The 230686-nt window shown below is 32.5% G+C and carries 218 protein-coding genes and 6 tRNA genes (2 of these 224 only partly in view); 108 read left to right on the forward strand and 116 right to left on the reverse strand.

What is annotated here, in order from left to right; genetic code table 11:
* From E5167_RS06175 to E5167_RS06190, 4 genes are all read left to right on the forward strand, one after another.
* On the forward strand, positions 1–1197 hold the 3' portion of the coding sequence (locus tag E5167_RS06175) for a methylmalonyl-CoA mutase subunit beta (protein ID WP_136842197.1). The gene continues 177 nt to the left of window position 1, outside the view; only the last 1197 of its 1374 coding nucleotides appear in the window; its start codon lies off the left edge, out of view; its stop codon occupies positions 1195–1197.
* A 16-nt stretch (positions 1198–1213) separates the two neighbouring features.
* Entirely contained in the window at positions 1214–1849 is a 636-nt protein-coding gene (locus tag E5167_RS06180; RefSeq protein WP_136842199.1) for a hypothetical protein, read from the forward strand.
* Positions 1846–3966, forward strand: a complete 2121-nt coding sequence (scpA, locus tag E5167_RS06185; protein WP_169301397.1) for a methylmalonyl-CoA mutase — start codon at positions 1846–1848, stop codon at positions 3964–3966. Before E5167_RS06180 ends, scpA begins: the two co-directional genes overlap by 4 nt.
* Before the next feature lie 100 nt (positions 3967–4066).
* Positions 4067–5356, forward strand: a complete 1290-nt coding sequence (locus E5167_RS06190) for a pepsin/retropepsin-like aspartic protease family protein (RefSeq protein WP_169301388.1) — start codon at positions 4067–4069, stop codon at positions 5354–5356.
* 448 nt (positions 5357–5804) lie between these two features.
* On the opposite strand, the gene E5167_RS06195 is transcribed toward E5167_RS06190, so the two are convergent.
* The 3 genes from E5167_RS06195 to E5167_RS06205 form a co-directional block, all read right to left on the reverse strand.
* Entirely contained in the window at positions 5805–6917 is a 1113-nt protein-coding gene (locus E5167_RS06195; protein ID WP_136842204.1) for a serine hydrolase domain-containing protein, read from the reverse strand.
* Positions 6914–8155, reverse strand: a complete 1242-nt coding sequence (locus tag E5167_RS06200) for a hypothetical protein (protein ID WP_136842206.1) — start codon at positions 8153–8155, stop codon at positions 6914–6916. The genes E5167_RS06195 and E5167_RS06200 overlap by 4 nt, the downstream gene beginning before the upstream one ends.
* An 87-nt stretch (positions 8156–8242) precedes the next feature.
* Entirely contained in the window at positions 8243–9382 is a 1140-nt protein-coding gene (locus E5167_RS06205; RefSeq protein WP_136842208.1) for a helix-turn-helix domain-containing protein, read from the reverse strand.
* A 290-nt stretch (positions 9383–9672) separates the two neighbouring features.
* Between E5167_RS06205 and E5167_RS06210 the strand changes: the two genes are divergently transcribed.
* From E5167_RS06210 to E5167_RS06240, 7 genes are all read left to right on the forward strand, one after another.
* The gene (locus E5167_RS06210) at positions 9673–10440 is read left to right on the forward strand and encodes a ParA family protein (RefSeq protein ID WP_136842210.1); all 768 of its coding nucleotides are present in this window, start codon (positions 9673–9675) and stop codon (positions 10438–10440) included.
* Positions 10440–11339 carry a ParB/RepB/Spo0J family partition protein gene (locus E5167_RS06215; protein WP_136842212.1) on the forward strand — a complete coding sequence of 300 codons (900 nt, stop codon included), beginning with the start codon at positions 10440–10442 and terminating at the stop codon, positions 11337–11339. The genes E5167_RS06210 and E5167_RS06215 overlap by 1 nt, the downstream gene beginning before the upstream one ends.
* Positions 11329–11928, forward strand: coding sequence for a DUF5683 domain-containing protein (locus E5167_RS06220; protein WP_136842214.1), 600 nt, complete (start codon positions 11329–11331; stop codon positions 11926–11928). The genes E5167_RS06215 and E5167_RS06220 overlap by 11 nt, the downstream gene beginning before the upstream one ends.
* A 4-nt stretch (positions 11929–11932) precedes the next feature.
* Positions 11933–12637 (forward strand): 4-hydroxy-tetrahydrodipicolinate reductase, encoded by a 705-nt coding sequence (gene dapB / locus E5167_RS06225; protein WP_136842216.1) that lies wholly within the window; start codon positions 11933–11935, stop codon positions 12635–12637.
* A gap of 65 nt (positions 12638–12702) precedes the next feature.
* Positions 12703–14301, forward strand: a complete 1599-nt coding sequence (lepB, locus tag E5167_RS06230) for a signal peptidase I (RefSeq protein WP_136842219.1) — start codon at positions 12703–12705, stop codon at positions 14299–14301.
* 11 nt (positions 14302–14312) lie between these two features.
* Entirely contained in the window at positions 14313–14927 is a 615-nt protein-coding gene (locus E5167_RS06235) for a WbqC family protein (RefSeq protein WP_136842221.1), read from the forward strand.
* A gap of 5 nt (positions 14928–14932) precedes the next feature.
* Positions 14933–15241, forward strand: coding sequence for a DUF6122 family protein (locus E5167_RS06240; protein ID WP_136842223.1), 309 nt, complete (start codon positions 14933–14935; stop codon positions 15239–15241).
* Positions 15242–15413: 172 nt separating this feature from the next.
* Here the strand turns inward: E5167_RS06240 and E5167_RS06245 are convergent, their stop codons facing one another.
* The 8 genes from E5167_RS06245 to E5167_RS06280 form a co-directional block, all read right to left on the reverse strand.
* Positions 15414–16436, reverse strand: coding sequence for an endonuclease/exonuclease/phosphatase family protein (locus E5167_RS06245; RefSeq protein WP_136842225.1), 1023 nt, complete (start codon positions 16434–16436; stop codon positions 15414–15416).
* A 66-nt stretch (positions 16437–16502) separates the two neighbouring features.
* Positions 16503–17381 (reverse strand): rhomboid family intramembrane serine protease, encoded by an 879-nt coding sequence (locus E5167_RS06250; protein ID WP_136842227.1) that lies wholly within the window; start codon positions 17379–17381, stop codon positions 16503–16505.
* Positions 17382–18137 (reverse strand): rhomboid family intramembrane serine protease, encoded by a 756-nt coding sequence (locus E5167_RS06255; RefSeq protein WP_136842766.1) that lies wholly within the window; start codon positions 18135–18137, stop codon positions 17382–17384.
* Between the two features lie 15 nt (positions 18138–18152).
* The gene (mutL, locus tag E5167_RS06260; protein WP_136842229.1) at positions 18153–20000 is read right to left on the reverse strand and encodes a DNA mismatch repair endonuclease MutL; all 1848 of its coding nucleotides are present in this window, start codon (positions 19998–20000) and stop codon (positions 18153–18155) included.
* Positions 20001–20006: 6 nt separating this feature from the next.
* Positions 20007–20288, reverse strand: a complete 282-nt coding sequence (locus E5167_RS06265) for a riboflavin synthase subunit beta (protein WP_136842231.1) — start codon at positions 20286–20288, stop codon at positions 20007–20009.
* Positions 20289–20301: 13 nt separating this feature from the next.
* Complete coding sequence (locus E5167_RS06270; RefSeq protein ID WP_136842233.1) at positions 20302–20526, reverse strand: hypothetical protein; 225 nt, start codon at positions 20524–20526, stop codon at positions 20302–20304.
* Positions 20527–20733: 207 nt separating this feature from the next.
* Entirely contained in the window at positions 20734–21219 is a 486-nt protein-coding gene (gene ribH, locus E5167_RS06275) for a 6,7-dimethyl-8-ribityllumazine synthase (protein WP_136842235.1), read from the reverse strand.
* Between the two features lie 3 nt (positions 21220–21222).
* Positions 21223–21993, reverse strand: coding sequence for a tetratricopeptide repeat protein (locus tag E5167_RS06280; RefSeq protein WP_136842237.1), 771 nt, complete (start codon positions 21991–21993; stop codon positions 21223–21225).
* A 137-nt stretch (positions 21994–22130) separates the two neighbouring features.
* Between E5167_RS06280 and recF the strand changes: the two genes are divergently transcribed.
* From recF to E5167_RS06300, 4 genes are all read left to right on the forward strand, one after another.
* Positions 22131–23213 carry a DNA replication/repair protein RecF gene (gene recF / locus E5167_RS06285; protein WP_136842239.1) on the forward strand — a complete coding sequence of 361 codons (1083 nt, stop codon included), beginning with the start codon at positions 22131–22133 and terminating at the stop codon, positions 23211–23213.
* 5 nt (positions 23214–23218) lie between these two features.
* Positions 23219–23647: a lipocalin family protein gene (locus E5167_RS06290; RefSeq protein WP_136842241.1), complete on the forward strand. Its 429-nt coding sequence runs from the start codon at positions 23219–23221 to the stop codon at positions 23645–23647.
* The gene (locus tag E5167_RS06295) at positions 23637–23939 is read left to right on the forward strand and encodes a DUF721 domain-containing protein (protein ID WP_136842243.1); all 303 of its coding nucleotides are present in this window, start codon (positions 23637–23639) and stop codon (positions 23937–23939) included. The genes E5167_RS06290 and E5167_RS06295 overlap by 11 nt, the downstream gene beginning before the upstream one ends.
* Positions 23940–24223: 284 nt before the next feature.
* A complete protein-coding gene (locus E5167_RS06300; RefSeq protein WP_136842245.1) occupies positions 24224–24544 on the forward strand; it encodes a hypothetical protein in 321 nt (106 codons plus the stop codon).
* 79 nt (positions 24545–24623) lie between these two features.
* On the opposite strand, the gene E5167_RS06305 is transcribed toward E5167_RS06300, so the two are convergent.
* Both E5167_RS06305 and E5167_RS06310 read right to left on the reverse strand, forming a co-directional pair.
* Positions 24624–25043, reverse strand: a complete 420-nt coding sequence (locus E5167_RS06305; RefSeq protein ID WP_136842247.1) for a nucleoside-diphosphate kinase — start codon at positions 25041–25043, stop codon at positions 24624–24626.
* Between the two features lie 53 nt (positions 25044–25096).
* Positions 25097–26131 (reverse strand): alkaline phosphatase D family protein, encoded by a 1035-nt coding sequence (locus E5167_RS06310; protein WP_136842248.1) that lies wholly within the window; start codon positions 26129–26131, stop codon positions 25097–25099.
* 82 nt (positions 26132–26213) lie between these two features.
* On the opposite strand from E5167_RS06310, the gene E5167_RS06315 reads away from it, so the two are divergent.
* The 3 genes from E5167_RS06315 to E5167_RS06325 are packed head-to-tail and all read left to right on the forward strand — an operon-like array spanning position 26214 to position 28948.
* Positions 26214–27230 carry a DHH family phosphoesterase gene (locus E5167_RS06315; RefSeq protein ID WP_136842249.1) on the forward strand — a complete coding sequence of 339 codons (1017 nt, stop codon included), beginning with the start codon at positions 26214–26216 and terminating at the stop codon, positions 27228–27230.
* Positions 27227–27772 carry a gliding motility-associated peptidyl-prolyl isomerase GldI gene (gene gldI, locus E5167_RS06320; protein ID WP_136842250.1) on the forward strand — a complete coding sequence of 182 codons (546 nt, stop codon included), beginning with the start codon at positions 27227–27229 and terminating at the stop codon, positions 27770–27772. Before E5167_RS06315 ends, gldI begins: the two co-directional genes overlap by 4 nt.
* A gap of 3 nt (positions 27773–27775) precedes the next feature.
* Positions 27776–28948, forward strand: a complete 1173-nt coding sequence (locus E5167_RS06325; protein ID WP_239021956.1) for a peptidylprolyl isomerase — start codon at positions 27776–27778, stop codon at positions 28946–28948.
* 52 nt (positions 28949–29000) lie between these two features.
* Here E5167_RS06325 and E5167_RS06330 read toward each other — a convergent pair whose 3' ends face one another.
* Positions 29001–30455 (reverse strand): aminoacyl-histidine dipeptidase, encoded by a 1455-nt coding sequence (locus E5167_RS06330; RefSeq protein ID WP_136842251.1) that lies wholly within the window; start codon positions 30453–30455, stop codon positions 29001–29003.
* A 76-nt stretch (positions 30456–30531) separates the two neighbouring features.
* On the opposite strand from E5167_RS06330, the gene E5167_RS06335 reads away from it, so the two are divergent.
* The 3 genes from E5167_RS06335 (at position 30532) to E5167_RS06345 (ending at position 35946) form a co-directional block, all read left to right on the forward strand.
* On the forward strand, positions 30532–31599 hold the full coding sequence (locus E5167_RS06335) for a DUF3810 domain-containing protein (RefSeq protein WP_136842253.1): 1068 nt from the start codon (positions 30532–30534) through the stop codon (positions 31597–31599).
* Positions 31600–31679: 80 nt separating this feature from the next.
* Positions 31680–34640: an amidohydrolase family protein gene (locus E5167_RS06340; RefSeq protein WP_136842255.1), complete on the forward strand. Its 2961-nt coding sequence runs from the start codon at positions 31680–31682 to the stop codon at positions 34638–34640.
* A gap of 13 nt (positions 34641–34653) precedes the next feature.
* The gene (locus tag E5167_RS06345; protein WP_136842262.1) at positions 34654–35946 is read left to right on the forward strand and encodes an amidohydrolase family protein; all 1293 of its coding nucleotides are present in this window, start codon (positions 34654–34656) and stop codon (positions 35944–35946) included.
* Between the two features lie 51 nt (positions 35947–35997).
* Here the strand turns inward: E5167_RS06345 and E5167_RS06350 are convergent, their stop codons facing one another.
* Both E5167_RS06350 and E5167_RS06355 read right to left on the reverse strand, forming a co-directional pair.
* A complete protein-coding gene (locus E5167_RS06350; protein WP_136842264.1) occupies positions 35998–37752 on the reverse strand; it encodes a T9SS type A sorting domain-containing protein in 1755 nt (584 codons plus the stop codon).
* 305 nt (positions 37753–38057) lie between these two features.
* Positions 38058–38846, reverse strand: a complete 789-nt coding sequence (locus E5167_RS06355; protein WP_136842266.1) for a DUF6503 family protein — start codon at positions 38844–38846, stop codon at positions 38058–38060.
* A gap of 76 nt (positions 38847–38922) precedes the next feature.
* On the opposite strand from E5167_RS06355, the gene E5167_RS06360 reads away from it, so the two are divergent.
* From E5167_RS06360 to E5167_RS06385, 6 genes are all read left to right on the forward strand, one after another.
* Positions 38923–39729 (forward strand): TrmH family RNA methyltransferase, encoded by an 807-nt coding sequence (locus E5167_RS06360; protein ID WP_136842268.1) that lies wholly within the window; start codon positions 38923–38925, stop codon positions 39727–39729.
* Positions 39729–40961, forward strand: a complete 1233-nt coding sequence (locus E5167_RS06365) for a M48 family metallopeptidase (protein ID WP_136842270.1) — start codon at positions 39729–39731, stop codon at positions 40959–40961. Before E5167_RS06360 ends, E5167_RS06365 begins: the two co-directional genes overlap by 1 nt.
* 34 nt (positions 40962–40995) lie before the next feature.
* On the forward strand, positions 40996–42399 hold the full coding sequence (locus tag E5167_RS06370; RefSeq protein ID WP_136842272.1) for a YfcC family protein: 1404 nt from the start codon (positions 40996–40998) through the stop codon (positions 42397–42399).
* Between the two features lies 1 nt (position 42400).
* Positions 42401–43567, forward strand: a complete 1167-nt coding sequence (argE, locus tag E5167_RS06375) for an acetylornithine deacetylase (protein ID WP_136842274.1) — start codon at positions 42401–42403, stop codon at positions 43565–43567.
* A gap of 116 nt (positions 43568–43683) precedes the next feature.
* Entirely contained in the window at positions 43684–44136 is a 453-nt protein-coding gene (locus E5167_RS06380; protein WP_136842276.1) for a hypothetical protein, read from the forward strand.
* A 307-nt stretch (positions 44137–44443) separates the two neighbouring features.
* Positions 44444–45130, forward strand: a complete 687-nt coding sequence (locus tag E5167_RS06385) for a hypothetical protein (protein ID WP_136842278.1) — start codon at positions 44444–44446, stop codon at positions 45128–45130.
* Between the two features lie 86 nt (positions 45131–45216).
* Here the strand turns inward: E5167_RS06385 and E5167_RS06390 are convergent, their stop codons facing one another.
* A complete protein-coding gene (locus E5167_RS06390) occupies positions 45217–46872 on the reverse strand; it encodes an SGNH/GDSL hydrolase family protein (RefSeq protein WP_136842280.1) in 1656 nt (551 codons plus the stop codon).
* Positions 46873–47034: 162 nt separating this feature from the next.
* Here E5167_RS06390 and E5167_RS06395 point away from each other — a divergent pair, with 162 nt between their 5' ends.
* From E5167_RS06395 to E5167_RS06440, 10 genes are all read left to right on the forward strand, one after another.
* Positions 47035–49248 (forward strand): RelA/SpoT family protein, encoded by a 2214-nt coding sequence (locus tag E5167_RS06395; RefSeq protein WP_136842282.1) that lies wholly within the window; start codon positions 47035–47037, stop codon positions 49246–49248.
* A 27-nt stretch (positions 49249–49275) separates the two neighbouring features.
* Positions 49276–49731: a Fur family transcriptional regulator gene (locus E5167_RS06400; protein WP_136842284.1), complete on the forward strand. Its 456-nt coding sequence runs from the start codon at positions 49276–49278 to the stop codon at positions 49729–49731.
* Between the two features lie 7 nt (positions 49732–49738).
* Positions 49739–51010, forward strand: a complete 1272-nt coding sequence (locus E5167_RS06405) for an adenylosuccinate synthase (protein ID WP_136842287.1) — start codon at positions 49739–49741, stop codon at positions 51008–51010.
* Between the two features lie 126 nt (positions 51011–51136).
* Complete coding sequence (locus tag E5167_RS06410; protein ID WP_136842289.1) at positions 51137–52900, forward strand: OstA-like protein; 1764 nt, start codon at positions 51137–51139, stop codon at positions 52898–52900.
* A gap of 1 nt (position 52901) precedes the next feature.
* Positions 52902–54086 carry an aspartate aminotransferase family protein gene (locus tag E5167_RS06415; protein ID WP_136842770.1) on the forward strand — a complete coding sequence of 395 codons (1185 nt, stop codon included), beginning with the start codon at positions 52902–52904 and terminating at the stop codon, positions 54084–54086.
* A 110-nt stretch (positions 54087–54196) separates the two neighbouring features.
* Positions 54197–55600: a tetratricopeptide repeat protein gene (locus E5167_RS06420; protein WP_136842772.1), complete on the forward strand. Its 1404-nt coding sequence runs from the start codon at positions 54197–54199 to the stop codon at positions 55598–55600.
* Positions 55601–55634: 34 nt separating this feature from the next.
* Positions 55635–56558, forward strand: coding sequence for a DUF368 domain-containing protein (locus E5167_RS06425; protein WP_136842291.1), 924 nt, complete (start codon positions 55635–55637; stop codon positions 56556–56558).
* 4 nt (positions 56559–56562) lie between these two features.
* Positions 56563–57582 carry a DUF368 domain-containing protein gene (locus tag E5167_RS06430; protein WP_136842293.1) on the forward strand — a complete coding sequence of 340 codons (1020 nt, stop codon included), beginning with the start codon at positions 56563–56565 and terminating at the stop codon, positions 57580–57582.
* On the forward strand, positions 57575–58312 hold the full coding sequence (locus E5167_RS06435; RefSeq protein WP_136842295.1) for a shikimate dehydrogenase family protein: 738 nt from the start codon (positions 57575–57577) through the stop codon (positions 58310–58312). The genes E5167_RS06430 and E5167_RS06435 overlap by 8 nt, the downstream gene beginning before the upstream one ends.
* Positions 58313–58396: 84 nt before the next feature.
* The gene (locus tag E5167_RS06440; protein WP_136842297.1) at positions 58397–60373 is read left to right on the forward strand and encodes a DUF349 domain-containing protein; all 1977 of its coding nucleotides are present in this window, start codon (positions 58397–58399) and stop codon (positions 60371–60373) included.
* A gap of 200 nt (positions 60374–60573) precedes the next feature.
* On the opposite strand, the gene E5167_RS06445 is transcribed toward E5167_RS06440, so the two are convergent.
* The 7 genes from E5167_RS06445 to mnmA form a co-directional block, all read right to left on the reverse strand.
* Positions 60574–62067, reverse strand: coding sequence for an ArnT family glycosyltransferase (locus E5167_RS06445; protein ID WP_169301389.1), 1494 nt, complete (start codon positions 62065–62067; stop codon positions 60574–60576).
* The gene (locus tag E5167_RS06450; RefSeq protein ID WP_211242135.1) at positions 62054–63625 is read right to left on the reverse strand and encodes an NAD(P)/FAD-dependent oxidoreductase; all 1572 of its coding nucleotides are present in this window, start codon (positions 63623–63625) and stop codon (positions 62054–62056) included. The genes E5167_RS06445 and E5167_RS06450 overlap by 14 nt, the downstream gene beginning before the upstream one ends.
* Before the next feature lie 12 nt (positions 63626–63637).
* On the reverse strand, positions 63638–64411 hold the full coding sequence (mazG, locus tag E5167_RS06455; RefSeq protein WP_136842303.1) for a nucleoside triphosphate pyrophosphohydrolase: 774 nt from the start codon (positions 64409–64411) through the stop codon (positions 63638–63640).
* Between the two features lie 146 nt (positions 64412–64557).
* The gene (locus E5167_RS06460; protein ID WP_136842306.1) at positions 64558–65106 is read right to left on the reverse strand and encodes a hypothetical protein; all 549 of its coding nucleotides are present in this window, start codon (positions 65104–65106) and stop codon (positions 64558–64560) included.
* Positions 65107–65126: 20 nt separating this feature from the next.
* Positions 65127–66065 carry an NAD(P)H-dependent flavin oxidoreductase gene (locus E5167_RS06465; protein ID WP_136842308.1) on the reverse strand — a complete coding sequence of 313 codons (939 nt, stop codon included), beginning with the start codon at positions 66063–66065 and terminating at the stop codon, positions 65127–65129.
* A complete protein-coding gene (locus tag E5167_RS06470; protein ID WP_136842310.1) occupies positions 66066–67694 on the reverse strand; it encodes a S8 family serine peptidase in 1629 nt (542 codons plus the stop codon).
* Positions 67695–67719: 25 nt separating this feature from the next.
* Positions 67720–68907 carry a tRNA 2-thiouridine(34) synthase MnmA gene (mnmA, locus tag E5167_RS06475; protein ID WP_136842312.1) on the reverse strand — a complete coding sequence of 396 codons (1188 nt, stop codon included), beginning with the start codon at positions 68905–68907 and terminating at the stop codon, positions 67720–67722.
* Between the two features lie 182 nt (positions 68908–69089).
* Between mnmA and E5167_RS15535 the strand changes: the two genes are divergently transcribed.
* Positions 69090–71339, forward strand: coding sequence for a fasciclin domain-containing protein (locus E5167_RS15535; protein WP_239021957.1), 2250 nt, complete (start codon positions 69090–69092; stop codon positions 71337–71339).
* A gap of 94 nt (positions 71340–71433) precedes the next feature.
* Here the strand turns inward: E5167_RS15535 and E5167_RS06490 are convergent, their stop codons facing one another.
* The 3 genes from E5167_RS06490 to E5167_RS06500 form a co-directional block, all read right to left on the reverse strand.
* Positions 71434–72129: a toxin-antitoxin system YwqK family antitoxin gene (locus E5167_RS06490; protein ID WP_136842314.1), complete on the reverse strand. Its 696-nt coding sequence runs from the start codon at positions 72127–72129 to the stop codon at positions 71434–71436.
* 97 nt (positions 72130–72226) lie between these two features.
* Positions 72227–74134: a membrane protein insertase YidC gene (yidC, locus tag E5167_RS06495; protein ID WP_136842316.1), complete on the reverse strand. Its 1908-nt coding sequence runs from the start codon at positions 74132–74134 to the stop codon at positions 72227–72229.
* 89 nt (positions 74135–74223) lie between these two features.
* Positions 74224–75858, reverse strand: a complete 1635-nt coding sequence (locus tag E5167_RS06500; RefSeq protein WP_136842318.1) for a CTP synthase — start codon at positions 75856–75858, stop codon at positions 74224–74226.
* 180 nt (positions 75859–76038) lie between these two features.
* On the opposite strand from E5167_RS06500, the gene E5167_RS06505 reads away from it, so the two are divergent.
* The 3 genes from E5167_RS06505 to E5167_RS06515 all read left to right on the forward strand — a co-directional run bounded on the left by E5167_RS06505 (position 76039) and on the right by E5167_RS06515 (position 78417).
* Positions 76039–77304: a PorT family protein gene (locus tag E5167_RS06505; protein ID WP_136842320.1), complete on the forward strand. Its 1266-nt coding sequence runs from the start codon at positions 76039–76041 to the stop codon at positions 77302–77304.
* Between the two features lie 152 nt (positions 77305–77456).
* On the forward strand, positions 77457–77897 hold the full coding sequence (locus E5167_RS06510) for a hydrogenase (protein ID WP_136842322.1): 441 nt from the start codon (positions 77457–77459) through the stop codon (positions 77895–77897).
* Between the two features lie 22 nt (positions 77898–77919).
* On the forward strand, positions 77920–78417 hold the full coding sequence (locus tag E5167_RS06515) for a nuclear transport factor 2 family protein (protein ID WP_169301390.1): 498 nt from the start codon (positions 77920–77922) through the stop codon (positions 78415–78417).
* On the opposite strand, the gene E5167_RS06520 is transcribed toward E5167_RS06515, so the two are convergent.
* The 6 genes from E5167_RS06520 to bshC all read right to left on the reverse strand — a co-directional run bounded on the left by E5167_RS06520 (position 78414) and on the right by bshC (position 85846).
* Positions 78414–78644 carry a DUF3820 family protein gene (locus tag E5167_RS06520; protein ID WP_136842326.1) on the reverse strand — a complete coding sequence of 77 codons (231 nt, stop codon included), beginning with the start codon at positions 78642–78644 and terminating at the stop codon, positions 78414–78416. The two genes, E5167_RS06515 and E5167_RS06520, sit on opposite strands and share 4 nt — an antisense overlap.
* A complete protein-coding gene (locus E5167_RS06525) occupies positions 78644–79177 on the reverse strand; it encodes a DUF922 domain-containing protein (RefSeq protein WP_136842329.1) in 534 nt (177 codons plus the stop codon). Before E5167_RS06525 ends, E5167_RS06520 begins: the two co-directional genes overlap by 1 nt.
* A 59-nt stretch (positions 79178–79236) precedes the next feature.
* Entirely contained in the window at positions 79237–81174 is a 1938-nt protein-coding gene (locus E5167_RS06530) for an amino acid ABC transporter substrate-binding protein (protein WP_136842331.1), read from the reverse strand.
* A gap of 69 nt (positions 81175–81243) precedes the next feature.
* Positions 81244–82779 carry a glutamine-hydrolyzing GMP synthase gene (gene guaA / locus E5167_RS06535; RefSeq protein WP_136842332.1) on the reverse strand — a complete coding sequence of 512 codons (1536 nt, stop codon included), beginning with the start codon at positions 82777–82779 and terminating at the stop codon, positions 81244–81246.
* A 91-nt stretch (positions 82780–82870) separates the two neighbouring features.
* Positions 82871–84241, reverse strand: coding sequence for a pyridoxal phosphate-dependent decarboxylase family protein (locus E5167_RS06540; RefSeq protein ID WP_136842334.1), 1371 nt, complete (start codon positions 84239–84241; stop codon positions 82871–82873).
* Between the two features lie 3 nt (positions 84242–84244).
* A complete protein-coding gene (gene bshC, locus E5167_RS06545) occupies positions 84245–85846 on the reverse strand; it encodes a bacillithiol biosynthesis cysteine-adding enzyme BshC (RefSeq protein ID WP_136842336.1) in 1602 nt (533 codons plus the stop codon).
* A 188-nt stretch (positions 85847–86034) separates the two neighbouring features.
* Here bshC and E5167_RS06550 point away from each other — a divergent pair, with 188 nt between their 5' ends.
* The 5 genes from E5167_RS06550 (at position 86035) to E5167_RS06570 (ending at position 93997) form a co-directional block, all read left to right on the forward strand.
* Positions 86035–88503 carry a M14 family metallopeptidase gene (locus tag E5167_RS06550; RefSeq protein WP_136842338.1) on the forward strand — a complete coding sequence of 823 codons (2469 nt, stop codon included), beginning with the start codon at positions 86035–86037 and terminating at the stop codon, positions 88501–88503.
* A gap of 15 nt (positions 88504–88518) precedes the next feature.
* Entirely contained in the window at positions 88519–91368 is a 2850-nt protein-coding gene (locus E5167_RS06555) for a M16 family metallopeptidase (protein WP_136842341.1), read from the forward strand.
* Positions 91369–91383: 15 nt separating this feature from the next.
* A complete protein-coding gene (locus tag E5167_RS06560) occupies positions 91384–91998 on the forward strand; it encodes an alpha-ketoglutarate-dependent dioxygenase AlkB family protein (RefSeq protein WP_136842343.1) in 615 nt (204 codons plus the stop codon).
* 33 nt (positions 91999–92031) lie between these two features.
* A complete protein-coding gene (locus E5167_RS06565) occupies positions 92032–92586 on the forward strand; it encodes an outer membrane beta-barrel protein (protein WP_136842345.1) in 555 nt (184 codons plus the stop codon).
* A gap of 103 nt (positions 92587–92689) precedes the next feature.
* Positions 92690–93997: a carboxypeptidase-like regulatory domain-containing protein gene (locus tag E5167_RS06570; RefSeq protein ID WP_136842348.1), complete on the forward strand. Its 1308-nt coding sequence runs from the start codon at positions 92690–92692 to the stop codon at positions 93995–93997.
* Positions 93998–94001: 4 nt separating this feature from the next.
* Here the strand turns inward: E5167_RS06570 and rimO are convergent, their stop codons facing one another.
* Entirely contained in the window at positions 94002–95303 is a 1302-nt protein-coding gene (rimO, locus tag E5167_RS06575) for a 30S ribosomal protein S12 methylthiotransferase RimO (protein ID WP_136842350.1), read from the reverse strand.
* 73 nt (positions 95304–95376) lie between these two features.
* Here rimO and E5167_RS06580 point away from each other — a divergent pair, with 73 nt between their 5' ends.
* The gene (locus E5167_RS06580; RefSeq protein ID WP_136842352.1) at positions 95377–96465 is read left to right on the forward strand and encodes a serine hydrolase domain-containing protein; all 1089 of its coding nucleotides are present in this window, start codon (positions 95377–95379) and stop codon (positions 96463–96465) included.
* On the opposite strand, the gene E5167_RS06585 is transcribed toward E5167_RS06580, so the two are convergent.
* The 10 genes from E5167_RS06585 to E5167_RS06630 form a co-directional block, all read right to left on the reverse strand.
* Positions 96462–98090, reverse strand: a complete 1629-nt coding sequence (locus tag E5167_RS06585; RefSeq protein WP_136842354.1) for an amidase family protein — start codon at positions 98088–98090, stop codon at positions 96462–96464. The two genes, E5167_RS06580 and E5167_RS06585, sit on opposite strands and share 4 nt — an antisense overlap.
* 38 nt (positions 98091–98128) lie before the next feature.
* Positions 98129–98557, reverse strand: coding sequence for an SRPBCC family protein (locus tag E5167_RS06590; protein ID WP_136842356.1), 429 nt, complete (start codon positions 98555–98557; stop codon positions 98129–98131).
* A gap of 38 nt (positions 98558–98595) precedes the next feature.
* Positions 98596–99549: a signal recognition particle-docking protein FtsY gene (ftsY, locus tag E5167_RS06595; RefSeq protein WP_136842358.1), complete on the reverse strand. Its 954-nt coding sequence runs from the start codon at positions 99547–99549 to the stop codon at positions 98596–98598.
* A 187-nt stretch (positions 99550–99736) separates the two neighbouring features.
* Entirely contained in the window at positions 99737–99889 is a 153-nt protein-coding gene (locus tag E5167_RS06600; protein ID WP_136842360.1) for a DUF4295 domain-containing protein, read from the reverse strand.
* Positions 99890–99901: 12 nt separating this feature from the next.
* Positions 99902–100084 carry a 50S ribosomal protein L33 gene (gene rpmG, locus E5167_RS06605; RefSeq protein WP_008271040.1) on the reverse strand — a complete coding sequence of 61 codons (183 nt, stop codon included), beginning with the start codon at positions 100082–100084 and terminating at the stop codon, positions 99902–99904.
* A 27-nt stretch (positions 100085–100111) separates the two neighbouring features.
* Entirely contained in the window at positions 100112–100348 is a 237-nt protein-coding gene (rpmB, locus tag E5167_RS06610) for a 50S ribosomal protein L28 (protein WP_136842362.1), read from the reverse strand.
* An 81-nt stretch (positions 100349–100429) separates the two neighbouring features.
* Positions 100430–101677, reverse strand: coding sequence for a CinA family nicotinamide mononucleotide deamidase-related protein (locus tag E5167_RS06615; protein ID WP_136842363.1), 1248 nt, complete (start codon positions 101675–101677; stop codon positions 100430–100432).
* Positions 101677–102018 carry an Hpt domain-containing protein gene (locus tag E5167_RS06620; protein WP_136842364.1) on the reverse strand — a complete coding sequence of 114 codons (342 nt, stop codon included), beginning with the start codon at positions 102016–102018 and terminating at the stop codon, positions 101677–101679. The genes E5167_RS06615 and E5167_RS06620 overlap by 1 nt, the downstream gene beginning before the upstream one ends.
* On the reverse strand, positions 102019–102630 hold the full coding sequence (locus tag E5167_RS06625; protein ID WP_136842365.1) for a fumarylacetoacetate hydrolase family protein: 612 nt from the start codon (positions 102628–102630) through the stop codon (positions 102019–102021).
* A gap of 107 nt (positions 102631–102737) precedes the next feature.
* A complete protein-coding gene (locus E5167_RS06630) occupies positions 102738–103514 on the reverse strand; it encodes a 3'-5' exonuclease (protein ID WP_136842366.1) in 777 nt (258 codons plus the stop codon).
* A 120-nt stretch (positions 103515–103634) separates the two neighbouring features.
* Here E5167_RS06630 and E5167_RS06635 point away from each other — a divergent pair, with 120 nt between their 5' ends.
* The 4 genes from E5167_RS06635 (at position 103635) to E5167_RS06650 (ending at position 108591) form a co-directional block, all read left to right on the forward strand.
* Positions 103635–105068: an amidohydrolase family protein gene (locus E5167_RS06635; protein ID WP_136842367.1), complete on the forward strand. Its 1434-nt coding sequence runs from the start codon at positions 103635–103637 to the stop codon at positions 105066–105068.
* 312 nt (positions 105069–105380) lie between these two features.
* Positions 105381–106016, forward strand: a complete 636-nt coding sequence (locus E5167_RS06640; protein WP_136842369.1) for an MOSC domain-containing protein — start codon at positions 105381–105383, stop codon at positions 106014–106016.
* A 1-nt stretch (position 106017) separates the two neighbouring features.
* On the forward strand, positions 106018–107232 hold the full coding sequence (locus E5167_RS06645) for an MFS transporter (RefSeq protein WP_136842372.1): 1215 nt from the start codon (positions 106018–106020) through the stop codon (positions 107230–107232).
* A 39-nt stretch (positions 107233–107271) separates the two neighbouring features.
* The gene (locus E5167_RS06650; RefSeq protein ID WP_136842374.1) at positions 107272–108591 is read left to right on the forward strand and encodes a hypothetical protein; all 1320 of its coding nucleotides are present in this window, start codon (positions 107272–107274) and stop codon (positions 108589–108591) included.
* Here E5167_RS06650 and E5167_RS06655 read toward each other — a convergent pair.
* Positions 108588–108995, reverse strand: coding sequence for a hypothetical protein (locus tag E5167_RS06655; RefSeq protein ID WP_136842376.1), 408 nt, complete (start codon positions 108993–108995; stop codon positions 108588–108590). The genes E5167_RS06650 and E5167_RS06655 overlap by 4 nt on opposite strands.
* Positions 108964–109563, reverse strand: coding sequence for an RNA polymerase sigma factor (locus E5167_RS06660; RefSeq protein ID WP_136842378.1), 600 nt, complete (start codon positions 109561–109563; stop codon positions 108964–108966). Before E5167_RS06660 ends, E5167_RS06655 begins: the two co-directional genes overlap by 32 nt.
* A 142-nt stretch (positions 109564–109705) precedes the next feature.
* Between E5167_RS06660 and E5167_RS06665 the strand changes: the two genes are divergently transcribed.
* Entirely contained in the window at positions 109706–110050 is a 345-nt protein-coding gene (locus E5167_RS06665) for a DUF6249 domain-containing protein (RefSeq protein ID WP_136842380.1), read from the forward strand.
* 55 nt (positions 110051–110105) lie between these two features.
* Here the strand turns inward: E5167_RS06665 and E5167_RS06670 are convergent, their stop codons facing one another.
* A complete protein-coding gene (locus E5167_RS06670; RefSeq protein ID WP_136842382.1) occupies positions 110106–110594 on the reverse strand; it encodes a hypothetical protein in 489 nt (162 codons plus the stop codon).
* Positions 110595–110975: 381 nt separating this feature from the next.
* Positions 110976–111452 carry an Hsp20/alpha crystallin family protein gene (locus tag E5167_RS06680; protein ID WP_136842386.1) on the reverse strand — a complete coding sequence of 159 codons (477 nt, stop codon included), beginning with the start codon at positions 111450–111452 and terminating at the stop codon, positions 110976–110978.
* Positions 111453–111747: 295 nt separating this feature from the next.
* On the opposite strand from E5167_RS06680, the gene E5167_RS06685 reads away from it, so the two are divergent.
* Positions 111748–113421: an N-acyl-D-amino-acid deacylase family protein gene (locus tag E5167_RS06685; protein WP_136842388.1), complete on the forward strand. Its 1674-nt coding sequence runs from the start codon at positions 111748–111750 to the stop codon at positions 113419–113421.
* An 8-nt stretch (positions 113422–113429) separates the two neighbouring features.
* On the opposite strand, the gene E5167_RS06690 is transcribed toward E5167_RS06685, so the two are convergent.
* A complete protein-coding gene (locus E5167_RS06690) occupies positions 113430–114101 on the reverse strand; it encodes a M15 family metallopeptidase (RefSeq protein ID WP_136842390.1) in 672 nt (223 codons plus the stop codon).
* 557 nt (positions 114102–114658) lie between these two features.
* Between E5167_RS06690 and E5167_RS06695 the strand changes: the two genes are divergently transcribed.
* The 8 genes from E5167_RS06695 to E5167_RS06725 all read left to right on the forward strand — a co-directional run bounded on the left by E5167_RS06695 (position 114659) and on the right by E5167_RS06725 (position 120940).
* Positions 114659–115519 (forward strand): SPFH domain-containing protein, encoded by an 861-nt coding sequence (locus E5167_RS06695; protein ID WP_136842392.1) that lies wholly within the window; start codon positions 114659–114661, stop codon positions 115517–115519.
* Between the two features lies 1 nt (position 115520).
* Positions 115521–115694 (forward strand): hypothetical protein, encoded by a 174-nt coding sequence (locus E5167_RS15390; RefSeq protein WP_169301391.1) that lies wholly within the window; start codon positions 115521–115523, stop codon positions 115692–115694.
* Between the two features lie 6 nt (positions 115695–115700).
* Entirely contained in the window at positions 115701–115859 is a 159-nt protein-coding gene (locus E5167_RS06700) for a DUF4177 domain-containing protein (RefSeq protein ID WP_136842394.1), read from the forward strand.
* Positions 115859–116362 (forward strand): DUF1648 domain-containing protein, encoded by a 504-nt coding sequence (locus E5167_RS06705; RefSeq protein ID WP_136842396.1) that lies wholly within the window; start codon positions 115859–115861, stop codon positions 116360–116362. Before E5167_RS06700 ends, E5167_RS06705 begins: the two co-directional genes overlap by 1 nt.
* Before the next feature lie 6 nt (positions 116363–116368).
* Positions 116369–116527: an Arc family DNA-binding protein gene (locus E5167_RS06710; protein ID WP_136842398.1), complete on the forward strand. Its 159-nt coding sequence runs from the start codon at positions 116369–116371 to the stop codon at positions 116525–116527.
* Positions 116528–116604: 77 nt separating this feature from the next.
* Entirely contained in the window at positions 116605–118797 is a 2193-nt protein-coding gene (locus tag E5167_RS06715) for a DUF5916 domain-containing protein (RefSeq protein ID WP_136842400.1), read from the forward strand.
* 122 nt (positions 118798–118919) lie between these two features.
* A complete protein-coding gene (locus E5167_RS06720) occupies positions 118920–120188 on the forward strand; it encodes a DUF819 family protein (RefSeq protein WP_136842401.1) in 1269 nt (422 codons plus the stop codon).
* A gap of 47 nt (positions 120189–120235) precedes the next feature.
* Entirely contained in the window at positions 120236–120940 is a 705-nt protein-coding gene (locus tag E5167_RS06725) for a DUF4369 domain-containing protein (RefSeq protein ID WP_136842403.1), read from the forward strand.
* A 24-nt stretch (positions 120941–120964) separates the two neighbouring features.
* On the opposite strand, the gene E5167_RS06730 is transcribed toward E5167_RS06725, so the two are convergent.
* The 4 genes from E5167_RS06730 to idi are packed head-to-tail and all read right to left on the reverse strand — an operon-like array spanning position 120965 to position 123178.
* On the reverse strand, positions 120965–121231 hold the full coding sequence (locus tag E5167_RS06730) for a hypothetical protein (RefSeq protein ID WP_136842405.1): 267 nt from the start codon (positions 121229–121231) through the stop codon (positions 120965–120967).
* 38 nt (positions 121232–121269) lie between these two features.
* Positions 121270–122241 carry a type I phosphomannose isomerase catalytic subunit gene (locus E5167_RS06735; protein ID WP_136842407.1) on the reverse strand — a complete coding sequence of 324 codons (972 nt, stop codon included), beginning with the start codon at positions 122239–122241 and terminating at the stop codon, positions 121270–121272.
* Positions 122242–122244: 3 nt separating this feature from the next.
* Complete coding sequence (locus E5167_RS06740; protein WP_136842409.1) at positions 122245–122655, reverse strand: 6-pyruvoyl trahydropterin synthase family protein; 411 nt, start codon at positions 122653–122655, stop codon at positions 122245–122247.
* Positions 122639–123178, reverse strand: a complete 540-nt coding sequence (gene idi, locus E5167_RS06745; protein ID WP_136842411.1) for an isopentenyl-diphosphate Delta-isomerase — start codon at positions 123176–123178, stop codon at positions 122639–122641. The genes E5167_RS06740 and idi overlap by 17 nt, the downstream gene beginning before the upstream one ends.
* 125 nt (positions 123179–123303) lie before the next feature.
* Between idi and E5167_RS06750 the strand changes: the two genes are divergently transcribed.
* Together E5167_RS06750 and E5167_RS06755 are read left to right on the forward strand one after the other, a co-directional pair.
* Positions 123304–124893 (forward strand): peptide chain release factor 3, encoded by a 1590-nt coding sequence (locus E5167_RS06750; RefSeq protein ID WP_136842413.1) that lies wholly within the window; start codon positions 123304–123306, stop codon positions 124891–124893.
* A gap of 175 nt (positions 124894–125068) precedes the next feature.
* Positions 125069–125302 (forward strand): (4Fe-4S)-binding protein, encoded by a 234-nt coding sequence (locus E5167_RS06755; protein ID WP_136842415.1) that lies wholly within the window; start codon positions 125069–125071, stop codon positions 125300–125302.
* A gap of 160 nt (positions 125303–125462) precedes the next feature.
* Here E5167_RS06755 and E5167_RS06760 read toward each other — a convergent pair whose 3' ends face one another.
* The 24 genes from E5167_RS06760 to E5167_RS06875 all read right to left on the reverse strand — a co-directional run bounded on the left by E5167_RS06760 (position 125463) and on the right by E5167_RS06875 (position 146886).
* Positions 125463–125780: a DUF3467 domain-containing protein gene (locus E5167_RS06760; RefSeq protein WP_136842417.1), complete on the reverse strand. Its 318-nt coding sequence runs from the start codon at positions 125778–125780 to the stop codon at positions 125463–125465.
* A 48-nt stretch (positions 125781–125828) separates the two neighbouring features.
* Positions 125829–130130 (reverse strand): DNA-directed RNA polymerase subunit beta', encoded by a 4302-nt coding sequence (gene rpoC, locus E5167_RS06765; RefSeq protein ID WP_136842419.1) that lies wholly within the window; start codon positions 130128–130130, stop codon positions 125829–125831.
* Positions 130131–130153: 23 nt separating this feature from the next.
* Positions 130154–133966: a DNA-directed RNA polymerase subunit beta gene (gene rpoB, locus E5167_RS06770; RefSeq protein ID WP_136842421.1), complete on the reverse strand. Its 3813-nt coding sequence runs from the start codon at positions 133964–133966 to the stop codon at positions 130154–130156.
* 123 nt (positions 133967–134089) lie between these two features.
* The gene (rplL, locus tag E5167_RS06775) at positions 134090–134467 is read right to left on the reverse strand and encodes a 50S ribosomal protein L7/L12 (RefSeq protein WP_136842423.1); all 378 of its coding nucleotides are present in this window, start codon (positions 134465–134467) and stop codon (positions 134090–134092) included.
* Positions 134468–134532: 65 nt separating this feature from the next.
* Complete coding sequence (rplJ, locus tag E5167_RS06780) at positions 134533–135054, reverse strand: 50S ribosomal protein L10 (RefSeq protein WP_136842425.1); 522 nt, start codon at positions 135052–135054, stop codon at positions 134533–134535.
* A 19-nt stretch (positions 135055–135073) separates the two neighbouring features.
* Positions 135074–135763, reverse strand: coding sequence for a 50S ribosomal protein L1 (gene rplA, locus E5167_RS06785; protein ID WP_136842427.1), 690 nt, complete (start codon positions 135761–135763; stop codon positions 135074–135076).
* Positions 135764–135780: 17 nt separating this feature from the next.
* Positions 135781–136221 carry a 50S ribosomal protein L11 gene (gene rplK, locus E5167_RS06790; protein WP_136842429.1) on the reverse strand — a complete coding sequence of 147 codons (441 nt, stop codon included), beginning with the start codon at positions 136219–136221 and terminating at the stop codon, positions 135781–135783.
* 75 nt (positions 136222–136296) lie between these two features.
* Positions 136297–136851 (reverse strand): transcription termination/antitermination protein NusG, encoded by a 555-nt coding sequence (gene nusG, locus E5167_RS06795; protein ID WP_136842431.1) that lies wholly within the window; start codon positions 136849–136851, stop codon positions 136297–136299.
* Positions 136852–136866: 15 nt separating this feature from the next.
* Positions 136867–137058: a preprotein translocase subunit SecE gene (gene secE, locus E5167_RS06800; RefSeq protein ID WP_136842433.1), complete on the reverse strand. Its 192-nt coding sequence runs from the start codon at positions 137056–137058 to the stop codon at positions 136867–136869.
* 17 nt (positions 137059–137075) lie between these two features.
* Positions 137076–137148 (reverse strand) — tRNA-Trp (locus E5167_RS06805).
* Between the two features lie 63 nt (positions 137149–137211).
* Positions 137212–138399 (reverse strand): elongation factor Tu, encoded by a 1188-nt coding sequence (gene tuf / locus E5167_RS06810; protein ID WP_136842435.1) that lies wholly within the window; start codon positions 138397–138399, stop codon positions 137212–137214.
* A 64-nt stretch (positions 138400–138463) separates the two neighbouring features.
* Positions 138464–138535: transfer RNA gene (locus E5167_RS06815), tRNA-Thr, on the reverse strand.
* A gap of 11 nt (positions 138536–138546) precedes the next feature.
* Positions 138547–138619: transfer RNA gene (locus tag E5167_RS06820), tRNA-Gly, on the reverse strand.
* Positions 138620–138647: 28 nt separating this feature from the next.
* A tRNA-Tyr gene (locus E5167_RS06825) sits at positions 138648–138730 on the reverse strand.
* A gap of 35 nt (positions 138731–138765) precedes the next feature.
* Positions 138766–138839: transfer RNA gene (locus E5167_RS06830), tRNA-Thr, on the reverse strand.
* 102 nt (positions 138840–138941) lie between these two features.
* A complete protein-coding gene (gene hpf, locus E5167_RS06835; RefSeq protein WP_136842437.1) occupies positions 138942–139244 on the reverse strand; it encodes a ribosome hibernation-promoting factor, HPF/YfiA family in 303 nt (100 codons plus the stop codon).
* A gap of 36 nt (positions 139245–139280) precedes the next feature.
* Positions 139281–140168, reverse strand: a complete 888-nt coding sequence (locus E5167_RS06840; RefSeq protein WP_136842439.1) for a tyrosine-type recombinase/integrase — start codon at positions 140166–140168, stop codon at positions 139281–139283.
* 112 nt (positions 140169–140280) lie between these two features.
* The gene (rpsU, locus tag E5167_RS06845; RefSeq protein WP_136842441.1) at positions 140281–140475 is read right to left on the reverse strand and encodes a 30S ribosomal protein S21; all 195 of its coding nucleotides are present in this window, start codon (positions 140473–140475) and stop codon (positions 140281–140283) included.
* A gap of 79 nt (positions 140476–140554) precedes the next feature.
* The gene (locus E5167_RS06850) at positions 140555–141694 is read right to left on the reverse strand and encodes an acyl-CoA dehydrogenase family protein (RefSeq protein ID WP_136842443.1); all 1140 of its coding nucleotides are present in this window, start codon (positions 141692–141694) and stop codon (positions 140555–140557) included.
* Between the two features lie 20 nt (positions 141695–141714).
* Complete coding sequence (locus tag E5167_RS06855) at positions 141715–142581, reverse strand: ComEA family DNA-binding protein (RefSeq protein ID WP_136842445.1); 867 nt, start codon at positions 142579–142581, stop codon at positions 141715–141717.
* 17 nt (positions 142582–142598) lie between these two features.
* Positions 142599–144239, reverse strand: a complete 1641-nt coding sequence (locus tag E5167_RS06860; RefSeq protein ID WP_136842446.1) for an alanine/glycine:cation symporter family protein — start codon at positions 144237–144239, stop codon at positions 142599–142601.
* Positions 144240–144340: 101 nt separating this feature from the next.
* Positions 144341–145369 (reverse strand): potassium channel family protein, encoded by a 1029-nt coding sequence (locus tag E5167_RS06865; protein WP_136842448.1) that lies wholly within the window; start codon positions 145367–145369, stop codon positions 144341–144343.
* 3 nt (positions 145370–145372) lie between these two features.
* Positions 145373–145600, reverse strand: a complete 228-nt coding sequence (locus E5167_RS06870) for a PspC domain-containing protein (RefSeq protein ID WP_136842449.1) — start codon at positions 145598–145600, stop codon at positions 145373–145375.
* Between the two features lie 17 nt (positions 145601–145617).
* Positions 145618–146886, reverse strand: coding sequence for a DUF2851 family protein (locus E5167_RS06875; RefSeq protein WP_136842451.1), 1269 nt, complete (start codon positions 146884–146886; stop codon positions 145618–145620).
* Positions 146887–147030: 144 nt separating this feature from the next.
* Here E5167_RS06875 and E5167_RS06880 point away from each other — a divergent pair, with 144 nt between their 5' ends.
* The 4 genes from E5167_RS06880 to E5167_RS06895 all read left to right on the forward strand — a co-directional run bounded on the left by E5167_RS06880 (position 147031) and on the right by E5167_RS06895 (position 151290).
* Positions 147031–147702: a hypothetical protein gene (locus tag E5167_RS06880; protein ID WP_136842453.1), complete on the forward strand. Its 672-nt coding sequence runs from the start codon at positions 147031–147033 to the stop codon at positions 147700–147702.
* Positions 147699–147890 carry a hypothetical protein gene (locus tag E5167_RS06885; protein WP_136842455.1) on the forward strand — a complete coding sequence of 64 codons (192 nt, stop codon included), beginning with the start codon at positions 147699–147701 and terminating at the stop codon, positions 147888–147890. Before E5167_RS06880 ends, E5167_RS06885 begins: the two co-directional genes overlap by 4 nt.
* 53 nt (positions 147891–147943) lie before the next feature.
* Positions 147944–149485, forward strand: a complete 1542-nt coding sequence (locus E5167_RS06890) for an amidase (protein ID WP_136842457.1) — start codon at positions 147944–147946, stop codon at positions 149483–149485.
* Between the two features lie 122 nt (positions 149486–149607).
* The gene (locus E5167_RS06895) at positions 149608–151290 is read left to right on the forward strand and encodes a phospholipase D-like domain-containing protein (protein WP_136842459.1); all 1683 of its coding nucleotides are present in this window, start codon (positions 149608–149610) and stop codon (positions 151288–151290) included.
* A gap of 126 nt (positions 151291–151416) precedes the next feature.
* On the opposite strand, the gene E5167_RS06900 is transcribed toward E5167_RS06895, so the two are convergent.
* Together E5167_RS06900 and E5167_RS06905 are read right to left on the reverse strand one after the other, a co-directional pair.
* Positions 151417–152397, reverse strand: a complete 981-nt coding sequence (locus E5167_RS06900; protein ID WP_136842461.1) for a PLP-dependent cysteine synthase family protein — start codon at positions 152395–152397, stop codon at positions 151417–151419.
* Positions 152398–152656: 259 nt separating this feature from the next.
* Positions 152657–153892: an ABC transporter permease gene (locus E5167_RS06905; protein WP_136842462.1), complete on the reverse strand. Its 1236-nt coding sequence runs from the start codon at positions 153890–153892 to the stop codon at positions 152657–152659.
* 9 nt (positions 153893–153901) lie between these two features.
* Here E5167_RS06905 and E5167_RS06910 point away from each other — a divergent pair, with 9 nt between their 5' ends.
* Positions 153902–155179, forward strand: a complete 1278-nt coding sequence (locus E5167_RS06910) for an exo-beta-N-acetylmuramidase NamZ family protein (RefSeq protein WP_136842464.1) — start codon at positions 153902–153904, stop codon at positions 155177–155179.
* Entirely contained in the window at positions 155179–156261 is a 1083-nt protein-coding gene (locus tag E5167_RS06915) for a serine hydrolase domain-containing protein (protein WP_136842466.1), read from the forward strand. The genes E5167_RS06910 and E5167_RS06915 overlap by 1 nt, the downstream gene beginning before the upstream one ends.
* A gap of 1 nt (position 156262) precedes the next feature.
* Here the strand turns inward: E5167_RS06915 and E5167_RS06920 are convergent, their stop codons facing one another.
* From E5167_RS06920 to E5167_RS06935, 4 genes are all read right to left on the reverse strand, one after another.
* On the reverse strand, positions 156263–156673 hold the full coding sequence (locus E5167_RS06920; RefSeq protein WP_136842468.1) for a hypothetical protein: 411 nt from the start codon (positions 156671–156673) through the stop codon (positions 156263–156265).
* 163 nt (positions 156674–156836) lie between these two features.
* A complete protein-coding gene (locus tag E5167_RS06925) occupies positions 156837–157685 on the reverse strand; it encodes a sterol desaturase family protein (RefSeq protein ID WP_136842470.1) in 849 nt (282 codons plus the stop codon).
* Between the two features lie 78 nt (positions 157686–157763).
* Positions 157764–158660 carry a hypothetical protein gene (locus E5167_RS06930; RefSeq protein ID WP_136842472.1) on the reverse strand — a complete coding sequence of 299 codons (897 nt, stop codon included), beginning with the start codon at positions 158658–158660 and terminating at the stop codon, positions 157764–157766.
* A 39-nt stretch (positions 158661–158699) separates the two neighbouring features.
* Complete coding sequence (locus E5167_RS06935) at positions 158700–159194, reverse strand: YkgJ family cysteine cluster protein (protein WP_136842474.1); 495 nt, start codon at positions 159192–159194, stop codon at positions 158700–158702.
* 74 nt (positions 159195–159268) lie between these two features.
* Here E5167_RS06935 and E5167_RS06940 point away from each other — a divergent pair, with 74 nt between their 5' ends.
* On the forward strand, positions 159269–159964 hold the full coding sequence (locus E5167_RS06940) for a class I SAM-dependent methyltransferase (RefSeq protein ID WP_136842476.1): 696 nt from the start codon (positions 159269–159271) through the stop codon (positions 159962–159964).
* A gap of 194 nt (positions 159965–160158) precedes the next feature.
* Here E5167_RS06940 and E5167_RS06945 read toward each other — a convergent pair whose 3' ends face one another.
* Both E5167_RS06945 and E5167_RS06950 read right to left on the reverse strand, forming a co-directional pair.
* Positions 160159–161904 carry a porin family protein gene (locus E5167_RS06945; RefSeq protein WP_136842478.1) on the reverse strand — a complete coding sequence of 582 codons (1746 nt, stop codon included), beginning with the start codon at positions 161902–161904 and terminating at the stop codon, positions 160159–160161.
* A 25-nt stretch (positions 161905–161929) separates the two neighbouring features.
* Positions 161930–164956 carry a tetratricopeptide repeat protein gene (locus tag E5167_RS06950; protein ID WP_136842479.1) on the reverse strand — a complete coding sequence of 1009 codons (3027 nt, stop codon included), beginning with the start codon at positions 164954–164956 and terminating at the stop codon, positions 161930–161932.
* Between the two features lie 241 nt (positions 164957–165197).
* Between E5167_RS06950 and E5167_RS06955 the strand changes: the two genes are divergently transcribed.
* The gene (locus tag E5167_RS06955) at positions 165198–165881 is read left to right on the forward strand and encodes a cell division ATP-binding protein FtsE (RefSeq protein ID WP_136842481.1); all 684 of its coding nucleotides are present in this window, start codon (positions 165198–165200) and stop codon (positions 165879–165881) included.
* A gap of 2 nt (positions 165882–165883) precedes the next feature.
* The gene (locus E5167_RS06960) at positions 165884–166780 is read left to right on the forward strand and encodes a glycosyltransferase family 2 protein (RefSeq protein WP_136842483.1); all 897 of its coding nucleotides are present in this window, start codon (positions 165884–165886) and stop codon (positions 166778–166780) included.
* Here E5167_RS06960 and E5167_RS06965 read toward each other — a convergent pair.
* Together E5167_RS06965 and E5167_RS06970 are read right to left on the reverse strand one after the other, a co-directional pair.
* Positions 166777–167868, reverse strand: a complete 1092-nt coding sequence (locus E5167_RS06965) for a glycosyltransferase family 4 protein (RefSeq protein WP_169301392.1) — start codon at positions 167866–167868, stop codon at positions 166777–166779. The genes E5167_RS06960 and E5167_RS06965 overlap by 4 nt on opposite strands.
* Before the next feature lie 4 nt (positions 167869–167872).
* Positions 167873–168970: a glycosyltransferase gene (locus tag E5167_RS06970; protein WP_136842487.1), complete on the reverse strand. Its 1098-nt coding sequence runs from the start codon at positions 168968–168970 to the stop codon at positions 167873–167875.
* A gap of 90 nt (positions 168971–169060) precedes the next feature.
* Between E5167_RS06970 and E5167_RS06975 the strand changes: the two genes are divergently transcribed.
* Positions 169061–170011, forward strand: coding sequence for a glycosyltransferase (locus tag E5167_RS06975; protein ID WP_136842490.1), 951 nt, complete (start codon positions 169061–169063; stop codon positions 170009–170011).
* Here E5167_RS06975 and E5167_RS06980 read toward each other — a convergent pair.
* The 8 genes from E5167_RS06980 to typA form a co-directional block, all read right to left on the reverse strand.
* Positions 170000–170398, reverse strand: a complete 399-nt coding sequence (locus tag E5167_RS06980) for a sugar 3,4-ketoisomerase (protein WP_136842492.1) — start codon at positions 170396–170398, stop codon at positions 170000–170002. The genes E5167_RS06975 and E5167_RS06980 overlap by 12 nt on opposite strands.
* A 1-nt stretch (position 170399) precedes the next feature.
* Positions 170400–171881 (reverse strand): O-antigen translocase, encoded by a 1482-nt coding sequence (locus tag E5167_RS06985; protein ID WP_136842494.1) that lies wholly within the window; start codon positions 171879–171881, stop codon positions 170400–170402.
* Positions 171874–172707 (reverse strand): phytanoyl-CoA dioxygenase family protein, encoded by an 834-nt coding sequence (locus E5167_RS06990; RefSeq protein ID WP_136842496.1) that lies wholly within the window; start codon positions 172705–172707, stop codon positions 171874–171876. The genes E5167_RS06985 and E5167_RS06990 overlap by 8 nt, the downstream gene beginning before the upstream one ends.
* Before the next feature lie 15 nt (positions 172708–172722).
* Complete coding sequence (locus E5167_RS06995) at positions 172723–174024, reverse strand: O-antigen translocase (RefSeq protein ID WP_136842498.1); 1302 nt, start codon at positions 174022–174024, stop codon at positions 172723–172725.
* The gene (locus tag E5167_RS07000; protein WP_136842500.1) at positions 174025–175125 is read right to left on the reverse strand and encodes a DegT/DnrJ/EryC1/StrS family aminotransferase; all 1101 of its coding nucleotides are present in this window, start codon (positions 175123–175125) and stop codon (positions 174025–174027) included. It lies immediately after the preceding gene.
* The gene (locus E5167_RS07005) at positions 175122–175958 is read right to left on the reverse strand and encodes a GNAT family N-acetyltransferase (protein WP_239021958.1); all 837 of its coding nucleotides are present in this window, start codon (positions 175956–175958) and stop codon (positions 175122–175124) included. Before E5167_RS07005 ends, E5167_RS07000 begins: the two co-directional genes overlap by 4 nt.
* A 173-nt stretch (positions 175959–176131) precedes the next feature.
* A complete protein-coding gene (locus tag E5167_RS07010; protein ID WP_136842504.1) occupies positions 176132–176362 on the reverse strand; it encodes a uroporphyrinogen decarboxylase in 231 nt (76 codons plus the stop codon).
* Positions 176363–178162 carry a translational GTPase TypA gene (gene typA, locus E5167_RS07015; protein WP_136842506.1) on the reverse strand — a complete coding sequence of 600 codons (1800 nt, stop codon included), beginning with the start codon at positions 178160–178162 and terminating at the stop codon, positions 176363–176365.
* Between the two features lie 159 nt (positions 178163–178321).
* Here typA and E5167_RS07020 point away from each other — a divergent pair, with 159 nt between their 5' ends.
* The 3 genes from E5167_RS07020 (at position 178322) to E5167_RS07030 (ending at position 180488) form a co-directional block, all read left to right on the forward strand.
* Positions 178322–178654 carry a hypothetical protein gene (locus E5167_RS07020; protein ID WP_239021959.1) on the forward strand — a complete coding sequence of 111 codons (333 nt, stop codon included), beginning with the start codon at positions 178322–178324 and terminating at the stop codon, positions 178652–178654.
* A gap of 60 nt (positions 178655–178714) precedes the next feature.
* Positions 178715–179533 (forward strand): 3-deoxy-8-phosphooctulonate synthase, encoded by an 819-nt coding sequence (kdsA, locus tag E5167_RS07025; protein WP_136842508.1) that lies wholly within the window; start codon positions 178715–178717, stop codon positions 179531–179533.
* Between the two features lie 100 nt (positions 179534–179633).
* Positions 179634–180488 (forward strand): hypothetical protein, encoded by an 855-nt coding sequence (locus E5167_RS07030; protein ID WP_169301393.1) that lies wholly within the window; start codon positions 179634–179636, stop codon positions 180486–180488.
* A 38-nt stretch (positions 180489–180526) separates the two neighbouring features.
* Here E5167_RS07030 and E5167_RS07035 read toward each other — a convergent pair whose 3' ends face one another.
* Positions 180527–180883, reverse strand: a complete 357-nt coding sequence (locus E5167_RS07035) for a DUF1801 domain-containing protein (protein WP_394347689.1) — start codon at positions 180881–180883, stop codon at positions 180527–180529.
* A 19-nt stretch (positions 180884–180902) separates the two neighbouring features.
* Here E5167_RS07035 and E5167_RS07040 point away from each other — a divergent pair, with 19 nt between their 5' ends.
* The 10 genes from E5167_RS07040 to E5167_RS07085 all read left to right on the forward strand — a co-directional run bounded on the left by E5167_RS07040 (position 180903) and on the right by E5167_RS07085 (position 187749).
* Complete coding sequence (locus E5167_RS07040) at positions 180903–181862, forward strand: transglutaminase domain-containing protein (protein ID WP_136842512.1); 960 nt, start codon at positions 180903–180905, stop codon at positions 181860–181862.
* 119 nt (positions 181863–181981) lie between these two features.
* On the forward strand, positions 181982–183676 hold the full coding sequence (gene ggt / locus E5167_RS07045) for a gamma-glutamyltransferase (RefSeq protein ID WP_136842514.1): 1695 nt from the start codon (positions 181982–181984) through the stop codon (positions 183674–183676).
* Positions 183677–183749: 73 nt separating this feature from the next.
* Positions 183750–184376 carry a hypothetical protein gene (locus E5167_RS07050; protein WP_136842516.1) on the forward strand — a complete coding sequence of 209 codons (627 nt, stop codon included), beginning with the start codon at positions 183750–183752 and terminating at the stop codon, positions 184374–184376.
* A gap of 15 nt (positions 184377–184391) precedes the next feature.
* Positions 184392–184679, forward strand: coding sequence for a hypothetical protein (locus tag E5167_RS07055; RefSeq protein ID WP_211242136.1), 288 nt, complete (start codon positions 184392–184394; stop codon positions 184677–184679).
* Positions 184680–184713: 34 nt separating this feature from the next.
* Entirely contained in the window at positions 184714–185010 is a 297-nt protein-coding gene (locus tag E5167_RS07060; protein WP_136842518.1) for a winged helix-turn-helix domain-containing protein, read from the forward strand.
* Positions 185011–185083: 73 nt separating this feature from the next.
* Positions 185084–186505: a DUF4153 domain-containing protein gene (locus E5167_RS07065; RefSeq protein ID WP_169301394.1), complete on the forward strand. Its 1422-nt coding sequence runs from the start codon at positions 185084–185086 to the stop codon at positions 186503–186505.
* The gene (locus E5167_RS07070) at positions 186489–186869 is read left to right on the forward strand and encodes a hypothetical protein (RefSeq protein WP_136842522.1); all 381 of its coding nucleotides are present in this window, start codon (positions 186489–186491) and stop codon (positions 186867–186869) included. The genes E5167_RS07065 and E5167_RS07070 overlap by 17 nt, the downstream gene beginning before the upstream one ends.
* Positions 186866–187234, forward strand: a complete 369-nt coding sequence (locus E5167_RS07075) for a ribosomal maturation YjgA family protein (RefSeq protein WP_136842523.1) — start codon at positions 186866–186868, stop codon at positions 187232–187234. Before E5167_RS07070 ends, E5167_RS07075 begins: the two co-directional genes overlap by 4 nt.
* Complete coding sequence (locus E5167_RS07080) at positions 187227–187502, forward strand: hypothetical protein (protein WP_136842525.1); 276 nt, start codon at positions 187227–187229, stop codon at positions 187500–187502. The genes E5167_RS07075 and E5167_RS07080 overlap by 8 nt, the downstream gene beginning before the upstream one ends.
* A complete protein-coding gene (locus tag E5167_RS07085) occupies positions 187495–187749 on the forward strand; it encodes a DUF1361 domain-containing protein (RefSeq protein WP_239021960.1) in 255 nt (84 codons plus the stop codon). The genes E5167_RS07080 and E5167_RS07085 overlap by 8 nt, the downstream gene beginning before the upstream one ends.
* Here E5167_RS07085 and E5167_RS07090 read toward each other — a convergent pair.
* The 6 genes from E5167_RS07090 to E5167_RS07115 all read right to left on the reverse strand — a co-directional run bounded on the left by E5167_RS07090 (position 187739) and on the right by E5167_RS07115 (position 197218).
* Positions 187739–188323 carry a hypothetical protein gene (locus E5167_RS07090; protein ID WP_136842529.1) on the reverse strand — a complete coding sequence of 195 codons (585 nt, stop codon included), beginning with the start codon at positions 188321–188323 and terminating at the stop codon, positions 187739–187741. The genes E5167_RS07085 and E5167_RS07090 overlap by 11 nt on opposite strands.
* A 176-nt stretch (positions 188324–188499) precedes the next feature.
* On the reverse strand, positions 188500–189828 hold the full coding sequence (locus E5167_RS07095) for a RagB/SusD family nutrient uptake outer membrane protein (protein ID WP_136842531.1): 1329 nt from the start codon (positions 189826–189828) through the stop codon (positions 188500–188502).
* Positions 189829–189837: 9 nt separating this feature from the next.
* Complete coding sequence (locus E5167_RS07100; RefSeq protein WP_136842533.1) at positions 189838–192864, reverse strand: SusC/RagA family TonB-linked outer membrane protein; 3027 nt, start codon at positions 192862–192864, stop codon at positions 189838–189840.
* Between the two features lie 237 nt (positions 192865–193101).
* Entirely contained in the window at positions 193102–194604 is a 1503-nt protein-coding gene (locus tag E5167_RS07105) for a helix-turn-helix domain-containing protein (protein WP_136842535.1), read from the reverse strand.
* Between the two features lie 172 nt (positions 194605–194776).
* Complete coding sequence (locus tag E5167_RS07110) at positions 194777–196150, reverse strand: M28 family peptidase (RefSeq protein WP_136842537.1); 1374 nt, start codon at positions 196148–196150, stop codon at positions 194777–194779.
* A 189-nt stretch (positions 196151–196339) separates the two neighbouring features.
* Positions 196340–197218: a PPK2 family polyphosphate kinase gene (locus E5167_RS07115; RefSeq protein ID WP_136842539.1), complete on the reverse strand. Its 879-nt coding sequence runs from the start codon at positions 197216–197218 to the stop codon at positions 196340–196342.
* Between the two features lie 60 nt (positions 197219–197278).
* On the opposite strand from E5167_RS07115, the gene E5167_RS07120 reads away from it, so the two are divergent.
* The gene (locus tag E5167_RS07120) at positions 197279–198490 is read left to right on the forward strand and encodes a hypothetical protein (RefSeq protein WP_136842541.1); all 1212 of its coding nucleotides are present in this window, start codon (positions 197279–197281) and stop codon (positions 198488–198490) included.
* A 102-nt stretch (positions 198491–198592) separates the two neighbouring features.
* Positions 198593–199321 (forward strand): phage tail tape measure protein, encoded by a 729-nt coding sequence (locus E5167_RS07125; protein WP_136842543.1) that lies wholly within the window; start codon positions 198593–198595, stop codon positions 199319–199321.
* Between the two features lie 58 nt (positions 199322–199379).
* Here the strand turns inward: E5167_RS07125 and E5167_RS07130 are convergent, their stop codons facing one another.
* From E5167_RS07130 to E5167_RS07150, 6 genes are all read right to left on the reverse strand, one after another.
* The gene (locus tag E5167_RS07130) at positions 199380–200543 is read right to left on the reverse strand and encodes a sigma-54-dependent transcriptional regulator (RefSeq protein ID WP_136842545.1); all 1164 of its coding nucleotides are present in this window, start codon (positions 200541–200543) and stop codon (positions 199380–199382) included.
* A gap of 6 nt (positions 200544–200549) precedes the next feature.
* The gene (locus tag E5167_RS15480) at positions 200550–201374 is read right to left on the reverse strand and encodes a mechanosensitive ion channel family protein (RefSeq protein WP_317130371.1); all 825 of its coding nucleotides are present in this window, start codon (positions 201372–201374) and stop codon (positions 200550–200552) included.
* Positions 201375–201377: 3 nt separating this feature from the next.
* Positions 201378–202691: an ABC transporter permease gene (locus E5167_RS15485; protein ID WP_211242138.1), complete on the reverse strand. Its 1314-nt coding sequence runs from the start codon at positions 202689–202691 to the stop codon at positions 201378–201380.
* Positions 202692–202693: 2 nt separating this feature from the next.
* A complete protein-coding gene (locus tag E5167_RS07140) occupies positions 202694–203620 on the reverse strand; it encodes an ABC transporter ATP-binding protein (protein WP_136842547.1) in 927 nt (308 codons plus the stop codon).
* Between the two features lie 281 nt (positions 203621–203901).
* A complete protein-coding gene (gene dnaJ, locus E5167_RS07145; protein ID WP_136842548.1) occupies positions 203902–205020 on the reverse strand; it encodes a molecular chaperone DnaJ in 1119 nt (372 codons plus the stop codon).
* A 2-nt stretch (positions 205021–205022) separates the two neighbouring features.
* A complete protein-coding gene (locus tag E5167_RS07150) occupies positions 205023–205562 on the reverse strand; it encodes a nucleotide exchange factor GrpE (protein ID WP_136842551.1) in 540 nt (179 codons plus the stop codon).
* A gap of 168 nt (positions 205563–205730) precedes the next feature.
* Between E5167_RS07150 and E5167_RS07155 the strand changes: the two genes are divergently transcribed.
* The 14 genes from E5167_RS07155 (at position 205731) to E5167_RS07220 (ending at position 217898) form a co-directional block, all read left to right on the forward strand.
* Positions 205731–206369, forward strand: a complete 639-nt coding sequence (locus E5167_RS07155) for a YceI family protein (protein WP_136842553.1) — start codon at positions 205731–205733, stop codon at positions 206367–206369.
* A gap of 129 nt (positions 206370–206498) precedes the next feature.
* Complete coding sequence (locus tag E5167_RS07160; protein WP_136842555.1) at positions 206499–206924, forward strand: hypothetical protein; 426 nt, start codon at positions 206499–206501, stop codon at positions 206922–206924.
* Between the two features lie 90 nt (positions 206925–207014).
* Positions 207015–207416 carry a hypothetical protein gene (locus E5167_RS07165; RefSeq protein ID WP_136842557.1) on the forward strand — a complete coding sequence of 134 codons (402 nt, stop codon included), beginning with the start codon at positions 207015–207017 and terminating at the stop codon, positions 207414–207416.
* A gap of 23 nt (positions 207417–207439) precedes the next feature.
* Positions 207440–208219 carry an alpha/beta hydrolase family protein gene (locus E5167_RS07170; RefSeq protein ID WP_136842558.1) on the forward strand — a complete coding sequence of 260 codons (780 nt, stop codon included), beginning with the start codon at positions 207440–207442 and terminating at the stop codon, positions 208217–208219.
* 54 nt (positions 208220–208273) lie between these two features.
* On the forward strand, positions 208274–208945 hold the full coding sequence (locus E5167_RS07175) for a hypothetical protein (protein ID WP_136842560.1): 672 nt from the start codon (positions 208274–208276) through the stop codon (positions 208943–208945).
* Between the two features lie 69 nt (positions 208946–209014).
* The gene (kynU, locus tag E5167_RS07180) at positions 209015–210289 is read left to right on the forward strand and encodes a kynureninase (RefSeq protein WP_136842562.1); all 1275 of its coding nucleotides are present in this window, start codon (positions 209015–209017) and stop codon (positions 210287–210289) included.
* 244 nt (positions 210290–210533) lie between these two features.
* Positions 210534–211934, forward strand: a complete 1401-nt coding sequence (locus E5167_RS07185; RefSeq protein ID WP_136842564.1) for an FAD-dependent oxidoreductase — start codon at positions 210534–210536, stop codon at positions 211932–211934.
* Positions 211935–212006: 72 nt separating this feature from the next.
* The gene (locus tag E5167_RS07190; RefSeq protein WP_136842566.1) at positions 212007–212414 is read left to right on the forward strand and encodes a RidA family protein; all 408 of its coding nucleotides are present in this window, start codon (positions 212007–212009) and stop codon (positions 212412–212414) included.
* 70 nt (positions 212415–212484) lie between these two features.
* On the forward strand, positions 212485–213240 hold the full coding sequence (locus E5167_RS07195; RefSeq protein ID WP_136842567.1) for a DUF6090 family protein: 756 nt from the start codon (positions 212485–212487) through the stop codon (positions 213238–213240).
* Positions 213241–213289: 49 nt separating this feature from the next.
* Complete coding sequence (locus E5167_RS07200; RefSeq protein WP_136842569.1) at positions 213290–214729, forward strand: aldehyde dehydrogenase; 1440 nt, start codon at positions 213290–213292, stop codon at positions 214727–214729.
* Between the two features lies 1 nt (position 214730).
* Positions 214731–215513: an SDR family oxidoreductase gene (locus tag E5167_RS07205; RefSeq protein WP_136842571.1), complete on the forward strand. Its 783-nt coding sequence runs from the start codon at positions 214731–214733 to the stop codon at positions 215511–215513.
* 25 nt (positions 215514–215538) lie between these two features.
* Positions 215539–216075: a 3-hydroxyanthranilate 3,4-dioxygenase gene (locus E5167_RS07210; protein ID WP_136842573.1), complete on the forward strand. Its 537-nt coding sequence runs from the start codon at positions 215539–215541 to the stop codon at positions 216073–216075.
* 93 nt (positions 216076–216168) lie between these two features.
* The gene (locus E5167_RS07215; RefSeq protein WP_136842777.1) at positions 216169–217254 is read left to right on the forward strand and encodes an amidohydrolase family protein; all 1086 of its coding nucleotides are present in this window, start codon (positions 216169–216171) and stop codon (positions 217252–217254) included.
* Positions 217254–217898, forward strand: coding sequence for an O-methyltransferase (locus E5167_RS07220; protein ID WP_136842575.1), 645 nt, complete (start codon positions 217254–217256; stop codon positions 217896–217898). The genes E5167_RS07215 and E5167_RS07220 overlap by 1 nt, the downstream gene beginning before the upstream one ends.
* A 7-nt stretch (positions 217899–217905) precedes the next feature.
* Here E5167_RS07220 and E5167_RS07225 read toward each other — a convergent pair whose 3' ends face one another.
* The 5 genes from E5167_RS07225 to E5167_RS07245 all read right to left on the reverse strand — a co-directional run bounded on the left by E5167_RS07225 (position 217906) and on the right by E5167_RS07245 (position 222891).
* Positions 217906–218193, reverse strand: a complete 288-nt coding sequence (locus E5167_RS07225; RefSeq protein WP_136842577.1) for a Sec-independent protein translocase subunit TatA/TatB — start codon at positions 218191–218193, stop codon at positions 217906–217908.
* A 75-nt stretch (positions 218194–218268) separates the two neighbouring features.
* A complete protein-coding gene (locus E5167_RS07230) occupies positions 218269–220566 on the reverse strand; it encodes a M1 family metallopeptidase (protein WP_136842579.1) in 2298 nt (765 codons plus the stop codon).
* Between the two features lie 153 nt (positions 220567–220719).
* A complete protein-coding gene (locus tag E5167_RS07235) occupies positions 220720–221223 on the reverse strand; it encodes a DUF6702 family protein (protein ID WP_136842581.1) in 504 nt (167 codons plus the stop codon).
* A gap of 89 nt (positions 221224–221312) precedes the next feature.
* On the reverse strand, positions 221313–222107 hold the full coding sequence (locus tag E5167_RS07240) for a hypothetical protein (RefSeq protein WP_169301395.1): 795 nt from the start codon (positions 222105–222107) through the stop codon (positions 221313–221315).
* The gene (locus E5167_RS07245; RefSeq protein WP_136842585.1) at positions 222094–222891 is read right to left on the reverse strand and encodes a carboxypeptidase-like regulatory domain-containing protein; all 798 of its coding nucleotides are present in this window, start codon (positions 222889–222891) and stop codon (positions 222094–222096) included. Before E5167_RS07245 ends, E5167_RS07240 begins: the two co-directional genes overlap by 14 nt.
* A gap of 100 nt (positions 222892–222991) precedes the next feature.
* Here E5167_RS07245 and pepE point away from each other — a divergent pair, with 100 nt between their 5' ends.
* Complete coding sequence (gene pepE, locus E5167_RS07250) at positions 222992–223702, forward strand: dipeptidase PepE (protein WP_136842586.1); 711 nt, start codon at positions 222992–222994, stop codon at positions 223700–223702.
* 146 nt (positions 223703–223848) lie between these two features.
* Here the strand turns inward: pepE and E5167_RS07255 are convergent.
* Positions 223849–223921: transfer RNA gene (locus tag E5167_RS07255), tRNA-Gly, on the reverse strand.
* 161 nt (positions 223922–224082) lie between these two features.
* Between E5167_RS07255 and E5167_RS07260 the strand changes: the two genes are divergently transcribed.
* The 3 genes from E5167_RS07260 (at position 224083) to E5167_RS07270 (ending at position 226882) form a co-directional block, all read left to right on the forward strand.
* Positions 224083–224853 carry a M48 family metalloprotease gene (locus E5167_RS07260; RefSeq protein WP_136842588.1) on the forward strand — a complete coding sequence of 257 codons (771 nt, stop codon included), beginning with the start codon at positions 224083–224085 and terminating at the stop codon, positions 224851–224853.
* A gap of 82 nt (positions 224854–224935) precedes the next feature.
* Entirely contained in the window at positions 224936–226453 is a 1518-nt protein-coding gene (gpmI, locus tag E5167_RS07265) for a 2,3-bisphosphoglycerate-independent phosphoglycerate mutase (protein WP_136842590.1), read from the forward strand.
* 18 nt (positions 226454–226471) lie between these two features.
* Positions 226472–226882 (forward strand): BT0820 family HAD-type phosphatase, encoded by a 411-nt coding sequence (locus tag E5167_RS07270; RefSeq protein WP_136842591.1) that lies wholly within the window; start codon positions 226472–226474, stop codon positions 226880–226882.
* Between the two features lies 1 nt (position 226883).
* Here E5167_RS07270 and E5167_RS07275 read toward each other — a convergent pair whose 3' ends face one another.
* Positions 226884–228158 (reverse strand): acetyl-CoA hydrolase/transferase family protein, encoded by a 1275-nt coding sequence (locus E5167_RS07275; protein ID WP_136842593.1) that lies wholly within the window; start codon positions 228156–228158, stop codon positions 226884–226886.
* A 120-nt stretch (positions 228159–228278) separates the two neighbouring features.
* Here E5167_RS07275 and map point away from each other — a divergent pair, with 120 nt between their 5' ends.
* Positions 228279–229097, forward strand: a complete 819-nt coding sequence (gene map, locus E5167_RS07280) for a type I methionyl aminopeptidase (protein ID WP_136842594.1) — start codon at positions 228279–228281, stop codon at positions 229095–229097.
* A 4-nt stretch (positions 229098–229101) separates the two neighbouring features.
* Complete coding sequence (locus E5167_RS07285) at positions 229102–229866, forward strand: class I SAM-dependent methyltransferase (protein ID WP_136842596.1); 765 nt, start codon at positions 229102–229104, stop codon at positions 229864–229866.
* Positions 229867–229960: 94 nt separating this feature from the next.
* Here the strand turns inward: E5167_RS07285 and E5167_RS07290 are convergent, their stop codons facing one another.
* On the reverse strand, positions 229961–230686 hold the 3' portion of the coding sequence (locus E5167_RS07290; protein WP_136842598.1) for an FAD:protein FMN transferase. It continues 264 nt past the right edge of the window; only the last 726 of its 990 coding nucleotides appear in the window; the start codon falls outside the window, past its right edge — the gene reads right to left on this strand; the stop codon is at positions 229961–229963.

Genomic DNA, 230686 nt, shown 5'->3' on the forward strand with positions numbered 1-230686 from the left:
ATAAACACAAACCACAGTTGGAAAATTTACCAAACCATTTATGTTGAAAACACTAGTGAGGCTAACAAAAAAGCTATTGATGTTTTAAACAGAGGTGCCGAAAGTTTACATTTCATCATATCAAACGACACAATAAATCCTTCGGAATTATTAAACAATATAGATTTAAAGAATGTTTCAATACTATTTGAGTTAGCTTTTTTATCAAAAAAATATGCGGCATCTTTAAACGACATAGCAAAAAAAGAGCAAGCTAACTTTTATTTACTAACTGATATTATTGGACACCTTGCTAAAAGTGGCAATTGGTATGAAAATTTAAAAGAAGATCACGCTATTTTAGAAAATATAATTGCAAATAATACATCTTTAAAATCGTCATTATCTATTAATGTATCGTTGTATCAAAATTCTGGAGCAAACATCACCCAACAATTAGCTTATGCTTTGGCTCATGCTAACGAATACTTAAATCATTTGGGAAACAGTATTAAAAACAACGTAGTGTTTAATGTTGCTGTTGGCTCTAATTACTTTTTTGAAATTGCTAAACTAAAAGCATTAAGATTATTATGGCACACCTTAGCATTAGAGTATTATGCTAACCCGTCTTCTTGTATTATTAATGCAGTTCCAACTAAACGCAATAAAACTATTTACGACTATAACACCAACTTACTTCGCACTACTACAGAAAGTATGAGTGCCAGCTTGGGAAGTGTTGATTTTATTAGCAACTTAAGATATGATGCTATATATCATAACGATAATGAGTTTGGAGAGCGCATAGCCAGAAATCAGTTATTAGTATTAAAACACGAAAGTTATTTTGATGCTGTAAACAATCCTACTGAAGGTGCTTATTATATTGAAACTTTAACCACGCAATTAGCAGATAAAGCCTTAGCTATTTTTAAAGACATTGAAAAAAATGGAGGGTTTCTTAAACAGTTAAAAGAAGGCATCATTCAAAGAAAAATTAAAGAAAGTGCTTCAAAAGAACAAGAATTATTTGATGCAGAAAAAATTGTACTGTTAGGAACCAACAAGCACATAAATAAAAATGATAAAATGAAAAACGACTTGGAGCGTTTTCCGTTTTTAAAAATCAACAAAAGAAAAACACTTATCGAACCTATTATACCTATCAGGCTATCCGAAGCAATTGAAAAAGAGCGATTAGATAATGAAAAATAACCTACTACTAAAAATTATGAATTTTAAATCATACTATATATTAATAAGTATTTTACTCATTACATTATCATGTAACAATAATGGTAATTCAAAAACTAGTAATGAGAATACTTCTTCAGAGAATTTATCTGGAAAATACCATTTCTTAGAAGACACTGGAACGCAAATTTACCTTCCGGAAGCATTCGAAAGATATTCGCTTACAAGATACCAACGTTTATTAGATTCGTTAACTACAAAAAAGGAGTACGAAATTGAAACCGAACGCTTACAGTCTTTAAATAAAATGGATGGTTCCCTATACATATATTATAACAAAGAAAACGGTTCAACATTTACAATTAATACACGTCCTTACTTTGCTTTTACAAAAGATGATGCACCTCAATTACTTGGTTTAATTAATGAAAACAATAACAAAGTAAAACAAAATAGCGATGCTCAATTCACCAAAATCACAGCTAAGTATGGTGGCGATAAAAAGCAGCAACTATTTAAAGCTGTATATAAAGTAAGTGGTAAAAGCATGAAAAACGATGTATATAATACGTCGTATATCATTTCCTCAAAAGGACAAACAGTTTTTATACAATTGTCAACAATTAACGAAATGAATTTCGATCCATACCTTGACAAGATTATATTGAAATAATGAGAAAAAACATCCAACATATTAAATTAAAATCAAAAACCAAAAACCAAAAATTAGAAACTTCTGAGTTTAAAACCGCCGAAGATATTCTTGTAACATCTCAATACTCTAAAAACAGTTTAAAAGATGTAGAACATTTCGGTTTTGTTGCTGGTATTGCGCCTAACTTACGTGGACCTTACAGTACTATGTATGTAAGACGACCTTGGACCATTAGGCAATATGCTGGGTTTTCCACTGCCGAAGAAAGCAACGCTTTTTACAGACGTAATTTAGCTGCAGGACAAAAAGGACTCTCAGTCGCATTCGATTTAGCAACACATCGTGGTTATGATAGTGACCATGAACGTGTCGTTGGTGATGTTGGAAAAGCTGGTGTCGCGATTGATTCTGTTGAAGATATGAAAGTGTTGTTTGACCAGATTCCACTTGATAAAATGTCGGTTTCCATGACCATGAATGGTGCAGTATTACCAATCATGGCATTTTATATTGTAGCTGCTGAAGAACAAGGTGTCACACCTCAACAACTAACCGGAACCATTCAAAATGACATCCTTAAGGAGTTTATGGTACGAAACACCTACATCTACCCTCCTACACCATCGATGAAGATCATTTCTGATATTTTTGAATACACGAGCCAGAACATGCCAAAATTTAACAGTATTAGTATTTCTGGATACCATATGCAAGAAGCTGGTGCCACCTGCGATATAGAGTTGGCTTATACTTTAGCAGATGGTTTAGAATATATTAGAAAAGGACTCGAAGCAGGCATGGACATCGATACCTTCGCTCCTAGATTGTCATTTTTCTGGGCTATTGGGATGAATCATTTTATGGAAATTGCCAAAATGCGAGCAGCCAGAATGTTGTGGGCAAAACTGGTAAAACAATTCAATCCTAAAAACCAAAAATCGTTGGCATTGCGTACACATTGCCAAACTAGTGGCTGGAGTTTAACCGAACAAGACCCATTTAATAATGTCGCTAGAACCACTATTGAAGCGGCTGCTGCAGCTTTTGGTGGCACACAAAGTTTACATACTAATGCTTTAGATGAAGCTATTGCATTACCAACTGATTTTTCAGCAAGAATTGCACGAAACACGCAAATATACCTTCAGGAAGAAACCAACATTACTAAAACGGTTGATCCTTGGGCTGGAAGTTATTATGTTGAAAAACTCACACACGATATTGCACAAAAAGCATGGGCTTTAATAGAAGAGATTGAAGATCTGGGAGGTATGACCAAAGCCATTGAAGCTGGTATCCCTAAAATGAGAATTGAAGAAGCCGCAGCACGCAAACAAGCACGTATTGATTCTGGTCAAGATATTATTGTAGGTGTTAATAAATACCAACTTAAAGAAGAAGATCCTTTACATATTTTAGAGGTAGATAATCAAACGGTAAGAAATGCTCAAATTGCACAATTGCAACAGTTAAAAGCATCTAGAAATAACGATGCTGTTAAACAAGCATTATCAAAATTAACCGAAGCTGCAAAAACAGGTAAAGAAAATTTATTAGCTTTAGCAGTAAATGCGGCAAGAGAAAGAGCAACTCTGGGTGAAATTAGCGATGCTCTTGAAGCAGTTTTTGGACGATATAAAGCACAAATAAAATCATTTTCAGGCGTGTATAGTAAAGAAATAAAAGACGACAACTCCTTTAAAAGAGCTAAAGCATTAGCCGACCAATTTGCAGAGCAAGATGGACGACGACCTCGTATCATGATTGCCAAAATGGGACAAGACGGTCACGATCGCGGTGCCAAAGTAGTAGCCACTGGTTATGCTGATGTTGGTTTTGATGTGGACATTGGCCCATTATTTCAAACACCAGAAGAAGCTGCCAAACAAGCGGTGGAGAACGATGTACACATTTTAGGTGTCTCCTCATTAGCTGCTGGACACAAAACATTGGTGCCAAAAGTAATTGAAGCGTTAAAGAGCTATGGTCGCGACGATATTATGGTTATTGTTGGTGGCGTGATACCAAAACAAGACTACCAATATTTATTTGATGCTGGTGCTGTGGCTGTGTTTGGTCCAGGAACAAAAATTAGTGAGGCTGCGATTAAAATTTTAGAGATTTTGATTGAGTAGCTTTGCTTAATTCTTAATGAAAAAACTGACAACTTCGTGTACACGGTCTTTAAACAAGTTCATAGACAGACGTTAGCAGTAATTTTAAAAACCAATGAACATGACTAAAATAAAACAAACATTATTATATACTATACTTTTTACCTTACTTTTAAGTTGCGGTGATACTAAGGAGATAAACTATGATATAATAGAAGAGTTTTCGAATTTGGAACATAATCAAAGCTACTTTACTCTAAAAAATATTATTGACAAATCTAAGTTGAATTTATCTTCGGATTATTATAAATATTATAATGGATTAATTTATAATGTTTTTAATGATGCTAAAAAATCTAATAAATATTTCAAGTCTCTTATAGAGAAACCTAACTCGTTACCTGACTCTTTAATGAAAAATGTATATTACAGAACGGTAGCAAATCATTTTAGTTTATTTGAATACAAAAAAGCATATCAAAATCAAAAAATACTAGTTGAAAAATATAGCAATTACATTGATTCTTTAACCCTTGTTGATGCAAAGAAAAACTTAGGAATGTATGATGCCCTAAAGAATGTAGAAAAACAGCGACTTATTAAAAATAAAGATGTTTTAATAAAATTTAAAAAAGATAAAGCTGGATTATCAAATTTAGAAGTCAATTCTGGGTTAAAAAAGGTAGATTTCATTTTCGACACAGGAGCTAGTATTTCTGTAATTCAAGAATCTCAGGCAATTGAACTTGGGTTTAACATATTGAATGTTGATATAGATGCAACTGCTATTACTGGAAAAAAAATCAAAAGTAAATTAGCAATTGCAAAAGAAATCAGAATAAATAATTTAACCATACAGAATGTTATCTTCCTAGTTTTTAAAGATAAGGACTTATCTTTCCCTTCAGCAAATTATTATATCAAAGGGATTATCGGTTATCCTGTTATTCGTGCAATGGAAGAAATTCATTTAACGAATAACAATGAATTATTTATTCCAAAAAAAACAAATTTATACCCTAATAAAAATTTAGCGATAGATGAACGAACTCCAATCGTAGAAGTAATTTACGAAAATGATTCTTTGAGTTTTAGTTTAGATACTGGAGCATCATCTACTATTTTGTACAATTCGTTTTATGAAAAAAATAAAAAGAAAATTCAAAGTATTTATAAACTTCAAGACTTTAAATTGGTAGGAGTTGGTGGAAATGAAAAAATGAAAGGTTATATATTAGATAGTTTATCTTTAAACATTGGGGGAAAGTCGGCTATTTTAAATAATGTAAAGTTAAATCCAGAAGAAATAGGTGGAGAAGGTCATTTAGATGGTAATCTTGGACAAGATTATATTAAGCAACATCAAAAAATGATTATTAGTTTTAAAGAATCCTCAGTGATTTTTAAATAGAAGAAAGTAAAAGTTAGTTTGTTAAACTTCATTAAGACCCAAAGTATTTAACCGATAAGATCTTCCCTAATAAAAAATGAATGAAATGAAAAAATGTAGTAATCTCAATTTAGAATAAAAACTACTGCTAACAATGTATAACCGCAATTACGGCGGATTCAAACGTAGTCGAATCCGCCGTAATTGCTAAAGTCTTTGCCAAACCAAATATTAACGCATATTAACCCGTAACTGACGGTTATACGAGACCGTAAACGAAACCTCAAAAATTGATCCCGAATATTTATAATAATTATCAGTAATGTCTTTATTGTAAAAAAAACACACCCCATTTGTTAACAACTTCAATTTCCTAAACTCACAAATAATTGTATTTTTTGAATTAAAACTTTAGAGAAGCATTCTAAATATTGGTATTCGAATGCTTCTTTGAAAAGTAATATACTTATTATAACACATTATAATTTCTCAAGGTATTTTCAACAGTCAATGTAATTTCCATAGTTGGGTAAGGTCTCATGTTTCCTAAAACAACTATTAAAACTTCATCATCTAAATATCTGTGGATATTACAAATATAACCATACATGGAGCCTCCATGCCTAACTAGTTTTCCAGTAATCTTCTTACTTGAACTTCTATTATACGTTTTTACCTTAAAACCATAGCCATAAGTACCAAATGCATTTGGGCTACCATCATACAATAATTGTTTACTCTTATCATTAACCAATGTATTTGAGTAAAGTGCCGAATCCCATTTTAGTAAATCTAATGCATTGGCATAAATATCGCCGCCACCTTTAGCGTAACTCATAAAATTATCATCCGATTTTACAAATTTACCATTGTTTAAATCATACCCTAAGGCTTTATCTTTAGCTACCTTATTAGTTCTTTCAATTCCTGAATTATGCATGTTAAGAGGTTTAAAAATATGCGTCTCCATATAATCTTTATATGGCATTCCAGTAACACGCTCTAAGACAATGGCACATAATTGATAGTTAAGGTTAGAATACTCGTATTTACTTCCTGGCTTAAAGGCAAGTTTGGTGGTGTTATATAATTTTATTAACTCTTTGCTACTAATGTCCCGATGCTCCAACTGGGTGATTCTATTTAAATGTACTGGAAGTCCGGAGGAATTTTTCATTAAAAAATGTAAGGTTAACTTACCTAATTCATCATTCAACTCTGGAATATACTTTTTAATAGGTGTATGCAACTCCACAAGACCTTTTTCTCTAGCTTGCATAATGGCGATTGCTGTGAATGACTTTGTAGCAGACCCAATTAAAAATTTTGTGTTAGTGGTGTTGTTAATGTTCTTTTCAATATTGGCATATCCAAAAGCGCCTTGATAAAGAATTGTTCCCTTTTTGGCAACCAATACAGTACCGTTAAACTCTTTATTTTTATAATACGTATTTAAAGTGCTTTTTAATTCTTCTGCTAAGATAGTTGAATGCTGCCCTACCATAACAAAACTGCAATACATTAAAACAGTAAAGAGTATGGTATATTTTTTTGTGTGCATTGTTCTTACTGACGTTTTCATAGTTTTTTTCCTTCTTTATTAAACCTTAACATACTTGCTTGCTCTCCATTTTTATATTGATAAGTGATATATGCAACACCATTATCCTTTCTATTCACTAATTCTCCACTCACATCTAAATAATCAATTCTAGAAAGATTTTTATTTCTATGATAATGATATTTTACCGAATGATATCCTCTAGTAGCGTGAACTGTAGGTTTATCATTTACATTAAAATAAGAAAGTAATTCTCTATAATTTCCAGATTTATCCCATTTAATTTTTAGCTTATGGTAACCAGCATTTTTATGATTGGATGGCTGATTGGCATCATTATAGAAGGTTCTTTCGGAGATGTTTCCAAACTCATCAAACTGTGTTTTACTTTTACAAATTCCGTAAGCACTATACATTAAGTTGTTATTTTCATCGCGATGCTCTAAACCACTCTCATAGCCATACTTGTTAAACTGTTGAATTCCAACAGCCACATCTGGACCATTCCCTTTTTCAAGTTGATGGTTATTATCTAAAACCTGCCATTGTAAAAAATTGCCCTCAGCATTGGTGGTAATATTGTCTTGCGACGCTCCAGAAGAATTTTCCACCAAATTACCTTCGTTATCAATATTTTGCATTAACGCAATATGCCCAAGTGTATTGAAATATAATTTTAGCCTATAAAACTCGAATCCTGGACGAATGGATGCTTGCTTTCCATTTTTATTAAATCGGTCTTCAATAACAGTTCCATCGCTTAAATACTCCCATTTATATTCAAAAATATCCCAACTATTTTCAACTCTATTGCCAGAATCATCTAAAAAGTAAAGTGATTCCCTAAAGCCTAATTTATTGAGTTTAAATACAAATTCGCTACAATTTCCTAATACTGTAGTTCGTTTGCCTTTTGTATCAAAGAAGCGCACTTTCTCCAAATCATTTTCGTAAAAAAACTCCATTCGATGTGCTAGTGTAAACAAGTTTGCCGTATGGTTAGGATGCCTAGGAGCAGTACCATTATAAAATGCTATAGAAGTTAACCTATTTTGCAAATCATAACTAAACCTATAATGATTGCGCTTTAACGCTACCTCCTTTGTTAAAGGAACACTGCCTTTAATGTAAGATAAAGGCGTTTCTACAAATTCTACAGTCGAATAATAAACAACTCTTGTAGCATCTTTATCATTAAACGAATTAGCTTGTAATAAAGCTGTAAAACAAATTAGTATTGATAAAATTATTTTTTTCATTTCATTATTATTTTGAGTTTTTGATGGAACAAAAATCGAAATGAAAAAAAAGAAATCCTTATAAAATGAAGACTATAAAGGTTCAATTCAAGAATTGGAACCTCTTTTAGATTTTAAAAATTGATTTGGTGTAAGTTGTGTAGCTTTTTTAAAGGCTCTAAAAAAAGCGGATTTCGATTTAAACCCAGACATTAACCCAATGGCTTCTAGAGTTAAATTTGCATTTGTTTTGTCAAGCATTAATTTTTTAGCTTCTTCAACACGATAGCTATTAATAAAATCCACAAAACTTAGTTGTAAATAATCATTAATAGCTTGAGATAGATATTTTGGATTGGTATTTATGCTTTTTGAAAGTTCGCCAAGTGTTAATTTTTCTTTTTTATACAATTTGTTGCTTTCAATATGTTGTTTGGCTTTATCTATTATAACCTTGTATGTGTCGTTCTCTAAAATACTCCTGCTGTATTTAATTGGCGGTAAAAATGTACTTCCAGTATTTACCATAAGTGCCAAAACAGACAGTAACAATAAGAGTAGGCATATAAAAGTAATATCGATTGGCCATTCTATCATTGAAAACTTAGTTGCTCTATAAATCCATCTATATAATAGATTTGAAAATTGGTTAAACAAGAAATATATTATAATGATAACAGAAAGTATTCTTATAAGACGCTTACTTTGAATTGTTTTAGTTTTTCTTTTAAACTTAAAAAAGTTATATCCAATAACTCCTAAAAATAGAATTGGAATTACTGTAGATTTGATAAGTGTTTTTACATTAATCCAATAATTAAAAGGTCCAGGTCTATTATCATTATAAAAAGCGTTTAACATTTCTATTTTTTCATTTGAAGGAATAAATAAACTCGAAACAAACACGTATAAACCATATAATATAAAAACTAACAAGAGTAACTTGTGAGCAGGTTTTAGCTTAAATTCGGGTTTTATAACATACCAAACAAAAAACAGAAAAACAGGATAAATCAAAAGATTGTGAAACCTTCCTGGATGATATAGCCATTGAAAATCATAAATTAGACGACTATGAATTAAGGTCTTGTATAACATTTCAAACCCTAAAATCAAAATTGAAATGTATAAATACAGATAGTGGTCGTTTTTAAACTTTTTTTGAAAAAGAAAAAACAACGAAATAAAAAAAGAAAGGAAAGAAACACCTAACCCTAGTATTGTAAAAGCATCTAATATGTATTTCATAATTGACAACTACCTGAAACAAAAATATAAAACGTTTTATAACAAATGGTATAGTTTACAACCAGTTTCGTAATGCGTCCTGTTTTATAGTTCATAATAAATAAAAAATGCTAAAAAACTCATCCTTTTTGTTAACAACTTCAATTTCTTAAACTCGCAAATAATTGTATTTTTACTGCTAGTAAATTAGCTCTATTAAGCATTCGAGACATTTAATAAAAAGTATATATATTTCGAAGCAATATTCGAAATATATAAATCTCGATTATAGAGTAAAACCAAATCAATCAATGGGTAAAATAATAGCAATCGCTAATCAAAAAGGAGGTGTTGGTAAAACAACTACCTCGGTAAATTTAGCGGCTTCACTTGGCGTTTTAGAAAAAAAAGTCCTACTTATAGATGCCGACCCTCAAGCGAATGCCACCTCAGGATTAGGCATCGATGTTGAAAGTGTTTCTATGGGAACCTATCAACTTTTAGAACATAGCTGTTCTGCCGAAGAATGTATCATCCCATCAAACGCACCTAACGTAGATGTTATTCCGGCGCATATAGACTTGGTCGCTATTGAAATTGAACTAGTCGATAAAGAACAGCGCGAATACATGCTTAAAAAAGCAATCACGCATTTAAAATCGGCTTACGACTATATTTTAATAGACTGCGCTCCATCATTAGGGTTATTAACTCTAAATGCCTTAACTGCATCCGATTCTGTTATAATCCCTATTCAATGCGAATATTTTGCTTTAGAAGGTCTTGGAAAATTACTAAACACGATTAAAAGCGTACAAAAAATACATAATGAAGCCTTAGATATTGAAGGCTTATTATTAACCATGTACGATTCTAGATTACGACTCTCAAACCAAGTAGTTGAAGAGGTTCAAAAACATTTTACAGATATGGTATTTCAAACTATTATCCAACGAAACGTACGCTTAGGAGAAGCACCTAGCTATGGCGAAAGCATAATTAACTACGATGTAAGTAGCAAAGGCGCAACAAATTACTTAAGTTTGGCTAAGGAAGTGATTACAAAAAATGAAGATTAATGGCGAAGGCAACAAAAAAACAAGCATTAGGCAGAGGACTTTCAGCGCTATTGAAAGACCCAAGCAACGATATACAATCGGCTCAAGATAAAAATGCCGACAAAGTAGTTGGCAATATTGTAGAGTTAGAATTAGATAGAATTGAAGTCAATCCGTTTCAACCACGTACAAAATTCAACGAAGAATCACTACGCGAATTAGCCTCTTCTATAAAAGAATTAGGGGTTATTCAGCCTATTACAGTTCGAAAAATTGCGTTTAACAAGTACCAATTAGTCTCAGGTGAACGTCGTTTTAGAGCTTCTTCTTTGGTAGGCTTAAAAACCATTCCTGCCTATATTAGAATTGCCAACGACCAAGAATCGTTAGAAATGGCATTAGTTGAAAATATTCAACGTCAGGATTTAGATCCTATTGAAATTGCTTTATCATACCAACGTTTAATTGATGAAATAAACCTCACGCAAGAGCAAATGAGCGAACGTGTTGGTAAAAAACGTTCTACCATAGCTAACTATTTGCGCCTATTAAAATTAGACCCTATCATTCAAACAGGCATGCGCGATGGTTTTATATCTATGGGACATGGTCGTGCCATTATTAATATTGAAGACCATATAGCGCAACTTGAAATTTACGAGAAAATTTTAACTAGCAAATTATCGGTTAGACAAACGGAACAATTGGTTAAAAACTATCACCAAAATAAAGAAGTAACTGTACCAAAAACCCCTGAAACACCAAAATACATTAAAAAAGGCGTTAAGGAAATATCGGAATACTTTGGACATAAAATACACGTTAAACTAGGAAAGAATGGCAGTGGAAAAATTACGATCCCATTTCATTCTGAAGAAGATTTTAATAGAATAAAGAAACTCGTTCAACGTGAAAAATAAGGCTTTTCTTTTAGTCGTAATACTACTATTACCTTTTGCGGCAATCTCACAAAACGAAGACACTGTTGGTGAAACTATTGTGATTCAAGATTCTATCACAAAAAAACCTATAGATCCGTTAAGACCTTCAAGAGCTGCTTTTTACTCGGCAATTTTACCAGGTTTAGGACAAGCCTATAATAAAAAATATTGGAAAATCCCTATTGTCTATGCTGCCTTAGGAACAGGTATTTATTTTTATGCAGATAACAACAAAGATTATAAAAGATACCGAAATGCTTACAAGCGTCGTTTGGCTGGTTTTAGTGATGATGAGTTTTGGGGAGAAAACACAGATGAAAGTCCATTAGCATCTCCTAATATTTCCAACGATGGGTTAATTAGAGCACAACGTACACTACGTAGGAACAAAGAAATTTCACTTTTAGTAACCATTGGTATTTATGCTTTAAACATTATTGATGCCAACGTTGACGCGCATTTATTACAATATAATGTAGATGATAATTTGGCGATTAAACCTCATTTTAACTTTAATGACATGGACGCTACAACTAACTTAGGTCTTACTTTAGATTTTAAATTTTAGGTAAATGAAAATTGCTTTACTAGGCTACGGAAAAATGGGAAAAGCTATAGAAAAGATAGCTGTAGAGCGTGGTCATTCTATTGTTTTAAAAATTAGTGATGATATTGATAAACACAATATCCAAACAGCAGATGTTGCTATAGATTTCAGCATTCCTGAAGCTGCAGTTAAAAATATTTCTAATTGTATAAAAAATGGTGTTCCTGTTATTTCTGGGACTACTGGTTGGTTAAAAAACTATAGCGATATGGTTGCTTTGGCTAACAAAAAGGATGGTGCATTTATTTATGCCTCGAATTTTAGTTTAGGTGTAAATATATTTTTTGAGCTAAACAAACTATTAGCAAAAATGATGGCTAATTTATCACAATATAAAGTGGATTTAGAAGAAATTCATCATACACAAAAACTGGATGCACCAAGTGGCACAGCAATAACACTAGCCGAAGGCATTATAGAAAATACTCATTACAGTGATTGGTCTTTGGGTCAAGAGAAGAGCAAAACTACCATTCCTATAGAATCAAAGCGTATTGATGCAGTTCCTGGAACTCATTTTGTAAATTACACCTCAAATGTAGATACTATTTCTATGTCGCATACAGCACATAATAGAGAAGGGTTTGCTTTAGGAGCTGTTATTGCTTCCGAATGGATTATTGGTAAAACTGGTGTATTTACTATGAATGATGTGTTAAATATTGGTTAAGATGATTTATTATTGTAACACTCAAATACTACTTTAGCACTAACTAACAACAAAAAAATTCAATTATGACGTTGACTCAATGGTTTATTTTCATTTTAATAATTCAAGTAATACATGGATTAGGAACTTGGAAACTATATATAAAAGCTGGAAGACAAGCATGGGAAGCCTTTGTTCCTGTTTATAATGCTGTGGTCTTGATGAAAATAATCAACCGTTCGCCTTGGTGGACGATATTATTATTTCTACCCATTATCAACCTCATCATGTTTCCGGTAATTTGGGTAGAAACAGCTAGAAGCTTTGGCAAAAACACTTATACAGATACGTTTTTAGCTGTAGTAACTCTTGGACTTTATCTTTACTACCTAAATTATGCCACTGATGTTACTTATGTTAATGATAGAGATATAAATCCGAAATCATCCTCTGGTGAATGGGTTAGCTCTATTTTATTTGCTATTGTTGCAGCTACCTTAGTACACACTTATTTTATACAGCCATATACCATTCCGTCATCATCACTAGAAAAATCGCTATTAATTGGTGACTTTTTGTTTGTAAGCAAGGTTAATTATGGTGCCAGAGTACCCATGACCACTGTTGCAGCACCTATGGTACATGACACCATTCCTGTAATTAAAAAGAAATCGTATTTGTTTAATGACGATATCACTAAAAAAGAAACCTCATGGTTAAATAAATTACAATTACCTTATTTGCGTCTTCCTGGTTTTGAAACAATAGATAGAAATGAAATTGTGGTTTTTAATAGTCCAGCCGATTCAACCGATAATATTAATAGGTTTACTTCCGATCGTAATTATAACAAACCCATAGACAAAAAAATTAATTTAGTTAAACGTTGCGTTGGGGTTCCTGGAGATTCATTAGAAGTTCGTAATGGTTTTGTATATATTAATGGTAAGAAAAACGAATTGCCAGATAGAGCTCAATTACAATTTTCATATTTAGTTCAGCCAAAAACCAATCAGTTCAATCCAAAAATTATGGCTAACAGATATGATATTACAGATCGATTTGGTATCATGAATGAGCAAAACACTTATTATTTTTCTGCAATTTCTGATGAAGCTTTAGGTAAATTCAAAAACCACCCAAACGTAGCAAGTATTACACCAAACAAACAAGAAAAAGGTGTGAGAGATTCTGGAATTTTCCCGCATCATCCCGATTATAACTGGAATAATGATTTTTTTGGGCCAATATACATTCCTGAAGCAGGCAAAACCATAGATATTAATTTAGAAGTCTTACCATTATACAAACGAGTTATTACAGAATATGAAGGCAACTCGCTTAGTGTGGAAGGCAATCAAATTTTCATAAATGATGAATTAGCAACCAATTACACCTTTAAACAGAACTATTACTGGATGATGGGAGATAACCGTCATAACTCATTGGATGCAAGAGCTTGGGGATTTGTGCCATTTGACCATGTGGTTGGTAAGCCTGTATTTATTTGGTTAAGTTTAGACCCTAACAAAAGTTTATTTAACGGTAAAATACGTTGGGACAGAATGTTTACAACGGTTCATGGCAGTGGTGAACGTGTATCGTATTTAATTCCGTTTTTAGTAGTATTATTAGGATGGTTTGGGTTTAACAAATGGCGTAAGCGTAAGAAAGCAACTGCATAATGCATTGACAAATGCACACTCTACTCCACCCAACATATTTTCCAAATATAGCGCATTTTGTAAGCATGGTTCATGCTGAAAATTTGATGTTTGAAGTTCACGATAATTACCAAAAACAGACCTATAGAAATCGTGCTTATGTATATGGTGCCAATGAAAAACTAGCATTAAATGTACCTATTAAACATTCTCATAAAAATAGGCAGCTATATAAAGACGTTAAAATTGTAAACGACACACCTTGGCAAATACAACACTGGAAATCATTACAAAGCGCTTATAGAACCTCTCCTTTTTTTGAATACTATGAAGATGACATAGCACCTTTATTTCATACGAAACAAGATTACATTCTTGATTTTAACTTTAAGTGCTTAGAGGTAATCTTTGACTGTTTACAGTTAGATCTTAACTACCAAACCACAACTGCATACCAAACCACACCAAGCAATTGTAAAGATTTTAGACATTTGGTAAATGCCAGAAAAGAAAAAGAATATCTCTTTGAACCTTACACACAAGTATTTGCCAATAAACATGGTTATATTAATAATTTAAGCATTCTTGATTTGCTATTTAATGAAGGCACCAATGCTGTTACGTACCTAAAATCTCAGAGCTTATAATTATAATGATACAACCTATTGTCCATTATGGCATTCATTTTTTAGTGCCTTTAGCTGTTGCCTTATTCTTCTTTAAAAATAATTGGGAAAAGGCTTTTTTAATTATGATTGCCACCATGTTAATTGATTTAGATCACTTATTAGCTACGCCTATTTTTGATGCTAATAGGTGTAGCATTAACTTTCATCCGCTTCACTCGTATTATGCTATTGGAGTTTATATAGTGCTTACTTTTTTTAAGAAAACGAGGGTTTTAGGCATTGGGTTATGCATTCACATGATTGCCGATTGGTGTGATTGCTTATTTATGTAGAACCTGATGTAATTATAGAATAAAATTTGTCAATTCGAGTGAATTTCTGTCATACTTATGAGTGAAATTAGTATCGAGAATCAAGTTTTTGATTTAAAATCCTGTTCTCGATACAATTTTCTAATAGAAAATTACTCGAACTGACCTTTTGTTGATAACAAAAGCTCTACTGTTAGTTTAAGTTAATTTTAGCACGAATTGGATAATGGTCAGACAGTTTTTCTTCATACACTTTAAAACTATCTACAGCAAAAGTATCATCTACTAATATAAAATCAATACGTACAGGAAAATATTTAAAGTTAAACGTTTTGCCAAAACCATTACCTGCTTCCTCAAAAGCATCCTTTAAATCGCCTTTTATTTCTTTATATACGTAAGAGTAAGCTGTGTTATTAAAATCGCCACAAATAATCATTTTGTATGGCGACTGTGTTTTATGCGCTATAAACAATTCGGCTTGTTCCTGTTGCATTTTAAATGTTTCGCCTGCTTTATTAAAAAGCCTTTCAGAATCCTCAGTTTTTAAATCCTCAACATTAGCATCGATGCGCCATGATTGTAAATGTACATTATAAACTCTAAGGGTATCGTTGTTTTTAACAATATCAGCAAAAATGGCATTATTCGCTGTATTAGGAAATTCTACCGAGCCAGAATTTACAATAGGATATTTTGAAAAAATGGCTTGACCATATTTTATACGATTACCAGAGAGTTTTTCGTATTTATATTTATAGGAAGACAAATTTACACGCTCATGTGGATGGTACTCTTGAAAACAAATAACATCAGGGTTATCTTTTTCAATCAAATTCATAATGTCTTGCTCAACACTATCACTATCAATCCAATTATACAAATTGAACAAGCGTACATTATAATTCATGATAGATAAATCGTCTCCATTTTCAATATTTTTAGACGATGAAAATTTATATAAAGACCCTACATAACTGTAACCTAATAGTAATACCAAACCAGATAACAATAGTTGTTTTTTAGCCTTTAAAAGCCAATATAGCATAAACAAACCGTTTAAAATAATAAGTAGTGGTACTGCTAAACTTAGTACTGAAAGAAACGCAAAGTTTTTGGGAGCAACGTAAGGTAATAAGTAAGATAATAAGAGTAGCAACGCTACTAACGAGTTGGTTATAAAAATGGTTTTATTTACAAAACTTAGCTTTTTCATTTTATGCTAGATGACTGATGACCGAAGATAATCTTTATGTGTATTTAAAATGCTGCATAACATTTTTTACTTCCCAGACCTAAACAAAAATTCTTTTTCCTCCTTGCTTAAACTTTCGTAACCACTTTTACTTATCTTGTCTAATATAATATCTATTTGCTTCTGCTTATTAAACTCGTTAAACTCGTCTTTAGTATGTCCTGCGTAAGCCTTTGTTTTTCTTTTGGACTTGTGTACTGTTTTTAAAGGCGATTTTTTAGAAAATAAACTAGAGAAACTATCCATAATGCGTTCAAAGCCCTTACCTATATCTATTCCCTTTTTTAATTGCGTAGCATAGAAAAACCCTAATACATCACCACCTAAATGAGCAATATTTCCCCCAGCGTTACCACTGAACAATCCAAGTAAATCAAGTACCACCAACACCAAACCTATATACATTAATTTAATATTAAAAGTAATTAGTCTTACTTCGTAATTGGGCATATAAGCACATAAAAAAATAAGCGCAGCTCTTACACCAGCCGAAGCACCCAATAGTGCTCCTGTAAACTTTAAAATACCACCAGGAAACAAGGCATAAGCTAGCATGTAAGCCAAGGCACCACTGATAATACCTAAGAAATAAACATTAAGTGATAGCTTGATGTTGAATAAGTTAGAAAACGAACGTCCAATAAAATAGAGTACAAACACATTAAAAAATAGGTGCCAAAAATCGACATGTGCAAAACCATAAGTAATTATTGACCAAGGTTTAAATATAAACTCCGAAAACTCTTTAGGCAATACTAACCACTCTAAACTTTGATTTCTTGATACAGCAGAAAAATTAGCTACAAACCATCCAATAATATAGATAGCCACATTGGCCGCTATAATTTTTTCAAAAGCCGTTAATCGTTTAAGTTTGCCTTGAATGTCTTGTGTTAAAGAAGTCATTTAATCCCAACGATTTTGGTTAAACTGATTCTTTTTCCAGTACCACATAATAATAAAACCTGTAATAGCGCCACCAACGTGAGCCATATAAGCCGTATTACTTGGACTAAAGAATGACTGTCCAGTTAAGGCTGAAACAATATCTAAAATGATAATACCAGGAATAAAGTACTTTGCCTTTATTGGTATTGGTAAAAAAATGAGCATGAGTTTCGCTTCAGGATTCATCATCCCAAAAGCTGCAAGAATTCCCATAATACAACCAGAAGCTCCTACCATTGATGCATTATATATAGGAAAAAGTTGTTGTAACTTTAAAAACTGTGATTCATTAATACCATTAATTGCTTGATTAGATGTTAACATTTGTAATATTTGATCACTTGTCAAACCTGAACTAATTAATTCTGCATGCAATGGGATATAATTAAAATAGTAATACCCTAATTGAAACAATACAGCACCTAGTCCTGCTGATATATAAATGAATAAGAATTTTTTACTTCCTAATTGTTGTTCTACAGCAGTACCAAACATCCATAGGGCAAACATATTAAATAATAAATGGGTAAAACCACCATGCATGAACATATGCGTAATGACTTGCCATGGTTGAAACAAATCATTCTTAGGGAAATATAAAGCAAACCATCTATAAAACAACTCGCCATTACCTCCACCAACAGCCATGGTGCCAATAAACATAATCACGTTAATGATTAATAAATGCTTTACAGTATCGGTTATTCCTTTCATCATAATACGCTACTCTTAATTAAATTTTTTATCAATGTCTTCAACCTTCATCGTTATAAACGTTGCTCTATTAGTTGGAGAAATGGATGGTTCTTTACAAGCAAATAAACTATTTACTAAATGTTCTTGTTCTTGTACACTTAACGATTGCCCTGTTTTAATTGCCAAACTCTTTGCTAAGCTTTTTGCAATTAAATCGGTTTGACTAAAATGATTATCTGGCACTTCGTTTTCTACATCGCTAATTAGTGTTTCTAATACTTGCGATACCTTAGAGGCTTCAACACTCACTGGCACGCCTGATATTTCTACCTCATCGCCTTCTAACTTAGAAAACACAAACCCTGTTTGTTCTAACTGCTCTTTTAGATTTAACAGAATAGCTATTTCCATGGTTGAAAACTCCATAGCTAGAGGAAACAATAATTGCTGGCTCACGGCTTCTTTAACTGTAATATGCTGCAAAAATTGTTCGTACAACACACGTTGATGAGCGCGTTGTTGGTCTATAAACAGCATCCCAGATTTAATGGTATTTACTATGTATTTACCGTGTATTTGAAACGTTTTTTGAGTGACTTCATCGTTAGCTTTTTCAAACATTGAAGGCATTTCTTCGTCGCTTTCTAGCTGTAATTGACTAAACGCATCGCTACTATTTCCTTTAGACTCTAAACCAACATACAAACTTTCCCAACTACTTACAGGTTCTTTTTTAAAGGTAACTCCTGATTTCCTCGAGGTTTCTTTGTCATTCTTAAATGGATTAAAACTTCTATCTACCTCAATAACAGGATTGTTCGCTTCTTTATGTTTATAATTGTAAGGCGTATCCATACTACTGTTATGCTCAAAATCTAAAACAGGTGCAATGTTAAACTGCCCTAAACTATGCTTCACAGACGAACGCAATAAAGCATACAAGGTATGCTCATCATCAAACTTAATTTCGGTTTTTGTAGGGTGAATATTGATGTCTATAGATTTTGGATCAACTTCTAAATACAAAAAATAACTAGCATGTGTTCCGTCTCGCAACAAACCTTCAAACGCTGCATTTACGGCATGATTTAGGTAAGAACTTTTAATAAATCTATTATTGACAAAAAAGAATTGTTCGCCACGTGTTTTACGTGCAAATTCTGGTTTCCCAACAAATCCAGATATTTTTAAAACTTCGGTCGATTCTTCAACAGGCACTAATTTTTCATTCGTTTTGCCGCCAAACACATTAACAATACGTTGGCGCATATTTGACTCCGGTAGATTAAACAACTCACTTCCATTATGAAACATTACAAAAGTAATTATTGGGTGTGCTAAGGAAACACGATTAAACTCGTCAATAATATGTCTAAGTTCAACCGTATTTGATTTTAAGAAATTACGTCTCGCAGGAATATTAAAAAACAAATTCTTTACTGCAATAGAGGTCCCTGTTGGTGTCGCAATAACTTCTTGTGAAACAACATCGCTACCTTCAATTTTTATATGCGTACCAACATCATCTAGTTCTGGTTTTGTTTTAAGCTCAACATGCGCAATAGCAGCAATACTAGCCAAAGCTTCGCCACGAAATCCTTTAGTAGTTAAATTAAATAAATCATCAGCAGACGTAATTTTAGAGGTTGCATGACGCTCAAAACTTAAACGTGCATCAGTAACACTCATGCCTTTACCATTATCTATGACTTGAATAAGTGTTTTACCAGCATCTTTAACAATAAGTTTTATTGAAGTTGCGCCAGCATCAATGGCGTTTTCTAACAACTCTTTAACAACCGAAGCTGGACGTTGTACAACTTCGCCTGCAGCAATTTGGTTAGCAACATGATCTGGTAATAACTGTATAATATCTGCCATTAATTGTTATGAAAAGAAAATGGATAAATCAAAATCAATAATGAATAGAAATATTAGTACAAGAATGGCAGTTATAATTAAAATTCGTCGGTTAGCTACTTTATCTTTTTCACCTTTTAAATCGGCTAAAGCATTATTAATTTTCGCTTTTAAGCCATGTTTACCAACAGTTGTTCTATACTCATCGAATTTATGTTTAATCTCATAAGGGTTACCATCTCCTTTGTTATCAAAATATCGAGGTGTATAATCAAATTTTTTGTTTTGGCGTGTTTTAAAAATCCCCATAGCTTATTATTTTTTACATGAATTTGTTTTCTAATACGTACATACAAATCAATAACAATACCAAAATTATTATTAGCGTACGCATTGGAAATCCACGTCTTCCTTTACCAAGACTAGCATCTCGTTGTTTTTGCCACTTTGATGCTAAATTATGTCCTTTAGAGTGTTCTTCTAACTGACTTTCTTTAGAAAATCTTGGCTTATAATTAAACTTTTTATTCTTGCGCTGTTTAAACAATCTATTCTATACTAATGCTTCAAATGTACTTAAAATACAGCGGAATTACACTTACGGAATGCCAAAAATTGTTAACAAAAATAAGCAATTTGTCATTGCGAAGGAGGTACGACTGTCGCAATCTTTTTATTTTAGACAGACTGCCACGTTTTACCAAAAAGTAAAACTCGCAGTGACAGGTTTAAATCTGTCAAACTAAAAAAGGTTCTAATTATTTTTACGCAACTCTGCCATTTTAATAGCTGCAATAGCAGCTTCGGCTCCTTTGTTACCATGAATGCCTCCAGAGCGCTCAATGGCTTGTTGCATGGTATTATCAGTTAACACGCAGAAAATTACTGGAATGTCGTGCAATACATTAAGATCTTTAATGCCTTGAGCAACACCCTCGCAAACAAAATCAAAATGTTTGGTTTCCCCTTGAATAACACTACCTATGGCAATAACTGCATCAACTTGTTGTTCTTGCATTTTTTTGCTTCCATAAATAAGCTCAAAGCTTCCTGGAACATCCCAACGCATGATATTTTCTTTAATGGCACCGCAATCTAACAAGGCTTCAATAGCACCTTTATAAAGGCCTTCGGTAATATTATCATTCCATTCAGAAACAACAATCCCAAACCGAAATTCTTTCGCGTTTGGGATTGTTGACTTATCGTAATGTGATAAATTTTTATTTGCTGTTGCCATGTGTTAGTTACTAGCAGCTTCTGCTTTACCTATAAAAGCATCAATATTTGCTGCTTCTGTGCTAGATGGAAATTCTTCTTTTATTCTTTTGAAAAAACCTAGTGCCTTACTGTGTTGACCTAATTCTAAAGCCACATTTCCAGCTTTAAACAAATACATTGATGTTGTAAAAGCATTACTAGACATGTTTGCTGCCTTAGTATAATAATCTAGTGCATCTTCTTTTTGTTCTAACTGAATAAATGCATCACCTATACTTCCTTGAGCAATTGGTCCAAGAACAACATCGTCCGACTTAAAGTTACTTAAGTGTTCTACTGCATTAGAATAATCTTTTGTTTGCAAATACGCCATTCCTGCGTAGTAGCTTGCTAAGTTAGCTGCATCAGTTCCTTTATATTCTGAGATAATATCTAGCATTCCAAATTTACCTTCGCCACCTTGTAACGCTAAGTTAAAAAGTGAATCTTTTTCAACACCTGTATTAATCGCTTCGTCAAAATATTTTTGTGCTTGGAACATATCGTTCATCGCTTCACTTTCTTTAGGCTCTTGTATAAACTTGTTATACCCTAAATATCCTAAAACAATTACTGCTGCTAAACCAACAATAATAAAAATATATTTCTGATTTTTTGCAACCCACTCTTCCGTTTTAGAAGCACCTTGATCTAAAGTATTAAATACCTCAGCCGTTGTTGATTGTTCTTCTAATACGTCAGCTTTCTCTGCTTTTGTTTTTGGTTTATAACCTCTTTTCTTATAAGTCGCCATATATTCTATATTAATGCGCCGCAAAAATAAAATTTTTATTGGTAAAAAAAAGGTAATTTATTTGTTATTTTTCAATAATTTGCACCTTCTTTTTAAAGAAATACAGCTTCTTTTAAGATTTATAACTTAGTTTCTTAATGGTTTTAAAAACATTATCTATACTTAATTACAAAAACTTTGATTCAAAAACGTTTAATTTTGACTCAAAAATCAACTGTTTTGTTGGTGCTAATGGTATTGGAAAAACTAACATATTAGATGCTATTTATCACTTATCATTTGGTAAAAGTTATTTCAACCCAATTGCCTCTCAAAACATAAAACACAATGAGGATTTTTTTGTAGTGGATGGTCTTTATTTAAAGCAGGAAAGGCAAGAAAAAATTATTGTATCTTTAAAAAAAGGACAAAAAAAAATTATTAAACGCAATAGCAAAGTATATGATAAGTTTAGCGACCATATTGGTTTTTTGCCATTAGTGATTATTTCGCCTGCTGATAGAGATTTAATTATTGAAGGAAGTGACACCAGACGCAAGTTTATTGATGGTGTAATTTCGCAAAGCGATAAAACGTATTTACAACAACTTATATCATACAATAAAGTTCTAACTCAACGTAATGCGTTGTTAAAGTACTTTGCTGCAAACAATACATTTAACAGTGACACTTTAGACATTTACAACAGCCAATTGAACGATCTTGGGCAAGCAATTCATAAAAAGCGCAATGAGTTTCTTAAAGTGTTTGTTCCTATTTTTAAAGCACGTTATAAAGCCATTAGCAATGGTAATGAAAAGGTGAATTTATCGTATAAAAGTGATCTGTTTGAGGACTCCCTATTAACTATACTAAAACAGAATTTAAATAAAGATAAGGCTTTACAATATACAAGTGTAGGCATTCATAAAGATGATTTAAAGTTTGAAATTGAAAGTTATCCTATTAAAAAGTTTGGCAGTCAAGGGCAACAAAAGTCGTTTTTAATTGCACTAAAACTAGCACAATTTGACTTTATTAAAGCCGAAAGTGGTGTGACACCAATTTTGCTATTGGATGATATTTTTGACAAGTTAGACGAACATAGAGTTGCGCAAATTATAGCATTGGTTGACAATGAAAACTTTGGACAGATTTTTATAACCGACACACATCCAGAACGCACTGAAGTAGCTATAAAACAAGTACATCAAACGTATCAGATTTTTAACTTACAATAAAAAATATGACTTTAAAAAACAAGTTTTTCTTGGTTATACTCACGATAGTTTTTAGCAGTTGTTCTTCAAACCCCGAAGACAAAATCCCTTTTATTGAAGGGTATTGGGAGATAAAAGAAGTGCAAAAAGATGGTGAACTTAAAAAGGAGTACAACATAAGCATGAGTATTGATTATTTTAAAATTAATGATGATTTATCAGGCTTCAGAAAAAAAGTGACACCTACGTTAGAAGGCACATACATCGTCACACAAGATCAGGCTCTATTTAATTTAAAAATTGAGCATGATTCGTTAAATATGTATTATAGTTACAATGACGCTATAACTAAGGAAACAATTATTAAGGCTACGAAAGATGAACTTATTATAGCTAATCCACAAGGCTTTCGTTATATTTACAAACCTTATAAAAGCATAAACATTGTCGAGTAAAAAACGTTATAATGAAAATCTATCTTTAAGTGATGTGCTAAAAGAATTTGTTTCTACCAATAAACTTCAAGAAGGTTTAGACAAGGTAGAAATTAAAGATACTTGGAAAAACTTAATGGGAAATGGTGTAAACAGCTACACTACGTCGGTACAATTAAAAAGAGATACTTTATATGTTCAGCTTAGCTCTTCGGTACTACGTGAAGAACTTAGTTATGGTAAAGAAAAAATCATTGCCATGCTTAATGAAGCCTTAGGCAAACCTTTAATAAAAACCTTAATTCTTAAGTAATTGTTAAACTTTTAAAATACGTAGCTATACGTATTGTAATTAATTTAAAAAACTGCTACTTTTACTTTAATCCCTCTATAACTGTTGTACAAGTTTTACTTATGCAACTTTATAGCTATAAAGTTTAACAATGAAACCGTTTTCCCTAACACCAATCGTTGTTTCAATGCCTTTGCTATGTTGTTTAGGCACAAACAGATTGCTTTTTAATTACAGACATTCCTTAATTGGGTTTTTACATATGTGGTCTAGGGTTTTTGACTTTCATTTCAAATCCTTCCCTCATGAGCAAAAATCTTAAAATTTTCTGTTTTAAAAGTTTTTTAAACGCTATTGCACTTAGTACCTTTTTAATTGGTAACATACACTCAAATCAAAATTTAATAATTATTGGAGGCTTAGCAATGATTTTATTTTCATTGTTGCTCTATTGGAGGTTTTTAAATCCACTTATAGCAATTGTACTGGGTGTGTTTTTAACATTAGTCATGTCACCTTGGTATTTAGGTGTGTTTTGGGCAACAAGTATCTATTTTATTTTTCAAATAGTAACACTTTTACACAACCTGTTTACCAAACCTGATGCGTTTAAAACTAAATTTTAACTGTTTTTTCATAACCTCTTAAGCATAAAAAAAGCTGCAATAGTATTGCAGCTTTTTTATTGTGTTTTATTTTTTAATGCTAAAACATTTCTCTTCCAGAAAAGTGAAAAGCACCTTCTATAGCAGCATTTTCATCACTATCACTACCATGTACAGCATTTTCACCGATAGATGCAGCATATAGTTTACGTATAGTACCTTCAGCAGCTTCGGCTGGGTTTGTTGCTCCAATTAAAGTTCTAAAGTCTTCAACTGCATTGTCTTTTTCTAAAATAGCAGCTACAATTGGCCCACGAGTCATATATTCTACTAACTCTCCAAAAAATGGACGTTCGTTATGTACTGCATAAAATGCTTCAGCATCTGCTTTAGTCATTTGTGTTAACTTCATAGCTACAATTCTAAATCCTGAAGCTGTAATTTTTTCTAATATTGCGCCAATATTACCCTTTTCAACCGAATCAGGCTTAAGCATTGTAAATGTTCTATTTGTTGCCATTGTTTTTATTAAATTTCGTGCAAAAATACAGTTTTTATATAAATTACCAAGCTTTAATAAGTTTGTATTAGTTCTTGCTGTAACACATTGTTTTCTCCACGCATTTGCATAATTACTTTTCGGGTGTCAAAATTAATTTTTAATAACCCAAAACTTAAATCAGACACTACTCTCCCTTCTCTATATTGATTTGGCTCACCATCAAAACTACTATACGAATGTGTCATACCACTTGAAGTGAAATCAATTAATGGATAATCAACACCTCCTATTGCGGTTTTAGAAAACTCAGAAATATGTCTGTCGCCAGATAATACAATAACTCCCTTAGCCTTAGAATCGCTTATCAAAGCTTTAAGCCTATCAAATTCATGTGGCATTGTTCCCCAAGTTTCGAATCCATGTTCGGATGACAAAAATTGAATACTACTCACAATTAAATTGAAATCGGCTTTTGAAGTTTTTAATTCTTGCTCCAACCATTGCCACTGTGCATCACCTAACATAGTCCCTTCTCCATATGGATTTGGCTGATAACGCTTTTCAGGATTATCAGAAGGTGTTAAAGCACTTCTAAAATAACGAGTGTCCAAAATAATAACTTTTACGCTGCCTCTATCTGTTTTTATAACCTCAGCATGATACACGCCTTCGCGTTCTCTCCTAGGATCTGTTTTTGAAACTCCCATAAAATCTAAAAATAACTGTTGACTTTCTGCCTTTGCAACATATTCTAAACCTCCATCATTTAAACCATAATCATGATCATCCCAAGTACCTAGTATCTTCATACTATTAACAATCTCACTATAGCCTTCTTGCTCACGTTGTTGCTGGTAGTGCTGTGACATTAATTCCATATCATCGGTATCTGAGTAAATAACATCTCCTCCCCAAACCCAAGCTATTGGGCTATTCTCTAAAACAGGTTTCCAAAGCTTATTTTCAAATGTTTGTCTGTTACATGAACCAAAAGCAATGACCAAATCATTCTCAATAGGCGCATTGTTTTTTACCTCTACATTATTATTATTCTTGCAAGAAAAAATTACAAGAGCAATTAATAAGTACTTAACAACTTTTTTCATTGGTTTATAAAAGATTAATTTTTACACAAAAGTAGCATAATACTTTTAAAGGATTTGTTATTAAATTGTATCTTCGCATCTTATGACTAAAAGAGAGATTTCTGAAATAAAAGCCTTATTACAATCACCTAAAAAAATAGTGATTGTACCTCATAAAAATCCTGATGGAGATGCTATGGGTTCTAGTTTAGGGCTATACCATTACCTTAAATTGTTTAACCACCATATTAGTGTAATCACTCCAAACGATTATCCCAATTTTTTAAAATGGCTTCCTGGAGACGAACTTGTAATAAAGTACGACAACAACAAAGCTGCCGCAGATGAGTTAATTATAAATGCAGATATTATTTTTACTTTAGATTTTAATGCTTTACATAGAACTGGCAATATGGAAACCATTTTAACAGAGGCAGATGGAATTAAAATATTAATAGACCATCACCAACAACCAGACAATTATGCTAAATATATTTATTCTGATGTTACAATATGCTCAACAGCTCAAATGATTTATCATTTTATTGACATGTTGGGAGATTTAAAACTTTTAAACTCAAACATTAGCACCTGCCTTTATACAGGGATTATGACAGATACTGGTTCATTTAGATTCAGGTCAACAACAAGCACCACACATCATGTTGTTGCAAATCTTATTGATAATGGTGCCGATAACGCGCAAATACATAACAATGTTTATGACACAAATAGTTATAATCGTTTACAATTATTAGGTCGTGCCCTTAACAATTTAAATTTTATTGAAGAGTTAAACACAGCCTACATTATATTATCACAAAAAGAGCTTAATAAATATAATTTTCAAAAAGGGGACACCGAAGGTGTTGTAAACTATGCTTTATCTTTAAAAGGTGTGAAGTTTGCTGTTATTTTTATAGAAAACCAAAAAGAAAGCATCATAAAAATATCTCTAAGATCCAAAGGCAATTTTGATGTAAACACCTTCGCCAGACAACATTTTAATGGTGGTGGACACACAAATGCTGCTGGTGGAAGAAGCGAATTAAGCCTAAAAAAAACAGTTGAAAAATTTATTAGTATCTTACCAACCTATAAAAATGACCTCAAATCATGAAAAGACTACTAATTTTCACCTTAACGTGTTGTATGCTTTTGGGATGTAAGTCTCCAGAAGCTAGACGTCCTGTATCTGTAAAAACAGGCTCATTTATTGATGCCTCTGTAGAGCGAAATAAAAAACTCAACAAAGCCGAACGAAATAAAATATTAGAATTAATAAAGAAAGACTCAAGCTCAGAATATATAGCTTCCGAAAACGGTTTTTGGTATCGTTACGATACTAAAATTGAAGAAGAAAGCATTACACCAGAATTTGGCGATATTGTTAGTTTTAATTACGAAGTATCCGATTTAAATGGAAACACAATTTATTCAGAAGAAGAGCTAAAAACAAAAAACTATGCCATGGATAAAGAAGAATTATTTTCTGGCTTAAGAGAAGGTTTAAAGCTTATGAAAGCTGGTGAAACAGTTACCTTTTTATTCCCATCTCAAAAAGCTTTTGGCTATTATGGCGATTCTAATAAAATTGGAACCAATATTCCTTTAATATGTAACGTAACTATAAATACAATAACTCAAAAAGAAACTAATTAAACAATGAAGATTTTTAAACATTCTATGAAAATTATTCTACTAGCTTTATTTACAACAGTACTATCTTGTGATGAAAAATATCCAGATTTAGGAGACGGTTTATTCGCCGAAATAGTAACTAATAAAGGCACGATGGTGGCTAAATTACATTATAAGAAAACACCAGTAACAGTTGCAAATTTTGTTGCCTTAGCCGAAGGAAATCATCCAATGGTTGATAGTGTTTATAAAGGAAAAAAGTTTTATAACGGTTTAATATTTCATCGTGTGATGAATGATTTCATGATTCAAGGTGGTGACCCTTTAGGTACTGGTAGAGGAAATCCAGGATACCGTTTTGGCGATGAGTTTGATGACACATTAAAACATGATAAACCAGGAATTTTATCTATGGCTAATAGTGGTCCAGGCACAAATGGTAGCCAGTTTTTTATTACCGAAAAACCAACACCATGGTTAGATAATATTCATACTGTTTTTGGTGAATTAGCTTTAGGGCTTGAAATACAAGATACTATCTCTAATGTACAAGTTGAAGCAGGGAATAAACCAGCTGAAGATGTTGTAATAGAAGAAATTAATATAGTAAGACAAGGTTTTGAAGCTCGAAAATATGATGCTGTAAAGACTTGGGAAACTGAATTACCTTTACTTGAAGAAAAAGCAAAAGAAAAAAAGATAGCTGCTCTTAAAAAAGCTGAGGAAGAAAGAAAAAAAGCCGAAGAAATGGCTCAAAATGCTGCAAACGAGTTTTTACCAACAATAAACGATTACAAAGCTAAAACTAAAGCATTGCCATCAGGATTAATGATGTACACTATAAAGGAAGGCAATGGAGAAAAGCCAAAACAAGGTCAAAAAGCTAAAGTTTGGTATGAAGGCTATTTTACTGATGGTAAATTACTTGACACAAATAGAAAAGAAATTGCCGAAAAACACGGACAGTACAATCAAATGAGAGAGCAGCAACAAGGTTATGCACCAATGCCAACTCAAATAGGACCAGATGCTCAAATGATTGCTGGTTTTAACGAAGGATTGGCTAATATGAAGGTTGGAGATAAAGTATTTTTGTACATACCTTCTCATTTAGCTTGGGGAGAAAACGGAAGGCCTCCAGTAAAACCTAATACAGATGTAGTATTTATCGTTGAAATGGTAGAAATAGTAAAATAAGTACAACTAATAAAATATAAAAAGAGCAGCTATATTATAGCTGCTCTTTTTATTACTTTTTTGGTATGCTTTTGAGAATCTCTAAAACAAATTTCCAATATTTTTGAACTGATGATATTTGCGCTCTTTCATCAGGTGAATGAGCTCCCTTAATGTTAGGTCCAAAACTTATCATTTCCATGTCTGGGTAATTTGTTCCTAAAATTCCGCATTCTAAGCCTGCATGACAAGCAGCTACATGAGGCTCTTCATTGTTTAATTTAACATACAACTCTCGCATCACTTTTAAAATTGAAGATTCCATATTTGGTGTCCATCCTGGATAACTACCTGAGAATTCAACCTCACATCCTATTAATTCGAAAGTAGCTCGAATTTTATTAGCTAAATCCATTTTAGAAGATTCAACTGATGACCTTGTTAAACATAATATTTTAATCTCTCCATCCTTAACCAAAACCCTAGCTACGTTATTTGAGGTCTCGACTAAATCAGGAATATCAGCACTCATACTATACACACCATTATGTGCGGCATATATCGCCTTAATTAAGTTTCTACCAAAATCTCTTACAACCATTTTAGAAGGTGTGTTTGTTGAACCAAATTCTATTTCTAAATTTGGCTCAGTTGTTTTCAACTCCTTTTTAATACTTTTTATTTCTTCCTGAAAACTGCTTTGAATAAGCTCAGTATTATTTTTATGAAAAACTACAGTCGCAACACTTTCTCTAGGTATGGCATTTCGCAATCCACCTCCATCAATTTCAGAAATTTGAATTACGCTAATTACAGAATATAAAAGTCTGTTCATTATTTTATTGGCATTCCCTAATCCTTCATGAATTTGCATTCCTGAGTGTCCGCCATTAAGTCCTTTGACTTCAATTTTAAATGCCATAAAATCCTCCGGAACAGGATCTTCAGCATAAGTTCTTGTAGCAGTAACATCGATTCCTCCAGCGCAACCCACACCAATTTCGTCATCTTCTTCAGTATCTAGATTCAGTAATATTTCGCCTTTTAAAACATCACCCTTTAAACCCATAGCTCCTGTCATTCCGGTTTCTTCATCAATGGTAAATAAAGCTTCAATAGCTGGATGTGCTATAGAATTGCTTTCTAGAATTGCCATAATAGTAGCCACTCCTAACCCATTATCGGCTCCTAAAGTGGTTCCTTTTGCTTTTACCCAATCGCCTTCAACATACATGTCTATGCCTTGCGTATCGAAATCAAAAGATGTCTCAGCATTTTTTTGGTGTACCATATCTAAATGAGACTGCATTACAATCATCTTTCTATCTTCCATTCCATTGGAAGCAGGCTTTCTTATAATAACATTTCCCACTTCATCGACTATGGTTTCAAGTCCTAAGTTTTTACCAAAATTTTTCATAAATGCAATAACTTTGTCTTCTTTTTTGGAAGGTCTTGGAACTGCATTTAAATCGGCAAATTTATTCCACAATACTTTTGGCTCTAGATTTCTTATTTCTGAATTCATGTCTCTATAAATTATAGTTTTACAAAGGTATATAAGTAAATAAAAGAATTATTAAACTATTATGTATTTTTGGATAATGCTGAACAAGAAAAAACTAATCATCGCTTTAAGTATTATTCCACAATACTTTATTATAAAGATTTTGGCTAACTACCCTAAATTTATTGAAACGTATTACAGTGGTGGCTTATACCAATTTACCTCAAAAATTTTAAGATATGCATTTGGGTGGTTGCCTTTTTCAGTTGGGGATACACTTTACACAATTGCAGGAATTTATGTTTTAAGATGGTTAGTTATACATAGAAAACGCTTAAGATTAGATACTAAAAACTGGTTTATTGATGTGTTTTCGGCTATCTCAGTTGGTTATTTGGCGTTTCATTTATTTTGGGGATTAAATTATTATCGGATTCCTGTATATAAATCACTTAATATAGATTACAAATACACAACCGAAGAATTAATACAAGTAACCGAAGCCTTTATAGAGAAAGCTAACATTATACAAGAGACAATTACAAATAACGATACTGTTAAAGTAACAATGCCTTATAGTAAAAAAGAATTATTTAAAAGTACACTAAATGGATATCAGTCCTTAGGTAAAAAACATCCTATTTTTAATTATCAAGCCAATAGCATTAAGCAATCTATATACAGTTTACCACTTACATACATGGGATTTAGTGGTTACTTAAATCCGTTTACCAACGAAGCTCAAATAGATGGTTTAATTCCTTTATATCAATATCCAGCTACTGCCTGTCATGAGCAAGCTCATCAATTAGGGTATGCTGCAGAAAACGAAACCAATTTTATTGGCTATTTAGCAGCAATACATAATTCTGATATTTATTTTAAATATTCAGGATATGTTTCGGCTTTAAGGCAATGCTTAAATGAAGTTTACAGACGAGATAAGGATAATTACGAAGTCTTAAGAAAAAAAATTAACAAAGGTATTTTGTTAAACTATCAAGAATCGTATAATTTTTGGACGGCATATGAAAACCCTCTTGAACCAATTTTTAAAGTAATTTATAGTAATTTTTTAAAAGCTAACAATCAAGACAAAGGCATAGAGAGCTATAGCTATGCTGTTGCATTGCTGGTAAACTACTATAAAAACAACCCAATTTAAAACGTTAAAAAAATCTTAACATAACATTACTGCTTTCTTAATTATTATATTTATGGTTCTAAATTTATAACCAACCAAATATGATTAAAAAGTATCTTATTTTAATGATGCTTTTGTGTACATTTTCGTTAATGGCCCAAGAGCATGTCCCAAAAAATGATGGTGTAAAATCTATAAACACAAATTACACGGTATTTACCAATGCTAAAATTTATGTGACGCCAACACAAGTAATAGACAAAGGCACGCTACTTATCCATAATGGAAAAGTAGTGGCGACAGGAACCACAGTAAACATTCCTGTAAATGCTGTAGTAATCGATGTTTCAGGAAAAAGCATTTACCCTTCTTTTATTGATTTATACTCCTCTTTTGGAGTAGAAAAACCAAAACGCCAAAATGGCGGCAGCCGATATGATGCCAACAGAGAAGGTTTTTATTGGAATGATCACATTCGTCCAGAACAAAATGCTGTAGACTATTTTGAATACGATTCTAAAACAGCAACAGCACTTCGAAAAGCAGGGTTTGGGGTTGTAAACACCCATTTACAAGATGGTATTATGCGAGGTACAGGAGCCCTAGTAGCACTAACTAATGAAGGTGGTAATGGCGAACGCATTTTAAATGACAGGTCTGCAGATTATCTATCTCTAAGCAAAAGTGTTAAAACCTCTCAATCCTACCCAAGTTCTCTTATGGGAACTTTAGCACTAATAAGACAAGTACATCATGATGCCGATTGGTATGCTAAAGGAGGTATTACTATTAAAGATCGTTCACTTGAAGCCTTTAATAAAAATAAAGGTATTGTAAAAATAATAGCTGCAGGAAGCAAAATAAATGCCCTGCGTGTTGATAAAGTTGGAGATGAGTTTAATACACAATATGTAATTTTAGGAGGAGGAGACGAATATGAACGCATTAAAGATATTAAGGCTACAAATGCCTCGTTTATTTTACCCTTAAATTTCCCTAAAGCTTATGACGTAGAAGATACCTTCGCCGCAAGTGTTCTGGACCTATCTACAATGCGAGAATGGAACCAAAGGCCTTCTAACCCAAAAGCTTTAGCTGATAATGGGATCACATTCTCCTTTACAGTAGATGGATTAAAATCGCCAGATATGCTTAATGCCAATATCATGAAAGCTATTGAGTACGGTTTAGATAAAACCAAAGCATTAGAAGCATTAACAACAGTACCTGCACAAATTTTAGGGCAACCAAATAAAATTGGTTCTCTTAAAAATGGTGCCTATGCCAACTTTTTAATTACCTCAGGAGAACTTTTTAATAAAGGCACAAAAATTTATGAAAACTGGGTAAAAGGAGAAAGAAATGTCATTAACGACATGACGGTTAAAGATATTGATGGTGATTATGCTTTTACAATGGCTGGAACAACCTATGATATTTCTATTTCAGGTTCATCAAGTAAACCTAAAGCAGACGTAAAAAGTAATGGTAAACAATTAGGGGCAAAAATCACTTATAAAGATAATTGGGTAAACCTAACATTCACGAGTACAGATACCACCAAACAAGAATTTATGAGATTCACTTCAAGGGTAAATCAAGGAGATAACCTTAGTGGAAAACTTATAGATCCTAATGGTAACAGTGTTTTTGTTGTTGCTCAAAAAGCATCAAATGATGATGGCAAAGGCAATGAGATGACTAAACGAGGTGGTAAAGCTAAAGATGTAAAAATGGTTCCTGTTACCTATCCAAACGGTGCTTATGGTGTTTCACAACTACCAAAGCAAGAAACGGTTTTATTTAAAAATGCTACTGTTTGGAGCAATGAATCTGATGGCATCCTTAAAAACACAGACGTGTTGATTAAAGAGGGAAAAATTGCCAAAATAGGAACCAACTTAAGTAATCGTAATGCAACCGTTGTAGATGCCACAGGAAAGCATTTAACTGCTGGAATTATTGATGAACACTCACATTTAGCCGCAGCCAGTATTAATGAAGGAGGACAAAACTCGTCGGCAGAAGTAACTATTGAAGATGTTCTTGATCCGGAAGACATTGGTATTTATAGAAACCTTGCAGGTGGTGTGACTTCTATTCAAATTTTACATGGCTCAGCTAACCCTATTGGAGGACGTTCTGCTATCATAAAATTAAAATGGGGAGAATCAGCTGATGGACTTATCAACAAGAATGCTCCTAAGTTTATAAAATTTGCCCTTGGTGAAAATGTAAAGCAATCACGTTCACAAAACGGAACACGTTTTCCAAGAACCAGAATGGGAGTTGAACAATTGTTTATAGACAACTTCACAAGAGCTAAAGAATATGATGCTAAAAAGAAAAACGGACAACCATTCAGGTATGATCTGGAAATGGAAACATTAGCAGAAATATTGAATGGTGAACGCTTTATAAGCTGTCACTCATATGTTCAATCAGAAATTAACATGATGATGAAAGTGGCTGAAAGATTTGGTTTTAAAATGAATACGTTCACACACATCCTTGAAGGTTATAAAGTTGCAGACATTATGAAAGAACATGGTGTAGGTGCTTCAACTTTTAGTGATTGGTGGGCTTACAAATATGAGGTTAATGATGCCATTCCTTACAATGCATCAATTATGCACAATGTAGGAATTACCACAGCTATTAATAGTGATGATGGCGAAATGTCTAGACGTTTAAATCAAGAAGCGGCTAAAACCATGAAATATGGTGGCGTTAGTGAAGAAGATGCATGGAAAATGGTAACGCTTAATCCTGCAAAATTATTACATATTGATAATCGTGTTGGTAGTATTAAAGTAGGAAAAGATGCTGATGTTGTTTTGTGGAGTGACAACCCTTTATCAGTATACGCTAAAGCAGAAAAAACCATGATAGAAGGAGCTACTTATTTTGATATTGAAAAAGACAAACAAATGCGTTTAAAAATCAAGCAAGAACGTAGCGAATTAATGTCAATGATGTTGCAAGAAAAAAATAAAGGCATGAAAACGCAACCTATTAAAGTAAAAGAAAAGCAACTTCTTCATTGTGATTCAATGGACTAAATAAAAATAAATTATGAGAAAACTTATATATATATACTCAGTTTTAATGTTAAGTTGCTCGCTTACTTTTGCGCAACAAACACCTGCTGACAAACAAACACAAGCCATCACAATAACAGGAGCTACAATTCATGTTGGTGATGGTACAGTTATAGAACAAGGAACAGTCGTTTTTGAAAATGGAAAAATAACAGCTGTTGGAGATAGTAATTCAAATATCACAGCTAAAGGCAACGTTATTGATGCTTCAGGAAAACACATATATCCTGGTTTTATTGGGGCCAATACCAATTTAGGACTTGTAGAAGTTGATGCTGTTAATGCCAGTAATGATCAAGTTGAAATGGGAAGTATGATTCCTCATGTGAGAAGTTTAATTGCCTATAACGCAGAATCTAAAGTAGTAGAATCAATGCGACCAAACGGTATTTTAACAGCTCAGGTATCACCTAACGGAGGGCGAATTTCAGGAACTTCTTCCATCATGCAGTTAGATGCTTGGAACTGGGAAGATGCAGTATTAAAAGCTGATGATGGTATTCATTTAAATTGGCCAAGTAGTTTTACCAGAGGCCGCTGGTGGTTAGGTGAACCTCCTGGGTTAAAACCTAATAGCAATTATGGATCTCAAGTAAATGACGTGGTCAACTTTGTTAAAGAAAGCAAAGCCTATTTAAAAGGAAAACGCACTACCAAGAACATGCCGTTTGAAGCCATGGAAGGCTTATTTGATGGATCTCAAAAATTATACGTTCATGTCAATGATGAAAAAGGTATTACTGACGCTGTTAACTTTGCTGTTGAAAATGGTATGAAAATGGTCGTTATAGGAGGCTATCAAGCCTATACCGTTACTGGTTTATTAAAAAGTAATAATATTCCTGTATTGCTTGACCACACACATAGTTTACCTGCAAACGAAGACCAAGATTATGATTTACCATACAAAAATCCAAAATTATTAGCTGACGCTGGTGTTCTAGTTGGTATTCATACAGGAAATAACTCTAACTTCCAAACGCGTAATTTACCATTTTATGCTGGACAAGTTGTTGGACAAGGTATGGGCAAAGAAGATGCTTTAAAACTAATTACATCAAACATCGCTAAAATATTAGGAATAGACAACCAATTAGGAACGATAGAAGTAGGTAAAAATGCCACACTTTTTGTTAGTGAAGGCGATGCTTTAGACATGAAAGGCAATCAATTAACCCATGCTTTTATTGATGGTCGTGCTATTAGCTTAGAAACGCACCAAACTGAATTATGGAAACGCTACCATAATAAATACCAAGGACAATAAATTATTTTAACCTCACAAAAAAGGCGAGCTATAATATTTGGCTCGCCTTTTTTATTTGATTATTATTTTTTTTATCACAGCTCCTCCATCCAAATCATCTTTAATTTTAACAAAATAAAGCCCTTCTACAAGATTTGATATATTAATCTGAATTTCTTTTAATTGAGTTTCTTTTTTCATAATCAATTTTCCTTGTACATCAAAAATCTCAATATTCTTTTCACTATTATTTTTAAATTCAATATTTATATAATCACTTGCTGGGTTTGGATATAAATTTGAATCTAAAAAAGAATTCTTTCCAACTGATAACCTTTCTTCAAACTCCGTTTGAAAAGTATTGGTAATTACTGGTTCGTTAAAATCAAAGTATATAGCTGCTGTATTTGGTATAATATCACCAACAGTAAACCCTGCTTTTGGTTTAATTTTATAATATACAAACCCATGGCTTTCTGGTTCATTCATATCTTCACTTGGTAAATGAATATTATTAAAAGTCCAAGTAAGCTTTTTTCCGAGCCTATTCAAATTATTTGTATGACTAGAAGCTAATAATTGAAAGGTCGATTCATCTAATTCTGAGTCTAACTCATTTTCTATTCTAACGTTAATCGCATCTGCAGTACCAACATTTTGAAAACGAATGGTATAATATAAATAATCACTTTCGGTAAATTCATTAAATTGAATTTTGGGACCATGAGATTCCATAATATCATTTGGATCAAAAGAGCCTATCACAATTTCAGATAAATCGAAAGTGTTGTTATCTTGATTAAAATCAGCTCCAGTATAAACTGCTGAATTTGTTAATTTTGTATCTAAGCTTACTGATGTTGGCACATACATAGAAATATCTATTTCTTTTTCTTCTCCTACATTAAGATTATTAAAATTAAGAGTAAAACCATTAGAGGTTGGTGTAACATTATCATTAGAATCAACATTAGAAACACTGTTAAATGTAAGCAACGAATCGTAAGCAAACTCAACAGTTCCAGAAGTCACAGCCTCGGTTCCAGTATTTTTTACTATTAAATGATTAACATAATTAAACCCAGGTCTAGGGCTTGTATCTGAGTACAATAGGATTTCAATATCTTCACAATAATCTTGAGAGTCTTGAGAGACTATTAAATCCAACTCTGTAATTGAATAACAGCCGGGGTAAATAAGGTAACGGTTATCAAATATGTTATAAGTTAATCTAGGGAATATTTTTTGTTGAAAAGCTACACTATTTGTATATGAGTTTTCGTCTAGACTATTAATATTGTTTTCTGCATCCTCTACACTTTCATGGTATGTAATAGAAACCAAACTTTGATCTAACCCAGATAATATCTCATCGTTTTTAAGTTGGAGCTTAAAAGTATTAAATCCATTATTATTGATATTACACATAGCTAAAGGAGACGGTTTATTAATGATTAAGGGAGGTAAAACAAATATTTCAGGATAGATATCATAAGTATACCCTGTACTTATCTCTATACGCCTTATCATTACTGTTTCATCTGGATTAGTTGAATTAGTATAATTTATTGGATCTTCTATAGGAATCAAAGAAGATATTCCTGACTCTTTATTAAAATAGTAAAAATCAAAGTCATTTATATACTCATCTCCAACTATATATGATTCGACCATAGTAAGATCAAAAGTAGTTATTTCATCATAATCATCATCGCAAAAATAAAAAGGCCAATAACCAGGTGGTGGAGGATTTTGAACTTCTGTTTGCCCATAAATAGTAGCCCAAGAAAACACAACTAATACAATAAATAATACTTCACGTTTCATAAAAGTGCAACTTTGTCTTCCAAATGTAGGAATATTCTATCTTATAATAGCAATAAAATTGTTGACTAGTTTAAAAAACCGTTAATTAAACAACCCTTTGATTAAAAAGTTGCATTACCAACTAAGGTGACACCTAGATATGAGAGGAAACCAACTTTCTCATGCGTTTATTGATGGTCGTGCTATAAGCTTAGAAACGCATCAAACCAAATTATGGAAACGTTACCATAATAAATACCAAGGACAATAAATTATTTTAACCTCACAAAAAAGGCGAGCTATAATATTTGGCTCGCCTTTTTTATTTATTTTACTATCATCGTGCTGTCTGGCACTTCAAACATGTCTTCGTTAGGTAAATCTTCCATGAGTTTTGCATTAACAAATTTAACCTCATTACGTACATCTCCAATGTTTCCATTTTCATAATGATGCCATTGTAATACAGTTGGTAATACCAACCCATTAACGTCTTCCCAATTAGTATATCTTATAAGGCTAAACTTTTTTGCTTTCTCTTTTGAAAAATAAGTAACAGTATATGCCAACCATTCCATTTTATAAGTTTCAGGATGGTAGTACAAAATATATTCATCATCTGGAGATTCTCCTACTCCAGACTCGTATGAAATTAATAAACCAGGATAAGACACACCTTCAAACTCTATAGGCTCAACTTCTGCATAATTAATACCATCATCACCTAGCACAAAAGGCATAGCATAGAAATAAAACATCAAATTGTAGAAAAACTTCGGGTTGGATTTATAGGCAACAGTATCTAAATTTTTTAGCCAAACATACTCACCATCAAAACCCAATAAATGATGCTCAGATGTTATTAACGATTTTCTGCTTTTTAAGGCAATATCGTATGTGTCATTTGTATTAGGCTTTTCAATTTCGTAGTACATACCTTCCATAGCATTCCAAGTATCAATACCTCCATGAGCATCAAAAACCTTTGCTATAGATTCAGGATAAATTGATGTTGTTACATTTAACTCGGTTGCTTTATAATTTTCTATTTTTGGGTTTTGCTTACAAGAAACAAAAGCAATAAAAACCAATGTAATAAAGAGTGTTTTTTTCATTTTTAGTTGTTTTAGTTGAAAGCTTTGTCGTTTACTAAGGTACTTAATTACTTTAATTATTTATTTTTGCTTCAATATGGCTCAATATATTACAAGCACACAAAATTCATTAATCAAACAATTAGTTCAATTAAAAGAAAAATCTAGAAGTCGTAGAAATTCTGGACAATTTTTAATTGAAGGTCAACGTGAAATTGAATTAGCTTTGAAAGGAAACTACGTGTTGGAATCCATTTTGTTTCTCGATAAAATTATTTCAGGAGATAGTATAAATAAACAAATAAAAGCAATAGAAAATCAACCTGAGCTTATTTCAATTTCTCAAGAAGTGTATCAAAAACTAGCATATCGTAAAACTACTGAAGGCGTATTAGCAGTAGCTAAATCGAAACCTTTAAGTTTAAACAAGCTTCATCTTAAAACCAAAACTCCATTAATTTTAGTTGCTGAAGCACCCGAAAAGCCTGGTAATATTGGAGCCTTATTACGTACTGCCGATGCTGCTAATGTTGATGCTGTAATTATTGCCAACCCAAAAACAGACATGTACAACCCAAATATTATTCGCTCTAGTGTTGGTTGTGTATTTACCAATCAGATAGCAACTGGCTCAACTGAAGATATCATTAACTTTTTAAAGGAAAACAATATTAATATTTATTGTGCCGCTTTACAAGCGTCGGTAGATTATCACACGCAAGACTATACTAGGGCAATAGCTATTGTTGTTGGTACTGAAGCAACAGGACTAAGTGATGAATGGCTGAACAACTCAACACAAAATATAATTATTCCTATGCAAGGTGACATTGATTCTATGAATGTATCGGTAGCCGCTGGAATTTTAATTTTTGAAGCTAAACGACAAAGACAATTTAACTAATGACAAGCACCACCCTTTTTTACATCATCATAGGAATCATTATCATCAATTTTATAATTGATAAGATTTTAAGTTCGCTTAACGCTAAACATTTCAACGACGTTTTACCAGCTGAATTACAAGATGTGTATGATACAAATGAGTATAAAAAGTCGCAAAATTACAAAGCAACTAATCATAAATTTTCTAACATCACCTCTACCTTTTCTTTAATTCTTACGTTGGCTTTTTTCTACTTTGACGGTTTTGAATTTGTTGACAACATAGCTAGAGGTTATAGTGAAAACAGTATAGTAATTGCACTTATTTTCTTTGGAATTATCATGCTTGCAAGCGACATTATTACAATACCCTTTGCTTATTACAAAACCTTTGTGATTGAAGAAAAATTTGGGTTTAACAAAACCACTCTTAAAACTTTTATTCTCGATAAAATAAAAGGTTGGCTCATGCTAGCCATTCTTGGAAGCGGAATCTTAGCGCTCATCATTTGGTTTTATGAAGCTACAAAAAGTAATTTTTGGTTGTATGCGTGGGCTCTGATAACGGTTTTTACTATGTTTATGAATATGTTTTATTCAAAACTTATTGTGCCTCTTTTTAATAAACAAACACCTTTAGAAGATGGTGAATTACGAACTAAAATAGCCAATTATGCTAAAACTGTTGGCTTTAAACTCAATAAAATATTTGTGATTGATGGTTCAAAACGAAGTACGAAAGCCAACGCTTATTTTTCAGGATTTGGAAGCGAAAAACGTGTCACACTTTACGATACATTAATTAAAGATTTAGAGGATGAAGAAATCGTAGCAGTTTTGGCTCACGAAATTGGTCATTACAAACGCAAACACATTATTTTTAACCTTTCTGCATCTATTTTGCTAACTGGTTTAACACTGTATATTTTGTCATTATTAATTTCAAACCCTTTGTTATCAAATGCTTTAGGTGTTGAGATATCGAGTTTCCATATTGGATTAATCGCTTTTGGATTATTATATAGTCCAATTAGTGAAATTACTAGTTTAATTATGAATGTTATGTCTCGAAAGTTTGAGTATCAGGCTGATAATTATGCCAAAGACACCTATGCTGGAGAACCGCTTATCACTTCACTAAAAAAGCTATCCAAAAACAGCTTAAGCAATTTAACACCTCATCCTGCGTATGTGTTTATGCATTATTCCCATCCAACATTATTGCAACGTATTAAGAATTTGAGGTCGTAAAAGAAAAGACTATCTTAGGCTCTTTATTTTTTAAATGAGCGAAATCAATCTTGAAAACAAACCATGGTACAAGCGTATTCCGCATGCAGTAACCATGTTGTTTGGTATCATCATTTTAGTTTCTATTCTTACATATATACTTCCTGCTGGAACTTATGAACGTATTTTAGTTGATGGCAGAAAAGCAGTCGTACCAGATTCATACAAAGTTATTCCTTCTACTCCAATTGGATTATTAGACATGTTTAAAGCCATGCCTCTTGGGTTTAAATCTGCCTCCGAAATCATTTTTATTGTGTTTGCAGGTGCCATTATGTTTGGGTTTATGGAAAAATCCAAAGCAGTCGAAAATTCCGTTGGTACACTCGTTAAAACATTAGGTTTTGAGAATAAAAATCTCATTATCGTTATCATGACCTTTATCTATGGTCTATTAGGTGTAGCAGTTGGTTATGAAAATAATATTGCTATGGTTCCCATTGCTGCAGTTTTAAGTTTAGCTCTTGGTGGCGATTTAATTTTGGCTGCAGGTATTTCAGTTGGCGCCATGACCATTGGGTTTGGACTCTCTCCTATCAATCCTTATACTGTTGGTACAGGTCATAAAATTGCTGAATTACCAATGTTTTCAGGAGCACTTTTACGAAGCGTACTTTGCTTTGTTGGCTTAAGCATTATGGCGTATTACAATGTGAGATACTTCAAAAAAATAACAAAACACCCTGAAAAAAGCTTAGGCAAAGGTTTGGATATAAGCAATATGTCTCTTTCAAAACCCATTAAAGATTATAGAGTTTCAGGAAAAAACTGGATGGTAATTTCCATTTTTATCATTGGCTTATTAGTCATTTTGTATGGCGTTTTCAACCTAAAATGGTATCTCAACGAGCTATCTGCTGTATTTTTAATGATTGGTTTAGTGTGTGGTATTGTGTCTAGAATGGATGCCACAACCATGAGTGAAACTGTTTTAAAAGCAGTATCTGTTGCTGCTCCTGGAGCGTTTATGGTTGGTTTTGCAACATCAATAAAAGTACTCATGGAAATGGGAAATATTGGCGACACCATCTCCTATAATTTATCAGTGATGCTTCAAGGTTTACCTTTGTATGCTTCAGCAATTAGCATGTCTGTTTCACAAACAGTTATCAACTTTTTTATTCCTTCTGGAAGTGGTCAAGCATTGGCAACCTTACCAGTAATGCTTCCCTTAGGAGAATCATTAGGTTTAACAAGACAAATAACCATTTTAGCATTTCAAATTGGTGATGGTTTATCTAATTTAATCAATCCAACTTTAGGAGGTTTAATAGCTATGTTAAGTATGTGTCGAGTACCAATTGACAGATGGATTCGATTTATTTTTCCGGTATTAATCACTTTATTATTCATTGCCTTTTTAGCATTAATCATTGCAGTAGCAACAAACTATAGTTAATATGACAGTAGAAGATATTTTAGCTAAACTTGTATCCTTTCCAGTACTTGGAGGCGAAAGCAACTTAAGTATTATTCATTGGATTAAAGAGTATATAGAATCTTATGGTATTACGACTACTTTAGTTCCAAATGAGGAAGGAAATAAGGCATCATTGCATTGCAGAATTGGTCCAGCTGTTGATGGAGGTGTGATTCTTTCTGGTCATACAGATGTAGTTCCTGTTAAAGGTCAGGAATGGACGACTGTCCCTTTTAAACTGACAGATAAAGGCGATGGAAAACTCTACGGAAGAGGCTCATGCGACATGAAAGGCTTTGTAGCATGCTGCTTAGCTGCATTACCAAATATGGTAAAAGCCAATTTAAAAAAACCTATCTACTTCGCCTTTTCTTATGATGAAGAAGTGGGTTGTTTAGCTGGTCCTGAATTAGCTCAAGCTATAAAAACACATTACACTGAAACACCAAAATATGCCATTATTGGTGAACCTTCTTTAATGCAACCCATTGTAGGGCAAAAAGGAATTTATATTCTGGAAACTTACGTCAATGGTTCTGCAGGACACAGTAGCAGGATTAAACAAGAAGTAAGTGCCATACACGAAGCCATGCGACTTATTTTATGGTTGGAAAATAAGATGAATCGTCTCATAGAAGATAAACGATTGGATGACCGCTTTCACCCTCCACATTCTTCCATACATATTGGGCAAGTTGATGGTGGTATTGCGCCCAACGTTATTGCAGATAAAGCTCATTTTTATTGGGATTTACGCACCATACCAATGGATAAAACAGATACTATTGTCAATGAGTTTGAAGCCTATTGCAGAGAACGCGAACAAGAATTGCGTCATATTTTTCCTGATTTTAAAATTAAAACCATAGAAAACCATCCTCCAGTCATTCATTTAGATACCAAAGAAACAGATGATGTGGTAGATTTAATAAAACGCATCTCTGGAAACTCAAAATTGAATACCGTGGCTTATGGCGCAGAAGCTGGACAATTTGCTGCCGAAGGTTTTCAAGCAGTTATATGTGGTCCTGGTTCTATCGCACAAGCACATAGAGCAGATGAATTTATTGCAAAAGAGGAATTAATAAAAGGTATGGAAATGATGAAAAACTTAATTACAGAACTAAGTTCTACTGATTTCCAATAGACACATAATATTGACTTTGTGCGAAAAAACAACTAACTTCGTTAACTTATAATATTAAACATTAAAACGTTGCATATCATCGCATTGTGTGTCATTAAACCCAAACAATCTTAGAAATGAAAAACATTAGAATTATCATCGCCTCATTTAGCTTTATCCTGCTAACTTCTTGTGCTTTAAAACCAATTACATCCGAATATACATTCATAAAAACTAACATCGAAAATGTTGAACTGAATGACCTAGGCAATGGAAATGTTCTGATTTATAACGGAGCTAATATTTTACACAAAATGGACAATACAGCTCGACTGAATATTTGGCTTGACCAAAAACCTCTTGGACAAATTAGACCAAGCGAGTATGTAATTATAAATCTCAAAAAAGGGAAACACCATTTTAAAGTATTACATATTGATGTTGTGAATATGAGAAGTGAACACGAAATTGAAATAGATAACAAAACCAAAGTCATAAAAATAAAACCAACCATAACATCGAATAAATTAGAAATAACAAATGAGTTTCCTAAAAATTTCGATAAGTTTAAATATGCAGAAAAAAGATAAAAAAACGCCACACAACAAAGAACTGAACGTGTTCAAATAATAAAAGCAGGGGTTTTCATTGTTGACGGAATCTAAAGCTCCTACGACTATTATAACCTTACTCTGCTCTTTTGTTCTTTCTATTAAATGATTAATATAATTAAAAGCAAACTTAGGATGTCTATAAGTAATTGCTACTACTCGCCTACTTCGGAAAATCCTCGCGTATTTTCACGCAACGAAACCATAGTGAAACACGTTAAACGAAATCCCAAAAATTGAAAGCCTCTTTAATTTCATTATCTTAGTTGAAACTAAAACAAACAACATGAAAAGAATAATTATAGTATTTGCTTTTTTAGCAATATTAGCATCTTGTAACTCAGAGACAAAGACAAAAGACAATGGCACAGAACAATCTGATACCACAATCAAATTAGAAACTGACACCTCAGGAGAAGTTGATATCGCTCTTAAAGATATTACCACAGATGAAGCTTTAATTGCAACCGCACTAATGGCTGCGCCTGAAGAAAGTAGAGCTAACGCCACAGTAATTGGCTACAATATGGCTGGAGAGTTTGTAACCCTAAAAGAAGGGAGTAATGAGTTTATTTGTCTGGCAGACGACCCAAATAAAGCTGGTTTTAGTGCAGCATGCTATCATAAAAATCTTGAACCCTTTATGGCTAGAGGAAGAGCGTTAAAAGCTGAAGGGAAAACGTTTCAAGAAATATTTGATATTAGAGAAGCAGAGGCTAAATCTGGAAAGCTAGATATGGGAGGACTTGGATCAGCGTTACATATTTATTTTGGTTCAGAAACACAATATAACCCTGAAACCTCAGAAGTTCCAGGTGCACAATACAGATATGTGGTGTATATGCCTTTTGCTACTGCAGAGTCAACTGGTTTACCTGAAGTACCATTAGCTCCAAACCATCCTTGGATTATGAACCCTGGAACACATAGAGCACATATTATGATTTCTCCTATACCTCAGAAAAAAGAATAATATTTAATGGAAAGCTACAAAGGCGAAGCATAAACAAAGTTTTATAAAACATTATTACTTTCATAAAAACTATTAATTAACTAAAATTAAATCCCTGTTGGAGGTGGTGGTGGTAGAAGCTCAGTTTGTCGTTGTTTAGATTTACCTTCTTTAAACCTTTTTAAGTTTGCTTCCATATAGGTTGCATTTTCATTACCAGTTTTTTTAGCTAGTTCATATCCTTTTGTGTAAACACTTAATCCTTTTTCAAACTCTCCAGCTTTTATTAAAGTTTCTCCATAACTATCATAAGTATTTACTGATTCTGGATACAAAATCATTGCCAGTTCGAAAATATTTAGTGCTTCATCTACTTTACCATCTTCAACAAAATTATATCCAACTGCATTCAAATATGCTTCTTCAGGCAAGTAAGATTTGCCTATTAAAGAACTATACTTTTTATAATAATTAATAGCAGCTTTTACATATCCTTTACTTTCTATGTCATTATTAAAAGCTGTTATCAATACATCTAATGCTTCTAAGTCTAATCCATTTTGATTATTTAGTCTAGATAAATTCCAATGTTTATAATTTGTAATATCACCACCAAAAGATTTAGATAAGCCATTTAATTTTTTGTTGTTAAAATAAAAATTGAGGTTAGAACTCATAGTTCTTAAGCTGTCAATTAAAATCATATTAAGTTGCTTATCTTTTAATTCAACATCTGTTACAAACATTTTATCTTGCCCATTTGGTGAGTAAAAAGAGATTTTTGCCTCTAAACTGTTTTCTATGTTTTCAACATCTAAGATTACTCCGAGGTAATTATTGCTATAGGTAGAAGTTCCATACCATCTTCCTTCTATTTCCTTAGTATCAATAACATCTCCTTCTGTAAGTTTAGGCAATACATATTTTTGTTTAGGCTTATTTATGTCAATGTAACCACCTTTCTTACGGATATCTTCAACAACTTTCCAGCTTGTTTTTTGAATCGTTTGTGCATCAGTCTCTGAAATATCCACTAAAGGTTGGCTATCTAAAGAAGGTTCACCTGTGCTTGATAATTGTAATCCTGAAATGACACCAGATAAGCCTAAAGGGCTTTCTTCAAGTAATGCTGAAAATATTGAAGTAGCCACCAAATACGAACCATAAGCAGATGGATGCGATCCATCTAAGTCATATAAATCAAATTTTGCCTGGTTTCGAACCTTATCCCAAACCAACCCAACTGGAATCAATTTTGCATTGAGCTCTTTAGCAATTGTAGAATACGCATGTGTTAATATTTTTTGCTCCTCAGGACGTTGTTTAACCGACCATGTCATAAAAAAGGCCGTTTGTGCACCTATTTTTTTTATTTCAGTATCAAATTTTGTGGCATATTCATAAAAATGATCTGTTTGTCCAAAATAAATATCATTATCAATTATTAATCCCATACCTAGCTTGCTTTGCTCTTGCAATATCACATAATCCCAATCATTCGATTTTATTACTTCCACTGCTCTACCCTCTTCCCAATGACGCTTCAAAGTCATACCTCCTTGACTAATTAGTTGAATTTCAATTGGTTTTTTAGGAAATTTTTCCCTAATCAAAGCCTTTAGCAACTCTGGTGAACTATTATAATAAGTATAACTATTTCCTATAAAAAGAACTTTTAACGAATCAGATTCAGTAGAATTTGAACACGATAGTATAGTAAATAGAATAAAGGCTAAATAAAAAAAACTTTTAATTGATTTCACTAGATTGATTTTAATAAATGACATTTACTTCAATTTGTAACAATTGTTTACCTCTACAAATATAGAACAAATAAATTGCTCTACAAATGTAGAATATAATTCTTCAAAATTAAATCCTTAAAACCTATTGCTCATTTATTTACTTTATGCTATTTTTAATCTATGACAGATGTTGAGATTGAAAAAGAAAATGCAGCCATTGCAAAAGAGTACAAAGAGCTCCTAAAAATTAGTTACCGTATGCTTACCAATGAGGATAAAAAACTCATTAGAAAAGCTTTTGATGTGGCTGTTGATGCTCATAAAGACCAACGCCGTAAATCTGGTGAAGCCTATATATTTCATCCTATTGCAGTAGCTAAAATAGTGGCTTCTGAAATTGGTTTAGACGCCACCTCTATTGCAGCAGCATTACTTCATGATGTTGTTGAGGACAATCCAAACTACACTATTGACGATATAGAACAACTCTTTGGTGAAACCGTTGCCAAAATTGTAGATGGTCTTACAAAAATTTCATCTTTAAAAAAGGACATGAATGTGTCTATGCAAGCTGAGAATTTTAGAAAAATGCTGCTGACTTTAAATGACGATGTTCGTGTAATCATTATAAAAATTGCTGATAGATTGCATAATATGCAAACCATGGAATCTATGCGACCTGATAAGCAAGTAAAAATAGCTTCCGAAACACTTTATATTTATGCTCCTTTAGCACATAGAATTGGACTTTACAATATTAAAACCGAACTTGAAGACCTTGGTTTAAAATATACCGAACCTGATGTTTACAACGATATCTTACTTAAGATAAAAGAAAGTAAAGAGCAACAAGATGCATACATAAAAGAGATTAGTGATATTTTAAAGTCTTCCCTCGACAAAGAAGGTCTGAATTATGACATTAAAGGACGACCAAAATCTATTTTTTCCATTCGCCGAAAAATGGTAAAACAAGGGGTTTCATTTGATGAAGTGTACGACAAGTTTGCTGTGAGGATTATATATAAATCTGATCTTGAAAATGAAAAGTTTTTAGCTTGGAAAATATACTCTATCGTTACCGACCATTTTAGACCAAATCCTATTAGATTACGTGATTGGATTTCCTCACCAAAATCAACTGGTTATGAAGCACTGCACATTACAGTAATGGGACCAAAAGGACGTTGGGTAGAAGTACAAATTCGTAGTGAACGCATGAACGAAATTGCCGAAAAAGGTTATGCAGCTCATTATAAATATAAAGAAGGAAATGAGAAAGATGACAGCCTAGACACTTGGATTAGCCGACTTCAAGAGGCATTAGAAAATCCCGATGGAAATGCTGTAGATTTTGTAGAACAGTTTAAGCTTAACCTTTACTCTAAAGAAATATTTGTTTTTACACCAACAGGCGAATTAAAGTCGCTACCAAAAGGCGCTACACCTCTAGATTTTGCTTTTAGTATTCACACAGAAGTTGGTATGAAAACGCGTGGTGCCAAAGTAAATGGGAAATTGGTCCCATTAAGTCACGAACTACAAAGTGGCGATCAGGTAGAAATTATGACTTCTGAAAACGCAAAACCAAACACCAATTGGTTAGATTATGCCACAACAGCTAGAGCGAGAAGTAAAATTAAATCATCTTTAAAAGCCGAAACTAAAGTTGTCGCCGAAGATGGCAAAGAAATTCTACGTCGAAAATTAAAGCAATTAAAAATTACGCTTAACGAAAAATCGGTCAATGAACTTGTAAACTATTTTAATCTTAAAACAAGTCTAGACCTCTTTTACCGTGTAGGTATTGGTACTATAGATAGTAAAATGTTAAAAGAATTTGCTGCTTCAAGAAGTAATGCTTTAGTAAGTTTCATTAAAAATAAAATAAATCGTAAGCAGTCAGTATCCAAAGAAGACCTTGAAAAAGATGAAATAACTGCCAAATATGATATGTTAGTATTTGGTAAGGAAGAAGAAAAATTAAATTACAAGCTTTCTAATTGTTGCAATCCAATTCCTGGTGATCCAGTATTTGGGTTTTTAACTATTAATGAAGGCATTAAAGTTCATAAAAAAAATTGCCCTAATGCCTTGAGTTTACAATCTAATTATGCCTATAGAATTATGTCGGCAAAATGGATTGACTCTTCTCAACAAGAGTTTACTGCTATTATAAAATTAAATGGTATTGATAATCTTGGATTGGTTAACGAAATCACTAAAATAATTTCCAGTAATATGCATGTAAACATGAAGAGTATTAGTTTCGATTCTGAAGGAGGTGTATTTAACGGAAAAATAAATGTGGTCGTAAAAAACAATAACTTAGTAAAAAAATTAATGGACAGACTTAAAAAAATTAATGGTATAGAAAAAGTCTCTAGAGTTTAAAAATTAGTTTAAATTTGCAACGAATTTATGAGTCCAAAAAAAGAAAATAAAAACCAAGACATTGTAAAAAATGTGTTCACTAAATTTCTAGAGGAAAACGGACATAGAAAAACGCCTGAGCGTTATGCCATTCTTCAAGAAATATACGATAGCAACGACCATTTTGATATAGAATCTTTATATATTAAAATGAAAAATAAAAACTATCGTGTTTCACGTGCCACACTTTACAATACAATTGAGCTTTTATTGGATTGCGCTTTGGTTAGAAAACATCAATTCGGACAGAATCAAGCACATTACGAAAAGTCGTATTTCGACAAACAACACGACCATGTTATTTTAACAGATAGTGGTGAAGTTATCGAGTTTTGTGATCCTAGAATTCAATCCATCAAGAAAACAATCGAAGACGTTTTTGATATAGACATTCATAATCATTCACTCTACTTTTACGGAACAAAAAAACAACCAACAAACTAATTACATAATGGCAGTAGATTTACTACTAGGTTTACAATGGGGAGACGAAGGCAAAGGAAAAATTGTTGATGTACTTACCTCTAACTATAATATTATTGCGCGATTTCAAGGAGGCCCAAATGCAGGACACACACTTGTATTTAATGGTATGAAACACGTGTTGCACACGATTCCATCAGGAATTTTTCATGAAGACGCTTCAAACCTTGTTGGAAATGGCGTAGTCATAGATCCTGTAATATTTAAAAAAGAATTAGATAAACTAGCCGAACAAAATGTAGATTATAAAAATTCATTATTAATCTCTAGAAAAGCACATTTAATTTTACCAACGCATCGTTTATTAGATGCTGCTAGTGAAACAGCCAAAGGAAAAGCAAAAATTGGTTCCACTTTAAAAGGCATTGGACCAACGTATATGGACAAAACTGGTCGAAATGGTATTCGTGTTGGTGATATAGAATTAGAAGGGTGGAAAGATAAGTATCGTGCCTTAGCTGATAAGCATGAAGCCATGATAGACTTTTACGATGTAAATATCCAATATGACTTAGCAGAATTAGAAAAAGAGTTTTTTGAAGCTATTGATGTTTTAAAATCATTAACTTTTATAGATTCAGAAGAGTACATGTTTCAAGCGCAAAAAAATGGAAAATCTATTTTAGCCGAAGGTGCCCAAGGCTCACTGTTAGATATCGATTTTGGCACCTATCCTTTTGTTACATCATCAAATACTACAGCAGCTGGTGCATGTACAGGACTAGGTATTGCTCCTAATAAAATTGGTGAGGTGTTTGGTATTTTTAAAGCATACACCACACGTGTTGGTTCAGGACCATTCCCAACCGAATTGTTTGATGAAGTTGGCGAAACTATGGGACGCGTTGGTCATGAATTTGGAGCAACAACAGGACGTAGTCGTCGTTGTGGATGGTTAGATTTAGTAGCTTTAAAATATGCATGCCAAATTAATGGTGTGACACAATTAATGATGATGAAGGCCGATGTGCTTTCTGGCTTCAAGAGTTTAAAAGTGTGTACAGCTTATAAATATAAAGGAGAAGAAATCACCCATTTGCCTTATAATATTGAAGCGCATAACGTCACTCCTATTTATACTGAGTTTAAAGGATGGAAAGAAGATTTAACTACTATGGAAGACGCTTCACAAATGCCAAAAGAACTAAACGATTATATCTCATTTTTAGAAAAAGAACTGGAAACACCTATTAAAATAGTATCTGTTGGTCCAGATAGAAAACAAACTATTTTTAGGTAAACTTCTAGAATTAAATAAATTAAACCTGTAATCGACTATGTTGTTTACAGGTTTTTTATACTAAAAGTTTATTAACTAGCAATAAAGAACTAATATAATAGTTATTTTTACCGTAAATAGTAAGCCTTGAAGTTTCATAAATTAACATATCTACTCATATTTATTACATTTTTTATTTCTACTTGCTCATATGCTCAACAAAAAGAAATTAAAATAAAATATTCTGGTTTTTTTGGTATTGATGAAGAAAAAAGCCCTGGAGCAAGAATTTTAACCAGAGATGATTCGCAACAGGTTCATATTTATCATGATGGTATTGACATGTGGTGTGATCAAGCGATTCATTACGAAAACGAAAACTTTGTAGAAGCCTATGGAAATGTGATTATAAAACAAGGCGATTCCATTAATATGAATTCGAAATATGTCGAATACAGTGGTATCACTAAACTTGCCTTTGCTAGTGGAGATGTGGTATTAACCGACCCTACATCAACTATAAAAACAGATACCTTATGGATGGATCGTGTAAAGCAACAAGCATATTACAAAAGTGGAGGAACAGTTGTCAAGGATACATCAGGGACTATTACTAGCCAAATTGGGCGTTATTACATGTCCAATAAAAAGTATCAGTTTGTACAAAATGTAAAACTAGTAAATCCTCAGTACGTCATTGATTCCGATCAGTTAGATTTTTATTCTGAAACAGGAAGAGCCTACCTTTTTGGACCTACAACTATAACTGGAGAAACAAGTAAAATATATTGTGAACGTGGTTTTTATGACACTAAAAATGATACTGGTTATTTTTTAAAAAAATCGCGAATAGATTATGATGACCGAATCATTGAAGGAGATAGCTTGTATTTTGACAGAAACAAAAGCTATGCATCTGCAACCAATAACATAAAAATTACCGACACCATCAATAATGCTATTGTAAAAGGGCATTATGCCGAAGTGTTTAGAGATAAAGACTCTGTATTTATTACCAAACGCGCCTTAGCTATTTCTGTTCAAGAGAACGATTCTATATACATACATAGCGACACTTTAATGGTAACTGGTAAACCTGAAAACAGAATTACAAGAGCGTATTATAATGCGAAAATATACAAATCGGATATTAGTGGAAAAGCCGACTCTATACACGTAAACCATAAAACAGGTTTAACGCAACTCATCAATTTACAACGGTTTTCATCTAGCGATAAATTTGCAAAAAAACGCACACCAGTATTATGGAATATTGGCAACCAAATGACAGGTGACACTATTCACCTTATTTCAAACCCAGAAACAAAAAAACTCGATTCCTTAAAAGTATTCGACAATGCTTTTATTATTAGTAAGGACACCCTTGGCGATGGTTATCATCAAATGTCTGGTAAACAACTATACGGACTTTTTAAAGACAACAAACTCAGTACTGTCGATATCATTAAGAATGCCGAATCTATATATTGGATGCGGAATGATAAAAATGAACTCGTTGGAACAGATAAAGCAAAATCTGGTATTATTAAAATATTTATTGAAGATAATGAAATTCTAGAAGTTCGAAAAATAAAAGATGTTGATGGCAATGTATTTCCAGAGGGCGAATTTCCTGAAAAGGAACGTTTGCTTCGTGGTTTTGTTTGGAGAGATAATGAACGACCTAAAAGTGTTGACGATTTATTTAAAGACGATCCGCCACTTGAGTTGACTATTATAAAAGGATTAGACGATTATGTGCCTCAAAAGCAGTTTTTTGATGAAGCACTAATGAAACGCGTAAAAGAATCCGATAAGAACAGTAATAGCAAAGAAAAAGAAAGTAAAGCCTCTAGAAAGATTCCGAAAGTTGAAGACAAAACATCTAAGAAAATCAAAAAGCAACAATAATATTAAAACCGATTTTTTTAAATATCAAGCGCAAACCACACCACACCCATTAGCTATGGAAATTTCCCATGCCGAAGGAAGTTACATTTATGATACAAATAATAAAGCTTATTTAGACTTTGTTGCAGGTGTTTCTGCATGCAGTTTAGGTCACAAGCATCCAAAAGTTGTCACTGCTATTAAAGAACAAGTAGATAAATATTTACATGTTATGGTCTATGGCGAATACATTCAAAAACCTGCGGTAGAACTCACCAAACTTATAGCAAAACATCTACCCCAACCACTAGAAAGCACCTATTTAACCAATTCAGGCACCGAAGCCATCGAAGGCGCACTTAAATTAGCACGTCGTTATACTGGACGATCAGAAATCATAGCTGCTAAAAAAGCATATCATGGCAATACCATGGGAGCTTTGAGTGTTATGGGTTATGAAGAGCGCAAACAGCCCTTTAGACCTCTAATTCCAGATGTGAGATTTGTAACGTTTAATAATCAAGAGGAACTAAAAAAAATTACCCACAAAACTGCAGCAGTCATTTTAGAGACCATTCAAGGTGGCGCTGGGTTTATAGAACCAACAAACAACTATTTACAGCAAGTACAAAAGCGCTGTAATGAAGTTGGAGCTGTATTTATTTTAGATGAAATTCAACCAGGAATTGGTCGTACAGGAACGCTTTTTGGTTTCGAAAATTATAATTGCACACCAGATGTTGTAGTCACTGGAAAAGGTCTTGGTGGTGGATTACCAATTGGCGCTTTTACAGCATCAAAAGAAATGATGGACTGCTTAAAGGACAATCCTAAACTTGGACATATTACAACTTTTGGTGGAAATCCAGTAATTGCTTCGGCAGCTTTAGCAACATTAAAAGAAATAACATCTACCAATTTAATCTCAGAAACTTTACAAAAAGAATCACTTGTTAGAGAACATTTACAACATCCATTAATTAAAGAAATTAGAGGCAAAGGGTTAATGTTAGCTGCTATTTTGCCCTCAGCAGATATAGCTAATCAAGTCATTTTGCAATGTCAGGAAGAAGGTTTAATCCTGTTTTGGTTACTTTTTGAACCTTGTGCCATTCGTATTACACCTCCACTTAACATATCTGATAAAGAACTAATTACAGGCTGTAATATTATTAAAAAAGTGCTTACTAATTTAGAACAAACCTAAATTTAAGTAAGTAAATTGCTGTTAATTACTTTGTTGAAAACATTGATGAGATTCACAGTATTTTATACAATAGAATGCTAAATTTATTTCGTGAACTTTTAATGCCACCTATGGAGTTTAGTCAATACGACGACAACAACAATCTATCACTCACAAAATTTGAGTCTATGTTAAAAACCAATAACGTATTGTTTTTTGACTCAAATGAATTCGAGAATATTATCCACCATTATTTAGACAATGGTAAAATAGCTTTAGCTAAAAAAGCTATAACCCTTGGTTTACAACAACATCCTACTTCAGTTAATTTAAAATTATTTCAAGTAGAAATATATGTGTTTGAAAACAAGTTAGATAAAGCAGATGAGTTATTGAATAATTTATATGAAATTGAACCTACCAACGAAGAAATTTATATTCAAAAGGCTAACATATTTTCTAAAAAAGACAAACATCAAAAAGCAATTTCTATTTTAAAACAAGCTTTAGAAATTACTGAGGATTCTGCAGATATTTTCTCTCTAATTGGCATGGAATACCTCTTCCTAGATAAGTTTGAAGAAGCTAAACATTATTTTATGAAGTGTTTAGAAGCTGATCAAGAAGACTACTCTGCTTTGTATAACATTATATATTGTTTCGACTTTTTAGAGCAAAACACTGAAGCTATAGACTATTTAAATCTATATCTCGATTCAAATCCATATTGTCAAGTTGCATGGCATCAATTAGGCAAACAATACTTTTCAATAAAAGATTATAAAAAAGCATTAACTGCCTTTGATTTTGCTATTATTTCAGATGATATGTTTATTGGTGCTTATCTTGAAAAAGGAAAAGTTCTTGAGAAATTAGAACGCTATGAAGAAGCTATTGAAAATTACAAAATTACTTTAGCTATTGATGATCCTACATCATTTGCCCTTTTAAGAATTGGTAAATGCTATGAGGAAATAGGTCAAAAAGATTTAGCTGTACAGCATTATTATAAAACGGTTGAAGAAGACCCTCTTTTAGATAAAGGTTGGATTGCCATTACTAATTTTTACAATAAAGCGCAAAACTATCAAAAAGCACTCTATTATATTAATAAGGCAATTAATATTGATAGCGAAAATGTGATGTATTGGAAGCTATACGCCCAAATTAACCAACGTCTAAACTTTTTAGAAGAAGCTGAACGTGGTTATAAAAAAACGCTGGAACTAGGAAATTACGAATTAAAAACTTGGTTATCTAGAGCAGATATTTTAATACAATTAGGTGAGTTTGAAGTCGCTATACTTACTCTTGATCAAACCTTAGAGTTTTATCCTGATAACGAAGAGGTTCAATACCGATTATCTGGATTGCATTATTTACTTAATAAAGAAGATCTTGCAATTATACATTTAAGCAATGCGCTTCGAATAAATCCTGAATTTTACTTTATTATTGAAGAGCTTTTTCCTGCTATTTACGCTTTAAAATCTGTTCGAGAAATTATAGCAAAATATAGAAATCCTTCAAGTTAAAATTACCTAACTTTACATTTCTTAAATTAAAGTAATGCAAAGACGATTAATTGATTATTTTATTATTTCTTTAAAAGGATTGGCTATGGGAGCTGCCGATGCGGTTCCAGGAGTTTCAGGAGGTACAATTGCTTTTATTTCAGGAATTTACGAAGAATTAATAAACACAATTAGTGGCGTAAATTTTTCACTGATAACAACACTAAAAAAAGAAGGTTTTAATGCTTTTTGGAAACAGTTAAATGGTAATTTTATAACAGCATTGCTAATTGGAATTGTTATAAGTTTTGTATCCTTTATGAAGCTTGCAAAATACCTTATTGAATATCATCCTATTTTAATTTGGTCTTTCTTTTTTGGACTTATTGTTGCAAGTATCTATTTTGTTGGAAAACAAATTACAAATTGGAATTTTATATCCATATTAGGGGTTGTTATTGGGACAATTGTAGCCTACTATATTACTACCATTCCTGCATCAGATGTTAATGATAGCCCATATTTTTTATTTTTTGCAGGTGCCTTAGCTATTTGCGCCATGATATTACCTGGCATATCTGGATCTTTTATTCTGGTTATTTTAGGTGCTTACAAAACACTAAGCGATGCAATACATGTATTGGATTTTAAAAAGTTAGCGCTTTTTATAAGCGGAGCTATTGTAGGTTTATTAAGTTTTAGCCACATTTTAAAATGGTTGTTTAAAAAATTTCACAACCTCACACTTGCTATATTAACAGGGTTTATTTTAGGGTCGTTAAATAAGGTTTGGCCATGGAAAAAAGTATTAAGTTGGCGAACTAATTCAAAAGGAATTGAAGTTCCTCTATTAGAAAAAAGTATCTCTCCTTCATCATTTGAAGGAAACCCACAAGTAATATTCGCCATTGGTTTAATGTTAATAGGTTTCTTAACTATTATTCTATTAGAAAAAATAGGTTCAAAATCGATGAGATAAATTCATGCAAAGCACCAGAACATTTACTGATAAGTTATTCTTAGTTATTAAAGGACTAGGTATGGGAGCTGCGAACAAAGTTCCTGGAGTATCTGGTGGTGTTGTAGCGTTTGTTGCTGGATTTTATGAAGAGTTTATATACTCTTTACAAAAAGTAAATGGTAAAGCATTTAAACTACTTATAAATGGTAGGTTTAAAAGCTTTTTTCGTTATATAAACGGTCGTTTTCTAAGTCTGTTGTTTTTAGGAATGATTGTAAGTTATTTTAGTGTTTCAAAAATATTAGACTACCTAATTATTCACTACGAGTTATACGTTTGGAGTGTGTTTTTTGGAATGATCATTGGCTCCATATACTACATAGGTAAAGATTTTGATGATTGGTGCAACAAAACCATAGTATCGGTTTGCATAGGAATACTTATTGGAATAAGTATTAGCTTTTTAGATCCAGCTACTGAAAATGATAACCTTTGGTTTGTATTTTTTTGCGGAATGATTAGCGTTACAGGAATGACGCTTCCTGGGTTCTCTGGATCTTTCATTCTCATATTATTAGGCAATTACGTACTCTTACTTGTGGACTCTGTAAATGCTCTTTATGATACTGTTTTTGATGTGTTTACTGGCGACTTTTCTTTTGTGAGCAATCCTGAACGCATAAGGATGCTTAAAGTACTGGCTGTTTTTACATTAGGTTCTGTAGCAGGATTGGTATCGTTTTCACACATCCTCAATTATGTTTTAAAACATTATCGAAACATTACTTTATCTTTATTAATGGGCTTTATTATTGGATCGCTAGGTGTTGTATGGCCTTGGAAAGAGACAATTTATAAAGCTAGTGAAAATAGCACCCTAATTTTAGACTCAAGAGGAGAGAAAATTATCGAAAATTACAGTCGCTATCTACCAGAAATACAAAGTGAAACTTTCATTGCAATAGCTTACATTCTATTGGGCATTATTATAGTGTTAGCTTTAGAATGGTATGGTCAAAAAACAAGGAAATTAAATGGCTAAATTTGGACTTATAGGAAAACATATAGACTACTCATTTTCGAGGGCTTATTTTAGTGAAAAATTTAAAAACGAAGGCCTATACCACACTTATGAAAACTTTGATATTAATACTATTGAAGAGTTTTCAGAAATAATCAATGCTACTAATCATCTTAGAGGTTTAAATGTTACCATTCCTTATAAGGAAGCGGTAATTCCTTATCTTAACAAATTACATAAAACAGCAAAAAAAATTGGTGCAGTTAACACTATTAAAATAAAAAAAAACGGAAGATTAATAGGTTACAACACTGACTATTATGGCTTTAAAAAATCTATAGAACCTTACTTAAAACCACATCATAAAAAAGCTCTAATATTAGGAACAGGTGGCGCTTCCAAAGCCATAGCTTATGCTCTAAAAAAGCTTGGAATTGAATATAGCTATGTTTCAAGAAACCTAGTTGCTAATGCTACTTTTACCTACGATTCTTTGACTGAAAACGATATTAAAGAACATCAAATAATAATAAATTGCACACCCTTAGGCACACACCCAAAAACCAATGAGTGTCCTAATATTCCTTATGATGCCATTAACAAAACCCATTTGGTTTTTGACCTCATTTATAACCCAGAAGAAACCAAGTTTCTAACTATTGCTAAAATTAAAGGAGCAAGTATTTGTAACGGTTATAAAATGCTTGAACTACAAGCAGAAAAAGCATGGCGCATTTGGCAAAAATGCTAAAACCAGTCTAAATAAACACCAATACTTTGTAATTCTCTCTCTTAATAGTATCTTTAAACTTTAAGAACCTAAACATTGAAAGATATGTCTGAGAAAGATAACCTGCAAGAAGCAGATGGAATTAGAGAAGAAATTACAACTCAACCAGAAGATGCTACAAAAGTAGCAGATACTGACCTTGTTGCTGATACTAATACAAATGTTGAGCGAGAAGAAAAAACAGAAGTAACAGAGGAAGCTTCAAAAGAAACTCCAAGCAAAGAAGCTGATGCTGATGAAGTCCAAGAAGAAATAGATGCTTCAAATGCTGAAGATGCCGAAGATGAAGAAAACACCAAACGTCATGATATTGAAGAAAAAGATTATCATGCTATGTCGCTTGATGCGTTGGTTGATGAACTTGAACATCTTGTAAAAAATGAGAAAATTCAAACTATAAAATCTCATTTTGAAACCATCAAAAACGAATTCAACACTAAATTTAGTACCTTATTAGAGGAGAAAAAAGAAGAATTTATAGCTGGTGGAGGGAATTCTATCGATTTTCATTTTAAAAACCCTGCAAAAACACGTTTTAACGAAATTTATAGAGAATATCGTGATAAGCGACAAGATTATTATAAGAATTTAGAAAAAAATTTAAAAGCAAATTTAGAGCAGCGACTTCAAATTATTGAAGAAATAAAAGGTCTTATAAATGTTGAAGAAAACATAAATACTACTTATAAACATTTTAAAGAACTTCAGGAAAGTTGGAGAAATGCTGGACCAATACCAAGAGATAAATACAATAATGTATGGAATAATTACCATCATCATGTAGAAATTTTTTACGATTTCCTTCACCTAAATCGTGATTTAAGAGATTTAGATTTTAAACATAATTTAGAGCAAAAGCTCAAGATTATTGATCGCGCTGAAGAACTAGCAAAAGATACCGATAGCAATAGAGCCTTTAGAGAATTACAAGCATTACATAAAATTTGGAAGGAAGAGTTAGGTCCTGTAGACAAAGAACACAGAGAGGCCATTTGGGAACGCTTTAGTGCAGCAACAAAAGCTATACATGAAAAGCGTCAAGCTTATTTTGAAGAGTTAAATAAAGCCTACGAAAAAAACTTAGAAAAGAAACATGAAATTATTGCCAAAATTGATGCAATCGCAGAAGATGAAAGTAATAACCATGGTGCGTGGCAAAAAAAGATAAAAGCTATTGAAGCCTTACGTGAAGAGTTTTTTAAAGCTGGTAAAGTTCCAATAAAAGTAAATGAAGAAACTTGGGCAAAGTTTAAAAATTCGGTTAGAACATTTAATCGAAATAAAAATGCCTTCTATAAAAGTTTAAAAAAGGATCAATATGAAAATCTTCAGAAAAAATTAGAGCTGATAAAAATTGCTGAGGACAATAAAGACAGTGAGGATTTTAACACAACCACTCCACTTATGAAGAAAATTCAAAGTGATTGGAAAAAAATTGGGCATGTACCAAGAAAAGACAGTGATAAAATTTGGAAGCAATTTAAAAATGCTTGCAATCATTTCTTCGACAGATATCATGAAAATAAAAATGCCGCAAATAAAGAAGAAGTTGAGGCTTTAGACAAGAAGACTAAGTTTTTAGAAGATATTCAATCTCTAACATTAACGGATAATGTTGATGAAAGTTTGGCCATTATAAACAGTAAAATTGAAACATGGAAAACCATTGGTAGAGTACCATACAATAAACGTTTTATCGATGGTAAATTCAACAAAGCTATTGATGCACTATATGGCAAACTTAATTTAGATAAAGCTAAAACAGAGTTATTAAAATATGATAATAAATTAATGACTATTTCTAATGATAAACGTTCTTTAGATAACGAACACAATTTTGTTAGAAAGAAAATTGGAGACATTAAAGGAGAAATTAATCAGTTAGAAAATAACTTGCAGTTTTTCTCTAATGTTGAAGATGACAACCCTCTTGTAAAAGACGTACACAAAAATATTGACAAGTATAAAACTGAATTAGAAACTTGGAAAGCTAAGCTTAAAAAAATTAAGCAATACTACTAAAAAAGTACATCCCACTTGCTAAAACAAGTAGGATGTAAACTTCTAACTAAACTAAATAAAATTGATTTTTTAAATTCTTTTCCACTTAGAAAGGAAAGAATTATGTGCTATTAATCCGTGCAATTTTATTGTATCTATGACTATAGATATTGTATATACGAGTAAAATTATGCATTTGGATCTTTAACAAGATATTTTTTTTAAAATTTGCGTTTTTGAAGTATCTCAACCTCATGCATGGTTTTCAATAAAACATAATTGTTGTTAACAAAAGTTCTAACTTTTTTTCCGTATTTTTTTAAAATATCTTTATCTATAAATTGATCTCTTAAAATAAAAATTGGTGGTTTCTCTTTTAAATCTTCAAGTAAAACATCTCTCTCGTAATCACTTGTTATAAAAATAGACTGAAAATGTTTACTAGAAGAAGCTCTTTTAGCTATAGCTTGTGTTCTAATAAGATTTGGTTCGCCTCCAATAATATAAATGTAGTCATCATTACTTGAGTTTTTTTGTATCCAATTAGCAATTTCTACATGTGGTAATACTAATGTACTATTGTGTTCTAAAACTAATTTAAAGTTATGATATAACTGTTTATAAGGAAAGCAAACAGCACCAATCATCAAAATTATTTGAGCAGCTCTAGTATAAATACTGTTATTATCTTCTTTGTGCTTTTTACTAATTAAGAAAGAAATACTAATAGCTGTTATTATAGAAAAAACTGGTAGTATTTGCTTTAATTGATGACCAAAATAATATCCAGAGGCATTAACACCTATGAAGTCTAACAATAACCAAACCCCAAGTACTATTTTATAAGGATGATTAATTATGTTTTTCTTCAATAAAAACCATATAACCAATGGATAAAAAAGTACAAACCTTGATACAATTAGTTTGCTTATAAAGTTATTAAAATGTTCAGTAATACTTGTTACTTTAGAGCCTGTATTAAATAAAATTAACCATGCACCTTCAATATATTCGTAGAAGGACACTCCATAAAAATATAAAACTAAATAGCTTAAAAAGGTAGTTATGCTAATACCAAAAACTAAAATTAAAAGTCCTTTTATTTGAAGTAAAAATGATTTACCTCTACCAAAAATCAATAAAACAATTCCTAAAGTACAAGCAGTTGTAATGGCTATTTGCTTAAACGCAATAGCTAATCCCATACTTAACCCAGCAAAAAGTACCCATTTAAAATGTTCTTGAAAGTTTTTAAACCTGATAAGAAAGTAGAACGCCATTGTAGATAATAACACCATAAAAACTTCAGTATGTGCAAATGCAAATCCGTCCATAGACTGCCAACAGGTTATCAAACCAAATACATACAAGCAAATAACTGCTGAAACTTTATTGTAAATTTTTTTACAAATAGCATACAAGAAAAAGCAAGTAAGTAAGGTGGCTATTACACCAAGGGCTCTAACAAAGAATAAACTGCTAGAAGTTAAATAATTTGAAATAGCAAAAAGCACAAATATGCCAGGAGTTTTATTTTCTACAGCTCCTAAATAAGGTGGAATACCTTTATCACTCCATAGGCTACCAATATACATCCAGAGAGACTCATCATAATTAGTATTTAAATGAAATGCTGATATTGTAAATAACATCAGCAGAAAAAGAATGACAAAAACAGGGTTTAAGACTATATGTAAAACCTTATTTTTCTTCATGATAATCTTTTTCAACATTAATGCTCCAAATATTATCTTTTGTAGTAATTCCTGATAAAATATTATTAACTGAGGTAATAGCTGTTAACATAGAGTGATCTTGATTATTATACTTATGCATACCATTTCTACCTATTAAAAATAAGTTTTTAAATGTATCAGTGAATGTTTTTATCTCATCAAACCTATCATATGTTCCAAAATACGCAGGATAAGCTTTTGGCACTTTTATAATAGTGCTGTCTAAAACAGCATCTTTATGTATTATATCAATCTTATGTAATTCTTCAATAGCAAATTCAATGAATTTATCATCGTCCATTTCCCATAAATCGTCACCTTTATTACAAAAATACTCTAAACCAATCCACACTTTATCATCCTCTTTTACTAGATATGGTGACCAATTATTAAATATTTGTAATCTACCAAGTTTCACATCACTTTCTTGAATATATATCCAATTATCAGAAATTAATTTTTTGTTTTTATCAGTGATTTTTAGCTCATTAAGTAATAACCCAACCGTAATAAAATCTCTATATAACAAGCCTTGACCAACGTCTTTCACATTAGGCGGTACAATACTTCCAAAGGATTTAATTAAATGCTTAACTGGCATGCTTGAAAACACATAGTTGCCATTTAATATTTCTTTAGTTTTAGTAGTATTATTTGTATAACTAACTTCTGTAATTTTATTGTTTTCTGTTTTTAATCCAATAACTTTTGCGTTAAAAACAACTTCTCCTCCTTTATCAATAATTATTTTAGTAACTGTTTCCCATAGCTGTCCTGGACCTAGTTTTGGATACATAAACTGTTCTATCAAACTTGTTTCAGTACTTTCTTGACTAATAGATTTATCTTTTACAAATATGGCTTTTATAGCATGTAATATTGTTTTTGTAACAGAAAGTCCTTTAATACGTTGAGCTCCCCATTCTGATGAAATTTTAGAACAAGGCACTCCCCAAACTTTCTCGGTGTAATCTTTAAAAAAAGTTTCATACAATTCTTTTCCAAATCGGCTAATTAAAAAGTCTTCTAAAGAATCTATGTTTTTTGGTGGAAATATTTGAATTAACATATATGTCCATCCTATTTTCACAATTTTAAAAAAACCAAGTGATGCAATAGTATTCCAATTTAAGCTAATAGGATAGTTAAAAAATTTACGCATAAAGAAGATTCTTGACAATCTACTTCTAATGAGCATCACACGATCGGTTTTCTCAGGATTTGGACCATTTTCACTTAGTTTTTGAGCAATTTGCTTTTGTAGATTAGCATCTTGAATATCTTTTTCGTCTTTTGAAGGCTGCCCTTGAATTGGCAAAATATGCTGCCACCAATCCATTACTACTTTAGATTTAGAGAAAAAACGATGCCCTCCAATATCTATTCTATTGCCTTTATAGACTTCAGTTCTAGAAATACCTCCAATTTTGTTAGACTGTTCTAACACAATAGGTTTAATATTGGTTCTGGTAACCAGCTCGTAAGCTGCTGTTAATCCTGCTGGTCCTGCACCAATAATGATTGCGGTTTCTTTCAAATTTAAAATTGGTTATAAAGTTTTAGCCTCTTCCCAAAATACATCCATTTCAGCTAAAGTCATATCTTTTAATGGCTTATTTATTGACTTCGCTTTTTGTTCTAGATACTGAAATCGTTTAGAAAACTTTTTATTGGTTTTCTCCAACGCATTTTCTGGATTTATGTTTAAGAAACGTGCATAGTTTATCATAGAAAACAATACATCGCCAAATTCACTTTCAATGGTATCTTGGTCACCTTTAGCAACCTCATCTTTAAACTCTTTAAGCTCCTCCTCTACCTTTTCCCATACTTGATTTGGTGCTTCCCAATCAAAGCCTACTCCAGCCACCTTATCTTGAATTCTGTTTGCTTTTACTAACGCTGGTAAACTTTTAGGAACACCCTCTAAAACACTTTTCTTTCCTTCCTTAAGCTTTAAGTTTTCCCAATTTTGCTTTACCTCTTCTTCGTTCGTTACTTTTACATCGCCGTAAATATGAGGATGTCTGTTAATGAGTTTTTCACAAATAGCGTTAGTCACATCTGCTATATCAAAATCGCTGGTTTCACTACCAATTTTTGCATAAAACACTATGTGTAATAACAAATCTCCTAACTCCCCTTTTATTTCCTGTAAGTCGTTGTCTAGAATGGCATCACCTAGCTCATAGGTTTCCTCAATGGTTAAGTGGCGTAAGGTTTGCATGGTTTGTTTTTTATCCCAAGGACATTGCTCACGCAGCTCATCCATAATGGTCAATAATCTATCAAACGCTTTTAGTTGGTCTTTTCGGGAATTCATGTCTTAAAAGTTTGAACAAAAATAACAGATTTGAACGAGGTTTTAGAGAATTGTTATTAAAAGAAAATAGTAGGTAAATCATGTATCAATACTCATTCTATAATCAAATTATTCGTAGCAATCAACTAGTAATACAGTTAAAATTATTAATTTTCTATCGAATCTATTTTAATTTTATCTAATTTATCCATTTCCAATTCCCCAATATTCTCAACTTCAAAATCATACCTTTTTTCATCTTTATTTCTTGTGTCAGTACAAATTACATTCGAAGCTCTTCTATTAAATTCCGATAAAATGTTTTTTCTCCACAATTCTAAATTAGTTGAATCAATTGGTTCGAAATCAAATTCTGCTTTATTAAGCTCTGAATAATCTCCAGTAAAACGACTTCTTAAAATAATTTTATTCTTTGACCTTCTCACAGTCACTACTGTATCATTGTTTCCAACTAATCTTGTTCCATTTTTAAATTCAGATAAAACCAAATTATTATTAATAATATTATTTTTAAAAAGAAAAATTTCGTTAGATCTTGTTGTAAGGATTAACATATATTGATTAGTGATTTTCCATTCAATATAACTACCGTCTTTATCACATTTATTCCATGTTCCGATTGCAACATGCTCTTCCTTTGAATTTTGACAATTAAAAAACAGTAAAAGAACAAATGTTAATTTTATGTGTTTCATTTCCTAAATGTACATCTGTATTAACATTCAACCATCTCTTTTTTAGCCACCTCAAATTCAGTTACAATCTCATCAACAATCTTAGCTACAGGTTTAATATCGTGTATGAGTCCGGCTATTTGCCCTATTTCAAGTTCGCCATCGTCTAAATCGCCTTCAAACATGCCTCGTTTAGCTCTGGCTCTTCCAAGTAATTCTTTAAGCTGTTCTGGTGTTGGTGCTGTTTTATACAGTTCTTGTATCTCGTTAAAAAATTTATTTTTAACCAATCTTACTGGTGCTAGTTCTTTTAAAGTGAGTTGTGTATCGCCTTCTTTGACATCAACCACAACTTGTTTAAACGCCTGATGGGCTGAACTTTCTTCACTAGCTACAAAACGACTACCTATTTGTACACCATCAGCTCCTAAAATCATGGTTGCCAACATCGCTCTTCCAGTAGCAATACCTCCAGCAGCAATTAAAGGAATAGTAATTTGTTCTTTTACCATTTGAATTAAAGTCAAGGTTGTAGTCTCGTCTCTTCCGTTGTGTCCTCCAGCTTCAAAACCTTCAGCAACTACAGCATCAACTCCTGCGTCTTGCGCTTTTAAAGCAAACTTTACACTGCTTACCACATGCACAACGGTAATGCCTTTATCCTGCAACCACTTAGTCCATGTTTTAGGGTTTCCAGCAGAGGTAAAAACAATCTTCACGCCTTCTTCAACAATGATGTCCATAATCTCCTGAATGTTGGGATACAACATTGGGACATTCACCCCAAAAGGTTTATCGGTTGCTTCTTTACATTTTTGAATATGTTCTCTTAAGACCTCTGGATACATACTACCTGCTCCTAAAAGTCCTAAAATTCCTGAGTTACTTGCTGCAGAGGCTAAGCGCCAACCACTATTCCAAATCATTCCTGCTTGAACAATTGGATATTTTATATTGAAAAGTTGTGTAATTCTGTTCATTTACTTTTTTAAAAGTTTAAAAGTATTTGCTTTTTTATTATCACCTTGCAACTTAGCTATATACATTCCTCTAGATAAACTGCTTAAGTTTAGGCTTCTGTTATTTATATAAATAGTTGTGTCTATTACAAGTTTTCCTAACACATCAAATACTTTTACGTCTGCTGAATTGACATTTTCAGGGAAATTGATAAATAATAAATTTTTGACAGGGTTAGGAAATATTTTAAATTCCGTTTCTAGAATAATTCCTTCATTAAGAACAGTACCTAATGCTTGTTGTAAGTCTGGAATACCATAACCTATTTCGTAATTTGGTGTGTTATATATTGACCCAGATTCACGCACTAACTGCATAATTTCGGCATTGGTTAAATTTGGTAACGCTTGTATTAAACATGCTAAACCGCCTGCCATTATTGGAGAGCTAAACGATGTGCCATTGTTCTGAACAATAATATTACCACTATTTATAACATAAGCCAACCCTCCTCTAGCAGCAACATCTGGTTTGTGTGTTGGTTGAATGGCACTTCCTTTTGAGCTAAACGACACATAGTTTTCGTTAGCATCTACCGCAGCAATAGCAAACACACCTGCTGCATCAGCTGGTGCATTAACGCCATTATTACCAGCATTTCCTGCAGAATTCACTAGAAGCAAGCCTTTCTCAAAAGCTATATTAGCTCCTCTAGTAATAAATGCTGTATTCCCATCCATATCTGCATAGGTATAATCGTATCTTGGGTAACTTGGAAAATCTTTATACCCTAAAGATGTATTAACAATATCAACACCTAAGCTATCTGCTCTTTCGGCGGCTTCTACCCAATAACTTTCTTCTACTGGGTTTTCATCTAAACCATCTTCGGTTAAGAATAAATAATAAGAGGCATCAGGAGCAGTGCCGACATATTGGTTTTCTACATATCCAGCCATGGTACTTAATACTTTAGTACCATGATCGCTAACGGTTGAAGCATAGACATCAGTTGTTCTGTTCACGAAATCGTAACCTCCAAGTAAATCGCCATTATTCCTTAAACGCTGAAACGCACCCATGGTATTAACATTAGGAAATCCTGCATCAATGACTGCAACAGTAACACCTTCACCAGTATAATCGGCTAAGTGTAAATCATCGGCTTTAATCATTTCTACTTGATTTTGTGTGTTTCCATAATTGAAAACCACTCTTGTGTTTTCGACCGAAAACTTATCTTTTGCTTTTTTATTAGATATAGAAATTCTTGTAGTATTTAAACTTTTATCTGCAAACTCTATATGGTCTATAAAACTAAATGTAGTTTCTAAATTATCAATATCCGTTTCGGTTCCACGAACGTGAATTGCATTAAACCATTTAGATTTTGCATAAACCGTTATTCCTGTAGCTCCTTTTATTTGAGAAATATAGGTTTCGTTTACAGGAACATCTCTAGCATCAATGGTAACACTATGTTTGTTTTTTCTGTCTATAGTTTTTTGAGTAAGAATGGTAAGCGGATTCGCAATTTTGGTAGCAACGTCTTCTTTATCTGTAAAATAAACCCAAGCATCTTCTATTAGTTGAGCTGAAGTAATAAAGGGAAGCCATAATAAAGCAAAAAATAGTAATCTCTTTTTCATGATTTTGAGATTTGGTTTCTGCAATTTAAGAAATTACTCCAGAACCTACTAATTCGTCGTCTAAATACCAAGCTACAAATTGCCCTTCTGTTATAGCAGATTGTGGATTTTGAAAAACTACATACATGCCACTATCTACTTTATAAAGTGTTGCTTTTTCTAATGGCTGTCTATATCTAATACGTGCTAAAACTTCCATAGATTCACTAACGTTAAGTTTTAAATCTTCACGAATCCAATGTAATTCGTCATTCGTTACAAAGAGCACTTTCTTGTAAAGTCCTGGATGGGATTTTCCTTGTCCTGTATAAATCACATTTTCGTCAACATCAGTATCTATTACAAATAATGGTTCCACAGTGCCGCCAACAGCTAGCCCTTTTCGTTGTCCCTTTGTAAAATAGTGAGCTCCTTGATGCTTCCCTACAACTTTACCATCACTAACTGAATATTTAATTTTACGTGATAAATAAGCTAATTCATCTTCTTTATTATCAAATTGAGGAGATAATTGATGATACTTACTATATGATTCAGGTATTTCAACAATAACACCTTCTTTTGGTTTTAACTGTTGTTGTAAAAATTCAGGTAATCTTACTTTACCAATAAAACACAACCCTTGAGAATCTTTTTTATCAGCAGTTACTAAACCAATTTTAGAAGCAATATGTCTCACTTCTGGTTTTGTTAATTCACCAATAGGAAATAATGTTTTTGATAATTGTTCTTGGGATAACTGACATAAAAAATAAGATTGATCTTTATTGGTGTCCTTTCCAGCAAGTAATTGATATATGTCTTTCCCTTTTTTTGTGATAATTCCTTTCCTACAGTAGTGACCTGTTGCAACATAATCTGCACCCAAATCCATAGCAATTTTCATAAAGACATCAAACTTAATCTCTCTATTACATAATACATCAGGATTTGGCGTACGTCCTTTTTCATATTCTTTAAACATATAATCAACAATACGTTCTTTGTACTGTTCGCTCAAATCGACCGTTTGAAAAGGAATACCCAATTTTTCAGCAACAAGCATTGCATCGTTACTATCATCTAACCAAGGACACTCATCTGAAATAGTCACAGAGTCATCGTGCCAGTTTTTCATAAATAGGCCTATCACTTCATAGCCTTGTTCCTTTAACACATAAGCTGCGACACTAGAATCTACACCACCAGAAAGTCCTACTATTACTCTTTTCATTAACATTTAAATTGAGCTGCAAATTTACAACTATTGTAATGAAACACAAGCTAATGAGGTTTATAGGAAAAATTTAAAAAATAAGTTTTGTTTAAAGTTTTGTTAATTTTTTGAAACAATATTGATATTTTGTTTAATCTTTATCTATATTTGTCAAACAAAATTACGAAAATAATTACAAAATGAAAACATTCAAAAAAATCAACGTATTACTTATTGCGCTTTTTGCGTCAATAATATTTACATCTTGTAACAAAGATGATGACAATCCAGATGTAGTGAGAACACTTAACATAGTGGGTATTGCTAGTGAAACACCAGAACTAAGTATCTTAGTAGATGCATTAGTAGCTGCAGACGGAAATTTACCTGAAGCACTTTCAGGTGGACCATTTACAGTTTTTGCCCCAACAAACGATGCATTTTTGGCATTTTTATCTGCCAACGGCTTTTCTAGCTTAAGCGATGTACCTACTGACGTATTGAGTCAAATATTATTAAACCATGTTATTCAAGGTGAATTAAGATCATCTGATTTATCTACTTCTTACGGTAAAACTATGGCTAGAGAAGCTACTACTGGAGAAAACATTAGTATTTTCATTGATACTTCAGCTGGAATAACTTTAAATGGTGTATCAGATGTAACTACTGCTAATATTGAAGCATCAAACGGTGTGATACATATAGTAGATGCGGTAATAGACCTACCAACCGTTGTTGATTTTGCAATTGCTGATGACACATTTTCAACTCTTGTTTCTGCTTTAACCAGAGATGATTTAACTTTTGATTTTGTCGGTACTCTTTCAACACCAGCAGGAACAACTCCTGCACCATTCACAGTTTTTGCTCCAACAAATGCTGCCTTCGGCGATTTATTAACTGAACTTGATGCTTCTGGACTTGGAGATATTGATGAGCCAACTCTTAAAGCTACTTTAAATTTACACGCTATAGCTGGTGCTAATGTTCGTTCTTCTGCTTTAACTGATAACATGACAATTAGTACACTTGGAGGCGATGTAACAGGAAATGTTACTGGAGGTGCTACTATTACTGATGTAAATGGTAGAGTAAGTAATATTGTTGTAGTTGATGTGCAAGCAGCAAATGGTGTAATTCATGTAATAGATAAAGTTATTTTACCTCAACAACCTAGTATTGCAGGAATTGCAATAGACACGCCTGAATTGAGCATTTTAGTAGATGCTTTAAGTAGAGCTGGTTTGGTACAAACTATGAGTTATCCTGGAGATTATACTGTTTTTGCTCCAACAAATACAGCATTTATGAACTTTTTATCTGCTAACGGATTTGCTAGTTTAGATGATATTCCTGTTGATGTATTAACTCAGGTATTATTGAATCACGTAGTTTCAGGTGGTGTAATGTCTACTGAACTTACTACAACGTATATAAATACTTTAGCAACAAAATCAGGAAGCGATTTAAATTTAAGCATGTTTGTTGATACTTCATCAGGAGTTACTTTAAATGGTGTTTCTAATGTATCTACTCCAGATATTGAGGCTACAAATGGTGTTATACATATTGTAGATGCTGTAATAGGTTTACCTACAATTGTTGATCATGCTGTAGCTAACCCTAATTTCTCAAGTTTAGTAGGTGCATTAACATCGTATGGTACAACGTTTACAGACTTATTATCTGCCGCTGGAGATTTCACAGTATTTGCTCCTGACAATACAGCATTTAGTGCATTTACTAATCCAAATTCTAATAGCTTAGATCAAATACTATCTAACCACGTAATTGTTGGAGCTACAGCTATGTCTAGTGATTTAGAAAACATGTATGTAAATACTGCAGCAACTTTTAATGGAACAATGAATAATCTTAGCATGTATATCAATACAGATAGTGGTGTTACTATCAACGGAGTTTCAGATGTAACTGCTGCAGATGTTGTTGCTTCAAATGGTGTAATTCATGTAGTTGACACTGTAATTGATTTACCAACAGTTGTTGATTTTGCTCTAGCTGATTCAACATTTGAAACATTAGTAGCAGCATTAACAAGAGATGATTTAACTTTTGATTATGTAGGAACACTCTCAACTAATATAGGTACTAGTCCAGCACCATTTACTGTATTTGCTCCAACTAACGATGCTTTCGGGAACTTGTTAACAGAACTTGGAGCTTCTGGACTTGGAGATATTACAGAGCCTGTTTTAAAAGCAACTTTAGATCATCATGCAGTAGCTGCAGCTAATGTAAGAGCAGAAGATTTAATGGATAATATGACCGTTGGGACTTTGGGTGGAGATATTACTGCCAACGTTACAGGAGGTGCAACATTAACTGATGCTAATGGTAGAGTTAGTAATATTGTTAAAGTAAATGTACAAGCAGCTAATGGTGTTATTCACGTAATAGACAAAGTTGTTTTACCAAACTTAGATTAAATACTATAATTAATTTGAATACATAAGTTTAGTTTAGTTAAAAATAAACCCTAGTCAGGTTTATTAAAAAAAGCTCCTTTAATTAGGGGCTTTTTTATTGTTTTTGTTTCTTTTTAGGAGCACTAAAATCTGTTTCTTCTGTTAGTTTACCATCTTCATAATATTTCCATAAGCCCACTTTTTTTCCTTTATTATATTTTCCTTCAGCTATTAAGTCTCCTTTAGGATGATAATATTTAGCAATACCATGAAGTTCGCCATTGTCATAATTAAACTCTTTTAAAACAACTCCCTTTGCAGAATACCAATAAGATTTTCCATGCTGCTTGCCAACAACATAATTTACACGTTCGGCTACAACACCATCTTTATAATACACTAATTTCTCTCCTTCTAACTCACCTTTAGAATTATAATTTTCTAAAGTCATAATTTGATCAGATTTATTATGATAGTAAATCCATTTACCTACATATAACTTTCCAACCATTTTACCTTTACTAATCACTTTTCCATTGGATGCCAAAAAAGTAACCTGAGCACTATTATCGTTAGGATTAAATACCTTAGTAGCTGTTAATACACTTTTCTGTTTAACAAGTTTATAAAACTTAAATTCTCCTATTTCCTTACCATGGTCAAAGGTTCCTTCATAACGAACCTGTTTTGTTCCTTCAAAATTCTTTTTCCAGAGGCCATGTCGTTTTCCATCTGCATCAAACTGATTAATATCTTGGGCAAAAGCAACTAATGATATAAATAGAAATACACTAGAAAGTTTAAATTTCATTCTTTTAAGTTTTATATGTGTTAAACGTTACAATTTTACGAAAATTGTAGATACAAAAAAGCTACCAAATTGGTAGCTTTTTCAATAGTTATTAACTCTATTTTTTTCTATTTTGCTGTTGTCGTTTTTGTTCTTCGGCTTTTTCCATCATTTCCTGCATACGACGTTGAAATTTACTTTGCTTTTTAGGGCGCTTTTTCTTTTCTTGAATTTGTGCATGAATTTTATCTTCATCCAAAATATAATTCTTAATTACTAGCATAATTCCAATTGTAATTAAGTTAGAAATAAAGTAATATAAACTTAAACCAGCTGCATACTGATTAAAGAATACCATTAACATTAATGGTGAAAAGTATATCATATACTTCATCATTTTCTGCATATCTGGCATCCCTTCTTGTGTTGGTTGCGATGCCACTTGTTGTCCAGTTGTCATTTTCATATAGAAGAAAATAGCAATACCAGCTAATATTGGGAATAAACTAACATGATCACCATATAAAGGAATTCTAAATGGTAGTTCAGCTATAATATCATAAGATGATAAATCTTCTGCCCAAAGAAAACTTTTTTGACGTAACTCTATAGCAGTTGGAAAAAACATAAACAATGCATAAAACACTGGTAATTGCAATAACGCTGGCAAACAACCACTCATGGGGCTTGCTCCTGCCTTACTATACAATGCCATTGTTTCTTGTTGCTTTTTCATTGGGTTATCCTTGTGCTTTTTGCTAATCTCTGTAATCTCAGGCTTTAAAATTTTCATTTTAGCTTGAGACAAATACGATTTATAAAGCACTGGAGATAACACAATTCTTACTACAATAGTCATGATAATAATGGCGATTCCATAAGGAAAAACACCACTTAAAAATCCGAATAAAGGAATAAATAAGCTTTTGTTTATCCATCCAAAAATTCCCCATCCATAAGGAATACTTTCTTCTAAATTTCTATCGTACTCTTTTAGAATTCTACCATCGGTTGGTCCATAGTACATATCCATAGACTCGCTTAACTCTCCTCCATTTAACTCTAAAGGAATTACAGCAGAATAACTTTTTGTGTACAACGTATCGATGTCTTCATCTAGCACTAAAGTTTCAGATGTTAAAGAAGCCGTTTTAAAAGGCTTATCTGTTAACAGAATAGAACTAAAAAAGTGTTGTCTGTAAGATAACCAATTGATATTTCCTTCAACTTCTTCATCATTTCCAGCTTGCGATAGTTTACTTATTTTATCTCCATTTTCATGTTCGTAAGTTAAACGTGTGTATCTATTTTCATAAGAAATACTTTTGGCTTGACGACGTCCTTTTAATTTCCAATCTAAACTAACATCTTGAGAACCATTAATAACATTACTTAAACCTTGCGACCTTACATTAAACCCTAACATATAATCGTTAGGTTTTAGCTCATATCTATATTCCAAAAACTGCGTTTCGGAAACTTTTAATTTCATGGATAATACTTGATTATCTCCATTTTGAGTCAATGTTGGCTGAAAATAAAGGTCTTTAGTATTTAAGGTTCTATTATCTGTTGTTCCAAAATTAATATTGAAAATGGCGTTTTGATCCTTAATTAAATACACAGGAACCGAATCGAAATCTGTAAACTGTTTTAACTTCACTTCTTCAAAATAACCACCTTTGTTATTTACAATAATTTTTAACACCTCATTTTCTAGAACAGTAGTTGCATCTTGTGCTGAAGGCAATGACGCAGAATAAGCAAAAGCACCTATTTTATTTTGTAAATCTGCCAATTGTGAAGAATCGGTTGTTTGGGTAGCAACAAAATCGGCTGGTGTAGCCTTAAAATCATCTTCAGCTTCTTTAGCTTTTTTATCAGCTTGAACTTGCTCTTGCTTAGCTTCTTCTTGTGCTTGTAACTCTTCAGGTGTTGGCTGATTTTGATAGAGCATGTATATTAAAATCAATGCTATAAGTACAAAACCTATGATTGAATTAATATCTAATTTTTTTTCTTCCATGTATTATTGTTGACTTATAAAAAGTTTCTTTGTTTTTTAGGAATGACAAATATAGCTTTTACCTAACAAAAAGCTATCCATTATCTTGTTTATGCCATACTGACATTATTATTAGCTTTTGAATATTTAAGTGCTGCTTTTACAAATGCCACAAATAATGGATGCGGATTTGCTACAGTACTTTTGTATTCTGGATGGTATTGCACACCAACAAACCAAGGGTGTGTAGGGATTTCGACAATTTCAACCAAGCCAGTTTCTGGATTAATTCCAGTAGCTTTCATGCCTGCTTTTTCTATTTGCTCTCTATAATCGCTATTAAATTCGTATCTGTGTCTATGACGCTCTTTAATTAATTCTTTTCCATATACTTTTGCAGCAATGCTTCCTTTATGTAATTGACAATCCCAAGCTCCCAAACGCATAGTACCTCCTTTATGAGTCACGCTTTTTTGCTCTTCCATAAGGTCTATTACTGGATTTTTTGTTGTGTCATCCATTTCGGTAGAATTAGCATCAATCATTCCTAATACATTTCTAGAATATTCTATAACTGCCATTTGCATACCTAAACAAATACCTAAAAAAGGAATATTGTTTTCACGCACATATTTTACAGCATCAATTTTACCTTCAATGCCGCGTTCTCCAAAACCTGGCGCAACCAAAATACCATCTAAATGTGATAACTTAAATTTAATGTTTTCATCGTTTAAGTATTCACTATGCACAGACTCTACATTAACTTTAACCTCATTAGCAGCTCCAGCGTGAATAAATGCTTCTAAAATAGATTTATATGAATCTTGTAACTCGACATATTTACCTATTAAACCTATAGTAACTTCTCCTTTGGGATTTTTATGGCGTGATAAAAACTCATTCCATTGTGTTAAATCTGGTTTGTCACTTTTTAAGTTTAATCGTTTTAGTACCACTTTATCCAACCCTTGTTCCAGCATTAAGTTTGGCACATCATAAATAGTTGATGCGTCAATAGATTGAATAACAGCTTCTTCACGAACATTACAAAACAGAGCTAATTTTTTACGTAAATCTTCAGGCAACTCATGTTCTGTACGACACACTAAAATATCTGCCATAACACCACTTTCCATTAAGGTCTTTACACTGTGTTGCGTTGGTTTGGTCTTTAACTCTCCAGCAGCCGATAAGAATGGCACTAAGGTTAAATGAATAACTATAGCATTATGTTCTCCTAGATCCCATTTTAACTGACGTACTGCCTCTACATAAGGTAGCGACTCAATATCACCAACGGTTCCTCCAATTTCAGTAATAACAATATCGTATTCACCAGAATTTCCTAAAATTTGAACACGATTTTTAATCTCATCAGTTATATGAGGAATAACTTGTACTGTTTTTCCTAAAAACTCACCACGTCGTTCTTTTTCTATTACACTTTGGTAAATACGCCCTGTAGTTACATTATTAGCTTGCGATGTTGGTACATTTAAAAAACGTTCGTAATGACCTAAATCTAAATCGGTTTCGGCGCCATCGTCGGTAACATAGCATTCACCATGCTCGTATGGATTTAAGGTTCCTGGGTCAACGTTTATGTATGGATCTAATTTTTGAATCGTGGTTCTGTAACCTTGTGCCTGAAGTAATTTGGCTAAAGATGCTGCGATAATACCTTTACCGAGCGATGATGTTACACCTCCTGTTACAAAAATATACTTAGTGGTTGTCGTCATGTTGCGCTTTTAAACGCAGGCAAATTTACAAAATTTCTGCACTTTTTTGAGCTTTGTTCTGGGTTATTTGTAAGCCATTGATAATAATCTTTATATGTGGCATATTTACGTAGTAATACGTATTGATTTTCTTACTAAAATTCATTAGATTTGTTAACTCATTTAAAAATCCCCTAAAATATGAAGCATAAACTACTATTGTTATTCTTGACCATTATCTCTGCCAAGTCTTATTCTCAAATCGATTTTGAAAAAGGTTATTTTATTAATAACTCTGGAGAAAAAGTTGAATGTTTAATAAAAAATACCGATTGGAGAAATAATCCTAAAGAGTTTAGCTACAAGCTTGCAGAAAACTCAAAAGTACAAAGAACTGGTATCGAATCCATAAAAGAATTTGGTGTTTTTGGAGTTTCAAAATATATAAGAAGCAATGTAAAGATGGACAGATCCAGTGAAAATCTTAACAACTTAAGTAATGACAGAAATCCAAAATTTAAAGAAGAACAACTGTTTTTAAAAGTTTTACTTGAGGGGAAAGCTAATTTATTTATGTACGCTGAAGGAAGTTTAAAAAGGTTTTTTTACAATAATGAAAACTCTAACATAGAACAGTTAGTATTTAAAAGCTATTTAAAAAACTATAAAACCTTTAATAGATTCTTAAAAGGTCGTAAAAACAGTGACGATGTAGTAGGTAAAAACACCAAGTTTAAACAGCAATTATGGAATAACTTAAAATGCTCATCATTTACTATAAAAACAATAGAAAACCTTGAGTATAGAGAAAAAAGTTTAATTAACTTTTTTATTAAATATAATGAATGTAATAGTTCAATCTATACCACATATATAAAGAAAAAAGAAAAAGATTTATTTAATTTAACCTTAAGACCTCGTATAAATACTTCTTCTGCAAAAATTCAGAATACCAATTTTAGCTATCCTCTTTATAGTGATTTTGGTAATCAAATTAATTTTGGGTTAGGAATTGAAGCAGAATTTATTTTACTTTTTAATAAAAATAAATGGTCAATATTAATTGAAGGCAATTATCAAAGTTTTAAAGCAAATAAAACTATTACATTAAGAAATCATACTTCTTCTCAAGAACTAGATGCGAATGTTACATACAACTCTATTGAATTTCCTATAGGCTTAAGACATTATTTCTTTTTAAATAACAATTCTAAAATTTTTGCTAACGTATTATATATCATTGATTTTACTTTAAAATCATCATCTATAGATTTTAAAAGACCCGACAATACTAGCTATGCTACACTAGATGTAAATTCTAATAATGCTCTAGGTTTTGGGTTAGGATTTAAACAAAATAGATTTAGCTTGGAAGCAAGATACATTACCAATAGACCACTTACTTTCTCTACATGGAAGTCTGAATATAAATCAGCCTCTCTAATTTTTGGCTATTCTTTTTTATAAAAAAACTAATTATAATACATAAACTTAATCACACTTTAATGTCTAACTCTTTCAATAATCATTCTAAATAATTATTACAAATAGCTTTAAATTATCTTTTATAAGCAAAAATTGTTAACTTAGTTAAGCTAGAATTTTCAACTATCAAACTAATGAAAGGCTCTAATTTAATTAAAACCCAATCAAATAAATTAATCTATTTAGGAGTCTTACTTTTTTTTCTAGGCTTAATTATTGGGCTTTTAGCGCCTATTTTTTCAAACCCTAGAATGGCTGTTTCAAGTCATTTAGAAGGCGTATTAAATGGAATGTTTCTTATTGTTTTAGGTTTAATTTGGAATAAAATTGATCTTTCACACAAATGGCTCAAAATTACTTTTTGGCTTGCCATATACGGTACTTTTGTAAATTGGTTTGCTATACTTTTAGCGGCTACATTTGATGCTGGAAAAATGTTAGGAATTGTAGCCAATGGAAAAGAAGGAACTCCAATTATTGAAGGCATTATTACATTTTCACTCATTTCGCTATCTCTAGCAATGTTAATTATTTGTGTAACTACTTTAATAGGGCTTAGAAGAAATATGAAATAAAATGAATACTAATACATTTTTTTTGAAAACAATTTGGATTATTATTTTTAGTCTATCTGTTATTTCTTGCAATAAATCTAAATCATTTTCATTAGACAAAGAAACGGCTAAAATACTTAAAATGCATCATGCACAACGAGAGTATCATTTCAACAAAGACTCTATTGCTTTTGCCAACCAACTCTCAAAAAACTTTATTTCTGTGAATAAAGGTGAAATAAGTAAACCAACTAAAGAAGCTACTATTGCCAGATACAACAATTATTTCTCTTCGGTGGAGTTTGTAAAATGGGATGATGTTTCTGAACCTTTAATTAAATTTTCTGATGATGGTACTTTAGCTTATACTATTGTAGATAAAGTGGTAACTATAACTTACAAAAACGAAAACGATAGTTTAGTTGAAGAAGAAACTCGTTTTGCCTGGACCGCGATTTACAAAAAGTATGGCGATGAATGGAAAATTGACCATGTAGCCTCAACAAATAAGCCAAGTGTTAAAACACTTATTGAAGATTAAGAGTTCCTCTGTATTCTTCTAACCAACTCTTCCAACCCATTTACTTTAAGCTCGTAAACTGTAGCAAGCATCTTACCTATTTGTCCTTTTGGAAAACCTTTGGTTTTATACCACACTACATAATGTTCAGGTAAATCTATCATATACTTGCCTTTATACTTTCCGTAAGGCATTTTGGTTTTGGCGAGCTTTATTAGAAATTGTTTGCTTTGGTCTTGGTTGAGCATTATGAACTGTATCGTACTAATTTGTTAAGAGCATCAACTATTTTTTCTTGCCACTCTTGTTGTTTCTCTATGTTTTGAGAATGTCTAGTTTCGGCATCGTACTTGTTTTGCAAAGCTTCTAACTCTTTATTTATAGCATTATGCAATCTATTCATTTGCTTTTCAATATCTTTTGTAAACCTTGTATTTTCAATACGTTGCCTAAACATACGTGCGTGGAGTTCGGTAATATCGAAATGTAAACGTTCGTGGTTTAAAATATTGTTATTTACCTTTTCTTTTAAACACCATGATTTGTCCGGGTAAAAATCGGCACTAACAGTATAATTGTAATCTATTAATCGTGTATCAGACATTTTTGTTGAATAGCTAAAAGTAATTCCTGATGCAGTAACTGCTACTGAATTATTTTCAGGCTTTGGTTTACCTTTAAAATTGCTCCACTCCAAGCGATTATTTAAATCCCAACTAATTACTGGACTATCTTGAAACAATAAAATAGAAAGTGCGCTGGCTATTAAAAACTTGTACATAGCATTTATTTAATACAGAAAAAACGCAGTAATATTTGTTTTTATTGCAGTGTACTACATTACTTTTTAACCTCAACAATTTTAAGGTTATCGAACTTTACAATATACATCGCCTCGTTATAGTAGCCACCAAACATTTTTTTACCGTAACGAAATTTATTTTCGACATATTCGGTTTCAATATCATTGGAAGATGCTTCATATAGGTTCTCTGCTGAAGCTAAACGCAATAACACATCCATAGTTAAATCAAACCCTCTAATGGCAAAGCGGTTTGGTGTAGTATAAAATCTTTCTTTATAGGCTCTTACAAAACTATTAGATTGCTCATTATTGAAAGGTTTATTAGGAGAAGGGTACATAAATTTTAATTTTGACAAAGTAACATTTGACACATTTTCGCCATCAAAGGCTCTGTTTTTATCACTTGTTACCAATACAACTTTTCGTTCTATTTCTAGCTCCTCGTCAAAACCTATAAACCCTGTTAGCATACTCGTTACATTAGACACAAACCCTTCGTTATTAGATTCTAAAAACACTAAGTTTAAACCTTCTCTAAACTCTTCTTCAATGTCTTCCATTAAAATATAGAACATGTCTTTTCCTGTGTCTTCATCAGTACGGGAAAAAATTTGTTTAGCGCTAGGAAATTCTTGTTTAAATGTATTGTTTTCGCTTCGGTGTGCCTGATCAGAAATAATTAAAATACGACTAGGAATAGAATCTAGTTGTTTTACATACTCAACAATACGCTTGCGTTTTAATTCGTTTGAAGGAATGGTTTGAAACACATTATTGTATATATTGTCAGTCTCAGACACTGGCGAAATCATTGGTACATTATCGCGACGCATAGCAACTGCTGCTCGATCAAAATTTTCTGGTCTAATAGGTCCTATAACAGCATCATACTGAGAAAAGTTGTTTTGGCTTAAAATATTAGACACTTCACTTGGTCTTGCTTTGGTATCATATACATCCAACTTAGTAGAAATCCCTAATTGCTTAGCTGAATCTAATGCCATTAATACGCCTGTATGGAAATCTAATGAAAAATTTGTTATCCCAGTTCCTCTGCCCAACATTTCTTTAACTTCTTGAATAGAATCCATATCAATACGATCCAATCTAAAAGGCAACATCACCGCTAAATTTTTGGTGTTGTAGTTGGTAATCTTATCAATTAAAACAGAGCGTGAAACATCTTTATAACTACTATTATCATTAACGTCTTTAGGAACTTTAATAATCATACCTGCTTTTAAACCTCCTTCTTTTAATTCAGGGTTTAAACTTTCTATTTCTTCTTGGGTTAATCCTAGTTTTCGTTTTAAAGCAAAAAAACCTTCTCTTGGCACTACTGTATAATAACCATAAGTTTCATCAATTTCCTTTTCTTCATTATTGGCTATATTAGGCACGTTAATTTCTTGACCAACCTGTAATGTATCTAGCATTTTAGGGTTAAGTTGTTCTAATTCATCTACAGTGATTCCAAATTTATAAGCAATACGCCATTTTCCTTCTTTAGGCAGTACCTTATAACTTCTAATGGTATTTCCTAAAGTAGTAGTGGTATTTACTTTATCGTATTTAGGGATATTAATTTTGTCTCCTTTCCTAAGATTCTCTGAGTACAAACGATTATTATGCTTCTTAATATCATCTACAGAGATATTATAAATTTTACTAATACTATATAGGGTTTCTCTACGTTTTACTTTGTGTGTTTTATAGCCAACCAACTTAGTGACTTGAGTCTCCACAGGGCTATCAAGTACTTTAGACTTAGGTATAATAATTACCATATTAGGTTGAAAACTGTTTTTAGCATCAGGATTTAAAGCATATATATCGTAAGGTGTAACCATATATATTTTTGCAATACTCTCAATGGTTTCACCAACTTTTACTTTATGTGTTTTATAATCTTGCGCCATAGCTGAAAAACTAAAAAGCACTATAAAACTTAAACTAACTAAAAACTTCTTCATGTGTTATCTTTAAATGTATATACGTAAATAATTGCTGACATAGACTTAGCTACAAACAAGTCACATATATTATTCCCATTCGATGGTTGCTGGTGGCTTTGAGCTAATATCATATACTACTCTATTAACGCCTTTCACCTTATTTATTATATCGTTTGATGTTTTTTGCAAAAATTCATATGGTAAATTAACCCAATCGGCTGTCATACCATCTGTACTTTCAACGGCTCTTAGTGCAACACATTTTTCGTACGTACGCTCATCACCCATCACGCCTACACTATTTACAGGAAGTAACATGGCTCCAGCTTGCCATACTTTGTCATACAAATCCCATTCTTTCAATCCATTAATAAAAATAGCATCAACCTCTTGTAATATACGAACTTTTTCGGCTGTAATATCTCCTAAAATCCTGATAGCTAAACCTGGACCAGGAAATGGATGTCTGCCTAATAGCTCTGCATCAATTCCTAAAGAAGCACCAACACGTCTTACCTCATCTTTAAATAAGGCTTTTAAAGGTTCTACTACTTTTAACTTCATAAAATCTGGTAAGCCACCAACATTATGATGACTTTTAATAGTCGCACTTGGTCCTCCAGTTGCCGAAACACTTTCAATAACATCAGGATAAATAGTTCCTTGTGCTAACCATTTTACATCTTCTATTAAATGTGCTTCATCATCAAATACTTCAATGAACACGCGACCTATAGCTTTACGCTTTTTTTCAGGGTCGCTTTCTCCAGCTAGTGCTTCCAAAAAGCGTGCCGAAGCATCAACACCTTTTACATTAAGTCCCATACCTTCGTATTGCTGCAGAACATTTTCGAACTCGTTTTTTCGTAGCAATCCGTTATTTACAAATACGCAGTAAAGATTTTTACCAATAGCTTTGTTTAACAAAACGGCGGCTACGGTAGAATCGACTCCACCTGACAAACCAAGAACCACTTTATCGTTTCCAAGTTTTTCTTTTAGCTCATCAACCGTTTCCTCAACAAAAGCGTTAGGTGTCCAATCTGGGTTTACATTAGCAATATTAACCAAGAAATTTTCTAATAGTTGTTTTCCATCTGTTGAATGATACACCTCAGGATGAAATTGAATTGCAAAGGTGGTTTCTCCTTTAATTTTATAAGCAGCATTTTGCACATCGTGTGTGCTTGCTAATAACTCGCCATTCGTAGGCAACTCTTTAATGGTATCGCTATGGCTCATCCAAACTTGAGAACCTATTGAAATACCTTTAAAAAAAGCTTCATCATTTTTTACAAATGATAATTTAGCACGTCCATATTCTCTGGTATTTGAAGGTGCTACATTACCTCCAGAGAAGTGTGCTAAATATTGTGCGCCATAACAAACACCTAATAAAGGTTTTTTACCTTTAATATTTGAAAGATCTGGATGCAAAGCTTCGTCTCCTCTTACTGAAAAAGGACTTCCAGATAAGATTACAGCTTTGTAATCGTCTATGTTTGTTGGAATTTTATTGAATGGATGAATCTCGGAATAGATGTTGAGTTCCCTAACTCTACGTGCAATAAGCTGTGTGTATTGCGATCCGAAGTCTAAAATTAGTACCTTATCGTGTTGCATGTGCAAAAGTAATCATTTGCTATTTTTTGACAACTTTTAAATTAGAATTTTTTGCTACTTTTCTACAAGTTCTTAACAACAACTATTTACTTTAAGCCATAGTATCCAAAATCATTCTTATATCTTCTTCGGTGGTATCTGGATTAATAAAACAGAAACGCGACACAGTTTCAAATGCATCTCCATTTTTCCACTTGGTAGGTGTTACCAAAGCAAACCCTTTGCTATGGTTTTCATAGGTCCAATGTGTATAATCTTCTGGTTTCCATCCAATTCTTCTGTAAAGCACACACGACAAACTAGGCTCTCTTACCAATTCCACATTTGGATCTTCTTCTATCATTTTACCAGCAATTTGAGCTAACTCAATACCTCGCTCAACAGATTCTTTATACTTATCTGTTCCGTGAGTAGCTAACGAAAACCATAAAGGTAATCCACGAACACGACGTGTTAATTGTATTTGATAATCGGTAGGATTAAAGCCATGAGCACCTTCGTCTTTAAAAATATCTAGATAAGAGCCGTCTTGTGAATGTGCTTTCTTAGCAAATTCAGGACGTCTATAAATAACGGCACCGCAATCATATGGAGAAAACATCCACTTATGAGGATCTATTGTGATGCTATCTGCACGCTCAATACCATTAAATAAATGACGAACAGAATCGGCTGCCAAAGCGCCTCCACCATAAGCTGCATCTACATGAAACCAAATTTTTTCAGCGTCACAGACCTCTGCAATACCCTCTAAATCGTCAATAATTCCAGCATTGGTAGTACCTCCTGTTGCCACTACCGCAAAGAGGCGTTTACGTTGATGGAAATTTAGATTATCGATAGTTTCTCGAAGTGCTTTTCCTGATAATTTTTCTTCAGTATCAACCAACATAATATCAACATCAGCTACTTTTGCCATGGCTTTAATTGACGAATGCGCACCAATTGATGTAATGATTAATCCTTTTTCTCTTTTGTAAGTATCATCTTCACGCCAATGTTCGCGAGCTGTCACAATTGCCGACAAGTTAGCAGCTGTTCCGCCACTTGTAAATACACCAAAAGCACCTTCTGGTAATCCTGTTAAAGATACTATCCATTTCATAGCTTCATTTTCGCAGAAAATACCGCCAGCACCTTCCATCCAGTAAGCACCATGAATACTGGAAGCCGACGTTACTAAATCAAACATTACAGCAGCTCTTGTAGGAGCTGCAGGCACGAAAGCCAAATTACGTGGATGGTCAACAGGCACATTTGCTTTTGCTAAATGTTGCTTCCATAAATTAAATGCATATTCACCTCCAATACCTTTTGGTGTAACGGTTTCTCCAACCAAAGCTTTAAGCTCTTCGGCTTTTTGAGGCTTTCCAACTTTTGGTTTGGTGTGTGAAATTCTATCAATAGCATATTTCATGACGTCTAGCGTCATTTCTACAAGCTCAATATCTATCTTATGCATGTGTTACAGTTCTAATATTAAAAATTCACCTTTTAGAGGTTGCAAATTTAATATTAACTGTTGGATTAATTGGTCTCCAAACTCAAGATAAAGTTCAGAAAAATTCAAATTTCTTTCTTGCAAACTTTGACCTGGGAATAATTGGTTTTGAATTTCGGTAATTCTAGAAACTTGATCGTTTAGTTTTCTTTTTTGTGCCTTAAGTAATCGCTTCTCCAGATTTGACAATCCTTTTACTTGTTTTTTTTCTTGCGCTGCAACAGCACCTAAAAAAGATTTATCCGTTTTTTCAGCTAACTCATAAAGTGCCTTAAATTGCTTTTGAAGATGCTCTTTTTGTAATGAAAAATCAATATCAATGGTCGATAATTTTTTTACTTGACTATTAATTAAATCTTGTTGTTTTGCAAACAGCTCTTTTAAAGATACACCTAGTTTTTCTAGCTTTTCACTTTGTTTTTTTGTTTTTATCAACACTGAATTACGTAACAATAGCATTGGAAATGGTACATTAACAGTATTAAAATAGGCCTTTAATTGAAACCAATATGCAAGTTCTCCACCTCCACCAATATAACATAGGTTTGGTAAAATAACTTCTTGGTATAACGGACGCATTATCACATTTGGTGAAAAACGTTCTGGCATTTCATCTAAATGTCTTAATACATCTTCTTCACTCCAAGAAATATCTGTGTCAAATACTCTATAGACGCCATTCTCATAAACAATACGTTCACGCAAACCATCTTTTAAATAAAACAGGTTTATCTCTCTTGGGTTAACCTGTATTTTATAATTACCTGATAGTTCGTTGATTTGCTTATTTGTTTGAGAAACTGCTCTATGAGAGGTTTGCTTACAAAGTTCTTCTTTAATATAAGGAATAAATAATCTCTTTAAGTTCCTGTTATTAGCGTCAATAACTACTAAACCAAAATCTTTAAATAATTCGTTGGCAATATATCTTGTTGCTTCTGCTAAGTTCTTATAATTTAAGTAGGCATTTTTAAAGAGTTGCTTTAAAAAATTGGCATTTGTGCCTTGACCTAATTCTTTAGAGTAAGTTTCAAAAACTTTATCTAAGTCTTTGGTATCTAAATCACCTACACCTCCACCTGCATCTCTGTTCCATCTAATTTTTTTGCCTTTAAAATTAAAATAGTTGATTTCCTCAAAATCGTGATCTTCTGAAGCCATCCAATAAATTGGCACAAAATTATAATCAGGGTATTCCTCTTTCAGCGCTTTTGTAAGATTAATTGTTGAGATAATTTTATACAAAAAGTACAGAGGACCAGTAAATAAATTAAGTTGATGACCAGTTGTGATTGTAAATGTTTTAGAATCTTCTAATAATGCAATATTATCAAGAGTTTGTCGCGAGCTATTAACAGTTTTATATTGTTCCTTTAAAACTAAAACTAACATATTTCTTGAAGTTTGATTATAGCTTACTTCTTTTTCTTCTATTTGATTTTTAAAATTTTCTAGCTTTGGAAAACGATTATAGAAAGGTTGCAATTCTTGACATTCTTCAAGGTAATCACAAACTAAAGAAGAAAAATAGTTGGTGTCATTAAACGAAATACAATCGGTTGGCATAGTTAGTTCTCAATTCTTTTGTAAATATACTGCTCTTTCATCTATTTGAAATTTTCAATTGGTTAAAAAAAAACTAAAATTTAATAACGCTCAAAAAACACTAAAGTTTTGTAAAAAAACTTAGTAAAACTACCAATGTTAGCTTTGGGTTTATATCTTTATAGCTATTATTTTTAAATCAACCAACAATGCAAAATTTTTATAGAGTTATCTTAGTCGTTTTATGTTCTGTTTCCTTTACAATGGCACAGCAAATAAAAACACCAAGTGAATTTTTAGGGTATGAACTAGGAACTCAATTTTCAAGAAATCATCAAGTTGTAGATTATTTTAAACATGTTGCTTCTGCTATGCCAAATCAAGTAAAACTTGAACAATATGGCGAAACTTATGAGCGCAGACCTTTGATTCACGCTTATATCTCTTCAGAAGAAAATATGAAAAACCTCGAAACCATTAGAGAAAATAATTTAAAAAATGCAGGTATTCTTCCTGGAACACCTTCAAATACTAACATTGTTATTGTTTGGATGAGTTATAACGTGCATGGTGATGAAGCATCAAGCACTGAAGCATCAATGAACACCATTTACAAGCTTTTAACCGAGAAACAAGAATTACTTAAGAACACCGTAGTTATTATCGACCCTTGTATTAACCCTGATGGTCGTGATCGTTACGCTAATTGGTATAATGAAACAAAGAGTACACCTTTTGATATCGATCCACAAGCAAGTGAACACTCTCAACCGTGGCCAGGAGGTAGAGCTAATCATTATTTATTTGATTTAAATAGAGATTGGGCTTGGACGTCTCAAAAAGAATCAATCGCTAGAATAAAAGTGTATAATAAGTGGATGCCACAAATTCATGTAGATTTTCACGAACAAGGCATTAATAGTCCATACTATTTTGCGCCTGCTGCAGAACCTTACCATGAATTAATTACTGATTGGCAAAGAGATTTTCAATTCCAGATAGGACGGAATCATGCAAAATATTTCGACCCTCAAGGCTGGCTTTATTTTACTAGAGAAAGTTTTGACTTATTATACCCAAGCTATGGTGATACCTATCCAACCTATATGGGAGCTATTGGTATGACTTATGAGCAAGCAGGTGGAGGTCGTGGTGCTTTAGGCGTAAAAACGGCTGAAGGTCATATACTAACTTTAAAAGATAGAATTGCACATCATACCACCTCTGGCTTATCAACTGTAGAAATATCCTCTAAGAATGCCGAAAAGCTTAATGAAGAGTTTAATAAATTCTTTAAAAATGATGGCCTAAAATATAAAAGCTATGTCATGTCTGGAAATCCAGAAAAGATAGATGCTTTAAAATCTTTATTAGATAGACATGAAATTGCTTATGGTTATGCAACCAGCAAGAAAGTTTCTGGCCATAAGTACTCAACAAATGCAGCTGGAAGTATGAATACGACGTCTAACGACTTAGTAGTAAGCACCAATCAGCCTAAAGGCAAAATGATTAAAGCTTTATTTGAGCCTAATGCAAAATTGAGCGATTCATTAACTTATGATATTACCGCTTGGAGCTTACCTTATGCATATGGTTTAGAAACTGTGGCTAGTACTAGCTTAGTAAGTGCTAATAATACCACAAACAATACTACAATTGCGCCTTTAACCAATGCTTATGGTTATGTAAGTGATTGGAATTCTATGAAAGATGCTAAATTCCTATCAACTCTATTAACTAACAATATTAAAGTACGTTTTAATCATGAACCATTTTCTCAAAATGGTAATACTTTTAATAGAGGTTCTTTAATTATTCTACAAAGGGACAATACACATATAAATAACTTCACCTCTGTTTTAAACAACATAGCGCAAAGTAATAATCAGCCACTAAAAGCCATTCAAACAGGCTTTTCCGATAAGTTCCCAGACATGGGATCATCATCTATTAGATTAATTATGAAACCAAAAGTAGCGATGATTTCTGGTGATGGCACGTCATCTTTAAGCTATGGTGCTACGTGGCATTTCTTTGAGCAACAATTAAAATATCCTGTAACGTCAATAAATTCTCAAGACTTTAGCAGGGTAAATCTAGATGAGTATAATGTATTAATTTTACCTAGCGGCAATTACAGAAGTATGCTTAACGACAGTGGTATGAGCAAATTACAAGATTGGATGCGCGCTGGTGGAAAAGTAATTGCTATTGATAGAGCTTTAAACACTTTTGCTGGTAAAAAAGGATTTGGTTTAAAATACAATGATAATGATGACGACAACGAATCAAACAATCTAATTCCTTACGCAGACAGACAACGTGAGTCAGCCAAAAATTTAATTACTGGTGCTATTTTTAAAACCAAAGTAGATAATACGCATCCTATGGCATATGGCTACTCGAAGGATTATTTTACTTTAAAATTAGGAGGTACTTCTTACAGTTTACTAGATAGAGGCTCAAACATAGCACATATTGGAAATGATGTTATGAAAGTATCTGGGTTTGCAGGAAGTGAAGCTTTAAAAGGACTTAAAAACTCTTTGGTATTTGGAGAAGAGCGCCAAGGCAGAGGAAGCATCGTTTATATGGTAGATAACACATTGTTTAGAAGCTTCTGGGAAAATGGAAAACTATTTTTTGTAAATGCCATTTTCTTTGTTAACAATTAAAAAAATCAATCAAAAATGAAAATCACTAAAACACTATTAATCTTATTGGTTTTTATTGTTACATCATGTGCTAACGAAACAAAAACCACAGCAGACAACAGAGAATTTAAAGTAGAATTTGAAGAGTTCACCTTAGATAACGGCTTATCTGTAATTTTTCACGTAGATAGATCAGATCCTGTTGTGGCTGTCGCTTTGACCAGTCATGTAGGTTCAGCTAGAGAAATTGAAGGTCGTACAGGTTTTGCACATTTATTTGAACACTTATTGTTTTTAGAATCTGAAAACTTAGGAAAAGGTGGTTTAGACAAAATGAGTGCACGTATTGGAGGCTCAGGTGCTAATGGTTCGACTAGTAGAGATCGTACTAACTATTTTCAAACCGTTCCAAAGGACGCACTTGAAAAAATGATTTGGGCAGAAGCAGACAAACTAGGTTTTTTTATTAATACAGTGACAGAACCAGTTTTAGCTAAAGAAAAACAAGTAGTTAAAAACGAAAAACGTCAAGGTGTTGACAACAACCCTTATGGACATACACAATACGTAATTGATAAAAATTTATACCCTGAAGGGCATCCATATAGTTGGCAAGTCATAGGGTCGCTTGAAGATTTACAAAATGCAACACTTCAAGATGTAAAAGATTTTTATAACCGTTGGTATGTGCCAAACAATGTAACCTTAACAATTGCTGGTGATTTTGACACTGCCCAAGCTAAGCAATGGGTTGAAAAATATTTTAATGAAATAAAACGAGGTGAAGACATTCCAAAAATAGCAAAACAACCAGTAGAATTATCTGAAACTAAAAAGCTGTTTTACGAAGATAATTTTGCAAGGTTACCACAGCTCACTATTACGTGGCCTGGAGTAAATCAATATCATGATGATTCTTATGCATTAAACGTATTAACAAATTATTTATCGAGAGGAAAAGCTGCGCCATTAAACAAATTGATTGTTGAAGAACATAAACTAGCTAGTAATATAAACTTATTTCAATACAATTCTGAAATAGCTGGACAAGTAATGCTAAGTGTTACAGCATTTAACGGAACTAAGCTAGACAACGTACAAAGCGCCATTAATAAAGCATTTGCAAAGTTTGAAGCCGAAGGCATTCCTCAAAAAGATTTAGACAGAATCAAAGCTGGTCAGGAAACTGCATTCTATAACGGATTATCAAGTGTTTTAGGAAAAGGGTTTCAGTTAGCACAGTATAAAATATTTGCAGGAGATCCTGCATATATAAACGAAGATGTAAAAAAAATACTAGCTGTTACTGCTGATGATGTCATGCGTGTTTACAATGCCTACATCAAGAATCAAAACTATATAGCAACAAGTTTTGTACCTAAAGGTCAAGCAGATTTAGCATTGGCAGATTCTAATTTAGCCGAAGTCGTTGAAGAAAAAATTATTGAAGGTGCTGAGGAAGAATTCGATCCAAGTATTGCAGCTACTTACGAAAAAACACCGTCTAGTTTTGATAGGTCTGTTGAACCTCCTTATGGCGAGAGTCCAGACGTAAAAGTGCCTGAGGTTTGGAAAGCATCTTTAGCATCTGGAATGAATGTATTGGGCATAGAAAACAATGAAGTGCCATTAGTGCAGTTTAGAATGCAGATTAAAGGAGGCATGTTGCTAGAGGACATCAATAAAATTGGTGTGTCTAATCTCTTAGCAGAGATGCTCACTAAAGGAACAAAGAACAAAACACCCGAAGAGTTTGAAAATGCTGTTGAAAGTTTGGGTGCTTCTATTAATGCCTTTGCGTCAGATGAAGCCATTACTATTTCTGGTAATTCCCTAGCTAAAAACTACAATGCTACCATGAAACTAGTAGAAGAAATATTATTAGAGCCACGTTGGGACATTGATGAATTTGCCTTGTTAAAACAAAGTACATTGAGTCAAATTCAACGTCAAAAAGGGAATCCAAATAGTATTGCATCCATAGAGTTTGCTAAATTAACTTATGGTGATGATCATATTTTGTCAAAAAATAATATTGGTACTGAAGCTTCTGTAAATGCCATTACTATGGAGGATCTCGAGAAGTATTATACCAAAAATATTTCACCAACAGTTACTAATTTGCATATAGTTGGAGACATCTCACAAAAAGAAGTTATTGCTTCGTTGGAGAATTTAAATAACAATTGGGAGGCTAAAGAAGTGACTATTCCTGAAGTTAAAGACCCTGAAGCTCCCCAAGAATCTAAAGTCTATTTCTATGATGTCCCAAATGCTAAGCAATCGGTTATTAGATTTGGATATCCTGCTTTAGCTGCGACTGATGCTGATTATTATCCAGCAACTGTGTTAAACTATCGTCTAGGTGGTGGTGGATTTGCATCCCAGTTAACTCAAGAACTTAGAGAAGGCAAAGGCTATACCTATGGTATTGTTTCTGGTTTCTCAGGTTCAAATATTAAAGGTGCCTTTACTATTTCAAGCGGTGTTAGGTCTAATGTAACATTAGAGTCGGCAAGTTTAGTCAAAGAAATTGTTGAAAACTACGGTAAGAATTATAATGAAAATGATTTAGAGGTTACTAAAGGATTTATGATTAAAAGTAACGCAAGAGCGTTTGAAACTTTAGGTTCTAAATTAGGCATGCTTAGTAATATTAGTAATTATAATTTACCTGACGATTATGCCAAACAGCGTGAAGACATTGTAAAAGCAATGACAGTTGAAGACATCAAGAAACTTACTGAAAAATATTTAGATGTTAATAAAATGAATTATTTAGTAGTTGGTGATGCTAAAACACAAATGGAGAAGTTAGAAGCCTTAGGCTTTGGGAAACCAATACTATTAAATGAGGTTAAGGATAAATCAAACATTGAGCAGTAAATAATCTTTTAATTTTTGAAACTCTTTAATGATCTCATAGACGAAACCAAAAACCTATTACCAAAAGACGGTGTAGTTAATTACTATGGAAAAATTATTCCAAATAAGTTGGCCAACACCATTTTTCATTCACTTTTAGAAAATCTTGATTGGCAACATGATGAAGCTACAGTTTATGGCAAACACTACATAACCAAACGTAAAGTAGCTTGGTATGGAGACAAAGCTTTTGAATACACCTATTCAGGAAAAACAAAAAAAGCCTTACCATTGACTCCTGGACTATTAAAACTAAAACAATTGGTTGAGCTTAAAACAGGAGAAACCTTTAATTCGTGTCTTTGTAACCTTTACCATAATGGCGAAGAAACCATGGGTTGGCATAGCGATGCTGAAAAAGATTTAAAAAAACATGGAGCCATTGCATCCTTAAGCTTTGGTGCAGAACGTAAATTTGCATTTAAACACAAACAAACTAAAGAAAAGTTAGAATTTTCACTAGAACACGGAAGTTTATTAGTTATGAAAGGCGAAACTCAAGAGCATTGGTTACATAGATTACCACCAACTAAAAAAATTAAAAACCCAAGAGTTAATTTAACTTTTAGGACTATTGTAGAACACAATTAAAAGTATAACTTTACTTAACTTGAAGAGCTATATATGAAACGAATACTACTTACCTCGCTGTTAACACTTTTTATTGGTAATTTATTTGCACAAGACGACGACCTTATTATTCCAGAAATAAGCTTTGGCTTAAAAGCAGGTTTAAACTCTATGCATAATAGAACTGTAAGTGAGTCTGGTGATAATGTGCAAAAAAAATCCGGAGTGTATATTGGTGCATTTGTAAACATTCCAACATCAGATGTATTTAGTGTGCAACCAGAAATTATTTACTCCTCAACCGAGTTTCAAGGAAGAAATAATGTAAACTTACTACACATTCCTGTATTATTAAATTTTGAACTCGGTAATGGGTTTTCTGGATTTATTGGTCCAGAAGGTCAAGTTTTAATAAATCTAGACGAAGCTGAAAACAGCGATTTATACAACTCATTTATATTTGGCTTTACGTTTGGAGCAAGGTATCAAATAACGCCTAATTTTTACATTGAAGGCCGACCATATTTTGCATTATCAAAGTTTTTAGAGGATGATGCAGGCTATCGAAAATTTAACACCCTACAAATAGGACTAGCATATAAATTTTAAATAGTCTTCAATATGTTAATTCTTTATTTTTTGTAGGTCAAAATCTAAAAAATCACTAATTTAATAGCTAATACTTCACACTACTAATTAAAACAAAGTTATCATGAAAAAAGGATGCTTAAACCCGACCAACAAAAGCTTTACATTATCACTAATTTTATTAGTATTTCTTTCTTTTAACCAGAAATCTAATGCCTTATCATTTCAAGATGTTGCACAATCTTTCGATGAATATCAAGGACGTGTTATTGGTGATGACACAAAAAAAGTTTTAATTTTTGCAAACATATCAGTTAAAAATTCAAACATTAGCACTATTACAAATAAAGAAGGACAATTTACATTAAAAGTCCCTAAATCGCTTTCTAACAGTAGTATTTTAATTTCATACTTAGGTTACAAAACACAAGAAGTATCATTAAATAGCCTAAGAGGAAAAGATAATACCATAACACTAGAAGCTATTGCTACAGAACTATCTCAAATAAATATTAATGCAGCTACAAATGCTCGTTCACTTGTAAAGTCTGCTTTAAATAACCTTGGAGATAAGTATGTAAACGAAAAAATGGCCATGACGGCATTTTATAGGGAAACTATAAAAAAGCGTAATAAAAATGCTTCTTTAGCCGAAGCAGTTGTTAAAATATACAAAGAGCCTTATTCCTCATCAAGGAGTGATGCTGTAGAACTAATAAAATCAAGAAAAAACACTAATTATTCTAGACTTGATACTTTGGCAGTAAAACTACAAGGTGGTCCATTTAGTGCTTTATATTCTGATATTGTAAAATATCAAGATTATATTTTTAGTGACGAATTGTTTGAATATTATACATTTAGTTTTGATGCATCAACCGAGCTAAATAACCGTTCGGTTTTCGTAGTTAATTTTAAACAACTACCAAATATTGTAACACCTTTATATAGTGGTAAAATATATATAGATGCTGAAACCTTAGCCTTAGTTAGTGCTGATTATAGCTTGAATGTTGAAAACAAAGATGAAGCCGTTAAACTCTTCCTTAGAAAAAAACCTAGACTAGTAAAAGTAGAACCTGAAGAAGCATTATATCGTGTAGATTATAAAAGCACCTCTGATGGCAAATGGTACTATAGTTACAGTAATGTACAATTGGCGTTTAGGGTGAAATGGCGAAAAAAATTGTTTGGTAGTAGATATTCTTTAAACATAGAAATGGCTATTACCGATTGGACTAAGAACTTTACTTCTACTTTAAATAAAGATAATAGATTAAGACCATCAATTATTTTAAGTGATAAAGCTTCAGGGTTTTCAGATCCAGAGTTTTGGGGAGAATACAATATTATTGAACCTGAGAAGTCTATAGAATCTGCTATTCGAAAAATTTCGAGGCAACTTGAAAAAATCGAAAAAAAGAAAGAATAATAAATTAAATAACCTTGGCGTAAAGATCAAAATCGGCAGCATCAGTAATTTTTACTGTTGTAAATTCTCCTGTTTTTAAGTAGGTTTTTGTGGCATCAATAAGCACTTCGTTATCTACATCAGGAGAGTCGAACTCTGTACGTCCTACAAAATAATCACCTTCTTTTCTGTCAATAACTACTTTAAACTCCTGTCCTATTTTTTCTTGATTTAATTCCCAAGAAATTTGAGATTGAATTTCCATAATCTCATTAGCACGCTCTTGTTTTACCTCTTGTGGTACATCGTCAACTAGATTAAAAGCATGCGTGTTTTCTTCATGAGAATAGGTAAAACAGCCTAAACGTTCAAAACGCATATCAATAACCCAATTTTTTAGCTTTAGAAAATCTTCTTCTGTTTCTCCAGGATATCCAACAATAAGCGTCGTTCTAATCGTCATGCTTGGTACTTTAGCTCTAAACTCCTTTAACAACTTAGTCGTTTTTTCCTGAGTAGTTCCACGACGCATACTTTTTAAAATACTATCGGAAATATGCTGAAGCGGAATATCTAAATAATTACAAATTTTAGGCTCACGATTCATAACTTCTAACACATCCATTGGAAAACCTGTTGGAAATGCATAGTGCAAACGAATCCATTCAATACCCTCCACCTTTACAAGTGCTTCTAAAAGCTCTGCTAAGTTTCGTTTTTTATATAAATCAAGTCCGTAATAGGTTAAATCTTGAGCGATAAGTATTAACTCTTTAACACCATTAGCAGCTAATTTTTCAGCTTCAACCACCAATTCTTCTATTGGAGTTGATTTATGCTTTCCTCTCATTAGTGGAATAGCACAAAAACTACAAGGTCTATCGCAACCCTCAGCAATTTTTAAATACGCATAATTTTTTGGAGTTGTTGTTAAACGCTCGCCTATAAGTTCATGCTTATAGTCTGCACCAAGAGCTTTTAATAAATTTGGTAATTCGGTAGTTCCAAAATATTGGTCAACATCTGGGATTTCTTTTTCTAAATCAGGTTTATAACGCTCACTTAAACATCCGGTTACAAACACTTTATCGACATCACCTTCTTCTTTCTTTTGCAGATATTCTAAAATAGTATTAACACTTTCTTCTTTTGCATTATTAATAAAGCCACAAGTATTTATCACTACAATGTTTCCTTCTTCTTCATGAACAACCTCTTTGTTATTAGCCTTAAGTTGTCCCATCAACACTTCACTATCATAGACGTTTTTAGAACATCCTAGAGTAACGACGTTAATCTTATTTTTTTTAAGCGACTTTGTTCTCATGCCTTAATTTTGGTTTGCAAAGATACAATATAATTAAACCTTTAGTATATTTAATGGTCTTAAAAACATGATAATGAAATTAGCCTACAAATATTTATTTTATCTTTTTATTGGATGCTCTTTTTTCTACTGTACAACAGATAGTACAGAACATAAAGATAAAACAGAAGAATCATTATATTTTCCACCAATAAACTCTAATAACTGGGAAACCATTTCGATTGCATCGCTTAATTGGAACACCAATGCTGAGCAAGATCTTTACAACTTTTTAAATACTAAACATTCTAAAGCTTTTATCATTCTTAAAAATGGTAAGATAGCTGTAGAATGGTATGGTAATGGCTTTGATGCCAATATGAATCACACATGGAATTCTGCTGCAAAAACACTTTCGGCATTTACTATTGGCATTGCCCAACAAGAAAACTTACTTGATATTGATAATCCATCTCAAGACTATTTGGGTTCAAATTGGTCAAGCATGACTCACTTACAAGAAGAAGCTATTACAGTAAAAAATCATTTAACGATGACTACCGGATTAGATTATAATGTACCAAATGCTGATTGTACTGAACCCGAAGATTTAGTTTATAAGCAAGATCCTTCTACATTTTGGTATTATCACAATGCGCCATATACCTTATCCCATAGTATTATTGAAGGTGCTACAAACACAACTTTTAGCAACTATTTTAACACTAAAGTAAGTGATAAAATAGGCATGCAAGGTGTTTGGGTGTCTTTTGGCTGTTACAAGTTGTATTTAAGTAACGCGAAGAGTATGGCAAGGTTTGGGCTTTTAAATTTAAACAAAGGTACCTGGGAAAATGAGGTAATTTTAAGTGATACTAATTATTTTAATGAAATGACTAACACTTCTCAAAATTTAAATAAATCTTATGGTTACTTATGGTGGCTAAATGGCAAAAGTAGTTATAGGCTCCCAGGAAGTGAAGTCGAATATCAAGGTACACTTATACCAAATGCGCCAAGCGATTTAATTGCTGGTTTAGGCAAAAATGATCAAAAATTATACATCGTTCCAAGTAAGGGTCTAGTAATTGTAAGACTAGGAGACAATGCTAACAATTCGGTATTTGGATCTTCAAGTTTTGATAATCAGTTGTGGGAAAAGATTAATGCCTTAATCAACTAATTATAATTTACTGGAGACACTCGCTTCTTCGATACTTGCTCATACACATAAGCCCATTCTAGCAAGTCTCTTTCCTTTAATGGCTTAGCAATAAACGTTAATCCTCTAGGGCGACCACTATCTTGATAACCCATTGGTACTGTTATTGCAGGATATTCAGCTGTGGCAGCCCAACCTGCATGAAAATTGTTAATAGATAAAAATCCATCTAGATTTTGTTTTTCAAAAGGTGTATCAAAATATAATCTGCTTTTTGTTTTTAAGTCGGTTTTAATGGAATCTAAATATTGTAAACTTCCAGGATCATCCACAATGCCTTTAAATAATCTTTGTCCATATGGTGCTCTATTTATAGAGTCTAGATTATTATAATCTATCACATCTTGAACAGAAGTTAATTCTATAGTTTTTGAAGCACGATTAGCTAGATACTCAGGCAAATCTTTTTTCATATCCAGATTTAATAAGCTAATAAACCCGGAACGCTCAACATCTACCTCATCAACCTCAACAACTTCTGCCCCATTTATTCGCAATACATCAATTGCTGCAACATATAAAGAGTCTTCCATCAATCGTTTAAAAGCTCCAAAACGCTTTCCTTTAATACTACTTTCGGTTAATGATTCAGCATAACTCACTACCTGACTCTTTTTAGCCTTTGGATCTGCATCATCAAATCCACTCATGGCATCTAGTAATATAGCATTATCGATGACGTTTTTGGTCATTGGACCAGGTGTATCTAAGGTTGAAGATATTGGCACAATACCACTTCTACTTAGTAAGCCAATGGTTGGTTTAAGTCCTACTACAGAGTTAGAGCTGGAAGGTGACAAAATAGAACCAGACGTTTCACTACCAACAGCACCAACACTAAAGTTAGCAGCTACAGACACACCACTACCTGAACTTGAACCTCCTGTATCCATAGTTCGTCTTCCGTACGGATTTAAAGTTTGCCCGCCAATAGCACTGTAACCACTAGGGCAATCGCCACAAAAGAAATAAGCCCATTCGCTTAAATTAGCCTTTCCTAAAATAAGTGCTCCATTACTTTTTAAACGCGTTGTAATAAAAGCGTCATTAGCATTATTATTTTGCAATGCAGCAGCGCCTGCTGTAGTTGGCATTCCTGTAGCATTGATATTATCTTTTAATAGAATTGGCATCCCAAAAATTGGATGTGGTGCCTTTACAAATCTTGTTTTATCTGCTTTTTTAGCGTCCTCAATAACATTAGGGTTTATTGAGATTACCGAGTTTAATGACAAGTCATTCTCTCTATCAAATTTTCTAATACGGTATAAGTAAAACTTAGTAAGACTTTCATAGGACAAATCACCATTAGAAATATGGTTTTGAAGCGTTGGAATATCTTGCTCTAGAATAAGTGGCTTTAAGTTATTATAAACGTCTTCCGTAAAATTTTCTAAGTCTTTATTAAACGGTTGCCATAATTCTTCCTTACTAATATATCTAGAATCTAAGACTCTAAACTCTCTAAAATCGGTAGAATCCCTAATAACTGGGGGAATTTCTCTTTCAACCACAATAGGTGTTGAAGTGTCATTTTTACAAGAAAATGCAAGGGCAATTAGAAGAAAAAATAGAATGTTACGCATGATTAGTATTTTGAATAAAAATACTAATTAATTTGAAACTAATTTCTTTCTGTAAAAGGAATGATGTCTCCTTTCTCTAAATAGTTTTTTAAACCATTGAGCAATAAAGCCCAACAAAACGATGAATGCTTAAAATGATGATTTTCTTTTGGCCAGTTTACATGACTAAATTTGAGTAAGGTGCCATTTTTAGCTTTCTCTAAATCGAAACCAAAGGTTGTAGGATTCCAATCATCATCAGATTTTGTCATTTTTAAATGAAAGGTTTTGTGTGGTTCTACTTTAGATACTTTGCAATACCAATCATAATCATCGGTAAAGTTTAAGTTGTATTCAGTATGTAATTCTGGTTTTCCAGAACTTTTTAAAGTCCACCAATTATCTAAATGTTGTGGCAATGTCACTGCATTATATACTTCTTTTGGTGAAGCATTTATTGTTAGATTATGATAGATGTTATAACTCATCTTAAAGTGGGTTCCTGCCTTAACAGTAAGACAATATATTATTTAAAAAACGAATCTACAAACTCATATTTATTAAATACTTGCAAATCTTCAATGCCTTCGCCAACACCAATATATTTTACTGGTATTTGAAATTCGTCGCTAATACCAATGACCACACCACCTTTAGCTGTGCCATCCAATTTAGTGACTGCCAATGAGGTTACTTCGGTTGCCGCTGTAAATTGTTTTGCTTGTTCAAAAGCGTTTTGTCCTGTAGAGCCATCTAAAACTAACAATACGTCATGAGGTGCATCGTCAACTACTTTTTGCATAACGCGTTTTACCTTAGTAAGCTCGTTCATTAAGTTGACTTTATTATGTAATCTTCCTGCTGTATCGATAATAACCACATCTGCATTTTGTGATACACCAGACTGCAGCGCATCAAAAGCAACAGACGCAGGGTCACTTCCCATAGATTGCTTTACAATAGGTATATCAACACGATCTGCCCAAACCTGTAATTGGTCTATCGCTGCTGCTCTAAAAGTATCTGCTGCTCCTAAAACCACATTTAAGCCTTGCTTTTTTAACTGATATGCTAGTTTACCAATAGTTGTAGTTTTACCAACACCATTGACGCCAACCACCATAATAACATGAGGCTTTTTTGTTTCTGGAATAGTAAACTCAGTAGCTTCACCAGAATTAGTTTCAGATAATAATCCTGCAATCTCTTCTCTTAATATTTGATTAAGTTCTGAGGTTCCTAAGTATTTATCTTTAGCGACTCTGGCCTCAATTCTTTCGATAACCTTTAAAGTGGTATTAACACCAACATCGCTTGTTACTAGTATTTCTTCTAAGTTATCAAGAACATCATCATCAACTTTAGATTTTCCTGCAACTGCTTTATTAAGTTTGTTAAAAAATGAGGTTTTAGATTTCTCTAATCCTTTATCTAGGGTTTCCTTCTTTTCTGAAGAAAATATCTTTTTAAAAAAGCTCATGTATCGTTATTGTATTATTTACCTTGTTTATAACAATATTCTTGCCTAAAAACAATATCTGCTACATTGTCATAAAACCGACTATAAAGAAAATAAATATTTTTTGAAGATTACCATTTATAAGGCATAAAAAAAGCTGCTCTCTAAAAAGAAAGCAGCTTATAATATCTTGATTATAAAAAATAATTTATTTTTTATTCAAAAAGTCGTTTACTTGCTCTGGTGCCATAATTGATTCAACAAACATATATGCTCCTGATTTTGGAGATTTTACCATTTTAATAGCCTTTGTTAATCTTTTAGATCCAGTTTGTAATGATGCTACTGCTTTCTTTGCCATGATTCAATTATTTTACTTGATTTCTTTATGAACGGTCATACGCTTTAAGATTGGATTAAATTTTTTAATCTCCATTCTATCTGGCGTGTTCTTTTTATTTTTTGTGGTAATATATCTAGACGTTCCTGGTTGTCCAGAAGCTTTATGCTCAGTGCACTCTAATATTACTTGAATTCTATTTCCTTTCTTTGCCATTGTACTAATATTTAAACTATGAGGCTATTATTTTAAAAATCCTTTAGATTTAGCTTCTTTAATTGCTGCTGAAATTCCAACTCTGTTAATAGTTTTTAACGCAGCTGCAGAAACCTTTAAAGTTACCCACTTATCTTCTTCAGGAATATAAAAACGCTTCTTAAGCAAGTTGGCATTAAACTTACGTTTAGTTTTATTCATTGCATGCGAAACGTTGTTCCCAACCATCGCTTTTTTTCCAGTAAGCTCACAAACTCTTGACATGATATATAACTTTAAAAAATTGTTATTTTAAAACGAGGTGCAAATTTACGAATTCTTTGGTGTTTGACAAACTTTATTTTATCAATTTTTAAAAATTTCTTTTTGAAGCATTTCAAAAGCTTTATTCACTGCTTTATTTATTACTTTAATTCTATGGTTTCCTAAGCTAAAAATTTCAGAAAAAACACCTTTTGGAGTGGCTATAGCAATACATACAGTACCAACGGCAACGTTTGAATCGCCTTTTGTTGGTCCAGCGTTTCCAGTCGTAGCTATGGCATAATCCGTTTTAAATAATTTTTGAACACTTATTGCCATGGCTTCAGCTACTTGAGTACTGACAACTGAAAATTTATTAATCAAAGCTTCATCAACTTTTAGAACATCTATTTTAGCTTCGGTTGCATAACTTACCACACTTCCTTTAAAATATGCTGATGCTCCAGAATTTGCTGTAAGCCTCTCGGCAATCTTCCCTCCAGTGCAACTTTCGGCTGTTGACAGTGTTTTTTTAAGTTCAGTAAATTTTCTTCCTATAATTGCTTCTATAGATTGGTCTTCTTCAAAACCAACAAACACATCTTGAATTTGAGGTAGTAAACTATCTACTTGTTTAGTCATTTCAGCAATTACAGTATCTTTATCAATCCCTTTTGCTGACAACCGTAAACGTACTTTTCCTAAATTAGGTAGATATGCTAATTTGATAAACTCAGGTAAATTATCTTCCCATGGCTCAATTCTCTCAGCTAATTTACTTTCACCTAGCCCATAGGTGAGTAGTGTTTTATGCATAATATATGGCAACTTAAACTGCTTACGAAGCTTTGGAATGACTTCGTTTTCAATAAGTGCTTTCATTTCAAATGGTACACCTGGAAGCGATATAAATACTTTACCATTTTTTTCTAACCACATTCCTGGAGCACTCCCAAAATGGTTCATTAAAACCGTTGCTTTTGAAGGTACTAAGGCTTGATCTATATTTACTTGTGATAATGGTTGCTTTATATAGTTCTCCCAAAGGTGCTTTATGTTTTGTAATACTGCTTCACTTTGTACTAAGGTATCATTAAAATACTCAGCAATAGTGGTTTTTGTAATATCGTCTTTTGTAGGGCCTAAACCTCCAGTAACAATAACGATATCGGCATTTTCCTCTGCCTCTTTTAAAGACTTTAAAATATGTGTTTTATCGTCTTGAACAGAAGTGATTTGATATACAGAAACACCTATTTTGTTCAGTGCTTTTGAAATGACTGCTGAATTAGTATCAACTATTTGACCAATGAGAATCTCATCACCAATCGTTACTATTTCTGCTTGCATTATAAATTGAAATCTACTTTTATTTCGGCTACTGCCTTTTCTACAGCGTCTAATACAATGGCAAGTTTTTCAGAAATATCTTTATCGCGCTGCTCAAATTTTCCCCAGTCCTGAACTTCTATTAAATCATCAAGAACACCAAGTTCAAATAAGTCGATTGTAGGCTTCATTTTGTGGGCAGATTTGTAGGTAGCCAAATAGTCCTTGCTTACAACAGCTGTTTGTAAAAGTTGTGCATCTTCTGGCACTTCCTCTAAAAATGTCATAGCTAAAGTTTCTATAAAATCGACATCATTATCTGCCAATTCTCTTACTCTATCAAGTTTGTAATGTTGTTCCATTTATTTTACTGTTATTGAAAACATTTCATCGTTTTCTATAAATCCTTTTAATTTATCGTTAGCAATAACTTTGCCAACTCCTGCTGGCGTGCCTGTAAAGATAATATCTCCAATCTTTAAAGTGAAATATTTTGATACATATTCGATTAACTCATCAATCTTCCACAGCATTAAATTGGTGTTTCCGTCTTGAACAATCTCGTCGTTCTTATATAAACTAAAGTTAATATTGTCCACATTTTCAAAACAATCTTTAGGAAGCCATTTACCTATAACAGCAGCACCATCAAAGGCTTTAGCTTTTTCCCAAGGTAATCCTTTTGCCTTTAATTGACTTTGTAAATCGCGTGCGGTAAAATCAATACCTAAACCTATTTCATCGTAATATTTGTGTGCGAATTTTCTATCAATATACTTCCCTACTTTATTGATTTTAACTAATATTTCAATTTCATGGTGAACATCATCAGAAAAATCAGGAATAAAAAACGGTTGTTTTTTTAATAAAATTGCAGTGTCTGGTTTTAAAAATACCACAGGATCTTTAGGTTTTTCGTTTTCTAATTCTTCAATATGTTTGGTATAATTTCTACCTATGCAAATGAGTTTCATATTTTATAAGATATTAGAACAAAGATCGCTTCGCTTCTAGAAACAAGACTGATTTCATCTAAGCCGCTATCTTGGTTCTTGGTTCTTGGTTCTTGGTTCTTGGTTCTTTAAAACAATTTATTGTTAAAACTACGCAACTTAATAGCTGTGAGTACTTTTTTTGTATATAATGGAAAATCGGCATTGAGTAACCATCCAAAATATCCAGGTTCTTCTGCTAATACATCTTCCACACGTTTACCTTTATGTTTTCCAAATGAAAAACACTCTTCTCCTTTTTTATTATAATTGATAAAGCCTGCAAAATCAGCAAACTTTTTTCGAGAGCTAAACTCTGCTAAGAATTTAACGTCATTTTCTAAGTCGTCGTATTTGTCAATTTGGGCTTTTAATACTTGATAAGTTGCATTGGTATCAGCTTCAGCACTATGTGCATCCTCTAAACTTTCGTCACAATAAAACTTATACGCTGCGCTTAATGTACGCTGCTCCATTTTATGAAAAATAGTTTGTACATCTACTGCAACACGGTTTTTCATATCGAAATCAATCTCAGCGCGTAACATTTCTTCAGCTAAAAGAGGAATATCAAATCTATTAGAATTAAAGCCTCCTAAATCGGAATCTTTAATCATATTATGTACGTCTTTTGCTATTTCCTTAAAAGTTGGCTCGTTAGCTACTTTTTCGTTAGTGATGCCATGAATAGCAGTTACTTCTGGTGGTATTGGCATTTCTGGATTTACCAACCATGTTTTACTTTCTTCGGTACCGTTAGGAAACACTTTAAGAATTGAAATTTCAACCACGCGATCTTTAGATATATTGATACCTGTTGTTTCAAGATCGAAAAAACAAATAGGCTTTGTTAAGTTTAACTGCATTAATCAACTATTTTTCAAAGTGCAAAGGTAAATAGAATAAACAAAAAAGAAGGTTTGCTTTTTAAAAAACCTTGTGTAACTTTATTAACCATTATTAAAAAAATAAGCCTTGTTAACCATATGAAATTATTAAAACGTATTTTTAAAATTATCTCAACACTTATTGGGTTACTTGTTATAACTGTTCTTATTATTCTAGGCATAGATTCATACAATACGAGTTATCTAAAAATTAAAAACAACAACTACGCTAGTAACGACTCTTATCTTATTACCAATGTAAATGTTGTTCCTATGAATCAAGACACTATTTTGGTTAATAAAATGGTGTACATAAAAGATGGTATCATTGAAAAGGTTGCAGATAATATTGATATTAAAGATGTAGAAATTGTTGATGCCAAAAACAAATTTCTAACGCCTGGGTTAATTGATATGCATGTACATGTATGGGACAAATACGAGCTTGGGCTCTATTTATCTAATGGTGTTACAGCCGTAAGAAATGTTTGGGGCACACCAATGCATTTAAGATTAAAGAAGAAAATAAATGATGACAAATTGCTTTCGCCATTATTTTATACTTCTGGACCAAAACTTACTGGTCCTGAATTTATAGGTGATGATAATTTACAATTAACTAATATTGAAGAAGCCAAAGCAAAGATTATTTCTTATAAAGAGAGAGGTTACGATTTTATAAAAACCTATAATGGCTTAACAAAAGAGCTATTTGATGCTATTTTAGAACAAGCCAAAGTTTCTAATATCGATGTTGTGTCGCATCCATCTAAAAAAGTTTCATTTGCATATCATTTTAACCCGCAAATTAAATCGATAGAACATGCCGAGGATATTTACCAACAACCTTTAGATTATACTTTAGACACTTTGAAATTAGCTGAAGTCGTGAACACGTATGCAAAGTCAAATCAAGGTGTCTTTTGCCCAACATTAACGGTTTTCAATAATATTTATCAAATGTTAATAGATGATGATATTTTATCGTCAGAGCAACTTAACTTTATGAATCCACTAATCAAAAAAGTTGACAGCAAAGCGCAATTTGATAGATGGCATAATACTAAATTAAGAGATTCTTCAATTGTAACATCCATTAAAAATCAGCACGATTTTCATTTAAAGATTATTAAAGACTTTAACGATGCTGGAATTTCAATTATTTGCGGTACTGATGCCGGAATTGGTGTTACAGTTCCTGGTTATTCAATTCATAAAGAATTAGCATTTTACAAAGAGGCTGGTCTTACTAATTACGAAGCAATAAAAGCAGCAACTATTAATGCTTCAAAAACTCATACCATAATGAACAACATGGGTTCTGTGGAAATTGGCAAACTAGCCAACTTACTATTAGTAAAAAACAACCCCTTACAAGATTTAGCCACCCTACAGAAGCCTTTAGCTGTTTTTGTTAAAGGGCGACAAATAAAGAGAAGCCATCTCAATTCTTTTGAAGAAAAATCGAAAAACAGAAATAACCTTATTGCTACAGCTGTTCGTTATGCTGAAAATTTGATAATTGAAAAATAAGTATTACGAACCTAGACTTCAAAATAAGATAAAAAAGGCTTGTTTGATTTTGCAATAAAAACGACTACCTTCGTTTTTAGTAACCTGATTTTTAAATGAAAAACAAAGTTGTAATTTTCTTTTTATTGATTTATTCAAACCTATTAATTGGTCAAATAAAAAATTCTAGCCCTATAACCGTTGGAAAACAATACCAATGGACTCAAGTTTAAATACAATTATTTTGACGACGAAGAACACATGTCTGCTCCCAATATTTCAATATATAAAGGATTACGGTTTTTCTTTAAATCATACAAAAAATAATATCTCTTGAAAGTACTCTCTACCAATATCGCAAAACCAGGATTTGTTACCATTAATGGCAAAAGACAACGTACTGGTATTCATAAAAAGCCAACAACCCAACCTATTTACCTTGAAAAAGATAATGTAAAAGGCGACGAAGTGACCAACCGAAAAGTACATGGTGGCGAATACAAAGCCTGTTATTTATTTTCAGCAGACCACTATCTTTATTGGAAAAACTTATATCCAAAATTAGATTGGCATTATGGTATGTTGGGTGAAAACTTGACGGTTGAAGGTTTAGATGAAACCCAACTATATGTTGGTGATGTTTACAAAGTTGGCGAAGCACTTATAGAGATTACACAACCTCGTGAACCTTGCACCACATTTGCCGCTAAAATGGGCACACCAGACATTATGGAACAATTTATCGCCCATGGAAAACCAGGAACTTACACCAGAGTGATCCAAGAAGGCCATGTTACTGTTGGCGATACTTTTGAGTTAGTTAAAAGGCAAGAAAAAAGCATTACTATTGCTCAATTATTTAAGCTGTTATTTGACAGACAAAAAAATCAAGAACATTTATCAATAGCAACAAAACATAATTCACTACCCGAAAAGAAACGTAAAGAATTAAAACGCTTTTTAAAATAACATGACCAACTCCATTAAACTAGGGCTTAAAGAAAACTGGAAACAATTTACCGTTTTGGTTATTATTAATGCCTTTGTTGGTGGCATGGTAGGCTTAGAACGCAGTATATTTCCGCAATTTGCTGAGTTGGAATTTGGAGTGGCAACAACCTCAGCTATTTTATCTTTCATTATCGCTTTTGGTATCACCAAAGCCATTGCCAATTATTTTACAGGACGATTGGCTAATCGTTTTGGTCGTAAAAATCTCTTGATTTTTGGATGGATTATTGCTTTGCCTATCCCCTTTGTTTTAATCTATGCCAATCATTGGAATTGGGTGGTTTTTGCCAATATTTTATTAGGAATAAGCCAAGGATTTACTTGGAGCAGTACTGTTGTTATGAAAATAGATTTGGTTGGTGAAAAAAATCGAGGTTTAGCTATGGGACTTAATGAGTTTGCAGGCTATTTTGCCGTTGGCCTTGTTGCTTTTTTAACAGGCTATATCGCCGATAATTATGGTATTACACCTTATCCTTTTTACTTAGGAATTGGTATAGCGATTATTGGACTATTAGTTTCAATCTTTTTAGTTAAAGACACCAGAGTGTTTATGCATAAAGAGCATACAACTAATAAAACTGAACAACTTACCAATGTTTTTGTAGAAACATCTTTTAAGAACAAAACCTTGAGCTCTATTACGCAAGCTGGATTGGTCAATAACTTAAATGATGGTATGATTTGGGGTTTATTACCAATGGTATTGCTTTCTTTAAACTACTCAACCGAAAATATTGGCGTTATTGCAGCTATCTACCCAACTGTTTGGGGACTAGGACAATTATTTACAGGAAAAATGGCAGACCATTACTCAAAAAAAGCCATGTTGTTTTGGGGTATGTTGTTACAAGGTATAGCCATTCTTTTAATTCCGTATAGCACTACGTTTTTCGAATTAGCAATGATATCTGCCCTTTTAGGATTAGGAACAGCTATTGTATATCCAACATTTTTGGCTGCTATTGCTGATGATACTGCACCAACCCAACGCGCCGAGAGTATTGGAGTGTTTAGATTATGGCGTGATTTAGGGTATGCCATAGGCGCTATTATTTCAGGCATCACATCCGATGTTTTTGGCATTGAATATGCCATTTTACTTATTGGTTGTATCACTATTTTATCGTCGTTAATTATCAAGATTAGAATGCCAAAACACATACAAGCTTAATTATTAAAAAGTGATTATCTTTAAAGAAATAATTAGTTAATGAGTCAAGACTATAAAAATCCTGCTTTTAAAAACCTCCTTCAAAAACTTCAGGAAGAAAGCTGGCAGTTGGAGTTACTCATTTCAGGTTTTGCCATTTTTGGTCTATTTACTGCTTACCCATCTATAAAACTAGCAGTTGAAGATGCTCAAAACTCTCAACAGGTATATAAGTTTGTTATTTATGCCATTGCTTGGGTATCCTGTGCTATTTTAATTTTTAATTTAATGCTACATGTACTATTACGTGGTTTATGGATTGGCACCTTAGGATTGCGATATGTTTCTGGAGATATTGATTATGACAGCTTAAAATATAGCCAAAAATTCACTAGGTACTTAGAAAAACGTGTTGGTTCTTTTGATAAATACATAGCAACATTAGAAGATTATTGTAGTGTTATTTTTGCCGTGACCTTTCTCCTGATTTTTTATGTATTAGCCATTACTTTTACAGTGTTGGCTATTGGATTAATTGCCTCTCAGATCATAGATAACGACTCCTTGCCAATTTGGCTGTCTAAAGGAGTAGGCATCTCACTTATCTTATTTATTATTCTTGGGATGTTTCTCACTTTAATAGATTTTATAACCCTTGGCTTTTTAAAAAAGAAAAATTGGATTTCGACAATCTATTTTCCAATATATTGGGTATTTAGCTTTATAACATTATCATTTTTATACAGACCTTTGGTCTACAATTTTTTAGATAATAGGTTTGGCAGACGGTTAAGCTTTTTCCTAGTCCCTTTTTATATAATAATTGCTATTACCTTATCACTAGAATACAAAACATCTAATTACCTTGAAACTAACATGAAATCTAACGAAGTCATTGCAAATAGCGATAATTATGAAGATTTATTAACCGAGAAAAGTTTCATAGACAATGCTGCTATACAATCTAAAGTTATTACTGATACCTATCTAAAGGTATTCATAGTGTTTAATGAAAACATTGAAAACCGTGTTTATAATTATAATAAAGGTTTGCAACCAAAAACAGATGAACGTGGATTAGGGTCAAATATCACATTGAGTGGGACATTTGTTAATGATAAACAATGGGATAGTCTGCGTAGGGAATATTTAAAGACCTTTAACGATATCTACTATGTAAAAATTGATTCTACAATATACCACCCAGAGTTCGTTTTCACCAGTAACACACAAAACAAACCAGGATTTGAAAGCTTTTTACCTACAAAAAATTTAAGTGATGGAAAGCATGTTTTAAAAGTGCAAAGAAGAGCTATTAAAGACCAGGATACAACTTACTGGAATGTTGCTACTATACCCTTTTGGTATTTTAAAGATTAATACTCTAAACGCTTGTTCAAATAGTGTTTCATCAAAGGTATTTGAATAAAAAACAGCAATCCAAAAAATCCAATGGCATAACTTAATGTTTTAGAAAATGTAACTCCAGAAAGTAGTTCAGTTAGTTTATTATTAGATATCATGCTATAGTCAATAGACTTGACCCAAGTTGAATCTAAATTCCCAAACATCATATATACCGAAACCCCAACAAGAATTGAGATAATAACCAACCAGCCAGACTTAGAGATCAATGGTTTATAGGTTATTGAACTACCAATGGAAACATGCTCAACTGCTTTCATCACGTTAGTGGTAAAATCAACGGAAGGCGATTTTATTCCTGATGATTTTATAACCTTTTTTGCTAACTTATCTAAATGCTGCTCTGTATGTTCTTTCATAACTATCTATAATATCGTTATCTAAATTCTTTTTTAAAATAGTCGCTAATTTTTTACGGCTCCTAAAAAGCTTTACTTTTACATTGTTAGGTTTTAAACCAACAACTTTTGCAATTTCTTCTAACGATAGTTCTTCAAAGTAATATAAAGTTAATAAAAAACTATCATCGCTGGGCAAAAGTGCTAAACAATTTTGTATGGTTTGTTCTTTTTCTTTTGCTTCTATTTGGTCTAGAGCATTATCTAAGGTTTTTACCTGATGCTCTGTATATTCATTAATTTCAACAGTATATTGTTGTCGTTTGTTCTTTTTAAGTCTGTCTAAGCACGTATTATAAGCTACTCTATATATCCAAGTCGAAAACTTTGAGTCGCCTTTAAACTTATTTAACGACTTATAAGCTTTTATAAAGGTGTCTTGCGCTGCTTCTTCTGCTTCCTCAGTATGCTTCATCATACGCAATGATAAGGTATATACTAAATCTTTATAACGATCTACCAATACTGTAAAAGCATTAGCATCGCCATTTAAAATCGCCTCTATATAAACTTGATCGTTGGTGGTCATTGTTACTATGACTATATAAGTTCTATTTAGGTTACACTTTTTAGAAAAAAAAATAAATTTTAATTTTTTTGTAACCAATATTCAAAAGCTGTCGTCATAAGCTATGAACACATTAAAAATAATCAATTAAAAACAAACAATTATGGGATCAGAAATAGTTATAGTACCTATTATGTTCGGAGTGCTTTTCGGAATATTTTATTTATTTATTTCATCTAGAAATAAAGAGCGCTTAGCCTTAATAGAAAAAGGCGCAGATGCAAGTATATTTAATATTGGTAAACGTGCAGGTTCGTCATGGAAAGTCGTTATCATAAATCTTGCATGTCTTTTAATGGGAATTGGCTTAGGTGTTTTTATTGCTAATTTGTTAGATACTTATTCTAACTTAGATTCAGAAGCGGTTTATCCTGCGTTAATTTTCTTTATGGCTGGTGTTGGTTTATTTGTAGGATATACGCAAACAAAAAAAGCATTAGACGAGTAAAAAAAACACAATCAATCAAAATTTAAAACCGCTTCGAAATTTCGAAGCGGTTTTTTTAATTATCTTCCTTCGGTTTAATAAATTCAGATTGGTATTTTTCTAAAAATTTTTTCTGTCTTGCAATCATTTGCTGTCTTATTTTATCTATATCCATAAAGTCTTTGCCAAAACTACTTCCAAAAAAGTCATCGTTAAAAAACTGCTTGCTAAAAAGTGAATCTCGTGAAAAAATATCTTCAAACCCTTGGTTTTCAAATTGAGAGAAATTTTCTAAAAATTTAGACTCAAATGTTTTTAACAAACTATCTTTATCCATTAATGATAAGTCATTTAATTTATCGTTGGAAGACCACGAATAGATACTATCGTATCGAATTAAATTTCCGTTTTCATCAAATTCTTTATTAACTTTCCAATCTCCTTTAGGTAGCTTAACTGTAGATTCTTGTTTTTCTTTTGTGTTTTCTTTTGTGTCTTTACTATTTTGACCACTACAGCTCACGCTTAACATAGCCACCATCATTAATAAAATATACTTTTTCATTGCTCTCATATTTTAAATTATACACTTTGATATTTAACCTATATAATGAACTCATTACGTATTATATAGTCCTCCTGTTTTTATGAATTTTATTAAGTTATTTTGATGGAATACCCCAGAATATCTTTTTCCATTTTTATACCAAACACATTGTAAATAATTGTCGTTACTTATCAAGCCTAATGAATTTTTCTTTGAAATATATTTGAGGACTTCCATTTTTGGGCTTTCTAAATTTCCCTTTATTTTCACCCAATCTCCAGGTTTAAATTTTTTAGGCATATTAACATCAAATTATTAAGTATTTAATTTAGTGATTAAGTGGAGACCTAAAAGTCAGTCTCCACTTAACTACTTTTACAAAGTTTAGTGAAGAAACAATTATGAAATTTTAATGGTTCTTGCAGGCTTCTGTTTAGCCTCTTCTTTTTTTGGTAAATAAATACTTAAAATTCCATCCTTGTACTTTGCATCAATCTTATCTTCGTTTACACTTTCTGGTAAGGTAAACGTTCTTTTAAACGAGGAGTAACCAAACTCCCTACGAGTATAATTTTCCTCTTCGTGCTCTTTTTCCTCCTTTAACTCTGTTGAAATGGAGAGTGCTTGATTGTCTAAGTTTAAATGAAAGTCTGATTTTTTAAGACCAGGAACAGCCATATCTACAATATAAGCATCGGCTGTTTCCTTTATATTTACTTTTGGCAAGGACATACCTGTATTGAAGTTTGAAGTAAATACAGATGGTAAGTCTCTGTTAAAAATATCATCTAACCAATTTGACCAACTCGGGAAGCTTACATTTGAATTAGTGTTTGATAAACTTCCGTTTTTAGAAACATTAACTAAATTGTTCATAATTACAAAATTTTAAATTAAACATTATTTCAAATTTGAAATCTATAATCGATTTCGATATGATATGCACAAACAAAATACCAAAACAAATGAAAACGCATTTTTTTAAGAAATTTTTAAAAAATTTAGTCTTCTTTTTTAAAATGTTTTAACAAATTTTCATCTTAAAATGTCAATATGACATTTAAGATTTTTTGCTTGACTAATAAACGTATTGTATAAAATCAGGAATCTATTCTCAACTTAACTCTAATTTTTAATAACTTTAATACTTCAATAACCAACCATAATTAAAATGAAAATATTTAAACCGTTGTTGCTGCTCGCAATTATAGTATCAAGTTGCTCCTCTCCTACTACATATGATATTTTAATAAAAAACGGCACCATTGCTGATGGCTCAGGAAATCCAACTTACGTTGGCAATGTTGGCATAAATGCCGATACTATTGCTGCCATAGGCGATTTAAAAAATGCTAAAGGAAACTTAGAAATTGACGCAACAGGCTTAGTAGTTGCACCTGGATTTATAAACATGCTCTCTTGGGCAACCGAATCGTTAATTGCTGATGGTAAATCGCAAAGCGATATTCGTCAAGGTGTAACACTTGAAGTATTTGGAGAGGGTAGTTCAATGGGGCCACTCACAGAAAAACAAAAAAAACAATGGCAAGAAAATCAAGGTGATTTAAAATTCGATATTGATTGGAATACGTTAGATGAATACTTACAATCTTTGGTAAAACGTGGTGTTTCAACAAATGTAGCATCCTTTATAGGCGCTACTACAGTTCGTGTAAACCATATTGGTTATGAAGATAGACCTCCAACTGATGAGGAAATGGCATCAATGAAAAACATGGTAAGAAAAGCCATGGAGGATGGAGCCCTTGGTGTTGGCTCGTCACTAATTTATGCTCCTGCGTTTTATTCTTCAACTGAAGAATTGATTGAACTTTGTAAAGTCGCATCAGAGTACGATGGTATGTATATTTCACACATGCGTAGTGAAGGTAACCGCTTGTTGGAAAGTATGGACGAACTTATTAGAATTGCTGACGAGGCAGATATAAGAGCCGAAATTTACCATCTAAAAATGGCAGGAAAAGACAACTGGAATAAATTTGACGCTGTGGTTAAAAAAATTGATTCAGCCAGAGCAGCAGGTTTGCATATTACAACAGACATGTACACCTATACAGCTGGAGCAACAGGTTTAGACGCCTCAATGCCACCATGGGTTCAAGAAGGAGGTTATACAAAATGGGCTGAGCGTTTAAAAGACCCAGACATAAGAAAACGTGTGTATAAAGAAATGACCACACCAACGGATGAATGGGAAAATTTAATGTATGCAGCTGGATCTCCAGAAAACTTATTATTAGTTGGCTTTAGCAACGATAGCTTAAGACATTATACAGGAAAAACATTAGCTGAAGTTGCTAAAATACATGGTAAAAACCCTGAAGAAACAGCCATGGATTTAGTTATTGCTGATGGTAGTCGTGTAGGTACTGTTTATTTTTTAATGAGTGAAGAAAATGTAAAAAAACAAATAGCATTACCATATATGAGTTTTGGAAGTGATGCAGGTTCAATCGCACCAGAAGGATTATTTTTAAACTCAAATCCACATCCTAGAGCTTACGGTAATTTTGCTAGAGTACTTGGTAAATATGTTAGAGATGAAAAAGTAATCCCTTTAGAAGACGCTATTAGAAAACTAACCTCCTTACCTGCTTCAAATTTAAAAATAAAGAAAAGAGGAAGTTTAGCAGAAGGCTACTTTGCAGATTTAGCAATATTCGATCCTTCAACAATTCAAGATCACGCAACATTTGCTGAACCTCATCAATTATCTACAGGAATGGTGCATGTATTTGTAAATGGTGAACAAGTGTTGAAAGATGGTGAACACACTGGAGCTTTACCAGGACAAGTAGTGAGAGGTCCTGGTTATAAAAAATAGAAATAATATTACTCTATAGGAAAATCGAAATAAGTATCCGGAAACGGTTCATTTTGCAATGTAAAGTGCCACCATTCTTTGGTGTAATATTTAAATCCATGTTTTCGCATAACAGTTTGTAATAGCATTCTATTGGCTCTTTGTTGGAAAGTGAGATCTAAATTAGCAACCCAAGACTCTGGCCCAAAAAAGTCCCAGGGACTTCCCATATCCAACTCTTCTCCAGAATTTAAATCTACCAAAGTCATATCAATTGTACTACCTCTAGTATGCCCTGATTTAGATGATATATAGCCTTCTTCAAAAAGATGTTCTTTTTTTACTTTTGGATAAAATTTCTGTTTATTAACTGTATCATTTAATTGTTTTGCCCAATGTACAAAGTGATTTACAGCAGTTTGCGGTCTATAACCGTCAAATATTTTAATCGATAAATTATATTGCTTTAATTCGTCCTGTACCCTTTTAAGAGCATTTATTGCATCAGTAGTCATGATAGCCACATTCTTATGGTAACCATCAATAGGTTTACCTATAAAATTATCGCTTCCAAAATAGCGTAACTCTAATTGAATATCGGGAATAGTGTGATGCACATAACCAAAGCCTTCTGGTAAATTATTTTGGGAAGTACATGACCAAGTGTAACAGATTAACAGGACATAAAAAAATCGTTTCATAATATATAAATTAACGTTACTAAGTTAAACAATAATATAAAACAAAAGCCGAGGTCCCTCAACCTCGGCTTTCTTATTTGCTTTTTATTACGAAGATAGATTTAGGGTCTCTAATTCTATTACATAACGCAAATATTAATTAATTAATCCATTGAACTAAAAACTAAATTTTAGTACACACCAAATGTAAAATTAATATTGAAATTACCGTTTAAAAACATTATTTATTCGATGAAATACACTTTTTTTTAACATTTACCGATTAAAATACCTGTTTTAACGACAAAATACTATATATATCTAATATCAAAAAGAGGAATATATTACATGATAAACGGAAAAAAGCACCTCTATTAATAAAGATGCTTTTTTACCACTAACCAACCAAAAATATAATTATTACTACTTAAAAGTATAGTTGTAAATAATTACACTTAATATAAATCAACTACCATGCCAAAAACAAAATTAGCTCTCTAGTTTAAAATAATTTTGAGATTACAATTTATTTTTATATCTTTATGATATCATTTTAATATCAACTAATATTTAATATCATGAAAGAAGAGAAAATTATTGTCCCAGCTAATGGCTACCTAATGCTGTTTGTGTTTTTAATTTTATTTATTGGAGGTATCGTGTCAATAATTACTTTGAGAAATCCATGGTTTGCTTTTGCTGTTTTAACAGCTATAATTATTGCTCCAGGATTTATTATGGTGCAGCCAAATAATTCAAGGGTATTACTGCTTTTTGGAAAATATGTGGGTACAGTAAAGAAAAATGGATTTTATTGGGTTAATCCATTCTATACTAAAAAGAAAATATCATTAAGAGCCAGTAACTTTGATAGTGAGCGTTTAAAAGTAAACGACAAACTAGGTAACCCTGTTATGATTAGTACAATTTTAGTTTGGCGAGTACAAAACACCTATAAAGCAGCTTTTGATGTAGATAATTTTGAAAACTTTGTTCGTGTACAAACCGATGCTGCCGTACGTAAACTAGCAAGCATGTATCCTTACGATAACTTTGCAGACGAAGGACATCAAGAAGATATTACCTTACGCTCAAGCGTAAATGAAGTAAGCGAAGCCTTAGAAAAGGAAATAGACGAGCGACTATCTATTGCTGGTATTGAAGTACTCGAAGCAAGAATAGGATACTTGGCTTATGCTCAAGAAATTGCAAATGCAATGCTAAAACGTCAACAAGCAACTGCTATTGTTGCTGCAAGACATAAAATTGTTGAAGGTGCTGTTAGCATGGTAGAAATGGCTTTGGAAGAACTAGGTAAAAAAGAGATTGTGGATTTAGACGAAGAACGTAAAGCTGCTATGGTAAGTAACCTAATGGTAATACTTTGTGGTGATAAAGATGCGTCGCCTGTTTTAAACACAGGCACTTTAAACCATTAAGATGAATAAAAGGCAAACATATAGCATTGCAATAGGCAGCGCATTAGGTTCAAGTATAGGAACAACATTTGGAGTTGTACTAAACAACATTGCATTAGGAATTGTGTTCGGATCTATGTTAGGCCTAATAATTGGTATTTTAATAGCTGTATTTTATGTTAAACAAGATATTTAATAAATTATGAAAGAGTATAAAGTTGTATCGGTTAAATTAGGGTTTAAAAACAGGAATCAAAAGTTAGAAGACACCCTAAATCAATATGCACGTGAAGGTTGGGTAGTATCTCATGTTGCTCAAAGTGCTTATTTTATAGTTTTTGAACGTAATAAAAACAGGTGATGAACACCAAAAGACCTCGCATAAAAGTACCTTTTGAAACGGTAGATATAATAATTGAAATTATAGCAATTACGTTACTGATTTTAATGTGGAGTTATACCATTGTGAATTATTTTGAATTACCTGACACTATAGCCACTCATTTTAATGAAGCTGGAGAACCAGATGGTTTTGGAGGCAAACAAACTGTTTGGATTATCCCAATTATTGCAACTGTAATGTATATTGGTTTGTTTATCTTAAACAAATATCCTCATATGCATAATTACATGGTAAATATTACCGAGGAAAATGCGTTAAAAAATTACAAATTCAGCACTCGCATAGTAAGAGTAGTAAACTTTCTTTGTGCTTTGCTAATGACATATATAACGTATATGATAGTAGCATCTGCTTTTGGCAAACAATTCAATCTTGGCTCTTGGTTTGTGCCATTAGTTATTGGTATTAGTATTTTTCTACCTATTGTAATTTTTGTGTATATGAGAAAATTGAATAAATAAAGTAACATGGCGAAGAAAAAAGCTTTCGCATTGCGAGTAAATGAAGATATGTTAAAAGCTATTGAGAAATGGGCTGCTGATGAATTTAGAAGCACCAATGGACAAATAGAATGGATGCTTATGCAAAGCCTTAAAGATGCCAAACGAGAACCAAAAAAATCTTAAAACAATCTTAAAATTTTTCAATTGTAATAGTATTAGAGATTATTCTTTTAATTTTACACCAACCAACCTAGCTTACATTGAAAAATACTTTTTTATTATTGGCTCTATTCTCATTTTTTATTGGGTATAGCCAAAACAAATCATTCGTTGTAAAATATATAGACTCCCCTATCATTCTTGATGGAAATTTAGATGAATCTGTTTGGAGTGAAGCAGAATCTGCCACTAATTTTTGGCAATACTTTCCTACCGATTCTTTACAAGCAACACAACAAGCTGATATTAAAATGCTTTTTGATGACACCAATCTTTACATTGGTATGAAAGTCAATGCGCCTTCAAATAACTTTGTAATCCCTTCACTGCGTAGAGATTTTAGAGCTGGTGGTAGTGACAATATCACCTTAATGTTCGATACATTTAATGATGGTACCAATGCTTTTATATTCGGCACAAATCCAGCAGGTGTTCAACGTGAAATACTATTATCTGGTGGTGGTAATGAGCTGAGAGGATTTAACACAGCTTGGGATACCAAATGGCGAAGCGAGACTGTTGTACACGATAATTACTATATAGTTGAGTGGATCATTCCGTTTTCTGCTTTTAAATATAGAGAAGGAGAAACTAAATGGCGTTTTAATAGTTATCATTTTGATACTCAAGCTAACGAACGTAATACTTGGATGCAAATACCTCAAAATCAACCTATTTTTAGCTTAGCCTATATGGGAGATATGATTTTCGAAAAACCCTTAGGAAATTCAAAAACACCCATTTCTATCATTCCATATGTAAATGGTTTGGTTGGAAAAGATTATGAAAATGGCTCGACAACTGAAGATTTTAAATATGGTGGCGATGCAAAAATGACTATTGGCAATAGTATGAATTTAGATCTTACCGTTAACCCAGATTTTTCGCAGGTAGAGGTCGATCAACAGGTTACCAACTTAACTAGATTTGAAGTCTCACTTCCAGAAAGACGACAATTTTTTATTGAGAATAGCGACTTATTTGCAGATTTTGGTAACGACAGAGATGCCAATCCTTTCTTTTCAAGGCGCATTGGCATTGCTAAAGACGCTGATGATAATAGTATTGAAAATGATATCATCGCTGGTGCTAGATTGAGCGGAAAAGTAAGCAATAATCTTCGCCTAGGAATTTTAAACATGCAAACAGCCGAAGATTTAGCAAATGAAATTCCTGCAACAAATAATGCCGTAATCACTGCGCAACATAAACTATTTAGTCGCTCAAATATTAGCTTCATGTTTATTAATAAGCAAGCGACCAAAGATTATGATTTTCTGGCCAACGAAGATAGATACAACCGCGTTTTTGGAATTGATTACCGCTTAGCTTCCGAAGATAATACATGGATAGGTAAATACTTTTTTCATAAATCATTTTCACCAGATACTAGTGGAAAAGATCTTTCATCAGGTGCCACTACAGAATATAATAGTAGAAACTGGAACTTTCGCTTTGGTGCTGTGTATGTAGGTGATAACTTTAGGTCAGATCTAGGTTTTATTAGAAGAACAGATGTATTTAAAATAAGCCCCAGAGTTGAACGTGTGTTTTGGCCAAAAACTGGAGTAATACAAAAACATAGTTTATCTGTGATGCCTTTCTTTTTATGGAGACCAGAACTAGATTTTGAAAAATCAGATCATACAATCGTAACTAGTTGGAATGCCGAACTAAAAAACACTTCAAACATAGAATTTCAGATGTATAATAGATTTACGCATCTTTATGATAGTTTTGATCCTACCAGAACAGATGATGGCACACCACTCCCTGGAAATGAAGACTACTACTATACAAGTTTTGAAGCTAGTTACAGATCAGATCAACGTAAAGCACTTTCATATAACATAAGTCCTTCATTTGGACAATTTTATAATGGAAAAAAATATTCTATTGGAGGAATGTTATCATGGCGATTACAACCTTATTTTTTAACTTCAGTACAAATAAATTATGACAAAATAAATTTACCAAACCCTTATCCTGACGCATCTATTTGGCTAATTGGCCCTAAATTTGATGTTACTTTTAATAAAAACTTGTTTTGGGCCACCTTTATACAATACAGTAGTCAAAGAGACAATTTTAGTATAAATACGCGTTTACAATGGCGTTTTGCGCCTTTATCAGATTTATTTGTAGTTTATAACGATAATTATTTTACAGATAATGTTTTTGCGCCTCGAGTTAGATCTTTCAACGTAAAGCTAACCTACTGGATTAATATATAATTATTTTACAATCAACCTTAAAAAGCATCATTTTTCAATTTTAAAATGATGCTTTTTTATTTAACACAAACCCTAAAGAACATTTTATTTTCTTATTTTACGTCACTTAAAACTAACTATACATGGAAAACACTTCACCTCTTTTTACTAACGACGCCATAGTATTTGGACTATTAATGCTTTCATTAGGTTTTGTTTTTTACACTGAAGCAAAAAAAACAGGGTTTTGGAATAAATTTTACAGAATTGTTCCAGGTTTATTGATGTGCTATATGATTCCTGCAATATTTAATTCTTTAGGATTAATTTCCGCTGAATTAACTCAAACCTACTTTGTAGCCAGTCGCTATTTACTACCTGCATCATTAGTACTACTCACCATTAGTATTGATTTAAAAGCAATCTTTAATTTAGGGTGGAAGGCATTAATTATGTTTTTTACTGGAACAATAGGTATTGTTATAGGAGGCCCATTGGCTATTTTATTAATATCTACTTTTTCACCAGAAACTGTTGGAGGCTCTGGTTTTGAAGCTGTTTGGAGAGGTTTAGCTACTTTAGCTGGAAGTTGGATTGGTGGTGGTGCTAATCAAGCTGCTATGTTAGAAATTTATGAATATGACCAAACACTTTACGGAGGTATGGTATTAGTTGACATTGTGGTTGCTAACATTTGGATGGCTGTAATTTTACTTGGAATTGGCAAACGGAAAAAAATTGATAAGTGGTTGAAGGCTGACAACACAGCAATAGATGAATTACAAAATAAAGTTCAAACTTTTACTGATAAAATTACTAGAAACCCTTCATTAAACGATTTAATCATCATTCTTACTTTTGCTTTTACAGCTGTTGGCATTGCACACTTTGGATCAGAAAAAATTTCAACATTTTTAAACGAAAACTTCGAAGCTGTAAGCAATCCAAAAAGTGCATTATCATCATTTGGTAGTAGTTTCTTTTGGTTAATAAGTATCGCTACATTAATTGGTATTTTATTATCTTTTACTAAAGCAAAAAACTATGAAGGTGCTGGTGCTAGTAAAATAGGGAGTGTTTTTATATACATTCTTGTTGCTACTATCGGCATGAAAATGGATTTAGGTAAGATTTTTGAAAACCCTGGTCTAATTTTAATTGGTTTAGTTTGGATGGCTATACATGCTGGACTATTAATACTTGTCGCTAAACTTATTAAAGCGCCTTATTTCTTTTTAGCTGTGGGTAGTCAAGCTAATGTTGGAGGTGCTGCTTCAGCTCCAGTAGTAGCCGCAGCTTTCCATCCTTCTCTAGCTACAGTTGGTGCATTGCTAGCAGTTTTTGGCTATGTGGTAGGCACCTATGGTGCAATACTCTGTGCAGAATTAATGAAAATCGCTGCTGCAGGTTAGCATATAATAAATTATTATAAGATATTTGCCGACATAAATTTTTGTACATGAAAAAGCTCACATTTTTATTAGTATTACTTATTACTATTATTTCTTGCGGTAAAAAAGAAGCCGATTTAACAGTTACAGGATCGATTAAAGGTTTAAAAAAAGGAACCGTTTATCTTCAGCAATTAAAAGATTCGTCTTTGGTAGTATTAGATTCAATGGTTATAAATGGTGAACAACCATTTACTTTGCAAAGTAACCTTGAAGAACCAGAAGTACTCCTATTAATGTTAGATAAAAATAGCTCTGAAGATTCTAGAATTGCTTTTTTTGCAGATAAAGGTACTACCGAAATACATGCAACATTAAAAGATTTTCCGTTTAAGCATACCATTAAAGGGTCTCAACAACAAGAGAAGTATGCTGAATTTAAAAAGATGATGACTCAATTTAATAATAAAAATTTAGATATTATTAAAGCACAGCTAGAAGCACAAGTGAGTGGAGATACAACTAAAGTAAACACTAAAGAAAAAGAAATTAACAGTTTAATTAAACGTAAATATTTGTACGCGATAAATTTTGCTATTAATAACAAGAATAATGAAGTTGCTCCTTATATTGCTTTATCTGAAATTTATGATGCCAACATCACCTATTTAGATACTATTTATAAATCGCTTCCAAAACAGATTGCCGGTTCTAAATATGGAATAGAGCTAGAAACATACATTAAAAAACGTAAGGAAGAAGAAAACAAATAAAAAGGCGCTTAAAGCGCCTTTTTATTAAAGTTTATTTATCTTTTCAATTAGAGCTCTTCCTCTATCTTCAAGCTCTTGGTTAATGCTTTTAAAGTGTGCCTTTTTATTTTCTACACTTTTATCATTTACTTTTTCAATTAACTCGTCAAAGGTTTCAATAGCCTCATCAATAATTGCTTCGCTCTTTTTTGTGTCTTTATCAGTATTGGTATATTCCCATACATATACTGCTTCAATTATGTCACCTAAAACGTAATTTATATCCTTTTTTAAATTTCTAACGTTTGCCATTTTTGTAATAAAATTAATTTCAGCAAAATTACGGAATTTTAAATATAAACCTCTAAAAGTTTAGCATTGTTTGAATCTAATTTAAACTGCTTTAAAGCAGCTGGAATTAAAATAGTTTCTCCTTTCTTGATTATTTCATAAAATCCTTCAACATTAATACTTACCTCGCCTTCTACACATATATAAATGATAAATGAATCATACGAATTCTTTTTTTGGATAGTGTGAGTTAGATGTAAAAAATTTGTTGTGAAATAAGGGCAACAGATCATCTTGTTTGATTGATTTTCTTGCGTTGAATATAGCACTTTAAAATCATCATCCATATCAAAATCGATAGCATCAATTGCTAAATCGTTATGTAGCTCTCGCTCATTGCCTTGATCGTCTTTCCTATCCCAATCATACACACGATAGGTAATATCACTTGTTTGTTGTATTTCAGCCAGCATCACTCCTGCTCCAATGGCATGTACACGTCCAACTTCAATAAAATAGGTATCGCCTTCGTTGGCATGTTCAAAATTTAAAATTTTAGTAAGTGTTTTATTTTCTAAATGTTTTAGATAAACATCTGGCGTTATTTTTTTATTAAAACCAACTATTAAATTAGAGTCTTCATCTGCTTGCATTACATACCACATCTCGGTTTTCCCAAAAGAATTATGACGTTTTCTAGCTAATTCGTCATTTGGATGAAGCTGGATAGACAAATCTTCTTTAGCATCAATGAATTTAATGAGTAATGGAAATTTTTCACCAAAAACATCAAAGTTCTTTTTGCCAATAAGTTCTTCTTGGTAAGTAGATAGCAATTGTTTAAGAGTAGCACCTTTTAGCTCACCATTAGACACTATAGACGTATCATCATCAACATCACTAATCTCCCAACTTTCACCAATATTTGGTGAGTTATTATGCTTATTAAGAATAGTTTTAAGTTTAGTTCCTCCCCAAATTTTTTCTTTTAAAATTGGATGAAACTTAAGTGGATATAAATGATTTTTCATGAATTAGTTTCCTGGATAGGTTACGAAATTACGAGGAGTTTCGTAGAGTGTAATTTCCAAATCAAAAGATGCCTTGAGTTTTGGTTTAATTTTATTATAAATAACCACAACAATATTTTCAGCTGTTGGATTTAAGTCTTTAAACTCTGGAACTTCAATATTTAGGTTTTTATGATCAAAAGCATCTTCAACTTCTTCTTTAATAATATCTTTTAACACTTTCATGTCAATTACATATCCTGTTTCTTGATCAATATCTCCAGTCACACTCACAATTAATTCATAGTTGTGACCATGAAAGTTCGGATTGTTACACTTTCCAAAAACTTCGTCGTTTTTTTCATGACTCCAATCTTTTCTATACAACCTATGAGCAGCATTAAAATGTGCTTTTCTACTAACTGTTACCTTCATTGTCAACCAAATTTATGTGTTCGTAGAATTTATCAAAAATTATTTTAAACCAAGCAGTATAATGTTCTGGATGCATGACCATATCTACTTTTACATCGTCTAAGTTCATCCATTTCCAGGATTCAACTTCGTCTTTATTTATACTTGGCTTATCGTTATAATGGCCAACCATAATGTGGTCTAATTCATGTTCAGTCAACCCATTATCAAAAGGTGCTTTATAAATAAATGAGGTCGTTTCTTTTAACTCGGTAACAAAGCCCATTTCTTCTTGCAAACGACGCTTTCCTGCATCTATATTACTTTCGCCCTCACGTTGGTGACTACAGCAAGTGTTAGTCCATAATCCTGGAGAATGATATTTACTCAATGCACGCTGTTGCAGCATTAATTCATTTTTATTATTAAAAATGAAAACCGAAAATGCACGATGCAACAAAGCCTTTTCATGAGCTTCCATTTTAGGCATTAAACCTATTTGCTCATCGTTTTCGTTTACTAGAATGACTTGTTCCTCTTTCATAATGTAAAAATACCAAGATATTTTATAAAATCAGCAACCAAAACTTAGATTTAAAAACGAATGACATCAATTATATTTATTAGGTCTAATAATCCTATCTTTGCAACCCAATAGCAAGAAAGTATATGAGTTTTTTAAAAGAGATAGAACGCAGACGAACCTTTGGTATTATTTCGCATCCAGATGCTGGTAAAACAACACTAACCGAAAAACTATTGCTTTTTGGTGGTGCTATACAAGAAGCTGGAGCTGTAAAAAGTAATAAAATTAAAAAAGGTGCAACCAGTGACTTTATGGAAATTGAGCGTCAACGTGGTATTTCGGTGGCAACCTCTGTGTTAGCTTTTGAATATGATGGCATAAAAATTAATATTCTTGATACACCTGGACATAAGGATTTTGCTGAAGACACGTTTAGAACACTTACAGCAGTAGATAGTGTTATTGTTGTAATTGATGTTGCAAAAGGGGTTGAGGAACAGACTGAAAAGCTTGTTGAAGTTTGTAGAATGCGTAATATACCTATGATTGTGTTTATTAATAAACTAGATCGTGAAGGAAAGGATGCATTTGATTTATTAGATGAAGTAGAACAAAAATTGGGTTTAACTGTTACTCCTATGAGTTTCCCAATTGGTATGGGTTACGATTTTAAAGGGATTTATAATCTATGGGAAAAGAACGTTAATCTTTTTAGTGGAGACAGTAGAAAAAATATTGAAGAAACTATCGAGATTTCAGATTTAGCTTCTCAAGAGCTAACAAAACTAGTAGGTGAAAAGCCTGCAGAAACTCTAAGAGACGACATTGAATTGGTTGAAGGTATATATCCTGAATTTGATAAAGATGAATACTTAAATGGCCACTTACAACCTGTGTTTTTTGGTTCAGCTCTTAATAATTTTGGTGTTCGTGAATTATTAGATTGTTTTGTTGAGATTGCTCCAAAACCAAGACCTAAACAAAGTGAAGAACGTTTAGTAAAACCTGATGAAACAAAATTTACAGGTTTTGTTTTTAAAATTCACGCTAATATGGATCCTAATCACAGGAACCGTTTAGCGTTTGTTAAAATTGTATCTGGAACTTTTGAACGTAACAAACCATATCTGCATGTTAGACATAATAAAAAAGTAAAATTCTCAAGTCCAAATGCTTTTTTTGCAGAGAAAAAAGAAATTGTAGATATTTCATATCCAGGTGATATTGTTGGTTTACAAGACACTGGGACTTTTAAAATAGGAGACACTCTAACTGAAGGAGAAGTACTTAATTATAAAGGCATACCAAGTTTTTCTCCTGAACATTTTAGGTATATCAATAATGCAGATCCTTTAAAAGCCAAACAATTGCACAAAGGTATTGACCAGCTTATGGACGAAGGTGTTGCCCAATTATTTACGCTAGATTTAAACGGAAGAAAAGTTATTGGTACAGTTGGAGCATTGCAGTACGAAGTGATACAGTACAGATTAGAACATGAATATGGTGCAAAATGCACTTACGAAAACTTAAATGTACATAAAGCATGTTGGGTTGAACCTACAGATAAAAATAACGAAGAGTTTAAAGAGTTTAAACGTGTAAAACAACGCTTTTTAGCTAAAGACAAACAAAATCAACTAGTATTTTTGGCAGATTCAATGTTTACTTTGCAAATGACTCAACAAAAATATCCAAGCATAAAATTTCACTTAACATCCGAATACAACTAAATATCAGATAGTTATAAAATAATAAGAATGTTTAATTAAGTGTATTTTACATAAAAATTAACTTTTCATTTGTTTTTAATCGGAATTATTGTACATTTCATCGATAATAATAACTATTTAGCACCTTAGTTTTTACATTTAATAATAGATTCATAACCCCAAACATGAACTACTTATGGAAACTCAAGATAACATTTTCAGTAATGAAGATATTACTGTAACTTTTGAACCTTGCAAGTGCATTCATGCCGAAAAATGTGCTAAAGAATTATCTGAAGTATTTAGAACTTCTGTTATTCCTTGGATAAATTTAGATGGAATTGAAACTAAAAGAATTATTAAACAAATAAAAAAGTGTCCATCTGGCGCTTTACAATATTCAACAAATAATAAAAGAAAAGTAAGTTAATACTATAAAAAAAGCCCTTTGTAAAATCAAAGGGCTTTTTAATGAAACTAATTTTATGCTTGCCTTGTTGATCCAAAGTTTAAAGGCATAGGCTTTTTTTCAAAAAATATTTCTCAAAAACTCAAAAGTGAATAAATACCAATGGTTTTAATAATTTGTATTAAGCCTGGCCTGTTGGTCCAAAGTTTAAAGGCATAGGTGTTTTTTCATAATCTTTTATTTCACCATGTGCAGCTTCAAAACGCTGTACATTATCGCCTAAGGCTTTTACTAAACGCTTTGCGTGTTGTGGTGTTAAAATAATTCTAGATTTCACCTTACTTTTAGGAGTTCCAGGCATTATACTTACAAAATCAAGTACAAATTCAGAAACCGAATGGTTAATTATTGCCAAATTAGAATAGGTTCCTTCCGCAATTTTCTCATCCAACTCAATATTAATTTGACCTTGCTTTGGTTTTTCTTTATTATCTGCCATAATATAATAGTATTAAAAAAAATTCCCGCAAGAGCGGGAATTTTATGTTTAGTTATAATTTAACTCTTGTTTTGCTTGCATCATTTCATCAAACTCTTCTTTAGAACCTACAATAATATTCTCATAGTGTCTAAGTCCTGTTCCTGCAGGAATCTTATGTCCAACAATTACATTTTCTTTAAGTCCTTCAAGTGTATCGACTTTACCATTTACAGCTGCTTCATTCAGTACCTTAGTAGTTTCCTGGAAAGATGCTGCTGAAATAAATGATTTAGTTTGAAGTGATGCTCTTGTAATACCTTGAAGTATTGGAGTTGCAGTTGCTGGATTTGCATCACGAGCAACAACTAAAGCCTTATCTTCACGACGTAACAATGAGTTTTCATCTCTTAATTCTCTAGACGTAATAATTTGTCCAGCTTTTAAGTTTTCAGAGTCTCCAGCTTCTTCTACCACTTTCTTACCAAAAATCTCATCATTTTCTTCTATAAAATCTGATTTATGAATTAATTGGTTTTCTAAGAAAATAGTATCACCAGAGTCTTGAATTCTTACCTTACGCATCATTTGTCTTACAACAACCTCAAAGTGCTTATCATTAATTTTTACACCTTGTAAACGATATACTTCTTGTACTTCGTTTACCAAATATTGTTGTACTGCTGATGGGCCTTTAATATTTAAAATATCGTTAGGTGTTATAGAACCATCAGATAATGGCATACCAGCTTTTACAAAATCATTTTCTTGAACAAGGATTTGATTTGATAATTTTACTAAGTATTTTTTAATATCACCTAATTTAGATTCTACAATAATTTCACGGTTACCACGCTTAATTTTTCCGAAAGACACTACACCATCAATCTCACTTACTACAGCAGGATTAGAAGGATTACGTGCTTCAAATAATTCGGTTACACGAGGTAAACCACCTGTAATATCACCAGCTTTAGCAGATTTTCTAGGAATTTTAACTAAAATTTTACCAATGTTAATTTTATCTCCATCATCAATCATTAAGTGAGCTCCAACTGGTAAGTTATATGAACGAATAGTTTCTCCTTTAGCATCATCAATATGAAGTGTTGGTATTAACTTTTTGTTTCTAGATTCAGATATTACTTTTTCTTGGAAACCAGTTTGTTCATCTATTTCTACTTGATAAGTAACACCTTGCTCAATGTTTTCGTAACGTACTTTTCCAGCAAATTCCGAAATAATTACACCGTTATAAGGATCCCATTGACAAACAACATCGTTTGCTTTTAATTTTTGTCCATTTTTAACAAAAATAGAAGACCCATAAGGAATATTGTTAGTACTTAAAGTAATGCCTGTTTTCTCATCAATAAGTTTAATTTCAGATGTTCTAGAAATTACAATATCTACTTCATTGCCATCGCTATCTTCACCTTTAACAGTTTTCAAGTCTTCAATCTCAGCCTTACCATCAAACTTAACAATTAACTTATTTTCTTCGGAAATGTTACCTGCAATACCTCCAACGTGGAATGTACGAAGTGTTAACTGCGTTCCAGGTTCACCAATAGATTGTGCTGCAACAACACCAACTGCTTCACCTCGTTGAACCATTTTACCTGTTGCAAGGTTACGACCGTAACATTTAGTACAAATACCTTTTTTAGCCTCACATGTTAATGGCGAACGTACTTCAACAGCATCAACTGGAGAAGCTTCAATTTTCTTAGCAACATCATCAGAAATATGACCCCCTGCTTCAACTAAAAGCTCATCAGTTATTGGGTCGTAAACATCGTATAGCGATGTACGTCCAACTATTCTATCTTCTAAGCTTTCAACAACTTCTTCATTTTTCTTTAATGGCTCAACAGTAATACCTCTTAACGTACCACAATCTTCTTCATTAACAATGACATCCTGAGACACATCTACTAAACGACGTGTTAAGTAACCAGCATCTGCCGTTTTAAGTGCAGTATCGGCAAGACCTTTACGAGCACCATGCGTTGAAATAAAGTATTCTAAAATTGAAAGACCTTCTTTAAAGTTAGAAAGAATTGGATTTTCAATAATTTCTCCACCTCCTGCGTTAGATTTTTTAGGCTTTGCCATTAAACCACGCATTCCTGTTAACTGGCGAATCTGTTCTTTAGATCCACGAGCTCCAGAATCAAGCATCATAAATACTGAGTTGAATCCTTGCTGATCTTCGCGAATACGCTTCATTGACAATTCAGTCAATTCTGCATTTGTCGATGTCCAGATATCTATAACTTGGTTATAACGCTCATTATTTGTTATAAGTCCCATGTTATAGTTAGCTCTAATGCCATCCACTTGCTTATTAGCAGCGTCAATCATTGTATGCTTTTCTGGTGGAATAATAATATCACCTAAACTAAATGATAAACCGCCTTGGAATGCAAACTTATATCCTAGAGTTTTAATTTCATCTAAGAACGCAGCCGTTTCAGGTACACTAGTTACTTTAAGAATATTACCAATAATATCTCTTAAAGATTTTTTTGTTAATACCTCATTAATATACCCAGCTACTTCAGGAACTTTATCGTTAAATAAAACACGACCAACAGTAGTTTCAATAATTTGGTTTACTAATTCGCCTGCTTCATTGTAATCTTTAGTTCTAACCTTGATAGAAGCATTAAGATCTGCTCTTTTTTCATTATAAGCAATAACAACCTCTTCTGGTGAATAAAATGTTAATCCTTCACCAACAACTTTTTCCTCTTTAGTTGACTTACGTAACTTAGTCATATAATATAAACCAAGTACCATATCTTGAGAAGGTACTGTTACAGGAGAACCATTTGCAGGGTTTAAGATATTATGAGATGCTAACATTAATAATTGCGCCTCAAGAATAGCCTCAGGTCCTAATGGTAAGTGTACAGCCATCTGGTCGCCATCAAAATCGGCGTTAAATGCCGTACATACTAATGGGTGTAACTGGATTGCTTTACCTTCTATAAGCTTAGGTTGGAATGCTTGAATTCCTAGTCTGTGTAATGTAGGAGCACGGTTTAGTAATACTGGATGTCCTTTAAGGACATTTTCCAAGATATCCCAAACTACTGGCTCTTTTTTATCTATAATTTTCTTTGCAGATTTTACCGTTTTTACAATTCCTCTTTCAATTAACTTTCTAATTACAAAAGGCTTGTATAATTCGGCTGCCATATTTTTAGGCAATCCACATTCAAATAATTTTAATTCTGGTCCAACAACAATTACCGAACGTGCAGAATAATCAACACGTTTACCAAGTAAGTTTTGACGGAAACGACCTTGCTTACCTTTAAGCGAATCTGATAATGATTTTAAAGGTCTGTTAGAATCTGTTTTTACAGCTGATGACTTACGTGTGTTATCAAATAATGAATCAACCGATTCTTGTAACATACGTTTTTCATTACGTAAAATTACTTCTGGTGCTTTTATCTCAACCAATCTTTTAAGACGGTTGTTACGGATAATTACACGACGATATAAATCGTTTAAGTCGGACGTTGCAAAACGACCACCATCTAATGGCACTAATGGGCGTAATTCTGGTGGAATTACAGGGACAGCCTTCATGATCATCCACTCAGGATTATTCTCTCTGTTCTCATTAGCTTCTCTAAATGCTTCAACAACTTGAAGACGTTTAAGGGCTTCGGTTTTACGTTGTTTAGATGTTTCGGTATTTGCTTTATGACGAAGTTCAAAAGAAAGCTCATCAAGATTAATTCTTGATAATAACTCAATTAAACATTCTGCACCCATTTTAGCTATAAACTTTTCTGGGTCTCCATCGTCCAAATATTGGTTTTCTTGTGGAAGTGTTTCAAGAATATTTAAATATTCTTCTTCTGTTAAGAAATCCATTTTTTGTACAGGCTCACCTTCGGCGTTTTTAGCATTTCCAGGTTGGATGACAACATAACGCTCGTAATAGATTATCATATCTAATTTCTTAGAAGGTAATCCTAATAAGTATCCTATTTTGTTTGGTAACGAACGGAAATACCAAATATGAGCCACAGGAACCACTAAATTAATGTGTCCTACACGATCACGACGTACTTTCTTTTCGGTTACTTCTACACCACAACGGTCACAAACGATACCTTTGTAGCGAATACGCTTATATTTACCACAAGCACATTCGTAATCCTTTACAGGACCAAAAATTCGCTCACAGAATAAACCATCGCGTTCTGGTTTATGTGTTCTATAATTAATAGTTTCTGGTTTTAAAACCTCTCCTCGAGATGCAGCCAAGATTGACTCTGGAGACGCTAAACCAATTGAGATTTTATTAAATCTCTGTACTGTATTCTTATCTTGTTTTCTTGCCATAATATATGGTGATAATGAATTAATTACTCTTCTAATCTTATGTCTAATCCAAGACCTTTCAATTCGTGCATTAGTACGTTGAAAGATTCTGGTAGTCCAGGTTCTGGCATTGGTTCGCCTTTTACGATAGCCTCGTAAGTTTTAGCTCTACCAATGACATCATCAGATTTTACTGTTAAAATTTCACGCAGTGTACTTGATGCTCCATAAGCTTCAAGTGCCCAAACTTCCATTTCACCAAAACGCTGTCCACCAAATTGTGCTTTACCACCAAGAGGCTGTTGCGTAATTAATGAGTATGGTCCTATTGAACGTGCATGCATTTTATCGTCAACCATATGCCCTAGTTTTAACATATAGATTACACCAACGGTTGCAGGTTGATCGAAACGATCACCAGTACCACCATCATAAAGGTATGTATGACCATATCTAGGAATTCCAGCTTCGTCTGTAAATTCATTAATTTGATCAATTGTAGCACCATCAAAAATTGGTGTTGCATACTTTCTATCTAGCTTTTGTCCTGCCCATCCTAATACTGTTTCATAAATCTGACCAATATTCATACGAGAAGGTACACCTAATGGGTTTAATACAATATCAACTGGTGTTCCATCTTCTAAGAAAGGCATATCTTCTTGACGAACAATTCGTGCCACAATACCTTTGTTACCGTGACGACCTGCCATTTTATCACCAACTTTAAGTTTACGCTTTTTAGCAATATAAACTTTAGCTAGCTTAATGATTCCTGCAGGAAGCTCATCACCAACTGAGATTGTAAATTTCTCGCGACGTAAAGCTCCTTGTAAATCGTTTTCTTTAATCTTGTAGTTATGAATTAATTCTGATACTAACTTGTTTGTGTTATCATCAGTCGTCCACTTACCAGATACTAAATGCGCATAATCATCAACTGCATTTAACATTTTTAAGGTAAACTTCTTTCCTTTAGGGAATACTTCTTCTCCTAAATCGTTAAATACACCTTGAGCTGTTTTTCCAGCAACAATAGCAAAAAGTTTTTCAACTAAAACATCTTTTAAATCGTCAAATTTCTTATCGTATATAGTCTCTAATTGAGCTATATCCTCTTTATCTTGAGCTCTCTTACGCTTGTCTTTAATTGCTCTTGCAAATAATTTTTTATCTATTACAACACCATGTAAAGAAGGTGATGCTTTTAAAGATGCGTCCTTAACATCGCCAGCTTTGTCTCCAAATATGGCACGTAATAGTTTTTCTTCTGGTGTAGGATCAGATTCACCTTTTGGTGTAATCTTACCTATTAAGATATCTCCTGGTTTAATTTCGGCTCCAACGCGAATCATACCATGCTCATCAAGGTCTTTTGTAGCCTCTTCAGAAACGTTAGGTATATCGTTTGTTAGTTCCTCATTACCTAGTTTTGTATCACGAACTTCTAATGAATATTCATCAATGTGAATTGATGTGAATATATCATCACGTACTACTTTTTCAGAAATTACAATCGCATCCTCAAAGTTATATCCTTTCCAAGGCATGAAAGCTACTTTCATGTTTCGACCTAAAGCTAGTTCACCATTTTGAGTTGCATAACCTTCACACAATACTTGTCCTTTAGTTACTTTATCTCCCTTTTTAACGATCGCTTTTAAGTTTACTGAAGTTCCTTGGTTGGTTTTTCTAAACTTAGTTAATGGGTATGTTACCGTATCAGTATCAAAGCTTACCATAGCTTCTTCTTCTGTACGACTGTATTTAATTACAATTTCATTTGCATCAACATATTCTACAACACCTTCTCCTTCAGCATTAATCAATACTCTTGAGTCTGACGCTACTTGACGCTCTAAACCTGTTCCTACAATAGGAGATTGAGGTCGTAATAAAGGTACTGCTTGACGCATCATGTTTGATCCCATCAATGCACGGTTGGCGTCATCATGCTCCAAGAAAGGAATTAATGATGCTGAAATAGATGAAATCTGGTTTGGTGCCACATCTGTATAATGAATTGCTGTTGGTTCAACAACAGGGAAATCACCTTCTTGACGTGCAATAATTTGATCGTGAAGAATTTTTCCTTTATCATCAACTTTAACAGTTGCTTGAGCAATTAATTTCTCTTCTTCTTCTTCAGCACTTAGATAAGTAGGAGCTCCTTTAATATCAACAACTCCGTCTTTTACAGCTCTGTATGGCGTTTCAATGAATCCCATTGAATTCACTTTAGCATAAACTGAAAGTGAAGAAATTAATCCAATGTTTGGTCCTTCAGGCGTTTCAATTGGACATAAACGTCCGTAGTGTGTATAGTGAACGTCACGAACCTCAAACCCTGCTCTCTCACGAGATAAACCTCCAGGTCCAAGAGCCGATAAACGACGTTTATGAGTAATCTCTGCTAATGGATTTGTTTGATCCATAAACTGAGATAATTGGTTTGTACCAAAGAATGAGTTGATTACTGACGATAATGTCTTTGCATTTATCAAATCAATAGGTGTAAACACTTCATTATCACGAACGTTCATACGCTCACGAATGGTACGCGCCATACGCGCTAAACCAACACCAAATTGGGAAGATAACTGCTCACCTACAGTACGTACACGACGGTTAGATAAGTGATCGATATCATCAATTTCTGCTTTTGAGTTAATTAACTCAATTAAATATTTTATAATAGTAATGATATCTTCTTTGGTAAGCACTTGCTTATCCATTCCGATATCTAACTGTAATTTTTTGTTCATTCTGTAACGACCAACTTCACCTAAGTTATAACGTTGATCACTAAAGAATAACTTGTCAATAATACCACGTGCTGTCTCCTCATCTGGCGGCTCTGCATTACGTAATTGACGGTAAATGTGTTCTACTGCTTCTTTTTCAGAGTTAGTAGGGTCTTTTTGAAGTGTGTTATGGATAATTGCGTAATCGCCTGATTGCCCATCTTCTTTATGTAAAAGAATGGTTTTAACACCTGCTTCAAGAATTTCTTCGATGTTATCTTTGTCTAAAACAGTATCACGATCTAGAACTATTTCGTTTCTTTCGATTGATACTACTTCTCCTGTATCTTCATCCACAAAATCTTCATGCCAAGTATTAAGTACACGAGCAGCAAGTTTGCGACCAATCACTTTTTTTAGTCCAGATTTTGATACTTTTACTTCTTCGGCTAGGTCAAATATTTCAAGAATATCTTTATCTCTTTCAAAACCAATAGCACGGAAAAGTGTTGTTACAGGTAACTTTTTCTTTCTGTCAATATATGCATACATCACACTATTAATATCTGTAGCAAATTCTATCCAAGAACCTTTGAATGGAATTACTCTAGCAGAATATAATTTTGTTCCGTTAGCATGAAAGGATTGTCCAAAGAATACACCTGGAGATCTATGTAATTGTGATACAACTACACGTTCGGCACCATTGATACAGAATGTACCACTTGGTGTCATGTAAGGTATTGTACCTAAATATACATCTTGAACAATGGTTTCGAAATCCTCATGCTCAGGATCGGTACAATACAATTTAAGTCTTGCTTTTAACGGAACGCTATAAGTAAGTCCTCTTTCTATACATTCTTCTATAGTGTATCTTGGTGGATCTATAAAATAATCCAAAAACTCCAAGACAAATTGATTACGAGTATCTGTAATCGGGAAATTTTCCATGAAGGTGTTGTATAACCCTTCATCACCTCTTTCTTCTGATTTTGTCTCTAACTGGAAAAAATCCTGAAAGGATTTAATCTGAATATCCAAGAAATCTGGATATTCTGTTCTATTTACAATAGACGAGAAGTTTAATCTTTCAGCTTTAGTTGCTAACATCGACGGACGAAATTTTGATTAAAAAATAATTTTACGTGTATATTACTTTTATATACACAAAAGGGTTTAGGTCTTAGAGAGTATCTCTCCAGACCTAAACCATATTTTGTAGGTTAGTTAAACTTACTTAAGCTCAACCTCAGCTCCTGCTTCTTCTAAAGAAGACTTAAGACCTTCAGCTTCGTCTTTAGATACACCTTCTTTGATTGCTTTAGGTGCACTATCAACTAATTCTTTAGCATCTTTTAATCCTAAACCAGTTAATTCTTTAACTAATTTTACAACTGCTAATTTAGAGCCACCAGCTGCTTTAAGGATTACATCAAATTCTGTTTGAGCTTCACCAGCGTCATCTCCACCAGCGGCTGGACCAGCAGCTACAGCTACAGCTGCAGCAGCAGGCTCAATACCATACTCTTCTTTTAATATATCAGCTAATTCGTTAACCTCTTTTACTGTTAAGTTTACTAACTGTTCTGCGAAATCTTTTAAATCTGCCATTTTTCTATCGTTTTAATAGTTTTTAATTTAATTTATTTTGTAAAAAGTGCGTACTTATTTATGTATTATCCCTCTTTTTGAGATAATGTTTTTAAGATGCCTGATAATTTACCTCCACTAGATTGAAGTGCCGAAATAACATTCTTAGCTGGAGATTGTAATAATCCAACAATTTCTCCAATAAGCTCTTCTCTAGATTTAATATCTACCAACATATCTAATTGGTCGTCACCTAAGTAAATTGATTCTTCAATAAAAGCGCCCTTTAATAAAGGTTTTTCAGATTTTTTTCTGAAAGCTTTAATTACTTTTGCTGGTGCGTTTCCAGTTTCAGAATACATCACTGAAGTATTTCCTTTTAATGTTGAAGGTAATTCTCCAAATTCCTTATCTGAAGCATCCATTGCTTTTTCAAGCAAAGTATTTTTTACAACTGCTAACTTTACGTTTGCTTTAAAACAAGCGCGACGTAAATTTGAAGTAGCTCCTGCATCTAATCCAGAAATATCTGTCAAATAAATATTTGCATTTTCTGTTAATTGAGCAGTTAACTCTTCAATTACTTGTGATTTTTCTTCTCTTGTCATAATAAAAAGTTTTTACTGCTTAACTTATTTTTGGATCAATTGCAACGCTAGGACTCATAGTACTTGACATAAAAATGCTTTTTACGTAAGTTCCTTTGGCCGCAGTTGGTTTAAGTTTCATTAATGTTGAAAGTAATTCTTGCGCATTACCTGCAATTTTATCTGCACTAAAAGATGCTTTTCCAATTGCTGCGTGAACAATACCTGTTTTATCGACCTTAAAATCGATTTTACCAGCTTTTACTTCACCAACAGCTTTAGCTACATCCATAGTTACAGTTCCTGTTTTTGGGTTAGGCATTAAACCTCTTGGTCCTAAAACACGACCTAAAGGACCTAATTTTCCCATTACGCTAGGCATTGTTATAATTACGTCAACATCGGTCCAACCACCTTTAATTTTATCAAGGTACTCGTCTAAACCAACGTAATCTGCTCCAGCTTCTTTAGCTTCAGCTTCCTTGTCTGGAGTTACTAATGCTAAAACTTTTACATCTTTACCTGTACCGTGTGGTAGAGACACAACACCTCTCACCATTTGGTTTGCCTTTCTAGGGTCAACGCCTAAACGCACAGCTAAATCTACAGAAGCATCAAACTTTGTATTTGTAATTTCTTTCACTAAAGCTGACGCTTCTTCTAAACTATAAAGTTTAGTTTTGTCAATTTTAGCTACTGCTTCTTTTTGTTTTCTTGTTAATCTTGCCATTTCAAAAATCTTTTAGATTAGTTAGGTGCTTCTCCTCCTTTTACAGTTATACCCATAGATCTAGCAGTACCAGCTACCATTCTCATTGCAGAATCAACAGTAAATGCATTTAAATCAACCATTTTGTCTTCTGCTATAGTTCTAACTTGATCCCAAGTAACTTTTGCTACTTTTTTTCTATTAGGTTCACCTGAACCTTTTTTTACTTTGGCCGCTTCCAATAATTGTACCGCTGCAGGTGGTGTTTTGATAACAAAGTCAAATGATTTGTCTTTGTAAACAGAAATTACCACTGGTAAAACTTTACCAGGTTTATCTTGGGTTCTAGCATTAAATTGCTTACAGAACTCCATAATATTAACTCCTGCGGCACCTAAAGCGGGTCCAACCGGTGGCGACGGGTTCGCTGCACCTCCCCTAACTTGTAGTTTAACTACTTTACTTAACTCTTTTGCCATTTTTAATAATTTAAGTTTGATAAGTTTTAAAAGTTGGAAGCAATAAAAAACTTACCTATATGTTTGTAACAATTATTATATTTTTTCAACTTGCATATAGCTTAACTCCAATGGTGTTTTTCTTCCAAAAATCTTAACCATTACTTCTAGCTTACGCTTTTCTTCATTTATATTTTCGATAGTTCCATCAAAACCATTAAATGGTCCATCAATTACTTTTACAGTTTCTCCTTTTACAAAAGGAATTGCTACGTTAGCATCTGCTTCAACTGATAATTCATCAACCTTACCTAACATTCTGTTTACTTCAGATTGTCTTAATGGCACTGGATCACCTCCTTTAGTTTCTCCTAAAAACCCTATTACATTAGTAATAGATTTAATTATATGAGGAATTTCACCACTTAGGTTTGCTTGAATCATGATATATCCTGGAAAATAAACTTTTTCTTTATTAATTTTTTTTCCATTACGAATTTGTATCACTTTTTCAGTTGGCACAAGAACTTGATCAACATAATCACCTAAACCTAATCTAGCAATTTCATTTTCTATGTAGGTTTTGATTTTGTTTTCTTGACCACTTACAGCTCTAACAACGTACCATTTTTTTTCAATACTTTCAGACATCTTCAAAATGTATTATTAAATCCAATTAAAATATGCCTTAATAACCTCACTAAAAACTGAGTCAACTCCCCAAATAGCTAATGAAAAAATAATAGAAAACACAGCAACTAAAACTGTTAAACTTTGTGCTTCTGCCCAAGGAGTCCAGCTTACATTATTTTTAAGTTCTTCAAAAGACTCTTTTACGTAATTTATTATTCCTGCCATTTGTTTTTTATTTTTTGCACGGGTTGAGAGACTCGAACTCCCGACACCTGGTTTTGGAGACCAGTGCTCTACCAACTGAGCTAAACCCGTAAATATAAGTCAAGGCATTCCGAAATAATCGGAATACCTTTACTTAATATTTATTAACTTAAATTAGTCTAAAATCTCAGTTACCTGACCAGCTCCAACTGTTCTACCTCCTTCACGGATAGCGAAACGTAAACCTACGTTCATTGCAATTGGTTGGTGTAAATCAACAGTAATTGTTAAGTTATCTCCAGGCATTACCATTTCAACTCCATCAGGTAAATTAATATTTCCTGTTACGTCAGTTGTACGTACGTAGAACTGTGGACGGTAGTTGTTATGGAATGGAGTGTGACGTCCACCTTCTTCTTTCTTAAGAATATACACCTCAGCTTTAAACTTAGCATGCGGAGTTACAGAGCCTTGCTTACAGATTACCATACCTCTACGGATATCTGTTTTCTCAATACCTCTTAATAAGATACCAACGTTATCTCCTGCTTCACCTCTATCTAATATTTTACGGAACATTTCAACTCCAGTAATAGTAGATGTTAACTTTTCAGCACCCATACCAATAATATCTACAGGATCTCCAGTGTTAGCTACACCAGTTTCAATACGACCAGTTGCAACAGTACCACGACCTGTAATAGAGAATACATCTTCGATTGGCATTAAGAAATCTTTATCTACATCACGCTTAGGTAATTCAATCCAAGAATCAACAGCTTCCATTAACTCCATAACTGTATCAACCCATTTTTGCTCTCCATTTAAAGCTCCTAAAGCAGATCCAGAAATAACAGGACCATTATCACCGTCATATTCGTAGAAGTTTAATAAATCTCTAACTTCCATATCTACTAATTCTAAAAGCTCTTCATCGTCAACCATATCAACTTTGTTTAAGAAAACAACGATACGAGGAATACCTACCTGACGACCTAGAAGGATGTGCTCACGAGTTTGTGGCATTGGACCATCGGTAGCAGCAACTACTAAGATAGCACCATCCATTTGCGCAGCACCAGTTACCATGTTCTTTACATAATCCGCGTGACCTGGACAGTCAACGTGAGCATAGTGACGATTAGCTGTTGCATATTCTACATGTGACGTATTAATTGTAATACCTCTTTCTTTTTCTTCTGGAGCATTATCGATTGTATCGAAATCTCTTTTTTCAGATAAACCTGCATTAGCTAAAACAGTTGTAATAGCAGCAGTTAAAGTAGTTTTTCCGTGATCTACATGCCCAATTGTACCTATATTTAAGTGCGGTTTGGAACGATCGAAAGTTTCCTTTGCCATGATTTAAAATTTAATCTTAGTTATATAATAATATTAGTGTTCAAAATTTTTAAATCTTTATAAGAGCCAATGACGGGATTTGAACCCGTGACCTCTTCCTTACCAAGGAAACGCTCTACCCCTGAGCTACACCGGCCAAAAAATTAGAGCGGGAGACCGGGTTCGAACCGGCGACATTCAGCTTGGAAGGCTGACGCTCTACCAACTGAGCTACTCCCGCAATTATTTTTTTTAAATCCTTTAAAAAGTGGGGAGAGCAGGATTCGAACCTGCGAAGGTAAAAACCAACAGATTTACAGTCTGTCCTCGTTGGCCGCTTGAGTATCTCCCCAATTATAAAAAATCATCAGTCTTTAAAAGAACTTGAGCCGATGGAGGGACTCGAACCCACGACCTGCTGATTACAAATCAGCTGCTCTAGCCAGCTGAGCTACATCGGCTTATTTTGTTGTTTTTTCTGCAACAAAAAGTCCGCTATTTCTAACGGACTGCAAATGTATATATATTTTTTTTTAATCAAAACATTTTTTGAGAAATTTTCTCTATAAATATGTTCTTAATTTTTCTTTTCGCTTTTTTAGCTGTCTTTCTAAAGAAGCAACAGCCATATCGGTGCCTTCTTCAAAGGTTTTGCATTGTTTTTTTACAATAAAACTATCTCCTGGTACGTGCACCTTAGCTTCAAATATTTTATTTTCTTTACCACTTGTGTTTTCTACTTTTAAAAACACATCAGATTTTATGACTTTATCGTAATACATTTCTAACTTGTCCATTCGTTTTTGAATAAAGTTTATTAACTTTTGGTCTGCATTAAAGTTAACTGATTGCGTGTTTACTTTCATATTCTACTTTTTTTAGTTAGACAATATTTATAGTGTTTATTTATTCCTTGGATGAGATTTCGCATATACTTTTTTAAGTTCGGCAATACTATTATGAGTGTAAACTTGGGTTGCTGCTAAACTAGAATGCCCAAGTAGTTCTTTTACAGCATTTAAATCGGCACCTTGATTTAGTAAATGAGTCGCAAATGAATGTCGTAAAATATGCGGACTCTTTTTTACTTTAGAAGATGCATTACTAAAATAGTTATTTATTATTCTGTAAACAAGAGTTTCGTATATTTTATGTCCCTTTTTTGTGAGAAACAAAACGTTACTATCAACTATAGTTTCGAGTTGACTTCTTTTTAGCAAGTAGGTTTCAATTGTATTTATTACTATTTCTAATAACGGCAAATAGCGTTCCTTATTTCTTTTTCCCAAAACTTTAAGGGTTTTATTTTTTTGGTCAATGTCTTTTAATTTTAACTGTACTAACTCTATGCGACGTATTCCGGTTGTATAAAATAATTCGATTATTAATTTGTCTCTTACTCCTTCGAATGTATCATCAAAATTAAACTCATCTAACACCTTACTCACTTCTTCTTTTGAAAAAGGAATCTGCACTTTTTTACTAACCTTTAATGCTTTGTGTTTTGATAGTGGATTTAAGGCTATTGATTCTATTTTTAACAGAAACTTGTAATATGAGTTAAGTGATGACACTTTTCTATTTACAGTTCTGTTTTGTATTCCAGAATCAACTAATGAAATAATCCAGCTTCTAATTTGTGAATACGATACCTTATCGATACTTGACTCATTAAAGTGTTCTTTGTTAAATTCTACAAAGTTATTTAAGTCCTTGACATAAGCATTTACTGTATGCCTTGAATAGTTTTTTTCTAACAACAGATAATCTTTAAAAGATTTTAAGGACATTTATACGTTTTAGGTTATTATAAAAATACAAAACTTTAAGGTTCTGCCAGATTTTATATAAAAAAATCCCACAATAAACATTGTGGGATTTTAGTAATCTATTTACAAAGGTTTAGATTTCTTCTGCATCTCTCAAACCTTGAATGTATTGTGCTTTTTGAATTTGAGCTCTACGTGCAATTGAAGGTTTTGTAAACTGCTTACGTTGCTGTAACATACGCTTAGTACCAGTTTTATCAAACTTTCTTTTAAAGCGTTTTAAAGCTCTATCTATATTTTCTCCTTCTTTAATTGGTATTATTAACATAGTGTCTTAACCTCCTCTCTTTTAGAATTTTGGTTTGCAAATATATAACTTATTACAAAACTACAAATACTAATATATTTTATTTTAAAATATTTCGAGCGATAACCAATTTTTGTATTTCGGTAGTACCCTCTCCAATAGTACATAACTTGGAATCTCTATAAAACTTCTCTACAGGGAATTCTTTTGTATAACCGTAGCCTCCATGAATTTGTACTGCATCGTTTGCTACTTTTACACATACTTCACTAGCATACATTTTAGACATGGCTCCAATAGTAGTCATGCGTTCACCTGCATTTTTTTTGGATGCTGCTTTGTGTAATAATAATTCGGATGCTTCAATTTCTGTAGCCATATCGGCTAACTTAAATGAAATACCTTGAAAACTGGATATTGGTTTACCGAATTGGTGACGTTCTTTTGAGTATTTTAGTGATGCCTCGTAAGCACCTTTAGCTATTCCTAAAGATAAAGCACCTATTGAAATTCGACCGCCATCTAAAACTTTTAAAGATTGTACAAACCCTTCGCCTTCTTCTCCTAGCATGTTATCTTTGTGAACACGACAGTTGTCAAACACTAATTCAGCCGTTTCACTTGCACGCATGCCTAATTTATCTTCTTTCTTTCCAGATGTAAAACCAGGTGTTCCTTTTTCTATAACAAAAGCCGACATACCTCTGGAATCGCCTTTATTACCTGTTCTGGCAATAACAACTGCTACATCACCACTCTTTCCGTGTGTTATAAAATTTTTGGCACCATTAAGCACATAGTAATCTCCGTCTTTAACTGCAGTGGTATTCATCCCTCCTGCATCGCTTCCAGTATTATGCTCGGTTAGTCCCCAAGCGCCTATCCATTCGGCTGAAGTTAATTTAGGCAACCATTTTTGTTTTTGGGCTTCGTTACCAAAATAATAAATATGACCTGTGCATAAAGAATTGTGAGCAGCCACAGACAATCCTATAGAAGGATCGACTTTAGAGATTTCTTCGATAATGGCAATATATTCATGATAACCAAGTCCTGAACCTCCATATTTTTCATTTACAAAAATGCCCATAAAACCCATTTGTCCTGCTTTTTTAAAAAGTTCGACAGGGAAAGTTTGGGCTTCATCCCATTCCATAATATTGGGTCTTATATATTGTTCTGCAAAGTCTTTAGCTGAAGCTGCAATAAGTAATTGCTCTTCACTATAATTAAAATTCATAGCTGTGTAATTGGTACTTATTAATTGAGTGTCAAATATAATTTAATTATCTCAATTTTATCGACTGGAAAGTTTTTAACTTTGATTAAATCGTCTAAAGATTTAAATCCTTCTCTTAGGGTACGTTGGTCTATAATTTCGTAAGCAATCTCATAATCTATATGTTGAATAGTTACGAGTTGCGCTATTGTTGCAGTGTTTAAATTTATTATATCTATTTGCCTTGGTGTTTTTACTGTAAACTGGTTTAATAACCTTTCCATTACTTCGGGTGAAATCCCATAAACATCTTGCAATTGTACATCGGCAATAAAACCACCTTTAAACTTATTTCTAAACTTAATAATTCTATCAGATAGTTTTTCACCAATACCATTAACACGTTGTAATTGTTTTGCTGTAACTGTATTTAAATCTAATTTTTGATTATAGGTTTTTGGAGTGTTATTCTGGTAATTGAAACTTTTTTTAGGTTTTGGGTTGGTGACCCATTCTGGAAATTTAAAATATGGTGAAATTGCGTTTAATAGAGAATCTGATACTTTAGTGACCTCTTGAAATTGTTTAGCAGAGTTTACCCATTTATTTTGTTCTCTAAATTTTAATAGTCGTTCTATCTCATCAGGTGACATCCCTAAAGTGTAGCCTTTATAATCTGTAATGTAATTTGGATTAAAAGGAAAAATTTTAGTTTGTCTTGCTTCAATTTCTGCTTGACGCAACGAATCTATTTCGTTTTGAAATGAAACTAATTCGTCTGGATTTACTACTATATCTTTCTGATAAAAATCAACAAAGAAATAAACACATTGTATAACAACTATAATAACTAACAATAAAAAAATCCCACTTCGTTGTCCTTTTGTGAACTTGAAATGGGATTTCATATTATGTTGTATTTAAATTATTCTTTATTGCCTCTAACTGCCGAAACATATTTAGCCATTTCTTCTCTTACTTTAGGGAATAAGAAGAATAATCCAATCATATTAGGAAATACTAATGCTAGTATCATGGCATCAGAGAACTTAATTACTGCATCTAAAGTTGCAGCTGCGCCTATTACAATAAATACTAAGAATAATACTTTATAAACTGTATCAGCTGTTTTTCCTTTTCCGAATAAATATTTCCAAGATTGAAGACCGTAATAAGACCAAGAAATCATTGTTGAAAATGCAAACATGATAATTGCAATTGTAAGCACATATGAGAACCCTGGAATTACAGAATCAAATGCCATAGATGTTAAATCTACACCTCCTATTGAGCTTCCATCAGCATTTAATAACACACTACTTGCTGATTCTCCAGCAGCACCGTATTGAAAAACGCTTTGCATGTTTCCTCCATCTATATTAAAGAAAATAATTACTAAAGCCGTCATTGTACAAATTACAACCGTATCGATAAAAGGCTCTAACAATGCCACAACACCTTCTGATGCAGGATACTTAGTTTTTACTGCTGAATGCGCAATAGCTGCCGAACCTGCTCCTGCTTCATTGGAGAATGCTGCACGTTGGAAACCAACAATAAGCACACCAACAAAACCACCAAGACCAGCCATAGGCGTAAAGGCTCCTTCAAATATTAATCCGAAAGCAGTTCCTATATCACTAAAGTTGGCGAAAATAATTACTAAAGCAGCTAACACATAAATACCTGCCATAAATGGTACAATTTTTTCGGTAATACTTGCAATACGCTTAATACCTCCAATAATTACAATACCAACTAAAACAGCTAAGATAACTCCGATAATAAAACCGTTAGATCCACCTTCTAGTCCTAACATAGATGTAATTTGTACTGTTGCTTGGTTTGATTGGAAAGCGTTACCTCCACCAAAAGATGCTCCAATACAAAGTATTGCAAATATGACAGCTAATACCTTTCCTATACCACTAAAACCTCTTTCTTTAAGACCTTTAGACATATAGTACATTGGTCCTCCATATACTGTTCCATCTTCACCTACATCTCTATATTTTACACCAAGCGTACACTCTACAAATTTTGTTGACATACCAATTAGACCGCAAACAATCATCCAAAATGTTGCTCCTGGGCCACCTAATGCAATCGCTACAGCCACACCAGCAATATTACCTAAACCTACTGTTCCAGAAACTGCTGTTGCTAGTGCCTGAAAATGACTTACTTCTCCTTCTTTACTTTCATCGCGAATAGTATCTGGTAAATCACCATCAACAATATTAACTGCAACTTTATCCTCGGCGTGATGGCCTCCTTCTATCTCATCATACTTTCCTCTTACTGTGTTAATAGCTAAAGGAAATTTAGTAATACTTGGAACTTTAAAATAAATAGTAAAAAATGTTGCTCCAGCTACCAATAATATAACAACAAATGGCACATTAAATTCACCTATGGGTACGGTAGATAAAACTAATCCTTCCCACCAAGTAGCAACTGGCATAAAGGCATCGTTTATTTTTTCATCTAATCCTTTTTCAGCTTCTTGAGCAAAGGTTAGAAATGGTAGCATTAATGTAAAAATAGAGAGAAGATACTTCTTCATAATTATTTAATATTTAGTTAGTAGTTTAGTTTAAATTAATATTTGAAGCTAGCAAGATGCTAAAAAAAAATGAGTTTTTAAAACATCCCTTGTTAAAATCCCTACTCAACTTCTATATTGTATAATGTATTTAGCTTTTGTATTTGCTCTGGTCGTCCTAAAACAATTACCTTAGAGTTTGGTGCTAACTTTAGTTCTGCTTCTGGATTAATAAGATATTCACCCTTTTCATTCTTATAACCTATTACATTACAACCTGTCTTTTTTCGCAAGTCTAAATCTCTAATGGTTTTTAGCGTAGAGGTATCATAAAGGTGTTCTACTGCAATTTCTTCAATGTTAATATTTGATTCTCCAACTATAGAAAGGTTATCAATAAATTCCAACAAATCAGGAACCACTACTAATGAAGCCATGTGGTCGCCACCAATTTTATCTGGTAAAATTACATTGTTGGCTCCTGCAAGTTTTAATTTTCCATAAGTTGTTTCTTGCGAAGCTCTACTTATTATACGTATGTTTTTATTTATTTGTCTAGCAGAAAGCACCACAAACACATTATCTGAATCGCTTGGTAAAGCAGATATTAAGCAGTCGGCTCTATCTACACCAGCTTGCATGAGTACTTCATCTTCATTGGCATTACCATGTACAAATGGTACCATGTCGCTTTGATGTTTATTAACTGTTTCTTTTTTTGCTTCTATCACCACAAAAGATCGCTTATGCGCTAACAGCTTTTTTGCTGCTTGTTTCCCATTTCTTCCATAACCACAAATAATGATATGGTTTGAAAGTTCATCAATCTTTTTTTGCATCTTTTTTTGTTTTAGTTCTTCAATGTCGTTTTTAGTAATAATATATTCGGTAATCACCTTAATGGCATAACCTACTATGACGACACTTGTTAAAATTAAAAATATAGTAAATATTTTGGCCTCAGGATCTAAGGGCATCACTTCGCCAAAACCTACAGTGGTAATGGTAATAACCGTCATATATAACGCATCAATCCAACTGTAATTGGTCATTATTTTAAACCCAAATACACCAATAAACAGCAATAAAATTAAAAGAATAATTGCTGTGTTTATTTTTGAACGAAATACTTTTACTAAAGGGTTTGCCATAAATTATAAATCAAATACCGAACTTCGTTTGGTGTATAATAAGTCTTTTATTCGCATCCAAAAGGCGATAAATAAATACAGTGCAAAACCAAATCCAAGCGTGACAAAGGTTAAGTATATAAATGATGTTCTTACTACTTTAGCTCTAATTCCTAAACGATCGGCAATACGCTGACACACATAGTACCCATGTTTTTGAAAATAAAGTAAAGTCTTGTAAAAAATATTCATACTGCAAGGTAATAAATCTATCTAATTAATGTACTACCAATAGCACATTGTAGGCATTTATTTTTATTGCAGTATTCATTTTTTAGTTGTAATAGTGCCTGCGATTGTAACGCTGACTGTGAGACCTCTTTTAACGTGTTGTATTTATTCACGATACTATTTTTTTCAGGAGGTAGTTGCTGAATGATACCCATAACCAAATCATCATTATTTTTTCCTTGATACTTAGCATATGAAAACTTAAGAGGCGCAATGGTGTTTATAATTAACAGGTTGACAAATGATTTTGTGAGCCTTTTTACCGAACGCTTTGAAACTTTAGAAAACGTATAGTGTGTTTCCCAAAAAGAGCTGGTTTTAACATTAAATATTACATAAAGTTCTTCTACAGTTTTTGCTTCTATAATCTTAGAAAACACATTGGAATGACTATGATACAGGCTAGCTAATTGCGACAACCTAATGGTAGGAAAATTTGAAGGTCGCAACCTAAAAAACTGTACAGGCAATACTGAAGCATTTGTTAATTGAAACTTAGTCTTTAAAAATTTATATACTCTTTGTAGCTCTTGCACATAAACCTCTTGTACATCGGTTTCCAATAATCCTGCTTGACCAAATAATAATGCTTCCAGACTTTGTTGCTTTGATTGCTGTTTACGTAATACCGAAAACTCAAACGAATTGGCTATGCTTAAAAAGGCTTCACCATTAACTTTTAGTCCAAAGTTTTTAGCCAGCATTTTAAACAACACTTCTTCCCAACTGTTGTTGCACGGTTTGAGCAGTAACTCTATGTTGTTTGCTTTTCTTTCAAGGCGTTCAAAATATAAGCGCTCTAACCAGTTTTGAATGGTAAAATCATTTACTAATGCAAAATCGTTTTCACAGTTAATCCATGATTGTTTTTTAGCAAACAGTTTATCAAAACTCAATAACGCTTCTTTAGAAATGTACTGTTTAAGCTCCAATGTTGGAATAACTGTTTGGTCTTTTCTATATATATCTGTGTCGTGTTCCCAAACCACATGTAAAATCACATTATCATAATTAGCATCATTCTCATGATTATGCACATACCAATCACTTGCATTAACATGTATTTCTACATTTCCAGCCCATAATTGCTTAGCTATAATCAGTTTTGCATTAAAAAAATCTGGTCCTGTATTATGGTTATGTGTCCCAACACTTTCAATGATTAGGCTTTCATTTTGAGTTGTGGCCAATTGTAGCGTGTTAAATTTTTTGTATTGCCATATATAATGTAGAAAATCTTCCTGCATACAACTAAATTAGCTAAAATAGTTATACCAAGAAATACGTAGAACTACGTATTGTTTTTGTAAGAAAAAACAACTATCTTCGTTTACAATAGCTATAACCTATTAAAACGTATTCATATATTTACGTTGGCTGTAATTTGAAAAATGAAATTATTTAAAACTTTAATACTTATATTATTAACTACTTCTTCAATCTTTGGACAAATTGAAAAAGATAGTTTATTCGTTTTTACAGGAAAAAAGATATCAATTAAGAAAGTAAAAGATTTTGAAGATAAAAAAACGCTGATTGATTCAATAATCGTTAATGATTCAATAATTTACGTTGAAGTTCCAAATGTTATTCAAGATTATAAATACAGAGGAAAATTTAGAATAATTGAGCAATATAAAGGAGATTTGACTGATACCAAAATTGAGTTTGATTTATATAATCATTATGGAAAACCAAAGCTTTCGAAATTGAATACCTTTTTATTTTTTGTTGTCAAAATAAATGGAGAATTTCAATTATTGAAATATGCATACCATCGTGTTTATGAAACAGACAACGGAAAATTAGCAGTTCCATATGACAAAAATGAATATAGAAATCAAAAAGAACCTATATTAAATATTCAACCAGAAAAAATGAATTTCAGAAAAGCTCCTGAATTTAGTATTTATAAAGATGATTCTCCTGATTGGATAAAAAGAGCATTTCCAAAACCTTTTTATCAGATTGAAAATAATAAAGCCATTCCGATTTATGGTAATTATATAGAGGATTACATAAAATTGAGATTAAATGGAACTCTGAAAGAAGTGTTTGATTGAAAAAACTACAGCTAACACCTCATAAAATTTATGCTTACATTTGGACTAACACAAACGACAAACATTCAACTAACGATTTGCTACGTCCGAAAATCTCCGATTTTCCAGTTGCACAAACCTTACACAAACACGTAAACGAACCCAAAATCACTACACAATTAGAAACCAAAACACAGGTGTTATTATAGTGACTGCCTTTATCAAAAATCATGTATCTTTAGTATTCTAAACCACCAAGATCATGTTTAAAAAATTTGCACCTGTTCTAATACTTAGTGTCGTTTGCTTGTTTGGTTGCAAAGACACCACTACCCAACCTCAGCCAATAGCCCTGGAAGAATTGACCATTGCTAACATTCATGAAGCTTATAAAAACGGTACGTATACCAGTGAAGCCTTAATACGTGCGTATTTAGAGGCTATCGATTCGCTAAACGCTAACATCAATGCCATTACCACTATTAACCAAAATGCTATTGCTCAAGCTCAAGCCTTAGATGAGGAATATAAAAAAACTAAAGTGTTGCGTCCGCTTCATGGCATTCCAATGATTGTTAAAGACAACATCAATACCATAGGGCTTCCTACGACTGCTGGCGCGTTGGCTTTAAAAGATTTTATTCCCGAAGACGATGCCTTTATCATCAAACAACTTAAAGATGCAGGTGCTATTATTTTAGCCAAATCTAATATGGCAGAATGGGCATTTTCAGCCATGCATACCAAGAGTTCTACTGGTGGAACCACCAGAAATCCTTATAATCTAGATTATGTACCTGCTGGTTCAAGTGGTGGTACCGCAGCAGCCATCGCCTCTAATATTGGTGTTATTGGATTAGGCACTGACACAGGTAACTCCATTAGAGGACCATCTTCGCACTGTGCACTTGTTGGGTTTAGAACCACCCTAGGACTCATTAGCAGAGAAGGTATTGCACCTTTGTTCTTAAGAAATGATGTGGTTGGCCCTATGTGTCGTACTGTAGAGGACGCCACACGTGTCATGGAGGTCATGGCTGGCTATGATATAGACGACCCTATTACCAAAAACTCACAAGGACAGATTCCAGATAACTATACACAGTTTCTTGATGAGAACGGTTTAAAAGGTGCTAGAATTGGTGTGCTCAGAGAACTCAGCGATAACAATATAGATAGCGATATAGAGGCTCTATTTAATACTGCACTCACAGACTTAAGTGCTTTAGGTGCCACTGTGATCGACCCAGTGGTCATTCCTGATTTTAAGAGCCTTTCACAAGATCAATGGTGTGCTAAATTTAGAGAAGACATTGAAGCCTATTTAGCAAGGTATGTTAAGAGAGATACTATGAAAACGTTAGAAGATATTATACGCGTTGGTACAACAGCGGAGTTTTCAAGCAAACGGTTAAGTCAATATACCACAGCTAGTGGCAGATGGGGAAATTCTGGTGCTGAATGTTTGGATGCTTACCATGACCAAAGAAGAATCGCTTTTAGAGAGGCTATAGAACAGGTGATGGATTCTTTAGAGTTAGATGCTATTGTATATCCAACGTGGAATTACAAACCAGCGAGAATCGATCGTTTTGAAGAAGACTACAAAGGCGATAACAACCAAATTATTGCGCCTCACACTGGGCAGCCAGCCTTTACAGTGCCTATGGGAGTCAGTCCCGGAAATTTACCAGTAGGCTTACAGTTTCTTGGAAGAATGTTTGACGAACCTACCTTGATCACCCTGGCTTATGCCTATGAACAAGGCACCAAACACAGAACGACACCTGCTAAAACGTATTAAAGATACGTAGAACTACGTATTGATTTTATATAAGAAAACAACTACCTTCGTTTAACAGTCGATAAACTTCAATTAAAACTGAATTTATCTTAAAATTGTGTGCAAGCTGAAAAAACCAATAAATGAAAGCAACCTTTCTGGGACATGGATTAGATACAGGCGACCAGAATAATGTTGGAAAACAACTTGTTGCATCATTTGAAAGTAGAGATTATTATTATTTTCAAGGCTTTATTGCATTTGCTTCTATATCTGGAACAAAAATGCTTGAACCATTTTTAAAAAAAGCTAAATCCCAATTTGATAAAATTAGGTTCTATATTGGAGTTGACAACAGAGGAACTTCAAAAGAAGCTCTGGAATCGTTATTAGAACAAGGAGTTGAAACTTACATATATAGAGATAAAAGAAAATTTGTCACTTATCATCCAAAGCTATTTCTTTTTGAAGGGGAAAAATTTACACGAATAATAATTGGTTCTTCTAATCTAACAAGTCAAGGAATCAAAACTAATTTAGAAGCTTCTATCCAATTGGACTTTTTGACAAAAACAGACAAACAAGGACAAAAATTAATCAATGAAATTAAATCTTACTATTCCGATTTAATGGATTTGACAACACCGAAACTTCAATTATTAACAAGTCAATTATTAGAAGATTTAGTTAAACAAAACCTACTATTTATTCAATTTAGAGAAAATGGTAAAGTTGAAGAACCAAAAAATAACGATGGAGAAAATACCGAAAAGGAACAAGACAATATCGAAATAAAAGATTTTGATATAAAATCAGGTTTTGAACAAAAAGACACGACAACAAACAGAAGCAACAAAAAAAGTTTCGGTGATAGTGACTACGAGAAATTTGATGCTCTGATTGAGAGATATATAATTTATAAAAAAACTAAAAGACCATCTGGAATTGTAAGTAAGCATACAGAAGACCGAGAACTTTTTCATTGGTATCAAAAAATACATAAACTATACAATCAAGGAGGTGATTCACTACCATTCGAAATATTCGAAAGATTATTGGATGCCGAATTTCCATTTGGCGGAATTGGTAGAGAAAGGAAAAGACTTATTAAGTGGAATAAAGATTTTAACAAAGTTGTTGGTTACAAAAACAAGGTTGACCCAAATAGTGAATACACCTATGTACCACAATTTAAAAATAAATCTAATCCTTATTACGAAGTTGGCAGATGGTGCGCTTGGCAAAAACAAAGAAGAAAAGGTAATAAAAACTACGGTCCAGAATTGACTGAATATGAGGAAAGGAAAATGCAATCAATAAATTTCATTTGGGAATTTGACAGTACAATGTACAAGAGACCTAAAGACGATGAATGGACTGACAGTCTAGTTGAACTCGAGAATTATTATAGCAAAAAGAAAAATTATAAAACTGTTCCTTCTCAAAAAACTTACATAGGTCACTGGCTTAACGACCAAATGACGTTGAAGTTAAGACAAGATAGAGAAAATAGGTCAGATTTAATGAGTGAGATTCGAGAAGAAATGTTAGGAAATCTATTGGCGAAAAATGGAGTTGAATGGGAATGGGAAAAACAAAAACACAGAGAAGGAATTGAAAATAAAATAGCAAGTTGGAGATTTGTTGAGGAACTAAAAAGAAATAACCAAATAAAGGAGTTCAGAGATAAAAAACCAAAGATTTTAAAAAAGCATAGAGATAATATCGCACAATTAAGGAGTCAAAGTAAAAAATGGAATAATGACAAAAACAGGTGGAAATATAAACTTCTTGATGAAGTTGGATTTCCCTATAATAAAATATAAAGCCAGCACACAACAACGGCTATAGTTCATTACGGCTGAAATTCCGATTAGGAATTTCAAGCCTTTTTGCTAAATCTATGGTTACGGCGGAATGATAGCCCAGACCGTTAAACGAATCTAAAAAAACTACTCAATATAACCCATCTCACGCATCCAATCGTCGTTAAACATTTTACCTACATAACGACTTCCATGATCGTGAAATAAGACCACCACTACATCATCTTTTGTAAAATGTTCTTTAAGCTGCAGTAAACCTTTTATGGCTGCTCCTGCAGAGTTCCCTAGAAACATCCCTTCTTTTTTGGCTAGTAATTGCGTATATACTGCTGCATCTTTATCGGTTACTTTGGTAAAGCCATCTATAACGCTAAAATCAACATTTTCAGGCAAAATATCTTCGCCAATACCTTCGGTAACATAAGGGTAAATCTCTTTTTCATCAAACTCTCCAGTTTCATGGTATTTTTTAAAGACACTCCCATAAGTATCTATTCCCCAAACCTTAATATTTGGATTTTGTTCTTTTAAGTATTTACCAACACCAGAAACCGTTCCTCCAGTGCCAACACCTACTACAAAATGCGTGATTTTACCATCGGTTTGTTTCCAAATTTCTGGTCCTGTACTTTCGTAATGTGCTTTGGCATTACTTGGGTTATCGTACTGATTGACATACCATGAATTTGGTGTTTCTTCACCTAAACGCTTAGATACTGAATAATAACTTCTAGGGTCGTCTGGTTCTACATCAGTTGGACACACCACCACCTCAGCTCCAACTGCACGAAGGATGTCCATTTTTTCTTTAGATTGCTTATCTGAAATCACAAAAATACATTTGTAGCCTTTAACAATCGCTGCTAATGCTAAACCCATTCCTGTGTTTCCAGAAGTACCTTCAATAATAGTTCCTCCTGGTTTTAGGCGTCCGTCAGCTTCGGCATCTTCAATCATTTTTAACGCCATTCTATCCTTTACAGAATTTCCAGGGTTAAAGGTTTCGTATTTAGCAAGTACCAAACATGGTAAGTCTTCAGTTAAAGTATTAATTTTTACCAAAGGTGTGTTTCCAATGGTTTCTAAGATGTTTTTTGCGTATTCCATTTCCTGCTCGCCTTTCGGCTGTCGCTCAAGATAAACTTCAGCGAGTATCTTTTACTTATTAATAAAATTTGTGCAAAAATAGTAAAATGTCTATAGTTAAAAGGTAATTATTCCTGATTTTCATATTTAGCTGTCATTACGAGAAACATAGTGTTTTATGCGACGTGGTAATCTTATCATTTTTAACAGATTGCCACATCAAATAAAATTTGATTCGCAATGACAGAAAACAACATAGTAAAGTGAATTTTAAGTATCCTTATTCAAAACGCATGGCTTTAACTGGCGATATTTTTGTAATGATGTATGAAGGTACTAACAGCATTATTAAACATAATACAAACGTGCCTATATTAAGCGCTATAATATAGCTTGCACTAATATACACTGGTGCTTCAGTTACATAATACACACTTGGGTCTAGAGGAAAGAGTTTAAAGTACTTTTGTGCAAATAACAAGCTTAAACCTATAAGATTTCCCCAAAATAACCCTAACACGATTAAATACGATGCGTTGTATAAAAATAGTTTTCTAATACTCCAATTATTGCTTCCTAGCGCTTTTAAAACACCTATCATTTGTGTGCGTTCTAGTATAAGTACTAATAGTGCTGTAATCATATTAATGCCAGCAACAATAATCATGATACCTATAATACCATAAATGTTTTTATCGAAAATGTTTATCCATTCAAAAACAGTTGCATAGCGTTCCTCAACCGTTCTCGACGTATAAAAGGATGAAATATTTTGATAGATTTCTTCTTCTTTTTGAACCAATTGTGAGTAATCGTCAATAAAAACCTCAAAATTTCCTATTTGGTCGTCTTCCCATTTATTAAAAAAGCGAATATGCCTAATGTCTCCCAACATATAAGTTTCGTCTAATTCCTGAAATCCGGAATTATAAATTCCAACAACTTTAAACGCTCTAATGAATGGCAACTTATCTACACCATCTTTTTCGAATAACATTTGAAACGTATCGCCAACCTTAAACTGTAACCTGCTCGCTAAATATTGTGAAATAAGGACGTCGTTACTAATATTATCTTCAAATTTTGGCAACTCGCCTTCTACCAAAAACTCTTTGAAATATTGCCAGTTATAATCTTCATCAACACCTTTAAACACCATTCCGTCAAAATCGGTTTCGGTTCTAATAAGTCCCCATTTTGTGGCCACACCTTGGATATGCGTAATACCCTCTACAGTCTTAAACTCTGGATAAAATTCTTGATTGATAGACATGGGCACTTCCGATTCGTCCGAAGCGTTAGAGTTAAATGTGGTAATGGTAATGTGTCCATTAAAAGCCACGGCTTTATCACGAATTTTTTGCTGCAGACCAATACCTGTGGCTATAGCAATCATCATGACTATAATGCCAATGGCAATAGCTGTAATTCCAATTTTTATTATTGGTGCCGATACACTACTTTTATACGACTTGCTACCAATAATGCGTTTAGCAATAAAATATTCGAATTTCAATTTATGATAATGGTTTTAAACGTTTTCAAAAATACAGTTTTATTATTTGTTTTGGTATTGATTTCTTGTGGTTCTAAAACTAAAAATAAAATAATCAAAAATGATAAGATCCTGAATCAGGCTTCGAGTACCTCAGCCTCTGTTCAGGATGACAAAAATATTATTGTTGGTGCTAATAAAACTGAAATTTATCTACCGCTTTTAAACGGAAAACGTGTTGGCGTTGTTGCAAATCAGACCTCGGTTATATTTAAAGAGATTACCACGTCGCAAGCTCCTCGCAATGACAGTTACACACATTTAGTGGATTCTTTGGTGGCATTGAACGTCGATGTAAAAAAAGTATTTTCTCCTGAGCATGGTTTTAGAGGCACTGCTGATGCTGGCGAACATGTTGAAGATGGTGTAGATATTAAAACTGGTTTGCCAATTTTTTCACTTCACGGAACAAGCAAAAAACCAAGTAAAGAACAGCTAGAAGGCATAGATATTATGATTTTTGATATACAAGATGTTGGCGTGCGTTTTTACACATACATTTCAACGTTGCATTATATCATGGAAGCTTGTGCTGAAAACAACATTCCTCTAATTGTATTAGATAGACCAAATCCAAATAGTCAATATATTGATGGTCCAACCTTGGAAAAAGAACATCAAAGTTTTTTAGGCATGCATCCTATTCCTTTAGTTCATGGCATGACCATTGGCGAATATGCACAAATGATTAATGGTGAAAATTGGTTGCTAAATAAAGCTCAATGCAATATAAAGGTGATTCCTTGTGACAATTATACTCATGACATGTCTTATAGTCTTCCTATAAGACCTTCTCCAAACCTTCCTAATGACCAATCCATAAAGCTGTATCCAAGTCTTGGCTTGTTTGAAGGCACCAATGTAAATGCTGGACGAGGCACCGAATTTCAATTTCAACGATATGGATCTCCTTTTTTGAATCCTGAAACAATGACATTTACTTATACACCACAGTCTAATTTTGGTGCAAAATATCCAAAACATAAAGACGAATTGTGCTATGGTGAAGATTTAAGTAATGTAACTGTTAAAGATGAAATGACTTTAAAATGGATTATTAAAGCTTATAAAAATTCAACCGATAAATCTTTATTTTTTAATACTAATAACTTCACAAAACATGCTGGAACTGCAAAACTTCAAAAGCAAATAGAAGCAGGAACGACTGAAGCCGACATAAAAGCCACTTGGCAAGAAGACTTAAATACATTTAAAAAAACACGAAATAAATACTTAATATATAACTAATGAAAAAATCATCTATATTACTATTTGCATTTATATTATTTATTTCATGTAAATCGACTGATTTAAGAACTCAGCAAAAAATTAACTCGGCAAGAGTAATTGCTGAAAAATTTTTAGAATTAGAAAAAATACCAGGAATGTCTATTTCAGTATCTCAAAACAACAAGCTTATTTGGTCCGAAGGGTTTGGATACTCAAACATAGAGACCAAAGAAAAAGTATCTCCAAAGACCACACAGTTTAGAATCGCTAGCATCTCTAAATCACTTACTGCTGTTGCACTTGCAAAGCTTATGGATGATGGAAAGTTAGACTTTAACAAAAGTATTTACACCTATGTTCCAGATTTTCCTAAAAAGGCATATGATTTTACAGTACGCCAAGTTGGTGGACATATTGCTGGGATTAGACATTATGATTACTCAAATAATGAAAAAGAATTATTCAATGTAAAAAAAATGTCTATAGTTGAAGGCTTAGATATTTTTAAAAATGATTCTCTATTATTTAAACCTGGAAGCAAATATAGTTATAGTACGTACGGATGGAATTTACTAAGTGTGGTAGTGCAAAATGCCTCAGGTGTTGAGTTTAATAAATACATGAAAGAAACAATTTTTAATCCTTTAAAAATGAACAGCACCACTATTGGCTTAGTGGACAAAGAAATGCCTAATAGAACTCAATTTTATATTAAGGATAATGACAAAGTTATTGTTGGCCCAAAAGTAAGTAATGAATATAAAGCTGCAGGAGGTGGTTTTATTGCCACTTCTGAAGACCTAATAAAGTTTGGAAATGAAATTATTAAGCCTACTATAATATCGAAAGTTTCACTGAAAGAATTAATTACTCCTCAATATACTCAGGATGGCAAAAGCACAGAATATGGTATTGGTTTTGGAGTTGTAAATACAAAAAATGGCACACCTCGATATAGTCACTCTGGAGGAGGTATTGGATCTACCACTTTTTTAATGATATTTCCAGAGGAAAACGTTGTTATTTCTATAGTCACAAACCTTTCGCAAGTACCAATTAGACAACTTACAGCTAAGTTAGAAGATGTGTTTATAGACTAAGCTATTTTTTATCGTTAGTAGAAGCTGTAATTGTTTCAACCTCTCTAGTGGTGAATTCTTTTCTGTCTTGTAAAACCCTAACAACAAATATAATTTTTAAAGGCACTTGTTCTACCACAAAAATGTGTTTGCCTTTACTTAAATGTGTTAATGGTACTTTAGCAGAATTCGCATTAATATACTCTTGAGTCTCTCGTTTGTATTTGGTATTAATTGAATATACGTTTCTAATGCGTTTATCTCCACTGTTTAGAATTAAAGTGTCTTTAGTTTTATTCAAATCGTGAAATAGGTCACTAGCAGTAATGTTTACGTTTTTTTCAATTAACGCAAAATCCTTTTTTTGTGCATTTGCACGATTACATAATAGACCGGAACATGCTATTGTTAGCACTACGAGAGTTTTTTTCATATAAAAGCCGTTTAAGTTCAATACAACGTTTGAATTAAATAGCAATTATCCGACCCTCTGATGCTAATCTAGATAAGAATAAGACACACTCAGAAAAAAAATCTATGAACGGTATAAAAAAATAGAGGAACGTACTTTAATTGTTAATAAATATGTTGAAAACTCAAGTTCTACGATTTTCCTCAGGAATTATTGTAGGCTTTTGATATTTCTGAAATGGTTGTTTAAGCAACTCCATAACATTGCCATTTTTAACTTCATCTGGAAAGACATCGACACCGTATATTAACTTTTCTCTATCCATTTTCATATAAGTTCCTAAAAGTCTGTCCCAAATAGAAAAAATATTGCCATAATTAGAATCGGTATAAGGCAATACATAATGATGGTGAATTTTATGCATGTCGGGAGACACCAAAATATAGCTTATAAGATGGTCAACCTTTTTAGGCAACTTAATATTAGCATGTGTAAGCTGTGTTGCTACTAACGACATAGACTGATACAACATCACAATACCAATAGGTGCACCAATAATAAAAACACCAGCTAAGGTAAAGGCATAGCGAATTAAGCTTTCCAGTGGATGATGCCTATTTGCAGTAGTAGTATCTACTTTATGGTCGGTGTGATGCACTAAGTGCACCATCCATAACGGCTTTACTTTATGCTCTACATAATGTGGCACATAGGCTCCAATAAAATCCATTAGTAACACACCTAAAAACACATACAAGCCTAAAGGCATTTTTGGTAGCCAATTAATAATACCAAAATCGTTTGCTATTACCCAATCGGCTGACCTTAACAGTAAAAATGCTAAAGCGAAATTGATGATAATGGTAGTGAGTGTAAAAAATATATTAGGAACGGCATGTTTCCATTTATGGTATTTAAACTTAAATAATGGTACAGCACCCTCTAATAACCAAAAAAAGGTTAAGCCTCCAACAAGAATGATACTTCTATGGAGTGAAGGAATGGTTTCAAAATAGTTAATTATGGTTTCCAATGAGGTATAAGTAAATGGTTAAGTGACTAATTTAGTAAATATATGTTGAATTGGAAATCTAAAAGAGATTACAGCTAATTACTTATTAATATTAACAATCAACTCTGCCTTTTTTAAGTCTATTACTGAGAGTTTATCTTTATATAATGAAGCTTCAGCTTCTTTGTTTAATAATTTATTGGTTGTATAGTTTAAGAAATTGTAAACAGCTTGATTAGTATTATCTACTTCGGCTTTATCAAGTCGTTTTAAAAATCTGCGTGCTTTGTTTGAGTTGCCTAAAATTAATAGCTTTTCAATATCCAAAAAATCTAAGCGTTGCAAAAAACCAACTTTGTTTTTTAAATCACTACTAGTTAAAAAACGCTTCGCTTCATTAAAGTATATATCTGCTAAATCAATAGTCTCTTTTCTCACAGGCTTTGGTACATATATAGCATACTCTAAATATTTAGACCCTAAATTAAATGCTGTAGTCACATTTTGTTCTTTAGAATAATTAGAGAGCTCATGTTTTAAAAAAGAAGTGTTTAAACTATATTTCTTAATAATTTGTGTTAGATTTTCTACCTCAGCCACATTGGTTTTTACGTTTAGAATGTTTCCATTAACATCCATTATTTTAATACTATCGTCTTTTAGTTTGTCTAAGTACAATACATTTCTGCTTTTTTTAACCTTATTATAAAGCGTTTCATAATTAGATTCCAATAAAATAACAGGCACAAAATGTTCCCAAATCAAATTGTTAACCTCATCATTTTCGTTTAAATCTACCACAACCGAAACACCATTATCGCCTACCAACCTAACAGGGTATTGATAGTCTAGCGTGTTTTGCCACATCACCAATAACATCTTATCTTGTACTAAAGCGAAACGTTTAGCAACTTCAAAAGAGGTAAACCACTCTTGTGCTTTTAGAGTGTTTAATGAAAGAAGTATAATAATGGTGAGTGTAAATAGTTTTTTCATTGGTTTGGTTTTTAAATAGGTAACAAAAATTATTCCAAGCTACTTACTTAATCTTTTTTTCATTTCCTCTACAATATTAAAAGCTGCTGGACAAATAGCTACATTTTTAAGCGTTAAGTTAGAAATTTGATGAAACTTTTTCCTATCTGTATGCGGAAATTCTCTACACGCTTTTGGTCGCACGTCATAAATTGAACAATAATTATCGCTACCTAAAAATGTACATGGAACCGTTTGTAGTACATAGTCGTTATCTTCATCTACTCGCAAATATTGCTCTATAAATTGCTGTGGTTTTAATTTTAAATATTTTGAAATGCGTTCAATATCTTTACTTGTAAACAAAGGTCCTGTTGTTTTGCAACAATTAGCACATTCTAGACAGTCGGTTTTATTAAACTCTTCCTCATGTAACTCCTGCATGATATAGTCTAACTGCTTAGGCAGTTTCTTTTTAAGCTTATTAAAGAAGGTTTTGTTTTCCTTATGCTTATCTTTGGCGAGCTTTGGAAGATTATTAATAACGTCTTGCATAGTGTAAAAATACTAAAGTTCTTGATACAATTTCGATAAATCGAAATCACTCGAACTGACTAAATAATTATTTAATGAAAGACGTATTTGGAAAAGCCATTTTAGATTATCAAAACGGAAACTATACAGAAGACATCATTACTTCAACAAGTATTTCTGATGATGATGTATTACCGATTCCCTATTTATTCAGGGATTATCTTGAAATGCCTAAGATTGAACAGAAAGCGTTACAACTTGCCAATGGTAACATTTTAGATGTTGGCTGTGGCGCTGGATCACATAGTTTATACTTACAAAATAAAGGTTTAAAAGTTAAGTCTATTGACATCTCTAAAGGAGCTATAGAAACTTGTAAAATAAGAGGTTTAAAAAACGCTCATGTACTTGATATTTTAGATGAAACCGAAACGTTTGACACCATTTTAATGCTTATGAATGGCTCTGGTTTTTTTGAAAGTTTAGAGCGCACACCTCATATTTTAAATCATCTAAAAAGTCTATTAAATAAAAATGGACAAATACTTATTGATTCTTCGGACATTAAGTATATGTACGAAGATGATGATGGAGGCTATTGGCTAGATGCAAATAGTGACTATTATGGTGAATTAGAGTACCATGTAACATACAAAGGTGAAACCGAAAGTTTCACCTGGATGTATTTAGATTTTAGCCGACTTAAAACTACTTGCGCTATTGCTGGCTTACACTGTGACCTTGTTTTAGAAGGAGAGCATTATGATTTTTTAGCTAGGATTACTTTATAACCTAAGTTTAACTTTAAAAATACTGTTTCTTAAACAGTTAACTATTGACATCATTAAAAACTGTCATTCCGAACAAGGCACGAGGAGGAATCTCATAATTATGGAATTTCTCGTTGTTTATTTCAGTAATGTTAGTGCATCGCGTTCCTTACTCCACTTCGACTAGCTCAGTGTGACAATTAAAGATGGCTAAATTAGAAATCGAATTTAAACGTCGTTCCTGCTAAAAACTGAATGCCTTGCACTGGATAATTTAACCAGCGCTTATAATCTTGATTTGCAATATTATTGGCTTTAGCATAGATTGACCATTTATCGTTTATACGATATCCTAAATGTGCATTGGCATCAAAGTAACTCTCTAGTGTATGTGTTGTAACTAAAACTTCATTAGGATCTAACGAACCTTCAATAGAACTTTGCGCAAAACGCTCACCTATATAATACAGGTTAGCACCAGCAAACCAATGTTCATCAAATTGAATATCCATAAATAATGAGCCTTTAAAATCAGGAAGGTTCCATGGCTTATCTTCATCTTTAGTACTATAAGAAAAATATTCGGCTTTAATTCCTAAGGTAAAATTTCTGTTGACATTAACGTTTAATTCCCCAAACACACTTAAGGTTGATACATTATCATACACTACTCCATATGAATTACCCTTGTTATAATTATTATTAGGAGTAGTATTCATATCTTTATTATTCTTAAACAATGCTTTGTCATTTTCAGCAAAATATTTCCCTCTAATATTATAACTCATATTGTTTGAGAGCTTTCCTTTTAAACCTACATACGCATCATATTGCTTGTCGGTAGGTATAATGTTTAATGTTGGTGATACATAAGGATTCCCAGTAGCAAACTTATGATAGGTGTTTTGAACCAAACCACCTTCAATTCCACCATACGCTATTAGCAGTTCGTTTACCAACCTATAGGTTGCTGTAACATTAGGGTAAATATAGATTTTGTTTTCCCCAGCTTCGGTATCGTTTAGATAAAACACCGATGCTCCAAGGTTTAGTGTTAAATCGTCTTGTTTCATTTGATAACTTGACGACACACCTACATTAAAATTACCATATTTTAATTTATCGGTTGATTCGTACGACTGGTCAAACGAGCCATTTAAGTAATCTAATTTAATAGTCGTATTTAAATCGCCATCACGTAAAGGAATATCAAAATTAGTACTCATGGCAAAATGGTTTTCTCCTGAATCATAATCATCAGCAAAACGCCTAAAACGCATATTACCATTGTTAAATAGCCTGTCATCAAAATCGATTTTACCACCAAACTCAAACGTAAAAAACTTATGTTGTGGTATCATGGTATCAGCAAACACTTGATCGTATGGAGGTTGTGGCAAACCATACCAATTAAACACTTGTTGCTGAAAACCAGCATCGACGTTCCAAGAATAATCACGGAGTTTTCTGGCGTAATTTGCATTGATTTGTGTGTTAGAAAAAGCATCATCTAATAATACTTCTTCAATACCTCCTTGCGATGAATGATGGCTTACATAACCACCAACACTCTCGGTTCTATTAATGGCATGATTTAAATATACTTCTCCCAAAAAGCTTGTGTAAGACCCCACTCCAAATGATGCATAATTATCGAACAACTTAGCTTTTTCACCTTTATCTACTTCGGCCGCTTTTCCTTTTGCAGGTGTAAATGTGGAGGCTACTGGAATTGAAAAGATATTATACTTGATTGCCTTTTTAGTCGTCGTTGTTTCATCATCTAGTGATGGAATTTCCTTTACTTTAAAAGCATCAGATATTTTAGGCGTATAAGGCTTTACTACATTAACAACTTCGGTATTAATGGTGTCCTTAGTTTTTCTGTTCTCTTGTGCAAATGTTGTTGCAGTTGATAAAAATAAGGCTACAATAAAGATGTTTTTAATTTGATTTAACATGCTTATGTTTTTTCGTTTTTTGATTCTAATTTTGATTGTTGGTTTCAACGGAAGCGTTAGTTTTAGCTTGCTCGGATTTGATTTTGCGTAACTCAGTTTTTGCTTCATCAACAACTTCGGTAAATTCAGCAAAGTTTTCAATCACACTTTCTAAAATATAGGTGGCTTGATAGGCATCATCCAAAGCGTAAAAATTCTTCGCCATAATTACCAATCCTTTAGCCGCATACAACTTATAACCTGAATAGTCTTTTGCTAATTTTTGAACTACGGTATTTGACGATTTATACTGTCCTTCCTGGTTTTTAAAATAGGCATTGTAATACAAGGCTTCGGCTGCTAATTCTCCTGAAGCAATTTTTTCAACTTGAGCATAGGCCGATTTTGCCTTAGATTCATCACCAGTTTTCATTGCTGAACGTGCAATAATAACATGTGCATCACTCTTTACATTTTTATCGGTTCGTGAACTTGCCAATACCTTTTCAGCATAGACCACTGCTTGATTGTAATCCTGTAATTGATAATGCACTTTCATTAGGTTAGATTGTGCAAAAATGACATTTTGAGGGAAATCTGCTTCATTTTCCAAGCGTTCCAAAATTGGCATTGCTCTGTCAACATCTTTGTCGTTTAAATAAATTTCTCCTAACCTTGTCAACGCTAATTCTGTAAACTCGCCACTAGGTTTATTAACCACATATTCATAGTGAGGTGCTGCATTAGATTGTAAATCATCTTTGTAATACAGTTGTGCTAAATAAAAATGTGATTTTAAAGCGTGCAACCCATTTGGAAATTCATTTAAGTACCCATTAAACAATCTAATTGCTCTGCTAGTGTCTCCTGCTAAGTATTGTTTTTCGGCTGATTCGTAAGTCGTGTTATCCAAATCACTATCAGTAACATCTACATAATCCAATCTTTTTACCCAACGTGCATATTCATCTACACGACCAAGATCAATATAAATTAAACGTGCTGTGGTAACTGCTTGCATACCTTCAGGTGATCCAGGGAAATTGTTTGCTACATTTTTAAACTTAGATAAAGCTTCTTCATTTTTTCCAGCATTGTAATACACCAAACCTTGACGCAATAACGATTTAGAAATGTAAGGACTCGACCTATGCTCTTTGTTTAGTTGGTCGTACATTCTCATTGCCTTATCGTCTTCTCCATTTTTAACATAGGAATTCCCTAATTCATACAGTGCATCATCTCGTAAAGAAGAGTTTTTATAAGTATTTACAAATGCTTCTAGTTCTTTAATTTTTGTACTTCCTTGACCTATATAACCGTAACTTATCGCTTTTTGAAAGAATGCATAATCTGGTTCAATTTGGTTCATTTTAATAGCTCTTTCGTAAGCGTTTATCGCTTTGTTATAATCGCTTGATACAAAATGACCATCTCCTAAGCGTAAAAATGCATCATTGATTCTTACTTTATCTTCAGCTGTATTGGAAATATATTTTTGAAAATGCTCAGTTGCTTTTGAGTAGTTTTTTTGCTTAAAATAGGTGTAGCCTAAATTATAATCTATGTTCTTAATTTCAGGTGTTCCAGAAGATTGACTACTACCTTGAAACTGTTTAAAACCAACCAACGCATCATCATAATTTGTCAAATTATAATCTGTTTCAGCTTTCCAAAAGATAGCTCTAGCAAGAAATTTTTCGTCTCTTGGTTCGGCAATAGACTTATCAAAATACGATTCGGCTTCTAGATATTGACTTTCATTATAAAGCTCAATGCCTCTATAAAATGCTACTTTTTGGTAAGCTACTTTGTTTTCAAAACTTTTTCTGCCTTCTAGTAGTTCTAGGGCTTCTTTATAGTTTTTTGAAGTGATGTACGAATCAATCAATAAGGTTTCAATTTCTTCTTTATAACCAGTATCTGGATATTTATTTAAATAACCTGCCAATACTTGAGGAACCGATTGGTAAGGATTACCAATTTCGTAACTAATTTTTGCATAGTTTAACCAAGCATCTTCCTGAATTTTTAAATCGTAATCCATTTGCGATGCATTTCTAAAGGCATTTAATGCTTCTTGTTTCTTATCGACATTAATGTAGCTTTCTCCTAAATGGTAATACGCATTTTGTGTTACTGAATTATTTCCATCGATGATTTTATTAAACTCCGAAATGGCATTCTCAAAATCGTTCTGCTTATAGTATGCATAGCCTAACAGATAATAATCGGTATTGTTCCAGCGCTTACGTTTTCCTTTATAGGCTTTTAAATACGGAATCGCTTCGGCATATTGTTCTAGATTAAAATAGCTTTCACCTATTATTTTTGATAATTCTGAAACTTCGGTATCATCGCTTGTTGGTAATTGTTCTTTTGCCAGTTCGATGGCTTTTTCAAAGTTCCCTAGTTTAAAATTTAAATCAGCTTGGTAATACGACAAGCCTTCTTGGTATTTTTCGTTATCACTTACTTGCTCAAAATACGCTGACGCTTTATCATAATCGTCACCCTCATACGCCATATACCCAATGTAATACTTAGCTTGTGAACCATACTTTTCTGAATTTTCCACACGTGATAGATACTTTTTTGCACCTTGTGCATTATTGGTTGCATAAAAAGAATAGCCATAATTAAAGTAAAACTTTTCGCGTTCGCTTCTAGCTAAGGCTTCTTCATCCACTTTATCATACCACTTACGTGCATAGGCAAATTTTGAGTTTTCAAAATAGTAATCGGCTACATCTATATATGCCGTGTTACGTTTGGTGCTCGTAGGATAATCGTTTACAAAATTCTGTATTAAATCATCGGCATTTTGTTGATTTAAGCGTACTGCACAGTTAGCAATATAATAGGCGCAATCAGACTTTACAACCTCATCGGTTGCTGTGTCCTGAATTTTATCGAACATGGATTGTGCTGCTAAATATTGTTTGCTATTGTAGAGTGATAATGCTTTTTGAAAATCTACTAGGTCGCTTGTATAGGCTGCTGTTTGTTGTGCAAAAACACTATAACCTATTGTTAGTGTTAGTGCAAATGCTAATAATCTTAATTTAGTCATTAACTTCGTTTTTTGTTGAGAAATCATTAGTAAGTACTAATGTGATATTTATTTTAGTCTAACAATATTAATACCAAAAATACTTTATATCGTTTTTATAACGTTAGAAATTTGTGTTAATTATAAACCAAGTTATTAAATGTTAAAAAGTTGACAACTTACTAACTTGAAAAGCCTATTATTTTTTGAGTTATTCCTTATTTAATAATACATTTACAACACTTTAAAATTAGAATATTTTATGCCTGAAACAGTTTTACAATTAAAAGATGCTTCTATTTATCAAGGAGATAGTTTAGTACTGGCCGATGTGAATTTTGAAATGAACAAAGGCGACTTTGTATATTTAATTGGTAAAACAGGCACTGGGAAAAGTAGTTTTATGAAGACGCTTTATGGCGATTTAGAACTCACTAAAGGTGAAGGAAGCATTGTTGATTTTGATTTAGCAAAACTTAAAGAAGACGACATTCCTTATCTACGAAGAAAGTTAGGTGTGGTGTTTCAAGATTTTAAGCTCTTAAACGATCGTACCGTGAATGCCAATTTAGAATTTGTACTTCGTGCCACAGGATGGAAAGACAAAGAAAAAATAGCTGCTAAAATTGAAGCTGTTTTAAACCGAGTTGGTATGAAAACCAAGGAATTTAAATATCCTTATGAATTGTCTGGAGGCGAACAACAACGTATTGCCATTGCCAGAGCCTTATTAAACGACCCTGAATTAATCCTTGCAGATGAACCAACTGGAAATCTAGACCCTCAAACGAGCATAGAAGTTATGGAAGTGCTACAAGAGCTAAATAAAAAAGGGCATACTATTTTAATGGCAACTCATGATTATGCTTTACTTTTAAAGTACCCAAGTAAAACCCTAAAATGCGACGACAACAAAGTGTTTGAAGTTGTGCAACGAAAAGGATAATTATGCTTTCGGTTTTAATTCCTGTTTATAATTATGATGTTACTGAGCTAGTAAATGAGTTACATAAGCAACTGGTTACTTCGGGAATTGATTTTGAAATATTAATTTTTGATGACGGTTCAAAATCTGAAATTAATAACATTAATTATAAACTTAACCAATTAGAAAATGTTGAGTTTAAGGAATTGCAAAAAAATGTTGGATTAAGCCAAAACAGAAATCTTTTAATAAAATCTTCAAAATTTGATTATTTAATTTTATTGGATGCTGATTCTTTATTAGTAGATGACTTGTTTATAAAACATTATTTACATGCTTTTAAGAATAATCCTGATATTGTTTATGGTGGTTTAACTCATCCTAAAGAAATTAAACCTGAACAAAAACTACGATGGAAGTATGGAAGGCATGCAGAGGAAGTTCCTGTTAATACTAGAGCAGAAAAACCATATAAATATATGAGAGGCAATAATACTGCATTCCATAAACGTGTATTTAAAATCGTAAACTTTGATAATTCTTTAACTAAGTATGGACACGAGGACACTCTTTTTGCTTACCAAGCTTTATTACAAAAATTAAATGTTTTACATATAGACAACCCCGTTTTACATGGAGATATCGATACAAATAATATTTTTATAGAAAAAACCGAAAAAGGAGTGGAAAATTTGCTTTTTATTTATAACTCTAAAAAAATCGATGCAGATTTTGTTAAAATTTTGAGCTTTTACAGAAAAATAGAAAAAATTAAACTAAAAGGAATTTTAGCTATAACATTCACACTTTTTAGTCGACTAATCAAAAAACAACTAAACTCATCTAAACCTTCTTTATTTTTGTTTAATTTTTATAAGTTATCTTATATGTGCTATTACGATCTTAACAGAAAAATTTAACTGCTTAACGACTGAAATAATTCATGCCATTGTTTCATGATTTTATCTAAATTAAATTTTTCAGCAATTTGTTTAGCATTATCCCCTAAAGTATTTCGTAATTCCTCATCTTTAATTAATAATTTAATTTTATTGGCATATGCATCCATATCAAAACTATTAATTAAAAAACTGTTTTCACCATCATTTATTAACTGTTTTGGACCAGAAGCACTATCAAAAGCTATTGTTGGTAAACCAAAAGCCATTGCCTCTAAGATTACCAATCCAAATGCTTCAGACGAAGAGGTGTTTAAAAGCATTGAGACTTTTGAATATTCTTCTGTAATGTTTTTTGTTGGAGGATATAGTTGAACTTGGTTATTAATATTAAGTTTTTCAATTAATCTTTTAAGTGCATATTCTTTATCACTTTCACCATAGATTTTAAGTGTCCAATCAGGATAATTTTCAACAACTTTTTTCCATACTTTTAGTAATATATCAAACTGTTTTTCGACTGAATGCCTTCCAACTGCTAAGGCTATTTTGTTTTTCAATTCAGACTGCTCAAAAGGTAGTTTTAAACAAAGAGGATTAGGAATAACCTTAATATTATTGGCTTTCCAATCTTTTGTATCTTCATTATTTAATATAATAAAAGCTTGATAATTTTTAACATTATTATCTAGTATTATATTGGCTATTTTGTTTTTAATACGTTCTTTTAAAGTATTAACATCTATTTTTCTACTGCCATGTCGTTCGTAAACCAATGGCGTTTTAGTTTTAACAATGTAGGGTAGTAAATTTCCTTTAAAACCATTATCACAGTTTATAATAATGTTTGGCTGCACATTGTCAATAATATTTTGGAGCAACGTTTTATATTTAAACAAGTATCTAAAACCAAAGTTTTTGATGTCTATTTTATGAAAGACTATACGCTTATTGAACTCATAAAAAAACGTCTCAGAAGTATTATTAGTCGTCACTACATGAATGGTATATCCATACCTTTCAATTAAATAATTGAGCTTTACCGAAAGTACTCTTGCAACACCTCCAGAACCTTGTAAATTGGTTGTTATGTAAAGTAGTTTTGGCAATAGATTAATTCTTAAAGTTCATTACATCCAACCATTGATTACCTATTACATTAAGTGAAAATTTCTCTACACTCTTTAATGAATTGTCTTTACACTTTTTATATAATGCCTCATCTAGAATCATCAAATTTAATCCTTTGGTCAATTCTTCTAAATTCTGATCTTCAATTAAAAGTCCATTTTCTTTATGATTGATTACTTCTCTTGGTCCAGTTGGACAACCAAAAGCAATAGCTGGTATATTACAACAAAGTGCTTCGATTAAAACCATAGGATGCCCTTCATGCCAACTACTCAATACAAAAGCCTTAGCGTTTTTCATAAACTTGTACGGATTATCTTGAAAACCAAGGAAATGTACTTTGTTCTTTACATACATCTTTTCTGCTACATGCTCCAGCTCTAACTGTTTTTTACCTTTACCTAAAATTACAAGATGCACTTGATTTTTTGGAAGTTTTGATTCGGCATATGACTCAATAAGTTTATCAAACTGCTTTTGATCTGTATCAAAATGCCCAACTCCTATAACATACTCAAAGTCTAAATCTATAGGTTGCTCTTTTTTAGCCTCAATAACAGAGTGAATTACAGGATTATAAATCATTGAAACATTTTTAAGTTTAGGATACTTCTTTTCAACCATTTCTTTCATTGCCTTGGTAATTGCTATAACTCTATAAGCCTTACCATAAATTAACTGTGTCCAAAATCTGGATTTAGATAAATAAATTTCTAATTGTGAACTATGAATAGTATAAATGGTCTTTTTTTGCTCATAAATAAATTTAGAAATCATGTACTCCTGAAGAATACGTTTTCTAAATCTAAAATCGATAACAAAATCAAAATCTTGTTGTTTTATGTACTTTTTTAAAGCATTAAAACGCTTTATTTTATTGAAAATGGTATTAGACTTACTTTTTAGTTTTCCTAAATTATACAGTTCACCAGAATATTCGTACCCAATTTCATCATGTATAATGATGTTATGAACTTCAATATTTTTTTTATCAAAAAAGTTAGACAAATTAGCCATTACCCTAGCAGTGCCTCCACCATACATATGAAATCCTACTAAAGCAACTTTTTTTTTCTTCATTATTGAGTAACAGTTTCTTCAAAAATAAATGATTAATTCGTTTATTCTATTTTTCTTTATTCTAAATTTATGCAATATTAGTTTTCTTGTATGATTTTGCTTTCTATACATCTTATAACTTACAATAACGAACCACATATTGAAGATACACTTCAATCTATTTTAAAACAAAATGTTGATTTTGATTATGAGATTATTGTTGGTGACGACCGCTCAACAGATGGCACTTACAGTATTATTGAAACGTATGCGGAAAAACACCCTAACTTATTTAACATTAAAAAGAACACTAAGCAATTAGGCATCCTTAAAAATTTTAAAACAACTTTAGATAGGTGCAGCGGTACTTTTGTATTTGATATTGCTGGTGACGATATGTTAAAAACAAATGATGCACTACAAAAAATGGTAGATGTACTTAAAAGTGACAGCAAACTAGGGTTTGTGGATTCTGGGTTTGATAGTTTTTATGAAGAAACCAAAAAAACTATCGCTTTTAAAAACAAAACCATACTCCTTGGTTCTAAAAAAGATTACAAAGATGCTATTTTGCTAGGCAATATTGCACCTATTGGACATTGTTACAGAAAAGAACTTCTTTATAGGTATGTTGATTTCAATACCTATCTAAATATGGATTTAACCATTGAAGATTATCCTATTTTGGTTGATATGGTTATGAATACCGATTTTGAAAGAATTAATGAATCTCTTCACATTTACAGAGTTCATGATCACTCTCATTCTCACCAAAAGAATTTGGACGAGCTCGTGTTTCAAAAGAATCAAATGAAAAAACTATTTGATTTTTTTTCGAAAAAATACAATGTCTCTAAAGAAATAAGAGACCTCTATTTAAATAATCATTATAAAACTATGCTGTTTTACGCTGGTTATTTCAGTAATAAAAAGTTAGGAAAAGAAGTTTATAAAAACATTAATTCAAAATCTGTAAAAGATAGAATTCATTATGTAGCTAGTCAGTTCCCTATAATTAGAAAGTTGATTGCTTTGAGAAAGAAAGTAAAATTAACTAGATAAAAACTGCTTAAAATCTCTAATATAATCGTCCTCATTATAAGTCTCGGAGGCAACCACAAGGCAAATAGCTCCTGAGGAAAACTCTTCAATTTCCCTCCAAACCATATTAGGAATTAGCAACCCTTTATTAGGCTTGTTTAAAGTTATTATTTGCTGATGTCCATGTATATCGTTTAAAACCACATCAAAACTGCCACTAATCGCAATTAACAATTGTTGCAATTTCTTATGAGCATGACCACCTCGATAGGAACCACTTGGTACATCGTATAAATAATAAACTCTCTTTATATTAAAAGGAATTACATCGTTTTCTATAACAGATAAATTACCTCTAACGTCGGTTATCTTTGGAATATCTATTATTTTAATATTGTTTAAACTCAACTTATTTACGTTTTGTTATCCGTTTTTTTAGTTCCTTAACTAAATCGGTTTCTTTATCTAATCTATTGATGCTAAAAATACTTGATGTAATAATAAAAACAAATAATAACCCATATTTTAAATACATATTATTAATATAAGTTATTAAAAAAGCTCCAAAACAAAACACTATACAAACAAGAAGAGCTTTATAAAATTTGGTTTCAAATTTAAATTCATACTTGCTTTTGGCAATTATTTTCACACCTATTAAGTACATAACATAATATACCAAATAACTTACTCCAACACCTGTAAGTCCTCCATAAACATATCCAAAAACACTCATCAAAATTAATAAAAAGCTAAACGTAACTTCAGTTATTAAATATAGTTTTGAGTCGCCTTTTGCTACTAGAATATAGCCCATGGACCATGATATAGCTTTAAATAGTGTGGCTAAAATTCCGAAAGTGAGAACACCTATAATTGGCATAAATTCTTTAGTAAACAAAATACTAATGATTGTAGGAATGAATGCTAGAAATATGACAATTATGGGAGTTAACAGCAAAATAGCAACATAAGCTTGCTGGTTAACCACATTAAGCATTTTTGTAGGCTCGTTTACAATTGAAGATAATCTTGGAAAATAATCTTTACTCATGGCAGTAAAAATCACTCCAACATAGGCATTAATAATTATAAAAGCAGCATTATAAAAACCAACTTCTTCAATACCACCTTTATTGGTTATGAATATTTGTGTAGCATAAATAGAAACAATAGTTGCCAAACTCCCAAGACTTAAAACAAAGCCCAATCTTACCATTGATTTTCCTTCATGGATAGTATCTTCTAATGTTAGTTTTGGTTGCTTGATATATTCCTTTCTGCTATAAAGCCAAGAAAATATATAGGTAAAAAAAGCAATTAAAATAATAGCTGGGACAATACCATCAATACCATAATAATAGTACAATGGCACTATAACAATTAAACTACAGAAGCTTCCCCATAACGAAGCTTTTGCAAGCTTTTTTAATCTTCTTAAGCCCTGTAAAATTGCCAAGTTCCCAACAGTTAATTGGTTAAACAACACAGCTAAAGACAAAAGCATAAACGAGATAGTATGAATAGAATTATTAAAAACTAACTCACTTAACCAAGAAGAAAGCACAAAAGTGATGATAGCTCCTAGTAATCCTGTTATCCAACATAATCGTTTTAAAACATTTATAAGTTTTATGGTTTTACTTTCATCTTTATCCTTAAATGCTGAAATCTCTTTTACAGCACTAACATCTAAACCTAATTGAGAAAAACCAGTGATAACATTTAAAGTAGAATTTAATACACCCACAATACCCATTCCTGTTGGACCAATAAGTATCGCTGCTAGTTTTGATTTAGCAATGGAAATTAAAACACTTAAAATTTGAACACCACTAAATAAAGACGTTGCTTTTAAAATGTTGCGATATGATTTTTTATCATTATTCATGTACTCTAGGAAAACGTAATTCTAAAGAAACTCTAGTAACATCACTATTGTTTATGGCTGCACCATGAATTAAAAAAGGCGTAAAAATTAATGCTTCTCCTTGTTTAGGGTTTGGTCTAACCATATTAAGCATACCTTGTTTTGTTTTTAAAATACATGGTACATAATACGTGTTGCCATTAATTTTAGCACCTTTACTTTTAGTTCTAAAGATATCGCTTTCTTTTATTAAATGGCTTCCAGGACAAACAGGTAAAGATGTTTGTTCGTTACATCCCTCAATAGGAATCCAGACATTAATAATATCTTTCCAATAACTTAAATATCCATCTCTGTGTGGAGGGTTTATATCTAAGGAGTTTGGTCTATTAATTCGTATTTGCACATGTGTTTTTTTTAACTCTTCAATCCATGAAGTAAATTTATAACCCAATATTTTTCCAAATCGCTCGGCCAATGCATTAATATCAAAGTTAAAATCTCCATTAGTTAAATTTCTTGTAATATCAATGACTTTTAAATGAAGTGCATCATTATGCACAATTTTATGATAATTGCTCAAAGTAAAAGTATCTTCATTAAATTTGATATTATTTAATTTTAAAGCTTTAATAATATTTGTGTATATGGAATGCTTGAGGTTATCAAACTCATTTTCCTCAATTACTTTTACACAAGCATACCCTAAAGATTCCCAATCTGTTTTAGATATAACACTGTGTTCTTTTTCATAAAGCAACTCTTCTTTTCCCCAAAAGAAATCGCCTTCAACTTGAAATTCAAATTTTGAAGCATCAATGTTTACATAACAATTTTTTTTGTTCATATTTCAGGAGTTTATTTACTCATCAGGTTCAGGTATTACACCAAATATAGAGCTACTAAAAATTAACAATATAATTATAAAGTACATTACATAACTAATAAAATGTGCCATATTAGCACCAACAACCCCAAACATATCAACTAAATAAATACTTGTAAAATAAGTCATAAAAACCAGGAATAATTCTGTTATTACAAAATGCCAAAACATTTTTTTAGCAATAAAATTATACGCAATTAATACTGATAAAATTTTAATAAAATCACCTAATAGTTGCCATCCAAATAATTGCTCAACAGGTGTAAAATCGTCAGTTAAAAATAATAATACAATAAAAGGTTTAAGCAAATAAATTACTAAAAGCCCCAAACCAAAAACTGGTGCTATATTTTTGTAAAAGCCTAACACCTCAGCCTTGAATTCTTTCTTATCCTTAATTTCAGTGAATCTTGGTAAAAAATAAAGTGTCATTAATGAGTTTACAAACATTAAATAATAGGTTGAAATCCTATTCATTGCCTCCCAGTAACCTGCACTATTCATACCTTGGGAAGTAATTATATAATTTCTAATAGCGATCATCACTAATGGCAAAATAATTCCTGACACAATAGCCATTAAAACAAATGGAGCAAACTTTTTTATCCATTTAAAATCTATATTTTCAACCCTAATTTGACTTATTAAACTTCGTCTATTTAAAATACCTACAAGTGTAATTAAAAATATAAGCGAAGGTGAAATAACTACCGAAATAAGTGCGCCATCAATGTTATCTTTCCATATTAACAACAGGGTTACTGCTAACCCCATGAGTTGTCCAATAATATTTATAACTAACAGTATTCTATATTTTGAAAATCCATTCATAATAGAAAAACAAAACATGTTTAGTGAGTAGAAAGGCACTGCCAATGCCATAATTTTTATGATGTAAGTAAAATTATATCGATTAGAAAATAAAAAAGCATTTAAGGCTTCAGCGTTGTAATAACACAGTAAACTCACTAAAATCGTGGCAAAAAAACCTGCATAGTAGGCAGTAGAAATTGTTTTACTTAGTTTAGATGCATCTTCTTTAAATTTTCCAATAAACTTTACAACACCATTATACAAACCAAGTGTTGCAAATGTTTGGATTGAGGTGAAAAAACTTCTTAAATTACCTATTAAAGCTAATCCTTCGGCACCAATAAAAATTGCTACAAACTTTGTGGTTAAAAAGCCTGAAACAATCTTAGTTAAAACTGTGGCAGAATGTAACCAAGCAACTTTAACTAAAACCTTGCTATTAATATACTTTATTAACTTTTTCAATTAGTAGGTATTTATTAGCTCAATAATTTTTTGCACATCTTGTTTGTTCATTGTTGGGTACAATGGCAAACTTACAACTGTTTTATGAATTTTTTCAGTAATTGGAAGGTTTAAATAAGAATATTCTTTCAAAGCCTTTTGCTTATGAGGTGGAATTGGGTAATGAATTAGGGTTTCTACACCTTTTTTATTCAAGTAGTTTACAAAATTATCTCTATTATCAACTCTTATAACAAATTGATGAAATACATGGTCACCATCTTTTGAAAAATTTGGTAACTTAATTTTATTAGAACTTATTTTAGAAAAATATGTATTGGCTATTTCAGTTCTGTGACCATTATCTCGATCTAGAAAAGGTAATTTAATATTCAAAAACATAGCTTGAATTTCGTCTAATCTAGAGTTATAACCCTTTACTGCGTTAACATACTTTGAGTCTGCTCCATAATTACTCAATTTACGAATCATGTTGGCTAATTCAAGATTGTTTGTAGTAACACAACCTCCATCTCCTAAAGCGCCAAGGTTTTTACTTGGGTAAAAACTAAATCCAGCCGCATTACCAAAATTTCCAGCTTTTACACCATCATTATTTTTAGCACCATGTGCTTGAGCAGCATCTTCAATAAGTAAGAGGTTATATTTTTTTACTAACTCGCTAATTGAATTCATATCAGCTAATTGCCCATATAAATGTACAGCCATTACTGCTCTTGTTTTCCAAGTAATAGCATCTTCTACTTTAGTAGGAGATATATTAAAGGTCTCTTCATCTGGTTCAATCAAAACAGGATGTAATCCTGCATGGATAATAGCTAATATTGAGGCTATATAAGTATTTGCAGGAACTATTACTTCATCACCTTTTTCCAACAAACCAAGCTCTATATAGGCTTTAAAAATTAATATTAAAGCATCTAAACCATTTGCAGTACCAATACAAAATTTAGTGCCACAATAATTTGCAAAATTAGTTTCAAAAGTATCTACCTCATCACCTAAAATATAGCTTCCTGAAGCTAAAAAACCAGTATATGCTTTTATAAATTCTTTGTCAAAGCGCTTATTAATACTATGCAAATCCATAAAACGAATCATACAAAAACAGAATTAAGTTCTACATAATTTTTAGTTTCTACACGATAGAATTCGTGCACTATAGTTCTAGCTCCAAAAGATTCTTTCCATGAAAGCAATCCTTCATTTATTTGTTGACCTTGATTAATGTTTGAAATTCCAAAATCGAAATACTTTTTAGTTTTAAATATATTATTAATTAGGTAATCAAAAAGAAAATCTAAGCTTCCTAATTTTTGCTTATCAGCATTAGCAGATATATACTGCACATGTGCTACATGCTTAGTATCAAAAACAGTAGCACCTGCAACAATTTTGTCATTATTATAAACATTAAATTGCCTAATATGTTTTTGAAAGTTAGATTTAAGCTGAGTGATTTCAGACAACGAATGTACTGGAACTACTTGATGTGCTTTTTTAAGGTTTGGAATTAATATCTTATTCCAAAAATCCTTAAAATCATCTACTTCTTTTACTTCTAAATTTTGAGATAAGGCTTTTTTTAAGCCTCGTTTTCGATTTGAAGATTGTATTGGTAATTTATATTTTGCTTCAATTACCGAAGTAACATCTGTTCGTGTTACTTGTGCTTTAGTTTTAAAAAGTAGATACTGTAATTCGTCACTTGGCAACGTGTGATAAATTTTAGGTAGTAGTTTTAAATGAAGCTCTTTAACATTTTTCTTATGAAGAAATTTTAAGAGCTCTTTATAAGCTAATAATGTATCATTGAAAGTAATTCCTTCACTAAGAATAATCCCTCCATAAGTTAATCCTTGATGTGAACACACACTATTTTTGTCTTTATTGGCCGGAAAAATTGCAATCAGTACTTCATCTTTAAAAACCAATAATGAAAAATCATGAAATCTATCATTATGGTATTCGATAAAATCACGGTAAAATAAAAACGTGGCATTTTTGGATTTTGCTATAAAATTATTCCAAAGGTGCTTATAACTTTCACTGTATTTTTCTACTGAAAAAATAGTTTTTTGTTTTTAGTAATTATACCGTGAAAGTACTAATTTTTCTTAACAAACAAATAATAGAAATTTATACAAAGTATCGCTACGTTAGTTATTATAATTGGCCAAGAAATAGCTAGCATAAAGCCATAAACAACAAATAGAATAGCTCCGATAGAGTTTATTAAGCGTAACTTTCTAACATCTTTCATCATAAAAGAAATTAGTAATGCTAACATAGCAGCATAACCAACCCATTCGGTTAATGAAACTCCTAAAATCTCCACCTAAATGCTTTTAGAACGTTTTCTATCTACTTCTTTAAGTAATATTTTACGTAAACGTAAGTGATTTGGTGTTACCTCTACATACTCATCTTTTTGAATATACTCCAACGCTTCCTCTAGCGAGAACTTAATAGCTGGTACAATTTTAGCTTTATCATCAGCACCTGATGAACGCACGTTACTCAGTTTTTTTGTTTTGGTAACATTTACCACCATATCGTCTCCACGAGAGTTTTCACCAATTACCTGCCCTTCGTAAATATCTTCGCCTGGATCAACAAAAAACTTACCTCTTTCTTGCAACTTATCAATAGAATAAGGAATGGCTTGTCCTTTTTCCATAGATACTAACGATCCGTTTTGACGTTCAGGAATACCTCCTTTTATTGGTTGATACTCTTTAAAACGGTGTGCCATAATAGCTTCACCAGCTGTAGCAGTTAATAACTGATTACGCAAACCAATAATACCTCTTGAAGGCACCATAAATTGGCAAACCATTCGGTCGCCTTTAGCTTCCATACTTAGCATCTCCCCTTTTCGCATAGTAACCATTTCAATAGCTTTACCAGAAACTTCTTCAGGTAGATCAATAGTCATTTCTTCAACAGGTTCGCATTTAACACCATCAATTTCTTTAATGATTACTTGAGGCTGACCAATTTGAAGCTCATAACCCTCACGACGCATCGTTTCAATTAATACAGATAAATGCAACACACCACGACCAAAAACAATAAACTTATCTGCACTATCTGTTTCTTTAACTCTAAGTGCTAAGTTCTTTTCTAGCTCTTTGTCTAAACGTTCTTTAATATGACGAGAAGTCACATATTTTCCATCTTTACCAAAAAATGGTGAGTCATTAATAGTAAATAGCATACTCATTGTTGGCTCATCGATAGCAATTGTTTTTAAACCTTCAGGGTTTTCTATATCAGCAATAGTATCACCTATTTCAAAACCTTCAAGACCAACAATAGCACAAATATCTCCAGCAACAACCTCATCTACCTTTTTACGTCCTAGTCCTTCAAACGTATGTAATTCTTTTATTTTAGACTTTAAAATACTTCCATCACGTTTTACAAGAGACACCTGCATTCCTGACTTTAAGGTTCCTCGTTGTAACCTTCCAATAGCTATTCTTCCTGTAAATGAAGAGTAATCCAACGATGTAATTAACATTTGTGTAGTTCCTTCTTTTACTTTTGGAGAAGGTATATGATTGATGACCATATCTAATAATGGCTCGATGTTATCGGTTTCATTTTTCCAATCATCACTCATCCAGTTGTTTTTGGCAGAACCATAAACTGTTGGAAAATCCAGTTGCCACTCTTCGGCACCAAGTTCGAACATTAAATCGAAAACTGCTTCATGAACCTCATCAGGTGTGCAATTTTCTTTATCAACTTTATTTACAACCACACATGGTTTTAAACCTAAATCAATAGCTTTTTGTAATACAAAACGTGTTTGCGGCATTGGGCCTTCAAAAGCATCAACTAATAACAGTACACCATCAGCCATATTAAGAACACGCTCTACTTCTCCACCAAAATCGGCGTGACCAGGAGTATCAATAATATTAATTTTCGTGCCTTTATAAGTTACTGATACATTCTTAGATGTAATAGTAATACCACGTTCACGTTCTAGATCGTTATTATCTAGAATTAAATCTCCCGTATTTTCGTTTTCACGAAATAACTGACAGTGATACATTATTTTGTCAACCAGAGTAGTCTTACCGTGATCAACGTGAGCGATAATCGCTATATTTTTAATATTGGTCATAGTGCCTAATTTTGCGCGTGCAAAGGTACATTTAATTTTGTTACCATTTATTATAAATATAATTTCATTAAGATGTTAAATATTTGTTATTCGATAGCTTATACAAAATATTGGTATTGTCATTGCGTTAAAAAGACTAAAAACAAAAAAACTTTGCAAATGAAAGGTTTAAGCAAATACATAAAATTTATACCCTATTTATATTTTTTAGTCTTTATTGGGCTGTGGTTTACAGATGTTAATAAAAATGAAGGCATTTTTGCTTTTCCTATTCTAATTTTTGGAATTCCGTTTGTTTGGCAAATGATTAAACCAAACAATAAATTGAATTTTGCCTTAGGGACAACCTTTGTTTGCATTTCGTCTTACTTCATTTTAGCATATTTATCTGATGTGTTAGGTGTTATTTCATTTGGTATAACTGCAAAACAATTTATAATTGTTGGAGGGGCGTTATCTTTTAGCAACTTTAATGTCCTTATGGATTATTAGAAATAGTTTAAAACGAGCGTTCTAAAAATGTATATCTTTGTGGCTTGAAAATATAAGCTAATGACTCTTCAAGACATACCAAAAATTAAACATACAAACTCAAATAATTTTTTTTTACTTGCAGGACCTTGTGCCATTGAAGGTGAAGACATGGCAATGCAAATTGCTGAAAAAGTAATTAACATTACCAACAAGCTTGAGATTCCTTATATTTTTAAAGGCAGCTTTAAAAAAGCCAATAGAAGCCGCATTGATAGTTTTACAGGCATTGGCGACGAAAAGGCTTTAAAAATTCTAAAAAAAGTTTCAGAAACTTTTGATGTTCCAACGGTTACAGATATACATGAGGCAAGTGACGCCAAAAAAGCGGCACAATATGTTGATGTATTACAAATTCCTGCGTTTTTAGTGCGTCAAACCGATTTGGTTGTTGCTGCTGCAAAAACAGGCAAAGTAGTAAACCTAAAAAAAGGGCAGTTTATGAGTCCTGAAGCTATGAAGCATGCTGTGCAAAAGGTTAAAGATGTTGGTAACGACAAAGTGTGGATTACAGATAGAGGTACTATGTTTGGCTATCAAGATATGATTGTTGACTTTAGAGGCATTCCTACCATGCGTCAATATGCACCTACTATTTTAGATGTCACCCATTCTTTACAACAACCTAACCAATCGGTTGGCGTTACTGGAGGACGACCAGACATGATTGAAACCATTGCTAGAGCTGGTGTTGTAAATAATGTAGATGGTTTATTTATTGAAACGCATTTTGACCCTACAAATGCAAAAAGTGATGGAGCCAACATGTTACACCTAGATAATTTAGAAACTTTACTTTCTAATTTAGTTGCTATTAGAAAAACGGTTCAAGCTCTTTAAAACAGGCTTCAAAAAAACATTCTATAAATTTTCTACATATTTTTTTTAAGTGTTTAATTTTTTTTGCGTCTAAGGCTACCTACGCAAGTTAAAAATTAAAATGAAAAGATATTTATTAAGCCTGATAGGTGCTTCTATCCTCAACCTCTTATACAACAATATACATGCTCAAAACCCTATAAAATACACAGCCTCTAATAAAGGAAAATTCTTTTTAAGTTGGGGTGGTAATCGAGCCTCCTATTCCAAATCAGACATAACCTTTAAAGGTAAAGGATATCATTTTACAATTAAAGACGCTACAGCTCATGACAAACCTAAAGGCTGGCATATAGATTATATTAATCCTGAACGACTTACAATACCTCAAACCAATGCGAAAATAGGGTACTTTATTTCTGACAAATATTCAATTGCCATTGGTGTAGATCATATGAAATATATCATGGATAGAAATAGATTTAGAACCGTAAATGGCTTCATTGACCTACCAAATAATGAATCAGGAAGCATATACAATGGGAATTACGATAATGAAAACTTTTTTGTATCTGAAGATTTTTTAAAATTTGAACATACCGACGGCTTAAACTATATTTATGTTGAAGTTGCAAGGTTTGATGACATCTCATCTTTATTCAACATCAATAACACAGATAAGTTTCAAATAAACATAACTGAAGGTTTTGGTGTTGGTGGACTTTACCCAAAAACCAACACCTCCTTATTAGACAAAAAAAGAAACGATACTTTTCATCTTTCTGGATATGGTTTATCTTTTAAACTTGGGTTAAACTTTACTTTTTTTAAACATTTTTATATTCAAACAGATTTAAAAGGTGGATATATTGACTTGAATGATATCCGTACAACAAATAGTTCTAATGATAATGCTTCACAAGATTTTTATTATTTACAACGAGTCATTTCCATTGGAGGGATTTTTAGGTTGTAACCTGTAATATCACAAAGTTAATTTATAATAGCTTTAATCTATTTATCCGACAATGCTGCGGCTGCCTTTATTACCTTAACAAGTAAAGGTTCATCAATATTTTCTATACTAACAAACTGTAAAGACCTTACATGCTTTCGGTTATTATAATCGTGTAATTGAGGAAATTCATCCTTTAAAATTGCTCCCTTTAAAAAAGCAACATCCACAAACCTAGTCCCTTTTAATATGTTTAGATAACAAAATGGCTTCTTGTTATAATAATAAAAAGGAATATTATAACTATACCTCTCCTCAACATTTGGCAATGTTTTAAGTATTACATTTCTTATGTAAAGCATGATAGACTGGTAAGGCTCTTGTTGTTTAAAAAAATAAGTGTCAACTGGTTTCAATTTTTTTTATATTTAATGTATGCGTTATTTAACTTTTGCTTTCTTTTTTATCTCATCTATTGTTGTTTCTCAAAACTACAAATTAGTTGATAAAACAGTATCTGAATATCCACAATTTCATAGTTTAATTTCTTTAAGCAATAAAATCAAAAATGATTTTAAAAAAGAGTCTGAAAAAGCAAGAGCAGCTTATACTTGGATTGCCATTAATATAGACTATGATATTGAAGCTTACAAAAAACCAAAGCCGTTAAGATTCATAAGCTATAAAGATGATAAAAGCTATAAAGAAACTCAAAAAAAATATCTAAAACGAAAAATAGATTTTGCACTTATAAGTAAAAAGGCTCTTTGCGAAGGCTATAGTGCTATGTTTGTTGAATTATGTAATCTTTTAAACCTTGAATCAAGAATAGTTAAAGGAATATCAAGAGTAAATCCAACTGAAATAAATTCATTTAAAACAACAAAAAACCATGCATGGAATACTGTTAAAGTAAATAACAAATGGCATTTATTAGATATTACTTGGTCTAGCGGATTTATGGATCCAAAATCTGGAAAATGGATTAAATCGTTTAATGACTTCTACTATTTTACAAAACCAGAACATTTTATCACCTCACATTATCCTCAGTATGATAGATGGCAACTACTGGATAATCCAATAAGTTTAACGTCTTTTTATCAGAAACCCATTTTCTATGCTCATTATTATAAAAGTAAACTTAAATTAAATCATAAACATAAAGGAAATATAAAAGTTACAGAAAATGAAATAATATTATTTTTTGATAAAAAGAGTAACAAAGAAAGACTGCATTATAGTCTTTTAGATGATAAATATGTAAAACATCTAAGACTAAAAAAGATTGAGGGCAACACCTATCAGGCAAGAATTAATTACAAAAGCAACACTAGTAACATACTTACACTTTATGTAAATTTAAACCCAATAATAAACTTTACCGTAAATTAGAAATCCCATTATAATTCTCTCCTCTTATAAATAAGATTAAGTCTATTACCAAAATTCTTTTTAAATATTCAAAAAAGTTTAACTTTAAACACTAATATTATTTCTCAAATAGCATCAACATGAAATTACATTTTAAGCAATCCTTATTATCTTTTTTATCACTTATTTTTTTATTTGCAACATCGCAAGTTGTAGCACAAACTTATGCCAAAAATGGCATGGTAGTCTCAGCTAATAAAACATCCTCACAAACAGGAATAGACATCCTTAAAAAAGGTGGTAATGCTATAGATGCAGCAGTTGCGACCGCTTTTTCCCTAGCTGTTACTCATCCAGCAGCAGGAAATATTGGTGGCGGTGGTTTTATTGTATATATGAAATCTGACGGTGATGTGACTACCTTTGATTTTCGTGAAAAAGCGCCACTTGCATCAACGCCAACAATGTTTTTAGGAGAAGACGGTAAAGTAAAAGATAATAGTAATCACGATAGCTTAAAAGCAGTTGGAGTTCCTGGTACAGTTGCAGGATTATATGCAGCGCATCAAAAATATGGAAAACTACCTTGGAAGGATGTTGTACAACCAGCTATAGACCAAGCAGAACATGGGTTCGAATTTATCTGGTCGTTATACTTTACCGCTGAAAGATATAAAAAGAGCAACCAATATCCTTTTATGTCTTCTTATTTTGATAATGAAAATGGTGAAGTAACAGAACCTGGACAACTATGGAAACAAAAGGCATTAGCTAATACACTTAAACATATTCGAGATAAAGGAAAAGACGGTTTTTACAAAGGAGAAGTAGCTCAAAAAATTGAAGATTATATGAAAGAAAATGGTGGCATTATCACCAAAAAAGATCTTGCAAAATATGATGCTATAGAGCGTAAACCTGTAAAAGGTACATACAAAGGATTTGATATTTATGGTATGCCACCTCCAAGTTCTGGTGGAGCAACCCTTATTCAAATGATGAACACTATGGAGTTAGTAGATTGGAAAAATATTGAGTTTAACTCTACAGAATATGTTCATGTGGTTGCCGAAGCAATGCGTAGAGCTTATGCTGATAGAGCTGAACATTTAGGAGATCCAGATTTTAATCCTGACATGCCAGTTGATAAATTAATCTCTAAAGCGCATGCCAAAAATCGTTTTGATAATTTAGACATGGAGCGTGCTTCAGTAAGTGATTCTACAAAATTTGGGCATCCATATGATGGTAAAAATACGACTCATTTTTCGGTTTTAGACAAAGATGGGAATGCTGTTTCAATGACTTATACCTTAGAACACAGTTATGGTGTTAAGATGGGATCTAAAGAACTTGGATTTATTTTTAACAACGAAATGGGCGATTTTAATGCTGTTCCAGGAATAACAACATCAGGCTATCAAATTGGAACTAAACCTAATTTGATTGCACCAGAAAAACGCATGTTATCTAGTATGACACCAACTATTGTTGGAAAAGATGGAAAACCTTATTTAATTATAGGTAGTCCAGGAGGTCGTACTATTATCAATACCGTATTTCAAACAACACTTAATGTATTAGAGTTTGACATGCGTATAGACAAAGCCATTGAAGCCATGAAAATTCACCACCAATGGTTTCCAGATGTTTTAACTTATGAAAAGCACCTTATGTCTCCCGATACAAGAAAAGCACTTGAAGCTATGGGACATAAACTTTCTGCACGTTCTAGTTTAGGAGTTTTAATGGGTATCACTTTCAATACTGAATTAGGCATCATTACAGGCGCATCAGATTCTGCCAGACCTGATGGTGGCGCAATAGGTTATTAAATTTAATTTAACAAAAAATTAGTTGTAGATATAGATTAGTTTTACTTACTTTGTAATTCAAAGTACTTTTAATATGAAATCAAAAGATTATTTACAAGACCTAAGCGAGATTAAGCATCTTATGAATAAATCATCTCGATTTATGTCACTAAGTGGTTTATCAGGTATACTCGCAGGTATTTACGCGCTTATAGGAGCTTACCTTGGTTATACAATTATTTATAGAGATAATGTAATCTCAAATGATGGTTATAGAACATTGATTCTAGATGGAAAAGATATTATAAATATAGTTTTAATAGCATTTGCTGTAGTTACTTTGTCTATCATTACAGGCGTTTTTTTAAGCTGGCAAAAAGCTAAAACTCAAAATGAAAGTTTCTGGAATTCTGCCTCAAAACGACTGCTAATTAACTTTTTAATTCCTTTAGCAACTGGAGGATTCTTTATATTATTTCTAATTGAAAAAGAAATTTATGCTTTTGTAGCACCATTAACTCTTGTTTTTTATGGTCTTGCATTAGTTAACGCCAGCAAATATACTTTAGGATACATTCGTTATTTTGGAATCACGATGATACTTATCGGTTTAGCATCCGTTTGGTTTTTAGGATATGGTTTATTCTTTTGGGCTTTGGGCTTTGGAGTATGTCATATTATTTATGGCGCATTAATGCATTTTAAATACGATAGAAAATAATATAAATTGAGAATCATGATACAAAATAAACGACTCACTTATATTATCACATCAATAGCATTTATACTTTTAATCCCATTAGTAGCAATGCAGTTTACTAATGAGGTAAATTGGACTTTATCTGACTTTATAATAGCTGGCGTATTACTTATTGGAACAGGGTTAGTATGCGAATTTGTAATGAGAAAAGTAAAAACAAAAGAAAACCGAATAGCTTTAATTGTAATTACTCTTGCACTATTATTATTGATTTGGGCAGAATTGGCTGTTAGCATTTTTGGAACACCTTTAGCAGGAAGTTAAATTAAAAGAGATTCCTGCTGATGCAGGAAGTATTATGAGCTTACTAACAAACATAAATAAAGCATTCGACCACCGTATTAGGTTAGGCATCATGTCTATTTTAATGGTAAATGAGTATGCCGATTTCAATACACTTAAAGAATTACTAGATGTTACTGATGGTAATTTAGCAAGTCATTTAAAAGCTCTTGAAAAAGAAGATTTTATAAGCATAGAAAAACAATTTATTGGTAGAAAACCCAACACACGTTACAGTGCTACCAAAATTGGAAAAAAAGCATTTAAAGACCATATCAATGCCCTAGAACGTATTATTAATAAACAGAAGTAAAAAAATTTATCAATCTACTTTGAAATTCAAAGTGAAATTTAGTATAAACATGAAACACATAATAATAATAAACATGAAACACATAATAATAATTATCTCATCCATCTTATTTAGTACTTTATTCTACAATCAACAAATTGGATTGAACATTTCAATTTTTAGTGTATTAACAGTAATAATACTAGCAGTTAGCAATACACATAAATTCAAAAATAAAACTACCCTATTATACATATTCATTTACTTGTTAACAGCAGCTTTAGTATTTATTCAATACACTAATTTGTCAATACTAGCAAACATCATAGCCTTTTTGACCTTGATTGGAAGTGTAACAGAATCTAAATCATCCATTTATGTGCAATGGTATAATGGCATTTACACAAGTATTGTAGGTTATTTTCATAGAAAATTTATCAAGCAAAACATAAAAGATGAAGATGAAACACAAAAAAAGGCAATTGATATTTTACACATCACAAAGCTCATTGGCATTCCCTTAATATTCATTATTGGTTTTATAGTGCTTTACAAAAATGGTAACCCTATTTTTAACGATATAATATCAAAAATTAATTTCGATTTTATTAATCTACAATGGTTACTATTTACTGTATTAGGCTATTATTTATTTAGCAATATATTTAACCCTGTTCAAGTAGATTCTGCAACTAATATAGATTTACAAACTGGTAACACATTACGTAAATCTGAAACATTTTCAATTGAAGCATTAAAAAAAGAGAAACAATTAGGCACTATACTATTATTACTACTTAATATACTTATTGTTTTCTATTTAGCTACAGATATTATTTCATTAAGTACTATTAATTCAACTCACGCTTCAGTCCTTTCCAGTCAAGTTCATAGCGGAATATATACATTAATTGCTTCAATAATCATTGCCATTATAATAATACTCTACTTTTTTAGAGGAGACCTTAACTTTTTCAAGGATAATAGAATACTAAAAAACCTATCTTATACATGGATTTTTTTAAATGCAGTACTTGTCATTTTAATAGCCACAAAAAACTATAATTATATTGCTTCATTTGGACTAACCTACAAGCGAATAGGCGTTAACATTTATCTATTTCTCACTCTCATTGGCTTAATCACAACATTACTAAAAGTTTCTAAGGTTAAGAATTTCTGGTTTTTAATGAGAATAAATACGCGAATAGCATTTGGATTTCTTATACTTTTTAGCATAATTGATTGGGATTATTCCATCACAAAATACAACATTAATCATGCGCCTTTATTAGACTTAAATTACCTCATCAACTTATCAGACAACAATGCTGTTTTACTTAATGAATATAGAGAGTCAACTAACCTTAATACAGAACAAAATAATAGGATTTTCACTAAGCATCTTGACTATATAAAAACAGTCAACAATAGAAATTGGCAAGAATACACCTATTCAAATCTTAAATTAAAAGTAACTGCTAAAAAAACTATATCAAATGCATATTCTAGGTAACATTGGGAAATCATCACTTTTAGCTGCTTCAATATTTTGGATTATTATTTTATCAGACACCTTTAACTGGGATATGGTGCCATATATTTTTATTTCATTAATTCCAATATATGTAATTTGTGCGCTAACCATTTTAATCACTATTTGTCCAATATTTTGGTTTTTAGAAAACGATAACTATAATAAACAAAGAATTTTTAAAACTTACTTCCCAATATATACAACACTAATGTTTAGTTTATGTGCTTATAGTATTTATAAAATATCAACTGATATTGTTGTGTTAAGTTTTTTTATTTCAGCTTACATAACTACAGTACAATCTTGGGTTTGGTTTACAAAAGAAAAGGTTGAAATAAAATGAAATTCTATAAAACATATTTTATACTATTCCTAATACTATTTGCTATTGAAGCATGTATCGCTTATTTCTTAAAAAGTGGCTTCATTCGTCATACGTTTGGCGATTTTTTGGTGGTCATTATGCTGTATTGTTTCATCAAAAGCTTTATAGACATAAAGCCAATTACCACGGGTTTGATAGTCCTTTGTATTGCTTTTATTGTTGAGTTTCTACAACTCACCTCATTTTTGGAATTGATGAGTTTACAAGACAATAAGGTTACGAAAATTGTTTTTGGAAGTACGTTTCATGTATCAGATTTACTAGCATATACTTTAGGCATCTTGACTACCCTAATAATCGAAAAGAAATTAAACAATGACTAATTTAAAAACACTCATAAACTCTAGATTTCAGTTACTCACTTACATGGCATTGTCAATGATGCTAAGCGGATTTCTACTACTACTTAGAGTAAAGCTAAACCAATCGTTTTACTACTTATTTTTAGTGTGGAATTTGTTCTTAGCTTTTATTCCATTTTGCATGACATTATATCTTAGAAGCAAAACTCAAATAACCAAAACAAAGGTTGGTACTTTTTTATTTAACACTTTTGGATATGGAAACTCTGTTGAGGAAATTCATGAGTAACAAGAAAACTAACTTTCTATTATTATTTATTTTCTTCTCAACTGGGTTTGGAATGTATTTAGGTCGTTTTCTAAGATTCAATTCTTGGGATATTTTACAACATCCAGATATGTTGCTACTTAATATCTGGGACATACTAATTTCTCCAACCCAACATCTTGAAGCTTGGGCCTTCACATGCTGCTTTGGTGCCTTTTTAGGATTAAGTTATTATGTAATTAAATCGATAAAACAAACTAATCTCTAACTTTACCTTGAAGAACGCTTACTTTTGAGTTAAACGGGTTTCCTGAAGTTCGTCTGTGCGTAATCACTTGTCCTACATGCCATAATGCATCAGATATTGGTCCATTAATTTGATTCCAAAACGGATACTCAGTAGTGTTTTCTCCCCTTACGAATACCATAGTAAATTCTGACAAATCATCACTTTTACGAAAAATATCAGCAGCTTGTTTTAATAGATTTAATGTCTTAGCTCTTTTTTCAGCAAAGGTCATTTCTGCCTCTTCGGTAGCCATATTTGGTTTTTTTAACGCCGAATTAATTATGGTTTTGGTTAAGCCATAAATATGGTCAATGGTTTCACTTGTTGTTCTACCTCCTTCACTTGGTTTAAAGGCTAAGTCTTCATCTCGCAAACCTTCAGTTGCCCAATAGTATCTAAATCCTAGTCCATCTATCATTCTAGCCACAACGGTACCTTCGTTATATTCTGAAGGGTATTCTGAAATTTCATAATATGGCAACTGGTTATTTTGTGAGTTGCTAATATTTAATGAGAATAAAAAAGCTAATACTACAATCCATTTAATTTTCATCGGTTTCGTTTTTTTATTTTAGCTTAAAGTTATTAATAAAAAGCTTAAAAAGTAAAACCCCTCCAAGAATGTACTTGAAGGGATTCACTGAATTAAGAACCAATAAACATTGGCACCAACCTTTTTTCTTAATTCATAGTTATAAACGTTATTATTGCTAGTTTAAACTTTTTATGTTAATAATCAGGGTTTTGAGTTAACAATGGGTTTCTATCTATAGCAGATTGCGGTATTGGAAAAATTAACTTATTATCATTATAAGGTAAGCCTCCAATATTTCGCTTTGTACGTTTGTAATCATGTAAAACAAAACCTTCAAAGCCTAATTCTAGTTCTCTTTCATTTAGTATTAAATCTAATGTCAACGCTCCTAAAGCTGGAGCAGATGACCTTGCCCTTAACGTGTTAATCTCAACTAATGGATCTAACCCTAATGATGTACCTTCTCTAAAATTTGACTCTGCGCGAATTAAATGCATCTCTGCCAAGCGCACTTGCTCTGTGTTGGCAAATTGTCGCACATACTTTAAACTCAAGGTTAATCCTGCGTCAGTATAATAGAAATTTCCACGTTCATCTAATGGTGAATCAAACTTGCTCAAATAAGCTGGTGTTATTGAAATATCGCCTCCTCTACCACCTAAGGCTTGTGTTGCAAAATGAGTAACTTGTGCATTAGCACCTTCTTGGGTCGTAATTACCCAAGAAAAAATAGTTTCGGCTGTGTTATCATCTGAATCAAAAACAGCACTAAAAGTTGGCATTAAACTATGTCCGCTATTTTCAATCACATCATGAGCTGCATCCCTTGCAGCACTATAATTGCCTTGCTGTAAATAGACCCTTGCCAATAATGCTTGAGCCGCATATTTATCTGCTCTATTACCATTATCATCAGGCAGAATAGCATAAGCATCTGTGAGGTCACTGATAGCTTGAACATAGACTTCTTCAACTGTATTTCTAGCCACTTGCCTAGTTACATTTGGAGGATCTAACACAATAGGGACTGCCTCTTGAGTATTCCCTCCTGCTGCGTTGTATTGTTGCCCAAAAAGACGAGCCATATCAAAATAAGCAAGTCCTCTTAAGAATTTAGCTTCTCCTTCAATACGATCTTGTCTATCAGGATCTGTAAACTTATCTAAATTTGCCAAAACGGTATTAACGTTCCCAAATAACAAATAGTAGTTTCCATAAATAGTATTTGCAGAGCCATTATTATTTACCATCTGCTTAAAATAAATATCTCTAAGATTAGAAAAAGTTCCATTCCATTCAACTTGATCAGTATTACCAAATAGTACACTGATGTTTGCAATATCTCCATCATAATTACCTCTACCTGTATTATAGGCACCTACTAAAATTGCTTCAATATTATCGGCTGTTGCAGTCGCAACATCCTCACTAACACTCTGTTGAGGCTCTATATCCAGTTCACTTTCGCATGCAACGATGCAAAACGAACATAAAACAATGATTATATATTTTATATTTTTCATAACGTATTTTTAAAAGGTTAAATTAACTCCAAGTGTAAATGTTTTAGCAGGTGGTGCCGAATAAAATGTATTACCTACATTAGTATTTGTATTGGCATCATCATTTGATGATTCTGGATCATACCCTCGATAATCTGTAATGGTAATTAGATTTAAACCTGCCAAATACACCCTTACTTTACTAAAACCTATTTTCTCTAGCACACTTTCTGGTAGTGAATACCCAAGTGTTATATTTCTAAGTCTAATAAAATCAGCATCTTGTAAATATCTAGAACTAGCTGAATGTCCATTATTTCTAAACAATCTCGCTTGTGGCACATTAGTTATGTCTCCAGGATTTTGCCATCTATTCTTGAAAATATATACATCCTGATTATCCAAACCATTACCAAAACCTGTTTCTTGATATTGTCCAGCGTTATTATACAAACTTGCTCCCCATTGTCCTTGGAACGTAAACGAAAAATCGAATGTTTTATAATTTAAATTACTCGACAAACCTCCAATAATATCTGGATTTGGATTACCCATAATAATACGTTGCGCTTGAGAAAAATCATTAGTTTTCGTCTTGTTTAAAGAACCATCTGGATTTTCAGTATTTAAATAATATTCTGCATCTCCAGTATTTGAATTAACACCAGCATATTCAGCCATATAAAACGCATTGATAGGTTCTCCTTCTCTAAGAATATTTCTTCCAGTTATAAGGTCTGCACCATTAGGTAAGTTAGTTACCTTATTTTTATTGGTTGCAATATTAAAACTGGTTTTCCATGTTAAATTATCCGTTTGAATATTGGTCGTGTTTAAAACAAATTCAAATCCTTTGTTTTCAAGATTTCCAACATTTTTCAAGATGGCATGTCCTGGAGCTCCTGCTTCAAACGGAATACGCTCATTAAATATTAAATCATTAGTTTTCTTTACATAATAATCTATCTCACCGCTTATTCTGTTATTTAGGAATCCGAAATCGATTCCAATATCAGTTTGGGCTGTTTCTTCCCATTTTAAATTAGGATTTTCAATTTGTGTAAAAGCAATACCAGACACGCCATCATAAGCAGTACCTCCGTAAAGTCCTAGGCTTCCAAAGTTAGCAACTGGTGTATTACCATTTATTCCCCAACTTGCTCTTAGTTTTAAATTTGAAACCACATTAGAGCCTTTTAAGAAATCTTCTTCAGAAATAATCCATCCAGCTGAAGCTGCAGGGAAATATCCATTTCGTTGGTCTGCACCAAATCGAGATGAAGCATCATTACGAAGTGAAGCCTTTAATAAATATTTATTATCATAACTATAAGTCGCTCTTGCAAAATAGGATACTTGCGCCCAATTTGTAAATGTTCCTGTTCCAGCTGAAATTGTTGCAGCACTTGAAACAGATTTAAAGTCGTCGGTTGGAAAACCATCTCCTGTAACAGAAATCGCTCTGTTTTTTAATCTAGTATACGTCATACCAGCTACAACATTTAAATCTGATAATTCTCCAAACGTATGATCGAAAGTGAAATAATTATTTGTCGATATAATTTCAGTCCCATTATTAGAAGCAAATGTTTGACCATTTGTGGATTGAAAAGGCGCTAGTCTTCCTGTATTTCTGTCAACTGTCTGACTTAAATAATCATAACCAAATTCTGTTCTAAAACTTAAAGATGGTAAGAATTGATAATCGCCAAAAACTTTACTTAAAATTCTTCTAACGGATGTTTTTCTAAAAGAATGCTTGTCTTGCAACAAGAAATTAGCATATAAAGTACCGTCATTAGGATCTCCATTACTTAAATATACTGGCGAGGTTGGCACTTGCGCAATCGCTTGTAGTGGTGTTGTAAACGAATTATCTCCAGATATTCTATCAATAATTGTACTGGAATAATTTGCGTTTAGACCAACATCAAACTTATTACTTACCTTATGGTCTAGGTTTGTTCTTAAACTATAACGTTTTAAGTTATTACCTCTTACAATTCCTTCGGTATCATTATAAGCACCAGAAATGTAACTTGTTGTTTTCTCATTTCCTCCTGATACAGATACGTTAACATCTTTAGTGATACTGTTTTGAAAAGCTTCTTCTTGCCAATCAGTATCTACATTTCTCCAGTCCTCATCACCTTGATATCTTGGTAAACGACCATCAACCCATGCATCTGATGCTGCTTGATCTGCAAAAAACCCGCTATTAAAAGCTGATTCTCTTAAAAGTTCAACATATTGAGCTGCATTTAACCAATCTCTTTTATTGGTTGGCTCTCCAACAGTTGTAGAAAAATCTACAGACACTTTAGATGCTCCTAGCTTTCCTCTTTTAGTTGTAATTAAAATAACACCATTAGTCCCCTTTGCTCCGTAAATTGCAGTTGCTGAAGCATCTTTTAAAATGTCAATCGAGGCAACATCATTAGGGTTTAAGGATAGTAACGGATTTAAATTAGCTCCAATAGAAGAGGTGTTTCTATTATTCATTTCAATTCCATCAATGATATACAATGGCTCTTGAGATGCCGAAACCGAAGAAAGACCTCTAATAATGGTTTTCACACCACCTTCAACTTTACCGTTAACTTGTGTAATTTGTACACCAGCTGCTTTACCTACAATAGCTCCTTGAAAACTAGGTGTTGAAATTCCTTCAATTTGGCTCGCATCAATTTTTGCAACATTATCTGTTAGTAATTTTTTGGATTGCGTACCATAACCAATTACGACAACCTCTTCTAATGCTGCAGCATCCTCCTCCATAGTAACGTTTATAGTATTGGAAGAGGCTACTGTTATCTCTACAGACTTAAGTCCTACGTACGTAAATGCAAGGATCTGACCTTCATTTACATTAATTGAATATTTACCATCGAAATCTGTTTGTGTTCCATTAGTTGTACCCTTTACAACAATGTTAACTCCTATAAGAGGAACACCAGATTGGTCCGAAACTGTTCCCGTTACGGTTTTTTGTTGTGCAAAAGCAATGGAAATACTTAAAAACAATAGTAAAAAAACAACTTTGCATTTTTTCTTCATAATTCTTTTTTTAGTTATTAATTCAGTTTTACAACCAAAAAAAGCCTGTGGTAAAGCGAAGACTAACTCAAATAAATATCTTTCTAAATTGGTTTAACAAAAACAAAGCTTAATGAAAGATGTAAAAATTACGACAAGCCTTTTTGATTGATTGTATATCAAAAGAACTTGTTATTACTGTGTTTGTAGTGAAACCCTATAAGAATTAACCAAAGCCGAAGAATATTTACCTTGTATTTACGCTCTTAAGGATTTAATGTATTGTGTTGGCGTAAGAGATAGCTGTTTTTTAAAATATTTATTAAAAGACACCTTATTGTTAAAACCAACTTCGTAGGCAACTTGAATAATACTTAAGCTATTATATTCATCTCTTTTTAGTATTTCGGTAGCTTCCTCAATTCTATATTGATTCATAAGCTCAGAAAAACTCATGTTAAAATGCTCGTTAATTACTTGAGATGTGTTATGTCTTGTTGTATTTAATTTGATTGATAATGACTCAAGATTTAAATCATTATCCAAAAACACTTTATCTTCATCAAGAAGTTTTAAAAGGTTTTCCTTTAATTCTAATGATAAAGACGACGTTAACCCTGATTTTTTATACTTAAACAATTTCAAAGGATCTAATAATTTCATTTTTCCTTTGAAAATCTCAGGCTGTCCATAAGCTATATAAGCAACATAAAACACTACGCTCACCATAACTACAATTTGCAAATGGAATAAAGGTTGAAAATTAACTATTCCAGTAATTCCACCTGCATATATTATATATGCGATTGTATAAATTATATGAAGTGAGAGTAAATTTCTTTGCCAACAAAATGTATCATTGCTTTTACTATTGATAGTCTTTTTGTTTTTGCGGTACATTTTTAAAATTAAAAAAGCATAAATAGACAAAGAGAGTATTTTAACAATAATAACAGTATATGCCGCAGATTGCAATACATTTTTTCCATCAAAAAGAATATTAAACTTCTCCAACGGAGACATCATATAATAAGGCAAAATTGATACAAAGAGAATTACAGAAGGTAATAAATGTAATGTGTCTATTAATTTAAACTTATAATTATAATTAATTCTTTTAAAATAAAAATAAAGCAATGGACCATATAAAAAAGAAAACGTTGCAGTCATTAATAATGCTTGAGGCAAATGATATTGATAATTGATTACATACAAGCTTAAATGCAAAATAAACAATGAGTTAAAAAGTACAAATAGACTAATTAAAAATGTACCCAATCTATCTACTCCTTTTTTAATATTTAAAATGATAAAAATGAAAACCCCCAAGAAGCCTGCATAAAAATAAATTATTGCCATAAAATTAAATTTTGGCAAATACTTTTCCTTAAACTCAAGATATTTATCGGTGCTATTGATATTTGAAAATAGGTGGTCGTTTATAATGGACATGTCTGCTGTAGCACCTATATACTTTTCAATATATAGCATTGCGCTATCAACATTATTGTTATTGGAATATTCTATCGCTAAATTCCTAAAAACTTCTATAGAATCCAACGCAGATACTCCCCTTGAGACCAATGTGGTCGAAGGGTTAAAAAAAGAAGGAAATTCTAACAGTTTATTTTCATAGGTTTTCAATTCTACACCTTGAACAAAATTTTGCTCAAATGCAAAAGCACTTGAAAACAAAGCAAGAAAAATAATTAGAATTAAGTCTTTTTTTGGATAAACTATATGTGATTTAAGCTTTACCAAAGTGTAATTTTTACAATTAAATATACGATATGAAGCCCAAAAACACCTACAGAAAGTAAAATCCGATAATTATTTACTTAAAATTTAGCATTATTTTAAGACATCTATCACATAAATGTCAATAATCACAAAAAAATTATGATTTGGTTTATTAGTCGTATTAATTAGCTTTTCATTTCACGCCATACTTATCGTATAAATACACTAAAGCTGTCATTGCTGCTGCACCAAGTTCAAGCTCGCGCTTATTAACATACTCAAAAGTATCGTTGGCAGCATGGTGATGATCAAAATAACGTTGTGTATCAGGACGAAGACCAGCCAACACCACATTACCATCTTTTAAAGGCCCTATATCGGCACCACTTCCTCCTTGTACGAAGGAATGTACTAAGTAAGGTTCAAACAAAGGTTTCCAATTTAATACTTGATTAAACTCTTCGTTGCTACAATCAAATGAAAAGCCTCTAGGCGTAAATCCACCAGAGTCACTTTCTAAAGCAAATATGTGTTTTTCTCCTTTCTGTTTAGCAATTTCGGCATATTTACGCCCTCCTCTTAGTCCATTTTCTTCATTCATAAACAGCACTACTCGTATGCTTCTTTTAGGCTTAATTCCAGAAAGTTTTAGTAATCTCAATACATCCATTGACTGGGTACATCCAGCTCCATCATCGTGCGAGCCATCTCCTAAATCCCAAGAATCTAGGTGACCTCCAACAACAATATATTCATCTGGAAATTCACTTCCTGTAATTTCGCCAATAACATTATGTGAAAGCACATCATTATATTGTTTACAGTTTTGCTTAAAATAAAATTCAACAGTACTGTCTAATTTAAGCATGCTGCTAAGTAATTCTGCATGATTCGTACTAATTGCTGCTGCAGGAATACGCTGATTTAAAGGTGTGTTACCATAATTCATGTTTCCAGTATGCGGATAATCGTCTAAACGCAAATTCATAGATCTTACAATTACACCAACCGCTCCAAATTTACTTGCTTCTTTTGCTCCCGAACCACGTTGATCTACAGCACCACTGTATGAATTAAACGTATTCATTAAGGTTGCTTTCATTGGGCGATTAAAAAACACTATTTTACCTTCTATGTTTTCTCGACCTAGAGTATTTAGCTCATCTAAACTATGCACCTCAATCACTTTGGCTTTTACACCAAGTGCAGGAGTAGCAACCGAGCTTCCCAAAGCACAAATATTAACTTCAATTGTTTCTCCTGAACTTGTTTCAATATAAGCGTATTCTTTAGTACCTCTTACCCACTTTGGCACCATAACAGGTTGTAACCAAACTTTATCTAGACCTAGGTTTTCTAGTTCTTCTTTAGTCCACTGTACAGCTCTTTCAGCATTTAGAGATCCTGAAAGTCGCGCTCCAATTTGTCTAGATAAATGGTCGAGCCATTCGTAACTTTTACCGTTAGAAAGTGAAGTATCGTATATGCTTTTTATGACTTCCTCATCTGTTTGGGAAAATGCATTAATTCCAATAAAAAATGTAAAAAGTAAGATTAATCGCTTCATAAGAGTATTTATTTAGCATTAAAGATACTATTTTATTGACGCAAAAAAAGACAATAATCTTATAAAAAAACCCAGCCGAAGCTGGATTTTAAAAACAGTTATAAATTAACGTCTTAATTAAAAAATCTAACCACTAAGACACTATCTCTTAAGCTTTAGACTAAAGTTTATATGAATAGTTTAAATAAACTACTCATTTTTTAGCTGTTGTTTATACAAATCTATATTTGCCTTGACCTCATCATCTAATTCTGGTTCTTTAATATCGTTATAGGTTGTTAACGTATCTAATAATATTTTGGCCACAATATACCTTGCTGTAGGTTTATCATCAGCAGGAATGGTAAACCAAGGCGCATGTGGTTTAGAGGTTCTATTTATTGCATCTTCGTAACAGACTTGATACTTATCCCAAAGTTTACGTTCTTTTAAATCGCCTGAAGAAAACTTCCAGTTTTTTTCTTCTTTATTTAAACGCCTAAGCAAACGGTTTTTTTGTTCTTCTTTTGATAGGTTTAAAAAAAACTTGAAAATAATCGTACCATTATCTTTTATATGCTTTTCAAAATTATTGATTTGCTCAAAACGCTTGGCCCAAAACTCGTCGTTAATATCTTCAACTGAATTGACTGAAGGTATATTTTCACCTAATATATATTCAGGATGTACTCTTGTTACCAGTACATTTTCGTAATGCGTTCGATTAAAAACACCAAATTTACCTCGCTCAGGCAATGCTATATAATGTCTCCAAATATAATCTTGGGAGAGCTCCTTTGGTGTTGGCACTTTAAAACTATGTACTACAACACCTCGGGAATTAAAATCTTTAAACACTTCGCGAATCATACTATCTTTTCCAGCAGTGTCCATACCTTGAATACATATAAGCACTGCATACTTACCATGTGCATACATTGTGTCTTGAAGTTTCCCCAGCTTTTTCCTGACTTTTTTAAGTTCTTTTTGAATTGCCTTACTGCTTTCTCCTAAATTATATGTAGTAGGCGTTTTGGATAAGGAAATATCACTAGAAACTTTAAACTTATTTATATCAATCGCATTCATAAGTGTATTTTTGTTAAATATAATGAAGATTTTGTAGTTTTGATAGTATCCTAAAATTGTATGGCAAAAACACTATTTGTAACTTTTTTTATTGGTCTTTCTTTAAATATTTGTCATGCGCAAAAGCAAAATTATTTAGAAAACCCTATGTATGCTAGTCTTTCTAAACCTAGCATTTTATCTACTCATCCATTTGGTATTTTAGTTTCTAGAATTCAAGGTAACTTTAAATTTAAGCCTTACCAAAAGTTTTGTTTTTCAATTAATCTTGAAAGTGGAAATGTATGGGGAACTCCAATAAAAACCTACATTCCCAATAGTTTAGAGGTTAGAAATGAAGTAAGAAAGCACGAATGGCATCAGGCTCAATATTATTTTGACGAAGAGACCTTAGACGCAACATCTTACGAATTACAAGTTGACGGAGTAATTAAAGGTTTACGTATTAAATCGTCTATTAATTTAGGCAATCATCAAGAACTTAATATTGGCTTTAGAATGTTTACTTTAACTAATGGAAAACTCCCCTTTTCTTTCTTTACAAGTGATGATTTTATTGAAAGTTTTCATAAAAATATTGCTGGAGGCAAAGATCCATTTGACAGAGGTACTTTTGGACACAATAAAGCAAAAATAAAATATATTGACAGACATGGTAACTCTTTAAATTTAGAGAATAACGATATTGTTTTTGGTGGTGTAGAAAGTTCTTACTACCTCTATCCTAAAAAATTATCTACAGATACTTTTAGTGCAAATTTTGGGACACATTTAGGAATTAATCTTTCTAAATACAATACATCTTTAGACCTAGGTATTTCTTTAAACACTTTAAAAATAATTAAAGTAAATAACTTAAGTTATTTTCAGATTGGGCTAGGAATTGGAGCTTTAAGAAAAAATCTTGTTGACTTAAAAAAGCATAATCTTGAATTAGGAACTAATAATTACTTGGGACATCTAGAAACAGCATTTACTTATAACTTTATTTCAAAAAAGAACACAAAACACACATTTGGGTTTGACTATTATTTGCAAACAAGTTTAAACAAGCGAGATGAAATAAATTATGCTATTCCTATAAGGCATCCTAATGCTCATAATTCTTGGGGTCATGGTGTAACCAATTTATACAAAAACAATAATTATTGGTCTTTTTTCTATTCGTTTACAAGAAAAGTCATTACAACAGTTTATTTACAGCAAGATTTTGAGGTAAACAATAACCCAGATATACAAACTGGTGTAAATATTACTTTCTTTATAAGTTAAGTAGAATTTTGCATTTCATCGATAAAACACATAAAAACCATGTTGAATGGTTGTTTTTTATTACATTAGCCTTAACCTACTTAATATATTAACCCAAATGCCATGAAAAAAAACTACTTATTTTTTCTATTATCTATTGCGTTTTTTTACGCAAATGCACAAAATAAATGCGAAGATGCGCACTCAGATGTTATTTATGCATATTCTCATGTAAAATCGGCATACGACTCTAACAACATTTCACATTTAAAAGACTATTCTAAACGCTCTACCGACGCCTTTAATAGAGCTAAAGAAATACTAAATAGCTGTGGTTGTACAGCATCCTATAACCACGCATACGATGCTTCAGAATTACTTAGTAAAGTTGAAGCAGTTAAAACATTTGAAGATGGACGTTTTTATGTAAAACGTGCTAGAGAAATTGCAAAAGAGGTTATAAATGAATTAGAATTGTGCACAAAGTTAACTGAAGAAGATGAAGCACTTGCCAAATTAGAGTATGATAAACTAAAACTTCAACAACAGCAAATAGAATTGAAAATAAAAGAAGAACAATTAAAACAAAAGTTAGCTCAAAAAAAAGCTGCCGAATTACAATTAAAGAAGGAACAACTTATTACTAAAAACGATCAAGCTTTAAATACAAAGATTCAAAGTTTTAACACCATTTTAGAAGCTTGCGACTGTGATATTGAAATGCCAAGAATAGCCTATAAAAAGGAAGCCTTATTATCTAAAAATCTTAATGAGATAAAAGAAGAATACTTAAGTATTTTTAAAAGTATGACAAGTAATTATCTTAATAAACTAAATGCCTGTACAGATTAAAGTGTTGTCTGCAAAAGAGGCCTGATTAAATAATATTGAGTAGTTCAGGCCTCTTTTTTTATTTGCTGGCAAACATTTTTACATCGGCTTCACTAACTTCGGTTCCCCCTAAAATTATCAACCTTTCAATAACGTTTCTAAGCTCACGAATATTTCCTGTCCAATCGTATTCTTGCAATAACTTTATTGCGCTTTTAGAAAATGATTTTTTAGAAATACCTTGTTCGCTAGCTATTTTAGATGAGAAATAATCTATTAATAATGGTATGTCTTCTCTTCTATCATTTAAAGCAGGTACTTTTATTAAAATTACGGCAAGCCTGTGATATAAGTCTTCTCTAAACTTTCCGTCTTCAATTTCCTTTTTAAGGTCTTTGTTAGTAGCAGCAACTACACGTACATTTACCTTAATATCTTTATCACTTCCAACACGTTGAATACGACTTTCTTGTAAGGCTCGCAACACTTTTGCTTGAGCCGACAAGCTCATGTCTCCAATTTCATCTAAGAAAATAGTACCTCCATTAGCTGCTTCAAATTTTCCAGCTCTGTCTTTATTAGCACTAGTAAAGGCTCCTTTTACATGCCCAAACAATTCACTTTCAATAAGCTCACTAGGTATTGCAGCACAATTAACTTCAATCATCGAACCTTTTGAACGATCACTCTTTTGATGTAACCAATGTGCAACCAATTCTTTTCCAGTGCCGTTTGGACCAGTAATTAATACACGTGCATCAGTAGGAGCTACTTTATCTATCATTTCTTTGATTTGCTTTATCTCCTTACTTTCGCCAATCATTTCGTAGTTTTTACTTACTTTTTTCTTTAAAAGTTTGTTTTCTACTACAAGTTCTTTTTTATCGAGTGCATTTCTAACAGTGTTTAATAACCTGTTTAAATCTGGTGGTTTTGAAATGTAATCAAAAGCACCTAAACGCATTGTGTTTACAGCTGTATCTAAATCGCCATGACCAGATATCATAACCACAGGAGTTTCAGGTTTAATCTTTTTTATAGCTTCCAATACTTCAACACCATCCATTTTAGGCATTTTAATATCACAAAGAACTAAATCGTAATCTTCTTTTTTAATTTTTTCAATACCTACAAGACCGTCTTCAGCTTCATCAACTTTGTAAGTATCACTTTCTTCAGTTAATATTTTTGCTAGCACACGTCTAATGGCAGCCTCGTCTTCTATTATTAATATTTGTGGCATAAGTTTTTAGTTATTGTATAAATGAACGTCTCTTTGAGGAAACGGAATTGTTATATTATGTTCTTTAAATAACCTGTTTATTTCAAAACGAATATCACTTTGCGGTAAAACTGCTTCAAAGCTATTGCTTAACGTAAAAATAAGTTTAAAATTTAACGAACTATCACCAAAGTTCATAAATAACACCAAAGGAGGTGGGTGTTTCAAAACTTTTGGATGATTTTTTGCTGCTTGTAACAATAACTCTTTTACTAATTCTACATCACTTCCATAAGCCACTCCTACACTCACACTTTCTCTAGTTTTTACTCCATTTTCTGTCCAATTATAAAGTATTGATGTTAAATATTTATGGTTAGGAATCACCAATACTTTATTGTCTATGGTTACGGCACGTGTAGTCCTCAATTTAATTTCTACAACTCTACCAACTTTACCATCAATTTCAATAATATCACCAACATGAACAGATTGATCTAACAATATGAAAATTCCTGAAATTATATCTTGGAAAAAGGTTTGTAATGCTAAACCTACACCAACCAATAATGCCGCTGAAGCCGCAAAAATAGCAGTAACATTAACACCCATATTATCCATGGTGATAAGTAGGACTACTAAATAGATAAAATATCGAGCAAACGAAAAAACAGAAGTAAACTTTAGTTTATCTTCATCAGGGAGTTTTCTTGTAACAAGTTTTTTTATTCCTTTTAACAACATAGCTGTTAGAATAAAAACAACTATAACCACCAAAATAGTTTTTATAGAAATATGTACTGTATTTCCAAACTCAAACTCATAGTTTAAAAAATTCTTTATTTTTTCCATCATCTAGTACTTTAACCATTTATAAAGTTCTTTATAACTAGGCTTTTTACCATACATTAAAATGCCTACTCGATATATTTTAGCCGCAAACCAAACTGTAAACATAAAGGTACCTATTAATAATAACACCGAAACTACCTGTTGCCAAATTGGGACTCCAAAGGGAATACGCATTAACATAACCACAGGAGATGTTAAAGGTATAAATGAAAAAATTGTAGATACAGTTCCATGAGGATCTTCAATTACAGTAAAAATACCAACATATACCGCCAAAATTAAAGGCATTAATATGGGCAGCATAAATTGTTGTGTATCTGTTTCATTATCAACAGCTGCACCAATAGCAGCATATAATGAACTGTACAGTAAATAGCCACCAATAAAAAACAACAAGAACATAATGACCAAGTTTGTAAGTGGCAAGTGATAAATAGCACTCATTAAACTTTGAATTTTCATATCAGCGCCTTGTGTTTCCATAGCTTGTTGCATTAACTCTTGCTGTGGTGCTTGCATTTCTGTCATATTTACACCAAAAATTGCTGATACTACAGTCATTAAAACACCTCCTAATATAATCCAAACAATGAATTGTGTAATTCCAGCTAACGACGTTCCAATAATCTTACCAAGCATTAATTGCACAGGCTTCACAGAAGAAATAATAACTTCAATTATTCTACTGGTTTTTTCTTCAATAACACTTCTCATAATCATGTTTCCATAAATAATAATAAACATGAACAACATATAACCTGCTAAGCCTCCAAAAATAAGTTTTACAATATTGTCTATTTTAGATGTTTTTTCTCCCAAAAAACTCTCTTGAGCGATGTTAATTTTTGCTTTAGATGATTTTAATTTTTCGATATCTACACCTTGTTGCTGTAATTTTAAATCGGTAAACTTCTTTTCCAATTTACTCTCTAACCCTTCCATTAAAGTTATTGAAGGTGTATCTTTAGAATAGAATTTTATACCTTCTAAAACGCTATCAATATTATCTCCTTTTGTAATGTGCAACAAACCATAATGCTCATTTTCTTCAGCTTGTTGTTTAGCTTGAATTATTGAAACATCACTTAAAATTTCGTATTTGGTATTATCTGTATCCTTAAAAATTTCTTCAACAAATCCAGACTCATCTAGAATAGATATAGTACGTTGTTTACTATTATTTAATTGCGATAAATAGGCTACAACAGCAATAAGAGCAATCATGATTATTGGACTTAAAATAGTCATGATAATAAACGACTTGTTTCTAACCTTAGTTAAATACTCTCGCTTTATAATTAATGGTAAATGATTCATAATTAACTATTCTTGACTGTTTGAATGAATATATCGTTTGCTGTTGGTACTAATTCATTAAAATGATTGACCTGAGCTTTACTGGTTAAAAACGACAATAAATCGTTTGACGTTTCGGTTGACTTTAACTTGATATTTAACTTTAAATCATCATTCAGCGATTTAAAATCAGCTTTTGAAACTTCAAATTTTTCTTTAATTAAGTTCGTTAAATCTGATTCATTGTCAGTAACCAAACCAACCTCGAACGTATTTGTTTTAAACTGCCTTTTAATATCTTGAAGTTTTCCATCCAATATTTTATTGGATTCATGGATTAACGCAATATGGTCACATAACTCTTCAACAGATTCCATACGATGTGTTGAGAAAATTACCGTAGCTCCTTCATCTCTTAATTGTAAAATTTCATCTTTTATTAAATTGGCATTTATAGGATCGAAACCCGAAAAAGGCTCATCAAATATTAATAGCTTAGGTTGATGTAATACAGTCACTACAAACTGTATTTTTTGAGCCATCCCTTTTGATAGTTCTTGAATTTTCTTATTCCACCAATCTCCAATTTCTAATTTTTCAAACCAATATTTTAAGCGCTTTTTAGCTTCGCTTTTACTCATTCCTTTTAATTGAGCTAGATATAAAGCTTGTTCACCAACTTTCATAGACTTATATAAACCACGCTCTTCTGGTAAATATCCAATATCTTTAATATGATGCGATTGCAAAGGTTGACCATCTAACAACACGTTGCCAGTATCAGGCATTGTAATTTGATTTATCACCCTAATTAACGTTGTTTTTCCAGCACCATTTGGACCTAATAAACCAAAAATACTTCCTTTAGAAACCTCTATCGAAACATTGTTTAAAGCTGTGAATTTTCCGAATTTTTTAGAAACCGAATCGGCTACTAATAAGTTATCCATTTAATTTCTTTTAGTATTTTAAATAAGTCTGGTAAAGATATTAAATGTTACAGGAACATAGGTGTTTTTTAAAAATAGAATTGTATAAAAACAAAACCCACCCTTAAAAATTAAGGATGGGAAAAATTGCTATGAAAAAGAAAAATTACCACTAAAATACATCAGTGGTAGTTCAAATATACTGTTTTTTCTTAAATAAATCCTAAAATGAAATATTATCTTAAATATTAACTTGTTTAGAAAGAAATCTATTACACAATTAGAAAACTTGATGATATGTGTTAAGAAAACATATCTTTTACTTTCTCAAAAAACGATCTGTCTGAACTCTCAGGTTTAGGCTCAAAATGCTCATCTTCTTTCATGCTTTCAAAAAACTCTTTCTGTTGTTTATTAAGTGTTTTGGGCGTCCAAACGTTTACATGCACTAATAAGTCTCCTTTTCCATAACCATTAATACTTGGAATACCTTTACCTCTTAATCGCAGTATTTTACCCGATTGCACACCAGCTTCCACTTTAATTCTAACTTTTCCAGTTACCGTATCAATTTCTTTTGAAGTTCCCAAAACTGCATCAGGGTAACTTATGTATAAGTCGTAATGCAAATTATCGCCTTCACGTTGTAATGTTGGGTGGTTTTCTTCTAAAATAGCTACCAATAGATCTCCAGAAATACCATTTCCAGGAGCTTCATTTCCTTTTCCTGAAACTTTTAGTTGCATTCCATCAACAACTCCTGCAGGAATTTTAATAGACACTGTTTCTTCTTCAACAATTAAACCTTGAGCATCAGCTCCTGCTGGTTTTTTATCAATCGCTTGTCCTGCTCCACCACAAACATTGCATGGTGTAGAGGTTTGCATTCTACCTAAAATAGTATTAGTTATTCTAGTAACTTGACCTGATCCATTACAGGTAGAGCATGTTTTATATGTAGTGCCTTTAGCTTGTTTTTTACGCTTTACTTTTACTTTTTTCTCAACGCCATTAGCAATTTCTTCAAGAGTCAATTTTACTCTAATTCGTAAATTACTTCCTTTTACAACACGTTGTCTTTGTTGACCTCCAAAGCCACTAAAACCGCCACCTCCAAAAGCACCGCCAAAAATATCACCAAACTGACTAAAGATATCGTCCATATTCATACCTCCACCGCCAAAGCCTCCAGCTCCTTCAAAGGCTTGATGACCAAACTGGTCGTAACGTGCCTTTTTATCAGGATCACTTAATACTTCATAAGCCTCTGCTGCTAGTTTAAATTTTTCTTCTGCCTCTTTATCATCGGGATTTTTATCAGGATGGTACTTTAGTGCTTGCTTTCGGTATGCTTTTTTTATTTCAGCAGACGAAGCGCCTTTGCTTAATCCTAATATTTCGTAATAGTCTTGCTTTGCCATATTTACTGTCCTATAACTACTTTTGGAAAACGAATTACCTTATCTCCTAAAGCGTATCCTTTTTCAATTACATCTACAATTTTTCCTTTTAGATCTTTACTTGGAGCTGGAATTTGAGTTACCGCTTCGTGATTATCAGCATTAAAAACGTCTCCTTTTTCAACCTTAATTTGCGACAACCCTTTTTGCTCTAAAGTATTGAGTAGTTTTTGATAAATCAATAATACACCTTTACGTAACTCTTCGGCTTCCTTGTCATCATCAATATGAGTTAATGCACGCTCAAAATCATCAAGAATTGGCAGCATAGACGTCATAACATTTTCACTTGCTGTTTTAAATAATTCGATACGCTCTTTAGCTGTTCTTCTTTTATAATTTTCAAACTCAGCAAACAAACGCAAAAACTTGTCTTTTTCAGCCTTGAGTTCGTCTTGTAGTTTTTCTTCAATTGTTTGCTCAGAAGTTTCTTCAACTTGTGCTTCTTGTTGAGCTCCTATTTGCTCTTCAACCACCTCTTCTTTTTTATTTTTTTTACTCATGTTTTAAAAACTAAATATTCAAAAAAATCAATACTAATAATAGTTGGCAAAAGTACTGCCATTATTATTAAAATGTCAAAATGTCACAAAATATTTTTACTATTTTTTAACTATTCTGATTTTGCTAATTAGTATTTTTGCTAAAACACTAATAAAGAAGTAACAACTATGAAAAAATCTATTTTTAAATTCTTTACAATAGCTATGTTAAGTTTGGCTATTGTAAGCTGTAAAAATTCTGCTGAAGAAGCTAAAACTACTGAGGCTGCAGAAGCAACCGAAGCACAAGTAACATCAACAAAGTACATAGCAAATCCTGCTGAAACCACTATTGAGTGGGCTGGTTACAAACCTACAGGACAACATAACGGAACTATACAACTAGATTCTGGTGTGTTTACTGTAAATAATGGGCAAATTGAAAGTGGAACTTTTATTATTGACATGGCTTCATTAAAAGATAATGACGGAAGTGCAAGACTAGAAGGTCACCTTAAAAGTGCTGACTTTTTTGATGTTGAAAAACATCCTAATGCTGCTTTTGAAGTAACCGGTTTTGAAGAAGTAGATGGAAAGATGATGCTTTCAGGAAATTTAAAATTAAAAGAAAAAGAAAACAATGTGACGTTTCCAGTAACACTAAGCGAAGATGGTGACACTTTTACTGTTACAAGCGACATGTTTACAATAGATCGTTCTAAATGGAATGTAAAGTATGGCTCTAAGTCGTTCTTTGATAACTTGGGAGACAAGTTTATTAATGACGATATCGAGTTAAAGATTACTGTTAAGGCAAAGAAATCTTAACATTAAGAAACCTTTAATTTTAATAAAGCTGCTCATATTTGAGTAGCTTTATTAATTTTATAATAACCTTTAGTTAAATTAAAAATTAGGTAAACTATGTTTCTTTGTTTGGTAAACCAAATTAAGAACATGAAAAAAATTTACATTTTAATTGTATTGGCAATTTTGACTCAATCATGTACAGTAAATGACACTGATAATTTTAAGAATGAATTACTAGAAACCTGGACATTAGTGAATGTACTAGAGAATTCTTCAAATTCTCAAAACAATAACAATACTTTACAGGTACAAGAGCAATTAACTCTACAAAACGATAGCATTTTTACAAGAACAAGACGAGCAAACTCAAATTACTGGTTTTTGCAAGGCACATATTCAATAATCAAGACAGATGAAGCAAAATACATGGTTCTAAAATACCATGAAGAAAGTGCTATTATTGGCAACTGCTCAAACAACAAAAACGAAGTACTTATTTTTGAATCTGAAAACGAAATTAGCAACATTTGGTTTGAATGTGGAGGTCCAAAACTAATTTACAATAAAAACTAGTTGGCTGTAATTAGTTAAAACTATCATAAGCAGCATCTATTTTTAAGTATTAAATGGTATTTTTCATTATCAAACATTAAAATTATGATAATGAGAACCCTTTTTTTATTTATCGCTCTAATTATAGGTTCGCAAACTTTTGGACAAATAGACGATAGAATTTCCACTATAGAATTTGTTGAAGTTCTCAACAACAACAAAAAAGAAGCACTTTATTATTTTCAAAATAACTGGAAAGTTTTAAGAGTTAAAGCAATGAAAAAAAACTATATTCACTCTTATCAACTACTAGAAACACAAAAAAGTGATGAAGCTCCTTTTCAATTAATGCTGGTCACAACTTACCTAAACAAAGTACAATACGACCAAAGAGAAGACCATTTTCAAGAACTCATTAAAGAAAGTGGTGGACTAAAATTACTAAACGACAAAAAACCAACTGAGTTTAGAAAAAGCTTGTTTAGTAAAGACATGGTTAGACACTGGAATTGAGTTAAAGTTAATTAATCATCTTTATGAAAAATATATATTTATGTATTTGTTTGCTCTTCTTTATAACTTCTTGTAAACAAAATACTAGTAAAAAGAAAAACACAATTGGAAAGAGTGAAACTACTGAAATTTCATTTTACACAAAAGACAGCCTAAAAATATATGGTGATTTATTTGAAATAAGTAAAACAGCACCAACCATATTATTATTTCATCAAGGAGGTGCAAATTCTAGAGGCGAATATCAAAACATCATTCCTATTTTAAAAGAAGAAGGATTTAATGTATTAACCATAGATCAACGTCGAGGCGGACAACGTTTTGGAAGTTATAACAGGACTGTTGCAGAAATACCTAAAAACACCTATGATTATTGTGATGCTTATCTAGATTTAGAAGCAGCCTTAGAGTTTGTAAAAACATCTCATTTTACTGGTAAGAAAATCGTTTGGGGAAGTAGCTATAGTGCCACCTTATGTATAAAGTTAGCCAGTAAAAACACTGATGCTATTGATGGTGTTTTAGCATTTTCTCCAGCATCTGGAGAACCTATGGAAGGCTGTCGTCCAGAAGAAATTTTAAAAACCTTAAAAACTCCTTTATTACTCTTACGACCATCAATAGAAGCCGAAATAGAAAGCGTAAAAACGCAGTTAGCATTAGCCAAAGAGTACAATCATGAAACCTATGTAACCAAAAATGGCGTACATGGCTCCTCTATGCTAGTAGAAGATAGAGTTGGAAGTTCTATAGACGAAAATTGGGAGGTTGTAAAAACCTTTTTAAACAAGTATAAACAATAAGATTTCTATATTAATTGTGTTTAGTTTCTTATTTTTGGTAAAAAATCCAACCACATGAAAAAGTTATGTCTCCTTTCCTTTTTAATCATTTTTTCTTCTTGCAAAGAAACTGAAGAAAAAAAAGAAGTTCCTATAAAAGAATTAACAACAGCTGAAAAAATCGCCAACGCTCATGGTTATGAAAATTGGCATAAAGTAAAAACGTTTGCTTTTACTTTTGGTGGAAAAATAGAAGACCCAAATAGCGGTCGCGCTTGGGTATGGAACCCAAAAACGAATGATATTAAATTAACTAGAAATGGTGAAATAATAGAATATAATAGAAACAATATGGATTCTATCGCCTTAAAAACTGATAGAGGTTTTATTAATGATAAATTTTGGGCGCTAATTCCGTTTCAATTAATTTGGGATGAAGGCACTACTATTTCTGAGCCGACAAAAGCTGAATCTCCAATAAAAAAGCAAGAATTAAACAAAATTGTTTTAACCTACTCAAATAAAGGTGGTTACACACCTGGAGATGCTTATGATATTTATTACGACGATGCTTATATAATTAGAGAATGGAATTTTAGAAGAGGAAATGCTCCAGAACCTACTATATCAAATACCTTTGAAGACTACCAGGATTTTAATGGATTAAAAATTGCTTTAAGCCACAAAAGAGGTGAAAACGAACGCAATTTACTTTTAAGAAACATTAAAGTAGAAATGGAAGAATAATTCACTCAAATAAGCAGTAAAAAATCTTTCAAATTTTCATATTTTTGGGTAAAACCAAAACATTTTACATTGTCCAATTATAAACTAGGTCTTGAATACGCTAAGCAACAAGACCAAAATGACACTTTAGCTTCATACCGAAATCTATTTCATATTCCAAAAGACAAACATGGAAATGACTGGTTGTATTTTACTGGAAACTCCTTAGGATTACAGCCAAAATCTACTCAAAAATATATTCAACAAGAACTTGACGATTGGGCCAATTTAGGCGTAGAAGGTCATTTTGAAGCTAAAAATCCTTGGATGAGATACCATGAATTCCTAACAGTATCTATGGCAAAACTTGTTGGCGCAAAACCAATTGAGGTAGTTATTACAAATACTTTAACAACCAACTTACACTTGTTAATGGTATCGTTTTATCAACCTACAAAAACAAAATACAAAATAGTTATTGAAAGTGATGCCTTCCCATCAGATAGATATGCTGTACAAACACAGCTAGAGTTTCATGGCTTTGATGCGAACGAAGGATTGATTGAATGGAAACCAAGACAAGGTGAAGAACTATTACGAATAGAAGATTTAGAAAGCATCCTTAAAGAGCAAGGAGATGAAATTGCATTACTTTTAATTGGAGGCGTAAATTATTACACAGGACAATATTTAGACTTAAAGCATATTGCAGAACTCGGTCATTCCAAAAGCTGTATGGTTGGAATCGATTTAGCTCATGGCGCAGGAAACATTCAGCCAGAATTACATGATTCAGGAGTTGATTTTGCTGCTTGGTGTACTTATAAATATTTAAACTCTGGTCCAGGAAGTTTGGCAGGTTTATTTGTACATGAAAAACATGCACATAATAGAGATTTAAAGCGCTTTGCAGGTTGGTGGAGCCATAACAAATCGACTCGATTTAATATGCGTCAACCACTCGACGTTATTCCTGGTGCCGAAGGTTGGCAGTTAAGCAATCCTCCTATTCTATCAATGGCTGCTATTAAAGCATCGTTAGATATGTTTAATGACGTTGGAATGGATTCTTTAAGAGCAAAATCTAAAAAGCTTACTGGTTATTTTGAGTTCTTGATTAATGAACTGAAAAATGATAAAATAAAAATTATTACGCCTTCAAATCCAGACGAACGTGGCTGTCAACTCTCCATACAAGTTAAAGATGCTGACAAAAGTTTACACCAAAAATTAACCGAGGCACATATAATCACCGATTGGCGCGAACCAGATGTTATTAGGTGCGCTCCAGTACCATTGTATAACAGTTTTGAAGATGTATATAGAATGGTAGAAAAATTAAAAGAGATATTGGATGAGACCTAATCAATGTTTAGTGTTGAGAAAAGATCCTCTTAAAAGTTGTCGTGAAATTTGAATTGAAGAATTCGTAAAAGCTTCCGCTTGTTCGAATTTCACTTTAGCGAAAAAGGTCGGAAGATTTAGAATTCAAAAAATAAATTTAGACAACTTTTAAGAAGTCTAGATTTTTTAGTTCTTTTTCATCGATGGAAAAATAACATAAACGATAAAATAAGATTCTGAAACAAGCTCAGAATGACAAAGAAAAATGAAAGATAAAAAGCAAAACATACTTATTATTGGCGCAGGACTTTGCGGTTCACTTCTCGCCTTGCGTTTAGGTCAACGAGGCTATAATGTAAGCGTTTATGAAATGCGCCCAGATCTACGAAAGGTAGATATTTCAGCAGGACGTTCAATTAATCTGGCTTTTTCCGATAGAGGAAATAAAGCTATGAAACTCGTTGGCATTGAATACAAAGTAAAAGAACTCTGTATTCCAATGAATGGTCGCATGCTTCATGATAAGGAAGGCAATACATTTTTGTCAAATTATAGTGGTCGAGACCATGAGTATATCAATTCCATTTCTCGTGGAGAACTCAACGGTTTGCTATTAACTGAAGCTGAAAAACATGAAAATGTGACGATTCATTTCAATAAAAAATGTAAGTCGGTTGATTTTGAAAAAACCACAGCTTTATTTAAAGATTACAATACTAAACATGAATTTGTTGAAGATGCTGATGTTATCATTGCTACTGATGGAGCTGGTTCTGCGATGCGAAAGAGTTATTATTTAGGGAAAAAATTCTTGTTTAGCTTTTCGCAAGATTATTTAACACATGGCTATAAAGAATTAAGTATTTTACCAACTAAAGAAGGTGGTTATAAAACCTATAAAAATGCTTTACACATATGGCCACGTGGCGATTTTATGCTCATAGCCTTACCAAATTTAGATGGTAGTTTTACAGTTACGTTATTCTTGAATCATAGTGATGGTGAATACAATTTCGGCAATTTAACAACCCCTGAAATAGTTACAGAATTCTTTAAAAAAGAATTTCCAGATGCCTTAAAGCTTATGCCAAATCTTGTGGATGATTTCTTTGAAAATCCAACAGCTGCATTAGGAACTGTAAAATGTTCGCCTTGGCATTTTAAAGGCAACACCTTACTAATGGGCGATGCTGCACATGCTATTGTACCTTTTTATGGTCAAGGCATGAATGCCTCCTTTGAAGATGTTGTGGAATTTGACAAAGTGCTAGACCAAAACTTAGATAATTGGGAAGCTGTATTTACTACTTACGAAAAATCACGCAAAAAAGATACTGACGCCATTGCTGATTTAGCGATTGACAATTTTCATGAAATGAAAGACCACGTTGCTAATCCTATCTTTCAAGAAAAGCGTAAGATTGAAATGGCACTAGAAAAGAATTTTCCAGAGGAGTATTCTTCAAAATACTCCCTAGTGACATTTAATGAAAATATTGGATATAAGGAAGCTATGCTAAAAGGTAGAGCACAAGACAAAGCCATATTGAATATGCTAGCAGATGGAGAAATCGATGTAAATGGCGAATTAAAAAATATATTAGAAAAAGTAAAACAACAAACCGAAGCTATTCTAGAAGACGATAGGATTGCTGGTTTGAAATAGATGTGAGAAATTTAATAAATTTATAAAAATTGAATAGCAACCTGATAACAGTTGTCGTAAAATTTAAAAATTATGAGTGACGAAAAAAAAGTAACTCCAAGAGGCGCTTACCCACACAATAGAAGAGCTGGAGATTTTATATTTATTTCAGGAACAAGTTCCCGACGTGCAGATAACACCATTGCAGGAGTCGATATTATTGACGAAATGGGAACCAAACGATTAAATATTGAAGTACAAACACGTAAAGTATTACAAAACATTGAAAAAAACTTAATAAGTGCTGGAGCATCTATGAGCGATGTTGTAGATGTAACCAGTTTTTTAGTAAACATGAATGATTTTGCAGGTTATAATAAAGCTTATGCTGAGTTTTTTAACGCAGAAACTGGTCCAGCAAGAACTACTGTAGCAGTGCATCAATTACCTCATCCAGATTTAGTCGTGGAGATAAAAGTCATGGCATATAAGCCCTTATAGTTAAATAGCTTATTTTTAGCATAAACTACCTCAAACCAACCTTTGCTTAATCACTTTTTAATTTAAAAATGTGATAAAAATTTTCCGTCGTGTAAGACAAAACCTCATTCTGGAAAACAAAACATCCAAATATTTTAAATATGCCATTGGTGAAATAATACTTGTGGTCATAGGTATTCTAATTGCTCTTAGCATTAATAATTGGAATGAAAAAAGAAAAACTCACAACCAGCTACAAGGTTATTTAAATGGTATTAGTAAAAATATTCAATCAGACACCATCGAAATTAACATTATAAAAGCCTTAAGAGAACGCCAAAACCTTGCTGCTAAGGACTATGTCAAATACACTTATATGGATTCTATGCCAATACAATTAGTTCCTAAAATAGCACCAATACTTGGAGAACAATATTTAAATGTCAACCAATCTGGTTTTGACGCTTTAAAAAACTCTGGTTATATCGCTAATCTACAAGGCACAGCCCTAGAGGATGCTATTTACGATTATTACTCTTATTATGAAGAAATACATGAAAGCGAAACAAGTTTAAATAATTTTATTGAGAATATGGAAGCAGGACTCTATGATGGAGAATATGAAGATGTAGTCATAGTATATAAGGTTTTTGCCAGTTTAAAATCACCCAACGAGTTTTCTAAAAAAGATCTGCAAAAAGCTTTAAAGCAACTTTATAATAATTCCAAAATGCTAGGCATTATGCAACGTGTGGCGTCAGAAGAATACTTTTTTGTTTATGATAGTTTAAAAACTAAAGGACAAAAAATTGTAACCCTAATTAAAAAAGAATTTGACAATGATTAAATTCTTGAGAAACGTCATATAAAAACTCCAGATATCTTAAATTTACAATATGAACATCCAAAACTATATAAATGGTAATTTTCATAATCCAATTCAAGGTAATTGGTTAAATAACTATAACCCTTCAAACGGAGAAATTTATAGTCAAACACCTAACTCTTCAAAAGAAGATGTAGAAAATGCTTATATCGCTGCAAAATCTGCTTTTCCATCGTGGTCGCAAACTACATTAGAAGAACGTAGCAGAATCATGCTCAAAATTTCTGAAGGTATCGAAGCTAATCTTGATAGATTAGCAGAAGCCGAAAGTAAAGATAATGGTAAACCCATTTGGTTAGCAAAAGCTATAGACATTCCAAGAGCATCTAGTAATTTTAGATTCTTTGCCAATGCCATTACACAATTTGCCAGCGAAAGCCATGAAAGTGTTGGTCAACAAGCTATTAATTATACGTTAAGACAACCTATTGGTGTTGTTGGTTGTATCTCACCATGGAATCTTCCACTCTATTTATTTACTTGGAAAATTGCACCTGCTATCGCAGCAGGAAACTGTGTAGTCGCCAAACCAAGCGAAGTCACACCAATGACAGCCTATTTGTTAGGTGATATACTTAAAGAAGCTGGTCTCCCAAAAGGTGTACTAAATATTGTTCATGGCTTAGGTCCTACAACTGGACAAGCCATTGTAGAGCATCCAGACATTAAAGCGATTTCGTTTACTGGAGGCACAGCAACAGGAGCACATATTGCAAAAGTTGCTGCTCCAATGTTTAAAAAACTGTCTCTAGAGCTTGGTGGTAAAAATCCAAACATCATTTTTGCTGATTGCGATTATGATGATATGCTAACAACAACCGTTCGCTCATCGTTTGCTAATCAAGGACAGATATGTTTGTGTGGCAGCCGAATTTTTGTGGAAAAATCCATTTATGAACAGTTCAAAAAAGATTTTGTTGAGCGTGTTAAAAATATGAAAGTTGGACATCCATCAGATGAAAAAACAAAAATTGGAGCATTGGTTTCTAAAGCTCATTTAGAAAAAGTGTTGAGTTATGTTGACATTGCTAAAGATGAAGGTGGAAAAGTAATATGTGGTGGAAACAAAGTAACCGTTGAAGGTTATGAAAATGGTTACTATATGGAACCAACAATTATTGAAATTGAGACTGACGAATGTCGTGTAAATCAGGAAGAAATTTTTGGTCCTGTAGTGACCATTATGCCTTTTAGTAATGAAGACAAAGTATTACAAATGGCTAACAAAGTAAAATATGGGTTATCTGCTACACTTTGGACAAACAACTTAAAACGTACTATGCGAATGAGTAACCAATTGCAAGCAGGAATTGTTTGGATAAACACATGGCTCATGCGAGATTTACGCACACCATTTGGAGGTTTAAAAGATTCAGGTGTTGGTCGTGAAGGTGGTTTTGAATCACTTCGCTTTTTTACAGAAGCAAAAAATGTATGCATAAAATATTAATATGAATTTAAACTTAAACAATAAAAAAGCCCTCGTTTGTGGAAGCACTGCAGGAATTGGTAAAGCCACAGCAATGGCTTTAGCAGCAGAAGGTGTACAAGTCACACTTATTGCACGAAACGAACACAAACTAAAAGCTGTTTTAGAAGAATTACCTCAACAACGTCAACACGATTACATTGTAGCAGACTTCTCTAATCCTTTAGAATTAAAACAAAAAGTTTCAGATTACATCTCTAATAATCATGGTTTCCATATTCTTGTCAATAATACTGGAGGTCCAAAAGGAGGTCCTGTGTTCTCTGCTGACGTTTCTGAATTTGAAAGTGCTTTTACACAGCATTTAAAATGCAATCATGTCTTGGTGCAAACTGTAGTTCCTTTAATGAAAACTGAAGGTTTTGGCAGAATTATCAATGTGATTTCCACGTCTGTAAAGCAACCCTTAGATGGGTTAGGCGTGAGTAACACCATTCGCGGAGCTGTAGCCAATTGGAGTAAAACTTTAGCCAATGAATTAGGTCAATTTGGTATTACAGTCAATAATGTACTACCTGGAGCCACAGGAACAGAACGTTTAACAGAAATTATAAAAAACAAATCGGCTAAAACAGGAAAACCGGAAGAAGAAGCTGCAAACGACATGAAAAATGCAATTCCTGCAAAACGTTTTGCCAAACCAGAAGAACTAGCTGCAGCTATAACATTTTTAGCAAGTGAATGCGCAAGTTATATTAACGGAATTAACCTTCCCGTTGATGGCGGACGAACAAAATCTTTGTAACTTTATAACATAAAAAATTAGCATCATGAGTAAATTATATCCTCCAATAAATTTTAAAGCATGGATTGATGAAAACCGACATCTTCTTAAACCACCAGTTGGTAATAAAGTAGTCTGGAAAGATGGTGATTTTATTGTCATGGTTGTTGGTGGTCCAAACAGCAGAAAAGATTATCATTATAACGAAACTCCAGAGTTTTTCTATCAGATTGAAGGTGATATTGTACTGAAAGTAATTGATAAAGGCACTCCAAAAGACATTCACATTAAAGAAGGTGAAATATTTTTATTACCTCCAAAAGTACCACATTCACCTCAGCGTGGAGCAAACACTGTAGGCTTGGTAATTGAATATCCAAGAGACAAAGGTGTACAAGACGCTTTACTATGGTTTTGTGAAAACTGCACGACGAAACTATACGAAGAGGATTTTACATTAGACAATATAGAAACAGATATGCCAGTAATTTTTGATAAATACTATGGTGATAAAGATAAGCGTACATGCCCAAATTGTGGCGAAGTAATGCAGCCACCAAAAAAGGTTCAGGTAGAAGAATAAATTGTTTTTTTTTCGTCATTACGAGGAAGTATGACGAAGTAATTTCTTAATAATAAAAAGATTGCCATGGCAAAAAGCTTCGCAATGACAAATATGGAAAAACGAAAACTAAGAATAAACGGTCACTCTCATCTTCTTCCCTATCCTGAGGAGATTCCTCAATTTATGAAAGACAAGGGTATTTTTTGGGTAGATAAAGACCGAAAATTTATGCTCCAAAAAGATTGGAACCGTCCAATAACAGATTCTAGTTTTTTCTTAAATGAAAAGTTAGCGTGGATGGAACGCTTTAATATAGACCACGCTGTTGTGTTGAATCTTTCTCAACTTTATGGCAATGGGTTACGTGTAGAGGAAATGAAACAAGCACTTCGTTTTCAAAACGATTTTAATGCGAAAATCCAGAGAGAAAATCCTAGTAAATTCACCTGTGGATTTGTAGTACATCCTGGATTTGTTCGTGGTGCATGTTGGGAAATTGAACGCTGTGTTGAAGAGTTAGAAATGCAATTACTATGCCTACCAACGCATTACATGGATACCATTGGTACTTGGCGTTGCATTTTTGATGAAGAAAACGAACCGATTTTTGAACTTGCAAATAAATACAATTTAGCAGTTGAAATTCATCCTTATGATGGTGAAAAATTCATAAAATTGGAAAATACCTCTTGGCGTTTTCATCTTATTTGGATGTTGGCGCAATGTGCAGATGCTTATCATTTTTTGACCTTAAACGGTTATCAAGATAAATATCCAAACATGAGAACCTGTTTTGCTCATGGAGGTCAATTAGCACAAATAAATTTAGGAAGACGTATTCAAGGTTTTGATGGTCGTCCAGATTTGTTCGAAGGCAAAAGTCATCCAAGAAAAGCCGTAGGTCATAAAAATATATTTTTTGACACATTAGTTCACGATACTGGAGGATTACATTTATTGATTAAGAACCAAGGTTCTAAACAAGTGCTAATGGGGCTAGACGACCCTTATCCACTTGGTGAAATGGAAAGCGAAAAGCAAAGTTCTTATCCTGGAAAAATTTTAGATTTAGCCATAGACCAGGATATTATCACAGAAGATGAACGTGATGCCATTTGGGAAGATAATGTTATACAATGGTTGTGTGGAGATGATGAAACTGCCAAACAAAAGTTAGTTAATAGAATTTTAGCCTAATGAATTTTTTACCAGAAGATATAGATGAATACGTTGTAAAACATTCTGAAGATGAACCAGAATTGTTACAACAACTCAATAGAGAAACCTATCAAAAAATACTACAACCGCGAATGCTTAGTGGCCATTATCAAGGTCGTGTTTTAAGCATGATTTCTAAATTGGTTAATCCAAAAAATATTCTAGAAATAGGTACTTATACAGGTTATTCTGCTATTTGTTTAGCCGAGGGCATGAAAGAAACTGGTGAGCTACACACTATTGATATTAATGAAGAACTGTATGATTTTCAACGTAAATACTTCAATAAATCTGATTATGGAAAACAGATTATTCAACACTTAGGTGATGCGTTAGATATTATTCCAAAATTGGATAAAAATTTCGATTTGGTATTTATTGATGCCGATAAAGAAAACTACGCTAACTATTTTCATACTGTTATTGAAAAGGTAAATCAGGGAGGAATCATTTTATCTGACAATGTATTATGGAGTGGTAAAATTTTAGAAACTAAATTTAAAAAAGAAGATACTTCAACACCTGCTCTTATTAAATATAACAAATTATTAAAAGAAGATTCGAGAATTGAAACTGTAATGCTACCTATAAGAGATGGATTAACTATTGCCAGAAAAGTATAACAAAACACTATAACTTTCGCTTTACCGAACCTGTAAAGTCATCTAAACCATCCTTTACTTTGTTAATTTCCTCATTGACATCTTTTACAACATCGGTATCGATACCATGATTTTCAGCACTTTTAGCAATTTCGTGTTTAATATCGTTAGTAGCATCTTTAAGTGTGCGCATACCTTTTCCTAAACCTCTTGCTATTTCAGGAATTTTATCAGCACCAAATACCATCACCACTATAAAAAGTATAAAGGTAATTTCGGCACCACTAATAAATAAAAATGTTGCTTGCTGTAACATGGTACAAATATAATGAGTAAGTATAAAAAAACCGACTTAAAAAAGTCGGTTTTAATATTTTATTATAAACTATTTCTAGTTTTTGTTCTTAAATTGATCAAACTTACTTTGTTTCACCTCTTTAGGCCAAGAGTTGTTTGATGTGTCAATATCTGCAGTTTCTAAATCTGGATCTACTTTAATAGACACAATTTCTTTCTCAGAAGCTATAGATTTGCTTACCTCGCTATCATTATGTCTCCAAATTTCGGCTGGATATGTTTCGCGTTTTTTAGTTCCATCTGCATATTCATATTCAACAATAATTGGCATTACCAAACCTCCTGGTTTGTTAAACGTAACATTGTAAATATACTTAGGTGATTTAATATTTTTACGCTCTTCTGCAGTAAAATTATCCATTAAATATTCTTTTAAAGTTGGCGCATTTTCTAGTGTAGATTTATTCCTTAAGGCTTCATTAAACTCTTCGCTACCTTCTTCTACCATATATACTAACGGAGGTAAATCTTCAACCTTCATACCGTTTCTACTAGCAATGTTTTCAACAATATCTTTAGGTGCATCTGTTACATACATTTTCTTAACTTCTTTAACACCTATATCAGTCCAATCTGTAGTATAGAACCAACCTCTCCAGAACCAATCAAGATCCATAGCTGAGGCGTCTTCCATAGTTCTAAAGAAATCTTCAGGAGTTGGATGCTTAAATTTCCAACGATTCGCATATTCTTTAAAAGCATAATCAAATAACTCCCGTCCCATAATAGTTTCACGTAAAATATTTAATCCTGTTGCAGGTTTTGCATAAGCGTTATTCCCGAATTGATAAGTATTTAAACCTTTACTCATAATTGGTGCTAAATAGTCTTGATCTGTACTCATATAAGGTACAATGTTTTTTGCAGGTCCACGTCTAGCTGGAAATACAGTGTCTCCCTCAGCTAAAGCTTCAGGGTATTTTTCACCAAAGTCTAATTCAGCTACATATTGTACAAAAGTATTTAAACCTTCATCCATCCATGTCCATTGACGCTCATCACTATTTACAATCATAGGGAAAAAGTTATGTCCAACTTCGTGGATAATCACACCTTGCATACCATATCTTGTTCTTTTAGGAATCGTACCATCTGGATTAGGTCGTCCATAGTTGTAGCAAATCATTGGATATTCCATTCCCATAGGTGCATTAGCAGAAATAGCTTTATGATAAGGATAATCGAAAGTCATTCTTGAATAAGAAATTAATGTACTAGCAACTGTCTTAGTTGACCAATCTCCCCATAAAGGATTAGCTTCAGGTGGATACATTGATACTGCCATTACATCTTTATTTCCAATTTTAACTGCCATCATATCCCAAATAAACTTTCTTGATGTTGCCCATCCAAAATCACGAACATTTTCAGCATATAGTTTCCATGTTTTTTTAGCTTTACTTTTCTTTTTAGCTGCTGCTTCGGCTTCTTTTTGAGTTATTATTTCTACTGGCTCATCATAAGATTTCTTAGCCTTTTCATAACGCTTCATCATTTCTTTTGTAAACACTTCACTTCTATTCATTAAGCGTCCTGTACCATCTAAAACATGATCAGCAGGAACTGTAATGTTTACTTCAAAATTACCGAATGGTAAAGCAAATTCGTCACGTCCAAAAAATTGAGCGTTTTGCCATCCTTCTACATCATTATATACTGCCATTCTAGGATAGAATTGTGCCATTACGTATATTTTGTTGTCTGTTTCAGGGAAATATTCAAACCCTGAGCGACCTCCTTCAGTTACGTGATTGTTAATGTTATACCACCACTTAATTTGAAACGAAAACTTGTCGCCAGTATTCATTGCCTTTGGTAATTCAATACGCATCATAGTACCATTAATCATGTGAGGTAATGGTTTTCCATTAACGTCGCTTACTTGTTGAATATTAAATCCTCTCTCTGGAGCTTCTTCCATGTAGTTTTTTGAGAAGTTAGCTGCTGGTTGCAATTTTTGAGTGCCACCACTCTCTATTAAAGGTGTTTTAGAGTCTTTTGCTCTCATGTTTTGGTCTAATTGTACCCATAAAAACTTTAACTCGTCAGGTGAATTATTTGTGTAAGTAATGGTTTCGAATCCTGATAGTCTTGCCTTTTCATCATCTAATTCGAGATCCATTTTATAATCAGCTTGCTGTTGGTAATAAGCTGGTCCTGGTGCACCAGATCCAGTTCTAAACATGTTAGGTGTTGCAAATTCATCATACAACTGACGAAACTTGTTAATATTAACATGTCCTGGTTTACGTTCAGCCTTTTCTTGCTCTTGAGCAAAAACTCCTACTGAAATAAAGAACGCCGATAGTAGGAAATACTTAAGTTTTTTCATTAGTAAATATTTAATTGTTTAAAAAGATCAGAAATAATTACCCTTAAATAATTGTAATTGTAGAAAATAACTCTACTTAGGGAAAAAATTAACTGTTGTTGGTTACAAATTTTATTGGTTGAAATTAACAATTTTTAAGGAATTTTTAACCTTTTAGTTAAAGTTTAACACTCCTTTATCATTTTGCGGAATTAGCATAAAACTCTTATTTCTAGAATTTATTTTAGTCTTGACTAAATTTTGTTGTTCATCGAAAACATCAAAAAGTATTTGATTGGTAATTTCGAAAGAATCTATTTTAGAAACACCTTTTATTTCTAAATAAAAATATACTATATCATCTTCGTATTCTTTTCCCAAAAACTCAAAATTTTTAAGCTCATTATTAATAGTTACTTTTAACTTAGTTTTTAAATACTTTTCTGTGTAAGCATTTATTTGAGCTTCATCTTTACCAAAATTCATGGTTATATTATTATCGTATCTCTCTCGTAGCATTTTTTCAAAGTCATCAATAAAAACCCTAGATATTATTTGTACTGATTGTTGTTCTTTAACAAATTCAATATCTGTAACACTAACATAGTATTTGTGTGCTACTGAAAATGATAATAACGGAATAGCAATTAGAAAAACTAATAACTTTCTTATTTTCATATTTTTAATTTTATGTGAAGTTAACAAATGTATATATTTTACGTAAGCTTTTTTGTAACATTAGTTTCAAAAAGCATTCCAAAACCATATTAGTCATCTTTTGACCTTAAATTAGCCTTGTAAGTGACCATTTTTTCTGCCAAAAATTCAAAAATTTCAATATCACTTTTTCCTCTACAACGTTTTTCGAAGTTTTCGTCTTCTGAGCAGAAATAGAAAAAATCGGTTCGTAAAGACTCATCTAATGGATAGGTAATAAAAAAGTTTTCAGATAGGTTTGATTTAATGCTTGTCAAAAGACCCTCATTATGTTCTTTTCTAACACGTTCTTTTAGTTTTTTTGTTCTTCCTGTAATACCATTTAATATTTTATTTAAATTTAATCCTACTCCTAAACCAATAGCTACGTATTTTCCTGCATCTGCTTCATGTAATCTGCGTTCGCTTTGTGTTTTAGTTTTACCTGTATAACCAGGAATTCCAACATCATAAAAATCTATTGGTCGTTCGGCATCTGAGTTTTTAATATCAGAGTCTAAACTCCCTGTAAGGATTTTTCCAACAGTTACTTGGTCTAACTCGTTAACCTTGTCTTTTAAAAATACTGTCATCTTCTTTTCAAGAATAATCTTTGGAGAAATCATTACTGCTTTTAAACTATACTGAACAGAAGAAAACACCAATGTATCAGACAACTTTACTTCTATTGTAAAGGCTCCTAATTTATTTGTGGTGGTAAACTTATTGGCTGTTTTATTAATTACATGGATGTTCTCAACATCTGTGTTGCCTGTAACTACTCCATTTATTTGCACAGTTTGCGAATAAAGAGATGCCATTACAAAAAAGAAAACTACTGCGAAACACCTTTTAGTTTTTATCATTCTTAACTTTTAAAAACTTTTTTTTCTGCTGTTTCATAAAAGATATAAATTCAAACTCTTTATTAGAGTTTAGTAAAGAATAGTCAAAATTATTTTCTTCAACATAATAGATAAATTCCATAAGGTTCTTTTCTTTTATATTGAGCATTTGGGCTAAATAGACTTTTGAATACACGTCTAGAATACGTTTCTTTTCATAGCTTGAAGCTTCGTCTTTATTGTTTTTAGATTTAAAAATAGGTATTAGTAATTTACCAAAAACGTTTACAACATCAATACCATTTACTACACTGTTTTTATTGACCGCAATGTTTTTTATATCGGAAAGGTGATCATCTGTGAACTCAAATTTATCTAGATTCCCTAATCCAAAATAAAGGGCATCTAGGTTAGGATTCATTAATTCAATGTTATTAGCATCAAAAGATAGGTTTCCAGTTAAGTTATGTGGTAATATTAAAACCTCATTCAGTTTGTTTACTTGCTCAATTAAAAAAACGCTTATTTCCTTAACATCAATCATTTGTTGTGTTATTACCACTACAAAATCTTCAAATTGTAATGCTGAAAATTCAATTCTATCATTTACAGTCACTGCAATGGTAAACTTTCCTTCTTTATCAGTAATTGTACCCTTTCCTGAGGAGCTATTAAAAACGGTAACACCTTCTTTATCATTCCTATCTACATAAATAGTTCCATTAATATCTATACGATTGTCTTGAGAATAAATACTTGTACTTATTAGACACAAAAAAAATAAAATAATGTGGTTAGCTTTCATAGGTTAAATTAAATCAATACTTATCATAATTAAATGTAAATAGCTTTTAAACTTTTGTTAAATAAAGCATTTACATAAATTTACGACTTTAATTTACCATATGAAAGAAATTATTATTGCAAGTACATCTACCGTTCATGGAAGTGGTTATTTAGAATATTTGTTACCCGATTTAGAAGCACATTTTAAGCTAGCTACCGAAATTCTTTTTATTCCCTATGCTAGACCTAGTGGTATTTCTCATGAGGAATATACTGAAAAAACGAACATTGCTTTTAAAAAAATAAACAAGGTAGTTAAAGGATTGCATGAATTTTCAAATCCAAAAGATGCTATTAAGAGTGCTAAGGGTATTTTTACAGGAGGTGGTAATACGTTTGTTCTATTAAGTCAGCTTTATAAAAACGATTTAATACCCACTTTAAAAAACAATGTAGAAAATGGCACACCATACTTAGGAACGAGTGCAGGCAGCAATATTTGTGGATTAACAATACACACTACAAACGATATGCCTATAGTTTATCCTCCAAGTTTTAAGGCACTAGGACTAGTACCTTTTAATATAAATCCTCATTATTTAGACCCAGATCCCTCAAGTACTCATATGGGAGAAACAAGAGAAACAAGAATACAAGAATTTCATAAATTTAATACGCAACCAGTTATAGGCTTAAGAGAAGGCAGTTTTCTTAAAGTGACAGATAATGACATTAAACTTAAGGGTAAATTATCCGCTAGAATTTTTTTACATAATAAAACTCCTTATGAAGTTGAAGTTAATACTAGTCTCAATTTTTTAAAACAATAAAAAAGCTCCATACCAATGATGAAGTTTTTTGAGCGGGAGACCGGGTTCACTTCGACTACGCTCAGCATAAACTTCTCACCCTAACAATTGACATACACTTAAATACATAGCAAAAAAAAGCTCCATACCAATGATGAAGCTTTTTGAGCGGGAGACCGGGTTCGAACCGGCGACATTCAGCTTGGAAGGCTGACGCTCTACCAACTGAGCTACTCCCGCAATATTGACGCAAATATATAGAAAGTGTTATATAGAGAAAAGAAAAAATTACATTTTTAGAACATTTTTTTTATCCAATGATTTTAGTCTTACCGCAGTGTCAAAATTTTGAACACTATTATAAACTTTTGTACATTTAAAAACACTTAAACACACTAATCATGAGAGGGAATCGCAAAGTAAGATTATTAATTGGTGCTGGAATTGTATTATTTGCAGTTATTAAATATTGTTCAAGTGCAGAAACTAATCCTTACACAGGTGAAAAACAACATATAGCTCTAAATGAAGAACAAGAAATTGTGTTAGGGTTACAAGCTGCTCCACAAATGGCACAACAGCATGGAGGTTTATATCCAAATGAAAATTACCAAGCATTTGTAGATCAAGTTGGCAATCGCTTAGTTAACAACAGTATTGCTAAACAAACTGGTTATAGGTATGAGTTTCACTTGCTAGCAGACAAAAATACCATAAATGCATTTGCGCTTCCAGGAGGACAAATTTTTATTACTTATGCGCTTTTCTCTAAACTTAAAAACGAAGATCAATTGGCTGGTGTATTAGGTCATGAAATTGGTCATGTGGTTGGAAGACATTCCGCAGAAAGAATGGCTAATCAAGGTTTAATGGAAGGGATTTTAAATGGTGTAGCTGTTGGAATAGATCCAAATACAGCACAAGGAGCAGCTGCAATAGGCCAAATGTTAAATATGAGTTATGGTAGAGAAGACGAATTACAAAGTGATGATTTAGGTGTTAAGTTTATGATGGACTCTAATTATAATCCTGAAGAGATGATTGGTGTTATGGAAATACTAAAAGATGCAGCAGGACCAAACCGTACTCCAGAACGTATGAGTACACATCCAGATCCTGAAAACCGCGTTGAAAAAATTAAAGAATCTATAGAAAAATATCGAAACCAATAATAAAAGTGATATCGTATTTTATTAATAAATCCTGCTAATAAGCAGGATTTTGTTTTTATCTTTGATATGTAATTTTCACAGAATGAACAAGAAAGTAATCTTAATGATTTTAGATGGTTGGGGGAAATCTCCAGATCCAAAAGTATCAGCCATAGAACACGCAAATACTCCGTTTATTGATAGTCTTTATAGTAAGTATCCAAACGCAAGTTTGCGTACTGATGGGTTACATGTTGGTTTACCAGAAGGACAAATGGGAAACAGTGAAGTTGGACACATGAATCTAGGCGCTGGACGCATTGTATATCAAGATTTGGTAAAAATTAATCTAGCAGTAAAAAACAAGACACTGAAAAATGAAACTGCTCTCGTTAATGCTTTTACTTATGCTAAAACTAATAATAAAAAAGTTCATTTCTTAGGATTAGTTAGCGATGGCGGTGTTCACTCTCACATCAATCATTTATTTGGTCTTATAGATGCTGCCAATGAGTTTGGTTTAGAAAACATGTTTGTTCATGCATTTACAGACGGTCGTGATGTCGATCCTAAATCTGGTTATGGTTTTATTACTGAACTCGAAAAGCACATTGAAAACACTCCTACAAAACTTGCCTCAGTTATAGGACGCTATTATGCCATGGATAGAGACAAACGTTGGGAACGAGTAAAATTGGCTTATGATGCAATTGTAAATGGTAAAGGGAATCAAACTAAAAACATTACGAAATCAATTTTAGATAGTTACGAAAATGATATTACTGATGAGTTTTTAAAACCAATTGTAAAAATTAATGATAACAACAATGCTATTGCTACAATTTCAGAAGATGATGTTGTTATATTTTTTAATTTCAGGACCGATCGTGGACGACAGCTCACACAAGCTCTAGCTCAAGAAAATTTTCATGAGCAAAACATGCACAAGTTAAATTTGCATTATGTAACACTCACAAATTATGACGAAACTTTTAAAGGGATTAATGTCGTTTTTAACAAAGATAACCTTCAAGACACATTAGGAGAGATTTTAGAAAAGCACGACAAAACACAAATACGTATAGCTGAAACAGAAAAATATCCTCATGTTACTTTTTTCTTTTCAGGTGGTAGAGAAGCTCCTTTTAAAGGGGAACAACGTATTTTGTGTAATTCGCCAAAAGTCGCGACGTACGATTTAAAACCAGAAATGAGTGCCTTTGAATTAACAGATGCTTTAGTGCCAGAGTTAAAAAAAGGCAAGATAGATTTTGTATGTTTAAACTTTGCAAATGGCGATATGGTAGGTCATACAGGTGTTATGGAAGCTGCTATAAAAGCATGTGAAGCAGTTGATACATGTGTAGAAAAAGTGGTTACTACAGCATTACAAAACAACTACACCACCATTCTCATTGCAGATCATGGTAATTGTGAGACTATGGTTAATCCGGATGGCACTCCTCATACTGCCCACACGACTAACCCTGTACCAATAATTTTAATAGATAAAGAATTAAAAAACATTAAAGATGGGATTTTAGGTGATATAGCTCCAACCATTTTAGAACTCATTGGAATTGAGAGACCTAAAGCAATGACACAAAATTCATTACTTTAGTGAAAATTTTCAGTATTAATGAAGCTTTATAATCGTTTAACAATTGCTATTGATTTTGATGGAACCATCGTTGAAGATGATTACCCAGGGATTGGTAAACCAAGAATTTTTGCATTCGAGACTCTAAAAAAATTGCAGGAAGATGGTCATCGATTAATTTTATGGACTTATAGAAGTGGCTTAAAATTAGAGGATGCTGTAAATTTCTGCAAAGACAATGGTATTGAATTTTACGCAGTGAATAAAAGTTTTCCTGAAGAGCAATTCGACTATACTAAAAGTCGAAAAATCCATGCAGATCTTTTTATAGACGACCGCAACCTAGGAGGTATTTTAGGTTGGGGAGAAATTTATCAGAAAATTTCAAATAAATCTCCACAATTTTCCGACTCTAAAAAGAAAAAAGGATTTTTTGGTTTTTTCAAATAAGCTAATTTCTTATCAATTCAAAATACTCTTTATCTATAGTTTCTCTATGATCTGGATGAGCAATTTCTGTTAGTGCTTTTACACGTTGTTTAATAGTTTTACCATATAAATTAGCTATACCATATTCTGTGACTATATAATGTACATGAGACCTAGTAGTAACTACACCAGCTCCAGGATTTAAAGATGGGACAATGCGGCTTACTCCTTTTTTAGTTACAGAAGGCAATGCAATAATAGCCTTTCCTCCTTCACTTAAAGTAGCTCCACGTATAAAATCCATTTGGCCACCAACACCTGAATACATTTTTGCTCCAATAGAATCAGCACAAACCTGTCCTGTAACATCAACTTCTATTGCAGAATTTATTGCTACCATTTTAGGGTTTTGTTTGATAATTGAAATATCATTTACATAATCTGATGTTCTCATTTCAATGTATGGGTTATCATCTACATAATCGTATAGTCGCTTAGAACCCATTAAAAATGTAGCCAAAGCACGCCCTGGATTTATACCTTTATGGTTACCATTAATAACATCTTTTAAAATTAAATCTATAACACCATCAGAGAACATTTCGGTATGCAGGCCTAAATCTTTATGATTAGTCAATCTTGACAATACAGCATTTGGAATATTTCCTATTCCCATTTGCAATGTACTTCTATCATCAATCAAACTAGCAACATGATTTCCAATTTTGTTTTCAATTTCAGTAGGTTCTATAACTGGATGCATTGGCAATGGCTCATCACATTCTACAAACGCATTTATTTCTGAAATATGAATAATACCATCGCCAAAGGTTCTTGGCATTTGTTTATTTACTTGTGCTATTACATAATCTGCATTATCAATGGCTGCTAATGTTGCTTCTACCGATACACCTAACGAACAATAACCATGACTATCAGGAACAGATACATGAATAAAAGCCACTTGTAAATCCACAATATTACGTTTAAAAAGTAATGGCAACTCACTTAAAAATACAGGTGTATAAGAACCATTTCCAGCTTCAAGTGTGTGGCGAACATTTTTTCCAATAAAAAAAGAGTTTACGTGAAAGCTCTCTCTAAGCTCTGGATTGGCATAAGGCGCCTCACCTTCAGTATGTAGTTGGCAAATTTCTACATCTCGTAATTCTTCATGTCTTGCTGTTAAAGCACGTATTAAAACTTGAGGTACAGCTGCTGCTGCTTGTATATATACTTTATCTTTAGAATTAACTATTTTTACTGCTTCTTCGGCTGTTACTGCTTTATATTTCATAACTAATTTTATTGAACAAAATTATTAATAATCTAACGGTAAAAAGCTATCAAATGTCATAAAAAAGGAAAAAATATTTACTTCCTATTTTTAAGTATCTTTGCCATTATTTTTTAAGTTATGATTATAGTAAAAACAAAAGAAGAAATAGAATTAATGCGTAAAAGCGCTTTGGTTGTTTCTAAAACATTAGGAATGCTTGCTAAAGAGATTAAACCTGGTGTTACTACACAACAATTGGACAAAATAGCTGAGGAATTTATAAGAGATCAAGGAGCTGTTCCAGGTTTTTTAGGTCTTTACGATTGTCCTTCAACATTACTATGTAGTGTCAATGAAGCTGTGGTGCATGGTTTACCAACTAATATCCCACTAGAAGAAGGTGATATAGTGTCGGTAGATTGTGGTGCATTAATGAACGGATTTTATGGTGATCATGCTTACACTTTTGAAATTGGCGAGGTTGCACCTGAAACCAAAAAACTAATTGAGATTACTAAAGAATCGTTATATGTTGGCATTAGAGAATTTAAAATAAATAACCGCGTTGGAGATGTTGGTTTTGCCATTCAAAAACATTGTGAAGATCATGGATATGGTGTGGTTAGAGAGCTTGTAGGTCATGGTTTAGGACGTAAAATGCATGAAGATCCAGAAATGCCAAATTATGGTAAGCGAGGCAGAGGCAAGAAATTTATTGAAGGTATGGTGGTAGCTATTGAACCAATGATTAATATGGGAACACATCGTGTAAAACAACTAAAGGATGGTTGGACTATTGTAACATTAGATGGGAAACCTAGCGTACATTTTGAACATGATGTTGCGCTTGTTGATGGGAAACCCGAAATACTTTCAACGTTTGCCTATGTACATGAAGCACTAGGAATAGAAAGTAACGCAGAAAATGAGTTCAGACAAGAAGCCTTAGTATTGTAAAACATTGAAAAAACTCTTTAAATTTTTTCTCAACTTTTTTCCTAGACCTTTTTTAATAAGGTTGAGCTATACTGTCCGACCATTTTTAGCTTTTTTCTTGAAAGGTGATACATTTACAGATCCTATTGATGGTAAAAGTTTTAAAACCTTTTTACCTTATGGTTATGGGAAACAACGCAATAATGCATTGTCTCCCTCAACACTTTCGTTAGAGCGTCATAGACTGTTATGGTTATATCTAAAGAATGAAACCGATTTCTTTACTGCCAAAAAAAAAGTATTGCATTTTGCACCTGAACAATGCTTTTTAAAAAGATTTCGAGCTTTAAAGAACTTGGACTACACTACCACCGATTTAGAATCACCTATTGCAGATGTTAAAGCAGATATTTGTAACCTTCCATTTGAAGACAACAGCTACGATATTATTTTATGCAATCACGTATTAGAACATATTCCTGATGACACCAAAGCTATGCAAGAACTCTATCGTGTGCTTAAACCTGGAGGTATGGGAATATTTCAAATTCCGCAGGATTTAAACAGAGAAACTACTTTTGAAGACGATACAATTACAGACAAAGACCAACGTGCTAAAATTTTTGGGCAATACGACCATGTTCGCATTTATGGTCGCGACTATTTTGACAAATTACGTTCTATTGGTTTTAAAGTAAGTGAGGTTGATTATACTGCTACACTTTTCGAAGAAGATATTACCAGATATTGCTTAGCAAAGGGCGAAATTATTCCGGTTGTTTATAAGTAAACGTCATTTCGAAGCAAAAAAAAATTTGCTGTGGCAATCTATCTTTTTTTGGGGAGGGGTTACCCATCGATAAGTTCCTTGTAATGGTATTTAACTATTCATTTGGAAATCCATTTAAAGACAAAGTTTCTAATTCTTTATTACTGTTTTCAAATATCACAAACACCTTAAGTTCTGGATATTTCTTGACAAAGTCTTTAATATCATCAACTGTCATGGTCATTAAAGCTGTAGCATAAGCATCAGCTATCATACACTCCTTAGCAATAACCGAAACACTCAACACATTATTTTTACTGGAATAACCCGTTTTAGGATTGATAATATGTGCATATTTATTACCGTTTTCGTCTATCTTAAACTTTCTATAAGTTCCAGATGTTGCCATGGCTTCATCGGTTAATGAAATAGCTTTCATAACCGTTTGAGAACCATCAAAGCTTGGGCTTTCAACACCTATTTTCCATGGGTTTCCACTTCCTGCGTTAAACCCTTTTGTTCTTATTTCGCCTCCTATTTCCACTAAATAGCTTTCAACGCTTTGAGTATCTAAAAAATCAGCAATTACATCCACTCCATACCCTTTAGCTATCGCACTAAAATCTATTATCGTGCCTTCGTGTTCTTTAATAATTTTGTCATTTTCTCTCTTAACTTTATTAAATCCAACGGTAAGCATCAAACTGTCAATGGTAGTTGTATCTAAATCTTCAATACCCTCATCTGATCCAAAATCCCAAGCATTCACCATGACTCCTATAGTTGGGTCGAAAGCACCATTTGTTGCAGAATAGATATCTTTTGAAGTATCGAAAACCTT

Source organism: Pontimicrobium aquaticum (genome assembly GCF_005047595.1).
GTDB lineage: Bacteria > Bacteroidota > Bacteroidia > Flavobacteriales > Flavobacteriaceae > Pontimicrobium > Pontimicrobium aquaticum.

Excerpts from the sequence above, each read along its gene's own strand:
- E5167_RS06180 (WP_136842199.1), top strand. The coding sequence starts at position 1,214 with ATGAATTTTAAATCATACTATATATTAATAAGTATTTTACTCATTACA.
- E5167_RS06190 (WP_169301388.1), top strand. The coding sequence starts at position 4,067 with ATGACTAAAATAAAACAAACATTATTATATACTATACTTTTTACCTTA.
- E5167_RS06195 (WP_136842204.1), bottom strand. The coding sequence starts at position 6,917 with ATGAAAACGTCAGTAAGAACAATGCACACAAAAAAATATACCATACTC.
- E5167_RS06200 (WP_136842206.1), bottom strand. The coding sequence starts at position 8,155 with ATGAAAAAAATAATTTTATCAATACTAATTTGTTTTACAGCTTTATTA.
- E5167_RS06205 (WP_136842208.1), bottom strand. The coding sequence starts at position 9,382 with ATGAAATACATATTAGATGCTTTTACAATACTAGGGTTAGGTGTTTCT.
- E5167_RS06210 (WP_136842210.1), top strand. The coding sequence starts at position 9,673 with ATGGGTAAAATAATAGCAATCGCTAATCAAAAAGGAGGTGTTGGTAAA.
- E5167_RS06215 (WP_136842212.1), top strand. The coding sequence starts at position 10,440 with ATGGCGAAGGCAACAAAAAAACAAGCATTAGGCAGAGGACTTTCAGCG.
- dapB (WP_136842216.1), top strand. The coding sequence starts at position 11,933 with ATGAAAATTGCTTTACTAGGCTACGGAAAAATGGGAAAAGCTATAGAA.
- lepB (WP_136842219.1), top strand. The coding sequence starts at position 12,703 with ATGACGTTGACTCAATGGTTTATTTTCATTTTAATAATTCAAGTAATA.
- E5167_RS06235 (WP_136842221.1), top strand. The coding sequence starts at position 14,313 with ATGCACACTCTACTCCACCCAACATATTTTCCAAATATAGCGCATTTT.
- E5167_RS06240 (WP_136842223.1), top strand. The coding sequence starts at position 14,933 with ATGATACAACCTATTGTCCATTATGGCATTCATTTTTTAGTGCCTTTA.
- E5167_RS06245 (WP_136842225.1), bottom strand. The coding sequence starts at position 16,436 with ATGAAAAAGCTAAGTTTTGTAAATAAAACCATTTTTATAACCAACTCG.
- E5167_RS06250 (WP_136842227.1), bottom strand. The coding sequence starts at position 17,381 with ATGACTTCTTTAACACAAGACATTCAAGGCAAACTTAAACGATTAACG.
- E5167_RS06255 (WP_136842766.1), bottom strand. The coding sequence starts at position 18,137 with ATGAAAGGAATAACCGATACTGTAAAGCATTTATTAATCATTAACGTG.
- mutL (WP_136842229.1), bottom strand. The coding sequence starts at position 20,000 with ATGGCAGATATTATACAGTTATTACCAGATCATGTTGCTAACCAAATT.
- E5167_RS06265 (WP_136842231.1), bottom strand. The coding sequence starts at position 20,288 with ATGGGGATTTTTAAAACACGCCAAAACAAAAAATTTGATTATACACCT.
- ribH (WP_136842235.1), bottom strand. The coding sequence starts at position 21,219 with ATGGCAACAGCAAATAAAAATTTATCACATTACGATAAGTCAACAATC.
- E5167_RS06280 (WP_136842237.1), bottom strand. The coding sequence starts at position 21,993 with ATGGCGACTTATAAGAAAAGAGGTTATAAACCAAAAACAAAAGCAGAG.
- recF (WP_136842239.1), top strand. The coding sequence starts at position 22,131 with ATGGTTTTAAAAACATTATCTATACTTAATTACAAAAACTTTGATTCA.
- E5167_RS06290 (WP_136842241.1), top strand. The coding sequence starts at position 23,219 with ATGACTTTAAAAAACAAGTTTTTCTTGGTTATACTCACGATAGTTTTT.
- E5167_RS06300 (WP_136842245.1), top strand. The coding sequence starts at position 24,224 with ATGAGCAAAAATCTTAAAATTTTCTGTTTTAAAAGTTTTTTAAACGCT.
- E5167_RS06305 (WP_136842247.1), bottom strand. The coding sequence starts at position 25,043 with ATGGCAACAAATAGAACATTTACAATGCTTAAGCCTGATTCGGTTGAA.
- E5167_RS06310 (WP_136842248.1), bottom strand. The coding sequence starts at position 26,131 with ATGAAAAAAGTTGTTAAGTACTTATTAATTGCTCTTGTAATTTTTTCT.
- E5167_RS06315 (WP_136842249.1), top strand. The coding sequence starts at position 26,214 with ATGACTAAAAGAGAGATTTCTGAAATAAAAGCCTTATTACAATCACCT.
- gldI (WP_136842250.1), top strand. The coding sequence starts at position 27,227 with ATGAAAAGACTACTAATTTTCACCTTAACGTGTTGTATGCTTTTGGGA.
- E5167_RS06325 (WP_239021956.1), top strand. The coding sequence starts at position 27,776 with ATGAAGATTTTTAAACATTCTATGAAAATTATTCTACTAGCTTTATTT.
- E5167_RS06330 (WP_136842251.1), bottom strand. The coding sequence starts at position 30,455 with ATGAATTCAGAAATAAGAAATCTAGAGCCAAAAGTATTGTGGAATAAA.
- E5167_RS06335 (WP_136842253.1), top strand. The coding sequence starts at position 30,532 with ATGCTGAACAAGAAAAAACTAATCATCGCTTTAAGTATTATTCCACAA.
- E5167_RS06340 (WP_136842255.1), top strand. The coding sequence starts at position 31,680 with ATGATTAAAAAGTATCTTATTTTAATGATGCTTTTGTGTACATTTTCG.
- E5167_RS06345 (WP_136842262.1), top strand. The coding sequence starts at position 34,654 with ATGAGAAAACTTATATATATATACTCAGTTTTAATGTTAAGTTGCTCG.
- E5167_RS06350 (WP_136842264.1), bottom strand. The coding sequence starts at position 37,752 with ATGAAACGTGAAGTATTATTTATTGTATTAGTTGTGTTTTCTTGGGCT.
- E5167_RS06355 (WP_136842266.1), bottom strand. The coding sequence starts at position 38,846 with ATGAAAAAAACACTCTTTATTACATTGGTTTTTATTGCTTTTGTTTCT.
- E5167_RS06360 (WP_136842268.1), top strand. The coding sequence starts at position 38,923 with ATGGCTCAATATATTACAAGCACACAAAATTCATTAATCAAACAATTA.
- E5167_RS06365 (WP_136842270.1), top strand. The coding sequence starts at position 39,729 with ATGACAAGCACCACCCTTTTTTACATCATCATAGGAATCATTATCATC.
- E5167_RS06370 (WP_136842272.1), top strand. The coding sequence starts at position 40,996 with ATGAGCGAAATCAATCTTGAAAACAAACCATGGTACAAGCGTATTCCG.
- argE (WP_136842274.1), top strand. The coding sequence starts at position 42,401 with ATGACAGTAGAAGATATTTTAGCTAAACTTGTATCCTTTCCAGTACTT.
- E5167_RS06380 (WP_136842276.1), top strand. The coding sequence starts at position 43,684 with ATGAAAAACATTAGAATTATCATCGCCTCATTTAGCTTTATCCTGCTA.
- E5167_RS06385 (WP_136842278.1), top strand. The coding sequence starts at position 44,444 with ATGAAAAGAATAATTATAGTATTTGCTTTTTTAGCAATATTAGCATCT.
- E5167_RS06395 (WP_136842282.1), top strand. The coding sequence starts at position 47,035 with ATGACAGATGTTGAGATTGAAAAAGAAAATGCAGCCATTGCAAAAGAG.
- E5167_RS06400 (WP_136842284.1), top strand. The coding sequence starts at position 49,276 with ATGAGTCCAAAAAAAGAAAATAAAAACCAAGACATTGTAAAAAATGTG.
- E5167_RS06405 (WP_136842287.1), top strand. The coding sequence starts at position 49,739 with ATGGCAGTAGATTTACTACTAGGTTTACAATGGGGAGACGAAGGCAAA.
- E5167_RS06420 (WP_136842772.1), top strand. The coding sequence starts at position 54,197 with ATGGAGTTTAGTCAATACGACGACAACAACAATCTATCACTCACAAAA.
- E5167_RS06425 (WP_136842291.1), top strand. The coding sequence starts at position 55,635 with ATGCAAAGACGATTAATTGATTATTTTATTATTTCTTTAAAAGGATTG.
- E5167_RS06430 (WP_136842293.1), top strand. The coding sequence starts at position 56,563 with ATGCAAAGCACCAGAACATTTACTGATAAGTTATTCTTAGTTATTAAA.
- E5167_RS06435 (WP_136842295.1), top strand. The coding sequence starts at position 57,575 with ATGGCTAAATTTGGACTTATAGGAAAACATATAGACTACTCATTTTCG.
- E5167_RS06440 (WP_136842297.1), top strand. The coding sequence starts at position 58,397 with ATGTCTGAGAAAGATAACCTGCAAGAAGCAGATGGAATTAGAGAAGAA.
- E5167_RS06445 (WP_169301389.1), bottom strand. The coding sequence starts at position 62,067 with ATGAAGAAAAATAAGGTTTTACATATAGTCTTAAACCCTGTTTTTGTC.
- mazG (WP_136842303.1), bottom strand. The coding sequence starts at position 64,411 with ATGAATTCCCGAAAAGACCAACTAAAAGCGTTTGATAGATTATTGACC.
- E5167_RS06460 (WP_136842306.1), bottom strand. The coding sequence starts at position 65,106 with ATGAAACACATAAAATTAACATTTGTTCTTTTACTGTTTTTTAATTGT.
- E5167_RS06465 (WP_136842308.1), bottom strand. The coding sequence starts at position 66,065 with ATGAACAGAATTACACAACTTTTCAATATAAAATATCCAATTGTTCAA.
- E5167_RS06470 (WP_136842310.1), bottom strand. The coding sequence starts at position 67,694 with ATGAAAAAGAGATTACTATTTTTTGCTTTATTATGGCTTCCCTTTATT.
- mnmA (WP_136842312.1), bottom strand. The coding sequence starts at position 68,907 with ATGAAAAGAGTAATAGTAGGACTTTCTGGTGGTGTAGATTCTAGTGTC.
- E5167_RS15535 (WP_239021957.1), top strand. The coding sequence starts at position 69,090 with ATGAAAACATTCAAAAAAATCAACGTATTACTTATTGCGCTTTTTGCG.
- E5167_RS06490 (WP_136842314.1), bottom strand. The coding sequence starts at position 72,129 with ATGAAATTTAAACTTTCTAGTGTATTTCTATTTATATCATTAGTTGCT.
- yidC (WP_136842316.1), bottom strand. The coding sequence starts at position 74,134 with ATGGAAGAAAAAAAATTAGATATTAATTCAATCATAGGTTTTGTACTT.
- E5167_RS06500 (WP_136842318.1), bottom strand. The coding sequence starts at position 75,858 with ATGACGACAACCACTAAGTATATTTTTGTAACAGGAGGTGTAACATCA.
- E5167_RS06505 (WP_136842320.1), top strand. The coding sequence starts at position 76,039 with ATGAAGCATAAACTACTATTGTTATTCTTGACCATTATCTCTGCCAAG.
- E5167_RS06510 (WP_136842322.1), top strand. The coding sequence starts at position 77,457 with ATGAAAGGCTCTAATTTAATTAAAACCCAATCAAATAAATTAATCTAT.
- E5167_RS06520 (WP_136842326.1), bottom strand. The coding sequence starts at position 78,644 with ATGCTCAACCAAGACCAAAGCAAACAATTTCTAATAAAGCTCGCCAAA.
- E5167_RS06525 (WP_136842329.1), bottom strand. The coding sequence starts at position 79,177 with ATGTACAAGTTTTTAATAGCCAGCGCACTTTCTATTTTATTGTTTCAA.
- E5167_RS06530 (WP_136842331.1), bottom strand. The coding sequence starts at position 81,174 with ATGAAGAAGTTTTTAGTTAGTTTAAGTTTTATAGTGCTTTTTAGTTTT.
- guaA (WP_136842332.1), bottom strand. The coding sequence starts at position 82,779 with ATGCAACACGATAAGGTACTAATTTTAGACTTCGGATCGCAATACACA.
- E5167_RS06540 (WP_136842334.1), bottom strand. The coding sequence starts at position 84,241 with ATGCATAAGATAGATATTGAGCTTGTAGAAATGACGCTAGACGTCATG.
- bshC (WP_136842336.1), bottom strand. The coding sequence starts at position 85,846 with ATGCCAACCGATTGTATTTCGTTTAATGACACCAACTATTTTTCTTCT.
- E5167_RS06550 (WP_136842338.1), top strand. The coding sequence starts at position 86,035 with ATGCAAAATTTTTATAGAGTTATCTTAGTCGTTTTATGTTCTGTTTCC.
- E5167_RS06555 (WP_136842341.1), top strand. The coding sequence starts at position 88,519 with ATGAAAATCACTAAAACACTATTAATCTTATTGGTTTTTATTGTTACA.
- E5167_RS06565 (WP_136842345.1), top strand. The coding sequence starts at position 92,032 with ATGAAACGAATACTACTTACCTCGCTGTTAACACTTTTTATTGGTAAT.
- E5167_RS06570 (WP_136842348.1), top strand. The coding sequence starts at position 92,690 with ATGAAAAAAGGATGCTTAAACCCGACCAACAAAAGCTTTACATTATCA.
- rimO (WP_136842350.1), bottom strand. The coding sequence starts at position 95,303 with ATGAGAACAAAGTCGCTTAAAAAAAATAAGATTAACGTCGTTACTCTA.
- E5167_RS06580 (WP_136842352.1), top strand. The coding sequence starts at position 95,377 with ATGAAATTAGCCTACAAATATTTATTTTATCTTTTTATTGGATGCTCT.
- E5167_RS06585 (WP_136842354.1), bottom strand. The coding sequence starts at position 98,090 with ATGCGTAACATTCTATTTTTTCTTCTAATTGCCCTTGCATTTTCTTGT.
- E5167_RS06590 (WP_136842356.1), bottom strand. The coding sequence starts at position 98,557 with ATGAGTTATAACATCTATCATAATCTAACAATAAATGCTTCACCAAAA.
- ftsY (WP_136842358.1), bottom strand. The coding sequence starts at position 99,549 with ATGAGCTTTTTTAAAAAGATATTTTCTTCAGAAAAGAAGGAAACCCTA.
- E5167_RS06600 (WP_136842360.1), bottom strand. The coding sequence starts at position 99,889 with ATGGCAAAGAAAGCAGTAGCATCATTACAAACTGGATCTAAAAGATTA.
- rpmG (WP_008271040.1), bottom strand. The coding sequence starts at position 100,084 with ATGGCAAAGAAAGGAAATAGAATTCAAGTAATATTAGAGTGCACTGAG.
- rpmB (WP_136842362.1), bottom strand. The coding sequence starts at position 100,348 with ATGTCAAGAGTTTGTGAGCTTACTGGAAAAAAAGCGATGGTTGGGAAC.
- E5167_RS06615 (WP_136842363.1), bottom strand. The coding sequence starts at position 101,677 with ATGCAAGCAGAAATAGTAACGATTGGTGATGAGATTCTCATTGGTCAA.
- E5167_RS06620 (WP_136842364.1), bottom strand. The coding sequence starts at position 102,018 with ATGGAACAACATTACAAACTTGATAGAGTAAGAGAATTGGCAGATAAT.
- E5167_RS06625 (WP_136842365.1), bottom strand. The coding sequence starts at position 102,630 with ATGAAACTCATTTGCATAGGTAGAAATTATACCAAACATATTGAAGAA.
- E5167_RS06630 (WP_136842366.1), bottom strand. The coding sequence starts at position 103,514 with ATGCAGTTAAACTTAACAAAGCCTATTTGTTTTTTCGATCTTGAAACA.
- E5167_RS06635 (WP_136842367.1), top strand. The coding sequence starts at position 103,635 with ATGAAATTATTAAAACGTATTTTTAAAATTATCTCAACACTTATTGGG.
- E5167_RS06645 (WP_136842372.1), top strand. The coding sequence starts at position 106,018 with ATGACCAACTCCATTAAACTAGGGCTTAAAGAAAACTGGAAACAATTT.
- E5167_RS06650 (WP_136842374.1), top strand. The coding sequence starts at position 107,272 with ATGAGTCAAGACTATAAAAATCCTGCTTTTAAAAACCTCCTTCAAAAA.
- E5167_RS06655 (WP_136842376.1), bottom strand. The coding sequence starts at position 108,995 with ATGAAAGAACATACAGAGCAGCATTTAGATAAGTTAGCAAAAAAGGTT.
- E5167_RS06660 (WP_136842378.1), bottom strand. The coding sequence starts at position 109,563 with ATGACCACCAACGATCAAGTTTATATAGAGGCGATTTTAAATGGCGAT.
- E5167_RS06665 (WP_136842380.1), top strand. The coding sequence starts at position 109,706 with ATGGGATCAGAAATAGTTATAGTACCTATTATGTTCGGAGTGCTTTTC.
- E5167_RS06670 (WP_136842382.1), bottom strand. The coding sequence starts at position 110,594 with ATGAAAAAGTATATTTTATTAATGATGGTGGCTATGTTAAGCGTGAGC.
- E5167_RS06680 (WP_136842386.1), bottom strand. The coding sequence starts at position 111,452 with ATGAACAATTTAGTTAATGTTTCTAAAAACGGAAGTTTATCAAACACT.
- E5167_RS06685 (WP_136842388.1), top strand. The coding sequence starts at position 111,748 with ATGAAAATATTTAAACCGTTGTTGCTGCTCGCAATTATAGTATCAAGT.
- E5167_RS06690 (WP_136842390.1), bottom strand. The coding sequence starts at position 114,101 with ATGAAACGATTTTTTTATGTCCTGTTAATCTGTTACACTTGGTCATGT.
- E5167_RS06695 (WP_136842392.1), top strand. The coding sequence starts at position 114,659 with ATGAAAGAAGAGAAAATTATTGTCCCAGCTAATGGCTACCTAATGCTG.
- E5167_RS15390 (WP_169301391.1), top strand. The coding sequence starts at position 115,521 with ATGAATAAAAGGCAAACATATAGCATTGCAATAGGCAGCGCATTAGGT.
- E5167_RS06700 (WP_136842394.1), top strand. The coding sequence starts at position 115,701 with ATGAAAGAGTATAAAGTTGTATCGGTTAAATTAGGGTTTAAAAACAGG.
- E5167_RS06705 (WP_136842396.1), top strand. The coding sequence starts at position 115,859 with ATGAACACCAAAAGACCTCGCATAAAAGTACCTTTTGAAACGGTAGAT.
- E5167_RS06710 (WP_136842398.1), top strand. The coding sequence starts at position 116,369 with ATGGCGAAGAAAAAAGCTTTCGCATTGCGAGTAAATGAAGATATGTTA.
- E5167_RS06720 (WP_136842401.1), top strand. The coding sequence starts at position 118,920 with ATGGAAAACACTTCACCTCTTTTTACTAACGACGCCATAGTATTTGGA.
- E5167_RS06725 (WP_136842403.1), top strand. The coding sequence starts at position 120,236 with ATGAAAAAGCTCACATTTTTATTAGTATTACTTATTACTATTATTTCT.
- E5167_RS06730 (WP_136842405.1), bottom strand. The coding sequence starts at position 121,231 with ATGGCAAACGTTAGAAATTTAAAAAAGGATATAAATTACGTTTTAGGT.
- E5167_RS06735 (WP_136842407.1), bottom strand. The coding sequence starts at position 122,241 with ATGAAAAATCATTTATATCCACTTAAGTTTCATCCAATTTTAAAAGAA.
- E5167_RS06740 (WP_136842409.1), bottom strand. The coding sequence starts at position 122,655 with ATGAAGGTAACAGTTAGTAGAAAAGCACATTTTAATGCTGCTCATAGG.
- idi (WP_136842411.1), bottom strand. The coding sequence starts at position 123,178 with ATGAAAGAGGAACAAGTCATTCTAGTAAACGAAAACGATGAGCAAATA.
- E5167_RS06750 (WP_136842413.1), top strand. The coding sequence starts at position 123,304 with ATGAGTTTTTTAAAAGAGATAGAACGCAGACGAACCTTTGGTATTATT.
- E5167_RS06755 (WP_136842415.1), top strand. The coding sequence starts at position 125,069 with ATGGAAACTCAAGATAACATTTTCAGTAATGAAGATATTACTGTAACT.
- E5167_RS06760 (WP_136842417.1), bottom strand. The coding sequence starts at position 125,780 with ATGGCAGATAATAAAGAAAAACCAAAGCAAGGTCAAATTAATATTGAG.
- rpoC (WP_136842419.1), bottom strand. The coding sequence starts at position 130,130 with ATGGCAAGAAAACAAGATAAGAATACAGTACAGAGATTTAATAAAATC.
- rpoB (WP_136842421.1), bottom strand. The coding sequence starts at position 133,966 with ATGTTAGCAACTAAAGCTGAAAGATTAAACTTCTCGTCTATTGTAAAT.
- rplL (WP_136842423.1), bottom strand. The coding sequence starts at position 134,467 with ATGGCAGATTTAAAAGATTTCGCAGAACAGTTAGTAAACTTAACAGTA.
- rplJ (WP_136842425.1), bottom strand. The coding sequence starts at position 135,054 with ATGACAAGAGAAGAAAAATCACAAGTAATTGAAGAGTTAACTGCTCAA.
- rplA (WP_136842427.1), bottom strand. The coding sequence starts at position 135,763 with ATGGCAAGATTAACAAGAAAACAAAAAGAAGCAGTAGCTAAAATTGAC.
- rplK (WP_136842429.1), bottom strand. The coding sequence starts at position 136,221 with ATGGCAAAAGAGTTAAGTAAAGTAGTTAAACTACAAGTTAGGGGAGGT.
- nusG (WP_136842431.1), bottom strand. The coding sequence starts at position 136,851 with ATGTCTGAAAGTATTGAAAAAAAATGGTACGTTGTTAGAGCTGTAAGT.
- secE (WP_136842433.1), bottom strand. The coding sequence starts at position 137,058 with ATGGCAGGAATAATAAATTACGTAAAAGAGTCTTTTGAAGAACTTAAA.
- tuf (WP_136842435.1), bottom strand. The coding sequence starts at position 138,399 with ATGGCAAAGGAAACTTTCGATCGTTCCAAACCGCACTTAAATATAGGT.
- hpf (WP_136842437.1), bottom strand. The coding sequence starts at position 139,244 with ATGAAAGTAAACACGCAATCAGTTAACTTTAATGCAGACCAAAAGTTA.
- E5167_RS06840 (WP_136842439.1), bottom strand. The coding sequence starts at position 140,168 with ATGTCCTTAAAATCTTTTAAAGATTATCTGTTGTTAGAAAAAAACTAT.
- rpsU (WP_136842441.1), bottom strand. The coding sequence starts at position 140,475 with ATGTTAATAATACCAATTAAAGAAGGAGAAAATATAGATAGAGCTTTA.
- E5167_RS06850 (WP_136842443.1), bottom strand. The coding sequence starts at position 141,694 with ATGAATTTTAATTATAGTGAAGAGCAATTACTTATTGCAGCTTCAGCT.
- E5167_RS06855 (WP_136842445.1), bottom strand. The coding sequence starts at position 142,581 with ATGAAATCCCATTTCAAGTTCACAAAAGGACAACGAAGTGGGATTTTT.
- E5167_RS06860 (WP_136842446.1), bottom strand. The coding sequence starts at position 144,239 with ATGAAGAAGTATCTTCTCTCTATTTTTACATTAATGCTACCATTTCTA.
- E5167_RS06865 (WP_136842448.1), bottom strand. The coding sequence starts at position 145,369 with ATGGCAAACCCTTTAGTAAAAGTATTTCGTTCAAAAATAAACACAGCA.
- E5167_RS06870 (WP_136842449.1), bottom strand. The coding sequence starts at position 145,600 with ATGAATATTTTTTACAAGACTTTACTTTATTTTCAAAAACATGGGTAC.
- E5167_RS06875 (WP_136842451.1), bottom strand. The coding sequence starts at position 146,886 with ATGCAGGAAGATTTTCTACATTATATATGGCAATACAAAAAATTTAAC.
- E5167_RS06880 (WP_136842453.1), top strand. The coding sequence starts at position 147,031 with ATGAAATTATTTAAAACTTTAATACTTATATTATTAACTACTTCTTCA.
- E5167_RS06890 (WP_136842457.1), top strand. The coding sequence starts at position 147,944 with ATGTTTAAAAAATTTGCACCTGTTCTAATACTTAGTGTCGTTTGCTTG.
- E5167_RS06895 (WP_136842459.1), top strand. The coding sequence starts at position 149,608 with ATGAAAGCAACCTTTCTGGGACATGGATTAGATACAGGCGACCAGAAT.
- E5167_RS06900 (WP_136842461.1), bottom strand. The coding sequence starts at position 152,397 with ATGGAATACGCAAAAAACATCTTAGAAACCATTGGAAACACACCTTTG.
- E5167_RS06910 (WP_136842464.1), top strand. The coding sequence starts at position 153,902 with ATGGTTTTAAACGTTTTCAAAAATACAGTTTTATTATTTGTTTTGGTA.
- E5167_RS06915 (WP_136842466.1), top strand. The coding sequence starts at position 155,179 with ATGAAAAAATCATCTATATTACTATTTGCATTTATATTATTTATTTCA.
- E5167_RS06920 (WP_136842468.1), bottom strand. The coding sequence starts at position 156,673 with ATGAAAAAAACTCTCGTAGTGCTAACAATAGCATGTTCCGGTCTATTA.
- E5167_RS06930 (WP_136842472.1), bottom strand. The coding sequence starts at position 158,660 with ATGAAAAAACTATTTACACTCACCATTATTATACTTCTTTCATTAAAC.
- E5167_RS06935 (WP_136842474.1), bottom strand. The coding sequence starts at position 159,194 with ATGCAAGACGTTATTAATAATCTTCCAAAGCTCGCCAAAGATAAGCAT.
- E5167_RS06940 (WP_136842476.1), top strand. The coding sequence starts at position 159,269 with ATGAAAGACGTATTTGGAAAAGCCATTTTAGATTATCAAAACGGAAAC.
- E5167_RS06945 (WP_136842478.1), bottom strand. The coding sequence starts at position 161,904 with ATGTTAAATCAAATTAAAAACATCTTTATTGTAGCCTTATTTTTATCA.
- E5167_RS06950 (WP_136842479.1), bottom strand. The coding sequence starts at position 164,956 with ATGACTAAATTAAGATTATTAGCATTTGCACTAACACTAACAATAGGT.
- E5167_RS06955 (WP_136842481.1), top strand. The coding sequence starts at position 165,198 with ATGCCTGAAACAGTTTTACAATTAAAAGATGCTTCTATTTATCAAGGA.
- E5167_RS06960 (WP_136842483.1), top strand. The coding sequence starts at position 165,884 with ATGCTTTCGGTTTTAATTCCTGTTTATAATTATGATGTTACTGAGCTA.
- E5167_RS06970 (WP_136842487.1), bottom strand. The coding sequence starts at position 168,970 with ATGAAGAAAAAAAAAGTTGCTTTAGTAGGATTTCATATGTATGGTGGA.
- E5167_RS06975 (WP_136842490.1), top strand. The coding sequence starts at position 169,061 with ATGATTTTGCTTTCTATACATCTTATAACTTACAATAACGAACCACAT.
- E5167_RS06985 (WP_136842494.1), bottom strand. The coding sequence starts at position 171,881 with ATGAATAATGATAAAAAATCATATCGCAACATTTTAAAAGCAACGTCT.
- E5167_RS06990 (WP_136842496.1), bottom strand. The coding sequence starts at position 172,707 with ATGAACAAAAAAAATTGTTATGTAAACATTGATGCTTCAAAATTTGAA.
- E5167_RS07000 (WP_136842500.1), bottom strand. The coding sequence starts at position 175,125 with ATGATTCGTTTTATGGATTTGCATAGTATTAATAAGCGCTTTGACAAA.
- typA (WP_136842506.1), bottom strand. The coding sequence starts at position 178,162 with ATGACCAATATTAAAAATATAGCGATTATCGCTCACGTTGATCACGGT.
- E5167_RS07020 (WP_239021959.1), top strand. The coding sequence starts at position 178,322 with ATGAAAGGTTTAAGCAAATACATAAAATTTATACCCTATTTATATTTT.
- kdsA (WP_136842508.1), top strand. The coding sequence starts at position 178,715 with ATGACTCTTCAAGACATACCAAAAATTAAACATACAAACTCAAATAAT.
- E5167_RS07030 (WP_169301393.1), top strand. The coding sequence starts at position 179,634 with ATGAAAAGATATTTATTAAGCCTGATAGGTGCTTCTATCCTCAACCTC.
- E5167_RS07040 (WP_136842512.1), top strand. The coding sequence starts at position 180,903 with ATGCGTTATTTAACTTTTGCTTTCTTTTTTATCTCATCTATTGTTGTT.
- ggt (WP_136842514.1), top strand. The coding sequence starts at position 181,982 with ATGAAATTACATTTTAAGCAATCCTTATTATCTTTTTTATCACTTATT.
- E5167_RS07050 (WP_136842516.1), top strand. The coding sequence starts at position 183,750 with ATGAAATCAAAAGATTATTTACAAGACCTAAGCGAGATTAAGCATCTT.
- E5167_RS07055 (WP_211242136.1), top strand. The coding sequence starts at position 184,392 with ATGATACAAAATAAACGACTCACTTATATTATCACATCAATAGCATTT.
- E5167_RS07060 (WP_136842518.1), top strand. The coding sequence starts at position 184,714 with ATGAGCTTACTAACAAACATAAATAAAGCATTCGACCACCGTATTAGG.
- E5167_RS07065 (WP_169301394.1), top strand. The coding sequence starts at position 185,084 with ATGAAACACATAATAATAATTATCTCATCCATCTTATTTAGTACTTTA.
- E5167_RS07070 (WP_136842522.1), top strand. The coding sequence starts at position 186,489 with ATGCATATTCTAGGTAACATTGGGAAATCATCACTTTTAGCTGCTTCA.
- E5167_RS07075 (WP_136842523.1), top strand. The coding sequence starts at position 186,866 with ATGAAATTCTATAAAACATATTTTATACTATTCCTAATACTATTTGCT.
- E5167_RS07080 (WP_136842525.1), top strand. The coding sequence starts at position 187,227 with ATGACTAATTTAAAAACACTCATAAACTCTAGATTTCAGTTACTCACT.
- E5167_RS07085 (WP_239021960.1), top strand. The coding sequence starts at position 187,495 with ATGAGTAACAAGAAAACTAACTTTCTATTATTATTTATTTTCTTCTCA.
- E5167_RS07090 (WP_136842529.1), bottom strand. The coding sequence starts at position 188,323 with ATGAAAATTAAATGGATTGTAGTATTAGCTTTTTTATTCTCATTAAAT.
- E5167_RS07095 (WP_136842531.1), bottom strand. The coding sequence starts at position 189,828 with ATGAAAAATATAAAATATATAATCATTGTTTTATGTTCGTTTTGCATC.
- E5167_RS07100 (WP_136842533.1), bottom strand. The coding sequence starts at position 192,864 with ATGAAGAAAAAATGCAAAGTTGTTTTTTTACTATTGTTTTTAAGTATT.
- E5167_RS07110 (WP_136842537.1), bottom strand. The coding sequence starts at position 196,150 with ATGAAGCGATTAATCTTACTTTTTACATTTTTTATTGGAATTAATGCA.
- E5167_RS07115 (WP_136842539.1), bottom strand. The coding sequence starts at position 197,218 with ATGAATGCGATTGATATAAATAAGTTTAAAGTTTCTAGTGATATTTCC.
- E5167_RS07120 (WP_136842541.1), top strand. The coding sequence starts at position 197,279 with ATGGCAAAAACACTATTTGTAACTTTTTTTATTGGTCTTTCTTTAAAT.
- E5167_RS07125 (WP_136842543.1), top strand. The coding sequence starts at position 198,593 with ATGAAAAAAAACTACTTATTTTTTCTATTATCTATTGCGTTTTTTTAC.
- E5167_RS07130 (WP_136842545.1), bottom strand. The coding sequence starts at position 200,543 with ATGCCACAAATATTAATAATAGAAGACGAGGCTGCCATTAGACGTGTG.
- E5167_RS15480 (WP_317130371.1), bottom strand. The coding sequence starts at position 201,374 with ATGGAAAAAATAAAGAATTTTTTAAACTATGAGTTTGAGTTTGGAAAT.
- E5167_RS15485 (WP_211242138.1), bottom strand. The coding sequence starts at position 202,691 with ATGAATCATTTACCATTAATTATAAAGCGAGAGTATTTAACTAAGGTT.
- E5167_RS07140 (WP_136842547.1), bottom strand. The coding sequence starts at position 203,620 with ATGGATAACTTATTAGTAGCCGATTCGGTTTCTAAAAAATTCGGAAAA.
- dnaJ (WP_136842548.1), bottom strand. The coding sequence starts at position 205,020 with ATGGCAAAGCAAGACTATTACGAAATATTAGGATTAAGCAAAGGCGCT.
- E5167_RS07150 (WP_136842551.1), bottom strand. The coding sequence starts at position 205,562 with ATGAGTAAAAAAAATAAAAAAGAAGAGGTGGTTGAAGAGCAAATAGGA.
- E5167_RS07155 (WP_136842553.1), top strand. The coding sequence starts at position 205,731 with ATGAAAAAATCTATTTTTAAATTCTTTACAATAGCTATGTTAAGTTTG.
- E5167_RS07160 (WP_136842555.1), top strand. The coding sequence starts at position 206,499 with ATGAAAAAAATTTACATTTTAATTGTATTGGCAATTTTGACTCAATCA.
- E5167_RS07165 (WP_136842557.1), top strand. The coding sequence starts at position 207,015 with ATGAGAACCCTTTTTTTATTTATCGCTCTAATTATAGGTTCGCAAACT.
- E5167_RS07170 (WP_136842558.1), top strand. The coding sequence starts at position 207,440 with ATGAAAAATATATATTTATGTATTTGTTTGCTCTTCTTTATAACTTCT.
- E5167_RS07175 (WP_136842560.1), top strand. The coding sequence starts at position 208,274 with ATGAAAAAGTTATGTCTCCTTTCCTTTTTAATCATTTTTTCTTCTTGC.
- E5167_RS07185 (WP_136842564.1), top strand. The coding sequence starts at position 210,534 with ATGAAAGATAAAAAGCAAAACATACTTATTATTGGCGCAGGACTTTGC.
- E5167_RS07190 (WP_136842566.1), top strand. The coding sequence starts at position 212,007 with ATGAGTGACGAAAAAAAAGTAACTCCAAGAGGCGCTTACCCACACAAT.
- E5167_RS07200 (WP_136842569.1), top strand. The coding sequence starts at position 213,290 with ATGAACATCCAAAACTATATAAATGGTAATTTTCATAATCCAATTCAA.
- E5167_RS07205 (WP_136842571.1), top strand. The coding sequence starts at position 214,731 with ATGAATTTAAACTTAAACAATAAAAAAGCCCTCGTTTGTGGAAGCACT.
- E5167_RS07210 (WP_136842573.1), top strand. The coding sequence starts at position 215,539 with ATGAGTAAATTATATCCTCCAATAAATTTTAAAGCATGGATTGATGAA.
- E5167_RS07215 (WP_136842777.1), top strand. The coding sequence starts at position 216,169 with ATGGAAAAACGAAAACTAAGAATAAACGGTCACTCTCATCTTCTTCCC.
- E5167_RS07220 (WP_136842575.1), top strand. The coding sequence starts at position 217,254 with ATGAATTTTTTACCAGAAGATATAGATGAATACGTTGTAAAACATTCT.
- E5167_RS07225 (WP_136842577.1), bottom strand. The coding sequence starts at position 218,193 with ATGTTACAGCAAGCAACATTTTTATTTATTAGTGGTGCCGAAATTACC.
- E5167_RS07230 (WP_136842579.1), bottom strand. The coding sequence starts at position 220,566 with ATGAAAAAACTTAAGTATTTCCTACTATCGGCGTTCTTTATTTCAGTA.
- E5167_RS07235 (WP_136842581.1), bottom strand. The coding sequence starts at position 221,223 with ATGAAAATAAGAAAGTTATTAGTTTTTCTAATTGCTATTCCGTTATTA.
- E5167_RS07240 (WP_169301395.1), bottom strand. The coding sequence starts at position 222,107 with ATGATAAAAACTAAAAGGTGTTTCGCAGTAGTTTTCTTTTTTGTAATG.
- E5167_RS07245 (WP_136842585.1), bottom strand. The coding sequence starts at position 222,891 with ATGAAAGCTAACCACATTATTTTATTTTTTTTGTGTCTAATAAGTACA.
- pepE (WP_136842586.1), top strand. The coding sequence starts at position 222,992 with ATGAAAGAAATTATTATTGCAAGTACATCTACCGTTCATGGAAGTGGT.
- E5167_RS07260 (WP_136842588.1), top strand. The coding sequence starts at position 224,083 with ATGAGAGGGAATCGCAAAGTAAGATTATTAATTGGTGCTGGAATTGTA.
- gpmI (WP_136842590.1), top strand. The coding sequence starts at position 224,936 with ATGAACAAGAAAGTAATCTTAATGATTTTAGATGGTTGGGGGAAATCT.
- E5167_RS07270 (WP_136842591.1), top strand. The coding sequence starts at position 226,472 with ATGAAGCTTTATAATCGTTTAACAATTGCTATTGATTTTGATGGAACC.
- E5167_RS07275 (WP_136842593.1), bottom strand. The coding sequence starts at position 228,158 with ATGAAATATAAAGCAGTAACAGCCGAAGAAGCAGTAAAAATAGTTAAT.
- map (WP_136842594.1), top strand. The coding sequence starts at position 228,279 with ATGATTATAGTAAAAACAAAAGAAGAAATAGAATTAATGCGTAAAAGC.